Annotated in this window: 217 protein-coding genes, 1 tRNA gene and 1 riboswitch (2 of these 219 cut by a window edge); of the genes, 82 read left to right on the top strand and 136 right to left on the bottom strand. The window is 66.1% G+C overall.

Annotated features, from left to right (window positions below):
- From KW845_RS19355 to KW845_RS19300, 12 genes are all read left to right on the top strand, one after another.
- Window positions 1-1345, top strand: partial view of a hydantoinase/oxoprolinase family protein gene (locus KW845_RS19355; RefSeq protein ID WP_218370963.1) — the 3' portion only. Its footprint begins 701 nt before the window's first position; 1345 of the gene's 2046 nt are visible here — the last part of the coding sequence; the start codon falls outside the window, past its left edge; the stop codon is at window positions 1343-1345.
- Window positions 1346-1369: 24 nt separating this feature from the next.
- The gene (locus tag KW845_RS19350) at window positions 1370-3091 is read left to right on the top strand and encodes a hydantoinase B/oxoprolinase family protein (protein WP_218370962.1); all 1722 of its coding nucleotides are present in this window, start codon (window positions 1370-1372) and stop codon (window positions 3089-3091) included.
- 75 nt (window positions 3092-3166) lie between these two features.
- Window positions 3167-4198, top strand: a complete 1032-nt coding sequence (dctP, locus tag KW845_RS19345) for a TRAP transporter substrate-binding protein DctP (RefSeq protein ID WP_218370961.1) — start codon at window positions 3167-3169, stop codon at window positions 4196-4198.
- Between the two features lie 63 nt (window positions 4199-4261).
- On the top strand, window positions 4262-4756 hold the full coding sequence (locus tag KW845_RS19340; RefSeq protein WP_218370960.1) for a TRAP transporter small permease: 495 nt from the start codon (window positions 4262-4264) through the stop codon (window positions 4754-4756).
- A gap of 12 nt (window positions 4757-4768) precedes the next feature.
- Window positions 4769-6070: a TRAP transporter large permease gene (locus KW845_RS19335; RefSeq protein WP_218370959.1), complete on the top strand. Its 1302-nt coding sequence runs from the start codon at window positions 4769-4771 to the stop codon at window positions 6068-6070.
- The gene (locus KW845_RS19330) at window positions 6067-7350 is read left to right on the top strand and encodes an FAD-binding oxidoreductase (RefSeq protein WP_218370958.1); all 1284 of its coding nucleotides are present in this window, start codon (window positions 6067-6069) and stop codon (window positions 7348-7350) included. The genes KW845_RS19335 and KW845_RS19330 overlap by 4 nt, the downstream gene beginning before the upstream one ends.
- Before the next feature lie 5 nt (window positions 7351-7355).
- Window positions 7356-8666, top strand: coding sequence for an FAD-binding oxidoreductase (locus KW845_RS19325; RefSeq protein WP_218370957.1), 1311 nt, complete (start codon window positions 7356-7358; stop codon window positions 8664-8666).
- Window positions 8667-8690: 24 nt separating this feature from the next.
- A complete protein-coding gene (locus KW845_RS19320; protein WP_218370956.1) occupies window positions 8691-9662 on the top strand; it encodes a DMT family transporter in 972 nt (323 codons plus the stop codon).
- Between the two features lie 74 nt (window positions 9663-9736).
- Complete coding sequence (locus KW845_RS19315; RefSeq protein WP_370628255.1) at window positions 9737-10552, top strand: IclR family transcriptional regulator; 816 nt, start codon at window positions 9737-9739, stop codon at window positions 10550-10552.
- Between the two features lie 153 nt (window positions 10553-10705).
- On the top strand, window positions 10706-11548 hold the full coding sequence (locus KW845_RS19310) for an AraC family transcriptional regulator (protein ID WP_218370954.1): 843 nt from the start codon (window positions 10706-10708) through the stop codon (window positions 11546-11548).
- 99 nt (window positions 11549-11647) lie between these two features.
- Window positions 11648-12373, top strand: a complete 726-nt coding sequence (locus KW845_RS19305; RefSeq protein WP_218370953.1) for an alanyl-tRNA editing protein — start codon at window positions 11648-11650, stop codon at window positions 12371-12373.
- Window positions 12370-13683 carry an APC family permease gene (locus KW845_RS19300; protein ID WP_218370952.1) on the top strand — a complete coding sequence of 438 codons (1314 nt, stop codon included), beginning with the start codon at window positions 12370-12372 and terminating at the stop codon, window positions 13681-13683. Before KW845_RS19305 ends, KW845_RS19300 begins: the two co-directional genes overlap by 4 nt.
- A gap of 58 nt (window positions 13684-13741) precedes the next feature.
- Here KW845_RS19300 and KW845_RS19295 read toward each other — a convergent pair whose 3' ends face one another.
- Window positions 13742-14650 (bottom strand): LysR substrate-binding domain-containing protein, encoded by a 909-nt coding sequence (locus KW845_RS19295; RefSeq protein ID WP_255592828.1) that lies wholly within the window; start codon window positions 14648-14650, stop codon window positions 13742-13744.
- Window positions 14651-14814: 164 nt separating this feature from the next.
- On the opposite strand from KW845_RS19295, the gene KW845_RS19290 reads away from it, so the two are divergent.
- On the top strand, window positions 14815-15795 hold the full coding sequence (locus KW845_RS19290) for a tripartite tricarboxylate transporter substrate binding protein (protein ID WP_218370950.1): 981 nt from the start codon (window positions 14815-14817) through the stop codon (window positions 15793-15795).
- Window positions 15796-15802: 7 nt separating this feature from the next.
- On the top strand, window positions 15803-17074 hold the full coding sequence (locus KW845_RS19285) for an amidase (protein ID WP_218370949.1): 1272 nt from the start codon (window positions 15803-15805) through the stop codon (window positions 17072-17074).
- Window positions 17075-17114: 40 nt separating this feature from the next.
- Here the strand turns inward: KW845_RS19285 and ycaC are convergent, their stop codons facing one another.
- Window positions 17115-17741, bottom strand: coding sequence for an isochorismate family cysteine hydrolase YcaC (gene ycaC / locus KW845_RS19280; RefSeq protein WP_218370948.1), 627 nt, complete (start codon window positions 17739-17741; stop codon window positions 17115-17117).
- 83 nt (window positions 17742-17824) lie between these two features.
- The gene (locus KW845_RS19275) at window positions 17825-18691 is read right to left on the bottom strand and encodes a pirin family protein (protein ID WP_218370947.1); all 867 of its coding nucleotides are present in this window, start codon (window positions 18689-18691) and stop codon (window positions 17825-17827) included.
- 129 nt (window positions 18692-18820) lie between these two features.
- Between KW845_RS19275 and KW845_RS19270 the strand changes: the two genes are divergently transcribed.
- A complete protein-coding gene (locus tag KW845_RS19270; protein ID WP_218370946.1) occupies window positions 18821-19726 on the top strand; it encodes a LysR family transcriptional regulator in 906 nt (301 codons plus the stop codon).
- On the opposite strand, the gene bioD is transcribed toward KW845_RS19270, so the two are convergent.
- The 5 genes from bioD to KW845_RS19245 all read right to left on the bottom strand — a co-directional run bounded on the left by bioD (window position 19723) and on the right by KW845_RS19245 (window position 24053).
- Window positions 19723-20439, bottom strand: a complete 717-nt coding sequence (bioD, locus tag KW845_RS19265; RefSeq protein ID WP_218370945.1) for a dethiobiotin synthase — start codon at window positions 20437-20439, stop codon at window positions 19723-19725. The two genes, KW845_RS19270 and bioD, sit on opposite strands and share 4 nt — an antisense overlap.
- Window positions 20429-21622, bottom strand: coding sequence for an 8-amino-7-oxononanoate synthase (gene bioF / locus KW845_RS19260; RefSeq protein WP_218370944.1), 1194 nt, complete (start codon window positions 21620-21622; stop codon window positions 20429-20431). Before bioF ends, bioD begins: the two co-directional genes overlap by 11 nt.
- A gap of 1 nt (window position 21623) precedes the next feature.
- The gene (locus KW845_RS19255; RefSeq protein ID WP_218370943.1) at window positions 21624-22964 is read right to left on the bottom strand and encodes an adenosylmethionine--8-amino-7-oxononanoate transaminase; all 1341 of its coding nucleotides are present in this window, start codon (window positions 22962-22964) and stop codon (window positions 21624-21626) included.
- Window positions 22965-23251: 287 nt separating this feature from the next.
- The gene (locus KW845_RS19250; RefSeq protein WP_218370942.1) at window positions 23252-23740 is read right to left on the bottom strand and encodes a thioesterase family protein; all 489 of its coding nucleotides are present in this window, start codon (window positions 23738-23740) and stop codon (window positions 23252-23254) included.
- 28 nt (window positions 23741-23768) lie between these two features.
- The gene (locus KW845_RS19245; RefSeq protein ID WP_218370941.1) at window positions 23769-24053 is read right to left on the bottom strand and encodes an acylphosphatase; all 285 of its coding nucleotides are present in this window, start codon (window positions 24051-24053) and stop codon (window positions 23769-23771) included.
- An 80-nt stretch (window positions 24054-24133) separates the two neighbouring features.
- On the opposite strand from KW845_RS19245, the gene KW845_RS19240 reads away from it, so the two are divergent.
- Entirely contained in the window at window positions 24134-25297 is a 1164-nt protein-coding gene (locus KW845_RS19240; protein ID WP_218370940.1) for an alpha-hydroxy acid oxidase, read from the top strand.
- Window positions 25298-25389: 92 nt separating this feature from the next.
- Window positions 25390-26220, top strand: a complete 831-nt coding sequence (locus KW845_RS19235; RefSeq protein WP_218370939.1) for a GyrI-like domain-containing protein — start codon at window positions 25390-25392, stop codon at window positions 26218-26220.
- Window position 26221: 1 nt separating this feature from the next.
- Here the strand turns inward: KW845_RS19235 and KW845_RS19230 are convergent, their stop codons facing one another.
- On the bottom strand, window positions 26222-27250 hold the full coding sequence (locus tag KW845_RS19230) for a BMP family protein (RefSeq protein ID WP_218370938.1): 1029 nt from the start codon (window positions 27248-27250) through the stop codon (window positions 26222-26224).
- Window positions 27251-27431: 181 nt separating this feature from the next.
- Here KW845_RS19230 and panE point away from each other — a divergent pair, with 181 nt between their 5' ends.
- The 3 genes from panE to KW845_RS19215 all read left to right on the top strand — a co-directional run bounded on the left by panE (window position 27432) and on the right by KW845_RS19215 (window position 29581).
- A complete protein-coding gene (panE, locus tag KW845_RS19225; RefSeq protein WP_218370937.1) occupies window positions 27432-28361 on the top strand; it encodes a 2-dehydropantoate 2-reductase in 930 nt (309 codons plus the stop codon).
- Between the two features lie 88 nt (window positions 28362-28449).
- On the top strand, window positions 28450-29061 hold the full coding sequence (locus KW845_RS19220) for an NAD(P)-dependent oxidoreductase (RefSeq protein ID WP_218370936.1): 612 nt from the start codon (window positions 28450-28452) through the stop codon (window positions 29059-29061).
- Between the two features lie 16 nt (window positions 29062-29077).
- The gene (locus KW845_RS19215) at window positions 29078-29581 is read left to right on the top strand and encodes a nucleoside 2-deoxyribosyltransferase (RefSeq protein WP_218371429.1); all 504 of its coding nucleotides are present in this window, start codon (window positions 29078-29080) and stop codon (window positions 29579-29581) included.
- Window positions 29582-29587: 6 nt separating this feature from the next.
- On the opposite strand, the gene ribB is transcribed toward KW845_RS19215, so the two are convergent.
- From ribB to KW845_RS19200, 3 genes are all read right to left on the bottom strand, one after another.
- The gene (ribB, locus tag KW845_RS19210; protein WP_218370935.1) at window positions 29588-30289 is read right to left on the bottom strand and encodes a 3,4-dihydroxy-2-butanone-4-phosphate synthase; all 702 of its coding nucleotides are present in this window, start codon (window positions 30287-30289) and stop codon (window positions 29588-29590) included.
- A gap of 138 nt (window positions 30290-30427) precedes the next feature.
- Window positions 30428-30580: riboswitch (FMN riboswitch) on the bottom strand.
- Between the two features lie 53 nt (window positions 30581-30633).
- Window positions 30634-31113, bottom strand: coding sequence for an SET domain-containing protein (locus KW845_RS19205; RefSeq protein ID WP_218370934.1), 480 nt, complete (start codon window positions 31111-31113; stop codon window positions 30634-30636).
- Window positions 31114-31193: 80 nt separating this feature from the next.
- Entirely contained in the window at window positions 31194-31667 is a 474-nt protein-coding gene (locus KW845_RS19200) for an Lrp/AsnC family transcriptional regulator (protein WP_218370933.1), read from the bottom strand.
- A 93-nt stretch (window positions 31668-31760) separates the two neighbouring features.
- Between KW845_RS19200 and ilvB the strand changes: the two genes are divergently transcribed.
- The 5 genes from ilvB to KW845_RS19175 all read left to right on the top strand — a co-directional run bounded on the left by ilvB (window position 31761) and on the right by KW845_RS19175 (window position 37743).
- Window positions 31761-33581: a biosynthetic-type acetolactate synthase large subunit gene (gene ilvB, locus KW845_RS19195; RefSeq protein WP_218371428.1), complete on the top strand. Its 1821-nt coding sequence runs from the start codon at window positions 31761-31763 to the stop codon at window positions 33579-33581.
- A gap of 147 nt (window positions 33582-33728) precedes the next feature.
- A complete protein-coding gene (locus KW845_RS19190) occupies window positions 33729-34898 on the top strand; it encodes a CaiB/BaiF CoA-transferase family protein (RefSeq protein ID WP_218370932.1) in 1170 nt (389 codons plus the stop codon).
- A gap of 66 nt (window positions 34899-34964) precedes the next feature.
- Window positions 34965-35933 carry a tripartite tricarboxylate transporter substrate binding protein gene (locus tag KW845_RS19185; protein ID WP_218370931.1) on the top strand — a complete coding sequence of 323 codons (969 nt, stop codon included), beginning with the start codon at window positions 34965-34967 and terminating at the stop codon, window positions 35931-35933.
- 7 nt (window positions 35934-35940) lie between these two features.
- Window positions 35941-36735 (top strand): enoyl-CoA hydratase, encoded by a 795-nt coding sequence (locus tag KW845_RS19180; protein WP_218370930.1) that lies wholly within the window; start codon window positions 35941-35943, stop codon window positions 36733-36735.
- A gap of 84 nt (window positions 36736-36819) precedes the next feature.
- Window positions 36820-37743, top strand: a complete 924-nt coding sequence (locus KW845_RS19175; protein WP_218370929.1) for a LysR family transcriptional regulator — start codon at window positions 36820-36822, stop codon at window positions 37741-37743.
- A gap of 71 nt (window positions 37744-37814) precedes the next feature.
- Here the strand turns inward: KW845_RS19175 and KW845_RS19170 are convergent, their stop codons facing one another.
- The 3 genes from KW845_RS19170 to KW845_RS19160 all read right to left on the bottom strand — a co-directional run bounded on the left by KW845_RS19170 (window position 37815) and on the right by KW845_RS19160 (window position 42767).
- On the bottom strand, window positions 37815-39251 hold the full coding sequence (locus KW845_RS19170; RefSeq protein WP_218370928.1) for an aldehyde dehydrogenase family protein: 1437 nt from the start codon (window positions 39249-39251) through the stop codon (window positions 37815-37817).
- Between the two features lie 92 nt (window positions 39252-39343).
- Entirely contained in the window at window positions 39344-40135 is a 792-nt protein-coding gene (locus KW845_RS19165) for an SDR family oxidoreductase (protein WP_218370927.1), read from the bottom strand.
- Between the two features lie 16 nt (window positions 40136-40151).
- Window positions 40152-42767 carry a DNA topoisomerase III gene (locus KW845_RS19160; protein ID WP_218370926.1) on the bottom strand — a complete coding sequence of 872 codons (2616 nt, stop codon included), beginning with the start codon at window positions 42765-42767 and terminating at the stop codon, window positions 40152-40154.
- Window positions 42768-42829: 62 nt separating this feature from the next.
- Here KW845_RS19160 and KW845_RS19155 point away from each other — a divergent pair, with 62 nt between their 5' ends.
- Window positions 42830-45439: a GDYXXLXY domain-containing protein gene (locus KW845_RS19155; protein WP_218370925.1), complete on the top strand. Its 2610-nt coding sequence runs from the start codon at window positions 42830-42832 to the stop codon at window positions 45437-45439.
- Between the two features lie 45 nt (window positions 45440-45484).
- On the opposite strand, the gene gluQRS is transcribed toward KW845_RS19155, so the two are convergent.
- The 4 genes from gluQRS to KW845_RS19135 all read right to left on the bottom strand — a co-directional run bounded on the left by gluQRS (window position 45485) and on the right by KW845_RS19135 (window position 50069).
- Window positions 45485-46369 carry a tRNA glutamyl-Q(34) synthetase GluQRS gene (gene gluQRS / locus KW845_RS19150; RefSeq protein ID WP_218370924.1) on the bottom strand — a complete coding sequence of 295 codons (885 nt, stop codon included), beginning with the start codon at window positions 46367-46369 and terminating at the stop codon, window positions 45485-45487.
- 3 nt (window positions 46370-46372) lie between these two features.
- Complete coding sequence (locus tag KW845_RS19145; protein WP_218370923.1) at window positions 46373-46831, bottom strand: DUF494 family protein; 459 nt, start codon at window positions 46829-46831, stop codon at window positions 46373-46375.
- 182 nt (window positions 46832-47013) lie between these two features.
- The gene (locus tag KW845_RS19140; RefSeq protein ID WP_218370922.1) at window positions 47014-49038 is read right to left on the bottom strand and encodes a TRAP transporter permease; all 2025 of its coding nucleotides are present in this window, start codon (window positions 49036-49038) and stop codon (window positions 47014-47016) included.
- A 68-nt stretch (window positions 49039-49106) separates the two neighbouring features.
- Window positions 49107-50069, bottom strand: coding sequence for a TAXI family TRAP transporter solute-binding subunit (locus KW845_RS19135; protein WP_218370921.1), 963 nt, complete (start codon window positions 50067-50069; stop codon window positions 49107-49109).
- Between the two features lie 248 nt (window positions 50070-50317).
- On the opposite strand from KW845_RS19135, the gene KW845_RS19130 reads away from it, so the two are divergent.
- Both KW845_RS19130 and KW845_RS19125 read left to right on the top strand, forming a co-directional pair.
- Window positions 50318-51457 carry a DSD1 family PLP-dependent enzyme gene (locus tag KW845_RS19130; protein WP_218370920.1) on the top strand — a complete coding sequence of 380 codons (1140 nt, stop codon included), beginning with the start codon at window positions 50318-50320 and terminating at the stop codon, window positions 51455-51457.
- Window positions 51458-51566: 109 nt separating this feature from the next.
- Window positions 51567-52760, top strand: a complete 1194-nt coding sequence (locus tag KW845_RS19125) for an acetylornithine transaminase (protein ID WP_218370919.1) — start codon at window positions 51567-51569, stop codon at window positions 52758-52760.
- Between the two features lie 61 nt (window positions 52761-52821).
- Here KW845_RS19125 and KW845_RS19120 read toward each other — a convergent pair whose 3' ends face one another.
- From KW845_RS19120 to KW845_RS19055, 14 genes are all read right to left on the bottom strand, one after another.
- Window positions 52822-54462, bottom strand: coding sequence for an acyl-CoA synthetase (locus tag KW845_RS19120; protein WP_218370918.1), 1641 nt, complete (start codon window positions 54460-54462; stop codon window positions 52822-52824).
- A gap of 29 nt (window positions 54463-54491) precedes the next feature.
- Window positions 54492-55547: a phosphotransferase gene (locus tag KW845_RS19115; RefSeq protein WP_218370917.1), complete on the bottom strand. Its 1056-nt coding sequence runs from the start codon at window positions 55545-55547 to the stop codon at window positions 54492-54494.
- Window positions 55544-56770 (bottom strand): acyl-CoA dehydrogenase family protein, encoded by a 1227-nt coding sequence (locus tag KW845_RS19110; RefSeq protein ID WP_218370916.1) that lies wholly within the window; start codon window positions 56768-56770, stop codon window positions 55544-55546. Before KW845_RS19110 ends, KW845_RS19115 begins: the two co-directional genes overlap by 4 nt.
- A gap of 48 nt (window positions 56771-56818) precedes the next feature.
- A complete protein-coding gene (locus KW845_RS19105) occupies window positions 56819-57580 on the bottom strand; it encodes an SDR family NAD(P)-dependent oxidoreductase (RefSeq protein WP_218370915.1) in 762 nt (253 codons plus the stop codon).
- A complete protein-coding gene (locus KW845_RS19100; RefSeq protein ID WP_218370914.1) occupies window positions 57565-57948 on the bottom strand; it encodes a hypothetical protein in 384 nt (127 codons plus the stop codon). Before KW845_RS19100 ends, KW845_RS19105 begins: the two co-directional genes overlap by 16 nt.
- A 9-nt stretch (window positions 57949-57957) precedes the next feature.
- Window positions 57958-59316, bottom strand: a complete 1359-nt coding sequence (locus KW845_RS19095) for an acyclic terpene utilization AtuA family protein (protein ID WP_218370913.1) — start codon at window positions 59314-59316, stop codon at window positions 57958-57960.
- Window positions 59317-59346: 30 nt separating this feature from the next.
- Complete coding sequence (locus KW845_RS19090) at window positions 59347-60324, bottom strand: tripartite tricarboxylate transporter substrate binding protein (RefSeq protein ID WP_218370912.1); 978 nt, start codon at window positions 60322-60324, stop codon at window positions 59347-59349.
- A gap of 24 nt (window positions 60325-60348) precedes the next feature.
- Window positions 60349-62463, bottom strand: coding sequence for an acetate--CoA ligase family protein (locus tag KW845_RS19085; protein ID WP_218370911.1), 2115 nt, complete (start codon window positions 62461-62463; stop codon window positions 60349-60351).
- Window positions 62464-62541: 78 nt separating this feature from the next.
- Window positions 62542-63513, bottom strand: a complete 972-nt coding sequence (locus KW845_RS19080) for a tripartite tricarboxylate transporter substrate binding protein (RefSeq protein ID WP_218370910.1) — start codon at window positions 63511-63513, stop codon at window positions 62542-62544.
- A 78-nt stretch (window positions 63514-63591) separates the two neighbouring features.
- Entirely contained in the window at window positions 63592-63936 is a 345-nt protein-coding gene (locus KW845_RS19075; protein WP_218370909.1) for a Zn-ribbon domain-containing OB-fold protein, read from the bottom strand.
- The gene (locus KW845_RS19070; RefSeq protein WP_218370908.1) at window positions 63933-65087 is read right to left on the bottom strand and encodes a thiolase family protein; all 1155 of its coding nucleotides are present in this window, start codon (window positions 65085-65087) and stop codon (window positions 63933-63935) included. Before KW845_RS19070 ends, KW845_RS19075 begins: the two co-directional genes overlap by 4 nt.
- Window positions 65080-65850 (bottom strand): IclR family transcriptional regulator, encoded by a 771-nt coding sequence (locus KW845_RS19065; RefSeq protein ID WP_218370907.1) that lies wholly within the window; start codon window positions 65848-65850, stop codon window positions 65080-65082. The genes KW845_RS19070 and KW845_RS19065 overlap by 8 nt, the downstream gene beginning before the upstream one ends.
- 270 nt (window positions 65851-66120) lie before the next feature.
- Window positions 66121-67095 carry a tripartite tricarboxylate transporter substrate binding protein gene (locus KW845_RS19060; protein ID WP_218370906.1) on the bottom strand — a complete coding sequence of 325 codons (975 nt, stop codon included), beginning with the start codon at window positions 67093-67095 and terminating at the stop codon, window positions 66121-66123.
- 141 nt (window positions 67096-67236) lie between these two features.
- Window positions 67237-68166: a LysR family transcriptional regulator gene (locus KW845_RS19055; protein ID WP_218370905.1), complete on the bottom strand. Its 930-nt coding sequence runs from the start codon at window positions 68164-68166 to the stop codon at window positions 67237-67239.
- A 145-nt stretch (window positions 68167-68311) separates the two neighbouring features.
- On the opposite strand from KW845_RS19055, the gene KW845_RS19050 reads away from it, so the two are divergent.
- Genes KW845_RS19050 through KW845_RS19040 form a run of 3 tightly spaced genes read left to right on the top strand, consistent with a single transcriptional unit; the run spans window position 68312 to window position 70537 of the window.
- Complete coding sequence (locus tag KW845_RS19050) at window positions 68312-69220, top strand: hypothetical protein (protein ID WP_218370904.1); 909 nt, start codon at window positions 68312-68314, stop codon at window positions 69218-69220.
- Between the two features lie 8 nt (window positions 69221-69228).
- On the top strand, window positions 69229-69627 hold the full coding sequence (locus tag KW845_RS19045) for a RidA family protein (RefSeq protein WP_218370903.1): 399 nt from the start codon (window positions 69229-69231) through the stop codon (window positions 69625-69627).
- Between the two features lie 19 nt (window positions 69628-69646).
- Window positions 69647-70537, top strand: a complete 891-nt coding sequence (locus tag KW845_RS19040; protein WP_255592750.1) for an alpha/beta hydrolase — start codon at window positions 69647-69649, stop codon at window positions 70535-70537.
- A 37-nt stretch (window positions 70538-70574) separates the two neighbouring features.
- On the opposite strand, the gene KW845_RS19035 is transcribed toward KW845_RS19040, so the two are convergent.
- From KW845_RS19035 to KW845_RS19015, 5 genes are all read right to left on the bottom strand, one after another.
- Complete coding sequence (locus tag KW845_RS19035) at window positions 70575-72599, bottom strand: acetyl/propionyl/methylcrotonyl-CoA carboxylase subunit alpha (RefSeq protein WP_218370901.1); 2025 nt, start codon at window positions 72597-72599, stop codon at window positions 70575-70577.
- A 197-nt stretch (window positions 72600-72796) separates the two neighbouring features.
- Window positions 72797-74404, bottom strand: a complete 1608-nt coding sequence (locus KW845_RS19030; RefSeq protein WP_218370900.1) for a carboxyl transferase domain-containing protein — start codon at window positions 74402-74404, stop codon at window positions 72797-72799.
- Window positions 74405-74531: 127 nt separating this feature from the next.
- Window positions 74532-75713 carry an acetyl-CoA C-acetyltransferase gene (locus KW845_RS19025; protein ID WP_218370899.1) on the bottom strand — a complete coding sequence of 394 codons (1182 nt, stop codon included), beginning with the start codon at window positions 75711-75713 and terminating at the stop codon, window positions 74532-74534.
- Between the two features lie 36 nt (window positions 75714-75749).
- Window positions 75750-77591, bottom strand: a complete 1842-nt coding sequence (gene aceK, locus KW845_RS19020) for a bifunctional isocitrate dehydrogenase kinase/phosphatase (protein WP_218370898.1) — start codon at window positions 77589-77591, stop codon at window positions 75750-75752.
- A 10-nt stretch (window positions 77592-77601) separates the two neighbouring features.
- On the bottom strand, window positions 77602-78780 hold the full coding sequence (locus tag KW845_RS19015) for an isovaleryl-CoA dehydrogenase (RefSeq protein ID WP_218370897.1): 1179 nt from the start codon (window positions 78778-78780) through the stop codon (window positions 77602-77604).
- Between the two features lie 313 nt (window positions 78781-79093).
- Between KW845_RS19015 and KW845_RS19010 the strand changes: the two genes are divergently transcribed.
- Window positions 79094-80272 carry a M20 aminoacylase family protein gene (locus KW845_RS19010; protein ID WP_218370896.1) on the top strand — a complete coding sequence of 393 codons (1179 nt, stop codon included), beginning with the start codon at window positions 79094-79096 and terminating at the stop codon, window positions 80270-80272.
- A gap of 118 nt (window positions 80273-80390) precedes the next feature.
- The gene (locus KW845_RS19005) at window positions 80391-81383 is read left to right on the top strand and encodes a tripartite tricarboxylate transporter substrate binding protein (RefSeq protein ID WP_218370895.1); all 993 of its coding nucleotides are present in this window, start codon (window positions 80391-80393) and stop codon (window positions 81381-81383) included.
- A gap of 20 nt (window positions 81384-81403) precedes the next feature.
- Here KW845_RS19005 and KW845_RS19000 read toward each other — a convergent pair whose 3' ends face one another.
- Genes KW845_RS19000 through KW845_RS18990 form a run of 3 tightly spaced genes read right to left on the bottom strand, consistent with a single transcriptional unit; the run spans window position 81404 to window position 82799 of the window.
- On the bottom strand, window positions 81404-81736 hold the full coding sequence (locus KW845_RS19000) for a YnfA family protein (RefSeq protein WP_218370894.1): 333 nt from the start codon (window positions 81734-81736) through the stop codon (window positions 81404-81406).
- 3 nt (window positions 81737-81739) lie between these two features.
- The gene (locus KW845_RS18995; protein WP_218370893.1) at window positions 81740-82384 is read right to left on the bottom strand and encodes an FMN-binding negative transcriptional regulator; all 645 of its coding nucleotides are present in this window, start codon (window positions 82382-82384) and stop codon (window positions 81740-81742) included.
- Between the two features lie 37 nt (window positions 82385-82421).
- Window positions 82422-82799, bottom strand: a complete 378-nt coding sequence (locus KW845_RS18990) for a MerR family DNA-binding transcriptional regulator (RefSeq protein WP_218370892.1) — start codon at window positions 82797-82799, stop codon at window positions 82422-82424.
- A gap of 74 nt (window positions 82800-82873) precedes the next feature.
- On the opposite strand from KW845_RS18990, the gene KW845_RS18985 reads away from it, so the two are divergent.
- A complete protein-coding gene (locus tag KW845_RS18985; RefSeq protein WP_218370891.1) occupies window positions 82874-83932 on the top strand; it encodes an MBL fold metallo-hydrolase in 1059 nt (352 codons plus the stop codon).
- Between the two features lie 51 nt (window positions 83933-83983).
- Here the strand turns inward: KW845_RS18985 and KW845_RS18980 are convergent, their stop codons facing one another.
- Window positions 83984-86161 (bottom strand): TonB-dependent receptor, encoded by a 2178-nt coding sequence (locus tag KW845_RS18980; RefSeq protein WP_218370890.1) that lies wholly within the window; start codon window positions 86159-86161, stop codon window positions 83984-83986.
- Window positions 86162-86299: 138 nt separating this feature from the next.
- Window positions 86300-86926: a LysE family translocator gene (locus KW845_RS18975; RefSeq protein WP_218370889.1), complete on the bottom strand. Its 627-nt coding sequence runs from the start codon at window positions 86924-86926 to the stop codon at window positions 86300-86302.
- A 166-nt stretch (window positions 86927-87092) separates the two neighbouring features.
- On the opposite strand from KW845_RS18975, the gene metC reads away from it, so the two are divergent.
- Window positions 87093-88283 (top strand): cystathionine beta-lyase, encoded by a 1191-nt coding sequence (gene metC / locus KW845_RS18970; RefSeq protein WP_218370888.1) that lies wholly within the window; start codon window positions 87093-87095, stop codon window positions 88281-88283.
- Window positions 88284-88380: 97 nt separating this feature from the next.
- Here the strand turns inward: metC and KW845_RS18965 are convergent, their stop codons facing one another.
- The 4 genes from KW845_RS18965 to KW845_RS18950 form a co-directional block, all read right to left on the bottom strand.
- The gene (locus tag KW845_RS18965; RefSeq protein ID WP_218370887.1) at window positions 88381-89013 is read right to left on the bottom strand and encodes a thiol:disulfide interchange protein DsbA/DsbL; all 633 of its coding nucleotides are present in this window, start codon (window positions 89011-89013) and stop codon (window positions 88381-88383) included.
- 79 nt (window positions 89014-89092) lie between these two features.
- Window positions 89093-89758, bottom strand: a complete 666-nt coding sequence (locus KW845_RS18960) for an SPOR domain-containing protein (RefSeq protein WP_218370886.1) — start codon at window positions 89756-89758, stop codon at window positions 89093-89095.
- Window positions 89759-89767: 9 nt separating this feature from the next.
- The gene (argS, locus tag KW845_RS18955; RefSeq protein ID WP_218370885.1) at window positions 89768-91453 is read right to left on the bottom strand and encodes an arginine--tRNA ligase; all 1686 of its coding nucleotides are present in this window, start codon (window positions 91451-91453) and stop codon (window positions 89768-89770) included.
- A gap of 7 nt (window positions 91454-91460) precedes the next feature.
- Window positions 91461-91685 (bottom strand): hypothetical protein, encoded by a 225-nt coding sequence (locus KW845_RS18950; RefSeq protein ID WP_218370884.1) that lies wholly within the window; start codon window positions 91683-91685, stop codon window positions 91461-91463.
- Between the two features lie 173 nt (window positions 91686-91858).
- On the opposite strand from KW845_RS18950, the gene KW845_RS18945 reads away from it, so the two are divergent.
- Together KW845_RS18945 and KW845_RS18940 are read left to right on the top strand one after the other, a co-directional pair.
- Entirely contained in the window at window positions 91859-92212 is a 354-nt protein-coding gene (locus tag KW845_RS18945) for a DUF1840 domain-containing protein (protein ID WP_218370883.1), read from the top strand.
- An 89-nt stretch (window positions 92213-92301) separates the two neighbouring features.
- A complete protein-coding gene (locus KW845_RS18940; protein WP_218370882.1) occupies window positions 92302-92619 on the top strand; it encodes a hypothetical protein in 318 nt (105 codons plus the stop codon).
- A 13-nt stretch (window positions 92620-92632) separates the two neighbouring features.
- Here the strand turns inward: KW845_RS18940 and KW845_RS18935 are convergent, their stop codons facing one another.
- From KW845_RS18935 to KW845_RS18895, 9 genes are read right to left on the bottom strand one after another with little or no spacing between them, the layout of a single operon-like run.
- Window positions 92633-93598: a tripartite tricarboxylate transporter substrate binding protein gene (locus KW845_RS18935; RefSeq protein WP_218370881.1), complete on the bottom strand. Its 966-nt coding sequence runs from the start codon at window positions 93596-93598 to the stop codon at window positions 92633-92635.
- A gap of 21 nt (window positions 93599-93619) precedes the next feature.
- The gene (locus tag KW845_RS18930) at window positions 93620-94627 is read right to left on the bottom strand and encodes a tripartite tricarboxylate transporter substrate binding protein (RefSeq protein WP_255592748.1); all 1008 of its coding nucleotides are present in this window, start codon (window positions 94625-94627) and stop codon (window positions 93620-93622) included.
- A gap of 45 nt (window positions 94628-94672) precedes the next feature.
- Complete coding sequence (locus KW845_RS18925; protein WP_218370880.1) at window positions 94673-95491, bottom strand: sugar phosphate isomerase/epimerase; 819 nt, start codon at window positions 95489-95491, stop codon at window positions 94673-94675.
- Window positions 95492-95512: 21 nt separating this feature from the next.
- Complete coding sequence (locus KW845_RS18920; RefSeq protein WP_218370879.1) at window positions 95513-95809, bottom strand: putative quinol monooxygenase; 297 nt, start codon at window positions 95807-95809, stop codon at window positions 95513-95515.
- Window positions 95810-95834: 25 nt separating this feature from the next.
- Window positions 95835-96626, bottom strand: coding sequence for an aspartate/glutamate racemase family protein (locus tag KW845_RS18915; RefSeq protein ID WP_218370878.1), 792 nt, complete (start codon window positions 96624-96626; stop codon window positions 95835-95837).
- A gap of 50 nt (window positions 96627-96676) precedes the next feature.
- Complete coding sequence (locus KW845_RS18910; RefSeq protein WP_218370877.1) at window positions 96677-98017, bottom strand: CapA family protein; 1341 nt, start codon at window positions 98015-98017, stop codon at window positions 96677-96679.
- Window positions 98014-98400, bottom strand: a complete 387-nt coding sequence (locus tag KW845_RS18905; protein WP_218370876.1) for a cupin domain-containing protein — start codon at window positions 98398-98400, stop codon at window positions 98014-98016. Before KW845_RS18905 ends, KW845_RS18910 begins: the two co-directional genes overlap by 4 nt.
- Window positions 98401-98411: 11 nt before the next feature.
- Window positions 98412-99260: a carbon-nitrogen hydrolase family protein gene (locus KW845_RS18900; RefSeq protein WP_218370875.1), complete on the bottom strand. Its 849-nt coding sequence runs from the start codon at window positions 99258-99260 to the stop codon at window positions 98412-98414.
- Window positions 99261-99265: 5 nt separating this feature from the next.
- Entirely contained in the window at window positions 99266-100144 is an 879-nt protein-coding gene (locus KW845_RS18895) for a 3-keto-5-aminohexanoate cleavage protein (protein ID WP_218370874.1), read from the bottom strand.
- A gap of 346 nt (window positions 100145-100490) precedes the next feature.
- On the opposite strand from KW845_RS18895, the gene KW845_RS18890 reads away from it, so the two are divergent.
- A complete protein-coding gene (locus KW845_RS18890) occupies window positions 100491-101201 on the top strand; it encodes a TetR/AcrR family transcriptional regulator (protein WP_218370873.1) in 711 nt (236 codons plus the stop codon).
- Between the two features lie 27 nt (window positions 101202-101228).
- On the opposite strand, the gene KW845_RS18885 is transcribed toward KW845_RS18890, so the two are convergent.
- The 10 genes from KW845_RS18885 to KW845_RS18840 all read right to left on the bottom strand — a co-directional run bounded on the left by KW845_RS18885 (window position 101229) and on the right by KW845_RS18840 (window position 111059).
- Entirely contained in the window at window positions 101229-102029 is an 801-nt protein-coding gene (locus tag KW845_RS18885; protein WP_218370872.1) for a carbohydrate ABC transporter permease, read from the bottom strand.
- Window positions 102026-102901: a carbohydrate ABC transporter permease gene (locus tag KW845_RS18880; protein ID WP_218370871.1), complete on the bottom strand. Its 876-nt coding sequence runs from the start codon at window positions 102899-102901 to the stop codon at window positions 102026-102028. Before KW845_RS18880 ends, KW845_RS18885 begins: the two co-directional genes overlap by 4 nt.
- A 12-nt stretch (window positions 102902-102913) precedes the next feature.
- Window positions 102914-104209: an ABC transporter substrate-binding protein gene (locus KW845_RS18875; RefSeq protein WP_218370870.1), complete on the bottom strand. Its 1296-nt coding sequence runs from the start codon at window positions 104207-104209 to the stop codon at window positions 102914-102916.
- A gap of 11 nt (window positions 104210-104220) precedes the next feature.
- Window positions 104221-105294 carry an ABC transporter ATP-binding protein gene (locus KW845_RS18870; protein ID WP_218370869.1) on the bottom strand — a complete coding sequence of 358 codons (1074 nt, stop codon included), beginning with the start codon at window positions 105292-105294 and terminating at the stop codon, window positions 104221-104223.
- Between the two features lie 168 nt (window positions 105295-105462).
- Window positions 105463-106284 (bottom strand): phosphodiesterase, encoded by an 822-nt coding sequence (locus KW845_RS18865; protein WP_218370868.1) that lies wholly within the window; start codon window positions 106282-106284, stop codon window positions 105463-105465.
- A 53-nt stretch (window positions 106285-106337) separates the two neighbouring features.
- The gene (locus KW845_RS18860) at window positions 106338-107318 is read right to left on the bottom strand and encodes an ABC transporter ATP-binding protein (protein ID WP_218370867.1); all 981 of its coding nucleotides are present in this window, start codon (window positions 107316-107318) and stop codon (window positions 106338-106340) included.
- Window positions 107315-108136, bottom strand: a complete 822-nt coding sequence (locus KW845_RS18855) for an ABC transporter permease (protein WP_218370866.1) — start codon at window positions 108134-108136, stop codon at window positions 107315-107317. The genes KW845_RS18860 and KW845_RS18855 overlap by 4 nt, the downstream gene beginning before the upstream one ends.
- Before the next feature lie 11 nt (window positions 108137-108147).
- Window positions 108148-108963: an iron ABC transporter permease gene (locus KW845_RS18850; RefSeq protein ID WP_218370865.1), complete on the bottom strand. Its 816-nt coding sequence runs from the start codon at window positions 108961-108963 to the stop codon at window positions 108148-108150.
- Window positions 108964-109008: 45 nt separating this feature from the next.
- Window positions 109009-110019: an ABC transporter substrate-binding protein gene (locus KW845_RS18845; RefSeq protein ID WP_218370864.1), complete on the bottom strand. Its 1011-nt coding sequence runs from the start codon at window positions 110017-110019 to the stop codon at window positions 109009-109011.
- Window positions 110016-111059 carry a LacI family DNA-binding transcriptional regulator gene (locus tag KW845_RS18840; RefSeq protein WP_218370863.1) on the bottom strand — a complete coding sequence of 348 codons (1044 nt, stop codon included), beginning with the start codon at window positions 111057-111059 and terminating at the stop codon, window positions 110016-110018. Before KW845_RS18840 ends, KW845_RS18845 begins: the two co-directional genes overlap by 4 nt.
- Before the next feature lie 247 nt (window positions 111060-111306).
- Between KW845_RS18840 and KW845_RS18835 the strand changes: the two genes are divergently transcribed.
- On the top strand, window positions 111307-112602 hold the full coding sequence (locus tag KW845_RS18835; protein ID WP_218370862.1) for an amidase: 1296 nt from the start codon (window positions 111307-111309) through the stop codon (window positions 112600-112602).
- 71 nt (window positions 112603-112673) lie between these two features.
- On the opposite strand, the gene leuA is transcribed toward KW845_RS18835, so the two are convergent.
- A complete protein-coding gene (gene leuA, locus KW845_RS18830) occupies window positions 112674-114386 on the bottom strand; it encodes a 2-isopropylmalate synthase (protein ID WP_218371426.1) in 1713 nt (570 codons plus the stop codon).
- A 371-nt stretch (window positions 114387-114757) separates the two neighbouring features.
- Window positions 114758-115411, bottom strand: a complete 654-nt coding sequence (locus KW845_RS18825) for a hypothetical protein (protein ID WP_218370861.1) — start codon at window positions 115409-115411, stop codon at window positions 114758-114760.
- On the opposite strand from KW845_RS18825, the gene rpoN reads away from it, so the two are divergent.
- Together rpoN and KW845_RS18815 are read left to right on the top strand one after the other, a co-directional pair.
- Entirely contained in the window at window positions 115410-116849 is a 1440-nt protein-coding gene (gene rpoN, locus KW845_RS18820; RefSeq protein ID WP_218370860.1) for an RNA polymerase factor sigma-54, read from the top strand. The two genes, KW845_RS18825 and rpoN, sit on opposite strands and share 2 nt — an antisense overlap.
- Before the next feature lie 99 nt (window positions 116850-116948).
- Window positions 116949-117233, top strand: a complete 285-nt coding sequence (locus KW845_RS18815) for a bacterioferritin-associated ferredoxin (protein ID WP_218370859.1) — start codon at window positions 116949-116951, stop codon at window positions 117231-117233.
- An 18-nt stretch (window positions 117234-117251) separates the two neighbouring features.
- Here KW845_RS18815 and KW845_RS18810 read toward each other — a convergent pair whose 3' ends face one another.
- Window positions 117252-118103 (bottom strand): LysR substrate-binding domain-containing protein, encoded by an 852-nt coding sequence (locus KW845_RS18810; RefSeq protein WP_218370858.1) that lies wholly within the window; start codon window positions 118101-118103, stop codon window positions 117252-117254.
- 193 nt (window positions 118104-118296) lie between these two features.
- Between KW845_RS18810 and KW845_RS18805 the strand changes: the two genes are divergently transcribed.
- From KW845_RS18805 to KW845_RS18795, 3 genes are all read left to right on the top strand, one after another.
- Complete coding sequence (locus tag KW845_RS18805) at window positions 118297-119157, top strand: DMT family transporter (RefSeq protein ID WP_255592823.1); 861 nt, start codon at window positions 118297-118299, stop codon at window positions 119155-119157.
- Between the two features lie 339 nt (window positions 119158-119496).
- Complete coding sequence (gene bfr / locus KW845_RS18800) at window positions 119497-119973, top strand: bacterioferritin (RefSeq protein WP_218370856.1); 477 nt, start codon at window positions 119497-119499, stop codon at window positions 119971-119973.
- Window positions 119974-120145: 172 nt separating this feature from the next.
- A complete protein-coding gene (locus KW845_RS18795) occupies window positions 120146-122227 on the top strand; it encodes a PhoX family phosphatase (protein ID WP_218370855.1) in 2082 nt (693 codons plus the stop codon).
- A gap of 77 nt (window positions 122228-122304) precedes the next feature.
- Here the strand turns inward: KW845_RS18795 and KW845_RS18790 are convergent, their stop codons facing one another.
- From KW845_RS18790 to KW845_RS18775, 4 genes are read right to left on the bottom strand one after another with little or no spacing between them, the layout of a single operon-like run.
- Complete coding sequence (locus tag KW845_RS18790; protein ID WP_218370854.1) at window positions 122305-122976, bottom strand: hypothetical protein; 672 nt, start codon at window positions 122974-122976, stop codon at window positions 122305-122307.
- Window positions 122977-122992: 16 nt separating this feature from the next.
- A complete protein-coding gene (locus KW845_RS18785; RefSeq protein WP_218370853.1) occupies window positions 122993-124600 on the bottom strand; it encodes a peptide chain release factor 3 in 1608 nt (535 codons plus the stop codon).
- Between the two features lie 51 nt (window positions 124601-124651).
- On the bottom strand, window positions 124652-125281 hold the full coding sequence (locus tag KW845_RS18780; protein WP_218370852.1) for a LysE family transporter: 630 nt from the start codon (window positions 125279-125281) through the stop codon (window positions 124652-124654).
- A 51-nt stretch (window positions 125282-125332) separates the two neighbouring features.
- Window positions 125333-126808 carry a DEAD/DEAH box helicase gene (locus KW845_RS18775; RefSeq protein ID WP_218370851.1) on the bottom strand — a complete coding sequence of 492 codons (1476 nt, stop codon included), beginning with the start codon at window positions 126806-126808 and terminating at the stop codon, window positions 125333-125335.
- A 334-nt stretch (window positions 126809-127142) separates the two neighbouring features.
- Between KW845_RS18775 and KW845_RS18770 the strand changes: the two genes are divergently transcribed.
- Both KW845_RS18770 and KW845_RS18765 read left to right on the top strand, forming a co-directional pair.
- Window positions 127143-127799, top strand: a complete 657-nt coding sequence (locus KW845_RS18770; RefSeq protein ID WP_218370850.1) for a LemA family protein — start codon at window positions 127143-127145, stop codon at window positions 127797-127799.
- Window positions 127741-128691 carry a YgcG family protein gene (locus KW845_RS18765; protein WP_370628252.1) on the top strand — a complete coding sequence of 317 codons (951 nt, stop codon included), beginning with the start codon at window positions 127741-127743 and terminating at the stop codon, window positions 128689-128691. Before KW845_RS18770 ends, KW845_RS18765 begins: the two co-directional genes overlap by 59 nt.
- A gap of 43 nt (window positions 128692-128734) precedes the next feature.
- Here the strand turns inward: KW845_RS18765 and KW845_RS18760 are convergent, their stop codons facing one another.
- The 9 genes from KW845_RS18760 to KW845_RS18720 form a co-directional block, all read right to left on the bottom strand.
- Window positions 128735-129940, bottom strand: a complete 1206-nt coding sequence (locus tag KW845_RS18760) for an amidohydrolase family protein (protein ID WP_218370849.1) — start codon at window positions 129938-129940, stop codon at window positions 128735-128737.
- The gene (locus KW845_RS18755; RefSeq protein WP_218370848.1) at window positions 129937-131664 is read right to left on the bottom strand and encodes an ABC transporter ATP-binding protein; all 1728 of its coding nucleotides are present in this window, start codon (window positions 131662-131664) and stop codon (window positions 129937-129939) included. Before KW845_RS18755 ends, KW845_RS18760 begins: the two co-directional genes overlap by 4 nt.
- 9 nt (window positions 131665-131673) lie before the next feature.
- Window positions 131674-132600: an ABC transporter permease gene (locus KW845_RS18750; protein ID WP_218370847.1), complete on the bottom strand. Its 927-nt coding sequence runs from the start codon at window positions 132598-132600 to the stop codon at window positions 131674-131676.
- A gap of 10 nt (window positions 132601-132610) precedes the next feature.
- Complete coding sequence (locus KW845_RS18745) at window positions 132611-133582, bottom strand: ABC transporter permease (RefSeq protein ID WP_218370846.1); 972 nt, start codon at window positions 133580-133582, stop codon at window positions 132611-132613.
- 229 nt (window positions 133583-133811) lie between these two features.
- Window positions 133812-135416: an ABC transporter substrate-binding protein gene (locus tag KW845_RS18740; RefSeq protein ID WP_218370845.1), complete on the bottom strand. Its 1605-nt coding sequence runs from the start codon at window positions 135414-135416 to the stop codon at window positions 133812-133814.
- Window positions 135417-135928: 512 nt separating this feature from the next.
- Window positions 135929-137338, bottom strand: a complete 1410-nt coding sequence (locus KW845_RS18735) for a GTPase/DUF3482 domain-containing protein (protein WP_218370844.1) — start codon at window positions 137336-137338, stop codon at window positions 135929-135931.
- Window positions 137331-138767: a DUF2868 domain-containing protein gene (locus KW845_RS18730; RefSeq protein WP_218370843.1), complete on the bottom strand. Its 1437-nt coding sequence runs from the start codon at window positions 138765-138767 to the stop codon at window positions 137331-137333. The genes KW845_RS18735 and KW845_RS18730 overlap by 8 nt, the downstream gene beginning before the upstream one ends.
- On the bottom strand, window positions 138768-139145 hold the full coding sequence (locus KW845_RS18725; protein ID WP_218371424.1) for a YkvA family protein: 378 nt from the start codon (window positions 139143-139145) through the stop codon (window positions 138768-138770).
- Between the two features lie 65 nt (window positions 139146-139210).
- Window positions 139211-140116 (bottom strand): AraC family transcriptional regulator, encoded by a 906-nt coding sequence (locus KW845_RS18720; RefSeq protein ID WP_218370842.1) that lies wholly within the window; start codon window positions 140114-140116, stop codon window positions 139211-139213.
- Between the two features lie 166 nt (window positions 140117-140282).
- Between KW845_RS18720 and KW845_RS18715 the strand changes: the two genes are divergently transcribed.
- A complete protein-coding gene (locus KW845_RS18715) occupies window positions 140283-141161 on the top strand; it encodes a DMT family transporter (RefSeq protein WP_218370841.1) in 879 nt (292 codons plus the stop codon).
- 25 nt (window positions 141162-141186) lie between these two features.
- Here KW845_RS18715 and KW845_RS18710 read toward each other — a convergent pair whose 3' ends face one another.
- Genes KW845_RS18710 through KW845_RS18685 form a run of 6 tightly spaced genes read right to left on the bottom strand, consistent with a single transcriptional unit; the run spans window position 141187 to window position 147247 of the window.
- Window positions 141187-142305, bottom strand: coding sequence for an NAD(P)/FAD-dependent oxidoreductase (locus KW845_RS18710; RefSeq protein WP_218370840.1), 1119 nt, complete (start codon window positions 142303-142305; stop codon window positions 141187-141189).
- Between the two features lie 21 nt (window positions 142306-142326).
- Complete coding sequence (locus tag KW845_RS18705) at window positions 142327-143292, bottom strand: ornithine cyclodeaminase family protein (protein ID WP_218370839.1); 966 nt, start codon at window positions 143290-143292, stop codon at window positions 142327-142329.
- Window positions 143289-144053 (bottom strand): hypothetical protein, encoded by a 765-nt coding sequence (locus KW845_RS18700; RefSeq protein ID WP_218370838.1) that lies wholly within the window; start codon window positions 144051-144053, stop codon window positions 143289-143291. Before KW845_RS18700 ends, KW845_RS18705 begins: the two co-directional genes overlap by 4 nt.
- The gene (locus tag KW845_RS18695) at window positions 144050-144886 is read right to left on the bottom strand and encodes an alpha/beta fold hydrolase (RefSeq protein ID WP_218370837.1); all 837 of its coding nucleotides are present in this window, start codon (window positions 144884-144886) and stop codon (window positions 144050-144052) included. Before KW845_RS18695 ends, KW845_RS18700 begins: the two co-directional genes overlap by 4 nt.
- A gap of 12 nt (window positions 144887-144898) precedes the next feature.
- Entirely contained in the window at window positions 144899-145867 is a 969-nt protein-coding gene (locus KW845_RS18690) for a tripartite tricarboxylate transporter substrate binding protein (protein ID WP_218370836.1), read from the bottom strand.
- A gap of 54 nt (window positions 145868-145921) precedes the next feature.
- The gene (locus KW845_RS18685; protein ID WP_218370835.1) at window positions 145922-147247 is read right to left on the bottom strand and encodes an MmgE/PrpD family protein; all 1326 of its coding nucleotides are present in this window, start codon (window positions 147245-147247) and stop codon (window positions 145922-145924) included.
- Window positions 147248-147334: 87 nt separating this feature from the next.
- On the opposite strand from KW845_RS18685, the gene KW845_RS18680 reads away from it, so the two are divergent.
- The 3 genes from KW845_RS18680 to KW845_RS18670 all read left to right on the top strand — a co-directional run bounded on the left by KW845_RS18680 (window position 147335) and on the right by KW845_RS18670 (window position 150217).
- The gene (locus KW845_RS18680; protein ID WP_218370834.1) at window positions 147335-148159 is read left to right on the top strand and encodes an IclR family transcriptional regulator; all 825 of its coding nucleotides are present in this window, start codon (window positions 147335-147337) and stop codon (window positions 148157-148159) included.
- Between the two features lie 178 nt (window positions 148160-148337).
- Window positions 148338-149318, top strand: a complete 981-nt coding sequence (locus KW845_RS18675) for a tripartite tricarboxylate transporter substrate binding protein (RefSeq protein WP_218370833.1) — start codon at window positions 148338-148340, stop codon at window positions 149316-149318.
- Window positions 149319-149326: 8 nt separating this feature from the next.
- Complete coding sequence (locus KW845_RS18670) at window positions 149327-150217, top strand: amidohydrolase (RefSeq protein WP_218370832.1); 891 nt, start codon at window positions 149327-149329, stop codon at window positions 150215-150217.
- Between the two features lie 27 nt (window positions 150218-150244).
- Here KW845_RS18670 and KW845_RS18665 read toward each other — a convergent pair whose 3' ends face one another.
- From KW845_RS18665 to KW845_RS18645, 5 genes are all read right to left on the bottom strand, one after another.
- Window positions 150245-151255 (bottom strand): fimbrial protein, encoded by a 1011-nt coding sequence (locus tag KW845_RS18665; RefSeq protein ID WP_255592746.1) that lies wholly within the window; start codon window positions 151253-151255, stop codon window positions 150245-150247.
- Window positions 151256-151296: 41 nt separating this feature from the next.
- Window positions 151297-153900: a fimbria/pilus outer membrane usher protein gene (locus KW845_RS18660; RefSeq protein WP_218370830.1), complete on the bottom strand. Its 2604-nt coding sequence runs from the start codon at window positions 153898-153900 to the stop codon at window positions 151297-151299.
- A gap of 20 nt (window positions 153901-153920) precedes the next feature.
- The gene (locus tag KW845_RS18655) at window positions 153921-154652 is read right to left on the bottom strand and encodes a molecular chaperone (RefSeq protein WP_255592745.1); all 732 of its coding nucleotides are present in this window, start codon (window positions 154650-154652) and stop codon (window positions 153921-153923) included.
- Between the two features lie 118 nt (window positions 154653-154770).
- A complete protein-coding gene (locus tag KW845_RS18650; protein WP_218370828.1) occupies window positions 154771-155301 on the bottom strand; it encodes a fimbrial protein in 531 nt (176 codons plus the stop codon).
- 408 nt (window positions 155302-155709) lie between these two features.
- Window positions 155710-156612: a LysR family transcriptional regulator gene (locus KW845_RS18645; RefSeq protein WP_218370827.1), complete on the bottom strand. Its 903-nt coding sequence runs from the start codon at window positions 156610-156612 to the stop codon at window positions 155710-155712.
- Window positions 156613-156730: 118 nt separating this feature from the next.
- Here KW845_RS18645 and KW845_RS18640 point away from each other — a divergent pair, with 118 nt between their 5' ends.
- The 7 genes from KW845_RS18640 to KW845_RS18610 are packed head-to-tail and all read left to right on the top strand — an operon-like array spanning window position 156731 to window position 163064.
- Complete coding sequence (locus KW845_RS18640; RefSeq protein ID WP_218370826.1) at window positions 156731-157600, top strand: TauD/TfdA family dioxygenase; 870 nt, start codon at window positions 156731-156733, stop codon at window positions 157598-157600.
- Complete coding sequence (locus tag KW845_RS18635; protein WP_218370825.1) at window positions 157597-158958, top strand: acyclic terpene utilization AtuA family protein; 1362 nt, start codon at window positions 157597-157599, stop codon at window positions 158956-158958. The genes KW845_RS18640 and KW845_RS18635 overlap by 4 nt, the downstream gene beginning before the upstream one ends.
- Entirely contained in the window at window positions 158955-159269 is a 315-nt protein-coding gene (locus tag KW845_RS18630; protein ID WP_255592743.1) for a hypothetical protein, read from the top strand. The genes KW845_RS18635 and KW845_RS18630 overlap by 4 nt, the downstream gene beginning before the upstream one ends.
- On the top strand, window positions 159266-160267 hold the full coding sequence (locus KW845_RS18625) for a 2-hydroxyacid dehydrogenase (protein WP_218370824.1): 1002 nt from the start codon (window positions 159266-159268) through the stop codon (window positions 160265-160267). The genes KW845_RS18630 and KW845_RS18625 overlap by 4 nt, the downstream gene beginning before the upstream one ends.
- The gene (locus KW845_RS18620; protein WP_218370823.1) at window positions 160264-161097 is read left to right on the top strand and encodes an HpcH/HpaI aldolase/citrate lyase family protein; all 834 of its coding nucleotides are present in this window, start codon (window positions 160264-160266) and stop codon (window positions 161095-161097) included. Before KW845_RS18625 ends, KW845_RS18620 begins: the two co-directional genes overlap by 4 nt.
- 45 nt (window positions 161098-161142) lie before the next feature.
- Entirely contained in the window at window positions 161143-162063 is a 921-nt protein-coding gene (locus tag KW845_RS18615; RefSeq protein ID WP_218370822.1) for an SMP-30/gluconolactonase/LRE family protein, read from the top strand.
- 29 nt (window positions 162064-162092) lie between these two features.
- Entirely contained in the window at window positions 162093-163064 is a 972-nt protein-coding gene (locus tag KW845_RS18610; protein ID WP_218370821.1) for a tripartite tricarboxylate transporter substrate binding protein, read from the top strand.
- Here the strand turns inward: KW845_RS18610 and KW845_RS18605 are convergent.
- From KW845_RS18605 to petA, 7 genes are all read right to left on the bottom strand, one after another.
- A complete protein-coding gene (locus tag KW845_RS18605; RefSeq protein ID WP_218370820.1) occupies window positions 163033-163629 on the bottom strand; it encodes a hypothetical protein in 597 nt (198 codons plus the stop codon). The two genes, KW845_RS18610 and KW845_RS18605, sit on opposite strands and share 32 nt — an antisense overlap.
- A 110-nt stretch (window positions 163630-163739) precedes the next feature.
- Window positions 163740-163815, bottom strand: a tRNA-Thr gene (locus KW845_RS18600).
- Window positions 163816-163889: 74 nt separating this feature from the next.
- Complete coding sequence (locus KW845_RS18595) at window positions 163890-164339, bottom strand: ClpXP protease specificity-enhancing factor (RefSeq protein ID WP_218370819.1); 450 nt, start codon at window positions 164337-164339, stop codon at window positions 163890-163892.
- A 19-nt stretch (window positions 164340-164358) separates the two neighbouring features.
- Window positions 164359-164970, bottom strand: coding sequence for a glutathione S-transferase N-terminal domain-containing protein (locus tag KW845_RS18590; protein ID WP_218370818.1), 612 nt, complete (start codon window positions 164968-164970; stop codon window positions 164359-164361).
- Window positions 164971-165123: 153 nt separating this feature from the next.
- Complete coding sequence (locus tag KW845_RS18585) at window positions 165124-165978, bottom strand: cytochrome c1 (RefSeq protein WP_218370817.1); 855 nt, start codon at window positions 165976-165978, stop codon at window positions 165124-165126.
- 19 nt (window positions 165979-165997) lie between these two features.
- Window positions 165998-167386 (bottom strand): cytochrome bc complex cytochrome b subunit, encoded by a 1389-nt coding sequence (locus KW845_RS18580; RefSeq protein WP_218370816.1) that lies wholly within the window; start codon window positions 167384-167386, stop codon window positions 165998-166000.
- Window positions 167387-167450: 64 nt separating this feature from the next.
- Window positions 167451-168092 (bottom strand): ubiquinol-cytochrome c reductase iron-sulfur subunit, encoded by a 642-nt coding sequence (petA, locus tag KW845_RS18575; RefSeq protein WP_218370815.1) that lies wholly within the window; start codon window positions 168090-168092, stop codon window positions 167451-167453.
- A 138-nt stretch (window positions 168093-168230) separates the two neighbouring features.
- Here petA and mscL point away from each other — a divergent pair, with 138 nt between their 5' ends.
- Entirely contained in the window at window positions 168231-168677 is a 447-nt protein-coding gene (gene mscL, locus KW845_RS18570) for a large conductance mechanosensitive channel protein MscL (RefSeq protein ID WP_218370814.1), read from the top strand.
- A 21-nt stretch (window positions 168678-168698) separates the two neighbouring features.
- Here the strand turns inward: mscL and KW845_RS18565 are convergent, their stop codons facing one another.
- Complete coding sequence (locus tag KW845_RS18565; RefSeq protein ID WP_218370813.1) at window positions 168699-169475, bottom strand: Nif3-like dinuclear metal center hexameric protein; 777 nt, start codon at window positions 169473-169475, stop codon at window positions 168699-168701.
- A 19-nt stretch (window positions 169476-169494) separates the two neighbouring features.
- Here KW845_RS18565 and KW845_RS18560 point away from each other — a divergent pair, with 19 nt between their 5' ends.
- A complete protein-coding gene (locus tag KW845_RS18560; protein ID WP_218370812.1) occupies window positions 169495-170640 on the top strand; it encodes a S1C family serine protease in 1146 nt (381 codons plus the stop codon).
- Here the strand turns inward: KW845_RS18560 and KW845_RS18555 are convergent.
- From KW845_RS18555 to KW845_RS18435, 25 genes are all read right to left on the bottom strand, one after another.
- Window positions 170637-171041, bottom strand: a complete 405-nt coding sequence (locus KW845_RS18555) for a helix-turn-helix domain-containing protein (protein ID WP_218370811.1) — start codon at window positions 171039-171041, stop codon at window positions 170637-170639. The two genes, KW845_RS18560 and KW845_RS18555, sit on opposite strands and share 4 nt — an antisense overlap.
- 103 nt (window positions 171042-171144) lie before the next feature.
- Window positions 171145-171957, bottom strand: coding sequence for a twin-arginine translocase subunit TatC (gene tatC, locus KW845_RS18550; protein WP_218370810.1), 813 nt, complete (start codon window positions 171955-171957; stop codon window positions 171145-171147).
- Window positions 171954-172409, bottom strand: coding sequence for a Sec-independent protein translocase protein TatB (gene tatB, locus KW845_RS18545; protein WP_218370809.1), 456 nt, complete (start codon window positions 172407-172409; stop codon window positions 171954-171956). The genes tatC and tatB overlap by 4 nt, the downstream gene beginning before the upstream one ends.
- A 74-nt stretch (window positions 172410-172483) precedes the next feature.
- A complete protein-coding gene (tatA, locus tag KW845_RS18540; RefSeq protein WP_218370808.1) occupies window positions 172484-172711 on the bottom strand; it encodes a Sec-independent protein translocase subunit TatA in 228 nt (75 codons plus the stop codon).
- Between the two features lie 18 nt (window positions 172712-172729).
- Window positions 172730-173098, bottom strand: coding sequence for a histidine triad nucleotide-binding protein (locus KW845_RS18535; RefSeq protein WP_218370807.1), 369 nt, complete (start codon window positions 173096-173098; stop codon window positions 172730-172732).
- Between the two features lie 14 nt (window positions 173099-173112).
- The gene (locus tag KW845_RS18530; protein WP_218370806.1) at window positions 173113-173460 is read right to left on the bottom strand and encodes a phosphoribosyl-ATP diphosphatase; all 348 of its coding nucleotides are present in this window, start codon (window positions 173458-173460) and stop codon (window positions 173113-173115) included.
- Window positions 173457-173861 (bottom strand): phosphoribosyl-AMP cyclohydrolase, encoded by a 405-nt coding sequence (gene hisI / locus KW845_RS18525; RefSeq protein ID WP_218370805.1) that lies wholly within the window; start codon window positions 173859-173861, stop codon window positions 173457-173459. Before hisI ends, KW845_RS18530 begins: the two co-directional genes overlap by 4 nt.
- 9 nt (window positions 173862-173870) lie before the next feature.
- Entirely contained in the window at window positions 173871-174695 is an 825-nt protein-coding gene (gene hisF, locus KW845_RS18520) for an imidazole glycerol phosphate synthase subunit HisF (protein ID WP_218370804.1), read from the bottom strand.
- Window positions 174692-175432, bottom strand: a complete 741-nt coding sequence (gene hisA / locus KW845_RS18515; protein ID WP_218370803.1) for a 1-(5-phosphoribosyl)-5-[(5-phosphoribosylamino)methylideneamino]imidazole-4-carboxamide isomerase — start codon at window positions 175430-175432, stop codon at window positions 174692-174694. The genes hisF and hisA overlap by 4 nt, the downstream gene beginning before the upstream one ends.
- A gap of 65 nt (window positions 175433-175497) precedes the next feature.
- Window positions 175498-176151 carry an imidazole glycerol phosphate synthase subunit HisH gene (gene hisH, locus KW845_RS18510; protein WP_218370802.1) on the bottom strand — a complete coding sequence of 218 codons (654 nt, stop codon included), beginning with the start codon at window positions 176149-176151 and terminating at the stop codon, window positions 175498-175500.
- Between the two features lie 46 nt (window positions 176152-176197).
- Complete coding sequence (gene hisB / locus KW845_RS18505) at window positions 176198-176785, bottom strand: imidazoleglycerol-phosphate dehydratase HisB (protein WP_218370801.1); 588 nt, start codon at window positions 176783-176785, stop codon at window positions 176198-176200.
- Window positions 176786-176801: 16 nt separating this feature from the next.
- The gene (gene hisC, locus KW845_RS18500) at window positions 176802-177902 is read right to left on the bottom strand and encodes a histidinol-phosphate transaminase (RefSeq protein ID WP_218370800.1); all 1101 of its coding nucleotides are present in this window, start codon (window positions 177900-177902) and stop codon (window positions 176802-176804) included.
- Window positions 177899-179206 carry a histidinol dehydrogenase gene (gene hisD, locus KW845_RS18495; RefSeq protein WP_218370799.1) on the bottom strand — a complete coding sequence of 436 codons (1308 nt, stop codon included), beginning with the start codon at window positions 179204-179206 and terminating at the stop codon, window positions 177899-177901. The genes hisC and hisD overlap by 4 nt, the downstream gene beginning before the upstream one ends.
- A gap of 105 nt (window positions 179207-179311) precedes the next feature.
- Complete coding sequence (hisG, locus tag KW845_RS18490; protein WP_218370798.1) at window positions 179312-179992, bottom strand: ATP phosphoribosyltransferase; 681 nt, start codon at window positions 179990-179992, stop codon at window positions 179312-179314.
- Window positions 179989-181257: a UDP-N-acetylglucosamine 1-carboxyvinyltransferase gene (murA, locus tag KW845_RS18485; RefSeq protein WP_218370797.1), complete on the bottom strand. Its 1269-nt coding sequence runs from the start codon at window positions 181255-181257 to the stop codon at window positions 179989-179991. Before murA ends, hisG begins: the two co-directional genes overlap by 4 nt.
- The gene (locus tag KW845_RS18480) at window positions 181257-181502 is read right to left on the bottom strand and encodes a BolA family protein (protein WP_218370796.1); all 246 of its coding nucleotides are present in this window, start codon (window positions 181500-181502) and stop codon (window positions 181257-181259) included. Before KW845_RS18480 ends, murA begins: the two co-directional genes overlap by 1 nt.
- Before the next feature lie 5 nt (window positions 181503-181507).
- Complete coding sequence (locus tag KW845_RS18475) at window positions 181508-182320, bottom strand: ABC transporter permease (protein WP_218370795.1); 813 nt, start codon at window positions 182318-182320, stop codon at window positions 181508-181510.
- Window positions 182317-183129, bottom strand: a complete 813-nt coding sequence (locus KW845_RS18470) for an ABC transporter ATP-binding protein (protein WP_218370794.1) — start codon at window positions 183127-183129, stop codon at window positions 182317-182319. The genes KW845_RS18475 and KW845_RS18470 overlap by 4 nt, the downstream gene beginning before the upstream one ends.
- An 88-nt stretch (window positions 183130-183217) precedes the next feature.
- A complete protein-coding gene (locus tag KW845_RS18465) occupies window positions 183218-183850 on the bottom strand; it encodes a phospholipid-binding protein MlaC (protein WP_218370793.1) in 633 nt (210 codons plus the stop codon).
- Window positions 183851-183879: 29 nt separating this feature from the next.
- Complete coding sequence (locus KW845_RS18460; RefSeq protein ID WP_218370792.1) at window positions 183880-184713, bottom strand: VacJ family lipoprotein; 834 nt, start codon at window positions 184711-184713, stop codon at window positions 183880-183882.
- A gap of 107 nt (window positions 184714-184820) precedes the next feature.
- Entirely contained in the window at window positions 184821-185297 is a 477-nt protein-coding gene (gene mlaD / locus KW845_RS18455; RefSeq protein WP_218370791.1) for an outer membrane lipid asymmetry maintenance protein MlaD, read from the bottom strand.
- Window positions 185298-185309: 12 nt separating this feature from the next.
- Entirely contained in the window at window positions 185310-186098 is a 789-nt protein-coding gene (mlaE, locus tag KW845_RS18450; protein WP_218370790.1) for a lipid asymmetry maintenance ABC transporter permease subunit MlaE, read from the bottom strand.
- A complete protein-coding gene (locus KW845_RS18445) occupies window positions 186095-186928 on the bottom strand; it encodes an ABC transporter ATP-binding protein (protein WP_218370789.1) in 834 nt (277 codons plus the stop codon). The genes mlaE and KW845_RS18445 overlap by 4 nt, the downstream gene beginning before the upstream one ends.
- Before the next feature lie 101 nt (window positions 186929-187029).
- On the bottom strand, window positions 187030-188013 hold the full coding sequence (locus KW845_RS18440; RefSeq protein WP_218370788.1) for a tripartite tricarboxylate transporter substrate binding protein: 984 nt from the start codon (window positions 188011-188013) through the stop codon (window positions 187030-187032).
- Window positions 188014-188053: 40 nt separating this feature from the next.
- Entirely contained in the window at window positions 188054-189235 is a 1182-nt protein-coding gene (locus tag KW845_RS18435; protein ID WP_218370787.1) for a YbfB/YjiJ family MFS transporter, read from the bottom strand.
- Window positions 189236-189299: 64 nt separating this feature from the next.
- On the opposite strand from KW845_RS18435, the gene KW845_RS18430 reads away from it, so the two are divergent.
- The gene (locus KW845_RS18430) at window positions 189300-190175 is read left to right on the top strand and encodes a LysR family transcriptional regulator (protein WP_218370786.1); all 876 of its coding nucleotides are present in this window, start codon (window positions 189300-189302) and stop codon (window positions 190173-190175) included.
- On the opposite strand, the gene KW845_RS18425 is transcribed toward KW845_RS18430, so the two are convergent.
- From KW845_RS18425 to KW845_RS18410, 4 genes are all read right to left on the bottom strand, one after another.
- On the bottom strand, window positions 190172-190798 hold the full coding sequence (locus tag KW845_RS18425; RefSeq protein ID WP_218370785.1) for an OmpW family protein: 627 nt from the start codon (window positions 190796-190798) through the stop codon (window positions 190172-190174). The genes KW845_RS18430 and KW845_RS18425 overlap by 4 nt on opposite strands.
- A 166-nt stretch (window positions 190799-190964) precedes the next feature.
- Window positions 190965-192431 (bottom strand): glutamate synthase subunit beta, encoded by a 1467-nt coding sequence (locus KW845_RS18420; protein WP_218370784.1) that lies wholly within the window; start codon window positions 192429-192431, stop codon window positions 190965-190967.
- Window positions 192432-192447: 16 nt separating this feature from the next.
- Window positions 192448-197184: a glutamate synthase-related protein gene (locus KW845_RS18415; RefSeq protein ID WP_218370783.1), complete on the bottom strand. Its 4737-nt coding sequence runs from the start codon at window positions 197182-197184 to the stop codon at window positions 192448-192450.
- 345 nt (window positions 197185-197529) lie between these two features.
- On the bottom strand, window positions 197530-198273 hold the full coding sequence (locus KW845_RS18410; protein WP_218370782.1) for a hypothetical protein: 744 nt from the start codon (window positions 198271-198273) through the stop codon (window positions 197530-197532).
- 190 nt (window positions 198274-198463) lie between these two features.
- Between KW845_RS18410 and KW845_RS18405 the strand changes: the two genes are divergently transcribed.
- The 3 genes from KW845_RS18405 to KW845_RS18395 all read left to right on the top strand — a co-directional run bounded on the left by KW845_RS18405 (window position 198464) and on the right by KW845_RS18395 (window position 201216).
- Window positions 198464-199570, top strand: coding sequence for an S-(hydroxymethyl)glutathione dehydrogenase/class III alcohol dehydrogenase (locus KW845_RS18405; protein ID WP_218370781.1), 1107 nt, complete (start codon window positions 198464-198466; stop codon window positions 199568-199570).
- 33 nt (window positions 199571-199603) lie between these two features.
- The gene (gene fghA, locus KW845_RS18400) at window positions 199604-200458 is read left to right on the top strand and encodes an S-formylglutathione hydrolase (RefSeq protein WP_218370780.1); all 855 of its coding nucleotides are present in this window, start codon (window positions 199604-199606) and stop codon (window positions 200456-200458) included.
- A 65-nt stretch (window positions 200459-200523) separates the two neighbouring features.
- A complete protein-coding gene (locus KW845_RS18395) occupies window positions 200524-201216 on the top strand; it encodes a hypothetical protein (protein WP_218370779.1) in 693 nt (230 codons plus the stop codon).
- A 13-nt stretch (window positions 201217-201229) separates the two neighbouring features.
- On the opposite strand, the gene KW845_RS18390 is transcribed toward KW845_RS18395, so the two are convergent.
- Window positions 201230-201496 carry a DUF1488 family protein gene (locus KW845_RS18390; RefSeq protein ID WP_218370778.1) on the bottom strand — a complete coding sequence of 89 codons (267 nt, stop codon included), beginning with the start codon at window positions 201494-201496 and terminating at the stop codon, window positions 201230-201232.
- Between the two features lie 211 nt (window positions 201497-201707).
- Between KW845_RS18390 and rpoH the strand changes: the two genes are divergently transcribed.
- Entirely contained in the window at window positions 201708-202595 is an 888-nt protein-coding gene (gene rpoH, locus KW845_RS18385; RefSeq protein WP_218370777.1) for an RNA polymerase sigma factor RpoH, read from the top strand.
- Window positions 202596-202844: 249 nt separating this feature from the next.
- On the opposite strand, the gene KW845_RS18380 is transcribed toward rpoH, so the two are convergent.
- On the bottom strand, window positions 202845-203651 hold the full coding sequence (locus KW845_RS18380; RefSeq protein ID WP_218370776.1) for a phosphodiesterase: 807 nt from the start codon (window positions 203649-203651) through the stop codon (window positions 202845-202847).
- A 165-nt stretch (window positions 203652-203816) separates the two neighbouring features.
- Here KW845_RS18380 and KW845_RS18375 point away from each other — a divergent pair, with 165 nt between their 5' ends.
- Entirely contained in the window at window positions 203817-206381 is a 2565-nt protein-coding gene (locus KW845_RS18375) for a cation:proton antiporter (protein WP_218370775.1), read from the top strand.
- 33 nt (window positions 206382-206414) lie between these two features.
- Here KW845_RS18375 and KW845_RS18370 read toward each other — a convergent pair whose 3' ends face one another.
- Window positions 206415-207443, bottom strand: a complete 1029-nt coding sequence (locus KW845_RS18370; RefSeq protein WP_218370774.1) for a LacI family DNA-binding transcriptional regulator — start codon at window positions 207441-207443, stop codon at window positions 206415-206417.
- A gap of 201 nt (window positions 207444-207644) precedes the next feature.
- Between KW845_RS18370 and KW845_RS18365 the strand changes: the two genes are divergently transcribed.
- The 4 genes from KW845_RS18365 to KW845_RS18350 all read left to right on the top strand — a co-directional run bounded on the left by KW845_RS18365 (window position 207645) and on the right by KW845_RS18350 (window position 212332).
- On the top strand, window positions 207645-208103 hold the full coding sequence (locus tag KW845_RS18365) for a TRAP transporter small permease (RefSeq protein WP_370628273.1): 459 nt from the start codon (window positions 207645-207647) through the stop codon (window positions 208101-208103).
- Window positions 208104-208133: 30 nt separating this feature from the next.
- Window positions 208134-209414: a TRAP transporter large permease gene (locus KW845_RS18360; protein ID WP_218370772.1), complete on the top strand. Its 1281-nt coding sequence runs from the start codon at window positions 208134-208136 to the stop codon at window positions 209412-209414.
- Window positions 209415-209464: 50 nt separating this feature from the next.
- A complete protein-coding gene (locus KW845_RS18355) occupies window positions 209465-210481 on the top strand; it encodes a TRAP transporter substrate-binding protein (protein WP_218370771.1) in 1017 nt (338 codons plus the stop codon).
- 66 nt (window positions 210482-210547) lie between these two features.
- A complete protein-coding gene (locus KW845_RS18350) occupies window positions 210548-212332 on the top strand; it encodes an IlvD/Edd family dehydratase (protein WP_218370770.1) in 1785 nt (594 codons plus the stop codon).
- Window positions 212333-212424: 92 nt separating this feature from the next.
- On the opposite strand, the gene KW845_RS18345 is transcribed toward KW845_RS18350, so the two are convergent.
- Window positions 212425-213255, bottom strand: coding sequence for an NUDIX hydrolase family protein (locus KW845_RS18345; protein WP_218370769.1), 831 nt, complete (start codon window positions 213253-213255; stop codon window positions 212425-212427).
- A 241-nt stretch (window positions 213256-213496) separates the two neighbouring features.
- Here KW845_RS18345 and coxB point away from each other — a divergent pair, with 241 nt between their 5' ends.
- From coxB to KW845_RS18320, 5 genes are all read left to right on the top strand, one after another.
- Window positions 213497-214654: a cytochrome c oxidase subunit II gene (coxB, locus tag KW845_RS18340; protein ID WP_218370768.1), complete on the top strand. Its 1158-nt coding sequence runs from the start codon at window positions 213497-213499 to the stop codon at window positions 214652-214654.
- 94 nt (window positions 214655-214748) lie between these two features.
- Complete coding sequence (gene ctaD, locus KW845_RS18335; protein ID WP_218370767.1) at window positions 214749-216359, top strand: cytochrome c oxidase subunit I; 1611 nt, start codon at window positions 214749-214751, stop codon at window positions 216357-216359.
- Between the two features lie 30 nt (window positions 216360-216389).
- Window positions 216390-216515: a cytochrome oxidase small assembly protein gene (locus KW845_RS18330; protein ID WP_218370766.1), complete on the top strand. Its 126-nt coding sequence runs from the start codon at window positions 216390-216392 to the stop codon at window positions 216513-216515.
- A 6-nt stretch (window positions 216516-216521) separates the two neighbouring features.
- Window positions 216522-216746, top strand: coding sequence for a DUF2970 domain-containing protein (locus KW845_RS18325; RefSeq protein ID WP_218370765.1), 225 nt, complete (start codon window positions 216522-216524; stop codon window positions 216744-216746).
- Window positions 216747-216786: 40 nt separating this feature from the next.
- The gene (locus tag KW845_RS18320) at window positions 216787-217662 is read left to right on the top strand and encodes a cytochrome c oxidase subunit 3 (protein ID WP_218370764.1); all 876 of its coding nucleotides are present in this window, start codon (window positions 216787-216789) and stop codon (window positions 217660-217662) included.
- 185 nt (window positions 217663-217847) lie between these two features.
- Here KW845_RS18320 and KW845_RS18315 read toward each other — a convergent pair whose 3' ends face one another.
- Entirely contained in the window at window positions 217848-218048 is a 201-nt protein-coding gene (locus KW845_RS18315) for a twin transmembrane helix small protein (RefSeq protein WP_209155309.1), read from the bottom strand.
- Window positions 218049-218082: 34 nt separating this feature from the next.
- Here KW845_RS18315 and KW845_RS18310 point away from each other — a divergent pair, with 34 nt between their 5' ends.
- The 5 genes from KW845_RS18310 to KW845_RS18290 all read left to right on the top strand — a co-directional run bounded on the left by KW845_RS18310 (window position 218083) and on the right by KW845_RS18290 (window position 222101).
- Window positions 218083-218850, top strand: coding sequence for an SURF1 family protein (locus tag KW845_RS18310; protein ID WP_218370763.1), 768 nt, complete (start codon window positions 218083-218085; stop codon window positions 218848-218850).
- A gap of 92 nt (window positions 218851-218942) precedes the next feature.
- Window positions 218943-219524 (top strand): SCO family protein, encoded by a 582-nt coding sequence (locus KW845_RS18305; RefSeq protein WP_370628272.1) that lies wholly within the window; start codon window positions 218943-218945, stop codon window positions 219522-219524.
- An 18-nt stretch (window positions 219525-219542) separates the two neighbouring features.
- Window positions 219543-220571 carry a heme A synthase gene (locus KW845_RS18300; RefSeq protein ID WP_218370761.1) on the top strand — a complete coding sequence of 343 codons (1029 nt, stop codon included), beginning with the start codon at window positions 219543-219545 and terminating at the stop codon, window positions 220569-220571.
- A gap of 9 nt (window positions 220572-220580) precedes the next feature.
- Window positions 220581-221474, top strand: coding sequence for a heme o synthase (gene cyoE, locus KW845_RS18295; RefSeq protein WP_218370760.1), 894 nt, complete (start codon window positions 220581-220583; stop codon window positions 221472-221474).
- An 18-nt stretch (window positions 221475-221492) separates the two neighbouring features.
- Entirely contained in the window at window positions 221493-222101 is a 609-nt protein-coding gene (locus KW845_RS18290; RefSeq protein WP_218370759.1) for an SCO family protein, read from the top strand.
- 122 nt (window positions 222102-222223) lie between these two features.
- On the opposite strand, the gene KW845_RS18285 is transcribed toward KW845_RS18290, so the two are convergent.
- Window positions 222224-222451, bottom strand: coding sequence for a DUF3717 domain-containing protein (locus KW845_RS18285; protein WP_218370758.1), 228 nt, complete (start codon window positions 222449-222451; stop codon window positions 222224-222226).
- A 122-nt stretch (window positions 222452-222573) separates the two neighbouring features.
- On the opposite strand from KW845_RS18285, the gene KW845_RS18280 reads away from it, so the two are divergent.
- The 3 genes in view from KW845_RS18280 to glmU are tightly spaced (at most 60 nt apart) and all read left to right on the top strand, a layout consistent with a single transcriptional unit that may run on beyond the window.
- Window positions 222574-223227 carry a glycine zipper 2TM domain-containing protein gene (locus KW845_RS18280; protein ID WP_218370757.1) on the top strand — a complete coding sequence of 218 codons (654 nt, stop codon included), beginning with the start codon at window positions 222574-222576 and terminating at the stop codon, window positions 223225-223227.
- 28 nt (window positions 223228-223255) lie between these two features.
- Window positions 223256-223951, top strand: a complete 696-nt coding sequence (locus tag KW845_RS18275) for a PhaM family polyhydroxyalkanoate granule multifunctional regulatory protein (protein WP_218370756.1) — start codon at window positions 223256-223258, stop codon at window positions 223949-223951.
- 60 nt (window positions 223952-224011) lie between these two features.
- Window positions 224012-224100: the 5' portion of a bifunctional UDP-N-acetylglucosamine diphosphorylase/glucosamine-1-phosphate N-acetyltransferase GlmU gene (glmU, locus tag KW845_RS18270; RefSeq protein ID WP_218370755.1), read on the top strand. 1282 nt of this gene lie beyond the right edge of the window; 89 of the gene's 1371 nt are visible here — the first part of the coding sequence; its start codon is at window positions 224012-224014; its stop codon lies beyond the right edge, outside the window.

Here is a 224100-nt window from a genome sequence, read left to right as displayed (position 1 = left end):
CGGCGTGCAGGCGCCTTTCCAGGTCATGCAGTCGCGCGGCGGGCTGATGGCCTCGAAAGTGGCGCGCAGCCGCCCGGTGCGCCTGTTCCTGTCGGGGCCGGCTGCCGGTGTGATCGGGGCCCAGATCGCCGGGAAAGCGGCCGGCACGGAAGACCTGATCACGGTGGATATCGGTGGAACCAGCAGTGACATCGCGTTGATCAGCAAAGGCAAGGCGATGATCCGTTCTGAAGGCCTGATCGACGGCTACCCGGTGCGTGTTGCCATGGTGGACGTGAATTCGATCGGGGCCGGCGGCGGCTCGATTGCGTGGATTGACGGTGCCGGCGGGCTGCGCGTGGGGCCGCGTTCGGCCGGCTCGGAACCCGGCCCGGCCTGCTTTGGGCGAGGCGGGGAACAGCCGACCGTGACCGACGCATCGATCGTGCTGGGCTACCTGAACCCCGATTACTTTGCCGGCGGGTCGCTCAAGCTATATCCGGAAAAATCGCATGAAGCGATCATGGAAAAGATCGCGCGCCCATTGGGAATGACTGTCGAGCAGGCCGCGTTGGGCATACACCGGATCGTGAACGCCCAGATGGCCGAGGGTATCCGGTTGGTATCTATCCGCCAGGGGCTGGATCCGCGCAAGTTCACGCTGATGCCGCTGGGCGGCGGCGGTGCGGTGCATATCGTGCCGCTGGCGCACGAGCTCAGCATATCGCGCGTGGTCGTGCCGCGTTATCCGGGGGTGCTGTCGGCCGCAGGGTTGCTGGCTGCGCCCATCGAGCACGAAAGCTCGCTGGCTTTCGGCAAGGCATTGGATGCCGGCGAAATACCGGCTATCCGCGCCGTGCTGGATACGCTGGATGCGCAATGCGCCGAACTGATGCGCAACGAGGCGACACAACCGCACAGCAGTGCCGTACGGTACTACGCCGACATTTGCTATGTCGGCCAGGCGTATTCGATCGAAGTGCCACTGCTGCCCGACGCCGACGATCCGTGCGGCCTGCTGTTGGAAGAGTTTCTGCAGGCCCATGCCCGAATCTACGGCTACAGCACCCGCACACCCGCGCGCATTGTCAACCTGCGCGCCGTGCACCAGGCTGGCGGCCAGGACAGCATCGACAGTTCGGCCTACCAGAGCACAGGCGAGCCGCCGCTGCGCGGACAGCGCAGCATCCTGGTGGCCGGCCAGGATGGCCCCGCGCAAGCCGATATCTATCGCCGCGAAGCCATGCCGGCCGGTTTCGAGTTCCAGGGGCCGGCCATCGTCGAGCAGGCCGATACCACCACGCTGGTCGAGCCGGGCTGGCAAGGCCGGGTGGACGACAACGGCAATCTCATCCTGACCCGTTAATCACGACAAGCCAGAGAACACATCATGACGAATCAAGCTACGCTCGAACGTCCGGCGCCGCCGCCCGGCAAGGCGGCTCAGGCCGGCCCCGATCCGGTCACGCTGGAGGTGGTGCGCAACAAGCTGGAAGGCATTGCCAACGAGATGGAGTCGACGCTGCTGCGCAGTTCGTTTTCTCCGATCGTGAAAGAAGGGCTGGACGCGTCGGCCAGCCTGTTCACGACCGCCGGCGAATCGCTGGCGCAGGCCTGCGCCGTGCCCATTCACCTGGCGACGCTGATCCCCATCGTGGAGACCCTCTTGCGCGAGTATCCGCTGGATACGATGCGGGATGGCGACATCTACATCATGAACGACCCGTATCTGGGGGGCACGCACTTGCCGGACATCGCGCTGGTGGCGCCGGTGTTTGTCGATGGGCGGGTGATTGCGATGTCGGCCACGATGACGCACCACCAGGACGTGGGCGGCATGACGCCCGGGTCCATTCCCACCAACGCGACCGAAATCTATCAAGAAGGGATCCGGATCCCGCCACTGAAGCTGTTCGACGCTGGCGAGATCAACCAGACGCTGGTCAGCTTGCTGCGGCTGAACGTGCGCATTCCCGATACCTTCATGGGGGACATCAACGCGCAGATTGCCGCCTGCCGGATCGGCGCACGCCGCCTGGTCGAGCTGACCAAGGTATACGACATCGCCTTGCTCGAATCCGTATTCGCCGCATTGCTGACGCATTCCGAGGCATTGACGCGCGCGCAGCTCGACATGATTCCAGCCGGTGTGTACCGCTACGTGGACTGGCTGGACAACGACGGCATCGATCTGGACCAGCGCGTGCGCATCGAAGTGGCCGTGACGGTGGGCAACGGTGCCATGCATGTCGATTTCACGGGCTCCAGCGCGCAGTTGCGCGGCCCGTTCAATTGCGTCAAATCCGGGTCGCAGGCGGCCGCGTACTTTGCGGTGCGCGCCTTGACCGATCCCGAGATCCCGACCAATGCCGGCTGCTTCCGGCCGGTGTCGCTGCACCTGCCCAAGGGCTCGCTGGTCAATCCCGAAGAGCCGGCACCGGTGGGTTCGCGCACTGCCACCATCAAGCGTATTACCGGCTGCATCCTGGGCGCCTTCAAAGAGGCGCTGCCCGACAAGGTGCCCGCGGATTCGGCTGGCGTGCTGCTGGCATTGGCGTTCGGCGGCAAGCAGGCCGATGGCAAGTCTTATGTCGTTGGCGAACTGATCACGGGCGGCAGCGGTGCCAGCCGTCGCTGCGACGGGGTGGATGTGGTCGAGACCGACGCATCGAACTGCATGAATCTGCCGGTCGAGGCGCTGGAACTCGAGGCGCCGATTCGCGTGCACCGGCTGGAACTGCGTCCGGATTCGGGCGGCGCAGGAACGTTCCGCGGCGGGCTGGGCCTGGTCAAGGAATTCGAGCTGCTGGGCGACAGCGCAGTCTTTACGCACCGCGGAGAGCGGCACTATTGCCCTGCACAGGGTTCCGCAGGCGGCGCCAGCGGCGCCTGCGAGCATTCGGTCATCGTGCGTGCATCCGGCGAGGTGGAAGAGATCCCTTCCAAGCAGGTGGCCGATTTGCGCAAGGGCGACCGCGTCATTGTGCAGACGCCCGGCGGCGGAGGCTACGGCGATCCGGCCAAGCGCGAGCGCCAGGCCGTGCGGGCCGATATCGCGGACGGCAAACTTTCAGCGGCGCAGGCCGAGGCGTTATACGGCTTCACCGGTTGACGGCGTGCCGTGGCCTGGCTGCGGCACTCATAAAGCAGTATCTCGACATACCTGAATCACATCAAGGAGATCGCGATGCACAAGGGGAAACGTTGGACCGGCCGGCTGCTTGCCTGGATGGCAGTGGCCGCAACCTGGCTGGTGGCGGGCACGGCGGCCGCGGCAGCGACGCAGTGGAAAATGCATATGGTGTGGGTGCCGGCGCGAGTCGAAGCCCAGTACTACCAGAAGTTCGTCGATGAAGTGAACAAGCAGGCCAGTGGCAAGCTGCACATCCAGCTTTTCCCGGGGGCGACATTGGGCGTCAAGGACGTCGACATGCTGCGGGTGCTGCCGCGGGGCAATGTGATCCAGATCGCGGGCCTGTACCCCGGCTACATGACGCGCGACGAGCCCGAGTACGCCGTGACGCTGCCTCCCGGGGTCGTGCCGCAGCCCGAGCAGCTGGACAAGCTGGCGCCGACTTTGAAAGACATCTACCAGACCACTTACGACAAGTGGGGAATCAAGCTGTTGGGGTTCGTGGCGCATCCGGTGCGCGACACCCACCTCATGTGCAAGGAACCGATCAATACGCTGGAAGCCCTGAAGGGCAAGAAAGTGCGCGTCTGGGAGAAAGCCCAGGCCGATACCTTCGCCAAGCTGGGGATCTCGGCCCAGATCGTCGGGCAGAACGACCTGTACATGGCGATGCGCACCGGCGTAGTCGACTGTTCCGTCTACCCGATCCACTTCGGCCTGACCGTGTCGCTGCAAGAGGTGGCGCCCAATGCGGCGTACCTGTTCCCGTATGTGCTGCATCCGCTGAACATCATCGTGTCCCGCAAGGCGTATGACGCGCTGCCGCCGGACGTGCAGCAGATCTTGCAGAATGCGGCCAACAAGATCGAGCAGGAATCTTTCGCGGCCTACTTGCAGGGCCAGGTCGACAAGACATCGGAAGACGAATGGAAAAAGAAGGGCGGCACGGTACTGGCGCCGTTTCCCGAGGCCGACCAAAAGCGCTTTGCCGAGGCCTCTCGCGAAGTCTGGAACGCGTCGTCCCGCCAGGCGGGCGGCAAGGCCCAGGAAAACCATGAACGGGTGGTCAAGGCCCTGGGCTGGTAAGCCCGGGCGGCAATCATGACGCGGCGGTGGACACCCGGGGTGTCCACCTTCTGGAGCAGATTCATGTACACACTTGCAAAAGGCGTCGCGACGGTACTGCTGCGCCTGTCCACTTTTTGCGGCATCGCCCTGACTTTGTTCGTGGCCTTGTCGGCGGTGATGCGCTATGTCGTGGGCTCGCCATTTCCCTTCACCGAGGAACTGGTTGGCCTGTTGTTCTCCGCATTGGTATTCCTTGCGCTGCCGTACGTCACGCTGCATCGCCAGCACATCGAAGTGACGCTGGTGACCGACTGCTTTCCGCCCGCTGTCAGGCGCTGGACCGACCGCCTTGCCAACGGGCTGGTCATCTTGTTTGCCTTCTGGTTCGGAAGCTACGCCTTCGACTTCGCGCTGGTGTCGTATCAGATCCAGGCACGCACCGATATCGCCGGCATCGTGCTTTGGCCGTGGATGGCGCTGATCGTGCTGGCCTGCGTGCTGATGGCCGGATTCATCTTGTTCAAATCCCGGCGTGCGCCGGCCGAGGACGGCACCCTGCCGCCCAGCGGCGTCTGAGGAGAGCCGAGCATGGTGTGGATGCTATTGCTGACGGGGCTGCTCGTCACCGGGCTGACCGGGGTGCCTATCGGCATCGGCCTGGCACTGACGGGTTTGTCGATCCTGCGATTCGGCGCCGGCGGAGGTGAAGACCTGGCCATTACGGCGGTGTGGAATGTGTTCGTCGACTTCACGCTGTCGGCGGTCCCGATCTTCATTTTCATGGGCGAGATCCTGCTGGTCAGCGGGGTGTCTTCGCGTATCTACAATGCGGTGTCGCCCTTCTTCAGGCAAGTGCCGGGCGGGCTGCTGCATACCAATATTGCCGTGTGCACCGTCTTCGGCGCAGTCAGCGGCGCCAGTACCTCGACTGCCGCCGCCGTGGGCTCGGTGGCTTATCCTGAACTGCGCAACCGTGGCTACAACCGCGGGCAGGTAGTGGCCACGCTGGCCGCCGGCGGCACGCTTGGCCTGCTGATCCCGCCCAGTCTTTCGCTATTGCTTTATGGCGCAACCCAAGGGGTGTCGATCGGCCGTCTGTTCCTGGCGGGGGTGCTGCCGGGCTTGATGCTGGCGTCCATGTTCATGTGCATCATCGCGCTGCGCGCGCGGCGTTTCCCCGAAGAAATGGGCCACGCCGAGCCGGCCATGCCGCTGGCGCAGCGGCTGCGCGGGCTGGTGCGCATCTGGCCGGTGGCATTCCTGGCCTTTGCCGTGCTGGGCACCATGTACATGGGCCTGGCCACGCCCACCGAGGCTGCCGCCCTGGGCGTCGTGGCGGCCATTATCACCGGCTTCTGCTGGGGCGAACTGACGCTGCGCAAGGTCGGGCGCGCCTTCTTCACCTCGGCGCGCGTGTTCGGGGCGATTGCCACGGTCATGTTGGGGGCGCTGGTGCTGGCCCAGGCACTGACGATCATGGGTACTCCGCAGGCGCTGGTGGGTGCCGTGACCGACATGGGTTTGTCGAAGTACGCCGTGTTGGTGTTCGTGGTGGCTGCCTATCTGGTGCTGGGCTGCTTTTTCGACGGCATCTCGCTCATGCTGATGACGATTCCCATCGTCTATCCGCTGATGATGGCCGCGGGATATGACCCAGTCTGGACGGGCGTGATCATCACCATCCTGATCGAGATCGGCATGCTGACCCCGCCCGTGGGCATGAACCTGTTCGTGTTGACCGCGATCACCAACGGCGAAGTCAGCCTGGGCCGTGCGGCGCTGGCGGCGATTCCGTACTGGATCATGATGCTGGTCGGGGTGCTGATTCTTGCAATGGTGCCCGACATCGCGCTGTGGCTGCCGAACCTTGTGATGAAAGGCGGCACATGACTGCCCCGGCGTCGGCTCGCATACTGTGGAACGACGATACGCAGCCCCGTGTCGCGCAGCCCTTGGCCGCGGGTGCGCATGCGTGCGACGTGGCCGTCATCGGTGGCGGCTTTACGGGTTTGTCGACGGCATTGTCGCTGGCAGAGGCGGGGGCGCGGCCGATGCTGCTGGAAGCCGGCCCGCTGGCCGGGGGCGCCTCTGGCCGCAATGGCGGCCAGGTGGTGCCGGGCTTGAAGCCCGCCCCCGATGCGCTGGTGGCGCGATTCGGTGCATTGACCGCTGAGCGCATGCTGGCGTTCGCGCATTCCGCGGCCGATTACACCTTCGACCTGATCCATCGTTTGTCGATTGGCTGCGATGCGACGCGCAATGGCTGGATTCAGGCCGCCGTGACCCCGCGCGCGTACCGGGCCCTGCATGCGCGGGCCCGGGCCCTGCAGCAAAGCGGCGCGGTGGCGCTGGATGCCGATGAGATGGCGGCGCTGACGGGATCCACGCATTACGTGGGCGGCTATATGGAGTCGGCAGCCGGCGCGGTTCAGCCTCGCAAGCTGGCGCTGGGCCTGGCGGCCGCGGCGGTTCGCGCCGGCGCCCGCCTGCATGCGCACAGCAGCGTCAGGGAACTGCGCCGCACGCCAGACGGCTGGACGCTGCGGCTGGACCAGGGCAGCATTGCCGCCCGGACCGTGGTGCTGGCAACAGATGCCTACACCGATGCGCTGTACCCTGCCCAGGCGCGTTCGATGCTGCACGTGACCAGTGCCCAGGCGGCCACCGTGCCGCTACCCGATGACCTCAGGCGCGCGGTGCTGCCGCGCATGGCAGGCGTATCCGAGGCGCGCAAGCTGACGGTCTATTGTCGCCTGTCGCCCGATGGCCGGTTCTTGATCGGCGGGCGAGGGCCGCGTTCGGGGCTGGCCGGGTCTGACACGCTGGCACGCCTGCGGCAGGCGGCCCATGTGCGCTTTCCGCAACTGCGGGGCGTCCCCTGGGACTGCGTGTGGTCGGGCCGTGTCGCGCTGACCTTGGATGATGTGCCCCATCTGGGCAATCCCGAACCCGGGTTGTGGACGGCTTGCGGTTTCGGCGGACGGGGTGTGGCCCTGGCAGTGCGTTTCGGGCCCACGCTGGCCGAAGCGGCGCTGGGGCGTGCCCCGGCCGCGTTGGACTATCCGGTTTCTTCCATTGGCGCCCTGCCCTGGCATGCCTTGCGCGGGCCGGCAGTGGATGCCGCTATTCACTGGCATCGCCTGCGCGATGCGCTGGGCCTTCCTGCGTGAGATCCATGGACAATGTAGTTGCTGTTGACGCTTTGCCCCATGCCCCTTCCATCTGGAATGCGACCGCGGTTCCGCCGCCCGCGCTATATCCCTTGCGGGGTGAGCTGCAGGTGGATTGCGCGATTGTGGGCGGCGGATTCACCGGACTGAATGCCGCGCTGCATTTGAGCCGGCGGGGCGTCCAGACATGCATCCTGGAAGCCAACGACGCTGGCTGGGGCGCCAGCGGCCGCAATGGCGGCATGGCGGTGCTGCGCTACAAGTCGGGCTGGGCGGCGTTGGCTCGCCAGTTCGGCCATGAGCAGACGCGCCTGCTGCACAGGCTGGTGTTCGACGCGGTGGACGCCTTGGAACAAAACGTGGCCGACTTCAATCTGGACGGCGGTTTCTCGCGTTGCGGGCATATTACGGCTGCCTATACGCGGCAAGACGCGCAGGCGCTGCGCCAGGACATCGCCTGGCTGGCCGCCGAGGCCGGCGATCGCCACCCGCGCTATCTGGAGCCTGACGAAACCACCCGCCTGATCGGTTCGGGCGCGTACCGGGGCGGCTATCTGGATACGCGCGCAGCGGGCATCCATCCATTGAGCTATGCCCGCGAACTGGCGGCCGCCCTGGCCGCGACCGGTGTGCCGATTCATGTCGGTACGCCGGTTGTGCGCATACGCGAGCACGCCCAGGGTTGCGTGCTGGAAACGCCCGAGGCGTGCGTGCGCGCCACCACCGTGATTGTGGCCAGCAATGCCTATACGGAATTGTTCCCCTTGCCCGCGGGGCTGAGGCGGCGCATTGTGCCGGTGGCAACTTCTGTCGTGGCGTCGCGCCCCTTGCCTGATGACCTTTATGCCACGATGTTCACAGAAGGCCATCTGGTAACCGACACTCGCCATCTGGTGAACTACTTTCGGCGCGTGCCCGGCCAGCGCATTCTGTTCGGCGGCCGGGGCGCGCTCAGCGGCATCGAGACACCGGAGATCTATGGCAACCTGGTTACGGGCCTGCGCCGTTTGTTTCCCCAGTTGCAGGACGTGCCCATCGAGCACCAATGGTCGGGCAAAGTGGCGGTAACCCTGGACGATTTTCCGCATGTCGTACGCCATTCGCCACGGGTGATCTTTGCCGCGGGATATGGCGGGCGCGGCGTGGCCTTGACCCATTTGCTGGGCAGGCTGGCGGCCGACATGGCGCTGGGCGCCACCGTATCCTGCGGTCCCATGCAGGGTGCAATGCCGGCACTGCCTTTCCATTCGTGGCGCTTGCCGGTCATGAACCTGATGGCGGCCTACTACAAACTGCGCGACCATCTGCGAATATAGGTAGCGGCCGGAGCCCCCATTCCCATGACAAGACGCGACCCTGTTCCTGCCCCCACGCGCGACCCCGGTTGGACCGGCGGCAACCTGGCCGCCACGCTGGGCTACGCTGCGCTGGTGGTGATTGCCTGGGGCTCGAATTATCCGTTGATGAAGCGCGCGTTCGTCGATATGCCTCCTTTGACGTTTTCGGCAACGCGCGTGGTGGGCGCGGCGGTGGTGGTCGCGCTGCTGATGCGCATCAAAGGCGAGGCGGCACTGCTGCCACCGGCCGGCGAGCGCGCCCGGCTGGCCCTGATAGGTTTGCTGCAGTTCGCGTCGGTGCTGGGGCTGGTCAGTGTCGCCCTGCAATTCCTGCCCGCGGGCCGCACGGTCACCCTGGTCTATAGCATGCCGGTGTGGGCGGCATTGTTCAGCAGCCTGATGGGCAAGGGGCGGCTTGCCTGGCGGCAACTGGCGGGCGTGGGCCTGGGCCTGGCAGGCCTGGCGCTGTTCCTGGACCCTTCGGTGATCGACTGGAACAGCCCCGGCGTGCCGCTGGGCATGGCGATGGTATTGGCGGCCGCGGCGCTTTGGGGGCTGGGCGCCGCTTTGTACGGAGGGCGTCAATGGCGTGCCTCGCTGCTGTGCCAGACGTTCTGGCAATTGGTCGCGGCGGCCTGTCCGATCGGGGTGGCGGCGGTAATACTGGAATCCGGCCGTGCAACCAACCTGACTTTGCCGCTGGTTGCCATCATCGTGTGGAACTGGCTGGTGCCTACCGCCATGGCGGTCTGGGCCTGGAGCCGCCTGTTGAACCGCGTTCCGTCCACGGTGGCGGGCCAGCTGCTGGCCTTGACGCCCTTCGTGGGCATCGCGTGCAGCAGCGCGCTGTTCGGCGAACGTCTGCCGCCGGTCTTCTCGCTGTGCGCCGCGGTCATTGCACTGGGCAGCTGCCTGGTGCTGTGGCCATCGCGCGTTCGCAAACAGGCGCCGCAGAGCCCTGGGCAGCAGATCTGACCGCTACAATTCATCCCATTGGAGACAGGGCTCGCCTTATGGTCGGACGCAAGAAAAAAGAGAATGATGTGGCCGTGGAAGATCCCACGGCCTCGCCGCTGTTCAGCATGTCTTTTTCCAAAGGAATCGACGTGCTCGCCGCGTTCGGGCCTGACCGCCCTCTCATGAACCTGCCGGAAATGGCCGCTGCCGCAGGTATTTCCAAGAGTTCGGCCCAACGTTTCGCCTATACCCTCGAGACGCTGGGTTTCCTGAACAAAGACCTCGAAAGCAAGCGGTATTCGCTGACGCCGAAGATCTTCGAACTGGGCTACCGGTACCTGCTGGTGGATGCGCTGGTCGAGCGCGCCAACCCCTACCTGCTGGACTTGAACCGCCAGATTTCCGAGACCGTGAATCTGGCCGAGCCCTATGGTACCGACATGATCTACGTGGCGCGTTGTGCCACGCACCTGACCACGGGCGTACACATGCCCCTGGGCCGCCGCCTGCCGATTTTCTGCACTTCGGCGGGACGGGCCTGGTTGTCGATGTTGCCGCCCGAGCAGGCGCGCGACCTGCTGAAGGCATCGCCCCGGCCGAAGTACACACCCAATACCGTGACCGACCTGGGCCAGCTGATGGACATGGTTGCCGAAGCGCGCGAGCAGGGCTATGCCTATGCCAACGGCGAGTATTACCGCGGCGACCTGAATGTGGCCGTGCCGGTGTTCGACAAGCGTGGCCAACCGGCAGCGGCGGTCAATATTTCGGCCCCCAGCACGCGCTGGACGCTGGCGCGCATGAAGCGCGAACTGGTGCCGAATCTGCTGGCGACAAGCCGGCTGATTTCCACCACCCCGCCCACCCCGGGCGCGGCGGCGCCGTTCCGGCGCGGCTATACAGGCTGACGGGTCCAGGCCGGGCAGCGGGCCGGTGAATCGAGGCACGGCCAGGTTGCCGGGGCGCCGCCGCTGGCGCATTGCTGCCTATGGCAGGTAGTAGCCGTTTCTTGCATACTACAAGCGTAGTCCCGGGCTTCCGGACGACTGTGAGACCACATCGTGGCACGCACCGACACAAAGAATCTATCGCGCTATTGGTGGGATAGGCACACACCCGGCCTGAGCCTGATGTGCGCCGATTTCACGACTCAGGAGTATCCGCCGCATACGCATGACGGCTTGGTGATAGCGGTCACCGAGACGGGCGGGTCGGTGATCAAGAGCCGCGGCGTGGTCGAGGAAGCGCGGTCGTCGACCTTGTTCGTCTTCAATCCGGTCGAAGCGCACGCGGGCTGGATGGGTTCGAGCGAACGCTGGCGCTACCGCTCGTTCTATCTTACGCAGTCGGCAATCGATGCGGTGGCGCGGGGCCTGGGTATCGAGGATGTTCCTTATTTCATGAGCAACCGGTTCGGCGACGCCGACCTTGTCGGCGGCTTCCTGGCCCTGTATCGGGCACTGGAGGACGGCTGCGACCTTTTCCACGAACGGGAGCTGCTGTTCTCGACGTTCGGACGCCTGTACCGACGGCACGGCAGCGGTGGGGGGCGCATCGATCCGCCGCCGCGGGACCGGGCGCTTATCCGGATCGTGACCGAACTGGTCAATGACCGGCACGCGCAGGACCTGCTTCTTGAAGACTTGAGCGCCGCCGTCGGCCTCACGCCCTTCCAGCTGATCGGGCTGTCCAAGCGCTGCCTGGGCCTGACGCCGCACACCTACCTGACCCAAGTGCGCCTCAAGCGTGCCTGCCACTATCTGCGCCGCGGGATGCCGATCGCGCAAGTGGCCGCGGCGACGGGGTTCTATGACCAGAGCGCGCTCACGAAGCAGTTCAAGCGGTGCTACGGCATCACACCGCTGCAATTTGCCAAGGCGGCTGCCGCGGGGGCGGTGCATTAGGGCTGACCGGCCCGGTCCCGGTTTTTCAATTTTTGCCAATACGCCGGCGACGCCATTGCCAATACTTCCTGTTCGGTAATACCCGCTAGGGAAGCAAGCATGCCAGCACGTTCGTTCTATCACGCAAACCCCGAGACGTTCACAGTCGAAACCCGGGTGATCGACGCCAAGCCGGGGCGCGTTCTGCTGGCTGAATCGCCCTTTTATCCTGGTGGCGGCGGCCAGTTGGCCGACCGCGGCGTGCTTGGTCACAACGGCGGGGAAATCGCCGTGGCAGGATTCGACATGGCGGACGGACGGCCTTGGGTTCTTTTGGCCGAGCCCGGCGCCGAACTCACCGGCACCGTGCAGGCGGTCGTCGATCCGGTCTTTCGCCAGATGATGCGCGAGCTGCACACGGGCACGCACATCCTCAATGCCTTTGTCTTCCAGGCCTTCAATGGCGCGCTGGTAACGGGCGTGCAGATGAACGGCGATGGCACGGCCCGAATGGATTTCGACGTGCCCGAGGCCGACAATGATCGCTTGCGGGCACTGGAGGGGCCTATCAACGACGCCATCAGGCAGAACCTTCCGGTTCGAGACAGATACTTGCCGTTGGCCGCGGCAGGCGCCGAACATGGGCTGATCCGCTCCAAGTCGGTTGCGCCTGCGCCCAGTGCCGATGGCGAGATCCGCATCGTGGAGATTGTCGGCCTGGACCACCAGGCTTGCGGCGGAACGCACTTGTCGGAAACCGGCGCGTCCCGTGGCATCCGCATCTTGAGAATCGACAACAAAGGGCGCCACAACCGCCGCGTGCGCATTGGCCTGGTAGACGCATGAACACGCAGGTGCGGACGGAAAAAGCGGCCCATCCGCGAGCGCAGTTGCGCCGGGCGCTGGGGTTGCGCGGCGCCGTCGCGCTGGGTGTGGGCGGGACGATCGGCGGCGGCATCTTCGTGCTGGTCGGACACATCGCCGCGCTGGCCGGCCCGGCGGCCCTGCTGGCATTCGCATTGGCGTTCGTGGCCTCTTTGCTTATCGCGCTGCCTTATGCCGAGCTGGCGTGCCGATATCCGCAAGCCGGTGGCGGCTATGCGTTCGCGCGCGAAGTCCTGGGCCGTGGCTGGGGTTTCCTCATGGGCTGGGTATTCTGGGGGGCCTATATCTTCGTCAGCGGCTACGTGACGCTGGGATTCGGCGGCTACTTCAACACGCTGACGGGCCTGCCCCCGGTGTGGGGTGCCGTCGGGTTGATACTTGCATGCATCGTGGTCAATGTCGCCGGCGTCAAATTCTCTGGGCAGTTGCAGGTACTGGTGATAGGGCTGGCGCTGGCCGGCCTGCTTGGCTTCGCGGGGGCTGGCATGCCGTCAGTGGATACGGGCCGGTTCACACCGTGGATGCCGAACGGGTTTCCGGGAATACTCTCGGCTGCCTTGATCGCCTTTCTTGCCTTCGGTGGATTCGACATGGTGGCCGCGGCAGGCGAAGAGATCGAGCGGCCGGAAAGGAATCTGCCGTTGGCCATTCTCCTGACGCTTGCCATCGTGCTGGTTGTTTACCTGCTGGTTGCCTTTGCCGCGCTGGGCACGCTGGACTGGCGCACGTTGGGCGCATCGGCCGCGCCGCTGGCCGATGCGGCGCAGGCCTTCCTGGGCCAGGCCGGTGGCCGGATAGTGGCCGTGGTGGCGGTGTTGACGACCGCCGCCACGGCCAATGCAGTGCTTGTGGTGACTTCCCGCATCAGTTTCGCCATGGCGCGAGACGGCCTGTTGCCCGCGTGGCTGGCACGAGTGGGCCCGGCAACGGGCGCGCCGTGGGCCGCTGTCCTGGCAAGCGGCGGCATGCTGGTGCTGGTGGCGTTGTTGGGGTCCCTGCATATATCCACGGCGATCGGCGGTTTTCTTTACGTGGTGCATTTCATTGCGCCGTTGTTTGCCTTGTTGAAGCTGCGCCGGCGTGGCGGGCACCCGCCCGTTTTTCAGATGCCGTGTCCGTCGGTCTTGTTGCCGCTCGCGTTCATCATGTCCCTGGTACTGCTTGTATCCAGCGGAACAACGGGGTTTGCCGGCGGCGCGGCATGGCTGGCGATCGGGCTGGCGGTGGCCTGGGCAAGGCACGCCGGCCGGCACTCTGCAAAGCAGGCATGAGGCAGCGGCTTGGTTCGCGCCGGACCGCTGTCGGCCCGATGCGCTGTATGAACGGAAGCTACGCCTTGGTGCGGGGCAGCAGCAAGTCCATGAAGCGCGGCACCGCCGGGTTGCGGCTGTCGTGGCGGCGCACGGCGTACAGCGTGGATATGGCGGCCGGCCCGGCATCGAGCAAGGGCCGGTAGCGCACCGCGCTGCCGCGCAAGCCGGCGACCGAGGCCGGCACGAGCGCGACGCCGACCTCGGCCTCGACCAGTGCCAGGATGGTGGGCAGGACGCTCTGGTGGACGATGTTCGGGCGTACGTTGGCACTGGCGAAGAGCTTGGCCAGCAGCTCGTGGAAGTACCGCGACCCGCTGACGGAAAACCCCACCAGGTCTTGCCCGTGCAGGTCTTGCAGGGCAATGCCGCGGCGCCGCGCCAGGCGGTGGCGTGCGGGCAGCGCGGCGATCAGCGGCTCGCGTTCGGCGATCTCGAACAACAGGCGGGAATCGTCCAGCGCATCGTGACGGCGCATCAGGGCGACATCGATGCGTTCGGCCAGCAGGCCGTCGAGCAAGTCGGCGGATTCGCGCTCTACCAGGGCCAGTTCGATGCCGGCATAGGCCTTGCGATAGCGCGCGATGATGTCGGGCAGCACCCGGTACGCCGCGCTGCTGGTGAAGCCGACGGTCAGGGCGCCCAGTTCGCCCCGGGCGGCACGCCCGGCGCGTACCAGCGCCATGTCGCCGTCGTGCAGGATCTGCCGCAGGCTGGCGAGCAATTGCTCGCCAGCCAGGGTCAGTTGCACCGAGCGCGTGTTGCGCACGAACAAGGGCGTGCCGACCTGCTGTTCGAACTGTCGAACTTGCTGGCTGAGCGGCGGCTGGCTGATGTGCAGGCGTTGCGCGGCGCGGCCGAAATGCAGCGCTTCGGCGACGGCCATGAAGGCCCGGGCCTGCTTCGACAATAATGAGATCGCGTCCATCAAGATAAAAAACGACCTAATAAGTCGAAAATTTTATATTGGATATATCAATTCCGGGTTTTTATGATGCGTCGTAGGTGCCGGGGCTTGGGCCCACGCACGGATTCGTGATTCGTCATTTGTCATTCGACATGGCCGCCAGGCCAGGATAACCGGGGAAATTCATGCAGCTATCTCTACTTCAAATGATCCGCGCGGGCATTGCCGCGCTGGCCGTCGTGGGCGGGAGCGCCGCGGCGCAGGCGGGCTCGTATCCGGACAAGCCGGTACGCTTGATCGTGCCTTTCGGCCCCGGCAGCGTCACTGACCAATTGGCGCGCATCACGGCCGATAAACTGGGCAAGACCCTGGGCCAGACTGTGATCGTCGAGAACAAGGCCGGCGCGGGCGGCAATATCGGGGCGGGCTACGTGGCCAGCGCCCCCGCCGACGGCTACACGCTGCTGCTGGGGCCGGCCAGCACCAATGCCGTGAACCCCAGCCTGTACCACGACCTGAAGTACGACCCCATGAAGGACTTCGTGCCGATCAGCAACGTGGCCTCGGTGACCAACGTGCTGGTCGTGCCCGCCGAAGTGCCCGTGCATACGGTGCAAGAGTTGATCGCCCAGTTGAAGCAGAGCTCGGCCTACAGCTATGCATCCGGTGGCGCGGGCGGCACGCAGCACCTGGCGGCGGAATTGTTCAAGTCCATGTCCGGGACGCAGATGCTGCACGTGCCGTACAAGGGCGGCGGCGCCGCGCTGGCGGACTTGTTGAGCAATCGGGTGCAGGTGATGTTCTGCAACTTGCCGGTGTGCCTGCCGCATATCAAGGCGGGCAAGTTGACGGCGCTGGGTGTGTCGTCGGCACGCCGTTCGGAGCTGCTGCCCCAGGTGCCCACCATCGCCGAGAGCGGCCTGCCGGGCTACGAGGTGGATGGCTGGTTCGGGCTGTTTGCGCCGACGGGCACGCCGGACGAGATCGTGGCGCAGCTGAATGCGGAAATGACCAAGATGCTGAACACGCCCGAGGTGCGCCAATTGATACTGGCCCAGGGCGCCACGGCCGAGCCGGGCAGCCAGCAGGATTTCGCGCGCTTCGTGCAGGGTGAGCACGACAAGTGGGCGCGGGTGATCAAGCAGGCCGGCATCACGCTGGAATGATTCGGATATGAAACCACTGATTCAACTGACTGCCCTGCAGGCCGCGGCTGCGCTGGAAAACCGCGCGACCACGGCGGGTGCCCTGGCCCAGGCTTATCTGGACCGCATCGAGGAACGCAATGGCCAGGTGTGCGCCTATGTGGCGCATGACCCGGACCGCGTGCGCGGCGAGGCCGAGCGGGCCCAGGCCGGGGGCGGCCTGTTGCGGGGGCTGCCGTATGCCGTGAAAGACATCATCGCCACCCGCGACTACCCCACCACCTTCGGTTCGCCCATTTACCAGGGCTACACGCCCGGGCGCGACGCCGGCGTGGTGGCCTGTGCGGCCGAACAGGGCGCGGTGCTGCTGGGCAAGGTGGCTACCGGCGAATTCGCCACCCAGACCCCCGGGGCGGCACGCAACCCGCGCAACCTGGCGCATACGCCGGGCGGGTCGTCCAGCGGCTCGGCGGCGGCGGTGGCCGACGGCATGGCGGTGGCGGCGCTGGGTACCCAGACCACGGGTTCGATTGTGCGGCCCGCCGTGTATTGCGGGGTGGTGGGCTACAAGCCGTCGTTCGGCATGTTGTCCAGCGCGGGAGTCAACGTGCTGAGCCCGTTGCAGGATACGGTCGGGCTGATTACCCGGGACGTGGCTGACGCGGCATTCTTCGCTGCCGGCTTGCACGGCCATCGCCTGCTGCCCGGCGCGCTGGACCGGCCGCGCGTGGGCATCTGCCTGTCGCGCCAATGGGAGCATGCCAAGCCCGAGACGGTGCAAGCCATCGAGCGCCTGGCAGAGCGGCTGGCGCGCGCCGGCGCGCAGGTCAGCCGCATGGAACTGCCTGCCGCCCTGGAAGACCTGCTCGAGGGCCAGGGCCGCATGGTGGCCTACGATGCACGCCAGGCATTGGCCTATGAGCGCACCCGGCATCATGGCCAACTGAGCCCGCGGCTGCAGGCGCGCATGCAGTATGGCGAGCAAACGACCTTGCCCGACTACCTGGCCTTCGCGCAGCGTGCCATGCAGGCCCGCGTACAAGCCCATGCGCTGTTCGATGGGCTGGACGTATTGCTGTATCCGGCCGCCGAGGGCGAGGCCGAACACGGGCTGGACAATTCCGGTTCGCCGCGCTTCGGTGCGCTGTGGACCTTGCTGCATGTGCCGACCGTGTCGTTTCCGATTGCATCGGGGCCTGGCGGGCTGCCGCTGGGCGCGCAGGCCATCGGCGCCTATGGCGACGACTTCCGCACGCTGGCCGCGGCGCAGTTCATCGCGGCCCACGCCGAACCGTTCTAGCGGTGGCGCGGGCGGCCTGGCCGCCCGCGTTCACTGCGGCTTACTTCTGCTGCGTCAGCGTGCTGTAGCTGGTGATCAGGTTGCGGTAGTCGGGGATGTGGTTCGAGAACAGCGTGCCCAGGCCCTCGATATCGTTGCGCCAGTCGCGATGCAGTTCGCATGCCACGCCGAACCAGGTCATCAGTTGGGCGCCGGCGGCGCTCATGCGGTCCCAGGCGGCATCGCGGGTCAGGGCATTGAAGGTGCCCGAAGCATCGCCCACCACAAATACCTCGAAGCCTTCTTCCAGCGCGGCCAGCGCCGGGAATGCCACGCACACTTCGGTGACCACGCCGGCGATGATCAGCTGTTTCTTGCCGGTGGCGCGGACGGCCTTGACGAAGTCTTCGTTGTCCCACGCGTTGATCTGGCCGGGCCGGGCAATGTAGGGTGCGTCGGGAAACAGGGCCTTGAGTTCAGGCACCAGGGGGCCGTTGGGGCCGTCTTCGAAGCTGGTGGTCAGGATGGTGGGCAGCTTGAAGTACTTGGCCAGGTCGGCCAGGGCCAGCACGTTGTTCTTGAACTTGTCCGGATCGATGTCGCGCACCAGTGACAGCAGGCCTGCCTGGTGGTCTACCAGCAGTACGGCGGCGTTGTCTTTGTCCAGGCGAACATAGGGCTTGGTCATGAAACTCTCCAGGGAAACGTAGGAAAAAAGCCCGCATGGGCAGGTGAACGTCCGCGCCGCCACGGGCGGCGGCGCGGACAGGGTCAGTGGGCCAGCTGGCCGAACCGGCCGTGGTTGAAGTCGTCGATGGCCTGGCGGATCTCGGCCTGGTCGTTCATGACGAACGGACCGTAGCCGACGATGGGCTCGTCTATCGGTTCGCCGCTCAAGAGCAACAGCGTGGCCTCGTTATTGGCCTCGATCTGCACCTGGCCACCCTCGCGCGACAGATGCACCAGTTGGGCCTCGCGCACGATCTCGGTGCCGTTGACCAGTACCGTGCCGTGCAGCACGGCCACCGCAAGCGTGCGGCCCTCGGGCAGGCTGAAGGTGGCGGTGCCTTGCTGGTGCAGGCGTACATCCCAGACGTCGATGGGGGTATGCGTGCGCGCCGGGCCGCGCCGACCGTCGAACTCGCCCGCGATGACGCGCACCCGGCCGGCTTCGCCGGGCAGGTCCACTACCGGAATGTCGCGGTCCAGCAGCGTCTGGTAGCCCGGTTCGGACATCTTGTCGCGCGCCGGCAGGTTGACCCACAGTTGCACCATTTCCAGCGCGCCGCCCTGGCGGGTGAAGGCATCGGAGTGGAATTCTTCGTGCAGGATACCGCCGGCCGCCGTCATCCACTGCACGTCGCCCGGGCCGATGTGGCCGCCGGCGCCGGTGGAGTCGCGGTGATCGACCTCGCCCTGGTAGACGATGGTGACGGTTTCAAAGCCGCGATGCGGATGCTGGCCGACGCCGCGCGGTTTCGCGGCCGGTGCAAACTGGGCCGGGCCCGCGTAATCGAGCAGCAGGAAGGGGCTGAGGTGCCGGCCATGGCTGTCGTAGCCGAACAGCGAACGCACAGGAAAGCCGTCGCCCACCCAATGGGGACGGGGCGCGCTGTAGACACCGAGAACTTTCTTCATGGCTTTTCTCCACTGCGGGTTGCGACCCGTGCCGCAACCACCATTCAGAAACTATAAATTCAGGACAATATGTGCGGTAGACCCTAAAATTCCGTCTTAGAGTTCTATTGAAAGAACGATGGGCACACCATGCAAGACCTGAACGACCTGTACTACTTCGTGCAAGTGGTGGATCATGGCGGCTTCGCGCCGGCTGGCCGCGCCCTGGGCGTGCCCAAGTCCAAGCTCAGCCGCCGCATTGCGCTGCTGGAATCCCGGCTGGGTGCCCGCCTGTTGTTGCGCACCACGCGCCAGTTCGCCGTCACCGAGATCGGCCAGACCTACTATGCGCATTGCAAGGCCATGCTGGTCGAGGCCGATGCCGCGGAAGAGGCCGTGGCGCTGACCCGTGCCGAGCCGCGCGGCACGGTGCGGCTGACCTGCCCGGTGGCGTTGCTGGATGCGCAGGTGGCCGACATGCTGGCCGCGTTCATGGCGCAATACCCGCTGGTGCACATTCACCTGGAAGAAACCAATCGGCGGGTGGATGTGGTGGCTGAAGGGATCGACGTGGCGATACGGGTGCGGCCGCCCCCGCTGCAAGACAGCGACCTGGTCATGCGCGTATTGGCCGAGCGCGGCCAATGCCTGGTGGCCAGCCCTGGCCTGCTGCGGCAAACCGGCGTGCCGAGCGCGCCGGCCGACCTGACCGGACTGCCCAGCCTGGGCCTGGGCTTGCCGCAGGGCGAACACGTGTGGAATCTACAGGGGCCGGAGGGCGCCCATGCCGCCGTGCGCCACCAGCCGCGCCTGATCACGCGCGGGATGCTGGCGCTGCGGGCCGCGGCCGTGGCGGGCGTGGGCATCGTGCAACTGCCGACCATGCTGTTGCGCGACCAGTTCGAAGCTGGCGAACTGGTGACCGTGCTGCCCGATTGGGCGCCGCGCCGCGAGATCATCCATGCGGTGTTCGCCTCGCGTCGCGGGCAACTGCCGTCGGTCAGGGCGCTGATCGATTTCCTGGCCGACCGCTTTGCGGCGCTGAACGACGACTAGGTGGAGCGGCCGGCCGGATACAGCGCCGATACCTGCAAATGCCGAGCCGCGGCTACCGGGTCGGGCTGTGCCAGGCACGGCACGCTGCCTATCAAAGGCGCCGCCAGGCGCCGGGCCAGCGCCTGCACATTGGCGGGCGCCTGCTGCATGGCCGGATCGACATGGTTGGCGACCCAGCCCGCCAGGTGCAGTCCACGCGCTGCGATGGCTTCAGCGGTCAGCAGGGCGTGGCTGATGCAGCCCAGCCGCATGCCCACTACCAGTATCACTGGCAGGCCCAACTGCTGCGCCAGGTCGGCGGTATCCCGGGTATCGTCCAGCGGCACGCGGAAGCCTCCTACGCCCTCGACCACCACGGCGTCCGCATGGGCCGTGGCCAAGCGGTACGCCTGCCGTATCGCGGCCGGGTCGAGCACCACGCCGGCGGCGGCCGCCGCGATGTGCGGCGCCACGGCCTGGCGCAATACATACGGGCAGCGTACGGCGTCGGGCAAGGCCACCGAACTGGCGCGGCGCAACTGTTCGACATCTTCGTTGATCCAGCGGCCGCCCTCGCGCCGGGCGCCGGCGGCCACCGCCTTCATGCCGGCGGCGCTCCACCCCTGGCGCGCCGCGGCGTGCAGCAACGCGCAAGCGATCAGTGTCTTGCCGATCTCGGTATCGGTGCCGGTAACGAAGTAGTCGCCGGGCCGCTGCGGGGTATCAGGATGCATGGCCGGCCTCGCTGTCCAACTGGTTCAAGGCGGCGGCCAGCCTGTCCACATCGTCGGCGGTATGCGCCGCCGATAGCGTGACGCGCAAGCGTGCCGTGCCCGGCGGCACGGTGGGGGGGCGGATGGCGGGTACCCACAGGGCATGCCGCTGCAGTTCGGCGGCGGCGCGCAGCGCCTGGGCGTTCTCGCCCAGCACGATGGGCTGGATGGCGGTGCGCGTGGCCCGGTAGTGCCAATGGCGCAGCTGCAGCGCCGCCTGCAACTGCTGCGTCAAGGCGCGCAAGTGCGCGCGCCGCCGGCTGCCTTCGCTGCCTTCGATCAGGTCCATGCTGGCCAGCAAGGCGTGCGCTTGCGCCGGCGCGGCGGCGGTACTGAAGATATACGGCCGGGCGCGGTTGACCAGCCAGTCGATGACGGTGGCGTGCGCCGCCACGAAGGCCCCCGCCACGCCGGCGGCCTTGCCCAGCGTGCCGATCATGACCAGATGCGGGGACCGCAGGCCGGCATGTTCCAGTACGCCGTGGCCGTGTTCGCCCAGCACGCCGAAACCGTGCGCGTCGTCGATCACCAGCCAGGCACCGTGGTGTTCGGCCAGCGCCAGCAATTCACGCAAGGGGGCGATGTCGCCGTCCATCGAGAACACGCCGTCGGATACGATCAAGCGGGTCTTTGCCTGGCTGGCGGCCAGCATCTTTGCCAGCGCGTCCATATCGGCATGGGGATAGACCTGGACGCGGGCGCGCGACAGGCGTGCGCCGTCGATCAGCGAGGCATGGTTCAACGATTCGGAATAGATCTCGGCGTCTTTGCCCGCCAGGGTGCCCAACACGGCCAGGTTGGCCATGTAGCCAGTGCAGAAGTACAGCGCGCGCGCCTGTTCCAGGTGCGGCGCCAGCATGGCCGCCAGCCGCTCTTCCAGCTGCGCGTGGGCGCGGCTGTGTCCGCTGATCAAGTGCGATGCACCGCTGCCCGCGCCGTAGCGCGCAGCCCCTTCGGCCAGCGCCGCGATCACGGCGGGGTGGGCGGCCAGCCCAAGGTAGTCGTTGCTGCAGAACGCCAGCATGTTGCGTCCGTCGACGCGCACGTGCGGTGCGCACGGCGATTCGGCGGTGCGCCGGTGCCGGCGCAGATGCTGTGCATCGAGCTCGCGCAGGGCGGCGTCCAGGGTATCCAGTAGCTGCATGTCAGCGCTCCTCGAGTGCATCGTCCAGCGTGGCCAGCGTCTCGCGCGCCAGCCATGCGGCGGTGTCGTCATCCAGCACATACGGCGGCATCAGGTAGACCGTGTTGCCGATGGGCCGCAGCAACAGCCCGCGCGCCAGTGCCGCGGCGGCATAGCGCGGCCCGAAACCGGGGTCGGCCGCGACGTCGAAGGCCCAGATCATTCCCGTGCGCCGGAAATGGCGCACGGCGCGGCGCGCATGCAGCGGCGCCAGGGCCGCGTCCAGGCCGGCGGCCCGTATGCGGTTGCGCGCCAGCACGTCGTCAGCATCGAAGATGTCCAGGGTGGCCAGCGCGGCGCGGCATGCCAGGGGATTGCCGGTGTACGAGTGCGAGTGCAGGAAGCCGCGCGCCACGTCGTCGTCGTAGAAAGCCGCGTGGATCGCATCGGTGCTCAGTACCAGGGACAAAGGCAGGTAACCGCCCGTGATGCCCTTGGACAGGGTCATCAGGTCGGGCCAGATGCCGGCTTGCTCGCAGGCGAAGAACGAGCCGGTGCGTCCGCAGCCCACCGCGATTTCGTCGGCGATCAGGTGGACCTGGTAGCGGTCGCAAAGCTCGCGCACCTGCCGCAGGTACGAAGGCGCGTGCATGGCCATGCCGGCCGCGCATTGCACCAGCGGCTCGACGATGACGGCGGCGATATGCGGGTGCCGGTCTTCAAGCAAGGCCTGCAATTCGGCCGCCGCGCGCTGTGCCGCGGCGTCGGCCGGTTCGTCCGCATGCGCGGCCCGTGCATCGGGCGAGGCCACGACATGGGCCTGGCGCAGCAGCGGCCCATAGGCATCGCGGAACACGGCGACATCGGTCACGCCCAGTGCGCCCAGGGTCTCGCCGTGATAGCCGTGGCGCACGCAGACGAATTCGCGCTTGCCGGCATGGCCCTGGTTGCGCCACGCGTGAAAACTCATTTTCAAGGCGATTTCCACCGCCGATGCACCGTCCGAGGCGTAAAAGCAGTGGCCCAGGGCGGCACCGGTCAAGGCCGACAGGCGCTCGGCCAGTTCGACCGCCGGGGCATGGGTGCAACCGGCCAGCATGGCATGCGGCAAGCGGCCAAGCTGGTCGTTCAAGGCGGCATTGATGCGCGTATTGGCATGGCCGAACAGGTTGACCCACCACGAACTGATGGCATCCAGGTAGCGGCGGCCGTCCATGTCGACCAGCCAGGGGCCTGCCCCATGCGACAGCGCCAGCAGCGGCATCGCTGCCTGGCGCTTCATCTGCGTGCACGGATGCCAGACGTGGCGCAGGCTGCGCTGGCGCCATTCGGCTGTGCTTGAGGTGTGTGGGCGATCGTGCATGCGCGGCTTCCCCGAAACAATGCCTGGCCGGTCGCCGCGCGACAGGCGGCAAAACTCGGAAAGCCGGCAGGGCTGTCAAGGGGCGGATAGTAGGAAGGCGCGCCAGGGACTGCAATCCCCTGCTATTGATCGAAATTATCTGGTAGATACCAGAAGAAGGCGTGACTTGAGCCCACGTTGAGGATATCGCGCTCGCATCGGGCGTGCATCGGGCGGCTATCCGCAAGGCCAGCCAGATGAAACAAATTGTGAATCAGTGCGCCCGCGGCCGGCAGCGCCGTGCGACGCTAGGCCGTGCGCGCCAGGGCCAGGCGCCGCACATGGCGCTCGGGCAGCGGGGCCGAAGCATGCGCCTGCGCGGCGGCCTGCAGCGACTGCACCAATGTGTCGGGGAAAGGCTGGCTGCGCCGCGTATCCAGGTTCACGTGCACCGAGAGTTGTTCCATGGTGGCGGCCAGGTAGTTGTCGCGGGTCTGGAACAGTTCCATCAGGCACAGCAGGCGCTTGGTATCCGCGCCCAGCACGCGCAGCCGCAGTTCCAGCGGGTCGCCGACCAGCAATTCGCGGCGGTAATTGACGGCGATGTCCACCGTATAGATGCCGCAGCGCGATGTACGGGTGTAGCTTTCGCCCACCCCCAGCGCATCCAGCAGTTGGTAGCCGGTGTGATCGAACACCCCCACATAACGAGCGGCGTTCATGTGGCCGTACAGGTCGATCCAGGCAGGGTCGACGGTCAGTTGCGTGCGGGGCAGTTCAAGGGCGGACGCGGGCATGACGGGTTCCGTAGAGAGGGCGGTTACCCTAGAGTTGTTCGAAGCGCACGTAGCGCTTGTCGGTGTAGTCGCGCTCGGTGATCAGGTCGCGCACGATGGCGGCCGGGGGGCCGCGGCGCAGCCATTCGAGCATATGGTCGACCTGGTCGGGGGTGCCTTGCACCAGGGCCTGGACGGTGCCGTCTTCCATGTTCTGCACCCAGCCGGTAACGCCCAGCATATGGGCGCGCCGCACGGTGGCGTGCCGGTAGCCCACGCCCTGCACCACACCCTTGATGATGACGTGCACGGTTTCGTGTCGGGGGACTTGCATGCTGCGATTCCTTTCGATACTAGGGGCGCGCGTATACTTGCTACGCCCTTTTGGTCCTCTATTTTCCCCAATAGTGTCCCATGAACCCGAACCTTGCCAAGATCACCTGCATTGAAGATTTGCGCATCCTCGCGCAGAAGCGCGTGCCGCGCATGTTCTACGACTATGCCGATTCCGGTGCCTGGACTGAAGGCACTTATCGCGCCAACCAGGCCGACTTCCAGGCGATCAAGCTGCGCCAGCGGGTGGCGGTGGACATGGAAGGCCGTTCGCTGCGTACCACCATGGCCGGCGCCGACGCGGTGATGCCGGTGGCCATTGCGCCCACCGGCCTGACGGGCATGCAGCATGCCGACGGCGAAATGGTGGCCGCGCAGGCCGCCGCCGAGTTCGGCGTGCCCTTCACCCTGTCGACCATGAGCATCTGCTCGATCGAAGACGTGGCGCGCGCCACCGGCAAGCCGTTCTGGTTCCAGCTGTATGTGATGCGCGACCGCGAGTACGTGGCCAACCTGATCGATCGCGCCAAGGCGGCCGGCTGCTCGGCGCTGGTGCTGACGCTCGACCTGCAGATACTGGGCCAGCGCCACAAAGATATTCGCAACGGGCTGTCGGCGCCGCCCAAGCCCACGCTGGCCAACCTGCTCAACCTGGCCACCAAGCCGCGTTGGTGCCTGGGCATGCTGGGTACGCCGCGCCGCACGTTCGGCAATATCGTCGGCCACGCCAAGGGCGTGACCGACCTGTCTTCGCTGTCGTCCTGGACGGCCGAGCAGTTCGATCCGCGGCTGAGCTGGGCCGACGTCGAATGGATCAAGCAGCGCTGGGGCGGCAAGCTGATCCTCAAGGGCATCCTGGATGTCGAGGACGCGCGCCTGGCGGCCGACAGCGGCGCGGATGCCCTGATCGTCAGCAACCATGGCGGGCGCCAGCTTGACGGTGCGATGTCGTCGATTGCCGCCCTGCCGGCCATCGCCGATGCGGTGGGCTCGCGCATCGAAGTATGGATGGATGGCGGCATCCGCTCGGGACAAGACGTATTGAAGGCCGTGGCGCTGGGCGCGCGCGGCACGATGATCGGGCGCGCGTTCCTGTATGGCCTGGGGGCGTATGGCAAGGCGGGCGTCACGCGCACGCTGGAGATTCTATACAAGGAAATGGACGTCACCATGGCGTTGTGCGGGCGCAAGTCGCTCACGCCGGGCGATCGCAGTGTGTTGCTGCCGGGCACGTATCCCCACTGATCTTGCGGGTTTGGTGCCTGGCCAGGCGCTTCTTGGCAAAACCGCAAAATCTGCAAAGTGGTGGCCGATACAGTGGAAGCCCTGGAGGACACATGAAATCCAAGACCCGCATCCACTACGCCAACCGGCTGGAACCGGTGCTGCAATGGTTGGCCTCGCATCCCGACGCGGCGCCCGACCTGTATTACCTGGCCGACTTGGCATGCCTGTCGCCGTATCATTTCCATCGCGTGTACCGCGCGTTGATGGGCGAGACGGTGAACGCCACGATGCTGCGCGTGCGCATGCACCGGGCGTCGGTGGACCTGGCGGGTGACCGGCCCATGCAGCAAGTGGCGCAACGCGCCGGATACACGTCGCAAGCCGCTTTCAACCGGGCTTTCGGCACCGTGTTCGGGGTGCCGCCGGGCCGTTATCGTCATGCGCGCTCCAGGCCTTTCAACCCTCAGGAGCTTGGCATGTATCCCACTACCATCGAGCAATTTGCCGGCGCGTCGCTGGCCACCCTGGCGCACCAGGGCGACTATCAACACATCGGGGCCACCTTCGACCGCCTGTTCATGCTGGCTTCCAGCCGCGACCTGGTCGGACCCGCCACGCGGTCGTTCGGCGTGTACTACGACGACCCGGCGCAGGTGCCGGCCGACAAGCTGCGTTCGCGCGCCGGCCTGACCCTGCCCGACGGCGCTGCGGCCGATGCGGTATTCGAACCGTTCGCGCTGCCGGCCGCGCCCTGCGCGGTGCTGGAGTACACCGGGCCCTATAGCGAAATCGAAGCCGCCTACCACTGGCTGTTCTCGGAATGGCTGCCGGGCAGCGGCCACGAGACGCTGGATTTCCCCATGTGGGAAGAGTACGTGAACGATCCCAAGACCACGCCCGCGGCCGAGCTGAAGACGCGCATCTATCTGCCGCTGGCCTGATTCATGGGGCGGTGGGGTGCGGCGGATTGTCGTTGATCTTGACGCTGAAGGTGCCGTCCAGGATGGTTTTCTGCCGGGCCTGGACGCTGGCCATCAGCCCGCCGGGCAGTTTGTCGGCAAAGGTGCCCAGCGGCGCCAGCATCGAGCCCTGGTAGCGCATCTGCGAATACTTGCCGTAGTCGTCGGCCTTGAAAGTGCCGCGCCTGACCATGGTAAGCGCCCGTTCGATGGTGGGCTCCATGTTCCACAGCGCCGAGGTCACGACGGTGTCCGGATATTGCGGCTGGGTGTCGATGACGTTGCCGATGGCCAGCTTGCCGCGCGCTTGCGCGGCCTCGGCCACGCCGAAGCGTTCGGCATATAGCACGTCGACCCCCTGGTCGATCATGGCAAAGGCAGCTTGCTTGGCCTTGGGCGGGTCGAACCAGGAACCGATGAACGTCACGTAGAACCGCGCGTCGGGGTTGATTTCGCGTACGCCGTCCATGAAGGCGTGCATCAGGCGGTTGACTTCAGGAATGGGGTAGCCGCCCACCAGGCCGATCTTGCCATTCTTGCTCAGGCCGCCGGCGATCATGCCGGTCAGGTAGGCGGCTTCCTGGATGTAGTTGTCGAACACCGAGAAATTGGGTTGCTGGGGGCGTCCCGAAGATCCCATCAGGAAGGCGATTCGCGGGTAGTCCAGGGCCACCTTGCGGGCGGCTTCTTCGGCACGGAACGCTTCGCCCACGATCAGTTGCACACCTTGGTCGGCATGCTTGCGCAAGGCGCGTTCGTACATGCCGTGAGACACGTTTTCCGAGTAGGCGTAGTCGATATCGCCGCGCGTGCGGGCCAGGACGAGCGCCCGGTGCACGCGCGAGACCCATTGCTGTCCGATGGGCACGGTATAGACCGCGGCGACCTTGATCTGGCTTGGCGCCCGGGCGTACGTCCGGCCCGCCGCCAGCCAGGCGCATGCCGCGCCCAGCCGCAGTATCGTGCTGCGCCGCATGCGTCCGGTGACCGACAGGGAAGTGCGGAATGTCATTGACAAGGGCTCCTGCACGCAACGCGATAAGAGTCGAGGCGTGCCACACCAGATTGGTTTTTTTGCGCACCGCGAATGATTATAGGCAGCTTGTTCCGCGCAAGCATCGCCCGGGTGCATAATCTTGTGTCGTGCGCGCCGCATGGCGAGGCGGCGCCGAATTTTTCCAGCGGAGACACTGATGCGATTGTTGTTTCTTGGCGCCGGCGGTACGGGCGGCTATTTCGGCGGACGGGCTGCCCAGGCGGGCGCCGACGTCACCTTCCTGGTGCGCGAGGCGCGTGCGCAAAAGCTGCGCACGCAGGGCTTGCGCATCGAAAGCCCGCGCGGCGACGCGGTGCTGAGCCCCAAGATCGTGACCGAAGGCGAACTGGACGGCGCCTACGACGGGGTGGTGATCAGTTGCAAGGCCTATGACCTGCCCAGTGCCATCGCGGCAATCCGCCCGGCGGTGGGCGAGCATACGGCCATCTTGCCCATCATGAACGGCGTGCTGCAGTACGACACACTGGATGCCGAGTTCGGCGCGGCACGGGTGCTGGGCGGCCTGTGCCAGATCAATGCCACGCTGGGCCCCGACGGCCAGGTGCGGCACCTGGGCCAGCATGCGGCGCTGGTGTTCGGCGAACGTGCGGGCGAACCGCGCAGCGCGCGCTGCGTGGCACTCGAGGCGGCCTTCACCGACGCGGCCTTCAGCAGCCGCCTGAGCAGCGCCATCCAGCAGGACGTCTGGGAAAAATACGTGTTCCTGACCACCATGGCGGCGGCCACCTGCCTGATGCGCGGGCCGGTGGGCCAGATCGTGTCCACCGACGATGGCGAGGCCATCGTGCGCGATCTGCTGCGCGAATGCCAGCAGGTGGCGGCGGCTTCGGGCCACACCGTGCGCGCCGAGGCCGATGCGGCCGCCCTGAAGGTGCTGACCGACCGCGAATCGTCCATGACGGCATCCATGTTCCGCGACCTGAGCCAGGGTGGCCGGGTCGAGGCCGACCATATCGTGGGCGACATGGTGCATCGCGGCCGCAACCTGGGGCTGGACATGCAGACCTTGCGCATGGCCTATGCGCATCTGCAGGTGTACCAGGCGCAGCGCGCCATTGATGCATGATGTGCAACTGATTATCGCGCGCGGCGGTCTTTGTGCGCGCGGGCGGCGCGGCTAGCATGGAGTATCCCTACTGTTTCCGGAGCACACCATGAACATCGCACTGATCGGTATCACGGGCCGCGTGGGTTCGCGCATCGCCGACGAACTGCTGCGCCGCGGCCACCAGGTCACAGGCATTGCGCGCAATCCCGCCGAGGTGGTCGAACGGCCCGGCCTGGTGGCCAGGCAGGGCGACGCCACCGACCCCGCCGCGCTGGCGCCGCTGCTGGCCGGCCACGATGCGGTGATCAGCGCCGCCAGGTTCGTATCGACCGATGCCAAGCCGCTGGTGGCGGCCGTGCAAAGCGCCGGCGTACCCCGCCTGTTGGTGGTGGGCGGCGCGGGCAGCCTGCGGGTCGCACCGGGAATGATGCTGATCGATACGCCCGAATTCCCCGATGCCTACAAGCCCGAGGCGCGCGCTGGCGTGGTGTTCCTGGATACCCTGCGCCACGAACACACGCTGGACTGGACCTTCCTGTCGCCGTCGGCCCTGTTCGAGCCGGGCGAGCGTACCGGCAAGTTCCGCGTGGGTGGCGACGAACTGCTGGCCGATGATGAGGGCAAGAGCTGGATCTCGATGGAAGACTACGCGATCGCGCTGGTCGACGAACTGGAATCGCCGCGCCATGCGCGGCGCCGTTTCACGGTCGGGTATTGAGTCCGGCCGCATGATCATGAAGCGCATCTACCTGGCCGGCTTTGATGTGTTCCGCGCCGATTCGCTGGCGCATGGCGAATGGCTGAAGCTGCAATGCCAGAGCCATGGCTTCACGGGCCTGTATCCGCTGGATAGCCAGGCGCCCGCGGGCCTGCCGGCCCGGGCACTGGCCCAGTGGATCTACGAAGCCAATACGGCGCTGATCCGCGCGTCCGATGCGGTGTTGGCCAACCTGAACGCGTTTCGCGGCGCCGAGCCCGATTCGGGCACGGCCTTCGAGGTAGGCTATGCCGTTGCCCTGGGCAAGCCGGTATGGGCGTATGTGGACCATGCCGATACGCTGGTGCAGAGGCTGGCCGTGGCGCAGGCGGACGACCCGCCGCGCCATGTCGATGCACAGGGGCACACCGTGGAAGACTTCGGGTTGAACCTGAACCTGATGCTGGCGTGCAGTGCCACGGTGGTGGTGGGCGATGCCGCGCAATGCCTGGGCCGCATGGCGCAGGCACTGCGGGACTGAGCGCGGCTAGGCGACAGCCAGGGCTGGCTGTACCGGGGCTTGCGCGCCCAACTGCCGGCGGTGGTCGGCCAGTTCGGCGATGGTCAGGGCCACCAGGCCGTGTTCGGCGGCGTAGCGGGCGATGCTGGGCCCGCGCGACATGGTGCCGTCGGGATTCATCAGCTCGCACAGTACCGCGGCTGGACGCAGGCCTGCCAGCATGGCCAGGTCGACCGAGCCTTCGGTGTGGCCGCGCCGTGCCAGCACGCCGCCGGGTTGGGCACGCAGCGGGAATACGTGGCCGGGGCTGACGATGTCGCCGGCCTGCGCGCCGGGGGCGATGGCGGCACGGATGGTGGTGACGCGGTCGGCGGCCGATACGCCGGTGGATACGCCCAGGCGCGCTTCGATCGATACGGTGAATGCCGTGCTGTAGCGGCTTTCGTTGTGGGCGACCATGGGTGGCAGCTGCAGCTGTTGCAGCGTGTCGTCGGTCAGGCACAGGCAGACGATACCGCTGCAATCGCGGATCAGTTGCGCCATGACGGGCACGCTGAGCTTGTCGGCGGCCACGATCAGGTCGGCCTCGTTCTCGCGGTCGAAGTCGTCCATCAGGATGACCGGGCGGCCCAGGCGCAGGTGATGCAGCGCGCGCGCCAGGCGTGCCTTGAAGGGCTGGGCGTACAGGTCCGGGGGAAGGTACGGTACCGAGGGGATTGCGGTGGACATTGAAACGCTCTCGCAAGTGGAAGTTGGCGAAAAACGTTTCAGGGCTAACGACAGCCAAACGCAAATCCGCGCGCCGGCAGGGCTGCGCCCCGGCAGGTGGCCGACGCGCGCACCCCGCCTGCAGGCGGGAATGAGCTGGCACATCTTCTTTCATCCGGACTATGACCGTCGGCCCTGGCATCGCACCAGATCTGCTGACCCCGGCTGCCGTAAGGCACGCCGGGCGCTCGCGGGCTTGCCGCATTGCGGCTTACCGCCGGTGGGGATTTTCGCCCCGCCCTGAAGACGTACTGCTATGGCCGCACGGTGCGGCCACCGCCATTGTACGCCTGGGCGGGCAGGCCCTATTTCTGCTTTTTCTTCAGGGCCAGCATGGTGCCGCGGCAAGCCGGCGTGCCGCACAGGCACAGATAGGCAGCCTTCAGTTTCTTGGTGATCCGGCCATCGAGCACCAGGCCGTAGTCGTAGAACAGTTCTTCGCCACGGGCAATGTCGCGCAGCGCCGTGATGTACACCCGCTTGCCGTGGCGGCCTTCTTGCGCCTCGCAATTGGGTTCGCACGAATGATTGATCCACCGTGCGTCGTTGCCGCTGTCGCCGCCGTCGATCACGCGGCCCGTAGTGAGCGCGAAGAAAAACGTGTGGAACGGATCGTCGGGATTGGTGGGATGGCGGCGATCGGCTTCTTTGGCGCTGATGCGCTCGCCGCCGTATTCGATGATGCGCGTGCCGGCCGGGATTTTACGTGCGGCAAACACGCCATTGCCGTGCAGCTTGGAGCGGCGCACGGCGTGCCAGGGCTTGGTGGGTTCAGCGTTGGTCATGAAAGATGGCAAGAGGCATGTAGCTGGGCAGCGGGGATTATATCGGCGCAGGGCGCGCGCGGTGATGACAGCCGCGAGGTTTATTCTGCCACCGGTGCTGTCAGCGGCAGCTGGGTTTCCTTCAGGCGGCGCAGCACGAAGCAGGACTTGCTGTGGCGTATGCCGGGAATGCGGTAGAGCCGTTCGCGCAGCAGCCGTTCGTAGTCGCGCGTATCGCGCACCGCGATGCGGATGTAGTAGTCGTAGTCGCCCGAGACCAGGAAGGCTTCCAGTACTTCCGGAATCTGCGCCAGCGCGCGGCCGAATTCGTACAGGGTTTCCTCGCTGTGGCTTTCCAGCGTGACGTGCACAATGACCGTGTCCATGAAGCCCAGGCTGGCCGGATCGATGTCCACCGTGTAGCCGCGGATGACGCCGGCCGACTCCATGCGCTTGATGCGATTCCAGCAGGGCGTGGACGACAGGCCGACCTCGGCGCCGATTTCATTGAGGCTGGCACGGGCGTTCTGTTGCAGCGCCTTGAGAATGGCGAGATCGAACTTGTCCAGTTTCATTTTCTGGATTTCCGGTGAAATAAAGATGAATTTACTGGAAAATCCAGGAATTCGTAGAAAAGAAGAGAAATCTTCTTTGCAGATCGGCATAACATATTCAGTATGAATGACCGCCTCCACGCCACCGCCCTTGCCGCCTTGCGCCACGACGAATCCCCTGCCCGCAACGGTGCCGAAATTCTGCTCGACACCCTGATCGAACGGGGTGTCGATACGGTGTTCGGCTACCCCGGCGGGGCCGTGTTGCCGCTGTACGACGCCTTGTACGCCGAGCCGCGCCTGCGCCATGTGCTGGTGCGCCATGAACAGGCGGCGGTGCACGCGGCGGAAGGCTACGCCCGCACCACGGGCCGGCCGGGCGTCGTGTTCGTGACCTCGGGCCCGGGCATGGCCAACACCACGTCGGGCCTGCTGGACGCCATGTGCGATTCGATTCCGGTGCTGTGCGTCAGCGGCCAGGTGGCCACCTCGGCCATTGGTACCGACGCGTTCCAGGAATGCGACGCCATGGGGATCTCGCGCTCGGTCACCAAGTGGAATACGCAGGTTCGCGTGGTTGAAGATGTGGCCGACGTGGTGGGCCGGGCCTTCGACCTGACCCGCCAGGGGCGGCCCGGGCCGGTGCTGGTGGACTTCCCGAAAGACGTGCAACTGGCCAGGCCGGTGCATGCCGCGGATGCGGCGGCATCGGAGCACCGGCGGTTGGCCGTGCTGCGCGCGCGCCGCCAAGCCGGCAAGGCGCCCCTGAAGTTGCCGCAGACGGCCGTGCGCCGCGCCGCGACGCTGATCGCGCAGGCGCGCCGGCCGGTTTTCTATGGCGGCGGCGGCCTGGTCAATTCCGGCCCCGAGGCCTGCCAGGCCTTTACCGAACTGGTGCGCCACACGGGCGCGCCGTGCACGCTGACGCTGATGGGCCTGGGTGCCTTCCCGGCGTCGGACCCGCAATTCGTGGGCATGCTGGGCATGCACGGCACGCTGGAAGCCAACATGGCCATGCACCATGCCGACCTGGTGGTGTGCATAGGCGCGCGCTTCGATGACCGCATCACCGGCAAGCTGGCCGAGTTCTGCCCGCATGCGCGCAAGATCCATATCGATATCGATCCCGCGTCGATCAACAAGGTGGTGCGGGTGGATGTGGCGTTGGTGGGCGATTGCCTGCCGCTGGTCCAGGCGTTGCGGGCTGCCCTGGACGAGCAGCCGTTGCCGGCCGGCCGGCTGGCCGACTGGTGGCGCCGCGTCGAGGCCTGGCGTGCCAAGGACTGCCTGGCTTGTCCGCCGGCAGGCGAGGCCATCCTGCCGCAGCAATTGATGCAGCGCCTGAATGCCGCGCTGGCCGGCCGGGATGCCATCGTGTCCACCGATGTGGGCCAGCACCAGATGTGGGCCGCCCAGTACCTGCGCTTTGACCGCCCCAACCGCTGGCTGACCTCGGGTGGCGCGGGCACCATGGGCTATGGCGTGCCCGCCGCGATCGGCGCCCAGGTGGCGCACCCGGACAAGACGGTGGTGTGCGTCAGCGGCGATGCGTCGGTGCTGATGAATATCCAGGAACTGTCTACCGCCATGCAGCACGATACGCCGGTGAAAGTGGTGTTGTGCAACAACGGCTACATGGGCATGGTGCGCCAGTGGCAAGAACTGATACATGGTGGGCGCTACAGCCACAGCTATAACGCATCGTTGCCCGATTTCGTGGCGCTGGCCAAGGCGTTCGGCTGGGGCGCGGCGCGGGTCGATGATCCGGCGCGCCTGGACGAGGCACTGGCGCAATGCCTGGCGCACCCGGGGCCGTACTTCCTGGACGTGGCGGTGGCCGAGCAGGAAAACTGCTTTCCCATGATGCCGGCCGGCGAAGGGCACCATCGGATGATGTTGGGCGACGGCGTCTGGTACGAAGACGATACGGCCTGATCCCCGGCGCCCGCCCGGCGCCGCTTCCAGGTTCGGCGAACCTGGCTTAGAGCGTTTCGAACGCTTCCTTAGAACATTTGAACTGGACGCGTCGCGGGCCGCTTCCTAGACTCCCGGTCACGAGTTGACGATGATCGAGGAGACAACGTGCTGAGTCGGGCGCTGGACAATATTCGCGTGCTGGATCTGTCGCGGATCCTGGCGGGACCATGGTGTACGCAGAACCTGGCCGACCTGGGCGCGGACGTCATCAAGGTCGAGCGTCCCGGGCAGGGCGACGATACCCGCAAGTGGGGGCCGCCCTATCTGCAGTCCCGCGATGGCGAAGAAACGCTGTCCGCCTATTTCACGTGCTGCAACCGCAACAAGCGCTCGATCTGCCTGGATTTCTCGCAGGCCGACGGACAACGCGCGCTGCATGAGCTGGTGCGCACCTGCGATGTCCTGGTCGAGAACTACAAGAGCGGCACGCTCGAACGCTACGGGTTGGGCTACGACAGCCTGAAGGCACTGCGCCCCGATCTGGTGTACGTGTCGATCACCGGCTACGGACAGGATGGCCCGCGGGCGGCGCAGCCGGGGTATGACTATATTTTCCAGGGCATGGGCGGCCTGATGAGCCATACCGGCGTCGCGGACGGCGAACTCGGTGCCGGCCCCCTGCGCGCCGGTATCCCGGTGGTGGATATCTCTACGGGCATGTATGCCACTTCGGCCATCCTGGCCGCGCTGCTGCAGCGCACGCGCACCGGCCAGGGGGCGCACCTGGATATCGCGCTGCTCGATGTCGCGGTGGCAATCAATGCCAACCAGGGGGCGAACTTCCTGGTGTCCGGCCGCAACCCCGGGCGCAGCGGCAATGCGCATCCCAACCTGGCGCCGTACGAAGTCTTCAAGGCGCGCGATGGCTATTTCATCCTGGCCGTGGGCAACGACAACCAGTTCGCCAAGCTTTGCACGCTGTGCGGCGATACGGACCTGGCGCGCGACCCGCGCTTCGCCACCAATGCCGATCGCGTGCAGAACATGGGCGCGCTGCGCGAAGTGCTTGGCAAGATCATCGCTGCGCAAGACCGCGCCCATTGGGCCGGGGGCCTGGAGTCGGCCGGTATCGCGTGGGGGCCCGTCAACGGGCTGGATGAGGTCTTCGCCGACGAGCAGGTGCGCCACCGGGCCATGCTGAGGCACGCGTCGCACCCTCGTTTCGGCGACATCCCGCTGGTTCGCAATCCGATGCTGGGCCGCGACAGCACCGCGCCGATGCGTCCGCCGCCATTGATGGGCGAACACACCCGCGAGGTGCTGGGCGAACCCTGAGCGGGCCCGCCTATGCCGCGCCATGGCATTCCAACGATTCGACCAACACAACACTGGAGACAACACATGAAATTCAAATTCTGGAGCGCCGCCGCGGCGCTGGCTTTCAGCGCCGCGAGCGGGTCGGCGAACGCCGCCTATCCGGATCGCGCCGTCACGCTGGTGGTGCCCTATGCGCCCGGCGGCACGACCGATCTCATGGCCCGCGTCGTGGCGCCCAAGCTCGGCGAGGTATTGGGACAGACCGTGGTGGTCGTGAACAAGCCGGGCGCCGGCGGCGCCGTGGGTAGCGGGTACGCGGCGCGCGAACGGCCGGACGGCTACACGCTGGTCATGGCGGTGGAAAGCTCGCACGCGGTCAACCCCAGCGTGCATGCCAAGTCCCCGTACGATCCGATCAAGGATTTCGCGCCCATCAGCAACCTGGCCAATGTGCTGGGAGTGCTGGACGTGCCCGGCGACTCCGGCATCAAGACGTTCGACCAGCTCGTCGCCGACCTCAAGGCCCATCCCGACCGCTACTCTTTTGGTTCGTCGGGCAGCGGCGGCTACAGCCATCTGTTCGGGGAACTGTTCTTGAGCGCCACTGGCACGAAGATGTTGCACGTGCCGTACAAGGGCCTGGGCCCGGCGCTGGTCGGCTTGATGGCCGGGCAGGTGCAGGTGGTGTTCGACAACCTGCCTTCGTCGGCGGGGTTCCTGGCATCGGGCAAGCTGCGTGCGCTGGCGGTGGCCTCACCGAAGCGGATCGCGACCATGCCCGATGTTCCCACCTACGCCGAGGTCGGCTACCCGCAATTGAATACGCCTTCGTGGTTCGGCCTGGCCGCACCCGCCGGCACGCCCGATGCGGTGCTGGACAAGCTGAACCAGGCCGTGAAGCAGGTGCTGGCCGATCCGAAAGTGATCGCCGACATCGAGCGTCTGGGCGCCGTGCCGGATTACATGTCGCGCGAGCAGTTCGCAGCCACGATCGAGCGGTCCAATGCCGTGTGGCAGAAGGTCGTGAACGACATCGGTTTTGAAAAACTCTAGGATTGCCATGGCCATCGACATTCCCACTTATCCCCATGCGGCCTTTTCGCTGCGCGACGACGGTGTCGGCACGCTGGAGATCCGCGAAGCGGGCAAGCTCAATATCCTGAGTTCCGCGGTCGTGGAAAGCCTGATCGGCATGCTGGCGCATATCGACCGGCGCGACGACGTCAAGGTGCTGGTGCTGCGCGGGGCCCAAGAAAAGGCCTTCGTCGCGGGATCGGACATCAAAGAGATGGCGTTCTTCGACCACGCCGCCGCAATTGCCTACATAGACCGGCTGCGGCAACTGTGCGATGGCGTGCGCTTGCTGCGCATACCGGTGATCGCTCGCATTCCCGGCTGGTGCCTGGGAGGCGGCATGGAGCTGGCATTGTCCTGCGACCTGCGCATCGCCTCCGACCAGGCCCACATGGGCATGCCGGAAGTCAAGGTCGGCGTGCCGTCCATCATTCATGCCGCGCTGTTGCCGCGGCTGATCGGCAAGGCGCGCGCGAACTGGATGCTGCTGACCGGGGAAGTTGCCGACGCGAAGCAGGCCGAATCGTGGGGGCTGCTGGACCGCGTGGTGCCGGCTGCCACGCTGGATGCCGAAGTCGACCGTATAGCGAGTATGCTTGCCGGACTCGGCCAAGGCGCGCTGGCCCAGCAGAAGCGCCTGCTGCGCGAATGGGAAGACGAGCCGCTGGATGTTTCGCTGCAGAATGGCGTGCTGGAGTTCGGCGCGGCGTTCGACACGGGCGAGCCGGGGCGCTATATGCGTGCGTTCCTGGACGAGAAGGCGCGCAAGACGGGCGCCTGATCCCGCGTCGCAGGGCCGCGCCAATGCGGCCCGGGAGGACAATCCCGTCTTGGCTTGCGGCGGTGTTCGCACAAAGAGGGATCGATGTCCTATGAGCTGAAAGATCTGCGCCTGTTCAAGGCCATTCTCCAGGCGGGCAACCTGTCCGCGGGCGCGGCAGCGATGCACATGACCGCTCCGTCGGCCAGCTATCGCCTGAAGAACCTGGAATATGCCGCGGGCAGCCCGCTGTTCGTGCGTTCCGCCAGGGGCATGAGCCTGACGCCCGCCGGCGAGGCGCTGGCGCGCCACGTCGACATCCTGCTGGCCGACCTGCAAGCCATGCAGGCCGAAGTCAGCGCCTACGCGCGCAACCTGAAGGGCAATGTGCGGCTGCTGGCCAACAGCAGTTCGCTCAACGGCTTCATCATTCCCAGCCTGGCGCGTTTTCTGACCTCAAATACCCATATCGATGTAAACCTGAAAGAGCAGGACAGCCTGTCCATTGCCGGCAAGATCCAGCGTGGCGAGGCCGATATCGGCATTTGCGCGGGCAAGGTCAACGATGCCGACCTGCGCTGCGAACTCTATGCGATCGATCGCCTGATCTGTGCGGCCCCGCCCGACCACGCGCTGGCGCAACGCCCCCGCGTGGCCTACGCGGATGTGCTGGCGCACGGGCAGGTCTGCATGGACCGCGCCAGCAGCAATTTCCAGTTCGTGCAGGCCCAGGCCGAGCGGCTGGGCAAGAGCGTCAGTGTGCGCGTGCATGCACACGATTTCAGTTCGGTGCTGTACCTGGTACGCGCCGGCGTGGGCGTGGCGGTGGTGCCGTCCAGCGTGGCCCAGCCGTTGGCGCGCGAGGGCGCGATCATTGCCATACCCTTGCAGGACGGGTGGGCGCTGCGTGACCTGCACCTGGTAACGCGGCAGGATGCCGAGCCATCAGGCCTGGTGCGCCAGTTTGCCGAGGTATTGCTGCACGATCCGCAAGTCGTGGCGGCCCGCACCGGCAAGAGCTGGCAGTAAGCGTAGCGGGCCAGTGCTGTTTCAATCTGGCGGTGCCAGGCACCTGGCGTGCCTGGCACCGTTGCGATGCTTCAGTCGTGCTTGATCGAGATGGTCTTCAGCACGGTGAACCCGTACAACGCCTCGAACCCTTTCTCGCGGCCGTGGCCGCTGGCCTTCACGCCGCCGAACGGCAGCTCGATGCCGCCGCCCGCCCCGTAGTTGTTGATGAATACCTGGCCGCTGCGCACTTTGCGCGCGATGCGCAATTGGCGCCCGCCATCGCGCGTCCAGACGCTGGCGGCCAGGCCGTATTCGGTGGCGTTGGCGATGCGCACGGCGTCGGCTTCGTCATCGAAGGGCATGGCGGCCAGCACCGGGCCGAACACTTCTTCCTGGGCCAGGCGATGGCCGACCGGCACGTCGCGCAGCAGCGTGGGCGCCTGGTAATAGCCATCGGCCGGCGCGCCATCGGCGATCTGGCCTTGCGCGGCGGTGGCGATGCCGTCGTCGCCGGCGGCCTTCAGGAAGCCCTGCACGCGTTCCTGCTGGGTCTTGCGGATCAGCGGCCCGCAGTCCAGGTCCAAGGTGGCAGGGCCCGCGCGCAAGGCCGAGAAGGCCTGCGACAGGCGTTCCAGCACACGGTCGTAGGCGCTGCGCTCGACCAGCAGGCGGCTGCCGGCCGAGCAGGTCTGGCCGGCGTTCTGCACGATGGCGTTCACTGCCACCGGTACCAGCGCGTCCAGGTCGGCGTCGGCGAACACGATTTGCGGCGACTTGCCGCCCAGTTCCAGCGTGACCGGCACATGGCGTTCGGCCGCCACCTGGGTAACCAGCACGCCTATGCGCGGCGAACCGGTGAACGAGATGTGGTCGATGCCCGGATGGCGCGTCAGCGCGTCGCCGGCTTCGTGGCCGTAGCCGGTGACGATGTTGATGGCCCCCGGTGGAAAGCCCACGTCGGCGGCCAGTTCGGCCAGCCGCAGCAGCGACAGGCAGGCGTCTTCGGCGGGCTTGACCACGCAGGCATTGCCGGCCGCCAGCGCAGCGCCCACGCTGCGCCCGAAAATCTGCAGCGGGTAGTTCCAGGGCACCACGTGGCCGGTAACGCCGTGCGGCTCGCGCAGCGTCAGCACCGTGTAGCCGTTCTGATAGGGCAGGGTTTCGCCGTGCAGCTTGTCGGCCGCGCCGCCGTAGTATTCGAAATAACGGGCCACCGCCGTGACGTCGGCGCGGGCCTGCCGGGTGGGCTTGCCGCAGTCGCGCGATTCGATATCGGTGAGCTCGTCGGCGTGGTCCAGGATCTTCACCGACAGCTTCAGCATCAGGCGGCCGCGCTCGGCCGCGGTAAGCCTGCCCCAGGCGCCTTCGTCGTAGGCGCGCCGGGCGGCCTGCACCGCCAGGTCGATGTCGGCGGCGTTGCCGCGCGCAATGCTGTCGTACTGCTGCCCGGTAGAGGGATCCATTACGGCAATGGATTCGCCCGAGGCGCCGGGTACCGGGCGGTTATCGATGAAATGCTGCTTCATGCCAATCAACCTCTAGAGTGTCGTTGCAGAGTATGCCGGCTGCGCAGCCCGGCGCACGGTGGCCCGTTCATGGCGCGATGGCGGAACAGGCCCTAGAACAAGATGGACAGGCCTCCGTCCACGGTCAGCACCTGGCCATTCACGTACGAGGCCGCGGGCGAGGCCAGGAACACCGCGGCGCCGGCGATTTCCTCGGGCTGGCCCCAGCGCCCCATGGGGTTGCGGGCGGCCATCGGGTCGTGCAGGGCCGGGTTGGCCATGAAGGCCGCATTGGTTTCGGTGGCGAAGGTGCCAGGCGCGATGGCATTGCTGGTAATGCCCAGGGGGCCGAATTCGGCCGCCAGTGCGCGCATCATGCCGGTCAGCCCCTGCTTGGCGGCCGGATACACGGCGTCGCCCGCGCGCGCCAGTTCGCCCACCACCGAGGTAATGGCGATCAGGCGCCCGGCGCGCTGGGGCACCATGCGCCCGGCCGCCAGCTTGGCCAGCAGGATGCCGGCGACCAGGTCGGTGTCGATCAGCGCGCGGATCTCGGCCGGTGCCATGGCTTGCAGCGTCTTGCGATTGCGGGCGCCGACGTTGTTGACCAGGATGTCCAGCCGGCCGTGCTCGGCATCGATCTGCGCGAAGGCGCGCGCCATGGCGTCGTCGTCGCCGATGTCGAAGGCCAGGGCCGAGGCGGCCAGCCCGTCGTTGCGCAGCGCGGCCACCGTGTCCTGTACCGCCGCGGCGTTGCGGCCGTTGATCAGCACATGGGCGCCGCAACCCGCCATGGCGCGCGCGATGCACAGCCCCAGGCCGCGCGCCGAGCCGGTCACCAGCGCCACCTGCCCGGCCAGTGAAAACTGCTGTAAGTAAGCTTGGGCAGGCGCGGCGGTGGTCATGGTGGTCTACGTCGTATCAGGCGGTTTTCTTGGGGGCTGCTTTCTTGGCCGCCGCTTTTTTGGCGGGTGCTTTCCTGGCGGCGGTTTTCTTGGCCGGAGCCTTCTTCGCAGCCGTCTTGGTGGCGGTTTTGGCGGCGGTCTTGCCCGCGGCCGTCTTGGCCGGCGCTCGGCCAGGCTTGACGGGGCGCGGTTCGAACTCGAAGCCGACCTTGCCGTCGGGCTGGCGTACCAGGAAGGCCTTGAACTTGCGGTTCGTGCGGCTGGAGACAAAACCGTCGAGCAGGTCGGTGCGGCCGTCGGTCAACAGTTTGTGCATTTGTTCGCGCGAGATCTCTTGCTGCAGGATGATCTTGCCGGAACGGAAATCGCAGGTCTTGTCGGGGCCGACCGATTTTTCGCACACGTAGCTCAGGCCATGCTCGAACACGCGCGAGCTGCACTTGGGGCAGGTGCCCACTGGCGTATGGCCGGAGAAGTCCACCGGTTCGGTGTCGTCGTCGTCATTCTGGCCGAAGTCGAATTCCAGCTTGTCTTCATCGCCGATGCGCAGGATGGCCGCGAACGGCCGGCCCATCTTGCTGATGAAGCCTTGCAGCGGGCCGATTTCGCGCTTGGCCAGCAGTTCTTCGACTTCGGGCAGTTCGAAGGTGCGCCCACCGGGATGCTTGCCGATGGAGAAGTCGCATTGCGTGCAGGCATAGCGGCGGTAGTTTTCCTTGACCACCCCGCCGCATTTGGGGCACGGGGTTTGCAGCGTGGCGTAGTCGCCGGGCACGGTGTCGCGCTCGTATTCCTTGGCCCGCTTGACGATCACTTGCGTCATCTGGGCGATTTCGCGCATGAAGGCTTCGCGGCCCAGCCCGCCCTGCTCGATCTGCTTGAGCTTGTGTTCCCATTCGCCGGTGAGTTCGGGCGAGGTCAGTTCGGTGACATCCAGGCCGGACAGCAGCGTCATCAACTGGCGTGCCTTGGCGGTGGGCACCAGGTCGCGCCCTTCGCGGCGCAGGTAGCCTTCGCCCAGCAGGCCTTCGATGATGCCCGCGCGCGTGGCCGGTGTGCCCAGGCCGCGCTCGGACATGGCTTCGCGCAGTTCTTCGTCGTCGACCAGCTTGCCGGCGCCCTCCATGGCCGACAGCAGCGTGGCTTCGTTGTAGCGCGCCGGCGGCTTGGTCGACAGGCCCACGGCCTCGATGTCTTCGGTGCGTACGGCTTCGTTGTCGGCCACCGGCACCAGGTTGGCGTCTTCGCCCTGGGCTTCTTTGCCATACACCGCCAGCCAGCCCGGTGCCACCAGCACCTTGCCTTCGGTCTTGAAGCGGTGGCCCTGCACTTCGGTCAGGCGCGTGGTGACGCGGTATTCGGCGGCCGGGAAGAACACCGCCAGGAACCGCTTGAGCACCAGGTCGTACAGCTTGGCCTCGGCCTCGCTGAGGTCGTGCGGGATCTGCAGCGTGGGGATGATGGCGAAGTGGTCAGACACCTTCTTGTTGTCGAAGATGCGCCGGTTGGGCTTGACCCAGTTCTGCGCCACCACGGTGCCGGCATGCCGCGACAGCTGCCCGACGGCGTTCGAGCCGCCCTTGGACAGGGCCTGCATGGTTTCGCGCACGGTGGCCAGGTAGTCTTCGGGCAGGTAGCGCGAATCGGTACGCGGGTAGGTCAAGGCCTTGTGGCGTTCGTACAGGGTCTGGGCCAGCGCCAGGGTGGTCTTGGCCGAAAAGCCGAAACGGCCGTTGGCATCGCGCTGCAGCGAGGTCAGGTCGTACAGGGCCGGCGACATCTGGGTCGACGGCTTGGACTCTTCGGTCACGTTGCCCGACTGTTCGCGGCACGCCGCCACCACGCTTTGCGCGGCGGCTTGCGACCACAGGCGCGATTCGCGCCTTTCGGGATCGCGCTCGTCGCGCTTGAAGTCGGGGTCGATCCAGCGGCCCTGGTACAGGCCCGCGGCGGCCACGAAAGTGGCGTGCACTTCCCAGTAGTCGCGCGGCACGAAGGCGCGGATGCGTTCTTCGCGCTCGGCCACGATGGCCAGCGTGGGTGTTTGCACGCGGCCCACGGGGGTCTTGAAGAAGCCGCCGTCCTTGCTGTTGAAGGCGGTCATGGCGCGCGTGCCGTTGATGCCCACCAGCCAGTCGGCCTCGGCCCGCGAGCGGGCGGCGGCTTCCAGCGGCTTGAGCTGGACGTCGTCGCGCAGGTTCGCGAAGGCCTCGCGGATGGCGGCCTGCGTCATGGATTGCAGCCACAGGCGCTTGATGGGTTTCTTTACCCCCGCGTACTGGATGATGTAGCGAAAGATCAGTTCGCCCTCGCGCCCGGCGTCACAAGCGTTGATGAGCGCGTCCACGTCTTTGCGCTTGGCCAGCCTGACCAGCAGCTTCAGGCGCTCGGCGGATCGCTTGTCTGCAGGGCCGAGTTCGAATTCGGGCGGGATGACCGGCAGGTGCGCGAAGCTCCACTTGCCTTTGACGGGGTCGTTGGGCGCGACAAGGCCGAGCAAATGCCCGATACTTGAAGCGAGCACGTAACGTTCGCTTTCAAAATAGTCGCCCTCGCGCGCGAAGCCTCCGAGGGCGCGTGATATATCAAGGGCTACCGAGGGCTTCTCGGCAATAATCAGCGTTTTGCTCATGGGTATCCAGTGGCGGTAGACCCGCCGGTGTAGCGCGGATGATACGAGGGGAGATTCGCCGCATGCAAGTCGGGGCTGGGGGACAGGCGGGATCAGAGCTGCACGCTTGGCGGCAATTCCTGGCCCGAAGTACGGTTTGGCTGGGTGTCTGGCTGCTGGGCAGCGCCGTTATTTGCTGGGTGGCCTCCAACTGGCAAGACATGTCGAAAGTGCAGCGCTTTGCCGGCGCGCAGGTGCTATTGGCGGTGTGCGTGCTGCTCGCCGCATGGGCTGGATGGCGCCTGCGGGCGGCTGCCGGCCCACGCCGCTACGCACCCGGGGCACTTCTGGCGTTGGCCGGCCTGCTGCTGGGTGCGCTGCTGGCATTACTGGGACAAACATACCAGACAGGAGCCGATACCTGGGAACTCTTCGCCTGGTGGGCGGTGCTGCTGCTGCCCTGGGCGCTGGTGGCGGCCAGCCAGGCCGTGTGGCTGCTGTGGGCGGGGGTCGTCAATGTGGCGGCCTTTCTTTATCTAGGGGAATCGGGGGCGCCGCTCTGGTGGGCAATCGGCCCCGGCCTGCCCACCTTGCTGCTGGCGGCCCTGAACCTGTTGCTGCTGGCGGCCTGGGAATGCGCCGCCTGGCGCTGGCACGCGGACACCCGGGTGGGGCCGCGCGCATTGGCGGCCCTGATCATCGGCACCTTGGTGCTGGCGCTGACCTTCGGCGATTCGGTGTTGCGCGGGCTGGGTTCGATCACCGGCGTGGCCTGGGTGGTCGTGACGCTGGGCCTGGGCTATTACTACCAGCGCGCGCGGCGCGACCTGCTGATCCTGGCCATGTTGGCCGCCGGCGTCATTTGCGTATCGATGCGCCTGGCGGGCGAATGGCTGCTGAGCCTGGAACCCGGTGTCTGGGCCATTTTGCCCTTGGCCGGCCTGTTGATGGCCGAAGCGGTGTGGGCGGCGCGCTGGCTGCGCCGGCTGGCAGCCCAGCCGCCGGCAGGACGTGCGCTGGCCGATGCCGAGCCGGCAGGCGTGTCGGCCGGCAATGCCGTGGCGCCGGCCGTCGCCGGCAGCCCGGTGGCCGGGCTGGACGACCCGGACGTCGAGCCCCAGTTGGGCCCGGCCTGGTACGTGCAGGCGCTGCTGGGCCTGAGCGCCTGGCTGACCACGTTGCTGCTGCTGTTGTTCCTGGGGGTCTCGGGCCTGGTCCAGTCGCTGCAGGGGGCCATTGTCGTGGGCCTGGTGCTGAGCGCCGTGGGCGTGGCCGTGCTGCGTACCGATGCCGGGCCGTTCTGGCGGCAATGCGCCACGGCCATGGGGTTCGCGGGGCAGATACTGGTGGCGTTCGGCCTGTCCGAATCTGCATCCCTGTCCAGCGCCTGCGCCTTTGTCCTGGTGCTGGGCGTGGCGGTGTACGCGCTGGCGCCCGAGGCGCTGCTGCGCTTCCTGAGCGCCTGGATGATCGCCCTGGCGCTGGCCGGGCTGATCTGGCTGGGCCTGGTGCCCGGACTGATGGACAACAACGATCTGCTGGGCATGTGGCTGAATTTCGACACGGTGCGCGCCACGTTCGTCTGGTTGCCGGTGGCCGTGGCCGGAGCCTGGACGGCCGCCGCCGCGTTCTGCGTCGGGCACCGCCTGGCGCGCACGCGGCCGAATGTGCTGTTGCCGCTGGCCTGGGCCTTCGTGCTGGCGGTGCAGGGCATGGTGTGGCTGGCGGGCGGCGCCTCGCTGATGCAGTTGCCGGTGATCTGGAACCTGAATCCGCTCACGGCGATACTGACCGTGGCCGGCGCGCTGTTGCCGGTTGCCTGCGCCGTGGCGGTATTGTGGCCGCGCCGGCACATGCTGACCGCGGGCGTGCTCTGGGGCGTGCCATTGGGCCTCTTGGCGCTGGCGTTGTTCTGGTTGCCCAGCCCGGGCATTGCCTTTGCGCTGGCCTGGATGCTGCTGGGCTTCGGCCTGAACCGCTCGCGCCTGGTGACCTTCGGCGGCCTGAGCCTGCTGGCGTATCTGGTGGTGTATTACTACCAATTGCAGGTGCCGCTGCTCGACAAGGCCTTGTGGCTGGGCGGCGCCGCGCTGCTGCTGTTCTTCCTGCGCGCCCTGGTCTGGCTGGTGCCGCGCCTGATGCGCACCATCGAGGCGCCGTCCGCGGCCGTGGCGGGCCCTGCGTCGGCAGCGCTGCGCTGGCGCACGGCCGTGGTGCTGGGTGGCCTGGTACTGGCCCTGGTCGTGGTCAACGGCGCCATCTGGCAGCGCGAGGCCTTGCTGGCCCACGGACGCGTCGCCATCCTGGAATTGGCGCCGGTGGATCCGCGTTCCTTGATGCAGGGCGATTACATGGCCTTGCGGTTTGCGGCCGGCAATGACGTCATGCGGCACTTCGCGTCGGCCCCGGATGCCATGCCGTCGCTCGACGGCTATGTCGTGCTGGTGCCCGACGGCGAGGGCGTGGCGCGGGTGGCGCGCATCCAGCCCGATGTGCAGCCGCAGGCCAGCCAGGAAATCGCCCTGCGCTACCGCCTGCGCAGTGGTGAGGTGCGTATCGTCACCAACGCGTATTTCTTTCCCGAGGGGCAAGCCGATCGCTACGCCGCGGCGCGTTATGGCGAAGTGCGAGTCGGAGACGACGGCACGGGGTTGCTGGTGCGGATGCTCGGGGCGGACAAGCAGCCGTTGTAGGGGCCTGGCGGACAGGTTGGGTTGGCACGCGCATTCGCATCGGCGTCAGCGCGCCTTGATGTGAAAGCGGGCGGCCCAGCGGGCGGTGGCTTCGGCCAGGAAGGCGGCCGGGGTGTCGGCCGGGCATGGGGCGAAATCCAGCGCCCGCCAGGCCTGGGCCAGCATGGCCATGGGCCGCGCGGTATCCAGGGGCGCGGCACCGTTCTGCTTGGACAGTTTCAAACCGGTGGCGGGATCGGCGATCAGCGGCACGTGCATGACGCGCGGCGGCGTGGCGCCCAGCAGCCGCGCCAGCACGCGCTGGCGTGCGGTAGAGCTGAGCAGGTCGGCGCCGCGCACGATGTCGGTGATGCTTTGTTCGGCATCGTCGACCACCACCGCCAGTTGATAGGCCCACAGGCCGTCGGCACGGCGCAGCACGAAATCGCCCACGGCCTGTGCCACGTCTTGCTGCTGAGGCCCCAGCCAGCGGTCGGTAAAGGTCTCGACGCCTTCGGGTACCCGCAAGCGCCAGGCGCGCGCCTGGCGGCCCGCAGGCAAGCCGTGGCGGCAGGTACCGGGATAAGGGCGTTCGCCGTCGGCGGCCAGGCCGGCGCCGCGCAGCGATGAGTCGGCGATCTCGCGACGGGTGCAGCCGCAACCATAGACCAGGCCCTGGCCTGCCAGCGCATCGAAGGCGTGCTGGTAGGCCTTGCCCCGCTGCGATTGCCACATGATGTCGCCGTCCCAGTGCAGGCCCAGCGCCCGCAGCTGCTCCATGATGGTGTCGGCTGCGCCGGCTACGGTGCGGGGTGTGTCCACGTCTTCGATGCGCAGCAGCCAGCGCCCGGCATGGGCGCGCGCGTCCAGCCAACTGGCCAGGGCGGCGGCCAATGAACCCAGGTGCAGCGGCCCGCTAGGGCTGGGGGCGAAACGGCCTGTGTAGTTCACGGCTCAGTGGAGCCGGCGCGTACCGTCGTCGTCGAGCAGTTCTTCGAGTACCAGGTTGTCGATCTCGGCTTCCTGGCTCCAGAGGACCATCAGGGCGATGATCTTGATCTTGGCCAGCGACACCGGGGTTTCGGGCGCGGCCAGGGCACGGTCGATGACGATTTCGCGCAGCGGGGCAGGCAGCACGCCGGCCGACTCAAGGAAAGCGATGAAGCCGATGGATTCGGTGCCCAGCTGGTGGTATTCGCCGTCGGTGTAGATGCGGATGCCGCTGCTGGGAGCTTGCGCCAGGTCGACGCAGCGTTCGGTGGTTTCGGCCAGGCCATAAAGCCAGCCCAGTGCGTCGTCGATGTCTTCGTGCTCGAAGCCTGCCGCCGCAAGGCGTTTGGCGAGAACGTCGGCCGCGGGACAGGCTTGCGGCGTGTAGTAGTTTTCGAACAAATAAACGAGGATGTCGAACATATGGCGCATTGTTAGTGCCAGTTTGCACAGTCGGCCCGCGGATCGGCAAACCAGCAAACATGCATTTAACTGTACGCTGAATCGTCATCCGGGGCAACTTCAGCCCCGTGGGTTGGCGATATACAACGGACCATTGGCGTCGTTTTCCAAGGGGGACGGAACGATCCGTCCCCCACCGGAGTTCAAACTGCCGGAATGGCCTTTTCCGCCTTCAATTGGGCCAGTTGGCGCACGAATACGGGAATGCAAAGCGCCAGGCCCAGCAGGCCGCTGGCCAGGCCCGGAATGATGGTCAGCAGCGCGCCGATGGTGCACAGCCAGCGTTCCCAGGATTTCATGCCCACCAGCATGTAGCGCGAGAAGGCCGCCGACAGCAGGACCAGGCCGACCATGCAGCCCACCAGGGTGGTGAAGAAGGCATACCAGGTGAAGCCCTGCACCGAGATCAGCAACGATGGCGAGAACACGAACACGAACGGCACGATCAGCTTGGTAATGCCCAGCCGGAATGCCGTGACGCTGGTGCGCAGCGGGTCGCTGCCCGCCATGCCCGCTGCCGCATAGGCCGCCAGTGCCACGGGTGGCGTGATGTCGGCCAGGATGCCGAAATAGAACACGAAGAAGTGGGCGGCAATGGGCTGCACGCCCAACTGCACCAGGATGGGCGCGGCCACGGCCACCATGATCAGGTAATTGGCGGTGGTGGGCACGCCGCAGCCCATCAGGACGCACACGATACCCGTCATGACCAGTGCGGCCAGCAGCGTCATCGTCTGCATCGATACCAGGATGTCGGGAATGACCGTATGCAGGCCGCCCGAGATGAACTGGGCCGCCGAGATGACGATGTACGACACCTTGAAGCCCACGCCGGTCAGCGTGACCACGCCGATCACCAGGCCCACCGTGCCGGCCGCCGCGCCGACGGCCAGCGCATACTTGGCCCCGGTCTCGAACGAGTCGTACAGATCGCGCAGCTTCAGGCGCTGGTACGGATTGAGCAGGCCCACCAGGATGCAACCCGTGATGCCGGCAAAGGCCGCCAGGTAAGGCGTGCGGCCGCTGGCCAGCACCGCGATCAGGGCCACCAGCGGCAACAGCGTGGGCCAGCGGCGCTTGAACGAGTCGCGCAAGTTGGGCATTTCGTCGACGCGCAGGCCGCGCAGGCCTTCGCGCTTGGCTTCGAAGTGCACCTGCATGAACATGCCGAAGAAATACAGGAAGGCGGGGAAGATACCCGCCAGGATGATCTGCTGGTAAGGGATGTCCAGGAACTCGATCATCAGGAAGGCCGCGGCGCCCATGATGGGCGGGGTGATCTGCCCGCCGGTGCTGGAGGCGGCTTCGACGCCGGCCGCGAAATGGCGTGGATAGCCGATGCGGATCATGGCCGGGATGGTCAGCGAACCCACGGTGACCGCGTTGGCCACCGACGAGCCCGACAGCATGCCGAACATGGCCGAGCCGAACACCGATACCTTGGCCGGGCCGCCGGCATAGCGGCCGGCGATGGTCGAGGCCACGTCCAGGAACAGTTGCCCCAGCCCGATGCGGCTGGCCAGCACGCCGAACAGCACGAAGTGAAAAACATAGGTTGCCACCACGCCGACCGCCACGCCGTAGATGCCCTGGCTGGTCAGGTACATATGGTTGACGATCTGCGGCCAGGAATTGCCCGCGTGCTTGAGCAGGCCCGGGAATATCGGGCCGAATGCCGCATAGGCCAGGAACACCAGCGCAATGATGGGCAGCGGCCAGCCCATGGCACGCCGCGTGCCCTCGAGCAGCCCCACGATGAGCACGCTGCCCATGAAGACATCCAGCGGCAGCGGATTGCCGACACGGAACGCCAGGTCTTCGAAGATGTACGGGATATACAGCACGCTGAAGGCCAGCGCGATGGCGATGATCCAGTCGTACAGCGGCACGCCGCCCGGCGACAGCAGGGTCGAGCGAGGTTCGCGCTGGTAATGCGCCTTGCTGAATCCGAACACCAGGAAGATCAGGCTCAGTACGAAAGCCAGGTGCACGCCGCGGTGCGTGGCTTCGCGCAGCAGGCCGAAGCCCGCCGTGTAGTAGTGAAACAGCGACAGCGTCACCAGCAGGAACGAGACGATCGCGGTGGCGGTCTTGGCCAATGGCCGGAAGCGGATTTCGGAATCGAATTTTTCCGCCAGTTTCTGGGTTTTGTCGTGATCGATTTCCATCGCCAGGCCTTATAGGAAAGCCGCGCGCCGGGTCAAACGCCCGGTGCGCTGGAGGGCTTTGCAGCGAATTACTTCAGCAGGCCGGCTTCTTTGTAGAACTTCTCGGCACCCGGATGGAACGGGATGCCCGCACCCTTGACGGCATTTTCCTTGGTGATCAGCTTGCCCTTGGCGTGGCCGTTGTCCAGTACCTTGCGGGTGGCATCGCTGTACATCGCCTTGGTGATGTCGTAGACGGTCTGTTCCGACATCTTGGTGGACGTGACCATCTGCGCGTTGACCGAGATGGTCTTCACTTCGCCGACGCCCTGGTACATGCCGGCGGCGATGGTATCGGGCGTGAAGAACTGCTGCTGGCTGCGCAGCTTGTCGATCTCGGGTCCCTCGATGGATATCAGTTCGATGCCTGCGCCGCTGGAGGCTAGTTCGGCAATGGCGCCGGCGGGGGCGCCGCCCACGAAGAAGAAGGCGTCCAGGCCGCCGTCCCGAAGTTTGTCGCCGGCCTGGTTGGGTTTCAGGTATTCGGCCTTGATGTCTTTGTCCGTCATGCCGAAGGCGCCCAGGATCAGGCGCACGTCGACCAGCGTGCCCGAGCCGGGTTCATCCATGGATACGCGCTTGCCGCGCAGGTCGGCCACCGACTTGATGTCCGAACCCTTGCGCGCCACCAGATGGATGCTCTCGGGATACAGCGTGGCGATCAGGCGCAGCTTCTCGGCCTTGGGCTTGCCGTCGAAGGTGCCGGTGCCGGTATAGGCCCAGTACGCCACGTCGGACTGCGTGAAGCCGGCTTCCAGCGAGCCGCCCAGGATGCCGTTGATGTTGGCGACCGAGCCGTTCGAGGCCACGGCTGTGGCGATCAGCTTGCCGGGTTGCGAAATGGCGTTGGCGATCATGCCGCCCACGGGGTAGTACGTGCCGGCGGTTCCGCCGGTACCGATGCGGAAGAATTCCTGCGCATGGGCGGGCCCGGCCGCGCCGGCTACCGCCAGCGCGACCGTCAGGGTCTTGATCCAGTTCTTCAAAGACATGAAGCTTCTCCAGGTACGGCGCTGTCGGATGGCAGCGCCCTTTTGCCCTCGGGCTGTTCCAAGGCAAAGCGCCCATGGAGGGGCAGCAAGCCGTAGGCGCAGCGTGGGGCCTTGTTTTGATCCCCGGAGATTTTGTCATGCGCGGCAGCCGCGGGTGCCTAGGGTTTGCCTGGGGATACACTACGCGTTTCCGTGCGCCGCCCGTTTTGGGCGGCCCGCTTGTTCGTACGAAAAGGAAGCGCGCATCCATGGCTGCCATCCCTGCTGCACCGATTCCGGCACTGCCGCCCGCGGCGGTGCCAGGCGATCCGCTGGCGCGGGTCGATACCCCCAGCCTGGTGCTGGACCTGGCTGCGTTCGAATCGAACCTGCGCCTGATGCAGGCCTGGGCCGACCGGCATGGCGTGGCCTTGCGGCCGCACGCCAAGGCGCACAAGTGCCCCGAGATTTCGCGCCGCCAGCTGGCGCTGGGCGCGCGCGGCATCTGCTGCCAGAAGGTCAGCGAGGCCCTGCCTTTCGTGGCGGCGGGCATCGACGACGTGCATATCAGCAACCAGGTGGTGGGCTCGGCCAAGCTGGCGCTGCTGGCGCAACTGGCCCGCGCGGCCCGCCTCAGCGTGTGCGTGGACGATGCCGGCAACCTGGCCGATATTTCCGCGGCCATGGCGCACGCGCGGGCGCAGATTGAAGTGCTGGTCGAGATCAACGTGGGCCAGGGCCGTTGCGGCGTGCCCGATGCGGCCGCGGCGCTGGCCCTGGCGCGCCAGGCGCAGGCGCTGCCCGGCGTGTCATTCGGCGGCCTGCAGGCCTACCATGGTTCGGTGCAGCATGTGCGTGGCCACGCCGAACGCGCCGCGGTGGCGGCCCGCGCGGCCCAGGCAGCCGCCGACTGCGCGGGCCATCTGCGCGCCGCCGGCATCGCCTGTGACCGCATCACCGGCGCGGGCACGGGTAGCGCCGAATTCGACGCGGCCTCGGGCGTGTACACCGAGATGCAGGCAGGTTCGTATGCGTTCATGGACGGCGACTACGGCGCCAACGACTGGTCCGGTCCGTTGGCTTTCCGCCACAGCCTGTACCTGCTGGCCACCGTGATGAGCATGCCGGCCGCGGGCCGCGCCGTGGTCGACGCCGGGCTGAAATCCACCACCATCGAGTGCGGGCTGCCCCGCGTGGCCGGCCGCGACGGGCTGCTCTATGCCGCCGCCAACGACGAGCACGGCGTGCTGAAAGTGGCCGCGGACGCCGCGGTGCACCTGGGCGATACCCTGCTGCTGATTCCTGCGCATGTCGATCCGACCTTCAACCTGCACGACAGCCTGGTGGCCTATCGCGACGGCGTAGTCGAGGGCGTGTGGGACATCGCCGCCCGCGGGCTGAGCCGATAGCCCGGCCCAGCCCGGCCAGCCAGCCGCGCCGGCCCGCCGGTTGCCACCATACGGTGCTAAATTCCTTGTTTTCCACCCCTCTTGTTTTCCCCATTCCGTAGGAACCGCCATGGAATTCAGTCAGTTCAACGTCAACGCCCTGATGGAGATCACCTCTCGCCCGGACCTGGTGTTCGTGCGAGGCCAGGGCTCTTGGCTGGAAGACCATGCCGGCAAGCGATACCTGGACTTCGTGCAAGGCTGGGCCGTGAACACGCTGGGCCACTGCGCGCCCGAAATGCGGCGCGCCCTGCTCGAGCAGTCCGACAAGCTGATGAACCCCTCGCCGGCGTTCTACAACCAGCCTTCCATCGACCTGTCGCTGCGCCTGACCGGCGCCTCGTGTTTCGACCGCGTGTTCTTCGCCAACAGCGGCGCCGAAGCCAACGAAGGCGCCATCAAGCTGGCGCGCAAGTGGGGCCGCGTCAACCGCAATGGCGCGTACAAGATCATCACCATGAACCACGGCTTTCACGGCCGCACCCTGGCCACCATGTCGGCCTCGGGCAAGCCGGGCTGGGACACGATGTACGCGCCGCAGGTCGACGGGTTTCCCAAGGCCGAACTCAACGACCTGGATTCGGTGCGCGCCCTGATCGACGGCCAGACCGTCGCCATCATGCTCGAGCCGGTGCAGGGCGAGTCCGGCGTCATCCCGGCCACGCCCGAGTTCATGAAGGGCCTGCGCCAATTGGCCGACGAACACCAGCTGCTGCTGATCGTCGACGAAGTGCAAACGGGCATGGGCCGCACCGGTACCCTGTTCGCCTACCAGCAGTACGACGTAGTGCCCGACATCATGACGCTGGCCAAGGGTATTGGCGGCGGCGTGCCGCTGGCCGCGCTGCTGGCGCGCCAGGACGTCTGCGTGTTCGCGCATGGCGACCAGGGCGGTACCTATAACGGCAACCCCCTGATGGCCGCGGTGGGCGTGGCGGTGTTCGACACCCTGACGGCGCCGGGCTTCATGGATGCGGTGCGCGCGCGCGCACAGCAGTTGTCCGAAGGCCTGCTGGCCCTGTCGGCCAAGTGGGGCATGGGGGGCGAACGCGGCATGGGCCTGCTGCGCGCGCTGATACTCGACCGCGAGGACGGCCCCGCCATCGTCGAGGCCGCGCGCAAGCTGGCGCCGCAAGGCCTGCTGCTGAACGCGCCGCGCGGCAACCTGCTGCGCTTCATGCCGGCGCTGAACGTCAGCGTACAGGAAATCACGCTGATGCTGTCGCAGCTCGACGGCGTGATCGGCGCGCTGCGCAAGAGCTGAGCTTCTTTGCAGGTCGAAGCAGGTGCCTGACTCCCTTGCGGGAGTCAGGCACCTGCACAGGTCAGTTGCCGCCCTGGACATCCAGCCCGGCGGCCTGGCTGCGCAGGATGAACTTCTGGATCTTGCCGGTGGCCGTCTTGGGCAGCGGGCCGAAGACGACGGTGCGGGGCACCTTGAAGCGGGCCAGGTGCTCGCGGCAGTGGCGCAGTACCTCTTCGGCCGTACACTGCGCGCCTTCTTTGAGCGTGACGAAAGCGCAGGGGGTTTCGCCCCAGGTTGCGTCGGGGCGCGCCACGACCGCGGCTTCCAGGATGGCGGGGTGCCGGTACAGCACGCTTTCGACTTCCACGGTGGAAATGTTCTCGCCGCCCGAAATGATGATGTCCTTGGCGCGGTCCTTGATCTCGATGTAGCCGTCGGAGTGCACCACGCCCAGGTCGCCGGAATGGAACCAGCCGCCCGCAAAGGCATCGGCCGTGGCGGCGGGATTGTGCAGGTAGCCCTTCATGAGCGTATTGCCGCGCAGCACGATTTCGCCCAGGGTCGTGCCATCGGCTGGCACGGGCTGCAATTGGTCGTCCACGACCCGCACATGCTCGACGTTGAGCTTGCGCACGCCGATGCGCGCCTTCAGCGCGGCGCGCTCGGCCAGTGGCCGTTCATCCCATTCGTCGTGCCAGGCGCAGCTGATCGACGGCCCGTAGGTTTCGGTCAGCCCGTACAGGTGGGTGACGCCGATGCCCAGTTGTTCCATGGCCTCGATGACGGCGGCCGGTGGCGCGGCGCCGCCGGTCAGCGCATGCACGGAGTGCGCGGCACGATGCTGTACCTGGGCAGGCGCATTGATCAGCATGTTCAGGACGACGGGCGCCGCGCAGAAGTAGCCGACGCGGTGCCGGCGGATGGCCTCGAAAACGGCCGCGGGCTCGACCCGCCGCAGGCAGACGCTGGTGCCCGCCAGGGCCGCCAGGGTCCAGGGAAAGCACCAGCCGTTGCAGTGGAACATGGGCAATGTCCACAAGTACACGGCGTGCGGCGGCATGCCGCAGGCCAGCACATTGCCGGTGGCGTTCAGGTACGCGCCGCGGTGGTGGTAGACCACGCCCTTGGGGTTGCCCGTGGTGCCCGAGGTGTAGTTCAGGCAGATGCTCTGCCATTCGTCGGCGGGCCATTCCCAGGCCGCGCCGGGCGGCTGCGCGGCCAGCCAGGATTCGTATTCGGCATCGCCCAGCGTGCCGTGGTTGCCCTGGTATTCGCTGTCTTCGATGCGTACGGTGCGCGGCGGCGCCGCCAGCCGGGCCAGCACCTCTTGCACCAGGTCCGCGTACTCGCTGTCGTACAGCAACACGGCCGCGCGGCCGTGTTCCAGGATGAAGGCCAGGGCGGCCGCGTCCAGCCGGGTATTCAGGGCGTTGAGCACCGCGCCGGCCATCGGTACGCCGAAATGCGCTTCGTACAGCGCGGGCACGTTGGGCGCCAGCACCGCCACCACGTCGCCGTGCCCGACGCCCCAGGTGCGCAGCGCGGCGGCCATCTGGTGGCAGCGCTGGCGCGTGGCTTGCCAGCTTTGGCTGCGCTCGCCGTGCACCAGTGCCGGCCGCTGCGGATAGACATCGGCCGCCCATTGCAGGAAACCCATGGGTGTCAGTGCCACGTGATTGGCGGCGTTGCGCGGCAAGGCATCGTTGGATCGGGCTGTCATCGGCTTGCTCCTTTCAGTGTGACCGGGCCCTAAGACTGGCGGGCGGTCTCGCGGCTGGCGGCCTGCCACCCCAGCGCTGCCAAGGGTGCGACGCGGGCGCCCATTTCCCGGGCGTCGTCGCCTGCGGCATTGCCGGCCCGGCCGCGCGCATACACGCCCTGCAGAATGGCGGCGATGCGAAAGAAGCTGTAGGCCAGGTAGAAGTCCCAGTTCGCCGGCGCGCCAATGCCGCGTGCGCGGCAATAGGCGGCAACGAAACCGGCCTCGTCGGGAATGCCCAGCGCCTGCAAGTCCAGGCCGGCGATGCCGCGCCACAGGCTGGGCGGGATGCGCCAGCACATGCAGTGATAAGCCAGGTCGGCCAGGGGATGGCCCAGGGTGGATAGTTCCCAGTCCAGCAGCGCGATGGCGCGGGGCGCGGCGGCGTCGAACACCAGGTTGTCGATGCGGTAATCGCCATGCACCAGGCAGACCTGGCCGTCGTCGGCGGGCAGGTGGCGGGGCAGCCAGTCGATCAGCGCGTCCATCGCCGCTATCGGCCCGGTCTCGGTGTCGTGGTATTGCCGGGTCCAGCGGGCCACCTGGCGCGCGTAGTAGTCGCCCGCGCGGCCATAGCCGTCCAGCCCGACCTGGCCGGGCACGACGGCGTGCAGCGCGGCCAGCACCCGGCCTGCCTCGGCGTACAGGGCGCCGCGTTCGGGCGGAGCCAGCCCGGGCAGGGCCGGGTCCATGAAGACGCGGCCCTGTGCGTAGCTCATCAGGTAGAACGGCGTGCCGATCACGCCGCGATCTTCGCAGTAGTGCAGCATGCGCGGCACGGGCACCGCAGTGTCGGCCAGGGCCGACATCACGCGGTACTCGCGGTCGATCGCATGCGCCGAGGGCAGCAGCGTGCCCGGCGGTTGCTTGCGCAGCACGCGGCGCCCGGTGGCGTCTTCCAGCAAGAAGGTCGGGTTGGACTGCCCACCGGCCAACGGATTCGCCTGCAGGCTGGCCGCATCGCCCAGCCCGCGGGCCGACAGGTATGCTGCCAGCGCGGGCAGCCAGTCGGGCTGCGGTGCGGGGCGATGGGCGGACGCATTCATACCAGGGCCTTGCGCGGGGCGTCGGCCGCGTCCCAGCGCCAATAGGCATCGCCCTCGTCCATCAGGTAGCGTGCCAGCACCATCTTGTGCACTTCCGAGGCGCCATCGACCAGGCGAGCCTGCCGCGCATACCGATAGATCCATTCCAGCGGCGTGTCTTTCGAGTAACCGCGCGCGCCATTGAGCTGCAGGGCCGTGTCCACCACTTTCTGCAGGGTTTCCGACACGACGATCTTGGCCATGGAAATTTCCTTGCGCGCGTAGTCGCCCTGGTCCAGGCGCACGGCGGCGCGCATGGTCAGCAGGCGGCCGATCTCGATCTGCATGGCGGCATCGCCCAGCAACCATTGCACGCCTTCGCGCTCGGCCAGCTTCTGGCCGAAACTGCTGCGCTGGCCCACGTAGTCGACCCCGACTTCCATGGCGCGCCGCGCCAGGCCCAGCCAGCGCATGCAGTGCGTCAGCCGTGCCGGCCCCAGGCGGATCTGCGTCAGCTTCAGGCCGTCGCCGACTTGCATCAGGCGATTTTCGTCGGGAATCTCCAGGCCGTCGAAGACCAGTTCGCAATGGCCGCCGTGTTCTTCGGGGCCCATGATGGGAATGCGGCGCTCGATGCGCCAACCCGGCTGGCTGGCATCGAACAGGAAGGCGCTGAGCCCTTTGCGCGCATCGTCGGACGTGCGTGCGATCAGGATGAAGTGGCGCGCCACGCCCGCGCCGGTAATGAACCACTTGCGCCCGTTGACGATCCACTTGTCGCCCTGGCGCGTGGCGGTGGTGCGCATCATGGAGGGGTCCGAGCCGCTGCCGGGGCTGGGTTCGGTCATCACGAACGATGACCTGACCTTGCCATCGATGATGGGTTGCAGCCAGCGGTCTTTCTGGTCGGGGCGCGCCACCTGGGCCAGCACGCGCATATTGCCGTCATCGGGTGCCGCGGCGTTGAATGCCACCGGCCCGAAGATCGAGCGGTTCATCTCTTCGTAGCAGGCGGCCAGGCCCACCATGGGCAGGCCCTGGCCGCCGCGCTCGCGCGGCATCTGCAGGGCCCACAGACCGGCATCGCGCGCCTGGGCGCGCACGCGCTCCAGCGTGGCCTCGGCGATGTTCTCATGGGCATCGTAGTTGCCGGGCTCGGCTTCCAGCGGGATCAGTTCCTGGTCGACGAAGCGGCGGACGCGGCGTCGATAGTCCTCTAGCTCTGGGGGCAGAGAGAAATCCATGCAAAGTCTCCATACAGTGTGCCGCCGGCGGCGGCGATATGCGGTGATTCAAAGCGAACTGACCAGGTGGCCGCCGTCGACATCGATGACAGAGCCCGTCATGAAGCGGGAGGCGTCCGAGGCCAGCAGCAGCAAGGGCCCATCCAGGTCTTGCGGCTGCCCCAGGCGGCGCTGCGGCACGCGTTTGATCAGCGCCTGGCCGGCGGGCGATGCAAAGAAATCGCGATTCAGGTCGGTGGCGATGTAACCCGGCGCCAGCGCATTGACGCGGATGCCGTGGCGCGCCCATTCCAGCGCCAGCGCGCGCGTCAGGTGCAGCAGTCCGGCCTTGGCCGCGGCGTACGGGGCGACTTGCGAGGCCACGCGCTGCCCCAGGATGGACGCGATGTTGACGATCGTGCCGGGCCTTTCCTGCGCGCGGAAGTGGCGGGCGCTGGCCTGGGCCACGCGCCATGCACCATTGAGATTGACGTCGATGAGATCGGTCCATGCCTGCTCGGAGATGTCCAGCGCGGGTTCGCTCAGCGCGACGCCGGCGTTGTTGACCACGATGTCCAGCGGGCCCAGCTCGGCGGAGGCCTTGTCGATGGCGGCTTGCACGCTGTCAGGCTGGGTGACGTCCATTTTCACCACGCAGGCCTGGCCGCCTTGCCGGCGGATCGCGTCGGCCACTTCGTGGCCCAGTTCGGTGCGGCGCCCGCACAGCGCCACGCGCGCGCCGGCGTCCGCCAGCAGGCAGGCGAAGTGCCGGCCCAGTCCGCTATAGGCGCCGGTTACCAGCGCGGTCTTGGCTTTCAAGTCTTCGAACATCCACTGCCCCTTTGATCTGCTTTCGGTCCGCGCAGCAGGGGTGCCCAAGTGTCCGGCACCTCGAGTTCCAAACGTAACACAGCACTGGCCAGCGCCTTGCCGTAATTGTCGATGGCCAGGCTGCGCGAGACGCCGCCGCCCAGGGCCCCTTCCAGCACAAAATTCAGCACACCCAGGCCGTCGACCTCGTAGCGCGTGATGGGGCCGTGCACGGCCGTTTCGTTATAGATCGCACGCAGGGCGGCGACGGTAACGGCCTGCTTGATGTGGGGATAGAAGTGCGGCTCGTAGGCGATCACGGCGATATTCGACGTGTTGCCCTTGTCGCCCGAGCGTGTGTGCGCAATGCGCCGCAAGCTGACTCGCATGATGTCTCCTCAGACGAATTCGACGGTGCAGTCCACCGAGCTGCGCGGCACCAGCGTGGACCACAGCCCGATCACTTCGCGCACCCGGTCCTGGTGGGGCACGCGCTTGCCGGTGGACGCCAGGCCGCAAACGGCCATGCCATCGACTTCGCGGCCGATTTTCTCGGCCTGCGCGCGCGTGGCACAGCGCGCCGCGATGCGCACGGCGATCTCGGCGGGTTCGCATGCCGGGGACGCGGACGCAGCGCCGTGTACCGCGTTGACGCCGATGAAGTCGATGCGCAGGTCATCGGCCTGCAGGCCGGCCATGCGCAGTCGTTCGCGCAGGATGGTCTCGGCCAGCCGGGCTTTTTCAAGGCAGCCGGGGCCGGCGAAGAAAAACATGTCTTCACCGATATGGCCTTCGGTGCAGCCCATCGAGACTTTCAGGGTGGCGGTGCGCGGGTGGCCCGCGATGCCGCCGACGCGCACGCGATCGGGGCCGGCCTGCTCCAGGCGTGCCGTGGTGAAATCCACCACCACGTCGGGGGTGATGTAGCGCGCGGGGTCGTGCACTTCGTAGAACATCTGTTCTTTCACCGTACGCAGGTCGATGCAGCCGCCGGTGCCGCTGACCTTGCCGAGCTGGGCGGTGCCATCCGCCTCGACATCGGCGTAGGGGAAGGCCAGGTTCCAGGGATCGGGCACGTCTTTGTAGCCGGGGTCGCCAAAGTAGCCGCCGGTGACCTGCGCGCCGCATTCGAGCAGGTGGCCGATGCCGCTGCCCTGCCCCAGCCTGGCCCAGTCGTCGGCACGCCAGCCGAAGTGATGCATCATCGGCGCCAGGAACAGCGATGGGTCGGCCACGCGGCCCGTGATGACGATATCGGCGCCGCTGTCCAGCGCCTGCACGATGGCCTCGGCGCCCGCGTAGGGTTCGGCCGAGATCAGCGTATCGGCCACCGACGAGACGGGCTGGCCGGTTTCCATGATGGCCAGCCCCTGGCTGGCAATGCGGGCGCTGAGATCGGTGGCGCTGACAGCCGCCACCCTGGCGTGCTTCCAGCCGGCTTCGGCGCATAGTTCGGCCACGCGCCGCGCAGCGGCCAGCGGATGGATCCAGCCCTGGTTCGAGACAATGCGTGTGCCCTGGGCCATGCAGTGCGGCAGCACGGCCCGCATGCGCTCGTCCAGCCAGGTGTCGTAGCCCGGGAAGGCCGGATCGCGGCGCTTGCGTACCTGGGCGGCCGAGACCGTGGCTTCGGCCATGGTCTCGAAGCATAGAAAATCCAGTGCGCCGCGTTCGGCGTTCCAGCGCGCGGGGTCGATGCGGTCGCCCCACCAGCCCGCGCCCGAGCCGATGCGCAGCTTGCCTGCCTTGTCGTTCATGTGGGTCTCCTTGCCATACCGTTGCGCTGCCTATTGCGGACCAATGCCCGCGTCGTGGATGACCTGCCGCCATTTTTCGGTATCGGCGCGGATGATGTCGCCGAATGCCTGCGGTGTGTTGGCCACCGGAATCGCGCCCAGGCTCTCGACCTGGCGGCGCGTGTCCGGATCGGCCAGGGCGTCGGCAACCGCCGACTGGATGCGCCCGACGACCGCATCCGGCGTGCCGGCCGGCGCCAGCAGGCCGAACCAGGCATTCACCTCATAGCCCGGCAGTCCGGCTTCGGCCACGGTGGGCACGTCGGGCAGCAACGGCACGCGCTCAGGAGTGGTGACCGCCAATGCCTGCACGGCTTCCGACTGGATCTGCCCCATGGCCGAGGGCAGGTTGTCGTACATGAGCTGCACCTGGCCGCCCAGCAAGTCCGTCATGGCCGGCGCCGAGCCCTTGTACGGCACATGGCGGATATCCACCTTGGCCATGCTGTTGAACAGTTCGCCCGACAGGTGCGGCGATCCGCCCAGGCTGGTCGAGGCGAAATTCAGGCTGCCCGGCGCGCGGCGCGCCCGCTCGATCAGTTGCGCTACCGTGGACACGCCCAGCTTGGGGTTGACCAGCAGCACATTGGGCGAGTTGGCCACCAGGGTGACCGGCGTGAAATCGCGCGTCGGGTCGTAGGGCACTTCTTTGTAGATAAACGGGTTGGTGACTTGCGTGCCCAGGGTGCCCATGACCAGCGTGTAGCCATCGGGCTGGGCGCGCGCCACGGCGGCTGCTCCGATGCCGCCGCCCGCGCCGGGGCGGTTTTCCACCACCACGCTTTGTCCCAGGCGGCTGCCAGCCGCGCGTGCAACCAGGCGCGCCAGCAAGTCGGTGGTGCCGCCGGGCGGGAACGGCACGATCAGCGTGATGGGGCGGGTGGGCCATGCCGGCGCCGCCTGTGCCTGGGCGACAGGCGCCACGGGTAGCGCCAGGACGGCGGCAAGCAGAAAGGGGTATGCATGCATGGGTCTCTCCGGGGGATGATGGGGTCAGGCGTTGGCAGGGGCGGCCAGTTCGACCAGGGCATCGACCGCCACCGCGCCTTGGCCCCGCGCACTCACCAGCACCGGGTTGATGTCTATGGATGCCAGGCGGCCGCCGGCCGCCAGCGCGCAGCGGCCCAGCAGTACGGCCTGCCTGGCCAGCGCCGGTACATCGGCGGGCGGATCGCCGCGCACGCCGGCAAGCAGCTTGCCGATGCGCAGCCCCTGCAACTTGTCGATGACATCCTCGGCGCTGAACGGCGGCAGCAACAGCGCGATGTCTTGCATGGCCTCGACGTACTTGCCGCCGCTGCCGACCATGACGATGGGCCCGAATACCGGATCGTGGCGCATGCCCAGCGCGCATTCGTGCAGGCCGGCATGCATGCGGGCCACGATCCATTCGGCATCGTCCACGCCCAGGGCGGCCAGCGCCTGCCCCTGTTGGGCCAGGGCGGCGCGCAAGGCCTGCTCATCGTTCAGGCGCAGCGCCACCAGGCCGTGTTCCGATTTGTGGGGCAGCCGCGCCGAGCAGGCCTTGAGCGCCACTGGCGCACCGATGGCCCGCCAGGCGGCCACGGCCGCATCGGCGTCGGCGCAGCGGGCGTGCTGGGCCACGCTCAGGCCCTGGCGGGACAGCAGGTCCAGGCTTTGCGCTTCGGACAAGAAGGCGGCTTGCGATGGCGGCAGGGCAAGCGGGCCCTGGGTGGGCCACGGCGCGGGCTGGCGGGCGCGCCAGCGATGCAGGCGGTACAGGCCAGCCATCGTGTCGGCGGCCTGCTGCTCGTCGGCATAGACGGCCACCCCGCGCGCGCGAAACACCTCGGCCACGTTCTCTTGCCATGCCACGACCGCGACGGGCTTGGCGGCGGCCGCTGCGAAGCCGGCCGTGTCGGCCGCGAAGGTGGTCACGTCATAGCCACGGCCCGCCACCGGGATATCGATCAGGAACATGTCGGCGGCCGGGTCTTCGGCGATCACCGGCAGCACTTGGCCGAACAGCCCGTTGTTCGACAGCAGCGCGGCCGTGATATCCACCGGATTGACGGTGGTGGCATAGCCGGGCAGGCGGCTGGCCAGTTGCCGCTGCGTCGAGCCGGCCAGCGGCGCGATCTGCAGGCCGCGCTCGACGGCGGCGTCCGAGGCCAGTACGCAACTGGCGCCCGAATTGCTGACGACCACCACGCGCGGCCCTTGCGGCAACGGGCCGCGCAGCGCCAGTTCGGCAAAGCGCACCAGCTCTTGCGGATCGCGTGCCCGCAAGATGGCGTGGTGCTCGAAATAAGCATCCACGGCCCGGTCTTCATTGGCCATCGCGCCGGTGTGCGAGGCGGCGGCGCGCGCCCCCGCTTCCGAACGCCCCGCCTTGACCGCGATCAGCGGCACGCCGCGGGCGCGCGCCAGGGCCGCCGCATCGGCCAGCGCGCCGGCATCCTGCAGCGATTCCAGGTACAGCAGCACGATGCGCACCTGCGGATCGCGCAACACCGCGCAGGCCAGTTCGGCCACCGTGACGTCGGCCTCGTTGCCGGTGGCATGCACATGGCGCACACCCAGGCCGCGCTGGCGCAACAGGCCGTACACCATGGCGCTCATGCCGCCGCTCTGGCTGATCACCGCCACCGGGCCGTCGGCCGGCGCGATTTCCAGGAACATGGTCGAGAAGCTGGCGATCGCGCCGTTGCCGAAATTGGCCAGGCCCTGCGAATTGGGGCCGACGATGCGCATGCCGGCGGCGCGCGCCCGCGCGGTCATGGCGTCTTGCAATGCCCGGCCCGCGCTGCCGGTTTCGGAGAACCCGGCCGAGATCACGATGGCCGCCGCCACGCCCAGGTCGGCGCAGCGGTCCACCGCCTGTACCGCCTGCTCGCCCGCCACGGCCACGATGGCCAGGTCGGGGGCGGCGGGTAGCGCGTCCAGGCTGGGCCAGGCACGTTCCCCCTGCACTTCGGCGCGCTGCGGGTTGATGGGATACAGCGTGCCCGCATAACCATGTCGCCGCATGTAGTAAATGGGCCGCCCGCCTATCTTGTCGGGGTTGTCGGACGCGCCCACGATGGCGATCGATGCCGGATCGAGCAACCGGTCCAGGCGGTCGTGCGGGGGGTGTGCAAAAGCCATGAAGACTCCTGTGGCAAAAGTGGTGGGGCTTCAGGTGTCAGGCACCCTGCCGGGAGCCTGACACCTGGCGCGGCTGTATTAGTTGACGGTGGCCCCGGACACCTTGACGACTTCCGCCCATTTGCGGATTTCGTTGTCCAGGAACTTCCCGTAGTCGGCCGGGGTCATCCATTCGGCGTCGAAACCCTGCTGTGCAAATTGCTTCTGCAGATCCGGGCGCCCCAGTACTTTGCGCAGCGCCGCGCTCAGTGCCTGCACCACGGCATCGGGCGTGCCGGCCGGTGCCATCAAGCCGTTCCAGGCGGTGGCCTCGTAGCCGGGCAGGCCGGACTCGGCCACGGTGGGTATGTCGGGCGCGGCGGGCGAACGCGCAGCGCTGGTCACGGCCAGTGCACGCAACTTGCCGTCTTTCACGTAGGGCATCGACGACAGCATGGTGTTGAACATGATGTCGGCCTGTCCGCCCATCACGTCGGTCATGGCCGGGGCGCTACCGCGATAGGGCACGTGCACCATGCGCACGCCGGCCATGGTGTTGAATAACTCGGCCGCCAAGTGCGTGGACTGCCCGTTGCCGGACGATGCAAAGGTCAGCTTGCCGGGCGATGCTTTCGCCAGGGCGATCAGCTCGCCCACATTCTTCGCGGGCAAGTCCGGCCGCGTGACCACCACCAGCGGGCCCTTGGTCAGCAGCGACAAGGGGGCAAAACTCTTGCGCGTGTCATAGCCCAGGTCCTTGAACAGCGACATGTTGATGGCATGCGCCGTGGTGGCCAGCAGCAGGGTGTAGCCATCGGGAGCGCTCTTGGCCACCATGTCCGCGCCGATGTTGCCGCCTGCCCCCGACCGGTTGTCGACGATGACGGTCTGCCCCAGTTCTTCGCCCAGCCCTTGCGCGACGGAACGAGCCACGATGTCGGTCGGGCCGCCCGGCGGGTAGGGCACCACCAGGGTAATGGGCTTGTCGGGCCACGTCGCGGCGGTGGCCGCGGCATTGGCCGCCAGGGCGAAAGCGGCCAGAACGGCGCGCCAGTTGGCAATTGCAGGCATGAGTCTCTCCTCCGTCCTCGCGGGACGTTTTTTGTTGTTGCGTCTGTCGTGGAAAAAACCGCTATCGCGGCCGGTGCATCAAGGCGGGTGGCATGTCTCGAACTTGAGCAGCACGCGTCCGTTCAGCTCGGCTGCGCGGCCGCTGACTTCCTGGCCGATGGCGATGCCGGATTCGGCATGCCCCATCAGCGTCACGTTCTCGCGCAGTTGCACGAGTACCAGCACATAGGGCGCCAGGGCGCGCCATTGCGGGTCGGGGGCGCGATGCACCTCGCTGCGGGCGATCACAACGCCTTCGCCCGTGGCGCGGTGCCAGCGCAAGGCAGTGCCGCCGCAGGCCGCGCAGGCGTAGGGGCGCAGGGCCCACCAGGCGCCGCAGTCGTCGCAGCGTTGCAGATCCAGGGGGTGCCGGGGCGGGCTCATGTTGCGCCCTCGGCCTGCAGCACCAGGCTGACATGCGCCGACAGCACGCCGCCGTCGGCATGCACCAGCGCGCGGCGGCGCGGCGCGATCTGGCGTTCGCCGGCGCGGCCGGCCAGTTGCGTCCATGCCTCGACCACATGGGCCAGGCCGCCGGCCACGCCCGAATGGCCGAACGACAGCAGCCCGCCATGGGTGTTCAACGGCAGGGGGCCCGAGGCCGCGAAGTCGCCGCGCCGCAGCCGTGCGCCCGCGCCGCCGCGCGGTGCGTAGCCCAGTTCTTCCAGCAGCATCAGCAAAGTGATGGTGAACGAATCGTAGATGGCCAGGTAGTCGATCTGCGCGCGGTCCAGCTTGGCGTCGGCCAGGGCCCGGCCGCAGGCGCGCGCCGCGCCGGTGTCCAGCACATCGCGCATGGCCGAAAGATGCTGGTGGCGATGCGCCTGGCCGGCCCCGATGACCTGTACCGGGCCTTCGTCGGCGCTAAGTACCAAGGCCGCCGCTCCATCCGATATCGGACAGCAGTCCAGCAAGTGCAGCGGGGTGGCAATCGGCCGCGACGCCAGTACTTGGTCCACCGTAATGGGCTCGCGCAGGTGTGCATGGGGGTGCCCGGCGGCGTTGTGCCGCATCAATGCCGCGAACCCGGCCATTGCCTCGCGGCGGGTGCCGGTGCGGTGCATATAGGCCGAGGCCAGCAGGGCGTAGTAGGCCGGCACCGACGCGCCGTTGGGCACTTCGGTATCGGCTTCGCCGACCTGCGCCAGGGTCTGGATGGACGTGTCCACGGCCTGTCCGGTCAGCCGGTTCTCGCCAGCCACCACCAGGATGCGGCGGCAGGTGCCGGCACGCAGCAGTTCGCGCGCCAGCATCACCATGGCCGCGCCGGTGGCGCCCCCCATGTGCATGCCGTGTGCATAGCGCGGGTCCAGCCCCAGTTTCTCGCTGAGCAGCGTGCCCAGCATCAGGTGCGGAAACGTGGTGGCGTAACCGCACAGCACGCCATCGATATCGCCGCGCGCCAGGCCGGATTGCGCCAAGGCGCTGTTGGCGGCCTGGGCCATCAGGTCCAGCGCGCTGGCGCCTTCGTGGCGGCCGAAGCGCGTGGTGGCCGCCGCCAGCACGTAGGCCCGTTGCGTATGGCGCTCAGGCATGCGGCAACCACGCGCGTTCGATTTCGCGTGCCTCGTGTGACAGCGCCAGCGCCAGTTCCTGTTCGCGCGATTCGATGCGTTCGTTCAGTGCGGCCACGCTCAGCGCGGCGATCGCCCGTCCGCTGGGCCCGCGTACCGCCACGCCCAGCCCGCCCATTTTTTCCACCACCACGTCCAGCAGCATGGCGTGGCCCAGGCTGCGGGCGCGCTGCGTGGCCGCGGCCAGGTCGTGCTCGGGAAAGCGCGGATATTTGGCGGCCAGGCGCTGCCGCACCATGGGCAGTACCGCGTTCGATTCGAATTCGTCCAGCGTCGACAACAGCGCCAGGCTGCCGGCACCCACGCCCAGCGGCCGGCGGCTGCCCACTTGCAGGTAGTTGGCGCGGATGGGGTAGTCGCCAAAGCACAGGTCCAGGCAGACCGATTCCCAGCCCATGGGCAGCGACAGGATGACGGTGTCGCCGAACTGGCGCGCCAGGCGTATCAGGGCGGGCCGGGCCAGCCCGCGTAGGTCCAGGCCGTCGACCATGGCGTGGTGCATGGCGTATACCTGCGGGCCCAGCATGTAGTGCTTGCTGACGGGGTCTCGTTCCACGAAGCCTTCGGCTTCCAGGTCTTTCAGGATGCGCCGCGCCGTGGAGATATCCAGCGAGGCGCTTTGCGCGACATCCGTCAGCCGGTGCACGCGCTGGTCGGACAGGCTGGCCAGGATCCGGCAAGTCTTTTGCGTGGCGGAAACTGCGGTGGCGTCTTGCGGTGGCATCAGTGTGGCCAGGCCAGGTCGGGAAACATGGCGACAAGATAAGAAGCCAGGCGGGCACCGGTAAAGTTGCAGTGCAACAAATGTTCGTCCAGCGACAATGCGGGTGGTCTGATCGGCCTCATTCGGCGCTTGCACGGGTAGGGCGGGGTACCGGGCAGGGGCGCCAGGCGCCGCTGGCACCCCGCTCGAGCCCTTCGCAGCCTGGTCTCCCGCGGCGAGAACACGGCCTGCACCTTGCCGTCGGCGGCTGGCTTGGCGATCTTCCGATACTCAATGGGGGGCCAGGCCAGCAGCCTTCACGACTGCCGCATATTTCTTGATTTCTTGTTCAAGGTAGACCGCAAACTCCCCGGGAGACCGCGGGTCTGGTTCCGCACCAATCTGGCGCAGTTGCTGCTTCAGGTCGTCTGAATCCATGACGGCGGACATGGCGGCCTGCAAGCGCTGCAACGTCTGCGCGGGAACCTTCGCCGGCGCGAATACCGCAAACCAGGCGCTGACTTCGAAGCCAGGCATGCCGCTTTCCGCCACCGTAGGTACGCCGGGCAGCAGCGAGCTGCGTTGCAGGCTGGTGACGGCCAGCGCGCGCAGTTTGCCTTGGCGGATATTGGGAATCGACGTGGTCTGCAGGTCGAACATCAGCGGCACATGGCCGGCCATTACGTCCACCAGGGCAGGCGCGCTGCCGCGATACGGAACATGCACCAACCGGACCTTGGTGGCGTTGGCCAGCATCTCGCCCGCCAAATGGTTGGACGTTCCCGGACCGGCAGAGGCGTAGTCCAGGGGTTCCGGCTGCCGGCGCGCCGCGGCGATCACGTCCGACAGGGTCCGAAACGACGATGCGGCAGGTGTCACCAGCACGAAGGGCGTCGATGCCACAGGGGCCACCAGCGCGAAGTCGCGGATCGGGTCATAGCCGACTTTCGCGATTGCCGGGTTGATGGCGTGCGAGCTGACCGTGCCCAAGAGCAATGTGTAGCCATCGGCCGGTGCCTGTGCAACATAGCGCGCACCTATTGCCGTTCCTGCGCCGCTTTTGTTCTCGACGACGACCGGCTGGCCCAGTTTTTCTCCCAGCTTCTCGCCGATGGCGCGCGCCAGGATATCGGCGGAGCCTCCTGCCGGATAAGGAACCACCAGTGCGACAGGGTGGGCAGGGAAGTCCTGGGCTGCCGCCTGTCCCGCAAGGGCGGGCAGGATACAGGAGGCCACAGGCGCAATCAGTCGGCACAGTCGGTTCATGCAATTCATCCGTCACGGTGACATTCCATTGCTGGGCGATGATCTTGACTTGTGCCAGATGCTCCCAACTTAATACCTGCTTGTCTAATACCGATCAAGGCAGGCGTTGATACGTCCGACGAATCACGCCCCATGCCTTGCTCACGCCGGATCAGTGCCGTCATCCTGGTTCCCCGCGGGATGCGCCGAGCCCAGCGCGCTTGCCAGGAAAGCCTGAATGACGGGGTTGTCATTCCCGGTGCCGTAGGCAAATACCAGTTGATAGGTGGGCGGGTTTCTCGGCTCGGCAATCTCGAGAAAGCACACGTCTTCCATATGCAGGCGGCGCATGGAAGACGGTACCAGCGCGATGCCCAGTCCGCCGGCCACCAGGGTCAAGATGGCCTGCATCTGCGAGGCTTCCTGGACGACCCTGGGCATGAAGCCCGCGGCCTGGCAAGCCCCCAGCAGCGCGCTGACAAAGCCCGTTCCCTCGGCTGCGGGAAAGGAGACGAATGGTTCCGCTGCCAGCTCTTTCATCTTTACTTTCTGGCGCTTGGCCAACGGATGCCCGATCGGGACGGCGATAACGAAGTGCTGCGGACGCAGCCCGACAAGCTCGAGCCCCCGCGAGTCGTACAGCGGCCCGACCAGCAGCGCGAGGTCCGAGTGTCCGTTATGGACATCCTCGAGTTGCCGGCGCGTGGTTTCCGCCGTCAGCGTCAGCTGCACGGTCGGGTAGTCGAGCTGGAATCGCTTGAAGATTTCCGGCAGCACATCCAGTGCGGCACTAGGCACGAAGGACAGGCGTAGCGCACCTTCAAGGCCGCTGCCTGTCCGGCGGGCGCGCTCGCGCGACTGTTCGGCAAATTGCAGCAGCCGTATCGCATCTCTATAGAAGATTTGCCCTGCCGGTGTCAGCCTTACGTGGTGCTTGCTGCGATCGAGCAGGGCCGTACCGATATCGGCCTCGAGATTCTGCATCGCGGTCGACAGCGGCGGCTGCGACATATGCAGCCGCTCAGCCGCCCGGCGAAAGTTCAATTCTTCGGCGACGACGACAAACTGGCGAACCAGGCGGAATTCGAACATGGGCGTCACCGAGTATGCGAAGTCAGGTTGGCAATATCTGACACGAATCACCCGCCTATGTAAATAGTATTGGATAGATCAAAATCACCCCCCTAGCATGACCCTCTTCAAGGCCTTTCTCTGTTTCCACTTGAGGATCGATCAGATGCAACCGTCCTTGCTCGAAGAAATTCCCCAGGTTCCCAATCCTTATCCGGTGGTCGCGGCGATCGAGTACCCGGAAGTCTGGCGCCTGTGCACGCAAGCGCGGGATCTCGCCTGGGACCCCGTTGCCGATATCGACTATTCCGATCTGAAGGAGGCCGATCTTCCTGACGAGGTACGCGTTGCGGGGGCAGAATGGTGGAGCCTGCGTGCCTGGATGGAGCATGGCGCAACCCCCTATGGCGCCGAACGCTTGCGCGACGCGATCTTTTCGCACCAACCCTTCGAGATAAAGCAGCACATCACCAACTTCATCGCCGAAGAATTCCGGCATCATGAAGCCAGCTTCCGAATCGCCGAGCATCTGAATGGCTATGAGGCCATACCGCGGGCGGACTACTTCAAGGACATCATCCCTCGCTTCCACGACGAGAAAGACGAGAAGGCGATGAGCTTCTACGCAGGCCTGTCGGTCAATACCTTGTTCGAGCAGCTTTCCGGCGAACTGCTTCAGGCACGCTATGAAAATGCGCGATTCGCGTCGATTCGCGAAGCCTGTCGGCTCATCCTGCGGGATGAGGCCCGCCATATCCAGTTTGGCCGCATCATCATGCGCCGCTTTTTCTCTGAACTGCCGGCAGCAGAGAAACACACCATTGGAGAGAAGGTAGCGAAGAAACTCAGGGGCAGCCTGCTTAACGGCGTCTATGCGGTGGTCAATTTGCCGGACGACGAGCGGGCCAGGTCGGGGCGCAATCGCGCCCTGGCCGCAGACCACGGCCTGGGCGCAACCCATCCAGACCAGGAGTTGGCAATCATCCGCAAGGGCTTGAACCAGATCCGTGAAGATGTGGGCGCATATGGCGTCGAGATTCCCCGTGTGCCAGAAATAGACGATAGCGTTCAGTGAGCCGCCCCATGTCGAACCGCATCCTCGCCGCAGCCGAGGCAGCCCCTCCGCTGGGCCCGTACAGCCTGGCGATTGCATCCCACGGTCCAGGGACCTGGCTGCATATTGCAGGCCAGGTCGGGGTGGATCCAGGCGGCAAACTGGTGGATGGCTTTGACGCCCAGGCGCGCCAGGCATGGTCAAACCTGGTGGCTGTCTTGTCAGCTGCCGGCATGCAGGTCGAGCACCTTGTAAAGGTCAGCACGTTCCTGACCCGGCCATCGGATCTGCCGCTGCTGGGCCCGATTCGGGCTGATTTCATCGGCGAGGCCAGGCCGGCATCCACGGTCTTGATCGTGCAGGCCTTGGCCCGGCCCGAGTGGCTGGTGGAGATCGAGGGCATCGCATTCCTGCCCGCATCCGCCTGACTCCGCCAGCACCATGCCAATGCGCCCCGAACTTCTCACACGGCGGCTGCGCGACATCGGTGCGCGGTGGCAGCAAGACATACGCCAAGCCGGGGATGAGACCAAGGCGCTGTACTTGCCCTTGCTGGCGCGGTCGCCTAAAACAAGGGTCGATGTCGTCGGCAACCTGGCTTATGGCGATCACCCTCGTCAGGTCCTGGACGTGTATCGGCCAACCGGGGCGCATCGCGCGCCTGTGGTTCTCTTTGTGCATGGCGGCGCCTTCATCAGGGGTGCGAAAGATATCAATGCCGAGATGTACGGTAACGTGCTGACTTGGTTCGCGCGCCACGGATGCATCGGTATCAACGTGGAATACCGGCTTGCGCAGGATGCGCCCTACCCTGGCGGCGCAGCCGACGTATCGCTGGCATGCCAATGGGTCGCTCGGCACGTCCACGCATTCGGCGGAGACCCTGGCAAGGTCTGCCTCATGGGCCATTCTGCCGGAGGCACACATGTTGCCACCTTGGCGTGCGACCCGTTCCATGGATTGGCGCCGCTCGCTGCACGCTGCGCCGTTCTTGTTTCTGCGCGGCTGAAGGCAGACACCCTTGCCGTGAATCCCAACGCAGCCGGCGTCAGGGCGTACTTCGGAAACGACCCGGCGCGCTACGATTCCTGGTCGCCGCTGGCCCATGCCGCGCGTGCAAGCGTGCCCGTGCTGGTGGCCAATGCCGAATACGAGAACCCATTGCTGGATATCTACGGCCTGGAATTCGCCTTGGCGCTAGGCAAGGCCCGCGCGGCGGCGCCCCTGCACATTGCCTTGCCCGATCACAACCACGTATCGATCATGGCCCATTTCAATACCCCCGAGCAGTGGCTGGGCGAACAGGTACTGGCATTTTTCGAGCAGTCGTGCGGCTGATGGCCGGCAGGAAAAGCCCTGCCGGCCGGCCGCGGCACTACTCGATGGCCACCAGCTCCGCCCCTTCGGCCACCTGGTCGCCGACGGCATAGAACACTTCCTGTACCTTGCCGTCGGCGGGGGCCGAAATCGTGTGTTCCATCTTCATGGCTTCCATGACCAGCAGCGCCTGGCCCTTGGACACGCTGTCGCCCGCCCGCACGGCGATCGAGATGATCTTGCCCGGCATGGGCGCGGTCAGCCCGCCGGCGTGATCGGCCTGGCTATCCTGCGCGTGGGCCAGCGCATCATGCAGGCCCAGCACCTGCGTGCGGCCCTCGCGAAACACATAGGCCTTTTCGCCGTGCAGTACCACCGTGCCCGCGTTTTCGCGGCCGTCCAGCGCGATGCGCAGGCCGTACGCCAGGTTGGGGTTGGCGCTGGGCTGCGCGCGCCATGAGAAAGCCTGGGGCTGGCCGTCGCAGGCCAGCGTCCACGCCTGCCCCTCGCGCGCGACCGCCACGTCGCGCAGCGTGTCGCCATCCAGCCATTGCACGGCCTGCCGGTAGCGCCCGCCCAGGCGCCAGCCGTCGCGCACGTCCCAGGGGTCGGTGGCCGGCCTGGCGGCCTGCAGGCCGGTGGATTGCGCCTGGCCCTGGCGTACCAGGACGGCGGCCGTGGCCAGCGCCAGGGCCGTTGCGTCGGCGTCGGCCGGCGTCGGCAGCAGGGTCTGGCGCCGGCGCTCGATCAAGCCGGTGTCCAGGTCGGCCGCGGCGAAGGCATCGTCCTGCATCAGCCGGGTCAGGAAGGCCACGTTGGTCTGCACGCCCACGGCATGGGTGTGCGCCAGTGCCTGGATCATGCGTGCGCGGGCCTGGTCGCGGTCGGCGCCGTGCACGATCAGCTTGGCGATCATGGGGTCGTAGTACGGCGTGATGGTATCGCCCATGCGCACGCCGCCGTCCACGCGGACTTCGCCGTTGACGAAGGCGGCATGCGGCGGCAGTTCCAGGTAGGCCAGCGTGCCGATCGATGGCAGGAAGCCCTTGTCGGGGTTCTCGGCATAGATGCGCGCCTCGATGGCATGGCCGCTGATGCGCAGGTCTTGCTGGGCCGCCGGCAGCGGCTGCCCGGCCGCTACCCGCAGTTGCCATTCCACCAGGTCGTGGCCGGTGATCATCTCGGTGACCGGATGCTCGACCTGCAGGCGGGTATTCATTTCCATGAAATAGAAGCGCCCGTCGGGTTCGGCGATGAACTCCACCGTGCCCGCGCCCACGTAGCCCACCGCGCGCGCCGCCGCCACGGCGGCTTCGCCCATGGCCTGGCGCCGCTCGGGCGTCATGCCGGGGGCCGGCGCTTCTTCGATGACCTTCTGGTGGCGCCGCTGCACCGAGCAATCGCGCTCGAACAAGTACACGCAATTGCCCTGTGTGTCGGCGAACACCTGGATCTCGATGTGGCGCGGCTTTTGCAGATAGCGTTCGATCAGCACGCGGTCATCGCCAAAGCTGGACGCCGCTTCGCGCTGGCACGAGGCCAGTGCATCCAGGAAGGCTTCGGCCGATTCCACCACCCGCATGCCCTTGCCGCCACCGCCGGCACTGGCCTTGATCAGCACCGGGTAGCCGATGGCGTCGGCCTGGGTTTTCAGGAACTGCGGGTCCTGGTTGTCGCCGTGGTAGCCGGGCACCAGCGGCACGCCGGCTTTTTCCATCAGCGACTTGGCGGCCGACTTGCTGCCCATGGCGGCAATGGCTGAGGCCGGCGGCCCCACGAAGGCAATGCCGGCATCGGCGGCGGCCTGCGCGAAGGCTTCGTTCTCGGACAGGAACCCGTAGCCGGGGTGGATGGCTTGCGCCCCGGTATCGCGCGCCGCCTGCAGGATGGCGTCGGCACGCAGGTAGCTGGCACGCGGCTCGGGGCCGCCAATATGCACCGCCACATCGCAAGCCGCCACATGCCGCGCCCCCGCATCGGCATCGGAATATACCGCCACGGTGCGGATACCCAGGCGGCGGGCGGTGGCAGCCACACGGCAGGCGATTTCACCGCGGTTGGCAATCAGCAAGGTATCGAACATGTGTCTCATCCAGTCTGGAATTCTTCGTTAGTACGGCGGTGCTTCGCTGCAGCATCAGTGCCATCAGGGGCGTCACGGAGCCGGCTCCGCCGGTCCGTCGACGCCGCCCCCTTGAGGGATGAGCCCGCGCCTGACGAATCCGCGCGGCCTGCAGGCCGCGAGGTGGGGACGCGGGGCACATCGGGGGTGGGTCCCATTCACATCCGGAAAACACCAAATCTCGTCTCTTCGATCGGGGCATTCAGGGCGGCCGACAGCGCCAGGCCCAGCACGCGGCGCGTGTCGGCCGGCGCGATGATGCCGTCGTCCCACAGCCGCGCCGTGGCGTAGTACGGATGGCCTTCGCGCTCGTACTGTGCGCGGATGGGCGCCTTGAAGGCTTCTTCGTCTTCGGCCGGCCATTGCCCGCCCTTGGCCTGGATGCCGTCGCGCCGCACGGTGGCCAGCACGCTGGCGGCCTGCTCGCCGCCCATGACGGAAATGCGCGCGTTGGGCCACATGAACAGCATGCGCGGCGAAAAGCCGCGGCCGCACATGCCGTAGTTGCCGGCCCCGAACGATCCACCGATCAGCACCGTGAACTTGGGCACATTGGCGGTGGCCACGGCGGTTACCATCTTGGCGCCGTGGCGCGCGATGCCTTCGTTTTCGTACTTGCGGCCCACCATGAAGCCGGTGATGTTCTGCAGGAACACCAGCGGGATCTTGCGTTGCGCGCACAGCTCGATGAAATGGGCGCCCTTCTGCGCCGATTCCGAAAACAGGATGCCGTTGTTGGCCACGATACCCACCGGCATGCCGTGGATGTGCGCGAAGCCGGTTACCAGGGTGGTGCCGAAGCGCGCCTTGAATTCGTCGAAGTCCGAGCCGTCGACAATGCGGGCGATGATCTCGCGCACGTCGTAGGGCTTGCGCGTGTCGGCGGGAATGATGCCGTTGAGTTCGGTGGGGTCGTAGCGCGGTTCGCGCACGGGCGCCAGCGCCAGCGGCGCGGGTTTCTGGCGATTCAGGCGCGCTACCGCGCTGCGCGCCAACTGCAGCGCGTGCAGGTCATTGGCGGCCAGATGGTCGGCCACGCCGGACAGGCGCGTGTGCACGTCGCCGCCGCCCAGGTCTTCGGCGCTGACTTCCTCGCCGGTGGCCGCTTTTACCAGGGGCGGGCCACCCAGGAAGATGGTGCCCTGGTTGCGCACGATGATGGACTCATCGCTCATGGCGGGCACATAGGCGCCGCCGGCCGTGCACGAGCCCATCACCACGGCGATCTGGGCGATGCCTTGCGAGGACATCATGGCCTGGTTGTAGAAAATGCGGCCGAAGTGGTCGCGGTCGGGGAACACCTCATCTTGCTGCGGCAGGTTGGCCCCGCCCGAATCCACCAGGTACACGCACGGCAAGCGGTTCTGCGTGGCGATCTCTTGCGCACGCAGGTGCTTCTTGACGGTCATGGGGTAGTAGGTGCCGCCCTTGACCGTGGCATCGTTGCATACGATGACGCATTCGGTGCCCGCGATCCGGCCGATGCCGGTGATGAGGCTTGCCCCGGGGGCCTCGCCGTCGTACATGCCGTGCGCCGCCATGGGCGACAGTTCCAGGAACGGACTGCCCGGGTCGACCAGGCGCTCGACGCGCTCGCGCGGCAACAGCTTGCCGCGCGCCACATGCTTGGCGCGCGAAGCTTCGCTGCCGCCCAGCGCGGTCTGCGCCAGCAGGCGGGCCAGGTCTTCCAACTGCGCCTGCATGGCATGCGCGTTGTCGGCGTAGTCTTGCGAGCGCGGATTGATGCGGGATTCGATGGTGGGCATGAAGCTCTTCCTATGCGTGTCAGGCTCCCGGAGGGTGCCTGACACCGGGGTGTGTACTGCGGTATAGATCAAATCTTGTGGGTGTCAGACACCCTGCGGGAGTCAGACACCCAAGGGGTTTTGCTGGTTACATCATCTCGATTGCCATCGCCACCGCTTCGCCACCGCCGATGCACAGCGTGGCCACGCCGCGCTTGCCGCCGGTCTTGCGCAGCGCGCCCACCAGCGTGGCCACCAGGCGGGCGCCCGAGGCGCCGATGGGGTGGCCCAGCGCGGTGGCGCCGCCATGCACGTTGACCTTGTCGTGCGGCAGCTTGAAATCGTTCATGGCGGCCATGGCCACCACGGCGAAGGCTTCGTTGATCTCGTACAGATCGACGTCTTCGGCCTTCCAGCCGGTCTTGGCGAACAGGTTCTTCAGCGCGCCGACGGGCGCGGTGGTGAACCAGCCCGGTTCTTGCGAATGCTGGCTGTGGGCCACGATGCGGGCCAGCGGCTTTACACCCAGCTCTTCGGCGGTGGACGCGCGCATCAACACCATGGCGGCCGCGCCGTCGGAGATCGACGACGAATTGGCGGCGGTCACGGTGCCGTCTTTCTTGAAGGCCGGCTTCAGGGTGGGGATTTTTTCCGGCATGGCCTTGGCGGGCGCTTCATCGGTGTCGACCACGGTGTCGCCCTTGCGGCCGGCCACCGTGACAGGGGCGATTTCCCACTTGAAGCTGCCGTCCTCGCTGGCGGCGCGCGCGCGGCGCAGCGATTCGAGCGAATAGGCATCTTGCTGCTCGCGGGTGAAGCTGTACTTGGTGGCGCAGTCTTCGGCGAACACGCCCATGGCCTTGCCGCGGTCGTAGGCGTCTTCCAGGCCGTCGAGCGCCATGTGGTCGTAGACAGTGGTATGGCCATAGCGATAGCCCTGGCGGCCCTTCAGCATCAGGTAGGGGGCGTTGCTCATGCTTTCCTGGCCGCCGGCCACCACCACGCGCGCCGATCCGGCCGCCAGCAGATCGTGGCCGAACATGGCGGCCTTCAGGCCCGATCCGCACACCTTGTGAATGGTGGTGCATGCCACGCCCAGCGGCAGGCCCGCGCCCAGCGCCGCCTGGCGGGCCGGCGCCTGGCCCTGGCCGGCCTGCAGCACGTTGCCCATGATGACTTCGTCGACCTGCTCCGGCTTCAGGCCGGCGCGCTCGACGGCGGCCTTGATGGCGACCGAGCCCAGCTCGTGGGCGGCCAGGCCGGACAGGCTGCCCAGCATGCCTCCCATGGGGGTGCGGGCAACCGAAACGATGACGACGGGATCAGACATGATGAACTCCTGGAAATCAAGACAAGGGGACTGGCGTCACGATGCGGCGACGCGCTGCGGGGCGCTGTCGCGGCGCAGCCGCCTGTCGGTATCGTACGGGAAAAACTCTTCGATCCGACCCTGCGCCACATGGGTGCGGCAGGCCTGCCACCACTCGGGTTGCAGCAGGTCGGGATGGTGCCGCAGGAAGGCCCGCCGTACGCGCGGGTCGCCCAGCAGAAAGCGTTCGAACTCTTCGGGAAACACGTCATTGGGCCCCACGGCGTACCAGGGCTCGCTGGCCAGCTCGGCCTCTTCATTGGGGGCGGGCGGAATGCGCCGGAACTGCATTTCGGTCATGCGCTGGATTTCGTCGTAGTCGTAGAACACCACGCGGCCCAGCCGGGTGACGCCGAAGTTCTTGTACAGCATGTCGCCCGGGAAAATATTGGCGGCGGCCAACTGCCGGATGGCATCGCCGTACTCGCGCATGGCCTGGTCCAGCAACGGCTCGGGCGCACGTTGCAGGTAGAGGTTCAACGGCGTCATGCGGCGCTCTATATACACATGGCGGATCACTACCGTGTCGGCGCTTTCTTCCAGCAGGCTGGGCACGCGTTGGCGCAGCTCATCCAGCAATGCCGGCGCGAAGCGCGCGCGCGGCAGCGCCACCTGCGAGTATTCCCAAGTATCGGCCATGCGCCCCACGCGGTCGTGCAGCTTCACCATCTGGTACTTGCGCCGCACCGTGGCATGGTCGATGCCGTCTTTGTCGATGTGATCCTTGATCAGCTTGAACACGTAGGGATACGACGGCAGGGTGAACACGCACATCACCATGCCCTTGATGCCGGGCGCAATGTCGAAGGCATCGCGCGAGTGCGCCAGGTGGTGCAGGAAGTCGCGGTAGAACAGCGTCTTGCCCTGCTTTTGCAGGCCGATCATGGTGTACAGCTCGGCCTTGGGCTTGCGCGGCAGCAGGCTGGACAGGAAGCTGACCACGGCGGCCGGCGTTTCCATGTCCACCAGGAAATAGGCGCGCGTAAAGCTGAACAGCGTGCTCAGGTCGTCGGCGCCCAGCAGCAGTGCATCCAGCTCGACCTGGCCGGCGGCGTTGCGCGTCATCGCCACCGCAAAGGGGTGCACGCTGCCCTGGTTGACCAGGCGGCCGACGATATAGGCGCCCTTGTTGCGAAAGAACAGCGAACCCACCACCTGCACCTGGCAATCCGAGGCCAGCCGCCCGCCCAGGTGGCGCGGCCACTGGGCGCGCAACTGGCGCACCGCGGCGCGCGCCAGCAGGCCAGTGTCGCGCGGCAGGTCGGCGTATGGCACCGCCAGGCCAAAGTCGGCCACCATGCGGATCAGGCTCTTGCGCAGGCCTTCGGCCAGCGGGTAGTACACCCGGTACGAGGGGATACGGCTGTCCAGGTAGTCGGTGGCGACCGCGGGCCGCACGAACAGGAAGTCGTTGTGGAAATAGTCGCGATGCAGAATGCGGCACGACACCGAATTGAAGAACGTCTCGGCGCATTCGGGCTGGCGGTGGCCCGCCAGCAGTCCCACGAACTGCTGCTTCACGTCTTGCCAGAAGGCGGTTTGCGCCGGCGTCAGGCTGGCCGCCGCGCCCTCGGGCGCCGCCGAGTCGCGCAGCACCCGGTGCAGTTGCGTGGCGCATTCGCGCACGCGCATGTCGTAGTATTCGATGCGCTCGCGCGACAACTGCTGAATGCCATGCCAATCGCCCGATTCGAACAGTGCCTTGGCGCGCTGCGCGCTGTAGCGGAACAAGGCATAGTGGCGGTCGAAACCCGCCAGGATCTGATGCGCCACGGCCAGCGGCTGGGGCTGGGGGGCCGCAGCCGGCTCGATGCGCTGGACGTCGCCGCTGTAGATCATGGCCGGTGGGTCAGGCGGTCTCGGCGTACAGTTCGCGGCCGATCAGCATGCGGCGGATCTCGCTGGTGCCCGCGCCGATTTCATACAGCTTGGCATCGCGCCACAGGCGGCCGGTGGGATATTCGTTGATATAGCCGTTGCCGCCCAGGATCTGCACGCCTTCGCCGGCCATCCAGGTGGCCTTCTCGGCGGTGTACAGGATAAGCGCGGCGCAGTCCTTGCGTACCTGCCGCACGTGTTCGGCGCCAAGCTGGTCCAGGTTCTTGCCCACGGCATAGCAGAAGGCCCGGCTGGCCTGCAGCGTGGTGTACAGGTCGGCTACCTTGCCCTGGATGAGCTGGAACTCGCCGATGGCCTGGCCAAACTGCTTGCGGTCGTGGATATACGGCACCACCACGTCCATCACGGCCTGCATGATGCCCAGCGGCCCGCCGGACAGCACGGCCCGCTCGTAGTCCAGGCCGCTCATCAGCACCCTGACCCCGCCGTTGACCTGGCCCAGCACGTTTTCCTCGGGGATTTCGCAGTCCTGGAACACCAACTCGCCGGTATGACTGCCGCGCATGCCCAGTTTGTCGAGCTTCTGCGCCACCGAGAAGCCCTTGAAGGATTTTTCCACCAGGAAGGCCGTGATGCCGCGCTGGTGAGCCTGGGGATCGGTCTTGGCGTAGACCACCAGGGTGTCGGCATCGGGGCCGTTGGTGATCCACATCTTGGTACCGTTGAGCACGTAGCGGTCGCCCTTTTTGTCGGCGCGCAGCTTCATGCTGACCACGTCGGACCCCGCACCCGGCTCGCTCATGGCCAGGGCGCCCACGTGCTCGCCCGAGATCAGCTTGGGCAGGTAGCGGGCTTTTTGGTCGGCCGTGCCATTGCGGTGGATCTGGTTCACGCAAAGATTCGAATGGGCGCCGTACGACAGCCCGACCGACGCGCTGGCGCGCGAGATTTCTTCCATGGCCACCATATGCGCCAGGTAGCCCAGGTTGGCGCCGCCGTATTCCTCGCTGGCGGTCATGCCCAGCACGCCCAGCTCGCCAAACTTGCGCCACAGATCCATGGGGAACTGGTCGCTGCGGTCGACTTCGGCGGCGCGCGGCGCGATCTCGGCCTGCGCGAACGTGCGCACGGCGTCGCGCAGCATGTCCAGGTCTTCGCCCAAGTCGAAGTTCAAACCGGGAAGATTCATCGAAGTCTCCGTGAGAGTGTGTGCTTACATTGCAGAGTCCTGCGCAGGCTCGGGTACTGGCCGGATCCATGATGCGCCGCAGCGCACGCCCAGGCAATGGCGAGGCTTAATATTACGTTTACGTAAACGTAAAGTGGACACGGGTTTTCCCCTAAGAAAAAACACCCGGCCCACTTGTTTGACCATGCAAGAATTTGGGGGCTACCTGTCATACAGGTCAGCCTCGACTCCGGGCGCCTGGCTTCCAAGGGATACCAGGCATCCGGGGTTGAAGCGGCCTGGGTACCCGAATGCCTTACTGGAGAACTCTGCCGTGATCGAACTCGCCGACCTGGACGAAATTGTTGCACTGCGGCGCGATATCCACGCCCACCCCGAACTGGCCTACGACGAGCATCGCACCGCCAGCCTGGTGGCCGAGCGCCTGCGTGCCTGGGGCATCGAGACCCACACCGGCATCGGGCGCACCGGCGTGGTGGGCGTGCTGAAGGCCGGTACCGGCAGCCGCGCGATACTGCTGCGCGCCGACATGGATGCCCTGCCCATCCAGGAAGCCAACGAGTTCGCGCACCGCTCGCGCCATGACGGCAAGATGCACGGCTGTGGCCACGACGGGCATACCGCCATGCTGCTGGCGGCGGCCCGTCACCTGAAGCAGGCCGGTGGCTTTAACGGCACGGTGTACCTCGCGTTCCAGCCCGCCGAAGAAAATGGCGGCGCCGGCGCGCGCGCCATGATCGAAGACGGGCTGTTCGAACGCTTTCCGTGCGAGGCCGTGTTCGGCATGCACAATTGGCCCGGCCTGCCGGCGGGCAGCTTCGGGGTGTGCAGCGGCCCGATGATGTCCGCCGCCAACGCCTTCAAGATCACGGTTACCGGCCGCGGCGGCCACGCCGCCGCGCCGCAGGATTGCGACGACCCCGTGCCGGCCGTGCTGGCTATCGGCCAGGCGCTGCAAACCATCCTGACCCGCAGCAAGCGCCCGCTGGATGCGGCCGTCATCTCGATCACGCAGTTGCAGGCGGGCAATGACGTCACCAATATCATCCCGGGCAGCGCCTGGCTGGGCGGCTCGGTGCGCGCCTACAACACCGGGGTGGTCGACTTGATCGAACGCCGCATGCACGAGCTGGCCGAGCCGATCGCCGCCGCCCACGGTTGCCGGGCCGATGTGTACTTCGAGCGGCGCTATCCCGCCCTGGTCAATACCCCCGACGAAACCGCCTTCTGCCTGGATGTGATGCGCGACGTGGTCGGGGCCGACCAGGCCCGCGTCATCGAGCCGGCCATGGCGTCGGAAGATTTCGCCTTCATGCTGCAGGCCAAGCCGGGCTGCTATGCCTTCCTGGGCAATGGCGACGGCGAGCACCGCATGGCCGGGCATGGCCTGGGGCCCTGCATGCTGCACAACACCAGCTACGACTTCAACGACAGCTTGATCCCGGTGGGGGCTTCCTACTGGATCCGGTTGGCGCAGCAGTACCTGGCCTGACGGCAGCGCCTGAACCCGGTGCCTGGCGCCCGCAGCAGGCCAGGCACCTTGCCCGCAGAAGCGGTGCGCCGCCGCACACCCGTATTTGTTGTCCATTGCGTTTTCAACCGGAGCCGTCATGACCAGAACTGCCGTGTTGTCGAGATTCGCCCACGCCTTGGCCGTCGCCGCCATCGCTGCCGTTGCCGTGGCCACCCCTGCCCAGGCCCAGCCGGCCTGGCCGGGCAAGACCCTGACCCTGGTGGTGCCCTATACCGCGGGCGGCACCAATGACACCCTGGGCCGTGCCCTGGGCGAAGTGTTGCGGACCGCGCATGGCACGGCCACGATCATCGAGAACAAGCCTGGCGCGGGTGGCAGCGTGGGGGCCGACGCCGTGGCGCGCGCCAAGCCCGATGGCACGACGCTGCTGTTGGCATCGACCAGCCCGCTGACCATCTTTCCCAACCTGGTGAAGACGCCGTACGACCCGATGAAGGACTTGGTGCCGGTGGCCAGCGTGGCCGTCGGTCCGGTGGCCATCCTGGCCACCAAGGCCCTGCCGGTGCGCACCTTCGCCGAACTGGTCGATTACGCCAAGAAGCATCCGGGCAAAGTCACCTTCGGCGTGCCGGGCCTGGGCACGGTGGCCCACATCGGCATGGCGGCCCTGAACAAGAAACTGGGCATCGATATGCTGCAAGTGCCCTACCGGGGCGGCAGCCAGGCGGTTTCCGATGGGTTGGGCGGGCAAGTGGACCTGCTGGTGGTCAACACCGACATTACCCTGCAGCACGTCGAAGCCGGTACCTTGACGCCGTTGGCGGTGATGGCGCCGCAGCGGCTGGCGCCCTGGCCCAAGGTGCCCACCATGGCCGAATTGAACCTGCCCGACATCCGCTATTTCTCGAATTTCGCGCTGTTCGCGCCGGCCGGCGTGCCGCCCGAAGTCATGCAGCCCATGCTGGACGAGGTCGGCAAGGCCTTGGCCAGCCCGCAGTACCAGCAGATGCTGGACAAGAACTTCATGCAGCCCGGTACCGGCATGGGGCAGGATTTCGTCGAGCAGGTGCGCGCCGACTACGCGAACAACCAGCGCGTCATCCGCGACAGCAACATCCGCGTGCAGTAAGGCTGGCGCCACCTTGGGCGTCAGGCGTGGCGTGGGCCGGCCATGATCAGCGCCATGCCGGCCAGGCACAGGCCTACGCCGGCCCAGTCGGTCGGCGCCGGCCGCACGCCGTCTACCGCCCATAGCCACAGCAGTGCCATGCTGACATAGACGCCGCCATAGGCGGCGTACACGCGGCCCGAGGCGGTAGGGTGCAGGGTCAGCAGCCAGACGAACAACGCCAGGCTGCACGCGGCCGGCACCAGCAGCCAGGCCGAATGCCCTTGCTTGAGCCACAGGTACGGCAGGTAGCAGCCCACGATCTCGGCCACCGCGGTCAGCGCGAACAGGCCCAGCGCGTGCAGCAGCGTCATGGCTCAGGCCTCGTCGGGGTAGCCGGCCACCAGGCGCGCCATGGCGGCGGGCCCCGCCTGGCCGCGCTCGCGCAGCCCCTGCGCCGCGCCGGCCCGATTGGCGGCCGGCTGGTTCTGGCTGACTTTCCACTTGCCGGCGATCTGTTCTATGGGCAGTTCGATGCCCACGACGGCAGCCACCATTTTCTCAATGAAGTCGGCCGGCGCGTCGGCCACCGACCAGGGTTGCGCGAAAGCCGATTCGTGCTCGCCGGTCAGGGTATCGAGCAGCCCGCGCAGCCAGGCGGCATCGTCGATGGCGCGCAGGGTGCCGCGTGCGTGCACCACCACGTAGTTCCAGGTGGGCACGGCTTTGCCGTGTTCGTGCTTGGACGGATACCAAGAGGGCGAGACATAGGCCTCGTCGCCCTGGAAGATGGCCAGGGCGGGGGCGCCGTCACCGATCAGGCGCCATAACGGGTTGGCGCGCGCCACATGCCCGCGCAGCACCCCGTGCGGGCCGGCGGCCGGGTCCAGGTACAGCGGGATGTGGTTGGCGTCGAAGCCGCCCGCGCCATCGCCGGTGACCAGCGTCGCCAGAGGCCGGGCGCGCATCAGCCCATGCAGCGCGGCGGGACGGGTTTCTTCGAAATGGCGGGGCAGGTACATCGGGGTCTCCGGCACGCCGCTGCCGGGCGCGGCGCGTTCAGGGTTTCTGCGTCAGCAGCAGGTGGCACTGCCGCTCTTGTTCGGCGATTTCCGACAGGGTGTCGTCGATATCGCGCCGCTGCTGTTCCAGGACCGAACGGTGCTTGGCCAGCACGTCGAGATATTGCCGCAATTGAGTGGCGTTGTCGCCCGGGCCGTCGTACATATCGATCAGGGCGCGGATTTCCGACAATTGCAGGCCCAGCCGCTTGCCCCGCAGCGCCAGCTTCAGGCGGGTGCGGTCGCGCGCGCCGTACACGCGGTTGCGGCCATCGCGCCCGGGGCTGACGATGCCCTGGTCTTCGTAGAAGCGGATGGTGCGCGGCGTGATGTCGAACTCGCGCGAGAGTTCTGAGATCGTCCAGGTAGGCGACATGCGGTGTTTGGCAGTTTACGTAAACGTAAATTATGATGGCCTGGAACAATCGTCAAGCATATCCGAGAGCCTACATGAATCCCAACGAGCATCAACTGCAGTATCCCTGGGGCGATGTGCAGCCCGAACCCGGCCGCGCCCAGCAGGTTGCCGACGGGGTCAAATGGGTCCGCATGCCGCTGCCTTTCGCGCTGGACCACATCAACCTGTGGTTGCTGCGCGATGAGATCGACGGCCGCCAGGGCTGGACCATCGTCGACTGCGGCATCAGCCGCGACCAGGTCAAGGAACTGTGGGAACAGGTCTTCGCCAACGAGCTGGAAGGCCTGCCCGTGCTGCGCGTGGTGGTCACCCACATGCACCCCGATCACGTGGGGCTGGCGAATTGGCTGTGCGAACGCTGGGATGCCCCCTTGTGGATGAGCATGACCGATTTCGTGGTGGCGACGCTGTGGAGCTCGCGCCGCGGGGGCTCGGGCCCCAATGGCCAGGCGGCCGTCGAGCACTTCGCGCGCCACGGGCTTACCGACCCCGAGGCGCAAGAGCAAATCCGCCGCCGCGCCGGCTACTATCCCGACCTGGTGCCCGCCATGCCGCCGCGCTATACGCGCCTGCTGCATGGCGACCAGGTCGTCATCGGCGGCCGTGCCTGGCGCGCCATCGCCGGCTACGGCCACGCGCCCGAACACATATCGCTGTTCAGCCCCGACCTGGCCACGCTGATCTCGGGCGATATGGTGCTGCCGCGCATTTCCACCAACATCAGCGTGTTCGACTACGAGCCCGATTCGAACCCTCTGCCCCTGTACCTGAATTCGCTGGACCAGTACGACGGCCTGCCGGCCGACACGCTGGTGCTGCCGTCGCACGGGCGTCCGTTCAAGGGCCTGCACGAGCGCATTGCGCAGCAGCACCAGCACCATGCCGATCGGCTGGAAGAAGTGCTGCAGGCATGCGCGCAACCGCAGTCCACCTCAGACATCGTGCCGGTACTGTTCAAGCGCAAGCTCGACCTGCACCAGCTTACCTTCGCCATGGGCGAGGCGCTGGCGCACCTGCATGCGCTGTACTTCGAGGGCAAGGTGGCGCGCCGCACCGATGCCGACGGCATCGTGCGGTTCACCGCGCGCTGACCCGCCTTCGGGCAGGTGAAGCGGCCGGCGCACCGGCCGTTTTTTTGCCGCCTAGAATTTCAGGCTGGCGCTCAAGCTGTACGTACGCGGGTCGCCGGCCTTCACGTAGTCTGGCGACTGGTATAGCCAGTAGCGCTTGTCCGCCACATTGTTGATGCCTGCGCGGAAGGTGGTTTCGTAGCCATAGATGCGGGTGTCATAAGTGGCGCCGATGTTCACGATCGCATAGTCGGGTACCTCGACCTTGTTCGAGGCCCCCAGCATGGTGGCGCTGGTGTATTTCACATCGGCCCGCAGCCGCAGCCCCGGCAAGTTCGGCACCGAATAGGCGACCTGCGCGGCGGCCACGAACTTCGGCGCGCCCGCGACCCGGTTGCCCGTGAAATCGGAACCCCGCTTGTATTCCGAATCCAGGAACATCACGCTGCCGCCCACGTTCCAGTTATGCGCGATGCGCTTCGATGCACCCAGTTCCAGGCCTTGGAAGATCGACTTTCCGTCTTGCACCAGCTCGTTGCCCGCGTTGGTGTATTCCGCTTTTTTCTCGATGCGGAACAGGGCTGCCGTGGCGGCCCAGTCTTCGTGCTCGGTCTTGATGCCCAGTTCGTACTGCTTGCTCTTGAGCGGATCGAGTAGTTCACCGAAGTTCGCATGCACATTGCTTACCGTCGAGCCGGGTTCCAGCGCCTCGATATAGCTGGCGTAAGCCATGGTTTGCGGCGTGAAGTTGTACATCAGTGCCACGGTAGGCGTCAGCACGCCATTCTTCTTGTAGCGGGAAGACTGCGTGCCGTCCGGATCGAAGCCCTTCTGCTCGTAGTCGGTGTAGCGCAAGCCGCCTAGCACCGACCAGCCGCCCGTCAGGTCGATCGTGTCGCTGGCGAACACGGCCTTTTGCGTGATCTCGGCGGCGCGGTACAAGTCCAGGCTGCCCTGGCTGTAGTACCTGTTGGTATTCTGCGAATGCAGGTTGCCCGTACCCTGCAACTGGTACACGCCATTGCTGCTGTAGTCGTTCTTCTGCTTTTGCCATGACGCGCCCAAGACCACCTGGTGGCTCAGGGGCCCGGTGTTGAACTTGCCTTGCACCATGGCCTGCCATTGGTTGAACGAATAGTTCTCGCCATAATCCGATCGATAGTCGTCATAATCGCCGGCCTGGTTCTGCAAGAACAACACTGACTCATTGCGGCGCGTGTTGGTCGAGTTATAGGTGTAGTCGGTGCGCACCGACCAGCCGGGCGACAGTTCGTAATTCAGGCCGGTCGAGTAGTAGCGGAACTCGTTGTCGGCAAACGGGCCTTCACCGACCAGCCTGCTGCTGTTTCGCACCGGAGAAGGCAGTTCCGTGCCCTCCATGGCCCCGGCGTAAATGGTGGGTTCCTGGCCGATCACCTTGCGGTCCTGGTAGATCGACTGGAAATCCCAGGTCAGTTTTTCGCTCAGGCGCGCGTCCAGCGCCAGCGATACCGCGGTCTGGTACAGCGAGCCATTGTTATACGTGTTGCCCTCGTTGTGCGTGACATTCAGCCGATAGCCAAATCCCCCTTCTTCACCCACGCGCCCGCCCACGTCGACGTGCTGGCGGAACAGGCCCTTCGAGACGTAACCCAGCTCGACTTTGCGCACCGGGGTGTCGGTGGGGCGCTTGGTCACGTAGTTGACCAGGCCGCCTGGCGAGCCAAACCCGAACATGAAGCCGGAAGCGCCTTTCAGCAGGTCGATCTGTTCAAAATGATCGTAAGGCAAGGTCACCACGTAGCTCAGGAAGGGCCGGCCGTCGATGCGGAACGAATTCTGCCAGTCCAGCGGCAGGCCGCGCACACTCATGTAGCTGGCCCAGGCGCCGTAGGATGCGCTGTTGTCCGTGACCGAGGCATCCAGGGCAAACACGTCGCCCAGCTTGTTGACCTGCCGCTCTTCGATATCGGCCGCGGTTACCACCGTGGTCGAATACGGCGTTTCCAACTGGGTGCGGCTGCCCAACGCGCCCGTATTCACAGGCGCGTTCAGGTGCTCCAACGAGTCATCGATTGGCGCCGCCTGGACAGTAACGGCGGGCAGTTGGGCAACGTCTTGTGGGCTCGATGCTGTACCGGTCTGCGGGGAAGATGCCGACTGGGCATGGGCGCCGGCGGCGTAGGTCAGGGCCAGGGCCAGGGCAAGCGTGGTAGGCGTAGCGGCAAGATTGCGCGCACGAGCCTTTGCGGTAGAAGCAGGGCGAGCCACGTCGAAGTTCTCCAGAATGGGGAAAAAGACGACGTTGTATCGCAAATGAGAAACATTTTCAAACGCGTTAGCGATTTTGAATGTGCGCGGGAAGGATCGGGCGCCTGCCCGCCAGGGGGCGGCGGACGGTGGCGGGCCTTACCGGCTGGCCGTGGCCAGCCGCACGGCCAAACCCAGGAATACCACGCCGGCCACGCGGTTGAGCCAGCGTGCGGCCGTGGGCGAACGCTGCAGAAGCTGCCCGAAGGCGCCGGAAAAAAATGCGACGGCGCCGAACACCAGCAGGGTGGCCACCATGAACACCGCGCCCAGTTCGATGACCTGCAAGCCCACCGGCCCATGTGCCGGCGAGGTGAATTGCGGCAGGAATGCAAAGAAGAACAGCAGTACCTTGGGGTTGGTCAGGTTCATGATGATGCCGCGCCGGTACAGTGCCCCGCGTGTCATGGGCGCCGGCCGCTCGGCATGGGCCGGGCCGCCGCGCGCGCGCAGCGCTTGCCAGGCCAGGTAGGCCAGATAGGCCGCCCCGATCAGTTTCAGCGCTGTAAAGGCGTGGGGCGATGCCGCGAACACCGCCGCCAGGCCGGCGGCCACGGCGGCCGTGTGCCCCAGCAGCCCGGTGCACAGGCCCAGCACCACGAACATGCCGGCCGCGCGGCCCCAGATGGCCGATTGCATCAGCACGAACAGGTTGTCGGGCCCCGGGGTCAGGGCCAGCAAGACGGCAATGCCGAAGAAGGCAAGCAGTGTGTCCAAGGGCAGCATGGCGAAGGCGGCCGCGCGCCAGGCGCATGCCAACGGTCAAAGTGAAATGGGCTTCAAGCGTACTGCGCGCGGGCCGCGCATGGCAATCGGCATGGCCATTGCCCGCAGACGCGGCGAATCTCCTAATATCGGGGTTCCGCTTCCCGTCGTTTCATGTCGCACCACTATGGCCAAAGACCAAGCTCCGCATATCGATACGCTGCTGCAGCACACCGCCACCGCGTCGTTCAACCCGCAAACCGGTTCAGCGCCGGTCAACCTGCCGTCGATGCGGGCCAGTACCGTGCGCTTCCAGAACCTGGATGCCCTCGAGGCCGTCCAGCGCCGCAAGGCGGCGGGCGAACGCGCGGCCACCTATGGCCGCATGGGCATGGACACCCATGCCGCGCTGGAACACGTGTTTCGCGAGCTGGAAGGCGGCACGCATGCCTACCTGGCGCCGTCGGGCCTGGCCGGCATCACAATGGTCATGACCTCGCTGTTGTCGGCGGGCGATCACGCCCTGGTGGCCGATTGCGTCTACGGGCCGGTGTATGAGCTCGATGCGGCGCTGCTCAAGCGCATGAACATCGAGATCACCTACTTTTCCGCTGCCGACGACCTGGAAGCCTTGCTGCGGCCCAACACTCGCATGGTGTACGTCGAGTCGCCCGGGTCGCTGCTGTTCCAGATGCTGGATATCCCGGCCCTGGCCAGCTTTGCGCAACGCCATGACCTGGTGCTGGCGTGCGACAACACCTGGGGGTCGGGCTATGTGTACCGGCCGCTGGCGCTGGGGGCGCACGTCTCGGTCGTGGCCGGCACCAAGTACGTGGGCGGGCACTCCGACCTGATGCTGGGGGCGGTGGTCACCAACGATGCCGGCGTTGCCCAGCGCCTGAACCGCACGCAGTACGCCATGGGCTATTCGGTCAGCGCCGATGACGCCTGGCTGGCCTTGCGCGGCGTGCGCACCCTGCCCATACGCATGGCGCAGCATGCGCGCCATGCCTTGCAGGTATGCGAATTCCTGGCCACGCGTCCCGAAGTGGCGCGCATCTACCATCCGGCCTGGCCGGCCGATCCGGGCCATGCGCTGTGGCAGCGCGATTGCACGGGTTCGAACGGCATGCTGGCCGTCGAGTTGCGCCTGTCGCCCGAGGCCTCGCGCCGCTTCGTCGATGCGTTGCAGTTATTTGGTATCGGTTTTTCGTGGGGCGGCTTCGAAAGCCTGGTGCAGTGGGTCACGCGCGGCGAACTGGCGCGCCACCGCTACTGGACGGGCGGCGACAACGCCCTGGTGCGGCTGCACATCGGATTGGAAGACCCCAGGGACCTGATCGCCGACCTGGCGCAGGCCCTGGAAGCGGCCGCTTGAAGTCGAGTCCCACCCCCGAAGCGCTACGCGTTCCCCGCTCTGGGGGCACGGGCTTGCGCTGCGAGTGGTGAACTACCGACCCAGGTGGCCGCTTGCCTTATTGCTGGCGTGCCATGGGGATGAGCTTGTCGACTTCCTGCAGGGCGCCGTCGTAGCTGTTGCCGGCCATGGCAGGCGAGGTCAGGTACTTGCCGCCCACGCCGAAGGCCGGCGTGCCGTCGATGTTATAGGCCTGGGCCAATTGGTCGGCCCGCTGCACTTGGGTCTGCACGCTGAACGAATCGAAGATCGAATCGAACTTGGCGCGGTCGACGCCCTGCTCGGCCACCCAGTCACCCATGGCTTTCTTGTCGAACAGGCGCTTGCGCTCGACGTGCATGGCGGTGAACACCTTGGCATGCAGGTCGGGGCGGTTGAGAGTTTGCAGGGTGTAGTACAGCTGCTGCAGGGGCTTCATGCTGGCATTGAAGGCGACGGGCACCTGCTTGAGCACCACGTCTTGGGGCGCCGTCTTGGCCCAGGCTTCGACCATGGGTTCCATGGTGGCGCAATGCGGGCAGCTGTAGGCGAAGAATTCCAGCACTTCGACCTTGCCCGGGGTGTCGGACGGCAGCGGCGGGTTGATGGCGGCGTACGGCTGCGCGCCCTGGGCCTGGCTGGCCGGCGCGAACAGGGTGGATGCGGCCAACGCCGCGGCAGCAACAAGGCGGGTAAGCGTAGAGAACTGCATCGGGCGTGTTCCTGAGTGAAAAGTTACGGTTACAGACCAATGGCGTCGCGCATAAGTTCAATGGGCGGGCGGCCGCCGGCTATTGGCGCACCACCGCCGATTCGATCTTGTTTTCGCCCAGGCGGCTGCGGGCGCGGTTCATGTCGTCCAGCCGCGCGAACGGGCCGACCCGCACGCGGTTGATCTGCATCCCATTGACCTCGGCGCGTTGTACGGCCACCGGCAAGCCCAGCAGCAGGATGCGCGCCTTCAGCGCTTCGGCGTCTTCCAGCACGCGGTAGGCACCGGCCTGCAGGAAGTATTTGCCGCTAGCTGGCGCCGGTGCCGGCGCGCGGGCCGGCGGGGTCGCCCGCGCGGCTGGCGCCTGGGGTTGCGCGCCGCCCGGGGGCAGCGTGGCGATCAGCGCGCCGAGTTCGTCGGACGGGCCCTTGGGCGGCGGCGGTACCGAAGGCTGCACCCCCGGCAGCGGCGCGGGGGCCGTGGCGGTGGGGCCACTGGGCGGCGTGCCGGCCGCGCCGTCGCGCCCGTACAGCCCCAGATTGGGATCGGGGGCCTGGCGCGGGTCGGGCAATTGGGTGCGGTCGGGTTCGCGGGTGGCGCGGTCGACGAACGGCATGGGCGCTTTCGTAACGTAGAACGCCACGACGGCTGCGATGATCAGGCCGATCAGCAGGCCTGCCAGGGCGCCGTACATGGTGCTGCCGCGTTGGTTGGGTTGTCGGGACGTTTTTCGTTTGGTGGCCATGGATACAGCTTACATCCGTTGCGGAGCGGACACGCCCAGCAGCGCCAGGCCATTGGCCAGCACCTGCCGCGTCGTGGCGGCCAGGCGCAAGCGGGCCAGTTTCAGGGGTTCGTCGTCGACCAGTACGCGCTCGGCGTTGTACCAGGCGTGGAAATCGGATGCGCAGTCGCGCAGCCAGAACGCGATATGGTGCGGCGCCAATTCTTGGGCGGCCTGCGCCACCACCTGCGGGAAGCCCGCCAGCCGCTGCATCAGCGCGAACTCGGATGGCGCCGCCAGCAGGGCGGTGTCGGCCTGCGCGACACGGGCATCGTCGGCGCCCGCGTTGGCGATCATCGAGCAGATGCGGGCGTGGGCATACTGGATGTAGTACACCGGGTTTTCGTCACTTTTCGATAGCGCCAGGTCGATGTCGAACACGAATTCCGTGTCGGCTCGGCGCTGGATCAGGAAGTAGCGCACCGCATCGCGGCCCACCCAGTCGATCAGGTCGCGCAGGGTGACGTAGCTGCCGGCGCGCTTGGAGATCTTGACCTCTTCGCCGCCGCGCATCACCTTCACCATCTTGTGCAGGACGTAGGCGGGATAGTCTTTGGGAATGCCCTCTTCCAGGGCCTGCAGGCCGGCGCGCACCCGCGCCACGGTGCCGTGGTGGTCGCTGCCCTGGATGTTGACGGCGCGATGAAAGCCGCGTTCCCATTTGGCCTTGTGGTAGGCCACGTCGGGTACGAAGTAGGTGTAGCCGCCTTCGCTTTTGCGCATGACGCGGTCTTTGTCGTCGCCGGTGCCCAGCTCGGTGGTGCGCAGCCACAGCGCGCCTTCCTGTTCGTACGTATGACCCTTGGCGACCAGGGCCTGCACGGTCTGTTCGACCCGGCCCGACGTATACAGCGAGCTTTCCAGGTAGTAGTTGTCGAAGGCCAGGCCGAAGGCCTGCAGGTCCAGGTCTTGTTCGCGGCGCAGGTAGGCCACGGCGAACACCCGGATATCGTCCAGGTTGTCGATGTTGCCGGTGGCCGTCACGGCCGCGCCGTCGGCGGCCTGCAGGGTCTTGCCGGCGATGAAGTCTTGCGCGATGTCGACGAGGTAGTCGCCCTTGTAGCCGTCGGCCGGGTAGTCGGGCGAATCGGGGGCGATGCCGCGGGCGCGCGCCTGCACGCTGATCGCCAGGTTCTGGATCTGGTTGCCGGCGTCGTTGTAGTAGAACTCGCGGGTGACTTCCCAGCCGGTGGCCTCGTACAGGCGGCAAATGGCATCGCCCAGCGCCGCCTGGCGGGCGTGGCCCACGTGCAGGGGGCCGGTGGGGTTGGCCGACACGAACTCGACCAGCACTTTATCGCCCGTGGCGGGCGTGCGCCCGTAGGCCTGGCCCTGGTCGGCCACGGCCTGCACGACAGCCTGGCGGGCGGCGGCGGTGATGCGGAAATTGATGAAGCCCGGGCCGGCGATCTCGGCGCTTTCGACCAGCGCGCGGGCCGCGGTTTCGGCCATCAGGGCGTCGACGATGGCCTGGGCCAGTTCGCGCGGATTGCGCCGCGCCGGCTTGGCCAGTTGCATGGCGACGTTGGTGGCCACGTCGCCGTGGGCGGCGACCTTGGGGCGCTCGAGCAGCACCTGGGCCTGGGCCTCGGGCAATGCACGCGCCACGGCGGCCTGGATCAGCGAGATGAGTTGTTGTTGTTGCTCGGGGAGCATGGAGGAATCAGAAGAAAGTTTTTAGGATCAGCGACAGCACGCCTGCCAAGCCCATGCCCGTCATCCACTTCAAGAGCACGATGTCGGTCTTCACGGGGGCCAAGCCTTCCATGAGGGCTTCTTTGGCGGCCAGGGGGTGACGGCACGCCGTAAGTCGTCTTTGGTGGGCGGCGGTAAGCCGTTTGACGACGGCGTGGGTGTACGTATGCGTGTCGAAAACCATGGCATTCACGGGAATATCCTAGATCATAGCGTGGATTTGGCGTCTTTTCCGATAGCGGGGCCGCATCTTGCGCTCTGGCGGCGGGCCGTCCATCGGACGGCCCCTATGCTCGTATCCTGCCATTGGCGCCAGCCGGCGCATTGCGGTAGTGTATGGAAGTATCCACTGTGGGAGTCCGCAATATGCTCATCAAGTTTCATTCCAAGGCGGTCGCCGAAGTCCTGATGCTGTCGCACAATGCCGCTCCGCTGCTGCGCGCGGCCGGCAAGTCCTTTGGCGACAATGTTCCCGAGCGCGGCGTATTTACCCGCGACCAGCTTCAGGCGGCCATCGACGGCATCGAAGCCGCCATCGCGGCCGACGAACGCGCCCACCCTGGCCAGAACGACGATGCCGACGATCACGACAAGGCGCCGGTGCACCCCGTTGCCCAAACCGTCGAGCTGCACCAGCGGGCGTTCCCGCTGCTGGACATGATGCGCCGTTCGCTGGCCGAAGACGCCGACGTTACCTGGGAGGCCACCAAGGGCTGGTAGGCTTGCGGCAATGTCGCAGGTCTGACAGTCTGCGGCCCCCTTGGCACGGCATACTGGCGCCATCTTTTCTTACACATCCGGAGCCCGCCATGCGCAGCGACGTGACCGTCATATTCGATGCCCGCCGGACGGTCGATCTGTCCGTCGACGTGGCGCCTTCCCCGCAGGCCGCGAGCGATGCCCGCGACTGGTTCGAGGCGGCCTGGGACACCCTGGGCTGCGAGCCGCTGCGGCCCAGCGGCAAGGTGCTGCTGCTGGACAAGATCATGGGCGTGGCCGATGCACTGGGCTACGACGTGCTGTCATCCGATGCCAAGGAAAGCGGCGAATTCGCCCAGCACGCCGCCCTGGCCCTGGACAAGCCACGCATCATCGTCGACTTGCCGGGCCTGTCGGTCGGTTATTGACGGGCGTTCGCCCCTATTGCGGCGCGATGCCGGCGGTCTTGATCAGGTCGCGCAGGCGCGCGATATCGCTGGCAATCAGTTCACCGAATGCTTCGGACGTACTCCATGCCGGCTGCGCGGCCTGCGACTGCAGCGCCGCGATGACGGCCGGGTCGGCGAGCGCCTTGCGCACCGCGCCATTCAATGTCGCGATGGCCGTCGCCGGTGTGCCCGCCGGCGCTACCAAGCCCAGCCATGCCGAGAAGCGATAGCCCGGCAGCGTGTCGGCTACCGTGGGCACGTCGGGCAGCAGCGGGCTGCGAGCCTCGCCCGTGACAGCCAGTGCCAGCAGGCGTCCCGACTGGATGTGCGGCAATGCCACCGCAAGGCTCTCGAACGACAGGTCGATCTGGCCGCCCACCAGGTCTTTCATGGATGGCGCGCTGCCTTTGTAGGCAACATGCGTGGTCTTGATACCGGCCATGCTGTCGAAGAGCTCGCCGGACAGATGCATCGACGTACCCACTCCCGCCGAGCCGCGATTGAGTTTCCCAGGGTGCGCCTTGGCGTAGCGGATCAGCTCGTCCAGGGTGCGGGCGGGTACTTGCCGCGGGTTGATGACCACCACCAGCGGATAGGTCACCAGGGTCGAGATCGGGGTGAAGTCCTTGATCGCGTCGTAGTTCAGTTGCTTGTATAGCGACGGATTGGCGCCATGCGTACTGATGGTGCCCATCAGCAAGGTGTAGCCGTCGGGCTGGGCCCGGGCGGCGGCGGCCGCGCCCAGGCTGCCGCCGCCGCCCGCGATATTCTGCGCCACGACCGGTACGCCCAATTCGCTTGCCATGCGTTCGCCTACGATGCGCGCGGTCTGGTCTGTGGGGCCGCCGGCGGCCGCCCCGACGATGATGTGTATCGGTTTGGCGGGATAGCCGGCCTGTGCCGGCAGCGGCGCCACGGCCAACGCCGCGGCGCAAAGCAGTGCTTGGCGGATATTCATGATGGTGTCCTGGTGGGCCGTTCAGTTCGGCTGGATATGGGCGAGTTCAATGACTTGCCGGGCGCGCGCGGTCTCGTCCTGGATGAAATCGGCAAATTGCTCGGAAGAGCCTGGCCGCGTGATGACGCCCAGGGCATGCAGGCGTTCTTTCATGGCGGGATCATCCAGCGCGGCGCGCACCGCTTGATTCAAGCGTGCCACGATGGCGGGCGGGGTTCCGGCGGGGGCCACCAGGCCCCACCAGACGGCCTCTTCATAGCCGGGCAGGCCGGCTTCGGCAGCCGTGGGGACATCGGGCAAGATGGCCAGCCTTTCCTTGGCGGCCACCGCCAGCGCCCGCAGGCGGCCGGCGCGTATGTGCTGCATGGCCTCGGCGGGATTGACCGGCATGTACGAGATACGCCCGCCCAGCAGGTCGGTCATGGCGGGAGCGGCGCCGCGGTAAGGGACGTGCAGCACGTCGATGCGGGCAGCGATCTTCAGCGATTCGCCGGCCAGGTGCGACGAGCTGCCATTGCCAGAGCTTGCATAGCTAAGCGTGCCCGGCGACTTGCGCGCCGTATCCAGCAGTTCCTGCAGCGTGCGCAGTGGGGAATCGGCGGGCACCACGATCATGAGTGGGGCGTAGCCCACCTGCGCCACCGCTGCAAAATCGCGCAGGCCGTTGAAGCGCAGATCGGGATACAGCGAATTGTTGGTGGCCAGCGAGTTGGCCGCCATCAATAGTGTGTAGCCGTCGGCGGCCGCATGTGCCGCGGCCTCCATGCCGATGTTCGAGCCTGCGCCGGGCTTGTTTTCCACCAGCACGGGTTGCCCGAGGCGCGCGGCCAATTGCTGGCCGGTCAGGCGGGCCAGCGCATCGACGGCGCCGCCGGCGGTATAGGGCACGATGATGCGCAAAGGCTGCGACGGCCAGTCGCCGGCCTGCGCGGTGGTGCCGCAGGCTGCCAGCGCAATGCCCAGCGCCGCCAGCAGCAGCCTGCCGGCCGCCGGTCGGCCACAGGCCATCGAGAGTATCGTCTTGAACATGTTTGTCTCCGGTGTGGCGCTTGCGCGCCTTGTCATAGGTTCCCGTCAGGCGCGTTCGAGCGACATGCAACGCTGCACGCATATCCGGGTAACGTCGGTGGGATCGCGCGCCCACCAGTCGGTCGAGAAAATCTCGACTTCATACGGGCCGCGATAGCCGTTTGCCTCCAGGCGGCGCACCATGCCGGCCACGTCGGCCGCGCCATCGCCGACCATGGCGCGATCAGTGACGGGATGCCGGGTCGGTACGCGCCAATCGCACAACTGCACCGTGGATACGGCCTGCAAATAAGGCGGCGCCAGATAACGGTCCAGGTCCGGATCCCACCAGCAATGGAAAACGTCCAGCACCACGCTGGCGGCAGGGCCCAGGGCATCGCACAAGCGATGGGCCTGCGCCAGCGTATTGACGCAGCCCCGCTCGGCGGCATGCATGGGATGAAAGGGCTCGATGCCCAGGCGTACGCCTGCCTGGCTTGCGTGCGCCTGGGCCTCTTGCAGCACGTCGTACAGCCGCGCGCGCGCAGCGTGCAGGCTGGCGTGCGTACCCATGCCGCCGCCCACGAACACGATCGTGGCCGCGCCGATCTCGGCCGCCTCGTCGATGGCCCGTCGGCAATCGTCGCGTGCCGTATGGGGGCCCTGCGCATCCAGCAATGCAAGATCGCCTGCCTTGCACAGCGAGGGCACCAGCAGGCCAGTGTCGCGCAGCAGGCGGCGAGCTTGGGGCAATCCGCATTCGGCCAACTTGTCGCGCCAGATGCCGATGCCGCCCACCCCCTGCCTTGCGTAGCCCTGTATGGCTTGGGCCAGCGACCAGCGGGGAGTGGTGATCTGGTTGATGGCCAGGCGCTGCAGTTCCATGGTGGCGGTTGCGCAGCGTGGCTAGGCCAGCACGTCGCAGATGGTGATCGTGCGGCTGACGATCCAGTCTTTATAAGTTTCGCGCACGAACTTCAGGCCTGAATTCTCCATGTGGTCATCCAGGGCTTCGCGGCTGGTGTAGCCCTCTACCAGAAAGACTTTGTGCGGCTCGTCATCGGGCAGCAGCACGTCGAACTGCAGGCACTCGCTTTCGCGGCGGGCGGTACGGCTGGCATGGCCGTGCATGATGGTCAGGAACTTGTCGCGATGTTCCGGCTTGATTTCAAACTCGACCACCAGCATCACTTTCTTTGTCATTGCTGTCTCCTTCATTAGAAAAAAGTCATCCCCGCAGGGCATCGATCTGGCGCACTTGCGCCACGCGGTCGATGTATTCCTGTGCGGGGGCTTGGTAAAGCAGCTTGCGGCTGATGTGCACGCCCGTCAGTTCGCGCATGGCCACCGCCAGCTCGGAAGCCTTCACCAGCAGCCGGTAGCAGTCCAGCAAAGGCACGCCATCGACTTCGAAGATGCCGCGCTGGGCTAGCAAGGTGGCAGAGGGGCCGGCGGGGATGACGACCTCGGCACCCTGCGCGATGCAGCGGCGGCTGGCTGCCAGGATCTGCGCCACGCAGTCGTCGCCCAGCGCCGGATCCGTGAACACGGCATCAAAACCGCGGATGTTGTCGAAGCCGATGGCCTCGACGCTACTCAAGCGGTCTCGCAAGCCATAGCCGATGGGGATCTCGCGGTAGCGCGGCACCATCTTCATGTTGGGCACCACCAGCCCGAAGCGTTCGCCCATCGTGCAGGCGTGGAAACAGCACACTTCCATGAACGACACCACGGGGATGTCCATGATCTCGCGCAGTTCGACCAGCGCGGGGTCGAGCGAGTTGGCCAGCACGAAAGCGTCGTAGCCGCCTTCTTTGCGGATGTTTAGCGCGTTGTCGATGATCTCGCGAACGTCGTAGTTCCAGAACAGGCGGTATTGGTCGCCCAGTGCGCCTTGCCGGGTGCCGCGCACTTCCACGCGGGTGTCCGGCAATGCAGCGCCGTCGCACAGGGCCTGTGTGGCGGCAATGAAGTTCTGCATGCCTGTTTCCGAAGACACTAGCTGGTACCAGAGTTTCATGGTCGAAGATTCCTGTTGGTGAAGGGAACGTAAAAAGGGGGCCGGCCCGGCTAGGGGCCATGCAATACACAGGCTTTCTCATCCAGTCGCAAACGCGTGCCGTGCTGGCGGCTGCAGGCTGCGATCTTCTCCAGCAGCCCGATGCCGTCCGCATTGCGGGCCAGGTGCGGCACGCCCGTCGGCGTGTCGTGACCGGGCTGCCACAGCGTTATCGGATGAATCTCGAATGAAGGCGAGCCGTGCCGGTGCAGCGATAGCCGCAGCAGCATCGCTTCCCAGTAGTCGAGCCGCTGAAAGAAACCGGCACGTTCGCGGCGCGCCTGGTAGGCTTGCGCCAGCGTGGCGTCGCGCATTGCGTATGCTTCAAGAAAATCGGCCGGCTGGCGCGGGTAGCGGTACGGTTGAAACACAAAGGCGCCGATGCCGTAGAAGATGGGTTTGCCCTGCCAGATCTCCACGGCGCGCACGCCATGCTCGCCATGGCCGATGACCGCATCGGCCCCGGCCTCGATGGCACGCCGGCAGGCCACTTGGGCAAACGCGGCGGGGTGCTGCGGGTCGTGATCGAATTCGTGGGTGTGCAGGCAGGCCACGACGAAATCCGCATGTTCTCCGGCCTGCCGCACACTGTCTTCCAGGTCTTGCAGATCGTCTGGCGCTGGCCAGGATTCGGTGGCATAACCGTCCGAACGGATGAATTCAGTGCCGAAGAACGACAGCGCGTCGGCCTCGGCGGCGCCATGTTCGCGGTCATAGTCGCGCGCCAACGCTCGCTCGCGATGCCGGCCCTGGGCCTGGGCCGGCAATTGCGCCGCGATGCGTTGCAGGGCCGCGAATGCCTCGGCATCGATCCGATGCGCGGTGCCGAAGCGCAGCGGCGCCACGCCTGGCCGGCCCGGCACGCCTACACCGGGACGGCCGGCGCGGGCTTGCGGCAAATACGATGAGGATGCCGCGATGACCGCCAGTCGTCCGGCCGGCGTATCCACGTAGGCTGGCTGGCGGGCGGCGGCCAGGTCGGTGCCGGTCCCGGCTTGTGCGATACCGAGTTGGCGCAGCGCTTCCCAGGTGCTGGACAAGCCCGCATCGCCGTAGTCGCCGGCATGGTTGTTGGCCGTGGACACCACGTCCAGACCCAGCCATTGCAGTTCGGAGCCCAGGCTGGCCGGGGCGCCCGCCCACGCACCGGGCGCTTGCGCAGCACCCGCGAGGTCGTCGCCCAGCAACAGGCATTCCAGGTTGGCCAGCCGCACATCCGCACTGCGCAGCGTCTGCACGGCGTCCAGGAATGCCGGATGGGCCTCGCCGCGCAAAGGGCTGCCCAGGTACAAGTCACCCACCGCCGCCAGCGTCAGCGTGCGAGGGCATGCATCGGCCGCGCTCTTGCTCATGGCTGGTCCCGCCCGCCGCGCGAGAAGAAGGGGTGGCCGTCGTCGAATACATTGGGCTGGTTGAAAATCGACAGGAACACCGCCCCTTGCGGCGCATGGGCAATGTGGCGGTTGCCCGCCGGGCGCCACACGAAGTCGCCCGCGTTGGCGCTGCCTTCGTCATCGACCAGCGTGCCCTCCAGCATGTAGGTCATTTCCAATGCGGTGTGCTCGTGGCTGGGCACGACCGCGCCTGGCGCCAGCTTGAACAGGATGGCCGAGCGTCCGGCCTCGTCCTGGTACAGGACTTTCATTTCGATGCCGTCGAAGGCCGTGGCCTGCCAGGGCATCTGGGCGGTTTCGACGAAGCGGGAGCGATGTTCCGGTGCATTGATGATCGGCATGGGTAGGTTCGCTAGGGGTTCGGAAAAGGGAAGCGGCGCAGCTCGAAGGGGCGTTCGTGCATCAGCGCGGGCAAGGCCGCTTGTGTGTGGGCGACCTGGTCCAGGTCCAGCTCGCATAACAGGATGTCGGGTGCGTCGCCCGCCTCGGCGATGACCGTGCCCCAGGGGTCGACCACCAGCGAATGCCCGAAGGTTTGCCAGCGGCCGGGATGCTCGCCGCAGGTGGCCGCGGCAACGACGTAGCAGCCGTTCTCGATGGCACGGGCCCGCAGCAGCGTGTGCCAGTGGCCCCGACCCGTTTCCCGGGCGAACGCGGCAGGCACGCACAGCACGACGGCACCGGCTTGGGCCAGCCGGCGATACAGGGCGGGAAAGCGCAGGTCATAGCAAATGCTCAGGCCGACCGGACCCCAGGGGGTATCGGCCAACGCGGCGTGGGTGCCCGCCTGGTAGGCGCGCGATTCGGCGATATCGCGGCCATCCGGCAGGTGCGCATCGAACAAGTGCACTTTGTCGTATTCGGCGACGATATGCCCTGCATCATCGAGCAGTAGGCTGCGGTTGGCCAGCTTGTGCGGCGGTCCGGGCAGTTTTACCGTCAGGCTGCCGGCCAGCAGCCAGATGCCATGTCCGCGTGCGCAAGCTTGCAGGGCGGGCAGCGCCGGATGCTGATTCAAGGCGGCGGCCGCTTGTGTCATGGCGCGGCCGCTACGGTCCAGGAAGGCTGCGAACTCGGGCAGCACGATCAGTTGTGCGCCGGCTGCCGCGGCGGCAGCCACCTGCATGCGGATGGCGTCCAGGTTGGCATCCATGTCGTTGCCTGGACATAGCTGGATGCAGCCGATCTTGAGCATGGCCATGGCGGTTATGCGGCCGCCAGTCCCAGCTTGCGGCGCGCCTGGGCGGGGGTTGCCAGGCTGTGGCCCAGCGCGGCCGCGATGGCTGCGGCCTTGTCGACCAGTTGGGCGTTCGATTGCGCTTGCACCCCCTTGTCGAGATAGAAGTTGTCTTCCAGGCCGACGCGGATCTGCCCGCCCAGCAACAGCGATTGGGCCACCATGGGGAACTCGTGGCGGCCGATGCCGAACGCCGCCCAGATGGCATCGCGGCCGATCGCGTTGCGCAGCAGCAGCATGGTTTCGGTGCTGGCCGGCGCTCCCCACGGAATGCCCAGGGCGAACTGGAAGATCGAATCGGCTGCAATGGTGCCGTCTTCGATCATCTTGCGCGCCAGCGCCAGGTGCCCGGTATCGAATATCTCGAGCTCGATTTTGACGCTGGCCGGAATGGCGGCAGCGATCGCCGCGATCTGGCTGGCGGTATTGATGAGCGCACCTGCGCCGAAATTGACCGAGCCCATGTCCAGCGTGCAGATCTCGGGCAGCAGCTCGATCACGTGGTTTACCCGCTCGAGCGGCGGGCGCACGTTCGAGCCGGGGGCTGCGCCGTTGGCCTGGTCCAGGGCGGGCACATATCGTGCGCCCGGGCCGGTGGTCAGGTTGATGATGACATCCGAGCCGCTATCGCGGATGCGCTGCACCACTTCGCGGTAGTGCTCGCCTGCCATGCTGGGCTTGCCGGTTCGAGGGTCGCGGACGTGGATATGCACGATGGCCGCGCCCGCCCGGGCGGCTTCGACCGAGGCCTGGGCAATCTGTGCGGGGGTGACGGGTAGCTGGGGATACCGGCTGGCGACATCGTCGCCGCCCGTGACGGCACAGGTAAGGATTACTGGCTCGCTCATACTGCCTCTCCAAATTAAAACAATCGATTGATTTATTGTTATCAACAAACCCGGTGCGAGTTCTCTGCGAAGATCTTCATCATTTCGATCGAATCCTAGTATTCATGCGGGATAACGGCAAGTGTTTTCTCATTTTTCATCTGATTCTTATCTGTCGTTCATTGAATTGTTTCGTATTTCGAACCACTGAATTGAGAAATTTGATCAGAAATAGGGCTTTTTCAGTCAAATAAAATAAACATACGTTTTAAATTCAACCCGGACTGCGCGGTAAGATGCCGAACACCGCTATAACTGTCCCCGTATCGCGGTTTGGCCCACCTGTTTCCACGTTGCGCCCGTTTCCATGAACGCTTCCAAGCCGGCCCAACAGGCCGCTCTTGCCGCAGGCCCCTCCAAAGCCAAGACAGCCTTGGGCGAACAGACCCGTACCGAGATCCTCGACGTGGCCGAGGCGATCTGCGCGCGCGAAGGGTTCGAGGGCCTGTCCATCCGCGCGATCGCCAATGTGGCAGGCGTGAACGTGGCGGCCATCAGCTATTACTTTGGGTCCAAGCGGCAGTTGTTCGAGGCGATGTTTCGCCGCCGGGTGGTGCCGGTCAATGAAGAGCGGCTGGCGATGCTGGAACAATGCCGGCTGCGGCAAGACGGCGACTACCTGGAAAGCGTGATCCGGGCCTTTATCACGCCGCCCATGAAGCTGACTGATTTCATCGACCCCAGCGGGCGCCCGGCATTGGTGGTGATGCAATTCCTGGCGCGCGTGTTCGCCATGCCGGGTGAAGACGCGTTTCTGTTGGAATACTACGAACCGGTGCGCAGCCGTTTCGTCGAGGCCCTGTGCCGCGGGCTGCCCGACCTGCACCTGGAAGACGTGATCTGGCGCTACAACCTGATGGTGGGGGCGCTGATCTATGCCATGGCGGGTACCGCGCGCATGACGCGGGTGCCCCAGGCTTTTCCCGACAGCCTGCCCCATCCGCCGGCCTCGGCCGACGAGGCCATCAATCAGATGGTGCGCTTCCTGAGCGGCGGCATGCGCGCACCCAAGGCCTGAGCCGACGCGAAGGGCGCGCAGCCCTGGCTAGCGTATCCCCGCCCGCATGAACGATTGCACGAACTGCCGCTGAAACAGCAGGAACCCGACCAGCAGCGGCGCGGCCGACAGCAGCGTGGCGGCCGTGATCACCGACCAGTCGATGCCCTGGTCGGTGGCCGCGAATACCTGCAGGCCCACGGTCAGCGGGCGCGACTCGACCGAATTGGTGATGATCAGCGGCCACAGGAAGTTGTTCCAGTGGTGGCTGACCGACACCAGCCCGTAGGCTACGTAGATGGGCTTGGCCAGCGGCACATATACCTTCATCAGGATTTGCAGCGGCCCGGCGCCTTCCACGCGCGCGGCTTCTTCCAGTTCGCGCGGGACGGTCTTGAAGGTTTGCCGCAGCAGGAAGATGCCGAAGGCCGACGCGAAGTACGGCAGGCCCACCGCGAACACCGTGTCGCGCACCCCCAGCAGGCTCATCGAGCGGTAGTTCTCGACCAGCAGCACGTCGGGCATGATCATGAGTTGCAGCAGCACCAGCATGAACACCAGGTCGCGGCCGCGGAACTCGAAGCGCGCGAAGGCATAGCCCGCCAGGGTCGACAGCACCAGCTGCGCCGCCAGAACCATGGTGACCAGCATGAAGGTGTTCAGGAAATAGCGCGGGAACGGCGCCGCATGCCAGGCGCGGCTGAAGTTCTCGAGCGTCAGCGGCGCCAGCAGGTCGAAACGGGTGGCGTAGGCGGGCGGATGGAAGGCCGCCCACAACGCGTACGCCAGCGGCAAAATCCACAGCAGGCCCAGCAGCCAGGCGCCCAGGGTATCGAGCTTGTGGGTCATTGGTAGTGCGTCCTGCGGTCGAGCCAGCGAAACTTCACCAGCGCGGTAATGGCCAGTATCAGCAGCAGCACCACGGTCAGCGTGGCCGCATACGAGGTGTCCCAGAAACTGAAGCCCACCTGGTAGATGTAGAACAGCAGCAGCGTGCTGGCGTTATCGGGGCCGCCGCGCGTCATGACCACTACGTGGTCCACCAGCCGGAAGGCATTGATCAGCGCATTGACCAGCACGAACAGCGTGGTGGGCATCAGCAGCGGCCACAGAACCCGCCGGAAGTACTGCCAGCGCGATGCGCCTTCCAGCAGCGCAGCCTCGCGCAGCGAGGGCGATACCGTCTGCAGGGCCGCCAGATAGAAGATCATGAAGAAGCCGGCTTCTTTCCAGACGGTGACGACCATCAGCGCCGGCAGCGCCGTATCGCGGCTGCCCAGCCAATTGGGGCCGGCCATGCCGAACCAGCCCATCACCTGCGCGATCAGGCCGTACTGCGGTGTATAGAAGAACAGCCAGATATTGGCCACCGCCACCATGGGCAGCACCGTGGGCGTGAAATACGCCATGCGCAGGAAGCCGCGCCCGGCCAGGTTGCGGTTGACCCACAGGGCCATGACCAGCGCAATGGCGATCGAGGTGGGGATCGTGCCCAGCGCAAACCACAGGTTGTTCCATAGCGATTGCCAGAACACCGGGTCGTCACGCATCAGCGCGTAGTTTTCCAGCCCCACGAAGCGCGCCGGCCGGCTGCCCCGTGGAGTGGAAAAGAAGCTGTGCCACAGCGTGGCCAGCGCCGGGTAGTGCGTGAACGCGGCCAGCAGCACCAGGGCCGGCAGCAGCAGCAGCCAGCCATACACCGCTTGCACAGACCGGTTCATCGCGCCGCGGTCCTAGCGGTACGAACGCAGCACACGATCGGCTTCGCGCTGCGCGTCGCCCAGTGCCTGCTGCGGCGTCTTCGAGCCGGTCAGCATGGCTTGCAGGGCATCGTTCAGCGTCTTGGTCACGCGCTGGTTCTCGTGGGTAGAGAACTCGGCCACGCTGACTTCAAGCTGGTCGCGCGCCACCGTGGCGGCCGGGACTTCGGCGGCGTACTTCTTCATCTTGTCGGTTTCCCAGGCGGCCGGGGTCACCGCGACATAGCCGGTGGCGATGCTCCAGTCGGCAGCGCGTTCGGGCGTGGTGGCCCATTGGGCGAACTTCAGCGCCGCGGCCTGCTGCTCGGGGGTGCCGCTCTTGAAGATGTAGAAATTGCCGCCGCCGGTGGGGCTGCCGCCGCGCTTGGCCTTGGGCATCATGGCCACGCCAAACGGGAAATCGGCACTTTTGCGGATATTGGTCAGGTTGCCGGTGGTGGTCCAGACGATGGCGGCTTTCTTTTCCAGGAAATCCTTGGGCGTGGTGCCCCAGTCGACCGTGCCGCGCGGCATGACGCCATGCTTGGCCGACAGGTCGTTCCAGAATTGCGCCGCCTCGATCACGGCGGGCTTGTCCAGGTAGACCTCATTGCCCTCTTCGTTCATCAGGATGGCATCGTTCGGCGTGGTCAGGGCCTGGAACAGCCAGTAGGCGAATGCGCCGCCCGAGGGGATCTTGATACCCCATTGCGTCACGTTGCCGGCGGCATCTTTCTTGGTCAGCTTCTTGCTGTAGTCGACCAGTTCGTCCCAGGTGGCGGGAGCGCGTTCCGGGTCCAGGCCCGCCTCTTTGAACAGGTCTTTGTTGTAGTACATCACGATGGTCGAGCGCTGGAACGGCACGCCCCATACGTGGCCGCTGGCGCGGCTGTTCTGCATGAAGGCGTCGTAGAACCCGCCCAGCCACTTCTTGTCGGTATCGGATTTGGCCAGTCCGTCGATGGGCACGATGGCGTCTTCGTCGATCAGCGTGAACATGTCGGTGGACAACAGCACGGCCAGTTGCGGCGGCGTCCCGCCCTTCAGGGCCGTCAGCGCCTTGGCGATCGAGTCCTGGTACGACCCGGCGTAGATGGGCTTGATGTCGATGCCGGGGTTGTCTTTCTCGAACGCGGCGACCATGTCGTCGACGATCTTGGTGATGGGGCCGCCAACGGCCACCGGATAGTAGAACTCGACTTCTACCGGCTTGGTTTGCGCATACAGCGGCAACGAAAGAAAGGCGCCGGCCAGGCCGGCAGCCAGGGCTTTGAGGGCGATGCGTCGCATGATGGCTTTTCCTAGTGGGAACCGGCGCCGGGGCGCCCGGGGGTGGGGATGACCGCTGTATCGGCGGCGAAGAAATGCTGGTGTTCGGGCTGCCACGACAGGCCCAGCGCGTCGCCGCCGTTGGCGCGCAGGTGTCCCGCCACCCGCACGGCCACGCCGCGGCTGCTGCCCAGGCGGCACACCACGATGGAATCGGCACCGAAGTACTCGACGCTTTCCACGATGGCGGGCCGGCCGTCGGCATCGATGCGGATATGTTCGGGACGCACGCCCAGGCGCACCGCGCCGCCGGGCGTGTGCGCCAAGGGCGGGCCCTGCGTGCCGGCGATCACGCGTTCGCTGCCCTGTTCGGCCAGGTCGACCAGGTTCATGGGCGGCGTGCCGATGAAGCGTGCCGCAAATTCGGTAGCGGGCCGGGCATACAGGCCATCGGGCGTGTCCAGTTGCTCGACGCGGCCATTGCGCAGCAAGACCACCTGGTCGGCCATGCTCATGGCCTCGGTCTGGTCGTGCGTGACGTACACCATGGTGATGCCCAGGGCCTGCTGCAGGGCGCGGATTTCGCGCCGCATGTCGTGGCGCAACTGGGCGTCCAGGTTGGACAACGGTTCGTCCATCAGGCATACCGGCGCTTCGGAAATGACCGCGCGGCCCAAGGCCACGCGCTGCTGCTGTCCGCCCGACAACTGCGACGGCTTGCGGTCCAGCAGCGCCGACAGGCCCAGCAGGTCGGCCACGCGCTGCAGGCGGCGCGGGTATTCGGCCGCCGGTTCTTTGCGCACTTTCAGGCCGAACAGGATGTTCTCGCGCACCGACAGGTGCGGGAACAAGGCATACGACTGGAACACCATCGATATGCGCCGCTGCGAGGGCGGCATGTGGGTCACGTCGCGGTCGCCGATGCGGATGCGGCCCGAGGTGGGCGTATCCAGCCCCGCGATCATGCGCAGCGTGGTCGACTTACCGCAGCCCGACGGCCCCAGCAGTACGGTGAAGCTGCCCGCGGGCGCGGTGAAACCAACGCCCTGGATGGCGGCGGCCTCGCCGTACTGTTTGGTCAGGTCTTCCAGAATGAGCGTGGACATGGTGTTCGATAGGGTGATGTCAGGCTGTCACGGCGCCAGGCTGCTTGCGGCATGCGCGCGAACGGTGCCGCTGTTGCGCAGATGCCCAGCCCTCATTCTGGGGGCAAATGAAATCCTTTTCATTCTGCGGTGCAAACATGACGTCGCCGTGTCAACAGCCGGCCCGGATCATTCGTCGATCAGGGCGCCGCCTTCATGAAAGGGATATGGGCCGGGATAGGCGCCGATATAGGCGTGATGCGTGACCAGCGCGCCCGCCCGCCATTCGTGCAAGTGAAATCCCGGCGGCTCCATGACGAACGCCGACGGGCCGTCGGGCCGCAAATCCAGCGCCACCTGGTGTGCCGGACCTGGGCAAGTCGACGCCACCGTGCCGCCAAAACGCCGGAAAATGGTGCGGTGCAAATGGCCGCACAGTATTCTTTCCACGTTTGGATGCGCCGCGACAATCTGTTCCAGCTCTGCCGCGCCCTCCAGCAGGCCGATCGCATCCATGTGGGCGATGCCGGTGACAAACGGCGGGTGATGCATGGCGATGGCGGTGGGGCGCCCGGGTTGTTCGGCCAACCGGTCGCGCAGCCATTGCAGCCGGCGCCGGCACAGCGCGCCATGGCTTTGCAGGGGCACCACGGTATCCAGCATCAGCAGGCGCAACGGGTGCTCTTCCACCGCGTACTGCACGTAGCCTTCCATGTCTTGCAGGTAGCGGTGCGATGGAAACGCCGCCACCAGCGCCACGCGCGCGTCGTGGTTGCCCGGCATCAGGAAGTACGGTGCGCGCAGGGGGGCCAGCATGTCTTTCAGGTGCGCGTATTCCTGGGGGCGGCCGAAGTCGGTCAGGTCGCCGCTGATGATCACCAGCGTGGGGGCGGGGTCCAGCCGATTCAGCGCGTCGACGGCCGGCGGCAGGTAGCGGTCGGTCTCGACCACGCGGTAGGCCTTCTGGCCCGGCATGCGGATGTGCAGGTCAGTGATCTGTGCGATGAGCATGATGAGAAATATCCGTAATCGACAAAGTGCGCGGCGGGGTGAACTCCCGCCCGTTAGCGAGCCAGGCTGACGCTGACGGTTTCGCCCGCGGCATGGGCGCTGTGCGCGGGCGCCACCACGGGAAAGCGTTGGCCGTCGTCCAGGCCGATTTCATAGCGTACCGAGCCGCCCAGGAAAAAACGTGCCAGCACGCGCGCGGGCAAGGTGCCGGCCCGCGCCGGTTCCAGCCGCGCCTCGTGCGGGCGGAACGCCAGGGCTTCGCCGCCCGGCACCAGCACGCCCTCGTGCAGCCCCGCTTGCACGCGGCACAGGGTGCCCAGGAACTCGGCCACGAAATCGCTGGCCGGCTCGCGGTACAGGGTTTCGGCGGTGCCTACTTGTTCCAGGTGCCCGGCCGACATGACGGCGATGCGGTCGCCCAGCATCATGGCCTCGTCCTGGTCATGCGTGACGATCACGGTGGTGACCCGCAACTGGCGCAGCATCTGGGCCAGCTCGACGCGCAGGTGCTCGCGCAGTTTGGCGTCCAGCGCGGTCAGCGGTTCGTCCAGCAGCAGCACGCGCGGTTCGATGGCCAGGGCGCGGGCCAGCGCCACGCGCTGGCGCTGGCCGCCCGATAATTGGTCGACACGCCGGTCGGCAAAGCCGTCCAGGCGCACCAGCGCCAGCAGCTCGCGCGCGCGCCGGTTGCGCTCGGCTGCGCCGACATCGCGCACGCGCAGGCCATACGCCACGTTCTGCGCGACCGACATGTTGGGAAACAGCGCATAGCTCTGGAACACCACGCCCACGCCGCGCGACTCGGGCGGCAGCGCGGTGACCTCGTCATCGCCGAAGCGGATCGATGTGCCCGCGTCGGCCTGTTCCAGGCCGCAGATCAGGCGCAGCAAGGTGGTCTTGCCACAGCCGGACGGGCCCAGCAGCGCCAGCGTTTCGCCGCCCTGCACTTGCAGGTCGATGGGCTGCAGCGCGCGCGAACCGTCGGGCCAGGTCTTGGCGCAGCGGGTCAGGGTAATGGAAACGGGGTCGGTCATGATGGCAAGGTCCGGGTGGTAGCGATGCGGGATGGACGGTCGCCGCGTGCGGCCAGCCATTGCAGGCCCACCAGCAGCGGCACCAGCATCAGCAGGAACACCAGCGTGTAGGCCGAGGCAACTTCCAGCCGCATCGAGGCGTAGCTGTCGGCCAGGCCGACCGGCAGCGTCTTGGTCAGCGGCGTGTGCAGCAGCCAGGTCAAGTTGAATTCGCCGATCGACAGCGTCAGTACCGTCAGCGCGCCGGTAACGATGCCGGGCGCGGCGTTGGGCACCACGATCTGCAGGAAGCGCTGCGTGCGCGAGGCGCCCAGGGTGGCGGCGGCTTCGTCCAGCGTGGCCAGGTTGGCTCCGTGCATGCTGGCGCGCGCCGCGCGCACCATGAACGGCAAGGTGAACAGCACATGGCCGATCACGATGAACCAGATGCTGCCGCGCAGGCCCCGCACAGTGCCCCAGGAGACAATCAGCGCCAGCGCCGACGCCAGCCCGGGCACCGCCACGGGCAGGGTCAGCAGTTCCTCCAGCGCGCGCGCCAGCCGGCCGCGGTACAGCGTCAGCACCCAGGCCGCCGGCACGCCCACCACGGTACAGATGGCCAGCGTCATCAGGGCCACCGCGAACGAGCGCCAGATGGTGTCGGCATACAGGGACCACACTTGCTCGACCCAGCGCAGCGTCAGCCCGCTGGACAGGCCCACGAAGTAATTCTTGGTCAGGCCGGCCAGCACCGACAACACCACCGGCCCGATCAGGAAGGCCGCCACCGCCAGCGTGACGGCCAGGCCCAGGCGGGTATCAGTCTTGGAAGCGTTCATGCGTGTCCTTCCTACGCCGCCGCGCCCAGGCGCGCGCCGGCCAGGCTGTGCGCCACATACAGCACGGCCCAGGTGGCCAAGCCCAGCACGATGGACAAGGCGGCCGCCACCGGGATGTTGGCGTAGTTGGTGAACTCGTTATAGATGGTGATGGGCAGCACGTCGATCTGCGTGGCCAGGGTGAAAGCCGTGCCGAAGGCGCCCATGCTGGTGGCAAAGCTCATGGCGCCAGCGCCGATCAGCGCCGGCGTCAAGGCCGGCAGTTCGATATCGACGAAGCGCCGCCACGGGCTGGCGCCCAGCGTGCGCGCGGCTTCCAGCAGGCTGGCGTCGATCTGTTCCGCCGCGGCCGCCAGCACGCCGATACAGCGCGGCAGCGAAAAATACAGGTAGCCCAGGAACAACCCGCCCATGCCGTAGGCGAACACCATGCGATCGCCGGTCAGCCAGTCGGTGACGGCGCCGATGACGCCCTGGCGCCCGGCCAGCAAGATGATCAGGAAACCCACCACCACGCCGGGAAACGCCAGGGGAAACATCAGCAAGGACATCAGCAGCCGCCGCCCCGAAAAATCGCGGTGCCAGGCCAGGAAGCGGCCCACGGGCAGCGCCGCCAGCAGCGTCGCCAGCGTTGCGGCCAGCGACAGCGCCACCGTGTTGAACAGACTGACCCAATACTGCGAACGGGTCAGCACCGTCAGGTAGGCCGACTGGCCGTCCTTGATCTCGGCCCCGACCAGCGCCAGGCCCGCCATCGGCAACAGCCAGAAGGCCAGGAACAGCGTCGCCGCGGGTGCGGCGAACCAGATCCATCCGCGGCGTGCCATGTCAGCGGCCTTCGGCCCGTGTCCGGGCGGCGTGCGCCTGTCGCATCAGTTCACCTCTTGTGCGTAGCGCTGCGAGAACGCGCGCTGGCCGGCCGACATCTTCACGTAGTCCACCGTGCCGACGCGCGCGTATTCGGATTCGGGCAGGAATTTCTTCTGCGCTTCGGCCGACATGGCCTCGGGCCGCACCGGCCGCAAGAAGGCATTGGCCCAGATCGCCTGGCCCTCATCCGACAAAGTGAAGTCCAGCACCTTCTTGCCGTTGTCGGCGTGCGGGGCCTTGGTCACCAGGCTCATCACGTAGGGCACGGCAATCGTGCCTTCGGACGGGATCACGAACTCGACATTGCTGCCGTCTTTGTACTTGGCGCGATAGGCGTTGAAGTCATAGTCGATCAAGATCGGGATCTCGCCGGACAGCACGCGCGCGTAGGCTGTCTGCTTGGGCACGATGGGGCGGTTGGCCGACATCTTCTTGAACCAGTCCAGCGCCGGGCCGAAGTCGTCCAGCGTGCCGCCCATGGCGCGATTGATCGCCACGGCGCCCACATAGCCCACGAAGGCCGAGGCCGGGTCCAGGTAGCCCACCATGCCGCGGTACTCGGGCTTGAGCAGGTCGGCCCACGAACGCGGCACCGGCTTGCCGTCCAGCGCGTCGACGTTCACCATCAGGCCCAGCGCGCCGGAATGGATGGCGAACCACTTGCCGTCCGGGTCTTTCATGCCATCGGGAATCTGGTCCCAGTGCTGCGGCCGATAGGCCTGCACCAGGCCGTCTTGCGCGGCCTGTATGCCGAAGGTGACGCCGTAGTACACCACGTCGGCCACCGGATTGTTTTTCTCGGCAGCGATCGAGGCCAGCGATTGCCCCGAATTCTTGTTGTCAGCGGGCACGGTGATGCCGGTGGCCTGCTTGATGGCCTTCAGCTGGGTGCCCCAGTCGGCCCATTCGGGCGGGCAGTTGTAGCAGATGGCGTTCTGCGCCTGGGCCGTGGCGCCGGTCAGGGCCAGGGCCAGCGCCGCCGCGCGCAGCGCGGTGTGGATGAGCGGTTTCATGATGAGCGTTTCCTTGTCGAGGGAACTGGATGGGCAACGGCGGTGGCTGTACCACCGTCGACGATGCGATGCGGCAGGCGCACCGAAGCGGGGGCATCGCCCCCCAGGCGCGCCAGCAGCAGGGCGCAAGCCCTTGCGCCGATTTCGCGGCTGGGCTGTTGCACGGTGCTCAAGGGCGGCACCATCAACGCGCCGATACTGACGCCATCGAACCCGCACACCGCGATGTCATCCGGCACGCGCATCCGCAGCGCGGCCAGTTGCGCAATGACCGAGGCGGCCAGCAGGTCGTTGGAACAGAACAAGGCGGTGGGGGCGTCGCTGCGCGCCAGCAGCTTGCGCAGCGACGGCGAACTGGATTCGGTATGGGCGGCCATGGCCAGGTGGGTCACGGCCGGCAGGCCCAGCTCCCGGGCGCAGGCCTGTGCGCCCTGCAGGCGGCGGCGGGCGCGGTCGGATGCCGTCAGCGGGCCGCTGACGAAAGCAATACGGCTGTGCCCCAGCGCAGCCAGGCGCGCCACCATTTCGTGGGCGGCCGCCCGGTTGTCGACCGATACGAACGGGTGCGTGCCGGATTCGTTGTAGGCCAGCACGTGCGGCATGCCGGCCGCGTCCAGGGCCCGCAGCGTGGCATTGCGCGCCGGGTTGCCCACCGTGAGGATCAGGCCATCGATCTGGTGGTCGATCAGCGCCTGCACCGATTCGGCCTCGACCGACGGGTCGTAGCCGGTGATGCCCATCATCACGCTGTAGCCTGCCGCGCGTGCGTGCTGTTCGGCGCCTTCGAAGCAATCGGCGAATACCGGGTTGGTCAGGGTCGGCAGCAGCAGCCCGATGGTGCGGGTGCGTCCGGCACGCAGGCTGCGGCCCACCCGGTTGGGGCGAAAGCCGCTGCGCTGCGCCACGGCTTCGATGCGGGCCCGCGTTTCGGGCCGCAGCAGTTCGGGCTGATTGAAGGCACGCGATACCGTGGCGGGCGAAACGCCGGCCTTGCGGGCGATTTCCAGAATCGACGGACGATGCGGCAGTTTGTCAGGCACAGCGGGTTCACCAATGAAAACGATTTCATTCTAGGGGTAAAGCATGACAGCCAGATGTCTGAAGATACGGTATCGTGATTTCTTCGCCGCGCCAATCAAAACAGGTGGTGCGGCGCCGCAAGCACCGCCGGCCGTGTGCGGGGTAGAGCGTGCCGATATAAGGTGCGCCATGCATGTGGCGATGCAATAACCGTCATCGGCGGGTGCTAAACAAGAACAAAGCAGTAAAAAGCAGGGGTACGGGGTAATGGCTGTTGAACTGAACCGCTTGAGCGCCACGAAGGCCGCGCAGTTGCTGGCACGCCGCGAGCTGGGTGCCGAACAATTGATGCGCGCGTGCTTCGCGCGCATCGAGCAACGCGACGATGCCGTGCATGCCTGGGCCGCGCTGGACAAGGCGCAGGCACTGGAGCAGGCACGCGTGCTGGATCAATCTGCCACGCGTGGCGTGTTGCACGGATTGCCGTTCGGCGTGAAAGACATGTTCGCCACCTGCGACCTGCCCACCTGCTACGGCTCGTCAATCTACGAAGGCCATCGGCCGCCGCTGGATGCGGCCGCGGTGGCGCTGTGCCGCGAGGCCGGCGCCGTGGTGGCGGGCAAGACCGTCACCACCGAATTCGCCACGTTCCAGCCGGGGCCGACGCGCAACCCCAACAACCTGGCCTACACGCCGGGCGGCTCGTCCAGCGGCTCGGCCGCCGCCGTGGCGGATTTCATGGTGCCGTTCGCGCTGGGCACGCAAACCGCCGGATCCATCATCCGCCCCGCGGCGTATTGCGGCGTAGTGGGTTACAAGCCGTCGTTCGGGTCCATTGCGCGCGCTGGCCTGAAGGGCCTGGCCGACTCGCTGGACACCGTGGGCGGCCTTGCGCGCACGGTCGACGACGTGGCGCTGTTCGCCTCGGTGCTGATGGGCGATCCGGGCCTGCGCGAGCTGGACTACGACGCCCGGCCGCGCATCGGCATGTACCGCACCCTGCAATGGCGTCACACCCTGCCCGAGACGCGTGCCGCCTATGAGCTCGCGGCCGGCGCCCTGTCGCGTGCCGGTGCGCAGATCAGCGAACTGGAACTGCCCGAGGACTTGTGCGCGCTGGTGCAGGCGCACGCCGACATCATGAGCTTCGAAGCAGCCCAGTCACTGGCATTCGAGCGCACGCGTCATGCCGGGCAACTCAGCGGCGCGCTACAGGCCTTGCTGGAAGTCGGCTGCCAGATCAGCGCCGACGAGCATCGCGCCAACCTGGCGAGCGTGGCGCAGGGGCGCGCCCGGGCCGAACCGTGGTTCGATCAGTACGACATCCTGCTGGCGCCCAGCGCCATCGGCGAAGCGCCGTTCATCGACCAGGGCACGGGCGATCCGCTGTTCTGCCGGGTCTGGACGCTGTTCGGCGCGCCTTGCGTGCATCTGCCATTCGATACCGGGCCGCAGGGCCTGCCGGTAGGGCTGCAGGCCGTGGGCCGACCCGGCGACGACCGCCGCACGCTGGCGATCGCGCGCTGGATGCTGAACGTGCTGCGGCCCGACGCCGACGCTTGAGGGCGCCGGTTATTCAACGACAAACAAAAAGGCCCGCCAGGTAAGGCGGGCCTTCGAGCCTGGGACGCGGATCACGCGGCCTGGGCGGTCTCGCTTTCGGTTTGCGTTGCTGAGCCATGGGCCAGGTGCCGGTTCACGGCGCCGAGCACGGCCTGGAACGAGGCGGTGACAATATCGCGGTCGATGCCCACGCCGAAGCCGGTGGCCGAGTCGCCCACCCGCAGTTCGACATAGCTGGCCGCGCGCGTGTCGGTGCCGGTGCCGATGGCATGTTCGTGGTAGTCCATGATGCGCACGGGCACGTCCAGGGCCGCAACAAAGGCCGAGATGGCGCCGTCGCCGCTGCCGGTCACCACGCGGCGTTCGCCGTTGTAGTCCAGTTCGACCTGGATGCTGAATTGCTTGCCCTGCCCTGCGCTCGGGTCGCCATCGATGCGGTGGCGCACCAGCTTCCACGGGCTGTGCTGTTCCAGGTACTCGCGGTTGAAAATGGTGTGCACGTCGTCGGCCGTGACTTCGCGTCCGGTTTCATCGGTAACGCGCTGGATGGCGCGGCTGAATTCGATCTGCAGGCGACGCGGCAATACCAGGCCGTGTTCCTGTTCAAGCAGGTACGACACCCCGCCCTTGCCCGACTGGCTGTTGACGCGGATGACGGCGTCGTAGCTGCGGCCCAGGTCGGCCGGATCGATGGGCAGGTAGGGCACTTCCCATACGGCGTCGGGCTGCTGCTGTGCGAAACCCTTCTTGATGGCGTCCTGGTGCGAACCCGAGAAGGCCGTGAATACCAGGTCGCCGGCATACGGATGGCGCGGGTGCACGGGCAGCTGGTTGCAGTATTCGGCACAGCGGCGCACTTCGTCGATGTCCGAGAAGTCCAGGCCCGGATGCACGCCTTGCGAATACAGGTTCAACGCCAGGGTCACCAGGTCGACGTTGCCGGTGCGTTCGCCGCTGCCGAACAGGCAGCCTTCGATGCGGTCGGCGCCCGCCATGACGGCGAATTCGGCGGCCGCCACGGCCGTGCCGCGGTCATTGTGCGGGTGCACGCTTACGATGATGCTGTCGCGGCGCGCCAGGTTCTTGTGCATCCACTCGATCTGGTCGGCGTACAGGTTGGGCGTGGTGGCCTCGACCGTGGCCGGCAGGTTCAGCACCATCTTGCGCTGCGGCGTGGCGTCCCAGACCTCGGCCACGGCGTTGGACACTTCCAGCGCGAACTCAGGTTCGGTCGTGCTGAAGACCTCGGGCGAGTATTCGTAGCGCCATTGCGTTTCCGGGTGCTGGCCCATGTATTGCTTGATCCACTGCGTTCCCGAGACGGCGATCTGCTTGATCTCGTCTTTGCTCATGTTGAAGACCACCTTGCGGAACGCCGGCGCGCAGGCGTTGTACAGGTGCACCATCGCTTGCCTGGCGCCGGCCGCGGCTTCTACCGTGCGGCTGATCAGGTCTTCGCGCGACTGGGTCAGCACGATGATGGTGACGTCTTCGGGGATGCGTTTTTCGTCGACCAGCTTGCGCACGAAGTCGAAGTCGGTTTGCGACGCCGCGGGGAAACCCACCTCGATTTCCTTGAAGCCGATCTTGACCAGTTGCTCGAAGAAACGCAGCTTGCGCTCGACGCTCATGGGTTCGATCAGCGACTGGTTGCCATCGCGGAGGTCGGTGCTCATCCAGATGGGCGGCTGGGTGATGCGGCGGCTGGGCCAGGTGCGTTCAGAGAAATCGCGCGCGAACGGCGCGAACGGTACGTATTTGGTAGCGGGGTTGGCAAGCATCAGTACACCTTGATCAATATTCCCGATGTGTGGCGGGATGGATTCCGGGTTCGGTTCCGGGGGTCCCTGTTCGGCAGGCCTGGATAATGGTCCGGGGCCGTCAGCAAGCCATGGATGGGCCGGCTGGGGTCAAAGCAATGAACGGGGAACAGGCTTGTGGCGAGCGTGGCTGCCGAGCTACCACAAGGCGCTAGGCCCGGCAACCGATCGGTAGGTATAGCGATAGCGCGATGGGGGAGAGGGACGCGCGCAGGCCGGCGCCCGGCGCGCTGAGGCGTCCGGAGGCAATCGCGAGGGGGAATCGGATATCGGCCATAAGCCGTTAGTCGAACACATTTTTGGCCCCAGCGCAACGGCTGGGGCATCAAAAAGGCCTACAAGTTGGGTTCGATGCGGGTCCCGGCGGGGCGGGCGTCGGGCTGGGCGGTGGCTTGAGAGCTGGGTGGCACGATGGGCGGCTGCGCCTGCGACGGGCCGCCGGCCGGTTGCTGGCGGGCGGCCCGGCCCTCCAGGATGTCGCCCTGCTGGCGCACCAGGTCCATCTTGCCGATGCGGCTGTGGCGCAGTTCGGCCAGGGCCTGGCGCAGGTCGCCCACGGTGAAGGGTTCGTCGCGGCTGCCCCATACCCAGCGCAGCACTGACAAGACTTCGTCAGACAATTGCGAGGCCAGCGTGGCCAGATCGGCCGAGGGCACTGGCCGGGCCCGCGCCGCGGCAATGTCGGAGCCGACCCAGGCACGCACGATAAAGAATACGATCAGGGTCCAGATCACCACCACGCCCCACCACACGTAGGGATTGATGCGCGCCAGGAAGTCGCTGGTTTGCTGGCCCAGGGCCTGCAGGCTGTCAAACGATAGACTGCGGCCGAAGTCCAGTAGCCACGAGGCGACCAGTAGCCACACGATGGCGGCGACGACCAGTACCACCGCCCGGATCAGCAGCCTGGGTAGCGCCAGTTTCAGCAGCGTCTGGCCGATTAGGCGGCAATCTTGGCGGACGCGTTCGGGCGAGGTGGGATTCATCATGCAAAATATTGTACCTATGACTAGGCCAGCGTTAGAACTTCGTACAGGTCAACACCTTACGTTGACCCCGCAACTGCAGCAATCGATCCGGTTGCTGCAGCTTTCCACGCTGGATCTGCAGGCCGAGATTTCGCAAGCGCTGGCCGATAATCCGATGCTTGAACGCAACGACGAGCGTTCCGAAGCCGAGGCGGATGCCCCGTCCGAGCGCGAGGCGTCCATCGAAGACGAGCCCCAGCGCGAGGCCGAGTCCCGCATCGACGAAATGCCCGGATCAGGGGGGGTATACGCCGATGACCGGACCGACGGCCCGGAGACCGCGCGCAGCGACAGCCTGCGCGAACACTTGTTGGGCCAGTTGGGGCTGACCCGGGCCGGGCGCCGCGATGCCGCGCTGGTGGCCTTGCTGATCGACGAGCTCGACGAAAACGGCTATTTGGGTTCGCCGCTGGACGAAATCCTGGGTTGGCTGCCGCCCGAAGCCGAGTGCGACCTGGACGAACTGCGCGCGGCCTTGGCCCTGCTGCAGTCGTTCGACCCGCCCGGCATCGGGGCGCGCGACATGGCGGAATGCCTGGTGTTGCAATTACGCAACCCCGACCTGACGCGCCTGCGCGAAGCGGCCGATCCGGCCGTGCTGGCCTGTGCTCGCCGCTTGTGCGCCGACCACCTGCCGCTGCTGGCCGCCGGCAATGTGGCGCGCCTGCGTGACGCCCTGCGTTGCGACGAAGCCACGGCCCGCGCCGCGCACGCCTTGATACGCCGGCTGGACCCCCGTCCGGGGCGGGCCTGGACCGTGCCCGCGGCCGATTACGCGGTACCGGATGTCATCGTGCGCAAGACGCGCCAGGGCTGGCAGGCGGTGCTCAACAGCGGCGCGGTGCCGCGCCTGCAGGTCAATACGCTGTATGCCCAGTTGCTGGGCAACCAGCGCGAAGCCAGCCACGCAGGGTTGCATGCGCAACTGCAGCAGGCGCGCTGGATGATACGCAACGTCGAACAGCGCTTCGACACGATCTTGCGCGTGGCACAGGCCATCGTGGCGCATCAGTCGGCTTTTTTCAGCGTGGGCCCGGCCGCCATGCGGCCCCTGATCCTGAAAGACATCGCCAACGAACTGGGGCTGCACGAATCGACGATTTCCCGGGCTACCACCCAGAAATACATGCTGACGCCATTCGGCACGCTCGAGCTCAAGCACTTTTTCGGCACCGGGGTGGCCACCGATGGAGGCGACGTCGCATCGGCCACGGCGGTGCAGGCCGTCATTCGCCAGATGGTGGCCAACGAAGACCGCGCCAAGCCGCTTTCCGACAACCAGATCACCCAGCGGCTGGCCGGCCAGGGCATCGTGATCGCGCGCCGTACGGTCGCCAAGTACCGTGAATCGCTGCGTATTGCGCCAGCCAGCCTGCGCAAGGCGCATGCCGCGCGGTAGCGTCCCGGGATAATTTGTCCCTATTTTCAAGTGCTTGCGTGATCCGGGGCGGAGCGTGGCCGCTTGCTTTTATGAGAATAAATCCCGATAATTATTCTCATGTACATTTGCGTATGTAACGCCATCACCGAACGCCAGGTCCGCGCCTCTGTGGACGCAGGCGCCAGCACGCTTTCGGACCTGCAGTTCGAATTGGGCGTGGCCACCTGCTGCGGCTGCTGCGCCGACATGGCCCAGGAATACCTGCCCGGCGGACGCTGCTCGAGCGTATGCAACGTGCAATCGGTGGCCATGGCCGTCGGGCCGGCAGTTGCCGCCGCCGTCGTCGAAGGCGGTGCCCCGGCCGCCAACAGCTTTCCCATCCCCCTGGTCGCCGCGGCCTGAGCGCACCACGCCTTGCGCCTACAGCGTGGCGGCTATCTCTTCGTCACAGAATTCCTTCAAGGTATGCGCCACCTGGCGCGCCGCGGTCGAGGCTGAATTGCCCAGGCACAGCGCCAGCTCGGTAGGCGCCGCGCGTGGCAGCGTGTCGTCGAGCAGCCGGTGCGAGGCCGTGATGCAGCGCCGTTCCAGCAGGGCAATGCCCATGCCGCCGGCCAGGGCGGCTTGCAGCCCGGCCAGGTTGGGGCTTTCGTAGGCCACGCGCCAGCGCCGCCCGGCGCTTTCCAGGGCGTGGATGGCACGGTTGCGGTACACGCAGCCTTGCGGAAAAACCACCAGCGGAATCGGGTCGGCCTGTTCAGGCCGGCTGTCGTGCCCGCTTATCCAGCACAGGTGCTCGGGCCAGGCCGCCAGGCTGGGGCCGGTTCCGGGGTCGCGCTTGAGCAGGGCCACGTCCAGATCGCCGCGAGCCAGTCCGCGCGTCAGCGACATGCTGATATCGCAGCGTACCGACAGCCTGACCAGGGGATGGCGGCGTACGAAGCCGGCCACCACATCGGTCAGGCGTTCTATCGCGAATTCATCGGGCACCCCCAGTCGCACCACATCGACACGCTGCCGCCCGCTGACGGTTTCCCGTATCTCGGTCGACAGCGCCAGCATGCGGCGCGCGTAGCCCAGCAGGCGCTCGCCGTCTTCCGTCAGGTGCACGCGGCGCCCTTCCCGCACGAACAAGGCGCAGCCCAGCGCGTCTTCCAGTTTGCGGATCTGCTGGCTGACTGTGGATTGAGTGCGGTGCACCCGTTCGCCGGCCCGGGTGAACCCCCCGGCGTCGACCACCGAGACAAAGCTGTGCAAAAGATCGAGGTCCATGAAGAGCCGTGATTTCCATTCGAATTTCAAATACTTTTGATCCGAATAAAGAATTTGTCAATGGATGGCGGGCCGCTCAGAATCGGATCACGGGTGGCCAAGCCGGCGCCCTCAACGACATCGGACCCGTAACATGAAGCGTAGCGCAGTCATCGCCCGCCCCTCGGCATCCTGGGGTACGCCTGCCCCGGCCATGGGCCTGTGGGGGCCGATCATGGTGTTCTGCCTGTTGTGGAGCTCGGCATTCGCGGCGGCCAAGATTGCTGTGCAAGAAAGCCCGCCGCTGACCTTCCTGGTGGTCCGCTTCCTGTTGGCCGGCGTGATCATGCTGGCCGTGGCACGGATGACGGGGCCGTGGCGCATGCCGGGGCGGCGCGAACTGGCCGGCCTGGTCCTGCTGGGGGCGCTGAACAACGCGCTGTACCTGGGGTTGAGCTGGTCGGGCATGACCACGGTGTCGTCCGCCTTCGCCGCGGTGCTGATCAGTACCAATCCCCTGTTGATCGGAGTGCTGGCCGGCCCGGTGCTGGGCGAACGGCTGGGCGGGCAGCGGGTGCTGGGCCTGTGCCTGGGGCTGGCAGGGGTGGCCATCGTGCTGCGCTCGCGGCTGTCGGGCGCCATGCCCGAAGATGCCCACGGCACGCTGCTGGTGGCCGGCGCGCTGGCCGCGCTGGTGGCGGGCACGCTGCTTTACAAGCGCCTGCGGCCGTCGTCCGGTCTGTGGCTGTCGACCGGCATCCAGGCCGTTGCGGGCGCCGCGGCGCTGCTACCCTTTGCGCTGTGGCAGGAAAGCGTGGCGCAGGTGCGCCTGACGCCCAGCCTGGTGGGCAGTATGGTGTACATGGTGGTGGCCGTGTCCATGGGCGGCTACTACCTGTGGTTCCTGATCCTGCAGCGCGCCAGTGCGACCTCGGCCAGTTCGCTGCATTTCCTGATGCCGCCGTTGGGGCTGTTGTTCGGCTGGGCATTGCTGGGCGAAACCGTATCGTGGCACGACTTGCTGGGCATCGTGCCGATCGCCCTGGGAATCTGGCTGGCGACCCGTACGCGCTAGCAGCGTTGCAGTTCGCCAACGTGGCGGCCGGCACGCAGGAAGGCACTATCGTGCCGGTTGCGCGGCCATGCAAGGTGTTCGGCGCAACTGTTATGGGATGCAATTTGCGGTAGTGGTGCGTCGCAACGCCCGCAATGACGTCATCGTTGATGCGGGCCGTCCAAAACGCATACTCATTCTCATTCGATTGTCGCTTTCGGATCGCGCTCGCAAAGCCATTTATCAAATGCAGCGCCAGCCTAGCCGCGGCTTGCGCGCAGTGTTAGCCTGCCACCATTGCATGCGCGATATGGCGTACGCAGGGGCGCGGGCGCCGCGCCCCGGATCAAGGAGTTCATCATGAAAGGCGACAAGACTGTCATCCAGTTCCTGAACAAGCAACTGACCAACGAACTGACGGCCATCAACCAGTATTTCCTGCATGCCCGCATCCTGGGTCATTGGGGCCTGAAGAAACTGGGCAAGCACGAGTACGAAGAGTCGATCGGCGAAATGAAGCACGCCGATCGACTGATCGAGCGCATCCTGATGCTCGACGGCCTGCCCAACCTGCAAGACCTGCACAAGCTGCTGATCGGCGAAGACGTGCCCGAAATGCTGTCCTGTGACCTGAAGCTGGAACAAGGCGCCCAGGCCACCGTGAAAGACGCCATCGCGCATTGCGAATCGGTACGCGACTATGTGTCGCGCGATCTGTTCCAGGACATCCTGGACGATACCGAAGAGCACATCGATTATCTGGAAACCCAGATCGAACTGATCGACAAGGTCGGCCTGCAGAACTACCTGCAAAGCCAGATGGAAGTCGAAGACTGATCCGCACTGCCAGGCAACACCCAAGGCCCGCACCAGCGGGCTTTTTTTTTGCCGCGGGCCGCCCCAAGGCAAAAAATGCCCTGTCATGCCCACGCAACCTGTCTTGGCGAACATGCGTGCCAACCCCCGATCTCAGAGGGGCGTACCACCTATTCCCGGAACAGGAAAAGCCATGACCGATTTCGACGACATTCCGTCCAACCCCACTGCCAGTACGCATTTCAATGACATCGTGCGCCATGCGCTGTCGCGCCGCGGCTTCCTGAAGGCCGGCCTGGGCGCGGGTGCGGTAGGTTTCCTGGGCACCGGCCTGACGGCGTGCGGCAGCGGCAGCGACGACGATGACGACGGCAGTTCGGGGGGCGGCGACCCACCGCCACAGCCCGTCGATATGGGGTTCAAGGCCGTGCCCTTCAGCGTGGCCGATACCGTGACCGTGCCCGCGGGCTATGCCTGGGCCGTGATCAACCGCTGGGGCGACAAGCTGCACAACCATTCACCGGCGTTTCGCGCCGACGCCGGCAATACCGGCGATGAACAGGCGCTGCAGATTGGCTACAACCACGACGGAATGCACTTCTTCCCGATCGACGGCAGCAACAGCGTCTCGGGCAGCAGCGACGAAGGCTTGATGGTGACCAACCATGAATACATCACGCCGCATTACTTCTTCCCGCTGGGCGTAGAACCCGGCAATGCCGCCTGGACCTTGGACTGGGTGCGCAAGTCGCAGCACGCGCAGGGCGCATCGGTGGTGCACATCCGCCGCAATGGCACCCACTGGGAACCGGTGCTGGACTCGCCCTTCAACCGCAGCATCAATGGCACCACGGCCATGCAACTGGTCGGCCCCGCCGCCGGCAGCCGCCTGGCACGCACCGTGGCCGATACTTCCGGCACGCGCGTATTCGGCACCTTTGGCAATTGCGGCAACGGTTATACGCTGTGGAACACCTATTTGACCTGTGAAGAGAACTTCACCGATTACTTCGGCGTCGGTACGAAGGATGCGGCCACCGTCGATTATCCGGACGTCGAATACCAGGCCCACATGCAGCGCTACAAGGGTAGCGGCAAGACGGCCAGCAGCTCGTATCGCTGGGACACGCATGACACGCGATTCGACTGGTCGGCCGAGCCGAACGAATACAACCGCTTTGGCTGGATTGTCGAGATCGACCCGTTCGATCCCAACTCGACGCCCAAGAAGCTGACCGCGCTGGGCCGCTTCAAGCATGAGAACGCCGCCATGGCATTGGCCGACGATGGCCGCGTGGTGGTGTACATGGGCGACGACCAGGTCAGCGAATACATCTACAAGTTCGTGTCCGATGGCAAATACGATCCAGCCACGCCCGCGCTGAACCGCTTGCTGCTGGACCGCGGCACACTGTACGTGGCGCGCTTCCTGGCGGGCGATACGGCGGGCGATGCGATGGGCAACGGCGAGTGGGTGCCCCTGAAGCTGGACACCCCGGCGCTGGCCGGCGGCACGCTGGGCGACCTGTTCAACCAGGACATGGGCGAACTGCTGGTGAAGACGCGGCAGGCGGCCGATGCCGTGGGTGCCACGCCGATGGATCGCCCGGAGTGGGTGGCCGTGCATCCCAAGACGCGCGAAGTGTACGTGACGCTGACCAACAACAGCAGCCGCGGCAGCGGCAGCCCGCGCTTTCCGGGCGGCCCCAACCATCCGGGGGCCGACGAGGCCAATCCGCGCGAAGACAACGTCTACGGCCAGATCGTGCGCTGGCGCGAGCAAGACGGCAACCCCACCGCCCTGGCGTTCGAATGGGATATCTTCGTACTGGCCGGCAACCCGAACCTGTACGACGAAGCCGATCCGCGCAGTGGTTCAGACAATATCAACGTGGACAACACCTTCAACAGCCCCGATGGCCTGGCCTTCGATGCGCGGGGCTTGCTGTGGATCGAAACCGACGGCAACTATTCCAATACCGATGAGTACGAGGGCCAGGGCCACAACCAGATGCTGGTGGCCAACCCCGTCACGCGCGAGATCCGCCGCTTCATGACCGGACCCGTGGGTTGCGAGGTGACCGGCATTACCTGGACGCCGGACCAGAAGTTCCTGTTCATCAATATCCAGCACCCGGGCGAAGGCCCCGACGTGGCATCGTCGCAGGCCGACCCGTTGCAGGCCTCGACCTGGCCGGACGGTTCGGCGGCCAGCCGGCCGCGCCCGGCCACTGTGGTGATCTGGAAAGAAGACGGCGGCATCGTCGGCACGTAAGCCGGTTGGCCTGGGGCGGGCCGCATGCCCGTTCCAGGCCGCCGGCCAGCCGGTGCGCGGTCAGGCGGCCTAAGGTATCAATCGGGCCGGCGCGGGCATTCGGCGATGGTGCCCCAGGCGCGATTGGGGCCGCAATACTTGTTGCGGGCGTTCCAGGAACACGTGGGGCGCTGGAAAAAGCCCTGGTTGGCGCAATGCGCCAGTTCGCGTTGCAGCGCTTCTTTCCAGGCGCCACCGTTGGCGTTGGCCGGCGCCTGGGTTGGCGCGGTGACCGGCGGGTTCACCGCATAGGCCTGCTGGTTCGGCGGCGGCACCGTGGTGGTGGGCGGCAGCGACTGCAGGTCTAGCGTGGTGACGTCGGATTGGCCGGACGGCAACGGCACCGGCGATGCGGCCGCGAGTTCGCGTGCTTCGTCCATGCTGATGTTGTCGCGCGAGATGCGTACCGAGGGGTCGGTGGTGGTGTCGAACAGCGACACCGTGGACACCGTCCAGCTTTCGCCCGCGGGCTTCTCGGGCACGCCCAGCGTGCCATCGACCCGCGGCTGGGGCGGTTGCGCCACATACGGCCTGCCATTGGCGTCAAGGATGGGCTCTTGGGATACCCCGCCTTCCTGGCCGGGGGCAGCCGTAGCCTTGGGCGCGTGCGCCACCAGCCAATCACCCAGTTGGATTCCGCCCCACGCCGCGGCGCCCAGCGCGAGCAGGAGCGTTGCGAACAATACACGCCAAGACATTGCTACCCTCATCTTTGCGGCGACCCGCCTAAGCCTGGCTTCCGAAGACCTGGCCGCCGTGCTCGCGCATGGCGTGGAATTTCACATCCGGATACAGGTCTTCAGCCACGCGTAGCTGCGCGGGTGAACCAATCAAAAAAGCCGCCGCATCCACCACATCATAGGCGATGTGTGCCGCGTTGGCATCCATGAACTTGCGCAGCGCGCGCGGGTTCTCAGAGGTGATCCAGCGGGCCATGGTGTAGCGCGACGGCAACATGCGAGCCTCGACACCGTATTCGGTCTTCAAGCGGTGCGCCACGACTTCGAACTGCAATTGCCCGACCGCACCCAGCAGCAGCGTGCCGCCGGACGCTTCCGGGCGGAAGACCTGGATGGCGCCTTCTTCGCCCAGTTGTGTCAGGCCGATACGCAATTGCTTGATGCGTAGAGGATCTTTGACTTCCACGGCCTGGAAGAGTTCAGGCGCGAAGAATGGCAGCCCGGTAAAGCGCAGGCTTTCGCCTTCGGTCAGGACGTCGCCCAGTTGCAGCACGCCGTGGTTGGGAATGCCGATCACGTCGCCCGCGTAGGCCTCGTCGAGCAGTTCGCGGCGCTGCGACAGGAACGACACCACGTTGTTGGGCCGCATTTCCTTGTTGGTGCGAGCCACTTTCAGGCGCATGCCGCGCTCGAAGCGGCCAGAGCTGACGCGCACGAAGGCCACGCGGTCGCGGTGGGCCGGATCCATGTTGGCCTGTACTTTGAACACCACGCCCGTGAACTTGGGCTCTTGGGGCTCGACCAGGCGTTCCAGCGCCTGGCGCGGACCGGGGGGCGGTGCTTGTTCCACCAGCGCGTCCAGCACTTCCTGCACGCCGAAGTTGTTGATGGCCGAACCGAAGAACACCGGCGTCTGCTTGCCGGCCAGGAAGGCGTCGCGGTCGAACGCAGGGGCGGCTTCCTGGATGAGCTCGATCTCGCCATTGGCCTGCTCGAAAGCCGAGCCGAAGCGGCGGTTGATTTCCGGGTTGGCCAGGCCCTGGATGATGTCGTCGTCATCCGAGCGGCGTTCCTGGCCGGGACGGAACACGCGCATGCGGTCGCGGCGGATGTCGAACACGCCGGCGAACGCCTTGCCCATGCCCACCGGCCACGAGAACGGCACGGCGTCCATGCCCAGGTGCCCTTCGATCTCGGACAGCAGTTCCAGGGGTTCGCGCACTTCGCGGTCCATCTTGTTGATGAACGTGATGATGGGCGTATTGCGGGCCCGGCAGACCTGCAGCAGCCGGATGGTCTGCGGTTCGACGCCGTTGGCGGCGTCGATGACCATCAGCGCGGCGTCCACCGCGGTCAGCACCCGGTAGGTGTCTTCGGAAAAGTCCTGGTGGCCCGGGGTGTCGAGCAGGTTGATGACGCAGTCGCGGTATTCCATCTGCATCACCGACGAGGCCACCGAAATGCCCCGCTGCTTCTCGATTTCCATCCAGTCGGACGAGGCATGCCGCGAGGCCTTGCGGGCCTTGACGCTGCCGGCGATCTGGATGGCACCTGCGAACAGCAGCAGCTTTTCGGTCAGCGTGGTCTTGCCGGCGTCGGGGTGGGAAATGATGGCGAACGTGCGTCGCCGGGCGACTTCTTGGGGAATATTCATGGTCGATGCGATTTTACCGGTGCGCATCGTGCGCGCCGGCACCGGTGCCCGTTACGCTTGGCGGCGGAAGGTAGCCAGGAAAACGCCCGCCACGATGAACAGCGAGCCGAAAATACGATTCATCCAGCGGATATGGCGCGCCTCGCGCAGCAACCGCAGCACTTTGGCGGCCAGCAGCGTGTACACGCCCATGGCTACCATGTCGGTGAACACCAGCGTACCCGCCAGCGCCGCGTACTGCGGCGTCAGGGCGTTGGCCGGATTGACGAACTGCGGCACGACCGCCAGCAGGAACACCGTGCCCTTGGGGTTCATGAGATTGACCAGGATGCCTCGCACGACCAGCTCGCGCACCGAGAAATGCGTGGGATTGCCGGTGTCCACGGCCACCGGCGCCGCATCGGTACGGATCTGGCGTACACCCAGGTAGATCAGGTAGGCCACGCCCAGGTACTTGACCACGGAAAAGGCGATTTCAGAGGTGGCCAGCACCGCGCCCAGGCCCACCGCCACGATCACGAACTGGGCCAGGATCCCGATGATCAGGCCGGCGGTGTTCCAGTAGCCGCGCGCGAAGCCGTATTTCAGCCCCGACGTCATGGCCGAAATGGCGCCCGCGCCCGGCGAGAAAGAAATGGCCCAGGCAGCCAGGAAGAAGGTCAGCCAGGTCGAGAGCGTCATGTCGGTTTCCTGTGGCGGCGCACCGCCGGTGTGTAAGGCAGGATACGGATATTACTTGCCCAGCAGCGCTCCACGCGAACCGCCCGCCGGACGGCCCGAAGGCCGGTTCGTGCCTTCGGCATGGCGTGCCGTTTGCGGTTGGGCGCGGTTGTCGGCGCGGTGACCGCCAGCGGGGCGTTCGCTGCGCGCGGCCGGGGCCTGGCGCTGTCCGCCCGGGCGGGCCTGGCCGGCGGGCCGGGCCGGGGCAGCCTGGCGAGGCGCCTGGCCGGGCCGGCCACCGCGGTCGCCGCCATTGCCGCGCGGCGCACCTTGGCGGCGCGGCTGGCGGTTGTCTTCATCGCGTTCCTGGCGTTCGTAGGCAGCCGGGTTGCTGCCCGCGGGCGGCGTCCAGTCTTGTACCGGATGGCGCTCGATGGTCTTGCCGATCAGGCGCTCGATGCCTTTGAGCAGCTTGATCTCGCTGCTGTCGACCAGCGACACGGCCGCGCCCGTGGCACCCGCGCGGCCGGTGCGGCCGATGCGGTGCACGTAGTCTTCGGGCACGTTGGGCAATTCGAAATTCACCACTTGCGGCAGTTGATCGATGTCCAGGCCGCGCGCGGCGATATCGGTGGCCACCAGCACGGCCACGTTGCCTTCCTTGAAGCCCGCCAGGGCGCGGGTGCGCGCCGCCTGGCTCTTGTTGCCGTGGATGGCGGCGGCGCTCAGGCCGTCTTTCACCAGTTTTTCGGCCAGGCGGTTGGCGCCGTGCTTGGTGCGGGTGAATACCAGCACCTGGTGCCAGCCGCTTTCACGGATGATGTGGCTGATCAGGTCGCGCTTGTGATGCTGTTCGACCAGGTGCACGGTTTGCGTGACCAGTTCGGTGGCGGTGTTGCGCGGGGTGACCGAGACTTCGCCCGGGTTGTTCAGCACGCCGCGCGCCAGGCTGCGGATTTCGTCCGAGAACGTGGCCGAGAACAGCAAGTTCTGGCGCTGCTTGGGCAGCAGGGCCAGCACCTTGCGGATATCGCGGATGAAGCCCATGTCCAGCATGCGGTCGGCTTCGTCCAGTACCAGGATCTCGACGCCGGACAGGTCGACCGTTTTCTGGCCACAGTGGTCCAGCAGGCGGCCGGGGGTGGCAACCAGGATGTCCAGCGGCTTTCTCAGCGCGCTGATCTGCGGGTTGATGTTGACCCCGCCGAACATCACCATCGAGGTCATGGGCGTGTGCTTGCCGTAGGTTTGCACCGACTCGGCCACCTGGGCGGTGAGTTCGCGGGTGGGGGTCAGGATCAGGCAGCGCGGGCGGCCGGGTTTTTTCAGGGCCGGCTTTTGCTGCATCAGCAGATGCAGGATGGGCAGCACGAAGCCCGCGGTCTTGCCGGTGCCGGTCTGGGCGGCGGCCAGCAGGTCGCCTCCCTTGAGCACTTGGGGAATGGCCTGGGCCTGGATGGGGGTGGGCGCGGTATAGCCGGTATCGGCGATGGCGCGCAAAAGGGTATCGGCCAGACCGAGGTCGGCGAAAGAAATAGTGGCAGTCAAAACAACTCCAGCGGCAGCCTGTCGCTCAAGTTGAGAGACTCCAATCCAGGCGTACGAGATGAGGAGAAAAAATGAAAGGCCCGTACTAGGGGCCAGGCGTGGCGGCTTTGCACCAGCGAATGTGTGCCGATTGGCTGGGCACACCGCAGGCATTGTAGCCCATGCGCGCGCGTTTGCGCGCCCCACCTGCGTGTCGCGCCGTAACAATCGACAGAGGGCGTTACACCCCGCCCTGGGCAAAGCGGCCTTGACCTGCTGTAATGGCGGCACTTCCGCGCCGTGCCCGGTGGGGCGCGGAAGGCACGCCATGTTCCAGGACAGGAATCACGACACCATGAATATCTTCCGTTGGCTGGGCCTTTCCCTGGTCGTACTGACAGCCTCGGTGCTGTCGGGCTGCGGCTACAACAGCATCCAGGCGGCTGACGAGCAGGTCAAGGCGGCCTGGTCCGAGGTGCTGAATCAATACCAGCGGCGCGCCGACCTGGTGCCCCAGTTGGTGAAGGCGGTAGACGCCTACATGACGCACGAGCGCGACGTGCTGACGCAGGTCACCGAGGCGCGCAGCAGGGTGGGCAGCGTGCAGATCACTGCCGACCAGCTCGAAGACCCGGCCGCCGTGCAGCGCTTCCAAGAGGCGCAGGGGCAGCTGACTTCTGCGCTGTCGCGACTGATCGCCGTGTCCGAGAACTACCCGCAGCTCAAGGCCGATGGCCTGTTCCGCGACCTGCAGGTGCAACTGGAAGGCACCGAGAACCGCATTTCGGTGGCGCGTGGCCGCTACGTGCAGTCGGTGCAGGCCTACAACGTACTGGTGCGCCAGTTCCCGGGGGTGATCACCGCCAAGATCTTCGGCTATGCGCCGAAGGCCAATTTCGGGGTCGCCGACGAGGCTGCCATTTCGCGGCCGCCAGAGATCCGCTTCAGCAACGATGCAACTGCTCCCAAGCCTGCCCCTGCTCCGGCCCCGGCCCCGGCCCCGGCCCAGTAACGGGCTGGCGGCGCTGCGGCGAGGCGCCGGCGCCTGGCTGGCCGCCCTGCTGTTCCTGTCGGGCCTGCTGGCCGGCATGCCGGCCGCTGCGCAACCGGCTGCCCCGGCGGCGGTGCCGACCCTGCAGGCGCGTGTCACCGACACCACCGGCACCCTCGATGCCACCCGCGGGCAGGCCCTGGAGCAACGCCTGGCCGCGCTGGAACAACGCAAAGGCGCGCAAGTCGCGGTGCTGATGGTGCCTTCCACGGCACCCGACACGATCGAGCAGTACGCCACGCGCGTATTCGACCAATGGAAACTGGGCCGCAAGAACACCGACGACGGTGTGCTGCTGGTGGTGGCCAAGGATGACCGCGCCCTGCGCATCGAGGTCGGCTACGGGCTGGAAGGCGCCATTCCCGATGCCATGGCCGGCCGCATCATCCGCGAACAGATCGTGCCGCACTTGCAGGCGGGCGACTTCGCCGGTGGTATCGATGCCGGCGTGGCCGCCATTGAAAAGCTGATCGACGGCGAACCCTTGCCGCCACCCGTGCAGGCCCAGGATGACAGCGCGGAAGAGAACTGGCCGTTCTTCCTGATGCTGGGGGCCTTCATGCTGGGGTTGCCGGCCATCGTGGCCGGGCTGGCCGCGGCGGCAGTGTCGTGGATGGCGTTCGGCACCTGGTGGGCGGCCGTGCTGGGCGGCGTGGGCGGGTTTGCGATCAGCGGCCTGCTGGGCGTACTGGGTATCAAGCGCCGCCTGTTGAATTCGGCGCGCCGCGGCGGCCGGGGCGGCGGCGGAGGCTTCGGTGGTGGCGGAGGCTTCGGCGGTGGGCGAGGCGGTGGTGGGGGTTTTGGCGGTGGCGGCGGCCGCAGCGGCGGCGGTGGCGCCTCGGGCCGCTGGTAGCCCCCGCGCTTGCCGTCCGGTGTCCGGTCCCCCGGCCCGGCTCTTACTTCAGCCCGCCCGCCACCAGCATGCCCTGCTTGAACACCGCCACGTGATGCTGCACGTCGGCCGCCTGGCCGATATCCTGCGTGGGATCGCCGCGCACCAGCAGCAGGTCGGCGATGGCGCCTTCGGCCACGATGCCATGGCCGGGCATGCCCATCAGGTCATGTGCCCGCGAGGTGCCCGCCACCAGCGCGTCGGTGGGGGCCATGCCGAATTCCACCATGTAGGCCAGTTCTTCGGCATTGCTGCCATGGCGATTGAACGGCGTGCCCGCGTCGGTGCCCATGGCAATGCGTCCGCCGGCGCGGTAATACATCTGGAACGACTCGCGGTGGCGCTGTTCGACGGCGCGCGCCTTGTCCACCACATATGACGGAATGCCGCGCTCGGCGTTGTCCAGGATGTTGCGCAGCGCCGCGATGGTGGGTACCAGGTAGGTCTGGCGCTCGAGCATTTCATCCAGGCATTGCTGGTCCATGAAGATGCCGTGCTCGATCGAATCGATGCCCGCGCGCACCGCGTTCAGGATGCCTTCGGTGCCTTGCGCATGGCTGGCGGTGCTTTTGCTGAAGCGCTTGGCTTCGTGTACGCCGACACGCATCTCGTCGAAGCTGTAGTGGGCATCCATGGGGTTGACGCCCGGGGTCATGACGCCGCCGGTAGCCATGATTTTCACCAGGTCGCAGCCGGCATGCACTTGTTCGCGCACGGCCTTGACGACTTCGTCGCAGCCATCGGCCACGCGGCCGGTGCGGTTGCCGTGCCCGCCAGTCATGCAGATCATGCGGCCGGCCGCCTTGATGGTGGGGCCGGCAAAGATGCCGCGTGCGATGGCATCGCGCACGCCGAACTCCAGGTAGTCTTTGCCGCCGCAGTCGCGCACCGCGGTGATGCCGCCGCGCAGCGCCGCCTGCGCATTCTCGAGCGCGGTCAGCGTGATCTGCGCGGGGCCCTGGCGGCTCATCTGCGCATGCGGATCGGCGCTGCCGGTGAACACCAGGTGCACATGGCAATCGGCCAGGCCCGGCATCAGCGTCATGCCGGCGGTATCCACGCGCTGGCCGGCGTAGCCTTCGAACTGGCCAGCCGGCGCCACCTTGGCGATGCGCCCTTCTTCCACCAGCACGGCATGGCCGGACAGCAGCTCGCCGCGGCCGTCGAATACGTTGCCGCCCGTAAACAGCATGGGGCCGGGCTTGCTCATGATTCCACCTCCAGTCCTTCTCGGGACATGACGTGCAGTCGCGGCATCAGGCCCAGCAGGTGCCGGGTGTAGTCGTGCTGCGGGGCATTGAACAGGGTTTCGGTGTCGGCCACTTCCAGCAGCTCGCCGTAGCGCATGACGCCGACGCGGTCGCACATCTGGCGGATGACCGGCAGGTCGTGGCTGATGAACAGCATGGTCAGGCCCAACTGTTCCTGCAGGTCTTTCAGCAGGTTCAGGATCTGCGCCTGGATGGACACATCCAGTGCCGAGGTCGGTTCGTCGCAGATCAGGAAGCGGGGCCGGGTGGCCAGCGCGCGCGCAATGCAGATGCGCTGGCGCTGGCCGCCCGAGAATTCGTGGGGGTAGCGGCGCGCGGCGGCCGCACCCAGCCCCACGATGTCGAGCAGGTCGGCCACTACCTGGCGCGCATGGGTTTCGGTGTCGGCCAGCTTATGGAAGCGGATTGGCTCGGCCACGATGTCCAGCACCCGCATGCGCGGATTGAGCGACGAGAATGGATCCTGGAACACCATCTGGATCTGGCGCCGGAAGGCGTTCAGCTTTTTTTCGTCCTTCAGCGCCGTCAGGTTGGTGCCATTGAAAGTCACTGAACCGCCACTGGGCGTGTACAAGCCGGAAATCAGGCGCGCCACCGTGGACTTGCCCGAGCCCGATTCGCCAACCAGGCCGAACACTTCGCCCTGCGCGATCGACAGGTTGACCTGCTTGACCGCATCCAGCGTGCGGCGGTTGCGCGCCAGGAAAGCGTTCTTCAGGATGAAGCGCATGCCCAGGTCTTGCGTCTGCACCAGCGGACCGCCGGCATCCTGGCCGAAATCGCGGCGCTGGCCCAGCCAGTGCGTGGAGATATCCAGCGGCTTGGCCGGCGTCTTCACGTCCTCGATATAGGTCACCAGGGGAAAGCGGCGCAGCTTGATGTCCGGGCGCGGCACGGCCGAAATCAGGCTGCGTGTGTAGGGATGGTCGGGATCGCCCAGTATCTTGGTGGTGGGCCCCTGTTCAACCAGCTTGCCGCGGTACAGTACCGCCACGCGATCGGTCACGTCGGCGATCACGCCCATGTCGTGCGTGATGATGATCATGCCTACCTGCTTTTCCTTGCACAGCTTGCGCAGCAGGTCCAGGATCTGCGCCTGGATCGATACGTCCAGGGCGGTGGTGGGTTCGTCGGCAATGATGATCTCGGGTTCGCAGCATAGCGCCAGCGCAATGACCACCCGCTGGCGCATGCCGCCCGAGAACTGGTGCGGGTACTGCTTGACGCGCAATTCGGGTGCATCGATGCCGACCTGCCGCAGCAGGTCGACGGCGCGCTGCCCGGCCTGGGCGGGCGTCAGGTCCAGATGCACCAGCATGGTTTCCACCAACTGGCTTTCCACCGTCTGCAGCGGGTCGAGCGAGGTCAAGGGGTCCTGGAAGATCATGCCGATGCGGCGCCCCCGCACCTTGCGCTTGTCGGGCTCGGGCAGGGTATCGATGCGCTGGCTGTCCAGGTGCACCTCGCCGCCCGCCAGGCGGCCCGGAAATTCCAGCAGGCCGATCACGGCATTGCCGATGGTGGACTTGCCGGCGCCGGATTCGCCCACCACACCCAGGATCTCGCCGCGGTCCAGCGTCAGCGAGACGCCGTCCACCGCCACCAGCGTGCCCCGCCGGCTGGCGAATTCGATGCGCATGTTGTCGATGTCGAGCATTGCCATGGCGATCCTTCAACGCAGCTTGGGGTTGAGCGCGTCGCGCAGCCAGTCGCCCAGCAGGTTCACCGACAGCACCAGCGCGACCAGGGCAATGCCCGGGAAAATCGAGATCCACCACATGCCCGAGAACAGGTAGCTGTTGCCGATGCGGATCAGCGTGCCCAGCGAGGGCGCGGTGGGCGGCACGCCCACGCCCAGGAACGACAGCGTGGCCTCGGTGATGATGGCGATGGCCAGGTGGATGGTGGCGATCACCAGCACCGGGCCCATGACATTGGGCAGGATGTGGCGGTGCAGGATGGTCAGCGGGCCGATGCCGATCAGCTTGGCTGCCTGCACGTATTCTTTGTTGCGCTCGACCATGGTCGAGCCGCGCACGGTGCGTGCATACTGCACCCAGCCCGAGATGCCGATGGCGAAGATCAGCACGTACAGCGCCAGGTCGTTGTGCATGTCGCGCGGCAGCAGGCCGCGCGCCACGCCGTCGATCAGCAGCGCGATCAAGATGGCCGGAAACGACAGTTGCACGTCGGCGATACGCATGATGATGCTGTCGACGCGCCCGCCCACGTAGCCGCTGATCAGGCCCAGCGACACGCCCAGCACCATCGAGAACAGCACCGAGGCGAAGCCCACGAACAACGACACGCGCGAGCCATACAGGATGGCCGACAATATGTCGCGGCCCTGATCATCGGTGCCCAGCAGGAAGTCGGCATTGCCCTCGGGATTCCAGGCCGGCGGCGTATTGGCATCCATGATGTTCAGCGACGCCAGGTCGAACGGGTTGTGCGGCGCTATCAGGGGGGCGCACAGCGCGCCCAGCAGGATGGCCAGGGTGACAATGGCCGAGATCACCGCGCTGGGCGAACGCTTGAAGCTGTACCACAGGTCGCTGTCGGCCGCGCGCGCGAACCAGGGGGCGATGCGTGCAGTCATAGGGATTCCTTCATTTGCTTTGCACGCGCAGGCGCGGGTCGACCACGACATACAGCACGTCGACGATAAGATTGATCACCACGAAGAAGAATGCGATCAGCACCAGGTAAGCCGCCATGACCGGGATATCGACGGTGCTGATGGCCTGGATGAACAGCAGCCCCATGCCGGGCCACTGGAATACCGTCTCGGTGATGATGGCGAAGGCGATGATCGAGCCCAGTTGCAGGCCGGTAATGGTGATCACCGGTACCAGGGTATTTTTCAGCGCGTGGCGAAAATTGATCAGCCGTTCCGGCAGGCCGCGCGCACGGGCGAACTTGATGAAGTCCGACCGCATGATCTCCAGCATCTCGGCACGCACCAGCCGCATGATCAGCGTCATCTGGAACAGTGCCAGCGTGATCGACGGCAAGATCAGCGCCGCCAGGCCCGATCGCGTCAGCAGGCCGGTGGTCCAGCCGCCGATGGCGATGACTTCGCCGCGGCCGAAACTGGGCAGCCAGCGCAATTGCACGCTGAACACCAGGATCAGCAAAATGCCGATCAGGAAGGTGGGCAGCGAGATGCCGGCCAGCGACAGGGCCATGAAGGCGCGCGACAGCACGCCGTAGCGGCGCAGCGCGGTGTAGATGCCCATGGGAATGCCGAACGCCAGCGCCATCACCGCCGAGACGAACGACAGTTCCAGCGTGGCGGGCAGGCGTTGTTTGATCAAGTCGCTGACGGGCTGGCGCTGGCGGTACGATATGCCGAAATTACCCTGCGCGGCATCGCGCACGAAGCGCGCGTACTGCACCACGAACGGGTCGTTCAGCCCCAGCCGTTCGCGCAGTTCGGCGCGCTGGGCTTCAGTGGTGTCCTGCCCCACCATGCTGACGATCGGATCGCCCACGTAGCGGAACATGGCAAACGCAATCAGCGCGACGGTCAGCATGACCAGCAGGGACTGCAGCAGGCGTCGCCCGATGAAAGAAAGCATGAAGCAATTCCTGATTGAAGGCCGGCGCGTGGCGCCAGCCGGGGAATGTGTCAGTCGTTCGTGCGGGTCCCGAGCATTGTCAGGTGTCTGACTCCGCAGGTGTCAGACACCAAAGTGGGCAGAGATTGTCTCAATAGCACGGTGTCTGACACCTGCGGAGTCAGACACCCGGAAGCGCCAGCGCCGCCTCGTTGAGGCAAGCGCGCAGCGCTTCGGGGGTGGTTCCCCCTCAGGGCATGACGACGTTGCGCAGGTCCAGCACGTCATCGGCGCGCTGCACGACTTCCAGCTTGTCTTTGATGCCCCATGACATGGGTTGCTGGTGCAGCGGGAGATAGCCGTAGTCGTTGCGCACGATGTCGAAGGCTTCCTTGATCATCGCGTTGCGCTTGGCCTGGTCGGTTTCCACGCCGATCTGGTTGGTCAGTTCATCGACCTTCGGGTTGCAGTAGCCGCCCAGGTTGAACTGGCCGGCCGCCGTCTTGCTGTCGCGGCACGCGGCCAGGTTCAGCAGCACGTTGTGCGCATCGGTGGAGCTCGGCGTCCAGCCCAGCATGTACATGCTGGTCTGGTTGCCGGCCTGCAGCAGGATCTTGCCGAAGTACTTGGACTTGGTCTGCGCCAGCAGGTTGATCTTGATGCCGACGCGGGCCAGCATGCCGGCCACCGCCTGGCAGATCTTCTCGTCATTGACGTAGCGGTCGTTGGGGCAGTCCAGCGTTACCTCGAAGCCATCGGCGTAGCCGGCGTCGGCCAGCAGCTTCTTGGCGCGCGCGGGGTCGGGCTTGTAGGGCGTGCCGAACGAATCGTCGTAGCCGTTGACCGAAGTGGCCACCAGCGAGCCCAGCGGCTTGGCCGCATCGCGCATGATCTTTTTGTTGATGGCCTCGATGTCCACTGCCAGCACGACCGCCTCGCGCACCCGCGCGTCCTTGAACGGGTTCTTGCCCTTGATGTTCGAGAACAGCAGCTCGTCGCGATCCTGGTCCATGCCGATGAAGATGGCGCGCGCCTCGGGTTCGGTCAGCGGCTTGACGCCGGGCGCGTCTTCCAGGCGCTGCCAGTCTTGTACCGGCACGGGCTGCACGATGTCCATTTCGCCGGAGATCAGCGCGGCCACGCGCGTGGCTTCTTGCGTGATGGGCTGGAAGATCACCTCGGTGACGTTGGTCTTGATGTTCTTGTCCCAATAGCCGTCGTAGCGCTTGAGCACGGTCTTCACGTCGGGCTGGCGCTCGACCAGCATGAACGGGCCGGTGCCGTTGGCGTGCAGGTTGGCGTAGTTGCCCTGGTTGTCGCCCTTCACATTGGTGGCTTCGGTGGTCTTGTTCTTTTCCGACCACGACTTGCTCATGATGTACAGGAAGGTCCATTCGCGCGGCAGAATGGGATTGGGCGTGGGGGTGATGACTTCGATGGTGTGGTCATCGATCTTCTTCACCTCGGACGCCTTGGCGCCGTAGCCCTTCATGTCCGAGCCGGGTGTCAGGCTGCGCTTCCACGAGAAGATGACGTCGTCGGCCGTGAAGGGCGAACCGTCATGGAACTTGACGCCCTTGCGCAGCTTGAACACCCACTTGGTGGGTTCGGTGTTTTCCCAGCTTTCGGCCAGCAGCGGCGTCAGCTTCATGTCGCCGTCGTAGCCGGCCAGGGTTTCGTAGATGTTGCCTTGGAAACCCAGCGTGAACGTCTCGTTCAGCGCCATCGGGTCCATGGAGGTGGCGTCGCCCTGATAGGCCCAGTGCAGGGTCTTGGCATGCGCGGTGCCTGCCAGCAAGACGCCGCAAACCGCAAGCGCCAGCGCCGATTTCTTGATGAATGGTGTGATACGCATAGCCCTTTGTGCTCCGTGTGATGCGCGTCGATCGCGCGACAGAAGTGACAGGGCCCCCGCCCCTATTCGGTTCAGGCCGGGGGCACGGCGTACTGCTTACGACAACGCGAGGTCTTGCGGTTGAAGGCGGGATGCCGCGCGCGCGTCTGCGGGCGGGGCGATGGCGATCACTGCATAGGGCTTCGGATTCACGATAAACCTGACCTCGGGTGATTCTTGTTGGCGTGGAAGGACCGCGCCAATGTAGGTCGAATCTTATAGAGGCAATGATTTAAGCGTCAATCGTTTTGACTTGGGGTAAGTACTTGGTTGCGGGTGAGGGGAAACGCTGTGTTTGGTTGTTTGCGCGGGGCGGCGCCCGCCCCCACCCGGCACCACGGCTCGACCCGTGATGAGTCAAGCTTTTCCGTCGCTGGCACGGGGCGTGTTCCTGGCTGGGTGGGGGGCAGCGGAGGGGGTGGGGCCGGCAGAGCAAGCCGCCTTGCGCGGCTTGCTCTGCCATTCGGGCGCTGTCATTCGGGGAGCGCGTGGGGGGTGGCGGTCTCGGCGGCATCTTTCGCCAAGGCCTGGGCCAGGTCGGCCACGACGCGCTTGCGGCGCTCGTCGTCTTCGTGGCCTTTGCCCAGGGCCGACCATTCGGGGCGGCTGCGGGCTTCTTTCAGGGCGTCGGGCAGGCGGCCGGACCGCCAGGTCTTGTCGGCCGGGCGGTCCAGGCGCAGCGGGTCGCGCGCGGCGTGGCCGCGGCGTTCCAGGGCGTGGATCAACTGGCGTTGGCGCAGGGCCAGCAGGCGCAGCACGGCATCGTCGACCGTGATTTCACGGTAGCCGCGCAGCTTGCCCAGGATGCGGCCGCCGAAGCGTTCTGCGCCCTGCCACAGCCCGCCGGCTGCCGCGCCGATCAGCATGCCGGTGCCCAGGCTCAGGCCGGCGCTGAACAGGTCGACGGCGGCGCCCGCCATGGCGCCGGCGGCCATGCCGGTGCCGAGCTGGATGCCCATGTCTTTCAGGGCCTGGGGGTGGAACAGGTCCATGCCCCAGCGCGTGCCTTCCAGCGGAAGGTCGTCTTCGGCATAGTCGCTGCGGCGGAAGTTGTACAGCGCCAGCAGGGCATCCACGCAGGCTTGTTCCCGGCGGCGCACCTGGTCGCGCAGCGTCGTGGCATGGGCCTGCAAGGCGGCGTCATCGGCGGGGCTGGCCAGGCGCAGCGCGGCTACGTCCACCAGCAGGTCGGCGGCCAGTTGCCAGGCGGCCTGGCTGCGTTCCTGGCGTTGGCGCGCCAGTTCGTCCGACAAGCGGTTCAGCGTGACGGCATGGCGGTCCAGTAGTACGGCCAGCTTGGCGTACAACTGGCGTTCGCCATCCAGGGGGGGCACCACTGTGTCGAATTCCAGCGCGGCATGCAGGCCCAGCCTGGCCATCGCGTCGCGCCATTCGTCGGCGCGGTGGGCGGGCGCATTGACGAAGTTCAGCACCGGCAGCAGAGGCCGGCCGCACGCCGCCAGCAGGGCCAGTTCGTCGCGATGCTTGCTCAGCACCGGATCGCGCGAGTCGATCACATATAGCGCCGCATCGCAGTCCAGCATCTTGGCCAGCACACGCGCTTCTTGTTCGTAGCGCCGGTGGGCCTCGGGCGAATCCAGGAAGCGGCGGATGCGCGCCGGCCCGTCGATGCGGGTGCCGGGTTCATCCAGCCGCTCCAGGTATTCGAGCAGCGCGATGCTGTCTTCCATGCCGGGGGTATCGAACCATTCCAGCACCGGGCGGCCATCCAGGCGCAGGCGCGCGCCCTCGACGTGGCGAGTGGTGCCGGGGCTGTCGGCCACGTCGCCGAATCCGCTGTTGCGCGTCAGGGTGCGCAACAGCGAGGTCTTGCCGGTATTGGTGTGGCCCACCACGGCGATCTTCAGCATCGGCTCAGCCATCGCCGGTCTCCAGCCAGCGCAACGGCTGGTCGGCATCTTGCAGGATGGCGTCGGGTGCCATGCCGGCGGCTGCCAGCCGGTCGCGCCAGGCATCCAGGCGGGCCGGTTCGCCCGCCGCCGGCTGGCCAGGACGGGTAGACAGCCAGACGCGTGTCTGGCCGGCCTTGCCGGCCAGGGCAGCGATCAGGCCCAGGGTGCCGCGGTCGGGTGTCTGGCGCGCGTCGCAGGCGATCAGCAGGCGCCGGGCGCCGGCCTGGGCCAGGGCATCCAACAGGCGGTTGCGTTGTTCGCGGCTGTCCAGGTTGCCGGCATCTTGTATGCCTGGCGGCAATCCGGCCGGCGGCCAATGCAGGTCGGCGGGCAGTTCCAGCCCGGCCAGCACCGGCTGGTCGCCCAGGTTGGCCAGTTGCCCTGCACCCATTTGCGGCTGGTGCAGCGGGTCGGCCGGCCGGTCGATGCCGATGAATTGCACCGGGGGCAGCAAGCGGTCGCGCAGTACGGCGTAGCCCGGCAGTGCGGTGTCGATGCGCAATCGCCGCCGGGCGCGGCCCACGCGGACCTGGCACAGCGCCCAGGCCAACAGGCGCGGCAAGACGCCATAGACGGCCACTACGCCGATCAGCCAGACCGACCATTGCGCCTGGGCCGCGGCGGGCAGCACCTGGTTGTTGTCGCTGGCGCGCACGATGGCCTCGGCCGGCGTGGCAAAGCCCAGTTGCGCCGGCAGCCAGCCCAGCACGCGGGTAACCGAGACAAATGTATCGGGCTGCAGCAGCGTGGTGGCCCACACAAACCGGTAGCTGGCGGTCGACAGCATCACCAGCAGGGTTGCCAGCGCCGCGGCCAGGCCGGCCAGCCACAGCGCATGGCTGATGGCGCCGAACAGCCAGCGCAGCGCGCCGGCGCGTGCCAGCAGATTCATCAAGGCTTGCGGCACCAGCGCCGCATCGGGGCCGCGCGCCAGCTTGCGGGTGGCCCAGAGCCACAGTCGGCCCAGGCCGGTGGTTGTGCCCGGGCGCAGCAGGAACGAAGCCAGCCACAACAAGAATGTCAGGGCGTGCACGCCCAGCAGCGCACCCACCGCCCACAGCACGTTGACGGGCCGGGTACCGTCGCCCAGCGCACCGGCGGCCGACAGGACGCCGGCAGCCACCGCGATCACCAGCAGGATAGCCAGGCTGAGCACGGCGCCCTGGCGCCAGCGCGACACCAGGCTGTCCAGCCCCTCGCGGCGGCCCAGCAGGCGCGCGCGCAACAGGATGCGGTCTTCCAGGGTGTCGGGGCCGGTGCGAGCCTGGCGCACGGCGTCCGCATCTTCCAGCGGCCCCCAGTGCTCTTCACGCAGGCGGATGGTCTCGGCCAGCCAGTGGGCCTGCCAGGCGCCGGAAGGTTCGGCCGCGGGCGTGGCGCCGGGCGCGGGGGTGGCCATTCAGCCAGCGCGGCGCGGCGTGGCGGAAGCGGGCGCGCCAAACCAGGCCTGCAGCTTGTTGCTGGCCTGTAGCTTGACGTCGTCGTTGATGTAGAACGCCACGGTGGCCAAGGCGGCCGTCATGACGCTCAGGTCGTCGGTATAGCCGACCAGCGGCGCCAAGTCGGGAATGGCGTCCAGCGGCAGCACAAAATAGCCCAGCGCGCCGTAGATGACCCGGCGCGCCCACTTGGGCGTGCCGGGGTTCTGCACGGCGTAATAGAGCCACAGGGCTTTTTCCAGGGCCTGCCGGCCCGCTGCCGACGCATGGCGCGTCGCCTTGCGCCAGAAGCGCTGGTCGGAATAGGCCTTTTCGTAGGTCGGATTGGCGATTGGCATGGTGGGTCGGGCGCTGCGCCCGGTCTTCATGGTCAATAGCCTATTGTAGTCCCCTGGGGGAAACCTCAGCGGCCCCGGCGTGTGGCGGCCCGGTATTGGCCGGGCGTGACGCCGGCGGCCTGCAGGAATGCCCGGCTGAGGTGGCTGGCGTTGCCAAAGCCGCAGGCCTGCGCCACGGCGGCCAGGTCGTCCGCCGTGGACGCCAGCAGGGTGCGCGCCTGCGCCAGCCGGCGGCCCAGCACCCAGGCGTGGGGCGGCTCGCCGAACGAGGCGTGGAACATGCGCGCGAAATGATAGGTAGACAAGGCCGCCACGCCCGCCAGCACGTCCAGTGTCAGGGGCTCGGCCAGGTGGGCGTCGATATAGTCGCGTACGCGGCGCCGCACCACGGGTGCCAGGCCGCCCACCGAAGCCGTGCGGCCTGCCGATCGGCCCGTGCTCTGCGTCAGCAGGTGATGCAGCACGGTTTCGGCGGCGCTGCTGGCGGCCAGGCGCGCTGCGGGCAGGTTCCAGTCGGTGGCCAGCAGGGCGCGGCACACTTGTGCCAGCGACGGGTCTTGAATATAGGTGCGGTCGCGCAGTTCGAGCTCGCGGGGTTCGCGGTCCAGCCGCATGACGGCCTCGCGTGCCAGGCGCTGCGGCGCAATGTACAGGTGCAGGAAGCGCACTTCCTCGTTCATGCTCCAGCGCGAGTGATGCCGGTCGGGTAGCACGCAGAACTTGCCGGCCCCGCCATGCAGGTCGCGATGGCTGAGCCGGAAGCAGGTTTCGCCGCCCTGCAGGTACAGCGACAGGGTGTGATGGCCCGGGGTGTCGTAGTCGATCAGCGCCCGGCCGGCGCGTTGGTCGCGGTTCCACTGGGCCACTGCCAGGCCGACCCCCAGCGTCGCGGCGCGGTCGAGCTGGACGTTGGCGTCGCGCAGGGTATGGAACAGGGCGAAGTCGGACGGTGCCGATGCGATCTTGCTCATGGCCCGCTCATCGTACGCCAGCTTGTCCGCGCCCGCGCGCGCGCAGGCCGGCCGGATGGCAAAAAGCGCAAGAACCGGCAATCGCGCCGTCGGCGGCGCACCTAGACTGCGGTCGGGATGCTCGCGCGTCCAACAACAGCCGCCCGTTTTTTCTTCAGCCCTTATCGTGAACCTGTTCCTGTACCTGCTTACCGTATTGATCTGGGGTTCCACCTGGATCGCCATCAAGCTGCAATTGGGGGTGGTTGCCATTCCCGTGTCCATCTTCTATCGCTTCGCGCTGGCATCGTTGGTGATGCTGGCAGGCCTGGCGATACTGGGCCGGCTGCAGCGGCTGGACCGCCGCGGCCATTTGCTGTGCCTGGGCCAGGGCCTGTGCCTGTTCTGCCTGAATTTCCTGTGCTTCTACAGCGCTACCCAATGGATATCCAGCGGCCTGGTGTCGGTGGTGTTTTCCGCCTCGACCTTATGGAATGTGCTGAACGCCCGCCTGTGGTTCGGCACGCGCATCGCGCCGCGCGTGATGCTGGGTGGTGCCTTCGGGCTGTGCGGGTTGCTGCTGCTGTTCTGGCCCGAGGTGGCCGGCCAGCAGGCCAGCCATGAAACCCTGTTGGGGCTGGGCCTGGCATTGTTGGGCACGCTGTGCTTTTCCACCGGCAACATGCTGTCGTCGGCGCAGCAGCGCGCCGGCATCGGCCCCCTGACGGGCAATGCCTACAGCATGATGTACGGGTCGCTGGTGTTGCTGGCCGGTTGCCTGCTGACCGGCCAACCTTTCGATTTCGACCCCTCGCCCACGTATGTGGGCGCCCTGCTGTACTTGGCTTTCGCCGGCTCGATCGTGGCGTTCACCGCCTACCTGACGCTGGTCGGCCGCATGGGCCCGGCGCGCGCGGCCTACTGCACGGTCCTGTTCCCGGTGGTGGCGCTAAGCATCTCTACCGTGGCCGAGGGGTACCAATGGACGCTTTCCGCGGTGGCCGGGCTGGCGCTGGTGATGCTGGGCAACGTGTTGGTGTTCGCGCGGCGCGCCGCCGCGCGGTGACGCGGGCTTGTCGCGCCAGGCCGCGTCAGGCCTGCGCCACCATGTCGCGCACATATTGCCCAATGGCCAGCGATGCGGTCAGCCCCGGAGATTCGATCCCGAATAGATTCACCAGGCCCTTGGCGCCGTGGTGCCGGGGGCCTTCGATGCGGAAATCATCGGCGCCCGAATGCAGCGGCGCATCCGGCCCGGCCAGCCTGGGCCGGATGCCGGTATAGCCGGGCTGCAGCGCGCCGTCGGGCAGGGCCGGAAAATAGCGGCGGATGCCCGCGTAAAACAGCGCCTCGCGCTCGTCGCCAAAACGGTAGTCCACCTCGTCTATCCATTCCAGGTCAGGGCCGAAGCGGCATTGCCCGGCCAGGTCCAGGGTGACGTGCACGCGCATCGTCGCCTCGCGCGTCACGGGGTACACCAGGTGGCGAAAGGGCGATGCGCCGCTCATGGTGTAGTAGCGCCCCCTTGCATAATGGATGCGCGGCACGCTGCCGGCGGCCAGGTTTTTCAGGCCGGCTGCCACGCGCGTTGCACACAGGCCGGCGCTGTTGACCACGTTCGCGCACAAGATTTCGGTTTGCTGGGCGCCGCCCAGGCGCAGCACGATGCCTTCGTGCGCGATCTCGCCGTCCAGCACCGGGCTGTTCGCGACCAGCATCGCGCCCGCGTTTTCCGCGTCGCCCAGTAAAGCCAGCATCAGGCCGTGGCTGTCCACGATGCCGGTCGAGGGTGAGTGAACGGCTCCCAGGCCCCTGACCGCCGGTTCCAGGTCGGCCAGTTCGTGTTGATCGATCATGCGCAGATCATTGACACCGGCTTCCTGCGCGCGCCTGACGTAGCCTTGCAGGCCGGCCAGGTCGTCCGGGCCGGTGGCCACGATCAGCTTGCCGATGCGCGCATGGTCGATGCCGCGCCGGGCGCAGTACTGGTACAGGGCATGCTTGCCCTGCACGCAGAAGCGGGCCTTCAGCGAGTCCGCCGGGTACGAGATGCCGGCATGGATGACTTCAGAATTGCGCGAGCTGGTATGCGCGCCGAACGTGGGCTCGGCTTCCAGCATGATGACCTCGCGTCCGGCCAAGGCCAGTTCGCGCGCGATCGCCAGCCCCACGGCGCCGGCACCGATGACGGCGCAGTCGATGTTGTGCATGGATGCCGCTCCTGCCGGGGGCTACCGGTCGCCGATGGGCAGGTCCAGGCCCACATCCTGGCTGCGCGCCAGGCGCAGGATGTGCGCGCCCGCATAAATGTCCTGCAGCGCCATGCCGTGCGATTCAAACAGAATGATCTGATCGTCGCGGGTCCGGCCTGGCCGCAACCCGGCCAGCACCTGGCCGAGGTCGGCCAGGTTTTCCCAGTAGACCAGGCCGCTTTCATAGGCGCTGAGCAGGTCGCCGGATTCATGTTGCGCGACCTGCACCGAATCGGCCACGATCAAGTCAGCCCGCCGCACGGTGTGGGTATCGATCTCGCGGCGGTCCAGCGCGTTCGATCCCACGGCCGCGATGCACTGGCCGGGTTCGAGCCAGCGCCCGTCGAACAGCGGTTCGCTGCTGCGCGTGATGGTCAGGATGATGTCCGAGCCCTTGACAGTTTCTTCGCGCGACGCGGCTGGCCGAACCGTGACACCGGTCTGCCGCGCCATCTTGTCGCAGAATTCGCGCACGCGCTGGGCATCGCGTCCGAAGACTTTCACTTCGCTCAGCGCGCAGGCGGCGCAGGCTGCCTCGAGCTGGGTTTGCGCGTGCCGGCCCGAGCCGAACAGGCCCAGCACGCCGGCCTGCTTGCGCGCCAGCGCGCGCAGCGCCACCGCGGTCGCCGCGCCCGTGCGTATCTGGCCCAACCAGTCCGATTGGATGATCGCTTCCAGGTTGCCCTGGCTCATGTTGATCAGGTGCAACAGCGACGTGCGCGATTTGTCGGGCCGGATGTAATAAGCCTTGTAGCCGATGAAGTCGAGCTCGGGCGCCGCCGCCTGCAGGATGTGCAGGTGCCCGCCGGGCTGCCGCGTGCGCACGCGCGGCACGTCGAATGCCTTGCCTTGCGCCCGTGCCATGAAGGCCCGCTCGACCTGGACGATGGCATCCTGCATCGTCAGCAGCTGGCGTACTTGCGCTTCGGAAAGATAGCGGATCATGAGTGTTTTTCCTGTGCGTGTTCCTGTTCCCGCTCGTCTTCGCCGAACGGCAGGCATCCGCCATGGCGCAGCGGCTCGCGCAGGCCTATGGCGCGCAGCGCATTCCACATCATGGCCGATGCACTTGAGATCACCGGCTTGCCCAGGTCGCGTTCCAGCAGGTCGAGTACCGCGATGGTGGGCATGCCGACGCCGCTCAGGAACACCGCCTGCGCTTCGGGGCAATCGACCTGGCGCGCCAGTTGGTAGGCGCGCTCGGCGGTTTCGTCGTAGATGTTCGACACGCCTGGCAGCATACCGTGCGACACGACCTGCAAGCCATGCGACTCCAGATGCGCCTTGCCCCGGGCAGTGACCTGCTGGTTGTAGGGCGTAGCATAGGCAACCCGTTCCACACCCAAGTGCCGCAAGGCCGCCAGCACGCTGCCGAATGCCGTGATGAAGGGGATGCCGTGTTCGCGCCGCATGCGCTCGACCATGGCGGCCTCGCCGTCTTTGCCCAGCGTGTAGCTGGTGGCCGTGTGCGCCATGACGATTACGCCGGGCTTTACCATGGCCAGCAAGGCCGTGTTCTCGGCCAGGTGGGCGATCTGGGTGCGGTTGCGGTCTTCCTGGCCATCGTGCGCGCCGGCGGTGCCGTGCGCCACCATGCGGGTAAAGTGCAGCGACACCCCCTGTGGCGCCAATTGCATCATCTCGGGCTCGACCGTCGGGTTGCCTGGCGGCACCAGAAAGCCAATACGTCCTCGCCATCCCATCATGATGTGTGCTCCTTGATGAACTTTGCCGTCAAGGCCGCGCAGTCGTCCGGATGCGTGGCCGCGATATGGTACGAATCGGCCGGTAGCTCGACCAGCCGCGCGCCGGGTATGCGCGCCAGCCAGCGGCGCACTTCATCCAGCGAGGGCTGCTGCTTGAACGCGGCGGCCTGCCCGGGCTGCACGGGCGCGATCACCTGGGTGGGGCAGCATATCTGCTCCAGCGCCCGCGGTTCTCGCGACGCGGCAATCAAGCGGAAGCAGGCCCTGGCAGTCTCGGCCTGTGTGCGGCCCATGTATTCGGTCCACCAGGCCAGGCCGGCGGCGGGCAAGGCGGCGCCCATGCGCCCTGGCATGGTCGCGCGTGCCCAGCCTTCCACGCCTTGCTCGTCCACGAGTTGCATCCATTGCACCAGCCACTTGCCCAGCGCATCGGCCGGCGAGATCAGCACGCCGGCCAGCGTAAGCGACACCATCCACGGCGCGCGGCGCTGCGCCAGTTCCAGCGCCACTTGCGCGCCCAGCTTGGCGCCCACGACGTGCACGTGCTCGAGCCGCAGATGGTTGGCCAGCGCCTGCACATCGTCGGCCAGCCTGGCAACGCTCAGCGTTTCGCCCTTTTGCACCGGGCCCGACCGGCCGTGGCCGCGCAGGTCCGGGCGGATGACCCGGCAATGGCGGGCCAGGTGCGGTACCCAGCCATTGAACGCCTCGGCCGATTCGGCGATGCCGTGCAGCAGCATTACCTGGGGCGCGTCGATCCACCCGTCGGTAAAGTCGTCCACGCGAAACGCCAGGAGAGTGTCGTCCACCGCAAAATCCGGATCGGTAGTCATGGCATGGCGTCCTTATTGTTTTTCCATGTTGCTGTCTTCGATCACCTGCCGCCACTTGGCAATTTCTTTCTTCAGCAGCGTATCCAGGTCGGCCGCCGGCAGCCCGCGCGGCACGATGCTCTGTTGTTCCATTTGCGCGATCACAGCGGGGTCTTTGGCCGCGGTGGTGAAGGCCTGCTGCAATTTGGCAACGATGTCGGGCGGCAGTCCTGCCGGACCCAGAATGCCTATCCAGTATGAAGTCTCGTAGCGGGGATAGCCGGACTCGGCGATCGTGGGCTTGTCGGGCAGTTCGGCGGCCCGCTGCGTGCTGGTGACGGCCAGCACTTTCAGGCGGCCGTCTTCGACCATGGCGCGCGATGTCGCATAAGCCTCGATCTTGACGTCGACACGCCCCGCCACCAGGTCGGCCTTGGCCGGCCCGGTACCCTGATACGGAACGTGAACCAGCGACAGCCCGGCTTCGTTGGCGAACATGGCCATCGACAGGTGCGGCCAACTGCCCACGCCGGCCGATGAATAGGTCACCTTGCCCGGATTCGCCTTCGCATAGGCAATGAATTGCTCGAAGGTATCGTAGGGCTTCTGCGCCTGCGCCAGGAAAACGCCCGGATGGTCAGCCAGCAGTGCGATCGGGGTGAAGTCTTCGAGCGTGTCGTAGGGCAGGTTCTTGCGCAGCGAATCATTCACCGCGAAACCGGTCTGCCCCACCAGCAAGGTGTAGCCGTCGGGTGCGGCCTTGGCGACGACGTTGCTTCCCACCACGCTGCCGGCGCCGGGCTTGTTTTCTACGACGATGGGCTGGCCCAGCAGTTTCTCGGCGCGCTCGGCCACCGCGCGTGCCACCACAGTGGTGGATCCGCCTGGCGCGAACGGCACCACCAGCACGATGGGCTTGTCAGGGTAGGCGGCATGGGCGGCGGTTGCCGACACGCAGGCGGCGGCCGCCAGGCTGGCTGAAATGAAGCGTATGGGTTTCATGATTCTTCCCTGTGGTGGTCGTTGTGAAGGAATCATCGACAAGCAAGACTGGCATCACAGCGTCTCCAACTGCGCGCTCAGCCCATCGATCTGTTGCAGGTCTTGCAGGCCCAGCACCGTTTGCAGCAGGCGTTCGGTTTTTTCAGGGGCCAGGTCGGCGGTCAGGCGCCGGAATTTGGCGACGACCTTGTCCGCCGTCGGTTTCAGGGTGTCCATTTCCTGGCCCGAGGCTGAGTAGCCGACGCCGTTGCAGGTGATCTGCACGTCGACCCGGCCGCCCTGGCCGGGCTCGGGCTCGAGCAAGTGGATTTTTTCGGCCAGGGCAAGCACCGGGCCGTCGCCGGTGTTGTCGTAGTAGGCATAGGTGTCGACGGGCCGGCCCAACAGGGCCGCCGCCACCGTGAACCGGGCGCTGATGCGCGCCTTCAGCGGCGATGCATAGGGCGCCACATTCTGGTAGCCGGGATTGCTCAGTGTCAGTTCGGGCGCGCGTACCGTAACGCGCGTGATGCCCTGGGCGTCCAGCTGGTGCTGGCTGGCCAGTTGATGCGCAAGCTGCACCGGCGTTTGCACGAAGACGCAGACGGGGCGCTCTTTGTAGACCGTGTCTTCGATCAGGAACCGTTCCCCCAGGTCCTGGACGGCCGCATCCGCATGCCGCGCCGTGCGCGCAAAGGCCTGGTAATAGCCCGACTCGCCCTCGAAAACCGTCGGCGATGTCGTGGCGCCGGCCTGGGCAAGCTGGGCGGCCGACACGCCGCTGCGGCTGGCCCAGCCCACATTCAGCTTGACTTCGGTGGTGCCCGACCGGAAGCCTTCGCCGAAACCGGACGCGAACATTGCCGCGCAGCCCAGGGCATGGGCGGTTTGCTCGGCCGACAGGCCCAATAGCCTGGCCGCCGCGCCCGCCGCGCCGATGGCGCCGGCCACGCCCGTGGCGCGAAAGGCGGGCAGCATGCCGGGGCCGCCCAGGTAGGCGCGCGCCACCAGGTCATAGCCCAGCACGATCGCAGTCAACAGCTCTGCACCCGAGCAGTTCTGTTCATCGGCCACGGCCAGGGCCGCCGGCACCACGACGGCGCCCGGATGCGATTTCTGCAGAAAGTCGTCGTGAGTGCATCCATTGACCAGCGTGGCGTTGACAAAGGCCGCGTCTACCGCCGGAACCCGCTGGCCGCCGGCAATGACGACCGCCCTGCCCGCGTTGTGGCCGACGAACCGGCGGGCGATGCCGGGTACCGGCAGATGGCGCGCCGCGTAAGCGGTGCCCAGGGCATCCAGCAAGCAGGCCTTGCCCAGGTCGACGACGTGATCGGGCAGGTCGTCGAAACGGGTGTCATGGACGAACTGGCCGAGCATCCGGGAAAGAGAGGCGGTCATGGGCAGCCCTGCGGGTGTGGAATTGCCTGGTGTGGGGCGGAGTGGTATAGTTCCGTTAAGCGGAACTACATATCGATTAGTGAAACTATGGTATCTGATGAATCATCGGCCGACAAGCCTGCGGTTTCGCTGGCCGCTGCCCTGCCTACCCTGCCGCGCGGCGGCGACAGCGGCACCGTCAATCGTGTGCTGCGCTTGCTCGGTTGCTTCGCCGAGCAAGAACGCTGGGGGCTCAACGACCTGGCACGGGCACTGAATTTGCCCAAGGCAACCGCGCATCGGCTGCTGGGCCTGTGCAAGCCGCTGAACTACGTCATGCAAGACGACGACGGCCTGTATCGGCCGGGGCTGGCGCTGTACCGGCTAGCGGGCAAGCTGGCATCGGAAATGCCGCTGAACCAACTGGCCGAGCCCATTCTGCGCGATGTGCGCGACCGCACCGATGAAACCGTCATCCTGGCGCTGCTCGATCGCGCCGAACTGCAGATGTACTTCTCGCTGTCGGCCTCGCCCGCGCATCCCCTGCGCTACACCATCCAGCACAATCGCCTGCAGCCCCTGAGCTGGGGCGCCACCGCGCGTTCGCTGCTGGCATTTCTCGGGCCGCAGGAAATCGATGAAGTCATCCGCCGTGCCGAGCCCTCGCCCTTGAACGGTCGGCCTTTGCGGGCCACCGAACTCTGCGCGGCGCTAGAACGCATACGGCAACAGGGGTATGCCGTCAGCTATGCGGAACGCGCACCCGAAGCGCATGGCATTGCCGTGCCCTTTTTCGACAACCAGGGCCAGATACGGGGCAACCTGACGCTCACCGTGCCCGACTTCCGTTTCGATGCCGCCAAGCTGCCGGGCTGGGTGGCGCTGCTGCGCGAAGGCGTGGGGGCGCTGACATCCCGTTTGGGCTGGGCCTGATGCGTGGCACCGCAGCCTGGGCGTGCTTCACGAAACGTGAAGCCCTCTTGAGTCATCGGCAACTACCGGCGGCAGGCAGCGCTACTTATCCTGAAAAAAGGGCCGGCAGGGCCCTCGGGGCCACGGCGTGTTCCCAACCCCGCCAAGACAATACCTATAACGGACCAGGAGACGCAGCATGGACCGAAGGCGATTCTGTGCGGCCGCCGGCATGGCGCCGGCGCTGCTGGCGGGGGCGGCGCCGGCCCGGGCTCAGTCCCCGGCATTCAATAACGGCCAGCCCATCGTGCTGGTGGTGCCTTTCTCGCCGGGCGGCAATCTGGACACCGTGGCGCGCGCGGTCGCGCCCGAGCTGGGGGCCGCGCTGGGCATGCCGGTAGTCATCGAGAACAAGCCCGGTGCGGGCGGTGTCATTGGCGCCAGCCTGGTCGCGCGTGCGGCGCCCGACGGCCACACCCTGCTGGTAACCACGCCCAACGCGATCACCGTGGCGCCCTTCATGGTCGATACGGACTACACCTTGAAGAACTTCGCCGCCGTGGGCGGACTGGGGTCGGCCTCGCAGGTCGTCGCGGTGAATCCGAAAGGCCGGTTCCAGACCATGGCACAGTTGCTCGACGAGGCACGGCGCCACGAAGATGCCGTCACGGTCGGGCATTCCGGGCTGGGCACCACTAACCATATCGCGCTGCTCAGGCTCGAAGAGGCGTCGCATTGCCATTTCACCGCCGTGCCATTCAAGGGCTCGGCGCCGGCCATCACGGCCTTGCTGGGGGGGCAGATCGACGCCATTGTCGATCAGGTGACGAGCTCGTACGCCAATATCCGGGCGGGCAAGCTGCGCGGCCTGGCCGTACTGTCAGCCGAGCGCGACCGCTTCCTGCCCGATGTGCCTACCTTGGCCGAGGCAGGCGTGGGCGGATTCACTTCCATGACGCAGTCCGGCCTGGTGGCCCCGGCCGGCACGCCCAGCGACACTATCAAGCAACTGAATGCCGCACTGAACCAGGCCTTGCAGGCCGCCACGGTACGCGAGCGCCTGCATGGCTCGGGCAGCGTTGCCCTGGTGGTGACGCCCGGCCAATGGCAGCGGATACTGGCCGCTGAACTGGAAACCGCCCGCGCCCTGGATGCCCAAGGCAAACTTGCCGCTGATTAAGGACCGACATGACCCGACCCTGCTTGCCCGCGCGTACCGAAGCCCAGGCGCTTGATTTCGCGCCGCCGCCCCGAAGCTGTGACGCGCATGCGCACATCTTCGGGCCGTTCGACCGGTTTCCGCTGGACAAAGAACGCAGCTACACACCCGAAGCGTATCCGGCCGAGGCCTTCATTGCGCATCTGGACGAGCTGGGGCTGGATCGCGGCGTGCTGGTCACCGGCAGCGCGTCTGGCACCGCCAACGACATCGTGCTCGACGCGCTGGCGCGCTACCCCCAACGCCTGCGTGGCGTGATCGTGCCCCGCCTGGACCTGCGCGACGCCGAACTGGACCGCTATGCCGAAGCCGGTGTAAGAGGTGTGCGCGCCAACCTGTACCGGCTGGATGGCAAGACCGTGTATCGCAATGGCGTGGGGCTCGAGGTGCTGCAGGCCCTGGCGCCCCGCCTGGCGGCGCGGGGCTGGCACGCGCAAATCTGGGTACATGCGCCCGATCTGCCGGAACTCATGCCGGCGCTCAAGGCCTTGAACTTGCCGCTGGTCATCGACCACATGGGGCGCATGAGCACGCAGCGTGGCGTGGATGACCCTGGCTTCCGGTTCTTGTGCCAACAGTTGGCTCAGGGCGCCCTTTGGGCCAAGATATCCGGCGCCGACCGCAATACAAGCAGCGGGCCGCCTTACCGCGACGTAGACCCGTTCGCGCAGGCCATCCTGCAGGCCAACAGCGAACAGGTCGTGTGGGGAACCGACTGGCCGCACATCAACTATTACCAGGCAGACCGCATGCCCGACGACGGCGCACTGTGCAATCTGTTGTCGCGCTGGGCGCCGGCCGAAGTCAGGCAGCGCGTGCTGGTGGACAATCCGGCCCGCTTGTATGGCTTTGCCGGCTAGACACGATCCGCCGATTCCAAGTATCCGTTATCGGAACGACACGTCAAGCGTGGCGCTGGCTTGAAACGGTCCGATGCGCGGTGTATTGCTCAGCCATTTCAGCGATGCGATGAAGTTGTTCACGGCATTCAGCGCCATTGCCGTATTCATCGGAACTGCAGCCAAGGGGTGGTCGGCTGGGGTCATTACGATGCCAAAGCCACTGTCGTTGTCAGGCAGGATGGTGGTTTTGTCTATGACGGTATGTGAGGTACTGAAACTGCCCACCAGAGACCGTCCATGGCACTCGTCGCCTGCGTTGGGGCCGCTCATGTTGATTTCCACGGCAAAGGGTACCGAACGCGCCACCGCGCCAGGCTGCGCCCCGCTGGCCGCAATCCTGCCAAACTGCACCGCTGAACCGCCGTTGGCCACTACGGTGATCTCGGGATTGCAGGCGATGAAGCGTATGCGCTCCAGGCCGGAAATCGCCGCGCGAAAATTGGAATCGGGCTTGGCATTCAGGTTCGCCACGCCGTCGACCTGGAACAGATCGTATGTGCCTGTATCGGTGATCTGGCCGCCGGGGGGCGGCGAAGCTCCTGTCGCCTTGATGTAGACCGAGAACGTGACGGTAATGACCTGTGACGTGGCGCATGCAGGGGCCGTGGATTTGTTCCAGTACTGCGTGCAGTTGCTCTTGTTGGACGGTGGCGTCGTGGCTGCGCCTGCAAGGACGCGGCCGTTAACGGTAGGCTTGTAATCGACAGATTGGTACGTCACGCCTACCTCGATCGACGGATGGATGTTTCCCAGGACCTGCACGGGATCCCAATACAGATAGGCACTTTCGCCGTATGGCTGCTCGTAGTCATCCACGCAGCGAAAACTCACGGTGTAGTTGAACGAGCGCCACAGGAGCTTGCCTGGGACGATATCGCCGGTCGACACAAAAATGTCTTTGTCCAAGGCGATGACGCTGCGGATCGATTCATTCTGGGCATCTTTGCAGGACAAGGCCAGGGCCGCGTGCGGTGCGGCCAGCAGCGCCGCGGCCAAAGTGACGGTTGAGATCCAGCTCTGGAACATGACGGGTTTCCTTAGGGCCGCCCTTGCGGGCGGCAGAGTAATTCGACGCGCTGGTAGCCTGTGCTGGACGCATCCAGCCGCGCGGCAGGCAGGCTGCCCAGGTCCAGCAGGCAGCCCTCGTCTTCGGCGTCGCCCCAGCGCACCGACAGCACGTCGCCGGGTTGCACGCCGCTGACGAAGATCTGGCCCTGCGGGCCTGCCACGCCGCGATTGAGCCCCTGGGCGTTGAATACATTGGCGCCCAGCGGCACGGCCTGGCCATTGGAGCGGGTGCTGCGGATCATCAGGCTGTTGCCGCGCCGGGTATCGAAATCGATGCGCACGATCGCGCCGCGCGTCGGCACCACATTGGCCGCGACCTTGCTGGCATCGATATCGCCCCCCAGGTCATCGGTGCGCAATGCCACGCGGTTGAAGCGATACGGGCTCATGCCCGGGACCACGGCATAACCGTCATCGTCCACGCGTACGCCAGCCTGGTTCTCGATGCCGATGCCGGCGCCGCCGGGCGCATGCACCACTGCGATGGTGCGCTGTAGCGGCTGGCTGAACGTCATGCCTCCACCGTGCGCCAGCAGGCCGCCGCTCAAGCCCCAATTGAACTGGCTGTACTGTTCGGAAGACGCGGCGCCGGCGCTGATGGCGGCCTTGCCGCCCTGGTAGGCCACGTTGGCCGAGCCGGAAGCGCCCGAGGAATCCGAATGGCCGATATTCATGCCATAGGCCAGGCGGCTGTCGTCCAGTGCGGTGCCATTGATGCCCGTTCGCATGTTGCTACCCGATTCGCGTGAATGGGTGTACGACGAACTGGAACTGAGGCGCGAGCGTTCCCGCCGGCCCAGCGGAATCGCGATGCTCACCCCCGCCATGCGGTCGTTGTAGCCATGCTGGCTGCGTGTGTCGCGCAAGAACAGGCCGTAGTTCACGGTCTTGATGCGGCCGTTCAGGCCTACCTGGATGTCGCGTGCCTTGTCGCCCGATCCCCAGTAGGTCTGGTTACTGTAGTTGGCGTAGAGAGACACCTGGTCGGACAGGCGCTGGTTGATCGCCAGGTCAAGGCGATTGCGCTTGTTGTAGTAGCGGGTGCTGTACGCGTACCGCTCATGCGACGAAGCCCAGGCGGGGGTGCCGTCGTCGAAGCCGCGCGGATCCCAGTAAGCGCTTTCATAATAGCCGTTGCGCCAGCGGTCGCGTTCGGCGGCCGCATCGTTGAAATCGTAGTAGTTCGCGGTCGAGTAGCGGTGGCCCACCAGGCGGAACTCAGTGCCCAGGTCGTTCAGCGATTTGGAATACAAGAAACGATAGCTCTGGCCCGTCTTGATGTCGCCATTGGCCAGTTTGGTACGCGCCGCGGTCACATCCACCGACGCCGAGCCGAATTCGCCCAGGCTTTGCGCCACGCCCAGCGCGGCGGCCGCATAGTGCTCGGCCAGCAGCAGGCCGCCGTAGGGCGTGGTGTTGCTTTCCAGCCCGCGTGCGACCGTGCCTTGCAGGAAAACCGGACGATATTGTGCGTAGCCATTGCGCAGTTCGCCGGCGCTGATTTCGTGGCGCCACAGTCCAGGACGCAGCATGGTTTCCACCGCCGAGAAGGCTTGCCGATAACGTTGCACCGATCCATCGGCCTCGATCACGCTTACCTCCAGGTCGCCGCTCATGCGGTTGGGCACGATGTCGTTGATCAGGAACGGGCCCGGCGCCACGTTCACGGCATAGATCAGGTTGCCGTCCTGGCGGATCTCGACGCGCGCGCTGCTGGCGGCCACGCCGCGCACCACGGGCGCGTAGCTGCGCTGGCTGTAGGGCAGCATCTCGTCGTCGCTGGCCAATTGACCGCCGCGAAACTGCACGCTGTCGAAGACGCTGTTGCTGGTAAAGCCGTCGCCCAGCAGCATGCGGCTGCGGATGGATTGCAGGTCGCGTTCGGCCCAGGTGTTCTGGTTGCGCCAATGGGTGCCGGTGCCGTGGCTTTCATGGTTGACCGTGGCGTTATGGCGCAGGCGCCAGGCTCCCAGGTTGATGCCGCTGCCGAACGAGCCATAGAAATAGTCCGAACGGCCAGACTGCTTCTGGTGATTGTGCATGCCGGTCAGGTTGTAGTTCAGGAACGCCGCATTGATGCCCTGATCGCGCAGTGATGGCGCCACATAGCCGCGTGGCACCGCAGCCAGGTACTGCTGCGGCACGCTCAAGTCCAGGCGCTGCTGGTTGCCGTTGTAGCTGGCGTGTGCGTCCGGGATCAGGGTCTGGAGGTCCACGCAACCGGTGTCTGTCTCTGGCAGCGTCACGCTCCAAGACCGCAATCGAGAGGCGCTCAGACAAGGGGCGACGCGCCCCTGTGCCGTCTTGGCGAACACGACATCTTCGCGGGCCGTCTCGGTACCGTTGATGTAGATGATGAATGGATACGTGCCGGGCAGGACGGCGCCCGGGCTGGCCATGGCCGAAATATCGGCGTCGCGTGCGCTGCCGCGCAGGAATTTCAGGTTGAATTCCGGCTGGGCGGTCGCGGGAAGATAAGCGCCGAAGGCAAGCAGGGCGGCCAGCGAAGCTCTTATCGGGACAAGAAGTTTCCACCCCCCCGTGGGGCGGGATGTACTGAGCAGGGTATCCATGGTGAATGTCGGCCGGGCGGTCAGCGCTGCAGGGTTGCGTCGATGATTTCCGAAGTGCCGCCGTAATCGTTGATGTAGCCAAAGCGCAATACAGAGGCATCGGAAAGGCGCAACTGCGCCAAGGGCACGGCCAGGGTCTGGCCTGGCGCGATCATGTCGAGGTCAATGCCCTGGCCGCCGCCGGCGACGGACTGGCCCTGGACGTGCGAAAAGGTGATGTGCAGCGCGCTGGGGTTTGTAATGACGAGCGTCTTGCCGTCGACGCGCCATTGCAGTGCGCGGGCGGCTTCATCCAGCGAGACCTGCAGCGAGGCCGGCCGGTAGAACAGCTTGATGCGCGTGCGTATGGCGATTTGCAGCGCATTGGAAGCATCCGAGCTGGGCGGAATTTCCTGTACGTTGATCCACAGCACCGACTCACGGTCGGTCGGCAACCCTTGGCCCGCATACACGGCGCGTAACAAGGCCTCCTCGCCTGGGCTCAGGCGCAGCAAGGGCGGCGTGATCGCGATCGGCAGGTCGTCGGGAATGACCGAGGGATCCCCAGTGTCCAGCCAGGCCTGCACCAGGTATGGCAGCGTGCTCTTGTTGGAGATTGCCACCGAAGCCGAAGCCGCCTTGGCGGGGTAGATGACGCGACTGGTCTGCACATGCACGGCGGCTTGCGCTGCGGCGACCACGGCCAGGCCCAGCGCCAGCGTGGCCAATACGCGGGCCGCCAGGCGCATGGCGACGTGGTGGAGTGTTCGCATAAGAATCATGGGGTGTCTTGCCTGAGGTCTTGCCGAGGGGTGTTGCGGTCGAGCGGGAAGTGCGCCGGGTCTTGCCGGCACGGGACACCGCGCCGGCAAGACCCGGTAAGGGGAAGGATCAGCGGTACTCGATCGAGAAGGTCGAGGTGGCGTTGGCTTCGCCGGCACCCACGGTGGACTCGAAGGATTTGTAGCGGGCCTTCAGGTTGACCGTAGCCGAACCGCCTGCGCCCACAGTGACGACGGCCGAGTCGGTGACGTCTTGGCCCAGCGGGAACAAGCGGTCGTTTTGATCCAGGATCTCGATACCTACGCCGGTAGCCTCATTAACGGCCAGCAGCCCCGGCTGCGCGGCGGGGTTTGGCCCGTCGAAGCGGACGGTGTAGGCGCCGGCTTCGCAATTGGCCATGTCGATGGTGAACGACTTGGACGAGGACACATCGCCCACGTTCTGGAACAACGAGGTCGGATACGTGCCAATGACCACGGTTTGGTCTTTGGTGGTGCCGGTGACGTCGCAGGTCGACTGGACGATTTCGCCTTCGAATTCGACCGTGCCCGAGGCGGCGTGCGCAGCCAGGGGCAAGGCGCCGGCCAGTGCCAGACTCGCGGCGGTTTGCTTGATAATGAAAATCGTGCGCAATTTCATAAAATAAAATTCCCAAAAAAGGTATGTGCAGACGCAGCTGAAATAATCCGGCGGCCAGATTTTTTGGGTTCTTTCAATATCCAATACCCGCGAAGAGCATCGCGGCTGATCGTCCAAACCCATGCCGAAAGGCCGGTGCCGTCGCCGTTTTCAGAGGCGCGGGTGGGACTATATGAATAGTCGTCGGGCGTCACTCTGGGGTTGGATCAAGGAATTGGATTTAGTTTTGGGCGGATATCAATATCGCCGTTAATCAAGAATGAATCGAAATCTGCGATTTCTGTTTGGCAGTTTTTATTTATTTTTATTCAGAATTCAAAACAGGCGATTAAGCGCATTCGGCGTCGCCGCGCCGCCGGAGCGCGTCGCCCAGGCAGGTACCTTGAACTGCCAGGCGGGGAAGCTGCGTCAACCGGCCGCGCGGGTACGCGGCCCGGCCGCCACCAGTTCGCGCAGCGCATCGGCGAAACGCACAGTGGCCCGCGATTTTGGACGGTCTTTCGGAAATATCAGGCAGAGGTGCAGTTCGACTTGGGGCCAAAAGGGGCGGAATACGACGTTGGGCAAGGCATATTGATTCACCGTTGCAAGGTCGACCAGGCCCACGCCCACGTCTTCGGCCGCCATCAGGCATGCCGCCAACGATGAGTTCACTTCGACGGACACGGTGGGCGTGGGCAGCCCATGGGCTTCGCACGCTTCTTTCACCGCCACGCCAATCCGGGTGGATCGCCCGGTCGACACGACCGTCGCGCTCGCCAAGTGCCGAGGTTCGAGCACCTTGTGCTTTGCCAGCGGCGACCGGCGATGCAGCGCGCACACCAGGTCAGAGCCTCCCAGGGCCTCCATGACCACGCCGGGATCGATAACAGGCCCGTAGACAAACCCGATATCGACCTCTCGCCGCGCCACCCGTTCAATGGCGATGGCGGTTGGCAGCGACTGTATCGTGACTTGCGCGGCACGTGTCTTGAGCCGGGCAATCGCCTTGGGCAGATAGGCGTTGACCAGTGTCGGAGACGCGGCGATGGCAAGGCGGCCGGTGCGGCCTCCTTGCATCTCTTCCACCATCCGGTTCAGCGTCCCGATGCGGCCGAAGATCTCCTGTACGTCGGGGAAAATGTCGTATGCCTCGGGGGTTGGCTGCAGGCGTCCTGCTATTCGTTCAAAAAGCTTCAGGCCGAGTTGTTGTTCCGCATGGCGCAGCACGTTGCTGACGGCCGGCTGCGTCACGTTCAGCAGATGAGCCGCGCCGGTGACCGAACCCGCCTGCATGATCGCGTAGAAGACTTCGATATGGCGTAGGTTCATGGCGTGGCTTCCCGCTTAGCCCATTTCAATAAGTGATAGGGTACTAAAAATAAATCATTGGCTGCAAATACCCTGCGCGCTCAAAATCAGTTCCGGTTTCAACCCTGAAGGTGATCGGATGAAAACACTGAATGACGCGCGTCTGCAGGCGCGGCCCCTGACCGATTACGGCCTGGGTATCGAAGTGCGCGGGGTCGACCTGGGTGGCCAGCTTCCCGAGACTGTGGTGCAGGCTTTGCGCGCGCTGTGGAGCAAGCACGCGGTGCTGGTGGTGCGTGAGCAGCAGCTGGAACCCCCGGCTTTCCTGCGCGCCGCACAGATTTTCGGTGAGATCCTGCCCCAGCAGCTGGGCAAATTCTCGTTGCCCGGGTATCCCTTGATAGGAACCATCTCCAGCCGCGACCTGCCGGTGCGCGACGGCAAGGTACATGTACGCGGCGAGAACTACCACACCGATCATTCGAACTTTCGCGAGCCTCCGGTCGGCACGATGCTACATGCCATCGAACTGCCATCGCGGGGTGGCGATACGCAATTCGTGGATGTGCGCGCCGCCTATGACGATCTGTCGGACGAGCTGAAGGCCCGGATCGCGGCCCTGCGATCGATGCACGTCTATGAAAGCAGCCGCAGCCCCCGCAAGATGACTGCACTGACGCCGCAGCAACTGGCCGGGACCGCGTCCTGCAGCCAGCCCCTGGTGATCGTGCATCCGACCAGCGGCCGACCGGCCCTGTACCTGAATACCGGCCGCATGGAGGGCATAGACGGCATGCCCGAAGACCAGGGATTTGCCCTGATCAACCAGTTGTACCAGCACGCGACCCAGCCGCGCTACGAGTATCGCCATCAGTGGCAGCCGGGCGACTTCGTGCTGTGGGACAACCGCAGCGTGATGCATCAGGCCAACGCGGACTTCGATCCCGGCGAGTATCGGTATCTTTATCGCCTGATGCTCAAGGGCGATGCACTGAAGGGGCTGCAATGAGCCGCTCGTCGACGCGGGCCCTGCGCATCGGCGCTGGCGCCAGTTTTGCCGATGACCGCATCGCGCCCGCCGTGGCGCTGGCCGAGCGCGGCGAACTCGATTACCTGGCATTCGAGTGCCTTGCCGAGCGCACGGTCGCCCGCGAGAACCAGTCGCGGCTGAAGAATCCGAAGCTGGGCTACACGCCCCGGCTGATGGACCGGATGCGCCTGGTGCTGCCGGTGGCCCTGAAAAACGGCGTGAAGATCGTCACCAACATGGGCGCGGCAAACCCCATCGCGGCGGTCGAATTGGTGCACGAGTTTGCGCGCAACGAAGGGGTGGGCCCGCTGCACTCGGCGGCTGTGCTGGGCGACGATATCACCGACCTGCTGCGCCAGCAGCCCGGGCTGCGGCTGATGGAATCCGGGGCGCCCCTGGAGGACCTGCTGCCGCGCATGGTCAGCGCCAATGCCTACTTTGGCGCCGATGTCATCGTGCGCGGCCTGGCTACCGGCGCGCAACTGGTGGTGACCGGGCGGGTGGCCGACCCCTCGCTTTATCTGGCCGCGGCCATGCACTACTACGGCTGGTCTTACGACGACTGGGACCGCATCGCGGCCGGTACCGCCGCCGGGCATCTGCTGGAATGCTGTGCGCAGGTCAGCGGCGGCTGTTTCGCGGCGCCCGGCCGCAAAGAAGTTCCCGACCTGGCACGTTTGGGTTTTCCTTATGTCGATATGCTCGAGAGCGGCGACTTCACGGTCAGCAAGCTGAAGGACACCGGCGGACGGGTCGACCTGGCGACCTGCAAAGAGCAGCTTATCTACGAGATGCATGACCCGGCCTCGTACATCACGCCGGACTGCGTGCTCGATGTCACCGAACTCGACATGCGACAGGTCGAGGCAGACCGGGTGCGCATTACCGGGGCCAGGGCACGCCCGCGCACCGACACCTACAAGGTCACGGTCGGCTATACCGACGGGTTCATCGGCGAAGGACAGATTTCGTACGCCGGCATCGATGCCGTGGCCAGGGCCGAGCTGGCGGCCAGCGTGGTACAGCAGCGCCTCGCCGATGCGGGCCACCGGTATGGCGAGGTGCGGGTCGACCTGATCGGTATCGACAGCCTGCACGCCAGGCGTGCGCATGACGCGGACCCTTACGAGGTGCGGATGCGCATCGCCGCGCGTACGACCGACCGCAAGGCCGCGGAAGCCGTCGGGTTCGAAACACGCGCGCTGCATGTCAACGGCCCCGCCGGCGGGGCGGGAGGCTCTGACCCGATGGTCAAAGAAGTGCTGGCCGTCCAGTCGGTGTTGGTCCCGCGCGGGAAGGTGGACCCGCGCATCACCATTCGGGAGTTCCGCTCATGATACGTGTCAACGACCTGGCCCACGGAAGGGCCGGCGACAAAGGGAACACATCGAACATTTCCGTCATCGCCTTCGACGGCGCAGGCTGGAAGATCCTGCGCGAGCAGCTTACCGTGGCGGTGGTTCAGCAGGCCTTTGCGCACTTTGCCACCGGTCCGGTGATCCGCTACGAACTGCCTCGCCTGCAAGCCCTGAACTTCGTGATTCATGGCGCGCTTGGCGGCGGCGTGACCCGATCGCTGGCGCAGGATGCACATGGAAAATCGCTGTCCAGCCTGATGATGACCATAGAAATTCCCGGTGCCCAATGAACAAATCCGCCACCTACCAAGTCGTCTTCATGGATGTGCTCGCGCCCGCGGTCCAGCGCGTTATCGCGTCTGTCTTCGGGCCGCCGTTCGAGACCCGGTTTGCGCTCAACTACGACGCCCGCCACCAGACGGAGCTGTGCCGCGCGGCGGATTTCCTGGTGCCCGGCTGGGCGCAGCTGACCGGCGAAATGCTGGAAGCCGCCGAACGTGTGCAGGCGGTGCACAAATGGGGCATAGGAGTCGACCGCATCGATGTGCAGGCAGCGCGCCGGCTGGGCATTCCCGTGGCCATCACCGCGGGCTCGAATGCCGGCCCCGTTGCCGAACTGGCCATCACGCTGATGCTGGCGGTGTATCGCCGCATTTACTACGTGAACCGGGAAATGCGCGCGGGCAAGTGGCCCAAATCCGAGATGCGCGAGACGTGCTTCCAGATCCACGGGAAAACCATCGGCCTGGTGGGTTTCGGCAACATCGGGCGCAAGCTGGCGCGCCGCCTGGCCGGGTTCGAGCCGGGCGCCATTCTTTACTGCGATCGATACGCGGCCCCTGCGGAAGTCGAGCACGCGCTGGGCGCTCGCCGGGTTGAACTGCCGGAACTATTGTCCCGCAGCGACATCGTCAGCCTGCATGCCCCCTATGACGAAAGCACCCGGCACCTGATCGATGCATCCGCGATACGCCGCATGAAGAAAGGCGCCGTGCTGATCAACACGGCGCGGGGCGAGCTGGTCGACGAGGCGGCGCTGGCCAGCGCCTTGAAACGCGGGCATTTGATGGGCGCGGGCCTGGATGCGTTCGATCCGGAACCCCCCGACCCGGGCAACCCGCTGCTCGCCCTGGACCAGGTGATCGTGACGCCCCATGCAGGTGGGGGCGTATTCGACAACGTGGCGCCCGTGGCCGCCCACGTGCTGCGCAATCTTCAGCGCTTTGTCGCGGGCGAATCGATCGCCGCACAAGACTTGATCGTTTCAGAAAACCGGAGAACGCCATGAGCGCAGACAGGCCGCAAGACGTCGTTCCGGCCCTGGCCAACCCATTGATGAACCGCCTGCGCGCCGGCGAGCTCGGGCTGTCGATGATCGTGAAGCAGGTGCACAGCGTCGACATCGCGATAGCAGCCCACACCGCCGGCTACGACGCCATCAATGTCGATCTTGAGCATTCAGTGATTCCCGAGTCGGCCGCTGCGCAAATATGCCTGCTGGCCCAGCAGATCGGCGTGACACCCCTGGTTCGCGTGCCCACGCACGACGCGCACTACATCAATCGCATCCTGGATGCGGGCGCGCTGGGCATCGTCGCCCCGCACGTCGAATCGGCCGATGATGCCCGGCGCGTCGTCAAGGCGGCGCGGTTCGCCCCGCACGGCGAACGATCGGTCTCCAGCGGCTGGCCGCAGCTGGGCTATCGCAAGTACCCGGCCGCCACGGCGCGCCAGTTGCTCGACGATGCGACCACAGTGGTGGTCATGCTGGAATCGCCGCGAGCCATCGAACGCGCCGATGAGATCGCCGAGGTTCCCGGGGTGGATATTCTGCATGTGGGCACGTCCGACCTGTGCGATGCCATGGGTATCCCCGGGCAGTTCGGCCATGCCCGCGTGGCCGAATGCCTGGCGCATGTGGTCCAGGCGTGCCGGCGCAACGGACGGTTCGCCGGATGCGGCGGGCTGGGCAACAACCCCGAAGTCATGCAGTCGATGCTGTCTCTGGGGGTGCGGTTCCTGACGGGCGGAAACGAATGGGCCTTCATGATGACCGAGGCCACCCGGCGCGCGCAGATGTTGCGCGCGCTGCAGGTGCCCACCGCGGCAAGCGGCTGACTGGCCCGCAACCCTGGCGACAAACTAAATCAACAAGGAGAGAGCATGCGAGTAGTGGCGGAAGACCTCTGGTTTCCGGAAGGCCCGGTCTGGGTGGGCGATGGCAGCCTGTTGGTTGTCGAGATCCGGCGCAAGACCCTGACCCGGATTTTCCCGGATGGCGGCAAGCATATCGTGGCGCAGCTTGGCGGCGGGCCGAATGGCGCGGCCATGGGGCCGGACGGCTATTGCTATGTTGCCAACAATGGCGGTTTCTCATTCAGGCAGCGGGCGGATGGCCGCTGGGTCACGAGCGGCACCCCCGACGATTACCGCACCGGCCGGATCGAGCGGGTGGATATCGAAACGGGCAAGGTCGAAATCCTGTACGACAAGATCGACGGCAGGAATATCGGCGGGCCCAATGATCTGGTTATCGATGGCGCGGGTGGGATCTGGTTCACCGATCCGGGCAAGACCCGCCACCGGGACTGGGATCGCGGCAGCATCTGCTATGCGAAGATCGACGGATCGCATATCGAAGAAAAAGTCTTTCCTATTCATAAGCCGAATGGCATCGGGCTGTCGCCCGACGGAAACACACTTTATGTGGCCGAAACCGAAACGGCCCGGCTCTGGGCCTGGGATCTTGCCAGCCCGGGAAAGCTGAAAGCGCCGCCCGAGGCGTCCCCGGCCTCGCCCCATGGCAGCCGCCTGGCCTATGCCAGCCCCGTTTATCAGCGCTTCGATTCGTTGGCGGTGGAAGCGGATGGCGCGGTCAGCATCGGCACGCTGGACCGCGGCGGCATCACCACCGTGCACCCCGACGGCACGGCCGCCTTCACGGCGGTGGACGGCGACACGCACATCACCAATCTCTGCTTCGGCGGGGGGGATTTGCGCAAAGCCTATGTCACGCAATCGTACGCCGGCCGCCTGGTCGAGATCGATTGGCCGCGCGCGGGTCTGGGCCTTTTCCAACTCTGATAACAACCACACGAACCAGGAGACGACAGATGAAATCTCTCTTCAGAAACGGGCTATTGGCGGCCATGGGCGCGTGTGTGGCCTTTGCCGCATGCGCGCAAGACGACTACCCCAATCGCACGGTTCGCGTGCTGGTGGGTTATTCCCCAGGCGGCGCTACCGATCTGCAGGCCCGGATGCTGTCCGAGGGCTTGCAGAAGCAACTGGGCCAGCCCTTTGTGGTCGAGAATCGGCAGGGTGCCTCCGGCGTGCTGGCGGCGCAGACGCTGAAATCGCAACCGGCCGATGGCTATACGCTGATGGTGGCCACGTCGGGAGCGATGGCTATCCCGCAGAACTTCCAGAAACTGCCTTATGACCCCTTGAACGATTTCATTCCGATCGCGCAGATAGTCGCCAACGACCTGGTCATGATCGTGAATAACAAGTCCCCGGCCAAAGACTTGAAGGGTTTCGTCGAGCTGATCAACAGCGAGAAAGGACGCTACAGCTATGGGGTGTCGGGACACGGCTCTATCACCCACGTTGCGGGCGAGCGCTTGAAGCGGGAACTGGGCGTGGACATGCAAGTCGTGCCTTACCGCGGCGATTCGATGGCGTTCGCCGACACGTTGGGCGGTTCTGTGCCGGCCTCTTTCGTGGCCATGCCCTCGGTGGCCCAGGCGGTCAAGGCCGACCAGGTGCGCGCCCTGTTCGTGACGGGCTCGAAACGCCTGGCGTCGTTTCCCCAGGTGCCGACCCTGGCCGAACTCGGCTACCCGGACTTTGTCATGAGTTCATGGATTGCGGTGTTCGCCCCGGCCGGCACGCCGGCGCCCATCGTGACGAAGCTTTCGAATGCGATCGGCAAGGTGATGTCAGACCCCGATCTGGTCGAAAAGCTCGAAAGCACCGGTTCGCGCGTCGAGTACCGAGACCAGGCCAGCTTCGACAAATTCTTCCGGCAAGACGTCGACACTTTCGCGCGGATCATCCGCGAGGCAAACATTGCCGTGAAATAGCGCGGCGCAGGACGATGGTCGCCGTCAGCACGATGCTGATGGCGAGCAGGTATGCCGCGAATGCCCACGACGCGGGCTCCCAGGCAGTAATCGTCAGCAAGGTGATCGTCGCGGCTACGGCAACAAGAACAAAAAACAACGCGCTTTCGGAATCCGGATCGTGCCAGGCCTTGCGCAGGGTCGGCACGGCGCCCGCTGCATCCGCAACCACTGCGAACATCACGGCCAATGATGCCCGACCCAATCCCAGCCAGACAATGAGTGCCATGACCGAAATCGCGCCGCAAACAAGGTCGAACCGGGTGATGCGGGCAGTGCCGTGGCGGCTGATCAATGAGGCCGCCAGGACGATAAGCGGGCCCACCCCGGCAGACAGCGTAAGCAGCGCCGGGCGCCCGATGCCGGTATCGAGTTGCGCAAAAAAGCCGATCAGCGGTGCCGCGGCCCAGAGCGACCACGTGACGCGGTTCGGCCGGACGCGTCCCTGCAAGGTGGCATGGGCGTAACGGGTGCTGCCGAGCAGCCCCAGCGCGACGCTAAGAAAGACCCAGTCGGGGTCAAGCACCGAGGTTTCCTCGGCAGTTGGCCAGCATGATCGCATGATCCTTCTGGTTGGATTCCCTCGCGGTGCCTGACGCCAGGCCGGTCAAGGGCAGGCAATCGCGTACAGAGGGATGGTGCCGGTGAAAGGAATCGAACCCTCGACCTTCTCATTACAAGTGAGCTGCTCTACCAACTGAGCTACACCGGCGGGTGTGCCGCCACGGCGGGCATGGCGGGCAAAGGGGACTGTATTGTAAATAAAAGCGGGCCGAAGCCCGGGCCTTACTTGACGATGGTCAGGTGCGGGCGCTTGGGTTCATCGTCGCCGCCATCGGCCGGGTCCGTAGCCGTGGGCGCGGCTTCGCTGGTGGCTTCGGTGACTGCGGGCTCGGCGGCATCGTCGTGGGTTGGCGCTTCGTAGGGCTGGACTTCAAAACCCATGCCCGCGCCGGTTTCACGCGCGTAAATGGCGCTGACGGCGGCCACGGGCACCCAGACGTTCTCGGTAACGCCGCTGAAGCGGGCTTGGAACTCGATGAATTCGTTGCCCAGCACCAGCTGGTTGGTGGCCAGCGTGCCCACGTTCAGCGTGATCTGCCCGTCGCGCACGTGGGCGACGGGCACCCGTGTGTGCTCGTCGACCTGCACGGTGATATACGGCGTGTAGCCGTTATCGGTGCACCATTCGTGCAATGCGCGCAGCAGATACGGTTTGGTGGAAGTTTCACCCATATTGCACAACCCTCGGCACTTAGCGACGCATCACTTTTTCGGACGGCGTCAGCGCCTCGATGTAGGCGGGACGCGAGAAGATGCGTTCGGCGTACTTTTGCAGCGGCGCGGCATTCTTGGGCAGTTCGATGCCGTAGTGGTCCAGGCGCCACAGCAGCGGGGCCACGGCCACGTCCAGCATCGAGAACTCGTCGCCCAGCATGTACTTGTTCTTGAGCAGCAGGGGCGCCAATTGGGCCAGCCGGTCGCGGATGTTCTGGCGTGCGGTAGCCAGCTTCTTTTCGTCAGGCTTGCTGCTGCGGTCTTCCAGCGTGGAAACGTGGATGAACAGCTCTTTTTCGAAGTTGTACAGGAACAGGCGGGTACGCGCACGCATGACCGGGTCGGCCGGCATCAGTTGCGGATGCGGAAAGCGCTCGTCGATGTATTCGTTGATGATGTTCGATTCGTACAGCACCAGGTCGCGTTCGACCAGGATGGGTACTTGACCGTACGGATTCATCACTGAAATGTCTTCAGGCTTGTTGTACAGGTCGATGTCGCGGATCTCGAAATCCATTCCTTTTTCGAACAGCACAAAGCGGCAGCGTTGCGAAAAAGGGCAGGTGGTTCCGGAATAGAGCACCATCATGGCGGTAAGTCCTTGTATGAAAAGCGAAAGGCCAGCGCTGCTAATCTAGCAAACGCTGGCCCCGATTGCCAGGGTGGGACAGGCGTGCCGCCCTATCGGGATTGTGTCGCCGGTCCGGATACTGCTGGGCCGGCAACCTGGCAGGGCGAAAAATCAGCGCACGTGTTTCCAGTAAGAGGCGTTCAGGCGCCAGGCCACGACCAGGAACAAGCCCAGGAACAGCAGCACCCATACACCCAGTTGCTTGCGGAACAATTGATTGGGCTCTGCCATCCAGGCCAGGAAGGCCGTCAGGTCGGCCACGTCGTTATCGTAGGCCGCCGACCTGGCCGGGTCCAGCGCCTTGAAACGGGCGTCGACCGAGGCATGGCCATGGAAATCGGCAACCGGCTCGGTCTTGACGTCGGTATAGCCCTGGGCGTCGAACGTCGTGGTGATGCGTTCCCAGCTATGGGCGCCGTCCTTGCCTTCGACTTCGTGCATGGCCACCGTGGTGAGCTCGCGCGGGCCTTGCAGCTCCCATAGCACGTGTGGCATGCCCACGTTGGGGAACACCAGGTTGTTCCAGCCCGTGGCGCGTGCCGTGTCGCGGTAGAACGTGCGCAGGTAGGTATAGATGTAATCGGAGCCCGAGGGGCCGGCGTTGACCGACTTGGCGCGTGCGATGACGGACAGGTCGGGCGGCGTGGTGCCGAACCAACGCTTGGCGTCTTGCGGGCGCATGGCGATATGCATCAGGTCGCCGACCTTTTCGCCCGTGAACAGCAGGTTTTCCCGGATCTGGTCGTCGGTCAGGCCGATGTCTTGCAGCTTGTTGTAGCGCATTGCGGATGCGCTATGACAGTTCAGGCAGTAATTGACGAACAGCTTGGCGCCGTTTTGCAGCGCCGAGACGTCGTTGACGCGATCGGGTGCACGGTCCAGGGGGAAGCCGCCTTCGGCGGCGTACGTAGCCGTACACGCGAGCATAAACGCGACGGCACCAATCAGCTTCTTGATCATGGTCATTCCGTTATGGGTTCGTGGCTCAGTGGGCATGGAACGTCACGCGGTCGGGGACCGGCTTGAACGTACCCAGGCGGCTCCAGACGGGCATCAGGAAGAAGAAGCCCAGGTAGATCAGCGTGCCGATCTGCGACGTAAGGTTGTATGCGTCGCTAGGCGGCTGCGTGCCCAGGAAACCCAGCACCAGGAAGTTGACGATGAAGATGCCGTAGAACCACTTGTGCCACGTGGGACGATAGCGGATCGACTTGACGGGCGAGTGGTCCAGCCACGGCAAGAAGAACAGGATGACGACCGCGCCGCCCATGGCCACCACGCCCCAGAACTTGGCGTCGATGACACGCAGCAGCACGGCGACCAGGATCAGCACACCCGGAATGGCGATGCGCAGGAAGCCCTTCAGGTTGCTCTTGACCAGCAGCGCGATGGCGCCCAGTACGGCGGCCCCGGCCAGCACCCACGTGAACTCGTCGGTGGTGGCACGCAGCATGGAATAGAACGGCGTGAAGTACCAGACCGGTGCGATATGCGGCGGCGTCTGGAGCGGGTTGGCCGGGATGAAGTTGTTGTATTCCAGGAAGTAGCCGCCCATTTCGGGGCTGAAGAACACGATGGCCGCGAAGATGATCAGGAAGCCCGCCACACCCATGATGTCGTGCACGGTATAGAACGGGTGGAACGGAATGCCGTCTTTCGGCCGGCCGTGCCGGTCTTTCGGGCCTTGCTTGATCTCGACGCCGTCGGGATTGTTCGAGCCGACTTCGTGCAGCGCCACCAAGTGAGCGGCCACGAGGCCGATCAGCACCAGCGGGATGGCGATGACGTGGAACGCGAAGAAGCGGTTCAGCGTGGCATCGGACACGACGTAGTCGCCGCGGATCCAGATGGACAGTTCGGGGCCGATGAAAGGAATGGCCGAGAACAGGTTCACGATCACCTGGGCGCCCCAGTACGACATCTGGCCCCAAGGCAGCAGGTAGCCGAAGAAGGCTTCGCCCATCAGGCACAGGAAGATCGCGACGCCGAAGATCCAGACCAGTTCGCGCGGCTTGCGGTACGAGCCGTAGAACAGCCCGCGCAGCATGTGCAGGTAGACCACCACGAAGAACATCGAGGCGCCGGTGGAGTGCATGTAGCGCACCAGCCAGCCCCACGGCACTTCACGCATGATGTATTCGACCGACAGGAACGCGCGTTCGGCGTCGGGTTTGTAGTGCATGACCAGGAAGATGCCGGTGACGATCTGGAGCACCAGCACCAACAGGGCCAGGGATCCGAAGAAGTACCAGAAATTGAAATTCTTGGGCGCGTAGTACTCGGACAAATGCGCCTTCCAGGTAGCGGTTACCGGGAAGCGCCGGTCCAGCCAGCCTAGCAGGCCTGTTGTCTCGACGGTTTTTTCGCCAGCCATCAATGGCTCCTTCTATACGGGGCGTATTTTGCTAAGGTCGGGGGAAGGTGATGCGCTTGGCGCATCAGGCCTTGTTGTCTTCGTCAACCCCGACGATGATGCGGGTGTCGCTCAGGTATTGGTACGGTGGGACTTCGAGGTTGTCGGGCGCGGGCTTGTTCTTGTACACGCGGCCGGCCATGTCGAAGGTGGAACCGTGGCAGGGGCACAGAAACCCGCCTTCCCAGGAAGACGGCAGGCCAGCGCCGGCACCGGGCGCGAAGTGCGCGGTGGGCGAGCAGCCCAGGTGCGTGCAGATGCCCACGCACACGAACAGCTCGGGCTTGCGCGAGCGGAATTCGTTCTGGGCGTATTCGGGGGTGAAGCCGGGGCGCTGCGAGTTCGGGTCGGCCACCAGGGGGTCTTGCGTCTTGATGCCGGCCAGTTGGTCTTCGGTGCGATGGATGACCCAGACCGGCTTGCCGCGCCATTCGACGGTGCGCATCTGGCCGGGGGCCAGGTCGCCGACATCGACTTCGATGGGGGCGCCGGCGGCGCGGGCTTTTGCAGAGGGGGCGAAAGTGCTGACAAACGGAACGGCGGTTGCCACACCGGCCACGCCGCCCACCGCACAGGCGGTTGTTACCCAGAAACGGCGCGACGGATCCGGCGGGAGGTTGGGATCTACCGCACCATCATCGTCATGCACCAGCGTATCCTGACTCATCTTCCTATCCTTGTTGATGCGCCCGCACTACCTGTAGCATCAGGCCTGCAGCATCCGTTTTGCGGGGATATGTAACAACATAGCAACCGCGTATTATAGCGCCTGCCCAGTGAAGGGCGAACGACGTAAGGAGCATTCATGAGCAAAGCATCTGGTTTTCTCAAGGAATTTCGCGATTTCGCCGTCAAGGGCAACGCGATGGACCTTGCTGTAGGCGTGATCATCGGGGCTGCGTTTGGCAAGATAGTCGATTCCGTGGTGAGAGACCTCATCATGCCCATCGTGAACTTCATCCTGGGCGGCTCGGTCGATTTTTCCAACAAGTTCCTGGTGCTATCGACGCCGGATGGCTATACCGGTCCCATGACTTACGCCGACCTGACCCAGGCGGGCGCTGTTGTGCTGGCCTGGGGCAACTTCATTACGATTCTCATCAATTTCATCCTGCTGGCCCTGGTGGTGTTCATCATCGTCAAGGCAATCAATTCGGCGCGCCGCAAGGACGAGGCCGCGCCGGCCGAGCCCGCCGCGCCGCCCGAAGACGTGCTGGTGTTGCGCGAAATCCGCGACCTGCTCAAGAAATAACCTGCTGCGCGCGGTGCCGGCCTACACCGGATTGTCGATATCAACGAACTCGACCCGTATGCCGAATTGCTGTGCCACGGCCTGGCCCAGGGCCTGCACGCCGTAGCGCTCGGTGGCGTGGTGGCCGGCGCCGATGAAGCCGGTGCCGGTCTCGCGGGCCAGGTGCACGGTGGGTTCGGACGCCTCGCCGGTGATGTAGGCGTCTGCGCCGGCCTGCACGGCGTCGGCCAGCATGCCCTGCGCCGCCCCGGTGCACCAGGCCACCCGCCCGAGCGGGCGGCCGGGTTCGCCCACGACCAGCGGCGCGCGTCCCAGGCGTTGGTGCACGCGCTGGGCCAGCGCGTCCAGGGTATCCAGGCCCGGCGCGGTGCCCAGCCAGATCAGGTTGTCGGGCCCGCAGGTCAGGGGGGCGCCCGTCGCATCGACGTCGGGCGTCAGTCCCAGTACGCGCGCAAGCTGGGCGTTGTTGCCCCATTGCGGATGGGCGTCCAGCGGCAAGTGATAGGCGAACAGGTTGAGCCCATGTTCCAGTACCAGGGCCAGGCGGGTGCGGCGCGGGCCGCGCACGCGCGGGTCTTCGTTCTTCCAGAACCAACCGTGGTGCACCAGCACGGCGTCGGCCCCGCGTTCGATGGCGGCGCGCAGCAGCGCCTCGGATGCGGTCACGCCGGTGATAATGTGGCCTATGTGCGGCTTGCCTTCGACCTGCAGGCCGTTGGGACAGTAATCTTTGAATCGCGGCGCTTGCAGCGTGGCATCCAGCCAGGCCGCCAGTTCGCGGGTGTCGATTGTTTTCATTGCCTACCTTGTCAGGATCATGCGTCGCTACTGGCTGATATTCGCTCAGGCCGTCACGGTGTGTCTGGCCATTTTATTCGTGGTGACTACCTTGCGGCCGGATTGGCTGCGCCTGTCGGCCCCGATACCGGATGCGGCCACGCGGCCCGCCGTGTCGACGCCCGGCGTGGCGTCATATGCGGCGGCGGTGGCCAAGGCGGCGCCGGCGGTGGTCAACGTGTTCACGTCCAAGCATGTCAATGTGCCCGTCATGCCGTTGCCCGAAGACCCGCTGCTGCGCCAACTGTTCGGCCAGGTGCCGGGCCTGAGCCGGCCCGAGGCCTCTACCAGCCTGGGTTCGGGGGTGATCGTCAGCAGCGAAGGCTATGTGCTGACCAACTATCACGTGGTCGAGGCGGCTGATGCCATCGAGGTTGCGCTGGCCGATGGCCGGCGCAGCAGCGCCAAGGTGGTGGGGGCCGACCCGGACACCGATCTGGCGGTCTTGAAGCTGGATGCCGGCACGCGGCCGCTGCCGGTGGCTACGCTGGCAGCCGACCGCAGCCTGCGCGTGGGCGATGTGGTGCTGGCCATCGGCAACCCGTTCGGCGTGGGGCAGACCACCACCCAGGGCATTGTGTCGGCGCTGGGCCGCAATGGGCTGGGCATCAATACCTACGAGAATTTCATCCAGACCGATGCCGCGATCAATCCCGGCAATTCGGGGGGCGCGCTGATCGACACCGACGGCAACTTGGTGGGCATCAACACTGCCATCTATTCCGAGTCGGGCGGCTCGCTGGGTATCGGTTTCGCCATTCCCGTGGATGCGGCGCGCAAGGTCATGGACGATATCGTCAAGACCGGGTCGGTGCGGCGCGGCTGGCTGGGTATCGAGCCGCAGGACATCACGCCGGAACTGGCGCGCGCCTTCGACCTGCCGCCCGATACGCGCGGCGTGGTGATTGCCGGGGTGATGCGCGACGGCCCGGCCGGCAAGGCGGGGCTGCGGGTAGGCGACATCGTGCAAACCGTCAATGGCGCGCAAGTGCTGGATACGGTATCGATGCTGCGCCTGATAGCGGCGTTGCCGCCGGGCGAGAAGGCCAAGGTGGGGGTCCTGCGCGGGGGCAAGGCGCGAGATGTGACGGTGGCGGTGGGAATTCGGCCGGCGCGGCCGCGTTAGTGCTGGTGCGCGGCGTTTTTCGGCGCGCCGGGCTGCTCGAGGCCGTTGGCGATCAGCCGGACGACGGCCACGACTTTCTTGCGGGCATCGGCCGGCATCTTGTTCATCAGCGAATACAGCTCGGCGGCGTAGCCGTCGGGCACCGTGGCGTCGGCCGGCGGGCCGGCAGGCATGCCGGTGGCGGGTAGGTGGGTATCGACGCCGTCGGTCAGCCAGGGAACGGTGGTATCCAGGGCCTGGGCCAGGCGCTGCAACGTGCTGCGTGCGGGCGAGTAGGCGTCGCTGCGCGTCAGGATGCGGTGGATGGACGACTGGGGCACGCCCGAGATGCGTGCCAGCTGGTTCTGGCTTTTGATGCCGCGCCATAGCATTCGGGCGCGCAGGCGTTGTGCGAGCGTCATGCCTGACAATTTACGAGCACGGGCCGAAACCCGGCAAGGGGGCCGGGTTCGTTTTATTGCGCTCGATCACGTACGTGCACGACAGGCGGCAACGCCGCCCGCGTCAGTGGTGCTCGGTGAGGCTACCGGCGGCGTCGTCGGCGTCTTGGTTTTTCTTGTCGGGGGTGACCAGGCGCGCGCACAGCAGGCCCACTTCATACAGCAGCACCAGCGGCACGGCCAGCATGAACTGGCTGACCACATCGGGCGGCGTGACCACCGCGGCGATGACAAATGCCCCGACCACCACGTAGCCGCGCGCGCTGCGCAGCTTGTCGAGTTCGACGATGCCGGTCTTGACCAGCAGTACCACCGCCACCGGCACTTCGAAGGTGATGCCGAAGGCCATGAACATGGTCATGACGAAGCTGAGATAGGCCTCGATGTCGGGAGCGGGCGTGATGGATTGCGGCGCGAAGGTCGCAATGAAGTGGAAGACGGTACGGAAGACGAAGAAATAGCAGAACGCCATGCCCAGGATGAACAGCAGCGTGCTGGACACGATGAGCGGCAGCGCCAGGCGCTTCTCGTGCCGGTACAGGCCAGGGGCCACGAATGCCCACGCCTGGTACAGCACCACGGGCAGCGCAACCACGAAAGCCGCCATCAGCGTGACCTTGACCGGCACCATGAACGGCGTGATGACGCCGGTGGCGATCATGCGCGTGCCTTCGGGCAGCGAGGCCAGCATGGGCTGGGCCAGCACGTCGTAGATGATCGAGGCGCCGGGATAGATGAACAGCACCACGAAAATGCCGATCACGGCGAAGGCGGCCTTCATGAGGCGGCTGCGCAGCTCGACCAGGTGCGAAATAAAGGTTTCTTGCGGCTGTTCCTGGTCCTGGTCCAGCTCGTCGTGCTTGGCGTCCTGGGTCACGGCGTAGTACCAGTCTTCGGTTGGGCGGCAGGGACCGGATCGGCCGGGGCCGTGTCAGGCGCGGGCGCCGCCTGGTCGGCTGCGGCAGGAGCAGGGGCGGCAGGCAGTTCGGCGGCAGGCGGCTCGGCAGCCGGCTCGGCCGCGGGGCTGCCCGAGACCGCCTGCGTGGCTTCGCGCGCGGTGTCGTTCAGGCTGCTGCGCAGCGAGCTTTCGGTATCGCGCATCGACGACTGCATGCTGTTGGCGGCGTCGTCCATTTCGTTTTTGAATTTACGCAGTTCGTCGAGTTCGATCTCGCGCTGGATGTCGCTTTTTACGTCATTGACGTAGCGTTGGGCGCGGCCGAGCAGATGCCCGACGGTGCGCGCCACTTTGGGCAGCCGTTCGGGCCCGATGACGATCAGCGCGATGACGCCGATTACCATCAGCTCAGTGAAACTGACATCAAACATGCGACATCTGCTCGCTCAAAAAGGGGCAGAAGCAATGCCGCCAGGCATTGCTCCGGGAAGACTCTGTGCCGGGATCAGGAGTTGGTTTTCTCTTTGGCCTGGACGTCGATGGTGTCGTCGGCGGCCTTTTGCTGTGTGACCTGTTCGGCCGGCTTGTCGGTGTTGGCGTCTTTCATGCCTTCTTTGAAGCCTTTGACGGCGCCGCCAAGATCACCGCCGATATTGCGCAGTTTCTTGGTGCCAAATACGAGGGCAACGATGACCAGGACGATCAACCAATGCCAGATGCTGAAGCTACCCATGATGACGGTTCTCCGTGATTATGCGTTGGGAGCCACGCGCCCTTTCCAGGGACGCGGACCGCCGATGATATGGAAATGCAGGTGCGGGACTTCCTGGCCGCCTTCGGCACCGGAATTGGCCAGCAGCCGGAAGCCCCCTTCCGGGCCCGGGCGGCAGCCGTTGTCGGCGGCCAGGCGGGATGCCAAAGTAACCATTCTACCCAACCAGCCGGCGTCGTCGGCGCCGATGTCTTGCAGCGAGACGACGTGGCGGCGCGGAATCAGCAGCAGATGCACCGGTGCCGCGGGGTTGATGTCGTGGAACGCGATGAATTCCTCGTCCTCGTGGACCTTTTTCGAGGGGATTTCGCCGCGGGCAATCTTGCAAAAAAGACAGTTGTCGCTCATTTCAGGTTCCGTGCTCAGGACGCGGGGCGTCGTGCTTTTTCTTCCAGGCCCGACAGGCCTTCCCGGCGTGCCAGCTCGGCCAGCACGTCTTCGGGCCGCAGATTGTAGTGAGTCAAGGTGACGAGGCAATGAAACCACAGGTCGGCGGTTTCGCTGATGATGCGTTCGGGCACGCCGTCTTTGGCGGCCATGACCAGTTCGGTGGCTTCTTCGCCGATCTTCTTCAGGAAGGCGTCGGGCCCCTTGGCCAGCAGCTTCGCCGAGTAGGACGTTTGCGGGTCGCCACCGCGGTCGGGGCGACGGGTGGCCAGGGTATCGGCGATGCGCGCCAGCGTGTCGGCGGTGGAGGGGGCGGTGCTCATTTGTAGATGTGTTCCGGGTCTTTCAGGACCGGGTCGACGGTGACCCATGACGCACTGCCCGCGGGCCCTTCCAGGCGGCGGAAGAAGCAGCTGGCGCGGCCGGTGTGGCAGGCGATGCCGCCTTCCTGGTGCACCTTGAGCAGGATGACGTCGCCATCGCAGTCCAGGCGCAGGTCGTGCACGGTTTGGGTATGGCCGGATTCTTCGCCCTTGCGCCACAGGCGCTGGCGCGAACGCGACCAATACACCGCGCGGCCGGTGGCGGCGGTCTCGGCCAGGGCTTCGTGGTTCATCCAGGCCACCATCAGGATCTGGCCGTTGTCGGCGTCCTGGGCAATGGCGGGGATCAGGCCGTTATCGTCGAAGACGACGTCGGCCATCCAGGCGGGATCGTTTTCCATGGGTGCAGTCTAATCCAGTCTGACGGCGATGCCTTGATCGGCCATGAATGCCTTGCATTCACGTACGGTGTGCTGGCCGAAATGGAAGATGCTGGCGGCCAGCACGGCACTGGCGCGGCCGGCGGTGACGCCATCGGCCAGGTGCTGCAGGTTGCCCACGCCACCCGAGGCGATGACGGGCACCGGTACCGCGTCGGACACCGCGCGGGTGAGTTCGAGGTCGAAACCCGCCTTGGTGCCGTCGCGGTCCATGCTGGTCAGCAGGATTTCGCCGGCGCCATAGGCCGCCATGCGGCTGGCCCATTGCACGGCGTCCAGGCCGGTGGGCTTGCGGCCACCGTGGGTGAAGACTTCCCAGCGCGCCGGTTCGCCCTGCGCGGACATGCGGCGCGCATCGATGGCCACCACGATGCATTGCGAGCCATGATAGCCGGCGGCCGCGCGCACCAGTTCGGGGTTGGCCACGGCCGCGCTGTTGATGCTGATTTTGTCGGCGCCGGCATTGAGCAGGCGCTGTATGTCGGACACCTGCCGCACGCCGCCGCCCACGGTCAGCGGAATGAATACCTGCGAGGCCACTTGCTCGATGATGGGCAGGATCAGGTCGCGGCCGTCGCTGGTGGCGGTGATGTCCAGAAAGGTGAGTTCGTCGGCGCCCTGTTCGTCGTAGCGCCGTGCGATTTCGACCGGGTCGCCCGCGTCGGCCAGGTTCACGAAATTGACGCCCTTGACCACCCGGCCCGCCGTGACATCCAGGCAAGGGATGATGCGGCGGGTCAGTGCCGTGGCTGCGCCCTGCCCCGTGGCGCCTTGCGTGGTGGCGGCGATGTTCATTGGCTGAGTTCGTCGGCGCGGGCCTGCGCCACCTGGAAGTCGAGCGTGCCTTCGTAGATGCTGCGGCCCAGGATGGCGCCTTCGACGCCTTCGTCCTCGACCGCGCACAGCGCTTCGATATCCTGGATGCCGGCGATGCCGCCCGAGGCGTAGACCGGGATGCGCACGTGCTGGGCCAGCCGCACGGTGGCATCGACATTGACGCCGGACAGCATGCCGTCGCGGCTGATGTCGGTGTAGATGATGGCTTCGCAGCCGTAGTCTTCGAACTTCTTGGCCAGGTCGAGCACGTCGTGGCGGGTGAGCTTGCTCCAGCCGTCGGTGGCGATCTTGCCGTCGCGCGCGTCCAGGCCGACGATGATGTTGCCGGGGAAGGCGCCGCAGGCATCGTGCAGGAAGCCCGGGTTCTTGACGGCGGCCGTGCCGATGATGACGTACGAGATGCCGGCATCGAGGTAGGCCTCGATGGTGTCCAGATCGCGGATACCGCCGCCGATCTGGACTGGAATGTCGTCGCCGACGGCGTCGAGAATGGCCTTGATGGGGACGTCGTTCTTGGGCTTGCCGGCGACGGCGCCGTTCAGGTCGACCAGGTGCAGGCGGCGCGCGCCCAGGTCGAGCCAGTGCCTGGCCATGGCGGCGGGGTCTTCAGAGAATACCGTTGCCTCGTCGAGGTCTCCCTGGCGCAGGCGTACGCAGCGCCCGTCTTTGAGATCGATGGCGGGGATCAGCAGCATGGTGGATAGCGAGCGTTGAAAAAAAAACGGTTGAAAAAGGCCGGCCGAAGCTCGTACGGGCGCGGCTATGGGTTCCAGTCTACAAAATTGCGGTACAGGCGCAAACCATGTGCCGCGCTTTTCTCGGGGTGGAATTGCACCGCGAAAATATTATCGGCTGCCACCGCGCACGTAAATGTAACGCCGTAGTCGGTTTCCCCGACGGTCAGGGCGGGATCGGCCGGCGCGGCGTAGTAGCTGTGCACGAAATAGAAATGCGTATGGTCGGGAATGCCCGCCCACAAGGCATGAGAGCGGGTCTGGCGGACTTGGTTCCACCCCATGTGAGGCACTTTCAGGCGTTCGGTGCCATCAGCGGGGGCCTGGGCGTCGGCGAACGGTTCGCCCGCGAAGCGGCGCACCGTGCCCGGGAACAGGCCCAGGCAAGCGGTCTCGCCTTCTTCGCTGGACTCGAAGAGCATCTGTTCGCCCACGCACACGCCCAGCAGCGGCTTGGCGCGGGCGGCGTGCACCACGGCCTGCGCCAGGCCGGATTCATTCAGGGTGCGCATGCAGTCGGCCATGGCGCCCTGGCCGGGAAACACGACGCGGTCGGCCGCGTCGATGTCGGCGGCACGGTTGCAGATACGGATGTCGGCGTCGGGCGCAGCGTAGCGCAGCGCGCGCGCCACGGAATGGAAGTTGCCCATTCCGTAGTCGACGATGGCAATGGTGGTCACTGGGGTCTGCCTGGCGGGTGTGGGGGCTGGGGCCTGTAGACAGGCCCTAGAGCACGCCTTTGGTGGACGGCACCACGCCACCCATGCGCGGGTCGACTTCAAGGGCCATGCGCAGCGCGCGGCCGAAGGCCTTGAAGACGGTTTCGCACTGGTGGTGGGCGTTGACGCCGCGCAGATTGTCGATGTGCAGGGTGACCAGGGCGTGGTTGACCAGCCCCTGGAAGAACTCGCGGGCAAGGTCGACGTCGAAGTCACCGATGCGCGCGCGGGTGAACGGGATGTGATATTGCAGGCCCGGGCGTCCCGAGAAATCGATGACCACGCGCGACAGCGCTTCGTCGAGCGGCACGTAGGCGTGCCCGTAGCGGCGCAGGCCGGCCTTGTCGCCCACGGCCTTGGCAATGGCCATGCCCAGGGTGATGCCCACGTCTTCGACAGTGTGGTGGGCATCGATGTGCAAGTCGCCTTCGGCCTTGATATCGAGGTCGATCAGGCCATGCCGGGCGATCTGGTCGAGCATGTGGTCCAGGAACGGCACGCCGGTGTCGAGCGTCTGCTTGCCGGTGCCGTCGAGGTTGACGGCCACGCGGATGCGCGTTTCGTTGGTGTTGCGGGTGATTTCGGCGGTACGCATAAAAAGGGAGGCGAGCCTAGTTGGAGCTGAGAATGTCTTGCAGGGCACACAGCAATGCGCGGTTTTCTTCTGGTGTGCCCACCGAGATGCGCAGGCAGTCGGCCAGCAGCGGGTGGGCGCCCGAGAAGTTCCTGACCAGTATTTTGCGCGTTTTCAGGGCAAGATGCACGGCGTTGCCGCCCGGCTTGCCGGAAAAGCGTGCAAGTACGAAATTGCCGGCGCTGGGGTACGCCGTAACCCCAGGCAGGGCCGCCAGCCCGCAGGCCAGGGGTTCGCGGTCGGCGCGCAGCCGCGCGGCCTGCTCGTCGAGCACCGGCTTGTGGCGCAGCACCGCGCGCAGGGCGGCCTGGGTCAGCACGTTCAGGTTGTAGGGCGGGCGCACCTTGTCGAATTGCGCGATCCAGTCGGGGTGGCCCGCCAGGTAGCCGAAGCGCAGGCCGGCCAGGCCGATCTTGGACACGGTGCGCAGCACTACCGCGTGTGGCAGCGACGGCAGGCGCGGCATCCAGGTGTGGCCGGCGAAGGGCTGGTAGGCCTCGTCCAGTACCACCAGCCCGGGCGCCGCATCCAGGATGGCCTGGACGGCTTCGTCGGGCCACAGGCCGCCCGTGGGGTTGTTGGGCAGCGCCAGGAAGATCACCTTGGGGCGATGGCGCCCGATGGCGTCCAGCATGGCGGGCAGGTCGAGCTGCAGGTCCGCGGCCAGCGGCACGCCCACGAAGCGGGCATGGTCGAAGCGCGCCGCCATGTCGAAGTACACAAACGATGGCCACGGCGACAATACCGCGTCGCCGGGCTGGCAACAGGCCTGCACGATCAGGTGGATGAGTTCGTCCGAGCCGTTGCCGAACAACAGGCCGGCCTGGGCCGGAATGCCGAAGGCACGGCGTACGTCGTCGGCCAGCGGGCCGGTATCGCCTGGCGGATAGCGGTTGAGCGCGGTGTCGCGCACTGCGCGGGCGATGTCGTCGCGTACGGCCTCGGGCAGCGCGTAGGGGCATTCCATGGCATCGAGCTTGATGCCATCGGCGGCCGGCGGCACGGGATAGGCCGTCAACGCGCGGATGTCGGCCCGGACCGTAGCGGCGATGCGATCGGCCACGGCGGGCGTGTTCATGGAGGGTCCAGCCGGTACTGCGCGCTGGCGGCGTGCGCCGGCAGGCCTTCGCCCAGCGCCAGTTCGGCGGCGATGCGGCCCAGGGTCTGGGCGCCCTGCCGCGATACCTGGATCAGGCTGGAACGCTTCTGGAAGTCGTATACGCCCAGCGGCGACGAAAAGCGCGCCGTGCGCGAGGTGGGCAGCACGTGGTTGGGGCCGGCGCAGTAGTCGCCCAGCGATTCCGAGCTGAACCGGCCCATGAAGATGGCGCCGGCGTGGCGGATGCGGGCGGTCCAGTGTTCGGGCTGCTCGGTGGAGATTTCCAGGTGTTCGGGGGCGATGTCGTTGGCGATGGCGCAGGCCTCTTCCAGGTCGCGCACCAGGATCAGCGCACCACGGTTGGCCAGGCTGACGCGCAGGATGTCGGCGCGCGGCATGGTGGGCAGCAGGCGGGCGATGGCGGCCTCGACCTCGTCGATGAAGGCGGCGTCGGGGCATAGCAGGATGGACTGCGCCAGCTCGTCGTGCTCGGCCTGGGAAAACAGGTCCATGGCGATCCAGTCGGCCGGGGTCTTGCCGTCGCAGATGACCAGGATTTCGCTGGGGCCGGCGATCATGTCGATGCCCACCGTGCCGAATACCCGCCGCTTGGCGGCGGCCACGTAGGCATTGCCCGGGCCGACGATCTTGTCTACCGCCGGCACGGTGGCCGTGCCGTACGCCAGCGCGCCGATTGCTTGCGCGCCGCCGACTGCGAAGGCGCGGTCGACGCCCGCGATGGCGGCGGCAGCCAGCACCATGGGGTTGCGCGCGCCGTCGGGGGTGGGGGTGACCATGATGAGCTCGGGCACGCCGGCCACCTTGGCCGGGATGGCGTTCATCAGCACCGATGACGGATAGGCGGCCTTGCCGCCGGGCACGTACAGGCCCACACGGTCCAGCGGCGTGATTTGCTGGCCCAGCAGGTTGCCTTCGGCGTCGGTGTAGGTCCAGGTTTCGCCGCGCTGGTGCTCGTGATAGGCGCGTACCCGGTCGGCGGCGGTTTCCAGCGCATTGCGCTGGGCCGCTGGCAGCGTGGCCAGCGCCGCATGCCAGTCGGCCTTGGGAATTTCAAGCGCTTCGGCCGTGGTGGCTGCCACGCGATCGAAGCGCTGGGTGTATTCCAGCAGCGCGGCGTCGCCGCGGCTGCGCACGTCGGCCAGGATGCCGGCGGCGGCGCGGTCGATGGATTCGTCTTCGGTGGCCTCGAAGGCCAGCAGCTTGGACAGCGCGGAAGCAAAATCCGGTTGGCGGGAGTCGAGGCGGTTGATCAGGGCAGCCATGGCATCACGGAAAAGCAGGAAAATGCGCCCGCGGCGGTGTTGTTGCGGGTGGCCGCCGCCACAGGCAAAGACATAGTGTAAGCGGGCACGGGCCCGCGCCGGCCGTCAGGCCGGCGTGGTTCCTTGGGCGGCCCGCTGGAATGCGTCGAGCAGGGGCTGCAAACGGGCGCCGCGGGTCTTGAGCGAGGCCTGGTTGACGATCAGGCGCGACGAAATGGCCATGATGTCTTCCACGGCGACCAGGTCGTTGGCGCGCAGCGTGCCGCCCGAGGACACCAGGTCGACGATGCAATCGGCCAGCCCGACCAGGGGGGCCAGTTCCATCGAGCCGTACAGCTTGATGATGTCGACGTACATGCCCTTGGCGGCGAAGTGCTCGCGCGCCGACTGCACATATTTGGTGGCTACGCGCAGGCGCGCGCCCTGGTGCACCGCCGCCTGGTAGTCGAAGCCGTTGCGCACCGCCACGCATAGCCGGCACTTGGCGATATCGAGGTCGATGGGCTGGTACAAGCCGCCGGGTTGCTGGGCGGCGTGCTCGATCAGGACATCTTTGCCGGCAATGCCCAGGTCGGCGGCGCCGTACTGCACATAGGTGGGCACATCGGAGGCGCGCACGATGATCAGCCGCAGCCCCGGATCGCTGGTGGGCAGGATCAGCTTGCGCGAGGTCTCGGGGTTTTCGGCGACCTCGATGCCGGCCTGGGCCAGCAGCGGCAGGGTTTCTTCGAAGATGCGGCCCTTGGACAGCGCCAGGGTGATGGGCGCGGCGGGTACGGAGCTCATGCAGATTCCTTGCCGGTCAGGCGCTGGATGTCGGCGCCCAGGGCGCGCAGTTTGACTTCCATTTTGTCGTAACCGCGATCCAGGTGATAGATGCGGTCGACCTGGGTCTGGCCTTCGGCGGCCAGGCCGGCAATGACCAGGCTGGCCGAGGCGCGCAGGTCGGTGGCCATGACGGCGGCGCCCGATAGGCGCGCCACGCCGCGCACGACGGCGGTGTGGCCGTCGATGTCGATGTCGGCGCCCATGCGGCGCAGTTCCTGCACGTGCATGTAGCGGTTTTCGAAAATGTTCTCGACGATGACGGCCGTGCCTTCCGCGACGGTGTCCAGGGCCATCAGCTGGGCCTGCATGTCGGTGGCGAAGCCGGGGTATTCGTGGGTGCGTACGCCCACGGCGCGCGGCCGGCCTTGCATGGCGCCACGGATCCAGTCGGGGCCGGTTTCAATGGTAAGGCCCGCCTCGACCAGCTTGTCGATCGTGGCGCCCAGGGTGTCGGCAGAGGCGTTGCGCAGCGTGATGTCGCCGCCCGCCGCGCCTACGGCGCACAGGAACGTGCCGGCCTCGATGCGGTCGGGGATGACGCTGTGCTCGGCGCCATGCAGGCTGGCTACGCCGTCGATGACGATGCGGTCGGTGCCATGGCCGCGGATGCGGGCACCCATCTTGATGAGCAGTTCGGCCAGGTCGACGATCTCGGGTTCGCGGGCGGCGTTCTCGAGCACGGTCTGGCCTTCGGCCAGCACGGCGGCCATCAGCAGGTTCTCGGTGCCGGTGACGGTGACCATGTTGGTGCGGATCGAGGCGCCTTTCAGGCGCGATGCCTGCGCCACAACGAAGCCGTGCTCGATGCGGATGTCGGCGCCCAGGGCGGCCATGCCCTTGATGTGCTGATCGACCGGGCGTTGGCCGATGGTGCAGCCGCCCGGCAGGCTGACGCGCGCCTGGCCGAAACGCGCCAGCAGCGGCCCCAGCACCAGGATGGAGGCGCGCATGGTCTTGACGAGGTCATAGGGCGCTTCCAGGTTGTCGACCTGGTCGGCCTGCAGGGTGACGATGCCATCGGCGCCGCGCTCGGCCTTCACGCCCATGCGCGCGAGCAGGCGCAGCATGGTAGCGGTGTCGTTCAGGTCGGGCACGTTGGCCAGTACCACGGGGTCGGCGCTGAGCAGCCCGGCGCACAGGATGGGCAGGGCCGAGTTCTTGGCCCCCGAGATAGCGACTTCGCCGCGCAGTGGCGCGCCGCCGGTGATGCGTAGCTTGTCCATCAGTTGCCCGCCTTGGCGTATTCGTCGGGGGTCAGCGTGCGCATCGACAGCGCATGGATTTCGGCTTTCATGCGGTCGCCCAGCGCGGCATACACCAGTTGGTGGCGCGCGATCAGGCGCTTGCCCTCGAAGGCCGGGCTGACGATGACTGCATCGAAGTGCGAGCCGTCGCCTTGCACGTCGAGGTGGTCGCAGGGCAGGCCGTCGGCTATGTATTGGCGGACCTGCTCGGGGGTGGGTAGCATGGACATCAGTTCCTGAGTTTGTAGCCGCTGGCCAGCAGTCGCATCGCGGTGATCGCCAGCACGGCGAATACCCCGGACACGACGGCCAGGCTGCGCCACGGCGAGACATCCGACACGGAGAAGAAGCCGTAGCGAAAGCCATCGATCGTGTAGAAGATGGGGTTCCAGTGCGACACCGCCTGCCAGAACGGCGGCAGCGTGTGAATGGAATAGAACACGCCGGACAAGAATGTGGCCGGCATGATCACGAAGTTCTGGAAGACCGCCAGCTGGTCGAATTTTTCGGACCACAGGCCCGCGATCAGGCCCAGCGTGCCCATGATGCCGCAGGCCAGGATGGCGAATGCCACGATCCAGGCCAGATGCGCGGGCGGCAGCGGCGTGAAGCACACGGCCACCAGCCACACACAGGCGCCCACGGCCAGCCCGCGCACGATGGCCGCCAGCAGGTAGGCCGAGAAGATCTCGCGGTGCGATAGCGGCGGCAGCAACACGAACACCAGGTTGCCCGTGATACGGCTTTGGATCAGCGACGACGACGGGTTGGCAAAGGAATTCTGCAGCATGCTCATCATCATCAGCCCGGGGATCAGGAACGCGGTATACGGCACCGTGCCATAGACCATGACGCGTCCTTCGAGCACCTGGGCGAACACCAGCAAGTACAGCAAGGCGGTGACCACCGGCGCTGCGATGGTCTGGAACGCGACTTTCCAGAAGCGCAGCAATTCTTTGCGCAACAAGGTGGGAAAGCCCGAGCCCGCGTCCAGGCGAGGCTGCACCAGTGGCTGCGCGACGGGGGTAAGTGGCGGGGTCACGAGGCGATCTCTTCGGGTTCCAGGTCGGCCACGGGGGGCAGGTCGTCGTGGTGCATGATGCGCACGAAGGCGTCTTCCAGGTCGACGCCGCCCACGCGCGCCAGCAGCGCCTGCGTGGTGTCCAGCGCCACGATGCGGCCGCTCTTGAGCATGGCGATGCGCCCGCACAGCGCTTCGGCTTCTTCCAGGTAGTGCGTGGTCAGCATGATGGTGTGGCCGGCCTTGTTCAGCCGCGAGATGAATTCCCACAGCGTGCGGCGCAGGTCGACATCGACGCCCGCGGTGGGTTCGTCGAGCACGATGACGGGCGGGCTGTGCACCAGGGCCTGGGCGACCAGCACGCGCCGCTTCATGCCGCCCGACAGCGCGCGCATGTTGGCGTTGGCCTTGTCGGCCAATCCCAGGTTGAACAGGATCTCGTCGATCCAGTCGTCGTTCTTGCGCAGGCCGAAATAACCCGACTGGATACGCAGGGTTTCGCGTACGGTGAAGAACGGGTCGTAGACCAGCTCTTGCGGCACGACGCCCAGGGCGCGGCGGGCGGCCTTGTAGTCGGTGGTGACGTCGTAGCCGCACACGCTGGCGCGGCCGCTGGTGGCGCGCGCCAGGCCCGCCAGGATGGAAATCAGGGTGGTCTTGCCGGCACCGTTGGGGCCCAGCAGGCCGAAGAATTCGCCGGGCTCGATATTCAGGCTGACGTCGTTCAAGGCCTGGAAACCGGGGCCGGCGGTATGCCCAAGCAGTTTTTTCCAGCCAGGCGAGCGCGGCGGATAAATCTTGGAGACGTGTTCTAGACTGACGGCGGACATGGCAGCGGCGAGATAGCCCTGGAAAAGAGCGAATCGCCCATTATAAATGGCAGCCCGCGGCCCAGGCGGGCCGCGGCCGGCGCCCGGCCTACTGGTTGCGCTGGTTCAGGGCCTTGATCAGGCCGTCGATACCCGACTGGTTGATCTGCTGGGCGAACTGGTTGCGGTAGTTCTGGATCAGCCAGATGCCTTCGACGTTCATGTCGTAGATGCGCCAGCCCTGCTGGGGGTCTTTTTCAAGCCGGTAATCCACGCCCACCGGTTGGCCGTTGGCCTGCGTGATGAGGCTGCGCACCACCACGTCGTCGGCGTTGGCGTCGCCGCGAAACGGCAGCAGCTTGATCGTGGTGGCCTGCGTGACCCCGGTCAGGGCGCCGCTGTAGGTGCGGATCAGTGTGCCGCGGAAGGCGTCGGCCAGCGCGGTTTGCTGTTCGGGGGTGGCCTGGCGCCAGAAACGGCCCGCGGCCAGCTGGGTGGTCTTGCGGAAGTTGACGTAGGGCAGGATGTAGGTGTCGACCGCCTGGTTGACGCGCGCCAGGTCGCCCGAGCGCAACTGGCTGTCGGCCTTGAGCGCATTCAGGGCCTCGTTGGCCGCGTCCAGCACGAACTTGTCGGGGGCGCCATGGGGGTCGGGCTTGGCGTGGGCAGCGGTGGCGGCCAGCAAGCCGAGCACGCCGGCAAGGAACAGGCGCTGCAACAGGGAATAGACAGGAAACCGCATGAAAACTCCTTGAGGGGGGCGGCGCGCCATTACGGCGTGGGCGCGGCCTTGGGCGCGGGAACGGCCGGTTGGGCCGGAGCCGACGCAGGGGCGGGCGCAGGTGCAGGCGCGGGCGCCGCTGCGTCATCGTCACTGTAGTCGGGCAGGCTGTCGTCGCCGGTGGCGGTGCCGCGTACCATCGCCGCCCGGCGCTGCAGGTAGGCATCGCGCACGAAGCTGTAGGGGTCGAGCGCCACCCGGTCGACCATGTCGGTGGTGTCGAGCAGGCTGGCGCGGGTGTCGACGATGTCCAGGCCCCACAGCGAATTGCGCCACCGGGTGTTTTCGATAGCGCCCGGGTTGGAATAGGTGACCATACCGCCCTGCCAATCGCCGATCAGGCCGACGCCGTCGCGCACCGAGCTGGCGCCGAGCAGCGGCAGCACCAGGTACGGCCCCTGGCCAAAGCCCCATACGCCCAGCGTCGTGCCGAAGTCGTTGGGGATCTTGCGCGCACCGGTGGTCGAGGCGACGTCGAAGCAGCCGCCTATGCCCATGGTGGTGTTGAACAGGAAGCGGCCCAGGGTGTTGACGAAGTCGTGGCCGCGGCCCTGCAGGAAGCTGTTGGCAGCGCCCCAGAGGTCGCCTACGTTGCTGAACATGTTGTGCACGCAACTGCGCACCGGTTGCGGGGTGACGTAGGTGTAGGCCTGCGCCACCGGCTTGAGCAGCGCCCGGTCGACCGTGTCGTTGAACTTGTACACGCCGCGATTGAAGCCTTCCCAGGGGTCGCGCGGGTCGGGCTCGCCAGGAGTGGCGCAGCCCGCCGTCAGGGCGCATATGGCCAGGGCGAAAGCAAAGCGGGCGGAAGTTGTCGTATTCATGATCGGACGGGGCCCCGGTGTAAGGGTTCGGGTCGGTTCTCGGTGCGCCGGGTGCGGCAGTCAGGCGCGGCAACGGGGAATTATGGATGGCACGGCGGGGAAAAGCTTCAATTCCCCGGTGTCGAGCCCTGTTTTTCGGCCGTACCGTACAGGAACTGGCTGATCAGTTGTTCCAGCACGACGGCGCTCTGTGTATAGGTGATCTTGGCGCCATCGGCGAAGTTCTGTTCTTCGCTGCCGGCCGACAGCCCCACGTATTGTTCGCCCAGCAAGCCCGAGGTCAGGATGGAGGCGGACGAATCCTTGGGGAATTGGTAACCCTCTTCCAGGTTCAGCGTGACGACCGCCTGGAAGACCTTGTCGTCGAAGCTGATGTTGCCGACCCGGCCCACCACCACGCCGGCGCTCTTGACCGGGGCGCGCGCCTTCAGGCCGCCGATGTTGTCGAAGTTGGCCGTCAGGGTGTAGGTGGGCGCAAACGAAAAGCTGCTGAGGTTGCCTGCCCGCAGGGCCAGGAAGACCAGCGCGGCAGCGCCCAGCAGCACGAAGAGCCCTACCCAGAAATCGGTTTTTTCACGTGACATGATGAATCCGTATCAATTGCCAAACATCAGGGCGGTAAGTAGGAAATCGAGGCCCAGCACCGCCAGCGAGCCCACCACCACGGTGCGCGTGGTAGCGCGCGCCACGCCCTCGGGCGTGGGCCGCGCCTGCCAGCCCTCGTACAGCGCGACCAGGGTCACGGTAACGCCGAACACCAGACTTTTCAGGACGCCGTTGGCGACGTCGTCCCAGACATCCACGCCGCTTTGCATTTGCGACCAGAAAGCGCCGGCGTCGACGCCGATGAGCAGCACGCCCACCACCCAGCCGCCCAGGATGCCGACCATGGAGAACACGGCGGCCAGCACCGGCATGGCGATGATGCCGCCCCAGAAGCGCGGCACCAGCACGCGTCGCATGGGGTCGACCGCCATGACTTCCATGGCGGCCAGTTGTTCGCCCGCTTTCATCAGCCCGATCTCGGCGGTGAGCGAGGTGCCGGCACGCCCGGCGAACAGCAAGGCCGTGACCACCGGACCCAGTTCGCGCACCAGCGACAAGGCCACCAGCAGGCCCAGGGCCTCTTCGGACCCGTAGCGGTTCAGGGTGTAGTAGCCCTGCAGTCCCAGCACGAAACCCACGAACATGCCGGAAACGATGATGATCAGCAGCGAATAGTTGCCGATGAAGTGCACCTGCTGGGATACCAGCCGGGGGCGCGATACGGCGATGCCGCTGCGCGCCAGCAGGCCACCCAGGAAACGGGTGAAGAAGCCCACGCCGCTGACCTGGGTGAGCACCCAGCGGCCCAATGCGCCCAGCGCTTGCGTCGGCCCGGTCATGCTTTGCGTCCTTGTCGGGCCAGCCAGGCCTGGAAGGCGGGGGTGTCGGGATACTGGAAGGCCACCGGACCGTCGGGCTCGCCGCGCAGGAACTGCTTGACGTAAGGGTCTTGCGAGTCGGCCAGCGTTTGCGGCGTGCCGGCGGCTACCAGCCGGCCCTGCCCCACCAGGTAGACCTGATCGGCGATCGCGAAAGATTCTTGTACATCGTGCGTGATCAGCACCGATGCGCAATGCAGGCGGTCGGCCAGGTCGCGGATCAGGCGGGCGGTGATGCCCATCGAGATCGGGTCCAGTCCGGCGAAGGGTTCGTCGTACAGAATGAGTTCGGGTTCCAGCACCACGGCGCGCGCCAGCGCCACGCGCCGCGCCATGCCTCCTGAGATCTCGGCCACCCGCAGGTGCGCAGCGGCGCGCAGGCCAACCGCATCGAGCTTGTCGAGCACCCGTTCGGTGACTTCGGCTTCGGTCAGGCGAGTGTGTTCGCGCAGGGGGAAGGCGACGTTTTCGAAGACGTTCAGGTCGGTGAACAGCGCGCCCTGCTGGAACAGCACGCCCATGCGCTTGCGCAATGCCTGCAGGCTGTCGCCCCTGGCCTGGCCGACATCAGCGCCAAAGGCCCGCACTTGCCCGCGCAGGGCCCGCAACTGGCCGGTGGCCGCACGCAGCAGCGTGGTCTTGCCCGAGCCCGAGCCGCCCATGACGGCCACGACCTGGCCCGGTTTGACGGCCATGCTGATGTCTTGCAATACCGTGAAATCGCCATAGCCAAGCGCCACCCCGTCGAGAGACAAGGCAAGGTCCGAGCTGCTGGCAGTGTTTTCGGGCATAGGCAATGAAAATGGAGCCGGGGTCGCAAAGGGCAGACCCCGGGCAGGGACGGCCATTGTATCGTGCCCTTGTGTCGTCGCTGATGTGTCCGATCGTGACGTTATTGCAGCGTTATGTTGCCTTTTTTGATCACTTGCGCCCATTTGTCGGTTTCACTGGCGATGAAGGCCCCGAATTCTTCCGGAGCGCCGCCCCCCGCCTGGCTGCCTGTGTCGGCTATGGCCTTCTGCACCTCGGGATCTTGCAGGATGCGGTTGAACTCGCTGTTCAGCTTGGCGATGATGGGGGCGGGGGTGCCGGCCGGCGCCACGATGCCCTGCCAGTTGTACGACTCGAAGCCGGGCAGGCCGGCCTCGGCCAGGGTGGGCACGTCGGGCAGCACGGCCAGGCGCTTGGACGAGGTGACGGCAATGGGGTGCACTTTCTGGCCGCGGATGGCCGGCAGCGCCGAATAGCCCATTTCAAACATCATCGAGATATGGCCGCCCATCAGGTCCGTGGCCGCCAGGCTGCCGCCCTTGTACGGAACGTGGACGATGTCGATGCCTGCCTGTTCGCGGAACATTTCGCCCGACAGGTGGTGCGCCCCGCCCACGCCGGACGAGCCGAACGTCAGCTTGCCGGGTTCTTTCTTGGCCAGGGCGATCAGTTCTTGCAGGTTCTTTACCGGCAGCGAGTTGTTCACGCTCAGTACCAGCGGACTGTTCTCGATCAGGATGATCGGTGCCAGGTCTTGGGCGGCCTGGTAGGGAATGTCCGGCATCAGGGTGGGATTGACGGCCATCGGGGCCAGATTGCCGGTACCGATGGTGTAGCCGTCGGGGGCGGCCTTGGCGATCAGGTTGGTGCCTATCACGCCGCCGGCGCCGGCCTTGTTCTCGACCACCACCGTCTGCTTCAGCGAATCGGCCAGTTTGCGCGCCAGTAGCCGTACGCGCGTGTCGGCGAAGCCGCCCGGCGCGTAGGGCACGATCAGGGTAATGGGCTTGGACGGCCAATCGGCGGCATCCTGGGCGTGGGCCGGCAGGGGGCCGGCCACGGCGGCGGCCAGCAGGCCGGCCAGCAGCGGGCGTAGCGGTTTCATGCGCGGATTCCTCTTTCTGATGTTGCGCGGAACCGGCTCATTATGCCCGTTGCGGGATGGCCAGCGCGCTGGCCGCCAGCAGCACGGCGCTGGTGCCCAGTACGGCAGGCAGCCCGATCCCATGGCGGGCGGCCCATGCCGCGGCCAGCGGCCCCAGGATCTGGCCCAGGGCGAAGGCGGCCGTCATGGCGGCCGCGGCGCGGGCCGCGTTGCCGCCGGCGCCGCGGCGGGCGGCCTGGATGCCGGCCTGGGTGATGACCACGAATGTGCCGCCCACCAGTAGCGCGGCCAGGGCGATCGCCCCCAGCGAGTCCAGCAGTGCCGGGGCCGCCATGCCGGCCGCCATGATCAACTGGGCGGCGCGCCAGATGCGGCGCTCGTCGCGACCGCGCGCCAGCCGGGGTGCCAGCAGGCAGGATACGGCCGCCGCCGCGCCGAAGCAGGGCCATACCCAGCCGAATATGGCGGGATCGGGCACCTGGGCCTTGGCCATGGCCGGCAGGAAGGTGGCTGGCACGATATAGCCCAGCCCGAACATTCCATAGTGCAGCACCAGCCATCGCGCGCCGCGTTCGCCCTGCGTGGCGGCCCGGGTGGCCTGGGCGGGATCGGCAATCGGTGCCGGCCGGGCCACCAGGGCGGGCGAACGCCCCGCGGCGACGGCCACCAGGGCACCGGCCGCCAGCGCCAGCATACCCAGCGCCTGCCAACTGGTATCGGCACTGGCGCCGTGCTGCATCAGCGCCAGGCAGGCCAGGCCGCTGGCCGCGATACCCATGCCGACGCCGGCGTAGGTCCAGTTCATGACCAGCCCTTCACGCGGGTCGCCGGCCGGCACGGGGCGCCAGGCGGCCACACAGATAAAGGTGTAGGCACTGGCGTAGCCGGCTGCCAGGCGCAGCGCCAACCAGGCTGCCATGCCCTCGAGCAGGCCCATGGCCAGGGTCAGCAGGCCGGCGGCGGCCAGGCTGCCCAGCAGCCCGGCGCGCAGGCGCCGGATGGGAAACGCCACGGCAGCCAGTGCGCCCAGCAGGTAACCGGCATAGTTGGCCGAGGCCAGCCAGCCGCCCTGTGCGAGGCTCAGGCCGGCGTCTTGCGCCATCAACGGCCACAGCGGCGTGAAGGCGAACCGGCCAATGCCCATGGCTACCGCCAGGGCAAGCAGGCCGGGCCAGGCCAGAAGCAAAGGCAAGGATGGGCGGGGGATAGAGGCTGTTGACATGACACCAGTCTAGGCGGGTATTATGATCATTAAAAGTGAATAATAAAGAACAGAAATTCTTGAAATGAGAAACTTGGACCTGGATGCACTGCAGATATTCAAGGCCGTGGCCGAGCGTGGCGGGGTCGCGCGCGCCGCCGCGCATTTGAATCGGGTGCAGTCCAATGTATCCACCCGGCTGCGTCAGCTCGAGGCCGGGCTGGGCACCACGCTATTCCAGCGCCAGAACCGCCGCTTGGTGTTGTCGGCCCAGGGCCGCCTGCTGCTCGATTACGCCGAGCGCCTGTTGCGCCTGTCCGACGAGGCCCAGGCGGCGCTGCGCGACGGAACACCGCGCGGCCTGTTGCGCGTGGGCACCATGGAAAGCACGGCCGCAGCCCGGCTGCCACCCATCCTGGCGGCCTACCACGGTGCCTGGCCGCAGGTGCGCATCGAATTGGTATCGGGAACCAGCGGCGGATTGGTCAACAAGGTACACAGCGGCGAAATCGAAGCGGCCTTCGTGGCCCAGCCCTATGCCGAAGACGGCCTGGACGGGGTGCCCGCGTTCACCGAAGACCTGGTGTTGATTTCGCCCCTGGCAGGTGCGCCGGTAACCAGGGCGCAAGACCTGCGCGATACCACCCTGATCGCCTTCAGCACGGGTTGCTCGTACCGGCGCATTCTCGAGGCCTGGCTGGCCCAGGAAAGCGTGGCGGCGGGCCGTATCATGGAATTTGCCTCGTATCACGCCATCGTGGCCTGCGTGGCCGCGGGGGCTGGCGTGGCCGTCGTGCCGCGCTCGGTGCTGGGCGTATTGCAGGCCGGGGCGACGCTGCGGGTGTGTGCCCTGCCGCTGCCCCTGGCCCGGGCGCGCACCATGCTGGTGTGGCGGCGCGGGCACCAGTCGCCCGCGCTCGATGCGCTGCGCGCCGAGCTGCCAGACCGGGTCGCCGGCTAGAAGCGGTACCCCACGCCCACGGTGGCCACCCACGGGTCGATGCGGGTCGTGCCGATACGCTGGCCGTCCAGCTTCACTTTCGACGAGATATCGATATAGCGCAGGTCGGCGTTCATGAACCAACGCTCGCTGAGCTTGATGTCGACGCCCAGTTGCCCGGCCAGGCCCCAGGAATCGCCCAGCTTCAGGTCCGATCCACTGAGCGCGCCGTGCGTCTGGGTGTCGAAGAAGTGCGTGTAGTTCAGGCCGACACCCACATAAGGCTGGACGGTGCCGTCGGGCAGGAAGTGCCATTGCAGGCTGAGGGTGGGCGGCAGGTGCTTGGTGCTGCCGATCTTGCCCAGGCCGCCGCTGCCGCGGACATCGTGCTCGAAGGGCCAGGCGCCCAGCAGTTCGATGCCCACATGCCGCGTGGCCATGTAGGTAATGGTAAAGCTGGGGCGCACACTGCTGTCGATATCGAGGTCGACGGCGCCGCCCAGTACGCTGCCGTTGCCGGACTTGGGATTGACTTGGGTGACGCCCAGCTTGAACAGCCAGTCGCCCGCCTCGTGGGCATAGGCGGGGGCGGCAGCCAGGCCGGCCACGCACAGCGTGGCGGCCAGGATAGTACGTAATGACATGAGGCTCTTCTCCGTAACCGACACATGTCGGCACCTGGAAGGTTCGCAGGCCAGCCCGCGGGCTGGCTTGATCCATGTCAGCAGTAGGGTTATTAGTTAGAAATGGAAATAAAAGCGCCGGGTTCCAAGGAACCCGGCGTGGGGCAGGTGATAGATGCCGGCGGCTTCAGCGTGGCAGTTCGCTGGCACCCATCAGGTATTCGTCGACGGCGCGGGCACATTGCCGGCCCTCGCGAATGGCCCAGACCACCAGCGATTGGCCGCGGCGCATGTCGCCGGCCGTGAAGACCTTGTCGACGCTGGTGCGGTAGTCATCGGTGTTGGCGCGCACGTTACCGCGCGCATCGCGATCCACGCCAAAGGCGTCCAGCACGTTCTGCACGGGCGACACGAAACCCATGGCCAGCAGCACCAGGTCGGCGGGGATCTCGAATTCCGAGCCCTCGACCTCGCGCATCTTCATCTGGCCGGTGGCTTCGTCCTTGAACCATTCGACCCGCGCGCCAACCAGCTTCTCGATCTTGCCGTTGCTGCCCTTGAGCAGCTTGGTGGTGACAGCGAAGTCGCGCTCGCAACCTTCTTCGTGCGAGGACGAGGTACGCATCTTCAGTGGCCAGTACGGCCAGACCAGCGGCTTGTTTTCCGATTCGGGCGGCTGGGGCATCAGTTCGAATTGCGTGACCGAGGCCGCTCCCTGGCGGTTGCTGGTGCCCACGCAGTCCGACCCCGTGTCGCCGCCGCCGATCACCACCACGTGCTTGCCCTTGGCCAGGGTTTGCTTGGTCAGGCGGTCGCCGGCCACGGCCTTGTTCTGCTGCCGCAGGAAGTCCATGGCGAAATACACGCCATCGAGCTCGCGGCCCGGCACGGGCAGGTCGCGCGGGGTTTCGGAACCACCGCTCATGACCACGGCATCGAAATCGGCCAGCAGCGAGTCGGGCGTGCACACCGTCAGGCCGTCGGCTATCGGGTCGGCCGGGTTGCCGATGTAGGTCGAGGGCGCGAATTCGACGCCTTCGGCTTCCATCTGGGCGATGCGGCGGTCGATCTGCGATTTTTCCAGCTTGAAGTCGGGAATGCCGTAGCGCAACAGGCCACCGATGCGGTCGCTCTTGTCGAACACGGTTACTGAATGGCCGGCGCGCGCCAGTTGCTGCGCTGTCGCCAGGCCGGCCGGGCCGGAACCCACCACGGCGACTTTCTTGCCGGTCTTGCGCGCCGGCATCTGCGGCACCACCCAGCCTTCCGCCCAGCCCTTGTCGATGATGGCGTGCTCGATGGACTTGATGCCGACGGCATCGCTGTTGATGTTAAGGGTACAGGCGGCCTCGCACGGCGCCGGACAGATGCGGCCGGTGAACTCGGGGAAGTTGTTGGTGGAATGCAGCACATCCAGCGCGCCACGCCATTCCTGGCGGTACACCAGGTCGTTCCAGTCGGGGATGATGTTGTTGACCGGGCAGCCGCTGTTGCAGAACGGGATGCCGCAGTCCATGCAGCGGGCGGCCTGCTGCTTGGACTGTTCGTCGTTCAGGTGCAGGACGAATTCGCGCCAGTTCTTCAGGCGCTTCTGCGGTGCTTCAGAGGCTTCCTGCAGCCGCTGGAATTCCATAAAGCCGGTAATTTTTCCCATGGTAGATCCTCAGGCCCTAGGCAGCCAGTTGTTCCGGGTTGGCTGCACGCCACATTTCGCCCAATGCACGGCGGTATTCCGTCGGCATGACCTTGATGAACTTGCCACGCGAGGCTTCCCAGTCGCCCAGGATTTCGCGGGCGCGGAAACTGCCGGTGTAGCGGAAGTGTTCTTCGATAAGCCGGCGCAGGATGGCTTCGTCGGTTTCGCGCTCGCCGCCGCGCTGCGCGCTGTGCCAGCCTTCGCGGCTGTTCTGCGCCTGCTGCTCGGCGTGCGGCGCAATGGCCTCGAGTTCGACCATGGACAGGTTGCAGCGGTGCTTGAAGCTGCGGTCGGGGTCCCATATGTAGGCCACGCCGCCCGACATGCCGGCCGCGAAGTTGCGGCCCGTGCTGCCCAGCACCACGACCGTGCCGCCGGTCATGTATTCGCAGCCGTGGTCGCCGGTGCCTTCTACCACCGCGGCCGCGCCCGAGTTGCGCACGGCAAAGCGTTCGCCGGCCACGCCGTTGAAGAAGGCCTCGCCCGCCAGCGCACCGTACAGCACGGTGTTGCCGACGATGATGTGGTCGGGGCCGAAGCCGCGGAAGTCGTTGGGCGAGCGCACGATGATGCGGCCGCCCGACAGGCCCTTGCCGACGTAATCGTTGCCCTCGCCCACCAGGTCCAGCGTGATGCCGTGCGCCAGGAACGCGCCGAAGCTCTGGCCCGCGGTGCCGTTGCACTGGATGTGGATGGTGTCGTCGGGCAAGCCTTCGTGGCCGTAGCGCGCCGCCAGCGCGCCCGACAGCATGGCGCCCACGGTGCGGTTGCGGTTGCGTACCGGCGTGATGAACGACACTTTTTCGCCGCGCTCCAGCGCGGGCTTGCTGCGTTCGATCAGCAGGTGGTCCAGCGCACCGGCCAGGCCGTGGTCTTGCGCTTCGGTCTGGCGCTTTTCGGTATCGATCTGCGGCTGGTAGAACACGCGGGCGAAGTCCAGGCCCTGTGCTTTCCAGTGGTCGATGCTGGCGCGCATGTCGAGCAGGTCGGCGCGGCCGATCAGGTCGTCGAACTTGCGGATGCCCAGCTGGGCCATGATTTCGCGCACTTCTTCGGCGATGAAGAAGAAGAAGTTCACCACGTGCTCGGGCTTGCCCTGGAACTTGCGGCGCAGCACCGGATCTTGCGTGGCCACGCCCACGGGGCAGGTATTCAGGTGGCACTTGCGCATCATGATGCAGCCCTCGACCACCAGCGGCGCGGTGGCGAAGCCGAATTCATCGGCGCCCAGCAGCGCGCCGATGACGACATCGCGGCCGGTTTTCATCTGGCCGTCGGCCTGCACGCGGATGCGGCTGCGCAAGCGGTTCAGCACCAGCGTCTGCTGGGTTTCGGCCAGGCCCAGTTCCCAGGGCGTGCCCACGTGCTTGATCGACGATACGGGCGAAGCGCCGGTGCCGCCGTCGTGGCCGGCGATCACGACATGGTCGGCCTTGGCCTTGGCCACGCCGGCCGCCACGGTGCCCACACCCACTTCGGACACCAGCTTGACCGAGATCGACGACTTGCTGTTGACGTTTTTCAGGTCGTGGATGAGCTGCGCCAGGTCTTCGATGGAATAGATGTCATGGTGCGGGGGCGGCGAGATCAGGCCCACGCCGGGCACCGAATAGCGCAGCTTGGCGATGTATTCCGACACCTTGTGGCCGGGCAACTGGCCGCCTTCGCCCGGCTTGGCGCCCTGCGCCATCTTGATCTGGATCTGGTCGGCGCTGGCCAGGTATTCGGCGGTGACGCCAAAGCGGCCCGAGGCCACCTGCTTGATACGTGAACGCAGCGAGTCGCCGGCCTTCAGGGGCACGTCGGCCTCGATGCGTTCATTGCCCAGCAGCGATGCCAGCGTGTCGCCGTCTTTGACGGTGCTTTTGCCGTCGCGCATCTCGGCGCGGTAGCGCAGTTCGTCTTCGCCGCCCTCGCCCGTGTTCGACTTGCCGCCGATGCGGTTCATGGCCACGGCCAGTACCGTGTGGGCTTCGGTGGAAATGGAGCCCAGCGACATGGCGCCGGTGGCGAAGCGCTTGACGATGTCTTTGGCAGGCTCGACTTCGTCCAGCGAAATGGCGCGCGTCGGATCGAAGCGGAACTCGAACAAGCCGCGCAGCGTCATGTGGCGGCGGCTTTGGTCGTTGATGATCTGCGCGTACTCTTTGTACGTGCGGTAGTTGTTGGCGCGTGAGGCATGTTGCAGCTTGGCGATGGAGTCGGGCGTCCACATGTGCTCTTCGCCGCGCACGCGGAAGGCGTATTCGCCGCCTGCGTCCAGGTCGTTGGCCAGCACCGGATCAGTGCTGAATGCGGCGCGGTGCTGGCGCAGCGCTTCTTCAGCCACCTGGAAGATGCCAATGCCTTCGATATTCGAGGCCGTGCCGGTGAAGTAATTGTCGACCAGGGCGCGTTGCAGGCCCACGGCTTCGAAAATCTGTGCGCCGGTATACGACATGTAGGTCGAGATGCCCATCTTGGACATGACCTTGTTCAGGCCCTTGCCGATGGCCTTGATGAAGTTCTTGACGGCTTTTTCGGGGTCGGCCATGCGACCCAGCGATTCCAGCGCCAGGTACGGGTGGATGGCTTCGGCGCCGTAGCCGCCCAGCAGCGCGAAATGGTGCACTTCGCGGGCCGAGCCCGTTTCCACCACCAGCCCGGTGGCGGTACGCAGGCCGGCGCGGATCAGGTGCTGGTGCACGGCCGAGGTGGCCAGCAGCGCCGGGATGGCCACGCGCTCGCTGTCGACCAGGCGGTCGGACACGATCAGGATGTTGTAGCCGCTTTGCACGGCGTCGACGGCGCGGGCGCACAGGGCCGCCACGCGCGCCTCGATGCCCTCCGAGCCCCACGCGGCCGGATAGGTGATGTCGAGCTCGTAGCTGCGGAACTTCTTGCCGGTCACCTGTTCGATGTCGCGGATCTGCGCCATGGCGGCGAAATCGAGCACGGGCTGCGACACTTCCAGCCGCAGCGGCGGGTTGACGTTATTGATGTCCAGCAGGTTGGGCTTGGGGCCGATGAACGACACCAGCGACATCACCATCTGTTCGCGGATGGGGTCGATGGGCGGGTTGGTAACCTGGGCGAACAACTGCCGGAAGTAGTTGTAAAACGGCTTGGCGCGGTTCGACAGCACGGCCAGCGGCGCATCGTTGCCCATCGAGCCGATGACTTCCTCGCCCGTGGACGCCATGGGTTCCAGGATGAACTTGTAGTCTTCCTGGGTCCAGCCAAAGGACTGCTGGCGGTCCAGCAGCGATACCGACGACTGCGTGGCCGGCGCGGCCTGCTTGGGCGCGGGCAGCGATTCCAGCTTGATCTGCAGGCGCTCGATCCATTGGCGGTACGGGCGGCTGTTGGCCAGCTGCAGCTTGATCTCGGCATCGTCGATGATGCGGCCTTGTTCCAGGTCGATGAGGAACATCTTGCCGGGCTGCAGGCGCCACTTCTTGATGATGCGGTTTTCGGGAATGGATAGCGTGCCGGCTTCCGACGCCATGATGACCATGTCGTCGTCGGTGATCAGGTAGCGTGCCGGGCGCAGGCCATTGCGGTCGAGCGTGGCGCCGATCTGGCGGCCATCGGTGAAGGCCACGGCTGCCGGGCCGTCCCAGGGTTCCATCATGGCCGCGTGGTATTCATAGAACGCGCGGCGGCTTTCGTCCATTTGCGTGTGCTGTTCCCAGGCTTCCGGGATCATCATCATCATGGCGTGGGCCAGCGAATAGCCCGAGTTCACCAGCAGCTCGAGGCAGTTGTCGAACGTGGCGGTGTCGGACTGGCCTTCGTAGACGATGGGGTACAGCTTTTTCAGGTCGTCGCCCAGCACGGCCGACTGCATCATGCCTTCGCGGGCGCGCAGCCAGTTGAAGTTGCCCTTGACCGTGTTGATCTCGCCGTTGTGCGCGATCATGCGATAGGGGTGGGCCAGCGGCCAGGCCGGGAAAGTGTTGGTCGAGAAGCGCTGGTGCACCAGGGCCACGGCCGACACGGTGCGCGGGTCGGCCAGGTCGCGGTAGTAGCGGCCCACCTGGTCGGCCAGCAACAGGCCCTTGTAGACCACGGTGCGCACCGAGGCCGAGGGCACGAAATATTCTTTGCCGTGGGCCAGGCGCATGGCCTGGATGGCGTGGCTGGCCGTCTTGCGTATGACGTACAGCTTGCGTTCCAGCGCGTCGGGCACCATGACGTCGGCGCCGCGCCCGATGAACAACTGGCGGATCACCGGTTCGACCGAGCGCACGGTAGGCGACATGGGCATGTCGACATCCACCGGCACATCGCGCCAGCCCAGCACGATCTGGCCCTCGGCACGCACGGCGCGCTCGAGTTCCTGTTCGCAGGCCAGGCGCGAAGCGGTTTCCTTGGGCAGGAACACCATGGCCACGCCGTATTCGCCCGGCGGGGGCAGCACTACGCCCTGCTGGCCCATTTCGTCACGGTACAGCGTATCGGGAATCTGGATCAGGATGCCGGCGCCGTCGCCCATGAGCTTGTCGGCCCCCACGGCGCCACGGTGGTCCAGGTTTTCCAGGATCTTCAGGCCCTGCTGGATGATGGCGTGGCTTTTGCGCCCCTTGATATGGGCGACGAAACCCACGCCACAGGCGTCGTGTTCATGGTCGGGGGTGTACAGGCCTTGCGGTGCCGGCAGCCCGATGCGGCTGGCATCGATGGGCGCCGCGGCCGGGCGACAGGAAGTATCTTGGGAAGTAGGTGACATGGCGCGCTCCGCAGTGACCTGCGTCGGAATGTTGCAGTGCAAGGGCACGACGATACTGCGGCACGGCAGGGGGCGCAATAAAAACAAATAGGGTGTGTCCCTAAATAATAAATATCAAGTGGTTGATGTAAATATAAAGGGACGCATTAAAAACATATTTAAATCAAAGGATTGATGAAAGGTGTCAATTCTCCGTAGTGGATTCCACTATGTTTTTAGGTGGAAAGCACGGAATGCGTCCCTATAATTTTGTGGCGAATTCACGGCACGACAGCGCATGGGTGCACACGTATGGTGCAGGCAGCGCGTCATGTTGCATCGCGGAAAAAGGAAGAGCCGGGAAACTCAGGTGCCGGGGGTGCCGTTGGGTTCGATGCCGGCTTGGGGTTCGACGGGTTTCTTGCGCGGCCGGCCCCGCTGGCCGGGAGCCACGCGGCGGCTGGCGGTATGGGCCAGGCTGGCAATGAACGCGGGCCCGCCCAAGGCCCACTGGCCCGACACGGCCTGGTCGATGCGTTGGCTTTGTTCGCGCGACAGCCCTTCTTGCAGGCGGCGGCGATAGTTGGCCTGGCGATCGAATGGCGTATTGCCGCACGCCCAGTAATCGGCGTGGTCGGACTGCCATGGCGATGGCGGGGCGGCCGCCGCCGTGTTGCCGGTGTGGCTGCCGGCCGATGACCAGGGCCAGGAATCGGGGTCGTGCGCGCTGCCGCTACGCACCGGATAGGTTTCCAGCCAGACCAGCGCGGGCAGCACCCATACGCCGGGTTCGAGCAGGGCCGACCGGTAGCGCCCGGCAAACACACGGCCGCCGCGCAGGCGGGCGGCCAGGTTGCGGCCCAGCGTCTGCATCAGGCGCGGCAGGCCTTCTTCGTCGGCAGGGGTGGCCAGCAGCAGGATGCGGTCGTTGGCCAGCACCCAGCCGTGCACCGCGACGCGGTGCCGCTGGGCGGAATCACCCAGCCAGGTGGCCAGTTGATTCAGGACGTCTTGCGGCGCCGGCTGCGATGGCGCGGCCAGCGGCTGGACGAAATTGGCCTGCACCAGTTGGGGCAGCCCGGGGGCGTACAAACGGGGCAGACGGGCCATAGGGTCGGGGGGGCGTGCGCAGCCCAAAGAACGTTAGGGTCGATCAACTATATATAAATAGTGCCATAACCGTCGAGGGGTCAAGCCTTCCAGACAAACATTTGCACAAAGCCTGTGCGGGCCGGCCTGCTCATGCAGGTTAACATCGGGCGTTGAAACGCAGTAGCCGTAGATATCCTGGGAGCCTCGCATGAAGACAAAAGCCGCCGTCGCCTGGAAAGCCGGTGCCCCGCTTACCATCGAAGAAGTCGACCTGGACGGGCCGCGCGCTGGCGAGGTGCTGATCGAGGTGAAGGCCACCGGCATCTGCCACACCGATTACTACACTCTGTCGGGCGCCGACCCGGAAGGCCTGTTCCCGGCCATCCTGGGGCACGAGGGCGCGGGCATCGTGGTCGATGTGGGGCCGGGCGTTACGTCCCTGAAAAAAGGCGACCATGCCATTCCGCTGTATACGCCCGAATGCCGCCAGTGCAAGTTCTGCCTGTCGCGCAAGACCAACCTGTGCCAGGCCATCCGCACCACCCAGGGCAAGGGCCTGATGCCGGACGCCACCTCGCGCTTCTCGCTGGACGGCAAGCCGCTGTTCCACTACATGGGCACGTCCACCTTTGCCAACCACATCGTGGTGCCCGAGATCGCCGTGGCCAAGGTGCGTGAAGACGCGCCGTTCGACAAGATCTGCTATATCGGCTGCGGCGTCACCACGGGCGTGGGCGCGGTCGTGTACACCGCCAAAGTCGAGGCGGGCGCCAACGTGGTGGTGTTCGGCCTGGGCGGCATCGGCCTGAACGTGATCCAGGGCGCCAAGATGGTGGGGGCAGACAAGATCATCGGCGTGGACCTGAACCCCGAACGCGAGGCCATGGCCCGCAAGTTCGGCATGACCCATTTCATCAACCCCAAAGACGTCGAGAACGTCGTCGACGAAATCGTCCAGCTGACGGACGGTGGCGCCGACTACTCGTTCGAGTGCATCGGCAATACCAAGGTGATGCGCCAGGCGCTGGAATGCTGCCACAAGGGCTGGGGCCAGTCGATCATCATCGGCGTGGCCGAGGCCGGTGCCGAGATCAGCACCCGTCCGTTCCAGTTGGTGACCGGACGCCAATGGAAAGGCTCGGCCTTCGGTGGCGCGCGCGGCCGTACCGACGTGCCCAAGATCGTCGACTGGTACATGGAAGGCAAGATCAATATCGACGACCTGATCACCCACACCCTGCCGCTGGAACGCATTAATGAAGGCTTCGACCTGATGAAGCGGGGCGAATCCATCCGTTCAGTGGTGCTGTACTGAGCGCTCCATCTCGTCAGCAAGGAAACATGGGCCATGGCAGATCTCGAACTGATTTCGCAGCATCGCTGTTTCGGCGGCTGGCAGCGCTACTATCGCCACGCCTCGGCGCAGATCGGCCTGCCCATGCGGTTCTCGGTGTACATCCCGCCGCAGGCCGAACAAGGCCAGGGCCGCGTGCCGGTCTTGTTCTACCTGGCGGGCCTGACCTGCACCGAAGAAACCTTCATGATCAAGGGCGGCGCGCAGCGGTTGGCCGCCGAACATGGGCTGATGCTGGTGGCGCCTGACACCAGCCCGCGCGGGGCGGGTATTGCCGGCGAAGACCAGGACTGGGATTTCGGCACCGGCGCGGGCTTCTACCTGGATGCCACCGCCGAGCCGTGGCGCGCCCACTACCGCATGGAAAGCTACGTGGCCGACGAGCTGTACGGCATCGCCACCAGCCAATTGCCTGGCGATCCGCAGCGCACCGGGATCTTTGGCCATTCCATGGGCGGGCATGGCGCCCTGGTACTGGCGCTGCGCCATCCGCAGCGGTTCCGGTCCGTATCGGCCTTTGCACCCATCGCGGCGCCCACGCGCTGCCCCTGGGGGCACAAGGCGTTCAGCGGCTACCTGGGGCCCGACACTGAAGCGTGGAAGGCCTACGACGCCAGCGAGATCATGACGCGCGCCAGCCGGCCGTTTCCGCGCGGCATCCTGGTCGACCAGGGCCTGGCCGACGGATTCCTGGCCGAGCAGCTGTACCCCGACGTGTTCGAACAGGCCTGCCTGCAGGCCAACCAGCCCCTGACACTGCGCCGCCACGCCGACTACGACCACGGCTACTACTTCATTTCGACCTTCATGCAGGACCATCTTCGCTTTCACGCCGACCAATATATATAGATATGTAGCGCCGCCCTGGCTGCCGCGGTCACCCGGCCGGCGCTTGCGCCCTTGAGGATTGCCTAGTGATCAATGGTTTTGCCCCTTTCATCTGGATGGCCCTGGCGGCCCTGATCGTGCTGCTGCCTGGCCTGGTGCTGCTGTGTGGCCGCGGCGGGCCGCGCGATGCCAGCGGGCGCAGGGCGTTCCGGCTGCGGCCTGTGCGACGCCTGTGCGGTGTCCTGCTGGTTGCCCTGGCGGGCGTGTCGGCCATGCTGGCGCTGACCCTGGTGCAGTTCGTGCGCCTGACCACCGATGTGCCCGTGGCCAGCGTGCAGATCCACGAACAGGCCCCAGGGCAGTTCCTGCTGACCGCACAGGCGCCTTTGGGGGCGACGCCGCGCATCTACCCCCTATCCGGCGACCAATGGCAGATCGATGCCAAGGTGGTGCGTTGGCGCCTGCCGGCCTTGCTGGCCGGGGTGCCACCGCTGTATGCGTTCGAGCGCATAGCCGGGCGCTACAGCGACGTGGCGCGCGAACAGAGCGAACCGCGCACCGTGCACGCGCTGTCCGACTGGCCGGTGCCCGACCTGGCGACCCTGAAGCGCGTTTTTCCCAATTGGCTGCCGTTTGTCGACGTGCAGTACGGCAGTGCCGCCTACATGCCGATGGTGGACGGCGCGCGCTACCGCGTATTCATGGACGCGCGCGGCGCCGTCGTCATCCGCCCCGACGGGCAGGCTACCGAAGAGGCCTTGCGCCGCCTGGGCTGGTAGGGGGCTGGTTGCGTCAACCGTCGTCGAAATCGCCTGTGCCCAGCTTGATGGGGCCGTCCGAGGGCACCCATTGCGCCTTCTTCGCAAGCGCCTGGATTTTTTCCCGGGCCTGCTCGAAGGCGCGTAGCAATTCGCTGCCGCTGTCATCGGCGGCGCCAAAATAGCGGCGCAAGGCATCTCCTGAAATTTCAAACGGCCGGGTAACGCCATCGGTCTCCAACTCGAAGAAGACGTCATCACCCTGCGCGCGGGCGTGGGTAGTTTTGGCGAATGCACTCATGCAGGCTCCTTGCGTGGTGGGCGCGCGGCAGGCGCCGCCCGGCCCGGAACCGAAGGCGCGGCAAGCGGCGTGCCGGGCGGTACAAATAAGGGACGGCCCAGGCCCGCAGCGGGAACTCCGCCGCATTGCAGCAGTCGAATTAGCACTCGTACATAGAGAGTGCTAACATCAATCTGATATCGTCGTCCCTCTTATCCTGGAGACCGCAGCCATGAAACAACCCAGCAGCTCGTTGGCCCTGTCCGGCAACGCCCTGGCGTTGGCCATCGCCAATCCAGGCTCGCTCGGTACCATTGAAGCCTACATTTCGGCCGTCAACCGCCTGCCGGTACTGACCGCCGAACGCGAAACCGAACTGGGCCGCCGCCTGCGCGACCGCGATGACCTCGACGCCGCCCGTGAACTGGTGCTGTCGCACCTGCGCCTGGTGGTATCGGTGGCGCGCCAATACCTGGGCTATGGCCTGCCGCACGCCGACCTTATCCAGGAAGGCAACGTCGGCCTGATGAAGGCCGTCAAGCGCTTCGACCCGGAACGTGGCGTGCGCCTGGTGTCGTTTGCCGTGCACTGGATCAAGGCCGAAATCCACGAATTCATCATCCGCAACTGGCGCATGGTCAAGGTGGCCACCACCAAGGCGCAGCGCAAGCTGTTCTTCAACCTGCGCAGCATGCGGCCCGACGGCCAGACGCTCGATCCCGATCAGGTAGACCACATCGCCCAGGAACTGAACGTCCGGCGCGAAGATGTCAGCGAAATGGAAGTGCGCCTGTCCGGCCGCGACCTGTCGCTGGAAAAACAGGATGACGACGACGAGTCCTATGCTCCCATCGCCTACCTGTCCGACGAAGGCCGCCAGGAACCCACCCGGGTGCTCGACCGTCGCGACCACGACGAACTGCAAGGGGCCGGCCTGGGCCATGCCCTGCAGGCGCTCGACCCCCGTTCGCGCCGCATTATCGAAGCCCGCTGGCTGCAAGACGACGGCGGCATCACGCTGCAGGAACTGGCACAAGAATTCGGCGTGTCGGCCGAACGCATTCGCCAGATCGAGTCTGCAGCCCTGAAGAAGATGCGCGGCACGCTGGCGCCCGCCTGAAGCCTGGCGGCGCCCGGCGGCGCAGAAACAATCTGATTCAAATTCGTGCCGCCCAATTTCATGGCCCTGGAAACTTAATCCTTATCCAGGCGCCTAAATCTCTGTAGACCGCATTACCGGTACCCGGTACAGCAGTCTTGTCATCCGTTTCGGCTTCTCCTCTTTCCCCTCCCCTATGAAACGGATGCTTGCGGGGCACCTAGCATATCGGTGCCCCATTTTTTTTGCCTGGCCACAAAGGCCCTTGCTTCAGGCCGCCAGCACGTCGCGCCACGCGGCGGTGTCGATGCGCCGCACGCCGGTAGCCAGCGAACCATCGCGATACAGCTTCAGCCAACGGTAGCCCGGCGTGGCATCGTCCAGCACATGCCGGCCATCGCGTATGGCGAACTGGAAGCAGGTCGATGGCGTGGCCAGCATGCGCAGGTGATGGCGCCGGCGGTCGAACGCCTGGTGCACATGGCCCCACAGCAGTACGCGCGTGCGTGGCAGGGTGGCCAGTTGCTGGAACAGGGCCTGGGCGTTGTCGACCATCATGCTGTCGTGCCACTTGCTGTCCATTTGCACCGGGTTGTGGTGCAGGGCCACCAATATGTGGCGATCGCCCGCCAGGGCTGCGGCGCGTTCCAGCAGGTCGAACTGCGCGTCGTCGATATGGCCGCCGTCAGAGCCCGGTACGGTGGAGTCCAGCAGGATGATGCGCCAGGCGCCGATGTCGGTCACCGGCTGCGTCCACAGGCCCAGGGCATGGCGCAGGGCATGGGGCTCGTCGTGGTTGCCAGGCAGGCAGCGCACGGGCCAGTCAGTCTGTTCCAGCAGGTCTCGCAGCCGTTGATAGGCAGCCGGCGAGCCGTCTTGCGACAGGTCGCCGGTGGCCAGCAGCAGGTCGGGCCGGTGGCCATTGGCGCGCACCAGGTCCAGCACGGTGCGCAGGCTGGCATCGGTATTGACCTGGCACACCACGCTCTCTGGCTCGGCCAGCAGATGCGTGTCGGTGAGCTGCACCACCAGGATGGGGGCGTCGGCGCGGCCGGCGCTGGAAGTCGAGGCCGGCAAGGCGCTCTCCTGCGTATCAGAAACGTGAGTACCTTACCGAAAAAGCGCGGGCGCCGGATACGGCGTACGCGGCGACGCGTAACGAAACGTGGACGTCGCGGCCCGGCGGCAAAAAAAGCTATTCTTGTCGTTCCGTACGATACGTGCATTATCCGGCCGCGCTTCATGGATATTGGTTTCATTGTGTTCGGCCTGTCTGGCCTGTTGACGCTGGTGTGCTTCATGCCGCCCTTGGCCGGACGCGTCAAGCTGCCGTATTCGGTGCTGCTGGCCATTGTGGGCTGCCTGTTGGGCATAGGCCTGCACCTGCACGGCTGGGCGCCCCCGGTGCTGGGCGACCTGTTCGACACCATCGAGCGTTTCGAGATTTCGTCGGAAACCTTCCTGATGGTGTTCCTGCCCGTGCTGCTGTTCGAGACAGCATTGGCCATGAACGTGCGGCGCTTGATGGACGACATCGGCCCCATCTTGATGATGGCGATCGTGGCGGTGGTGGTGTGCACGGTGGTGGTTGGTTTCGCGGTCAACGCCGTGTCTTCCTATGGGTTGGTGGCCTGCCTGCTGCTGGGCGCCATCGTGGCCACCACCGATCCGGTGGCCGTGGTGGGCATCTTTCGCGAGGTGGGCGCGCCCAAGCGCCTGACCACTCTGGTCGAAGGCGAAAGCCTGTTCAACGATGCCGCGTCGATCGCCCTGTATTCGGTGCTGCTGGCCGTGCTGGGCGGCAAGGGCACCCTGTCGGTAGGCGGCGTGTTCAACGACTTCGTCTTCCACTTCGTGGGCGGTGGCATTGCCGGCTTTGTCATGGGGCGCGGCGCGTGCTTCCTGTTTGCCTGGCTGCGCGGGTTTCCCACCGCCGAAATCACGCTGACCCTGACGCTGGCATACCTGTCTTTCTTTATCTCGGAACACTACCTGGGCGTATCGGGCGTGGTGGCCACGGTGGTGGCCGGCCTGGTGGTGGGTTCGACCGGGCGCACTCGCATGTCGCCGGTCACGTTCGAGCACCTGGCCAGTTCGTGGGAACAATTCGGCTTCTGGGCCAATTCGCTGATCTTCCTGTTCGCGGCCATGCTGATCCCCAAGCTGATGGCGGCGGCCGATCCGGAAGAAATGTTGTTGGTGATCGTGGTGTTCGTGGTGACGCTGGCCGCGCGCGCCATTGTGGTGTTCGGCCTGCTGCCGCTCTTGGGCTTGACGCCGCTGGGCACCAAGGTCAGCACGCCCTACAAAACGGTGATGCTGTGGGGCGGCCTGCGCGGCGCCGTGTCGCTGGCGCTGGCGCTGGCCGTTACCGAACAAGATGCGGTGCCTGAAGAGGCGCGTCAGTTCATCGCCGTGGTAACCACGGGCTTCGTGCTGGTTACGCTGTTCGTCAACGGCATCACCCTGCGCCCGCTTATCCGCATGCTGGGACTGAACCAGTTGTCGCCCGTGGAGCGCACGATACGCAACCAGGCGCTGGTGGTGGCCCTGGAAGACCTGCAGGACAAGACCGACGAGGTCGCCAAGACCGACCACATCAGTCCCGAGGCCAGCGAGCGCATCCATGCCGTGTTCGATGCCAGCCTGGCCAGCGTGCACGATGGTCAGCTCAGCCAGATGACCGATGAGCAGCGCGTGGCGGTGGGCCTGGCCATCGTGGCGCAGCGCGAGCAGGAAATGCTGTTCGATGTCTTGAAGGCGCAGATCGTCGACTGGCGCATGGCCGAATCGCTGCTGGCGCGCTCCGAGCGCCTGGAAGACGCGGTGCGCACCGGCGGGCTGGAAGGCTTCGAGCGCGGCATCGAGGCCGACGTGCGCTATTCAACTGCATTTCGCCTGGCGCTGCGCACGCATTACATGTTCGGCTTCCAGGGCTGGATGGCGCGCGAGCTGGGGCAGCGCTTCGCCAACCTGATGACCAAGCGGTCGGTGGCGCAGCGCCTGATCGTATTCGCGCGCGAACAGATCGCGCCCCTGCTGGGCGAAGCGGCGGCCCAGCAGATCATGGCCGCGCACCAGCGCCGCCTGGACCTGATCGAGCACGCCCTGCAGGCGCTCAACCTGCAGTACCCGTCGTACGCCCTGTGGCTGCAGGAAAGCCACCTGGGCCGCACTGCGCGCGAGCTCGAGCGCATTCGCTATCACGACATGCTTGAGCAATTCCTGATCAGCGGCGAGGTCTATGCCGACCTGATGAGCCAGTTGAAAAGCCGCTGGCGCCACATCGACCGGCATCCCCCCCTGGACATGGAACTGGGGGCGGCTGAACTGATCACCCGTGTGCCCCTGTTCGAAGGCCTGAGCCCCGACTCATTGCGCGCCATCAGCAAGCTGCTCAAGCCGCGCCTGGCGCTGCCCGACCAGCCCGTGCTGACGGGCGGGCGGCACGGGCTGGAAATGTGTTTCGTGGCTTCCGGCGCGGTATCGGTCGAACTGCCCGATGGCACGGCCATCGAACTGGGTAGCGGCGAGTTCTTTGGCGAACTGGCGCTGCTGGGCGAGCAGCAGATCAATCCTGACGTGCATTCGCTGGGCTACAGCAAGCTGTTGATGCTGTCGCTGCGCGACTTCGAGGCGCTGCTGGCGCGCGATCCCAACCTGCGCGAACGCATCCAGGTAGTGGCCAAGCAGCGCTTGCGCGCCATCGAGGTATGGAAGCAGTTTTCCCAGACCGGCACCACGACCCCGCCGGCACCCGCCAACCCATTGCCGCCGACCACCCCGCCGGCGCCGGCCGACGCCTGAAGATGGCACAAGGGCGGCAGGGCCAGGCCCTGCCTAAGTCGTTTCCCGCTGCACCAGGCTGAAGCCCAGGTCTACATGCGGCTGGGCCGGTGGCTGCCCGGTCAATTGCTGCAACAGCAATGCTGCCGCCGTCAGGCCGATTTGATAGCGCGGCGTGGCGATGGTGGACAAGGGCGGCGTGGTCCAGGCCGTGCCGGCGAAATCGTGGAATCCGACCAGCCCCATGCGCGCCGGTACCTCGATGCCGCGCCGGGCGCACTGGAATACCGCGCCTTGCGCCAGGTCGTCGTTGCAGAAAAACAGCCCGTCGCAATCGGGGTGGGTATCCAGTACCTGGTCCAGCAGTTCCGCGCCCAGGCCGATGGACGATTTCTGGGGCGTCATGATTTCCAGCGCCGGATCGTACAGGCCCGCCTCGCGCAGCGCCTTGCGCGCGCCCTCGCAGCGCCGCAGCGAACGCGGGTCGAGCTGGGCGCCCACGATACCGATGCGCCGGTAGCCGCGCTGGATCAGGTGGCGGCAGGCGGCCAGGCCCGAGTCGAACTGCGAGAAGCCCACGCTCAGGTCGCCGGACTGGGCGGGCAGTGTCTCGATGGTGTGCACCGCGGGTATGGCTGCCGAACGCAGCAATTGCCACACCCCAGGCGTATGGTCGACACCGGTCAGGATGACCCCATCGGGCGAGTGCTGCAGGTAAGTACGCAACTGGGTTTCTTCGGCATCCAGCGAATAACCCGTCACGCCCACCAGCATGTGATAGCCGTGCGCATCCAGGGTTTCCTTGATGCCGGCGATGATGTCCACGAAGACCACATTGCTCAGCGATGGGATAAGCGCCACCACGATGCGCGAGCGCGACGAGGCCAGGGCGCTGGCGGCGTGGTTGGGTACGTAGCCCAGTTCCTGGCAGATGCGCAGGATGCGTTCGCGCAGCGCCGGGGCCACCTTGTCGGGCACCCGCAAGGCGCGCGACACGGTAATGGCGCTGATGCCCGCACGGCGCGCCACCTGTTGCATGGTGACGCGGCCATCGCGGGTGCTGCGGGGCTTGCGTGCCGACATGTCGGGGTCCGTGTCAGGAAAAGTGCGTAGTCTGCCGGAAGGGCTTTACAGTCGCCATATGTTAGCGCTAACATCGCCCAACATTTGAAAAATATCAATCGGAGACAACCCATGCCGCCTGCTTCCCGGCACCGGGCCCGTGGCGTGCGCACGTGGCTGGCGCGCACTGCCGATGCCTGCAGCCGACTGCAGACCTGGCTGATGGTGGCCTGCCTGGCCGCCATGGTCGTGCTGCTGTTCGGCAATGTCGCCTTGCGCTACCTGTTCAATTCCGGCATCAACGTGTCCGACGAGTTGTCGCGGCTGGCCTTTGTGTGGCTGATCTTCCTGGGTGCCGTCCTGGCGCTGCGCGAGCACCAGCACATCGGCGTCACGATGCTGGTGCAGCGTTTTGGGCCGGGGGCTCGCAAGCTCACCCACATTGCCTGCCAGTTGCTGACCCTGTGGGTGCTGTGGCTGATGGCCGACGGAAGCTGGAAACAGACCGTCATCGGCATGGATACCCGCCTGCCGGTCACCGGCCTGCCCATGGCCGTGTTCGATGCGGCCGTACTGTACGCCGCCGTGGCGATGGGGTTGATCGTGCTGGTCGACCTGGCCCGGATCCTGGCCGGCGGCGAACCGCCCCTGGATGCCAGTCCCGAAGACCCGCTCGCCTGAGCGCCGCCCCGACTCTACGCACGCCTTACCATGACACTGACCCTATTCCTGGCCGTGCTGCTGGGGCTGATCGCCCTGGGCATGCCGATCGCGTTCGCGCTGCTGCTCAGCGCGGTCGCCCTGATGTTCCAGTTGAATTTCTTCGATTCGCAGATCCTGGCGCAGAACATGCTGTCGGGCGCCAACAGCTTCACGCTGATGGCCGTGCCGCTGTTCATGCTGGCTGGCGAAGTGATGAACGCCGGCGGCATATCGCGCCGCATCGTCAACCTGGCCGGCATGTTCGTGGGCCACATCCGGGGCGGCCTGGGTTATGTGGCCATCTTCGCCAGCGTGCTGCTGGCCGCGTTGTCGGGCTCGGCGGTGGCCGACGCGGCCGCGCTGGGCACGCTGCTGATCCCCATGCTGCGCGACAAGGGCTACAGCGCGGAACAGGCCTCGGGCCTGATCGCCGCCGGCGGCATCGTCGCGCCCATCATCCCGCCATCGATCTCGTTCATCATCTTCGGCGTGGCCACCAATGTGTCCATTACCAAACTGTTCTTCGCCGGTATCGCGCCGGGCCTGCTGATGGGGCTGACCCTGGTTGCCGTCTGGACCTGGGTGGCGCGCCGGCACGGCGCCCTGGCGCCCACGCCGCGCGAGTCCTGGGGGGCACGCCTGCGTGCGTTGCGGCAGGCCATATGGGCGCTGATGCTGCCCGTGATCATCATCGGCGGCTTGCGCGGCGGCGTCTTCACGCCCACCGAGGCTGCCGTGGTGGCCGCCGTGTATGCGCTGGTGGTCAGCCTGTTCATCTACCGCGAGATCACCGTGCGCGATCTCGGCCGCCTGTTCATCAGCGCCGCGCGCACCACGGCCGTAGTGATGTTCCTGGTGGCCGCGGCCATGGTGTCGTCGTACATGATCACCCTGGCCGACATGCCCCAGGACCTGATCACGCTGCTCGATCCGGTACTCGATCAGCCCAAGATGCTGATGTTCTACCTGATGGTGCTGCTGACCCTGGTCGGCACCGTGATGGACCTGACCCCCACCATCCTGATCCTGGCGCCGGTACTGATGCCGGTGATCACCAAGGCGGGGATCGATCCCGTCTACTTCGGCGTGATGTTCGTCATGGTGGGCTGCGTGGGCCTGCTGACCCCGCCCGTCGGCACCGTGCTGAACGTGGTGTGCGGCGTGGCGCGCATCAATATGGAAACCATCTGCCGGGGCGTGTGGCGCTATGTGGCCGCCTATACCGCCCTGATCGTCATTCTGGTGATCTTCCCGGAGCTGATCACCGTACCCGCGCGCTGGCTTTACTAGAACGGCAACGACCGCCGCCAGCGCTATTGAGCAACCAAAGGAGGAGCATCATGTACAAGACTTGCAAGCACACCCTATTGGCCCTGGCGATGGCCGCGTCCTGCGTGGCCGCCGGTGTGGCCGGTGCGCAGGACATCAAGCCGCGGCTCATCCGCTTCGGCTATGGCCTGAACGACGATAGCGTCCAGGGCCGCGCCGCGCGGCAATTGGCGCAAGAGCTCGAAAAGCTCAGCGGCGGCAAGATGAAGATGAAGACGTTCGGCTCGGCCAGCCTGGGCTCGGACGAACAGATGCAAAGCGCGCTGGCGGGCGGCGTGCAGGAAATGATGGTGGGTTCGACCGCGCCGCTGGCCACCATGGTCAAGGAATTCGGCGTGTTCGACTTGCCGTTCCTGTTCAACAGCGACCAGGAAGCCGATGCCGTGCTGGACGGCCAGCTAGGCGAACGCCTGCTGAAGAAGCTGGAGACCAAGGGCCTGGTGGGCCTGGTGTACTGGGAAAACGGCTTTCGCAACCTGACCAATTCCAAGCACCCCGTGGTCAAGGCCGAAGACCTGGAAGGCATCAAGCTGCGCGTGATGCAGAACCAGGTGGCCCTGGGGGTGTTCAACGCCCTGGGCGCCAATGCCGTGCCCATGCCGTTCTCGGAATTGTTTACCGCCCTGGAGACCCGTACGGTGGATGGCCAGGAAAATCCCGTGACCACCATACAAAGCAGTAAATTCTATGAAGTGCAGCCGTACCTGACCATGACGCGCCACGTGTACACCCCATGGGTGGTGCTGGCGTCCAAGAAATGGTGGGACACGCTCTCGCCCGACGAGCAGAAGCTGATCCGCCAGGCCGCCGTGGCTTCGCGCGATTTCGAACGCAAGGATAGCCGCGCCGATTCCAAGAAGGCGATGGATACCCTGAAAGAGCACGGCATGAAGATCAATGTCGTGTCCGATGAGGAAATCGCCCGCATGCGGCAGAAGGTGCAGCCCGTGGTGGACAAGTACACCCAGGAACTGGGCCCTGAGCTGGTCAAGGAACTGCAAGACGAAATCCAGAAAGCGCGCGGCTGATGCGCGCGTCGTGCCGGGCCCGCATGGGCCCGGCTTCATCGCTTACCGTTGCATCGTAGATTCGCCATGCCCCAGACGCCCCGCAAGCTGCGCAGCCAGAAATGGTTCGACGACCCCTCCCACGCCGACATGACCGCGATCTATGTCGAGCGCTACTTGAATTCCGGCATTACGCGCGGCGAGCTGCAATCGGGCCGGCCGATCATCGGCATCGCCCAGACCGGCAGTGACCTGACGCCCTGCAACCGGCACCACCTGCAATTGGCGGACCGCATCAAGGCCGGCATACGCGATGCGGGCGGCATTCCCATGGAGTTCCCGGTGCATCCGCTGGCCGAGCAGGGGCGCCGGCCCACCGCCGCCCTGGACCGCAACCTGGCCTACCTGGGGCTGGTCGAGATCCTGCACGGCTATCCGCTGGATGGCGTGGTGCTGACCACGGGGTGCGACAAGACCACGCCGGCGTGCCTGATGGCCGCCGCCACGGTCGATATTCCCGCCATCGTGCTGTCGGGCGGCCCCATGCTGGACGGCTGGCACGAAGGCAAGCGGGTGGGGTCGGGTACGGTGATCTGGCACGCACGCAACCTGATGGCCGCCGGCAAGATCGATTACGAAGGCTTCATGACGCTGGCCACGGCCTCGTCGCCATCCGTGGGGCACTGCAACACCATGGGCACGGCCTTGTCGATGAACTCGCTGGCCGAGGCCCTGGGCATGTCGCTGCCGGGCTGCGCCAGCATCCCCGCCCCATACCGGGAACGCGGGCAGATGGCTTACGCCACCGGCATGCGCATCTGTGACATGGTGCGGGAAGACCTGCGCCCGTCGCATATCCTGACCCGCCAGGCGTTCGAGAACGCCATCGTGGTGGCCTCGGCGCTGGGGGCCTCGAGCAACTGCCCGCCCCACCTGATCGCCATTGCCCGCCACGCTGGCGTCGATTTGTCGCTGGCGGACTGGCAGCGGCTGGGGGAAGACATTCCCCTGCTGGTGAACTGCGTGCCGGCCGGCGAATACCTGGGAGAAAGCTTCCACCGCGCAGGCGGCGTGCCCGCCGTGCTGCACGAACTGCAGGCGGCAGGGCGGCTGCATGGCGGCTGCCTGACGGTATCGGGCCGCACCGTGAACGATATCGCGGCGGCCTCGGCGGCGCACGACCGCGATGTGATCCGCGCCTATCAGGCGCCGCTGCTGCATCGCGCCGGATTCATCGTGTTGTCGGGCAACTTCTTCGACAGCGCCATCATGAAGATGTCGGTGGTGGGCGAGGCATTCCGGCGTTCATACCTGGAATCGCCCGGCGACGAGAATGCCTTCGAGGCGCGCGCCATCGTTTTTGACGGCCCCGAGGACTACCATGCCCGCATCGAAGACCCGGCGCTGAATATCGATGAGCATTGCATCCTGGTGATCCGGGGCTGCGGCGACGTGGGCTATCCGGGCAGCGCCGAGGTGGTGAACATGGCGCCGCCCGCGCACCTGATCAAGCGCGGCGTGGATTCCTTGCCCTGCCTGGGCGATGGGCGCCAGAGCGGCACCTCGGCCAGCCCGTCTATCTTGAACATGTCGCCCGAAGCCGCGGTGGGTGGCGGCCTGGGCCTGTTGCAGACCAACGATCGCCTGCGTGTCGACCTGAACCAGCGCTCGGTCACCCTGCTGGTGGATGCCGGCGAGATGGCGCGGCGCAAGGCCAATGCAAAGCCCTTGCCGATTCCGCCGTCGCAGACGCCCTGGCAAGAAATCTACCGGCAACTGGTGGGGCAGTTGTCCACGGGCGGTTGCCTGGAGCCGGCCACGCTGTATCTGCGGGTGGTCGAGACGCGGGGCGACCCGCGCCATTCGCACTGAGCCGCGCGGATATGGCCGGATGCGGCCAGGTGTCAGGCACCTGCGGAGCCTGACACCTGCTGCTGTTGGCCACCTGCCGGACTGCTGCGCCGCTAGATTTCCCCGTGCGCGCGCCGCTGCATGATGTCTTCCAGGATCACCAGCGAGGCTTCCACGGTGAATTCGCCGTCGGCAATGTGGCGCACGGCTTCACTCACGGCGACGTGCGCGATTTCCATGACTTCGCCATCGCGGTTGGCCGGCTGGGTGCCGGCCGGCAGCACGCAGGTGCTGGTCAGCAAGTCTTCGACCTGGTAGCCCTCGGGCAGCCGGCGGTGCATGCGCAGGATCGTGCGCAGCGGCGAGCGGCCGGCCAGCGGGGCGGGGTCCAGCCCGGCTTCTTCGGCGCATTCGCGCAGCAGCGCCTGCTCAAGGTCTTCCTGGCTGCTGACCAACCCGCCCACCAAGGTGTCCCACATGCCGGGATCGGTGGATTTGCTCAGTGCCCGCCGGGCAATCCACAAGCGGCCGTCGGGGGTCCAGGCGTTCAGGTGCACCGCCCGCGTCAACAGCCCCAGCGGCCGCATGGCGGCGCGCTCGATGACGCCCAGGCATTCTTCGGCGGCCGTCACATCCAGCAATTCATCGCGCCAGCCGCGCAGGCAATCGGCCGCGCGCAGCGCCTGCGCGACGTCGGCCAGCAATGCGGTCAGGTCCGGCCCGGCTTCGAGCCCGCTGCCTATGCGCAAGGCATCGGCTTGCACGCGCACCCGCGCCAGGCGGCCCAGGGCATCGCAAGCAGCATGCGTGGCCCAGCCGCAGCAACGGTCGGCGATATACAGCGGTCGGGCCAGCTCGGGTGGATGTTCTTGTACGCGCGCGGCCAATTGCGTGTATAGCGCGGCCAGGCGCGCCGGATCGTCGTGGGGTGGGCTTTTCGGCATGGCGCAGATTTTAGTGTAGGCTCGACAAGGCGGCTCCAAATGGGGGCATCCAGGCATGATTCAAGAGCCCTAAATTACATCGGGTTGCGCGTCCGCTATAATTCTGCGGTTTCTTTGTGATTCGAGTGGGGCAGACCGGCTGTTGTCAGCGTGGGCTCGTACCTGCCGTCTAATAAATTGCGTGTATTCCGTGCCTGAACCAAGGGGCGCGGGAACGCCCGCGCCGTGTTTCGAGGTAAGCATGAAGAAGTGGAGAGGGATACTGGGCGCCTGTGCATTGCTTTCGGGCAGTGTCGTCAACGCGCAGGTACAAGACATGCCCGGCGGCCCGAGAGTCAACCAGCTCAACCTGCACGAAGGCGTGACCCAGATCGCGCAAGACGTCATGTGGCTGCATTGGCTGTTGCTGATCATCTGTGGCGTGATCTTCATCGGCGTGTTCGGCGTGATGTTCTATTCCATCTGGGCGCACCGGAAGTCGCGCGGGCACAAGGCCGCCACTTTCCATGAGCACCTGGGCGTGGAAGTCGCCTGGACCGTCATCCCCTTCATCATCGTCATCGCCATGGCGCTGCCGGCCACCAAGACCGTGGTCGCCATGAAAGACACCTCCAGCGCCGACCTTACCGTGAAGGTCACTGGCTACCAATGGAAGTGGGGCTACGAATACATCGACGGCCCAGCCACCGGCGTCAAGTTCCTGTCCACGCTGGCTACGCCGCGCGCCCAGATCGAAGGCCGCGAGCCCAAGGGCGAGTTCTACCTGATGGAAGTCGACAACCACCTGGTGGTGCCGGTTGATCAGAAAGTGCGCATCGTGCTGACCGCCGCCGACGTCATCCACTCGTGGATGGTGCCCGACTTCGGCGTCAAGCAAGACGCCATCCCCGGTTTCCTGCGCGACACCTGGTTCCGTGCCCAGAAGCCCGGTATCTACCGCGGCCAGTGCGCCGAACTGTGCGGCAAAGACCACGCCTTCATGCCCATCGTGGTCGAGGTCAAGTCGCAAGAAGACTACGGCAAGTGGGCCGAAGAGCAGAAAAAGAAGCTGGCGGCCAACGCCGACGATCCCAACAAAGAATGGACCAAGGAAGAGCTGATCGCCCGTGGCGAGAAAGTCTTCGGCGCCAACTGCGTGGCCTGTCACCAGGCCAACGGCAAGGGCGTGCCCGGTTCCTTCCCCGCGCTCGACGGCGACAAGACCGTCCTGGGCCCGAAAGATGCGCAAATCAAGACCGTGCTGCATGGCCGTCCCGGTACGGCCATGGCGCCCTTCGCGGACCAGCTCAACGATGTCGAAGTCGCCGCGGTCATTACCTATACGCGCAATGCCTGGAGCAATGCGGGCAAGGGTGAAGATCCCGTGGTGCAGCCCAAGGACGTCGTGGCCGCGCGCTGATCGCGCGGCCCCGTTCCCCTGTTAGCAGAACCCGTCAAGAGACACCTGCCGGCCTCCTGGACCGAGACCGGCAATCAGCAGGAAGGAGTCCATCATGAGCAGCGCCACTGTAGACCACGTGTCGCCCGGCCACAGTCACGGTCACGACCACGATGACCACCACGCCATGCCTACCGGCTGGCGTCGTTGGCTATTCGCCACGAACCACAAAGACATCGGGACGATGTATCTCATCTTCTCGTTCGTCATGCTGCTTGAAGGCGGCACGCTGGCCTTGTTGCTGCGTACCGAGCTGTTCGAGCCCGGCCTGCAGTTCTTCCAGCCCGAACTGTTCAACCAGTTCACCACCATGCACGGCCTGATCATGGTGTTCGGCGCCATCATGCCGTCGTTCGTGGGCTTCGCCAACTGGATGATCCCGATGCAGATCGGCGCATCCGACATGGCGTTTGCGCGCATGAACAACTTCAGCTTCTGGCTGCTGCCGGTGGCCGCCATCATGCTGACCGCGTCGTTCTTCGTGCCCGGCGGCGCCACCGCCGCGGGCTGGACGCTGTACGCGCCCCTGTCGGGCCAGATGGGCCCCGGCATGGACCTGGCCATCTTCGCCATCCACATCATGGGCGCCTCGTCCATCATGGGCGCCATCAACGTCATCGTCACCATCCTGAACATGCGCGCGCCCGGCATGACCCTGATGAAGATGCCGTTGTTCTGCTGGACCTGGCTGATCACCGCCTTCCTGCTGATCGCCGTGATGCCCGTGCTGGCCGCCGCCATCACCATGGTGCTGACCGACCGCCACTTCGGTACCGGCTTCTTCAACGCCGCCGCCGGCGGCGACCCGGTGCTGTACCAGCACGTGTTCTGGTTCTTCGGGCACCCCGAGGTCTACATCATGATCCTGCCGGCCTTCGGCATTGTGTCGGCCATCGTGCCCGCCTTTGCCCGCAAGAAGCTGTTCGGCTATGCATCCATGGTGTATGCCACCTCGGCCATCGCCGTGCTGTCGTTCATCGTGTGGGCGCACCACATGTTCACCACCGGCATGCCGGTCACCGGCCAGCTGTACTTCATGTACGCCACCATGCTGATCTCCATCCCCACCGGGGTGAAGGTGTTCAACTGGATCGCCACCATGTGGCGCGGCTCGATGACCTTCGAAACCCCCATGCTGTTCTCGGTGGGCTTCATCTTCGTATTCACCATGGGCGGCTTCACCGGCCTGATCCTGTCGGTGGCCCCGATCGACATCCAGGTGCACGACACCTACTACGTGGTGGCGCACTTCCACTACGTGCTGGTGGCCGGCTCGCTGTTCGCCCTGTTTGCCGGCGCCTACTACTGGGTGCCCAAGTGGACGGGCCGCATGTACAACGAGAAGCTGGGCAAGCTGCACTTCTGGTCGACGCTGATCTCGTTCAACATCACGTTCTTCCCGATGCACTTCCTGGGCCTGGCCGGCATGCCGCGCCGCTATGCCGACTACGCCGCGCAGTTCACCACTTTCCACCAGATCGCGACCATAGGCGCGTTCTGGTTCGGCCTGTCGCAGCTGATTTTCCTGTGGGCCATCCTGCGCTGCTACCGCGGCAAGGGCGAAGTGGCTTCGGCCAAACCCTGGGAAGGCGCTGAAGGCCTGGAATGGACCGTGCCTTCGCCCGCGCCGTTCCACACCTTCATCACGCCCCCGGAAGTGAAGTAAGCGATAAACGGAAGGTAAAGTAAGCTAGTCATGACCCCTGAACAACGCCGCCGCAACAAGACTGTCGGGCTGATCCTGTTGGCAATCGTCATTGCCGTGTTCGCCTGGACGTTCTTTCGCGGCTCGGCCATCATGACCGGTACGGCCGTCAAGTAGGGGCACATGACACACGACATCCGCGACGCCTCGCGCCGCAAGCTGAATTTCCTGCAGACGCTCAAGGCGGTGCTGTGGGGCATGTTCGGCGTGCGCCGGGGTGCGGGCTACGAAGAAGATGGCAGCAAGCTCAACCCCGTGCACCTGATCGTGGCGGGCCTGCTGGCCGGAGTGATATTTGTGCTGGTGCTGGTCGTCATCGTGCGCTGGGCCGTTGCCAGCCTGACGTAAGCAGCAAGCATTTCAACAAATCAGTACCAGGGAGAAGACCATGAGTGCAAGCCACTCGGTTCAAGGTAAAGAGGCACCGTACTACTACGTACCGGCGGATTCGGGCCATCCCGTGCGCAACGCCCTGGCCCTGCTGGCCATGGGCATCGGCGCGGCCGCCTGGGTCAACGATGTCAGCTGGGGCAAGTGGCTGGTGCTGGCCGGCGTCATCGGCCTGGTCACCGTGCTGTATTTCTGGTTCGGCGACGCCATCCATGAATCCGAGAGCGGCCTGAACAGCAAGCGCATCGACCTGTCGTACCGCTGGGGCATGAGCTGGTTCATCTTCTCGGAAGTCATGTTCTTCGCCGGCTTCTTCGGCGCGCTGTGGTATGTGCGCACCATCACCACGCCGTGGCTGTCCGATTTCGACCACCGCATGTTGCTGTGGCCCGACTTCCAGGGAACCTGGCCCAACTTCGGCCCGGCCGGCATCGTCGAGCACTTCCAGACGGTCGGCCCGTTCTGGCTGCCCACCATCAACACCGCGCTGCTGCTGAGCTCGGGCGTGACGCTGACCATTGCCCACCACGCGCTGCGCGAGAACCACCGCGGCAAGACCAAGCTCTGGCTGCTGGCCACGGTGATCCTGGGCTTCGTGTTCGTGGCCTGTCAGGCCTACGAATACCACCACGCCATCACCGAGCTGAACCTGAAATTCAACTCGGGCGTGTACGGTTCGCTGTTCTACATGCTTACCGGCTTCCACGGCTTTCACGTCATCATGGGTGCCACCATGCTGACGGTCATCCTGATCCGCCTGATGCGGGGCCACTTCACCGCCGAGCACCATTTCGGTTTCGAGGGCGCGGCCTGGTACTGGCACTTTGTCGACGTCGTCTGGCTGGGCCTGTACCTGTTCGTGTACTGGTTCTAGGAAGTAGTCCCCCCGAAGCGCTGCGCGCTACCCCCCAGGGGGCGACGCTGCGGACCGGCAAAGCCGGATCCGCGCGTCCCCGCTTCGGGCAGGCCGGTGCGCTAAATGCCCCCGCGAGGGGGCATCGCACGCTGGCAGGGCCGCTGGCTTGGCCTGCGAAAAACCGGAACCGGCCGATCCGGTTCCTATCTAATGCCTGTACTTTCTATCCAGCCCAGGTGATGGGCCAGCAGAACGAACAGGAACAGGGCTACCGATAGCCCGATACGCACGGTCAGTGCGTTGACCGTCCGGTTGGTGGTGCCCTTGTCCCTCATCAGGTAGACCAGGGCTGATGCCAGGCTGGCCAAGATACCGATGAAAGCCAGGGCGACGATTACGCGCATTTTGGCCTCCGGGTAAAACGGGATTATTGCAGACATGGCTCATTCAGTTCGCCGTACCTTGGCAGCCCTGGTGCTGCTGGGCGTGGCTGTCGCGATCCTGGCTTCGCTGGGCGCGTGGCAGTTGCGGCGTGCCGACGAGCGCCGGGCCATCCTGGCGGCGATCCAGGCCGGCCGTGCCCAGCCGCCACTGGCCCTGGCACCGGCCACCGCACCGGCAGAACTGGGCGCCTGGCGCCCGGCCCGGGCCAACGGGCAATGGCTGGCCCAGTACAGCGTACTACTGCAGAACCGCAATCAGGAAGGCAGGCCGGGCTACTGGCTGGCCACGCCGCTGTTGCTGGACCCCGCGCGCCACAGCGCGGTGCTGGTGCTGCGCGGCTGGCTGCCGCGTGCCGAACCGGGCCAGGCCAGCCCGCCACTGCCGGCCACGCCGGACGGCCAGCACGGCATCACCGGCGAGCTATCGCCGCGCGTGCCGCGCTTGTTCGAGCTCTGGGCCCTGGGCGGTTCGCAGCAAGGCCAACTGCCCGCTACACTGCCGGTGGCCGGCGGCGTCGTGCCGCAGGTACAGAACCTTGAACTGTCGGCTTATGCGCAAGCCACCGGCCTGACGCTGTTGCCGACGGTATTGATGCAGACCCGCGGTGACGACGGGCTGGTGCGCGACTGGCCGCAACCCTCGGTGGACTATGACCAGAACCAGGGCTATGCCCTGCAGTGGTTCTCGTTCGCCGCCATTGCCGCCATTGCCTGGCTGGTGGTGGCCTGGCGCGGCCTGCGGCGCAGCCGTCCGGCGGGCTGACGCCTGTTCTACCCACAATACGATTCTCAGGAAAACAATCCGTGGCTCGCGAAACCCCTATTGCCTCCACCCCCGCCAAGAAGCGCTCGCTGGTGCCGCTGGTGCTGGTGTTCCTGTGCTCGCTGGCGCCCATCCTGGCGGCCTTCGTGATGTACAGCAACCCGCAGTGGTGGCCTGACGAGTCCAGCAACTACGGCACCTTGCTCGATCCGCAGCGCCCCGTGCCGGCGGCCCAGGACCTGCAGCTCACCACGCTGGACGGCCAGCCCTTCGACCTGCAAAGCCTGCGCGGCAAGTGGCTGCTGGTCAGCGCCGGCGAGGCGGCTTGCCCCGAAGCCTGCGCACGCAAGCTATTCATCACCCGCAACTCGCACGCCAGCCAGGGCAAGAACGTCGATCGCCTGGCGCGCGTCTGGTTCATCACCGACGACGGGGACGTGCCGGCCAAGGTGCTCGAGGCCTACCAGGGCACCGTGATGGTGCGGGCGCGCCCCGAGCAACTGGCGCGCTTCCTGCTGGCGCGCGACACCGTGGCGGGCCAGCCCGGGCTGCTCGACCCCATCTGGGTCATCGACCCGCTGGGCAACCTGATGCTGCAATTCCCCGCCGACGCCGATGGCGTCAAAGTGCGCAAAGACATCAGCAAGCTGGTCTACAGCTCGCGCATCGGCTAGCAGGCCTGCATTCACGCCATGTACCGCATCAAGCAACGCTACCGCAAGCTGGTTTTCTTCACCTGGTTCCTGACACTGGACCTGATCATGTTCGGCGCCTTCGTGCGCCTGACCGATTCCGGCCTGGGCTGCCCCGATTGGCCCGGTTGCTACGGCAAGGTGACGCCCCTGGGCGCCATGGGCGACATCCATCAGGCATCGCAAGCCATGCCCTTCGGACCCGTCACCCTGTCAAAGGCCTGGATCGAAATGATCCATCGCTACGTCGGCGCCTTCCTGGGCATGCTGATCATCGCCATCGTGTTCATGGCGTGGCGTTATCGCCGCGAACTGGGCCGTTCGCCCGCGCTGGCGATCACCACGCTGGTGGCCGTGTGCGTGCAGGGCGCCTTCGGCGCCTGGACCGTCACGCACAAGCTGATGCCCGCGGTGGTCACCGCGCACCTGGTATTCGGGCTGTCGGTGCTGGCACTGATGACCTGGCTATCGGCTCGCGAACGCCCGCACCTGCCATTGCCGGCCCGGGCCGCGCGCTGGCGGCCCTGGCTGGTGGGCGGCATGCTGCTGCTGCTGGTGCAAATCACCCTGGGTGGCTGGGTCAGTACCAACTACGCCGCGCTGGCTTGCCTGGATTTCCCCACCTGCCACGGCCAGTGGCTGCCCGACATGGACTTCCATAGCGGGTTCTCGGTCATCCGGGGGCTGGGCGAACTGCCGTCGGGCGAAATGATCTCGCAGAACGCCCTGACCGCCATTCACTGGGTACACCGCAATTTCGCCTTTGTCGTACTGGCCTACCTGGGCGTGCTGGCCTGGCGGCTGCGCGCCGAGCCCGGCCTGCGCGGCCCGGCCACCCTGGCGCTGGCGCTGCTGGCCGCGCAGTTGTTCACCGGCCTGACCACCATTTTCTTCCAATGGCCGCTCTTGATCGCCGTGCTGCACAATGGCGGTGCGGCCGGCCTGACCCTGGCCTGCGTCGTCATGCTGGTGCGCCTGTCCTCCGCCGGGCGCGCCCCGGCGTCAGCCCCTGAGCGCCAGCACGTTTAAAATAGCCTTATGACCAGCCTTGCCGCCTCCCAATCCGGACTACTGCGCCAGTACCTCGTGCTGACCAAGCCGCGCGTGACGCAGCTAGCCGTTTTCTGCGCCATCATCGGCATGTTCCTGGCCGTGCCCGGCTTGCCCGATCCCGGCCGCGTGGTGTTCGGCACCATCGGCATCTGGCTGCTGGCCGCCGCGGCGTTCGCCATCAATTGCCTGATCGAGCAGGAAATCGACGCGCGCATGCTGCGCACGGCGCGCCGCGCCACGGCACGCGGCACGATTTCTTCCACCCAGGTCATCACCCTGTCGGGCCTGCTGGGTGGCGCGGGCATGCTGGTGCTATACCACCTGGTCAACCCCCTGACCATGTGGCTGACCTTCGCCACCTTCGTGGGCTACGCGGTCATTTATACCGTCATCCTCAAGCCGCGCACGCCGCAGAATATCGTCATCGGCGGCCTGTCGGGCGCCATGCCCCCGGCCCTGGGCTGGGCAGCCGTGGCCGACGCCGTACCGGCCGAAGCCTGGGTGCTGGTACTGATCATCTTCATCTGGACGCCGCCTCATTTCTGGGCTCTGGCGCTATACCGCAACCATGATTACGCCAAGGCCGGCCTGCCCATGCTGCCGGTCACGCACGGGCAGCAGTTCACGCGCCTGCATATCCTGCTCTACAGCCTGGCGCTGGTCGCCACCACCACGCTGCCCTACATCATTCGCATGAGCGGGTTGCTGTACCTGGCATGCGCCCTGGCGCTGGGAGGCATGTTCGTGGCCTATGCCTGGCGCCTGTACCGCCAGTACAGCGATGCCCTGGCGCGCCGCATGTTCCGCTTTTCCATCCTGTACCTGGCGCTGCTGTTTGCCGCCTTGCTGGTGGACCACTGGGCCGGCCTGCTGGCCTGATCTCGGAGACCTTGCTTCATGTCCGTGTTTTCCACCCACCGCCGCGCGCTGCTGCGCGGCGCGGCAGCCGTTGCGCTGGCCGGCGCCCTGGCTGCCTGCGGCGACCCCGCCCCCAGCTTCAAGGGTAACGACATCAGCGGCACCCAGTTGGGCAAGGCACTGGCCCTGACCGACCACAATGGCCAGGCCCGTACCCTGCAAGACTTTGCCGGCAAGGTCACGGTGGTGTTCTTCGGCTTTACCCAGTGCCCCGACGTGTGCCCCACCTCGCTGGCCGAACTGTCGCAGGTCATGCAAAAACTGGGCGATGACGCCGACCGCGTGCAGGTGCTGATGATCACGGTCGATCCCGAGCGCGATACGGCCGACATCCTCAAGCAATATGTAACGACGTTCGATCCGCGCTTCCTGGGCCTGACGGGCACGCCCGAGCAGGTCAAGCAGGCGGCGGCCTCTTTCAAGGCTTATTACGCCAAGGTACCCACCGAAGGCGGCAAGAACTACACCATGGACCACACCGCGGCCTTTTACCTGTTCGACGGCAAGGGCGAATCGCGCGTGCTGGCCAGCAACAACGCAGGGGCCGACGCGCTGGCCCACGACATCAAGGCACTGCTGGACTCGTAAGGGGCGGGCAGCCGACAGGTGTCAGGCTCCGCAGGTGCCTGACACCGTACTGTTGAGACAGTCGTGGCACACAATGGTGTCAGGCACCTGCGGAGCCTGACACCCGAAATTAGACCGTCCCCCTATTCAGCCCCGTGGGCCGCGCGCCAGCCCCGGTAGGCGGCCAGGGCCGCCGGGCCTAGTTCTCCTGCCGCAATCTCGCGCCGGTGGCCGATGATCATCAGGGCGTACGGCGTGGCCAGGGCAGCAGCCTGGGCGCACAGGCGCGATTCATCGCCTTGCGAAGGCAGCCGGTTGCGCCAATAATTAATGGCCTGTTCAAGCTCGGGCAAAGGAATCGGCTTATCCATCTGGCCATTGTCCCAGAATGCGAGCCGATCGTCCGGCCATGTCTTGCAAAGGGTCACTATCGCAATACGCCGATACCGTGGCCAGATGCTATACAACGGGCCGTACTGTCTGGAGAACCATCATGAATACTCCTGTTCCCGCCCCGGGCGAAACTCGGCGCCGCGGCCTGCATCCCCTGGTGGCCACCGCCGCCGGGTCGGTCATCGTCTTGTGCGCAATTGCCGCGGCGGCGCTGGTGGGTTGGTTGCCTACTCCGTGGGCCGAATCGTCCGGGCAGCAGCCTCCGCTTCACGAGGCCCAGGCCCAGGCGGCCGAACAGGGCCAGGCCCAGCCTGCAGCGCCCCCGGCTCCCCCAGTGCCCGCCAAGGTCGCCACCGCCCCCAAGGCTGCCCCGGCGCCCAAGCCGGCGGCCAAGCCTGCCACCTGCGCCGATTGCGGCGTGGTCGAAACCATCCGCCCTGTCCAGGCGCCGGTGCAGAACCAAGGTAATAACGTCGTGGGCACGGTCGCTGGCGGGGTCGTGGGCGGCGTGGTCGGCCACCAGTTCGGCGGCGGCCACGGCAAGGACGCGCTGACCGTGCTGGGCGCCCTGGGCGGTGCTTTGGCAGGTCATGAAATCGAGCGTAATATCAGACAGCAACAGACGGTGACGCACTACGAGATGACCGTGCGCATGAACGACGGCAGCACGCGCATGTTCCGTAGCGCACAACCCTTCGCCTATGCGTCGGGCGACCATGTACGGGTCGAGAACGGCCAAGTGCTGCCGCGCTAGGCGTACCTCGCGCGTTCCTGGAGACTGAATGTCCGATTCGAATACCAACCCGTTCGTCCTGCCCGGCCTGGGGCAAGGCGGCGACCTTTCCGGCAACCCCCTGCTGGCCAGCATGGAAATGATGCGCAAGGCATGGGCCGGGCTGGCGGGCCCGGGCGGCCTGGCCCAGGCCTTGCCTATGACGCCGCCCATGAACCTTGAAGACCTCGAGCGTCGCATCGCCGAGCTGCGTTCCGTGGAAAACTGGCTGCGCATGAACTTGTCGATGCTGTCGAGCACCATCCAGGGGATGGAAGTGCAGCGCGCCACCATTGCCACCCTGCGCTCTTTCGTGGGCGGTGCCGCCGCAGGCGGCGATGCTTCGCCCCTGGAAGTCGTGCTGGGCCTGAAGCCGGCCGCTGCGGCGCCACGGCCCGCGGCGCAATCCGCGCCATCGCCAGCTGCCGATGGCGATGCTTCGGCCGGGCAGGCCAGCCCCGACGCCTCGGCGGCCGACCAGGTCAGCCAGGCCGCGCAGTCGGCGTCGCAGGCATGGTGGAACCTGCTGCAGCAGCAGTTCAACCAGCTTGCCACCGCCACCGCCGCCACCATGCCCGATGCCTCGGCATCGGACACGCCGCCCAAGGCCAAGACGCCATCAGCCGGGCAAGACAGCCCGGCCCCGCGCAAGCGTGCGCCCCGCAAAGCTGCGGCCAAGCGCGCGCCGGCACCACGCAAGTCATAATCTTCCGCTTCAATCGCGCGGTGGGTATCCCACCCGCCCTCTTATGCCGCTTTCACACCTATGCTAAATGTCGTAATTCTTGCCGCCGGACTGGGCAAACGCATGCAGTCCGATCTTCCCAAAGTGCTGCATTCCCTGGCCGGCAAGCC

Origin of the sequence: Bordetella sp. BOR01 (assembly GCF_019218885.1) — a bacterium.
Taxonomy (GTDB): Bacteria; Pseudomonadota; Gammaproteobacteria; order Burkholderiales; family Burkholderiaceae_B; genus Bordetella_A.
Note: the sequence above shows the minus strand (reverse complement) of the source record. Positions and strands in the feature narration are given on the sequence as shown.

What these genes read in the sequence shown, in the direction of transcription:
- KW845_RS19350 (WP_218370962.1), top strand. Translation starts at nt 1,370, where the DNA reads ATGACGAATCAAGCTACGCTCGAACGTCCGGCGCCGCCGCCCGGCAAG.
- dctP (WP_218370961.1), top strand. Translation starts at nt 3,167, where the DNA reads ATGCACAAGGGGAAACGTTGGACCGGCCGGCTGCTTGCCTGGATGGCA.
- KW845_RS19340 (WP_218370960.1), top strand. Translation starts at nt 4,262, where the DNA reads ATGTACACACTTGCAAAAGGCGTCGCGACGGTACTGCTGCGCCTGTCC.
- KW845_RS19335 (WP_218370959.1), top strand. Translation starts at nt 4,769, where the DNA reads ATGGTGTGGATGCTATTGCTGACGGGGCTGCTCGTCACCGGGCTGACC.
- KW845_RS19330 (WP_218370958.1), top strand. Translation starts at nt 6,067, where the DNA reads ATGACTGCCCCGGCGTCGGCTCGCATACTGTGGAACGACGATACGCAG.
- KW845_RS19325 (WP_218370957.1), top strand. Translation starts at nt 7,356, where the DNA reads ATGGACAATGTAGTTGCTGTTGACGCTTTGCCCCATGCCCCTTCCATC.
- KW845_RS19320 (WP_218370956.1), top strand. Translation starts at nt 8,691, where the DNA reads ATGACAAGACGCGACCCTGTTCCTGCCCCCACGCGCGACCCCGGTTGG.
- KW845_RS19305 (WP_218370953.1), top strand. Translation starts at nt 11,648, where the DNA reads ATGCCAGCACGTTCGTTCTATCACGCAAACCCCGAGACGTTCACAGTC.
- KW845_RS19300 (WP_218370952.1), top strand. Translation starts at nt 12,370, where the DNA reads ATGAACACGCAGGTGCGGACGGAAAAAGCGGCCCATCCGCGAGCGCAG.
- KW845_RS19295 (WP_255592828.1), bottom strand. Translation starts at nt 14,650, where the DNA reads ATGGACGCGATCTCATTATTGTCGAAGCAGGCCCGGGCCTTCATGGCC.
- KW845_RS19290 (WP_218370950.1), top strand. Translation starts at nt 14,815, where the DNA reads ATGCAGCTATCTCTACTTCAAATGATCCGCGCGGGCATTGCCGCGCTG.
- KW845_RS19285 (WP_218370949.1), top strand. Translation starts at nt 15,803, where the DNA reads ATGAAACCACTGATTCAACTGACTGCCCTGCAGGCCGCGGCTGCGCTG.
- ycaC (WP_218370948.1), bottom strand. Translation starts at nt 17,741, where the DNA reads ATGACCAAGCCCTATGTTCGCCTGGACAAAGACAACGCCGCCGTACTG.
- KW845_RS19275 (WP_218370947.1), bottom strand. Translation starts at nt 18,691, where the DNA reads ATGAAGAAAGTTCTCGGTGTCTACAGCGCGCCCCGTCCCCATTGGGTG.
- KW845_RS19270 (WP_218370946.1), top strand. Translation starts at nt 18,821, where the DNA reads ATGCAAGACCTGAACGACCTGTACTACTTCGTGCAAGTGGTGGATCAT.
- bioD (WP_218370945.1), bottom strand. Translation starts at nt 20,439, where the DNA reads ATGCATCCTGATACCCCGCAGCGGCCCGGCGACTACTTCGTTACCGGC.
- bioF (WP_218370944.1), bottom strand. Translation starts at nt 21,622, where the DNA reads ATGCAGCTACTGGATACCCTGGACGCCGCCCTGCGCGAGCTCGATGCA.
- KW845_RS19255 (WP_218370943.1), bottom strand. Translation starts at nt 22,964, where the DNA reads ATGCACGATCGCCCACACACCTCAAGCACAGCCGAATGGCGCCAGCGC.
- KW845_RS19250 (WP_218370942.1), bottom strand. Translation starts at nt 23,740, where the DNA reads ATGCCCGCGTCCGCCCTTGAACTGCCCCGCACGCAACTGACCGTCGAC.
- KW845_RS19245 (WP_218370941.1), bottom strand. Translation starts at nt 24,053, where the DNA reads ATGCAAGTCCCCCGACACGAAACCGTGCACGTCATCATCAAGGGTGTG.
- KW845_RS19240 (WP_218370940.1), top strand. Translation starts at nt 24,134, where the DNA reads ATGAACCCGAACCTTGCCAAGATCACCTGCATTGAAGATTTGCGCATC.
- KW845_RS19235 (WP_218370939.1), top strand. Translation starts at nt 25,390, where the DNA reads ATGAAATCCAAGACCCGCATCCACTACGCCAACCGGCTGGAACCGGTG.
- KW845_RS19230 (WP_218370938.1), bottom strand. Translation starts at nt 27,250, where the DNA reads ATGACATTCCGCACTTCCCTGTCGGTCACCGGACGCATGCGGCGCAGC.
- panE (WP_218370937.1), top strand. Translation starts at nt 27,432, where the DNA reads ATGCGATTGTTGTTTCTTGGCGCCGGCGGTACGGGCGGCTATTTCGGC.
- KW845_RS19220 (WP_218370936.1), top strand. Translation starts at nt 28,450, where the DNA reads ATGAACATCGCACTGATCGGTATCACGGGCCGCGTGGGTTCGCGCATC.
- KW845_RS19215 (WP_218371429.1), top strand. Translation starts at nt 29,078, where the DNA reads ATGAAGCGCATCTACCTGGCCGGCTTTGATGTGTTCCGCGCCGATTCG.
- ribB (WP_218370935.1), bottom strand. Translation starts at nt 30,289, where the DNA reads ATGTCCACCGCAATCCCCTCGGTACCGTACCTTCCCCCGGACCTGTAC.
- KW845_RS19205 (WP_218370934.1), bottom strand. Translation starts at nt 31,113, where the DNA reads ATGACCAACGCTGAACCCACCAAGCCCTGGCACGCCGTGCGCCGCTCC.
- KW845_RS19200 (WP_218370933.1), bottom strand. Translation starts at nt 31,667, where the DNA reads ATGAAACTGGACAAGTTCGATCTCGCCATTCTCAAGGCGCTGCAACAG.
- KW845_RS19185 (WP_218370931.1), top strand. Translation starts at nt 34,965, where the DNA reads ATGAAATTCAAATTCTGGAGCGCCGCCGCGGCGCTGGCTTTCAGCGCC.
- KW845_RS19180 (WP_218370930.1), top strand. Translation starts at nt 35,941, where the DNA reads ATGGCCATCGACATTCCCACTTATCCCCATGCGGCCTTTTCGCTGCGC.
- KW845_RS19175 (WP_218370929.1), top strand. Translation starts at nt 36,820, where the DNA reads ATGTCCTATGAGCTGAAAGATCTGCGCCTGTTCAAGGCCATTCTCCAG.
- KW845_RS19170 (WP_218370928.1), bottom strand. Translation starts at nt 39,251, where the DNA reads ATGAAGCAGCATTTCATCGATAACCGCCCGGTACCCGGCGCCTCGGGC.
- KW845_RS19165 (WP_218370927.1), bottom strand. Translation starts at nt 40,135, where the DNA reads ATGACCACCGCCGCGCCTGCCCAAGCTTACTTACAGCAGTTTTCACTG.
- KW845_RS19160 (WP_218370926.1), bottom strand. Translation starts at nt 42,767, where the DNA reads ATGAGCAAAACGCTGATTATTGCCGAGAAGCCCTCGGTAGCCCTTGAT.
- KW845_RS19155 (WP_218370925.1), top strand. Translation starts at nt 42,830, where the DNA reads ATGCAAGTCGGGGCTGGGGGACAGGCGGGATCAGAGCTGCACGCTTGG.
- KW845_RS19145 (WP_218370923.1), bottom strand. Translation starts at nt 46,831, where the DNA reads ATGTTCGACATCCTCGTTTATTTGTTCGAAAACTACTACACGCCGCAA.
- KW845_RS19140 (WP_218370922.1), bottom strand. Translation starts at nt 49,038, where the DNA reads ATGGAAATCGATCACGACAAAACCCAGAAACTGGCGGAAAAATTCGAT.
- KW845_RS19135 (WP_218370921.1), bottom strand. Translation starts at nt 50,069, where the DNA reads ATGTCTTTGAAGAACTGGATCAAGACCCTGACGGTCGCGCTGGCGGTA.
- KW845_RS19130 (WP_218370920.1), top strand. Translation starts at nt 50,318, where the DNA reads ATGGCTGCCATCCCTGCTGCACCGATTCCGGCACTGCCGCCCGCGGCG.
- KW845_RS19125 (WP_218370919.1), top strand. Translation starts at nt 51,567, where the DNA reads ATGGAATTCAGTCAGTTCAACGTCAACGCCCTGATGGAGATCACCTCT.
- KW845_RS19120 (WP_218370918.1), bottom strand. Translation starts at nt 54,462, where the DNA reads ATGACAGCCCGATCCAACGATGCCTTGCCGCGCAACGCCGCCAATCAC.
- KW845_RS19115 (WP_218370917.1), bottom strand. Translation starts at nt 55,547, where the DNA reads ATGAATGCGTCCGCCCATCGCCCCGCACCGCAGCCCGACTGGCTGCCC.
- KW845_RS19110 (WP_218370916.1), bottom strand. Translation starts at nt 56,770, where the DNA reads ATGGATTTCTCTCTGCCCCCAGAGCTAGAGGACTATCGACGCCGCGTC.
- KW845_RS19105 (WP_218370915.1), bottom strand. Translation starts at nt 57,580, where the DNA reads ATGTTCGAAGACTTGAAAGCCAAGACCGCGCTGGTAACCGGCGCCTAT.
- KW845_RS19100 (WP_218370914.1), bottom strand. Translation starts at nt 57,948, where the DNA reads ATGCGAGTCAGCTTGCGGCGCATTGCGCACACACGCTCGGGCGACAAG.
- KW845_RS19095 (WP_218370913.1), bottom strand. Translation starts at nt 59,316, where the DNA reads ATGAACGACAAGGCAGGCAAGCTGCGCATCGGCTCGGGCGCGGGCTGG.
- KW845_RS19090 (WP_218370912.1), bottom strand. Translation starts at nt 60,324, where the DNA reads ATGCATGCATACCCCTTTCTGCTTGCCGCCGTCCTGGCGCTACCCGTG.
- KW845_RS19085 (WP_218370911.1), bottom strand. Translation starts at nt 62,463, where the DNA reads ATGGCTTTTGCACACCCCCCGCACGACCGCCTGGACCGGTTGCTCGAT.
- KW845_RS19080 (WP_218370910.1), bottom strand. Translation starts at nt 63,513, where the DNA reads ATGCCTGCAATTGCCAACTGGCGCGCCGTTCTGGCCGCTTTCGCCCTG.
- KW845_RS19075 (WP_218370909.1), bottom strand. Translation starts at nt 63,936, where the DNA reads ATGAGCCCGCCCCGGCACCCCCTGGATCTGCAACGCTGCGACGACTGC.
- KW845_RS19070 (WP_218370908.1), bottom strand. Translation starts at nt 65,087, where the DNA reads ATGCCTGAGCGCCATACGCAACGGGCCTACGTGCTGGCGGCGGCCACC.
- KW845_RS19065 (WP_218370907.1), bottom strand. Translation starts at nt 65,850, where the DNA reads ATGCCACCGCAAGACGCCACCGCAGTTTCCGCCACGCAAAAGACTTGC.
- KW845_RS19060 (WP_218370906.1), bottom strand. Translation starts at nt 67,095, where the DNA reads ATGAACCGACTGTGCCGACTGATTGCGCCTGTGGCCTCCTGTATCCTG.
- KW845_RS19055 (WP_218370905.1), bottom strand. Translation starts at nt 68,166, where the DNA reads ATGTTCGAATTCCGCCTGGTTCGCCAGTTTGTCGTCGTCGCCGAAGAA.
- KW845_RS19050 (WP_218370904.1), top strand. Translation starts at nt 68,312, where the DNA reads ATGCAACCGTCCTTGCTCGAAGAAATTCCCCAGGTTCCCAATCCTTAT.
- KW845_RS19045 (WP_218370903.1), top strand. Translation starts at nt 69,229, where the DNA reads ATGTCGAACCGCATCCTCGCCGCAGCCGAGGCAGCCCCTCCGCTGGGC.
- KW845_RS19040 (WP_255592750.1), top strand. Translation starts at nt 69,647, where the DNA reads ATGCGCCCCGAACTTCTCACACGGCGGCTGCGCGACATCGGTGCGCGG.
- KW845_RS19035 (WP_218370901.1), bottom strand. Translation starts at nt 72,599, where the DNA reads ATGTTCGATACCTTGCTGATTGCCAACCGCGGTGAAATCGCCTGCCGT.
- KW845_RS19030 (WP_218370900.1), bottom strand. Translation starts at nt 74,404, where the DNA reads ATGCCCACCATCGAATCCCGCATCAATCCGCGCTCGCAAGACTACGCC.
- KW845_RS19025 (WP_218370899.1), bottom strand. Translation starts at nt 75,713, where the DNA reads ATGTCTGATCCCGTCGTCATCGTTTCGGTTGCCCGCACCCCCATGGGA.
- aceK (WP_218370898.1), bottom strand. Translation starts at nt 77,591, where the DNA reads ATGATCTACAGCGGCGACGTCCAGCGCATCGAGCCGGCTGCGGCCCCC.
- KW845_RS19015 (WP_218370897.1), bottom strand. Translation starts at nt 78,780, where the DNA reads ATGAATCTTCCCGGTTTGAACTTCGACTTGGGCGAAGACCTGGACATG.
- KW845_RS19005 (WP_218370895.1), top strand. Translation starts at nt 80,391, where the DNA reads ATGACCAGAACTGCCGTGTTGTCGAGATTCGCCCACGCCTTGGCCGTC.
- KW845_RS19000 (WP_218370894.1), bottom strand. Translation starts at nt 81,736, where the DNA reads ATGACGCTGCTGCACGCGCTGGGCCTGTTCGCGCTGACCGCGGTGGCC.
- KW845_RS18995 (WP_218370893.1), bottom strand. Translation starts at nt 82,384, where the DNA reads ATGTACCTGCCCCGCCATTTCGAAGAAACCCGTCCCGCCGCGCTGCAT.
- KW845_RS18990 (WP_218370892.1), bottom strand. Translation starts at nt 82,799, where the DNA reads ATGTCGCCTACCTGGACGATCTCAGAACTCTCGCGCGAGTTCGACATC.
- KW845_RS18985 (WP_218370891.1), top strand. Translation starts at nt 82,874, where the DNA reads ATGAATCCCAACGAGCATCAACTGCAGTATCCCTGGGGCGATGTGCAG.
- KW845_RS18975 (WP_218370889.1), bottom strand. Translation starts at nt 86,926, where the DNA reads ATGCTGCCCTTGGACACACTGCTTGCCTTCTTCGGCATTGCCGTCTTG.
- metC (WP_218370888.1), top strand. Translation starts at nt 87,093, where the DNA reads ATGGCCAAAGACCAAGCTCCGCATATCGATACGCTGCTGCAGCACACC.
- KW845_RS18965 (WP_218370887.1), bottom strand. Translation starts at nt 89,013, where the DNA reads ATGCAGTTCTCTACGCTTACCCGCCTTGTTGCTGCCGCGGCGTTGGCC.
- KW845_RS18960 (WP_218370886.1), bottom strand. Translation starts at nt 89,758, where the DNA reads ATGGCCACCAAACGAAAAACGTCCCGACAACCCAACCAACGCGGCAGC.
- argS (WP_218370885.1), bottom strand. Translation starts at nt 91,453, where the DNA reads ATGCTCCCCGAGCAACAACAACAACTCATCTCGCTGATCCAGGCCGCC.
- KW845_RS18945 (WP_218370883.1), top strand. Translation starts at nt 91,859, where the DNA reads ATGCTCATCAAGTTTCATTCCAAGGCGGTCGCCGAAGTCCTGATGCTG.
- KW845_RS18940 (WP_218370882.1), top strand. Translation starts at nt 92,302, where the DNA reads ATGCGCAGCGACGTGACCGTCATATTCGATGCCCGCCGGACGGTCGAT.
- KW845_RS18935 (WP_218370881.1), bottom strand. Translation starts at nt 93,598, where the DNA reads ATGAATATCCGCCAAGCACTGCTTTGCGCCGCGGCGTTGGCCGTGGCG.
- KW845_RS18930 (WP_255592748.1), bottom strand. Translation starts at nt 94,627, where the DNA reads ATGTTCAAGACGATACTCTCGATGGCCTGTGGCCGACCGGCGGCCGGC.
- KW845_RS18925 (WP_218370880.1), bottom strand. Translation starts at nt 95,491, where the DNA reads ATGGAACTGCAGCGCCTGGCCATCAACCAGATCACCACTCCCCGCTGG.
- KW845_RS18920 (WP_218370879.1), bottom strand. Translation starts at nt 95,809, where the DNA reads ATGACAAAGAAAGTGATGCTGGTGGTCGAGTTTGAAATCAAGCCGGAA.
- KW845_RS18915 (WP_218370878.1), bottom strand. Translation starts at nt 96,626, where the DNA reads ATGAAACTCTGGTACCAGCTAGTGTCTTCGGAAACAGGCATGCAGAAC.
- KW845_RS18910 (WP_218370877.1), bottom strand. Translation starts at nt 98,017, where the DNA reads ATGAGCAAGAGCGCGGCCGATGCATGCCCTCGCACGCTGACGCTGGCG.
- KW845_RS18905 (WP_218370876.1), bottom strand. Translation starts at nt 98,400, where the DNA reads ATGCCGATCATCAATGCACCGGAACATCGCTCCCGCTTCGTCGAAACC.
- KW845_RS18900 (WP_218370875.1), bottom strand. Translation starts at nt 99,260, where the DNA reads ATGGCCATGCTCAAGATCGGCTGCATCCAGCTATGTCCAGGCAACGAC.
- KW845_RS18895 (WP_218370874.1), bottom strand. Translation starts at nt 100,144, where the DNA reads ATGAGCGAGCCAGTAATCCTTACCTGTGCCGTCACGGGCGGCGACGAT.
- KW845_RS18890 (WP_218370873.1), top strand. Translation starts at nt 100,491, where the DNA reads ATGAACGCTTCCAAGCCGGCCCAACAGGCCGCTCTTGCCGCAGGCCCC.
- KW845_RS18885 (WP_218370872.1), bottom strand. Translation starts at nt 102,029, where the DNA reads ATGACCCACAAGCTCGATACCCTGGGCGCCTGGCTGCTGGGCCTGCTG.
- KW845_RS18880 (WP_218370871.1), bottom strand. Translation starts at nt 102,901, where the DNA reads ATGAACCGGTCTGTGCAAGCGGTGTATGGCTGGCTGCTGCTGCTGCCG.
- KW845_RS18875 (WP_218370870.1), bottom strand. Translation starts at nt 104,209, where the DNA reads ATGCGACGCATCGCCCTCAAAGCCCTGGCTGCCGGCCTGGCCGGCGCC.
- KW845_RS18870 (WP_218370869.1), bottom strand. Translation starts at nt 105,294, where the DNA reads ATGTCCACGCTCATTCTGGAAGACCTGACCAAACAGTACGGCGAGGCC.
- KW845_RS18865 (WP_218370868.1), bottom strand. Translation starts at nt 106,284, where the DNA reads ATGCTCATCGCACAGATCACTGACCTGCACATCCGCATGCCGGGCCAG.
- KW845_RS18860 (WP_218370867.1), bottom strand. Translation starts at nt 107,318, where the DNA reads ATGACCGACCCCGTTTCCATTACCCTGACCCGCTGCGCCAAGACCTGG.
- KW845_RS18855 (WP_218370866.1), bottom strand. Translation starts at nt 108,136, where the DNA reads ATGAACGCTTCCAAGACTGATACCCGCCTGGGCCTGGCCGTCACGCTG.
- KW845_RS18850 (WP_218370865.1), bottom strand. Translation starts at nt 108,963, where the DNA reads ATGGCACGCCGCGGATGGATCTGGTTCGCCGCACCCGCGGCGACGCTG.
- KW845_RS18845 (WP_218370864.1), bottom strand. Translation starts at nt 110,019, where the DNA reads ATGAAACCGCTCATCCACACCGCGCTGCGCGCGGCGGCGCTGGCCCTG.
- KW845_RS18835 (WP_218370862.1), top strand. Translation starts at nt 111,307, where the DNA reads ATGGCTGTTGAACTGAACCGCTTGAGCGCCACGAAGGCCGCGCAGTTG.
- rpoN (WP_218370860.1), top strand. Translation starts at nt 115,410, where the DNA reads ATGCAAAATATTGTACCTATGACTAGGCCAGCGTTAGAACTTCGTACA.
- KW845_RS18825 (WP_218370861.1), bottom strand. Translation starts at nt 115,411, where the DNA reads ATGATGAATCCCACCTCGCCCGAACGCGTCCGCCAAGATTGCCGCCTA.
- KW845_RS18815 (WP_218370859.1), top strand. Translation starts at nt 116,949, where the DNA reads ATGTACATTTGCGTATGTAACGCCATCACCGAACGCCAGGTCCGCGCC.
- KW845_RS18810 (WP_218370858.1), bottom strand. Translation starts at nt 118,103, where the DNA reads ATGGACCTCGATCTTTTGCACAGCTTTGTCTCGGTGGTCGACGCCGGG.
- KW845_RS18805 (WP_255592823.1), top strand. Translation starts at nt 118,297, where the DNA reads ATGGGCCTGTGGGGGCCGATCATGGTGTTCTGCCTGTTGTGGAGCTCG.
- bfr (WP_218370856.1), top strand. Translation starts at nt 119,497, where the DNA reads ATGAAAGGCGACAAGACTGTCATCCAGTTCCTGAACAAGCAACTGACC.
- KW845_RS18795 (WP_218370855.1), top strand. Translation starts at nt 120,146, where the DNA reads ATGACCGATTTCGACGACATTCCGTCCAACCCCACTGCCAGTACGCAT.
- KW845_RS18790 (WP_218370854.1), bottom strand. Translation starts at nt 122,976, where the DNA reads ATGAGGGTAGCAATGTCTTGGCGTGTATTGTTCGCAACGCTCCTGCTC.
- KW845_RS18785 (WP_218370853.1), bottom strand. Translation starts at nt 124,600, where the DNA reads ATGAATATTCCCCAAGAAGTCGCCCGGCGACGCACGTTCGCCATCATT.
- KW845_RS18780 (WP_218370852.1), bottom strand. Translation starts at nt 125,281, where the DNA reads ATGACGCTCTCGACCTGGCTGACCTTCTTCCTGGCTGCCTGGGCCATT.
- KW845_RS18770 (WP_218370850.1), top strand. Translation starts at nt 127,143, where the DNA reads ATGAATATCTTCCGTTGGCTGGGCCTTTCCCTGGTCGTACTGACAGCC.
- KW845_RS18765 (WP_370628252.1), top strand. Translation starts at nt 127,741, where the DNA reads ATGCAACTGCTCCCAAGCCTGCCCCTGCTCCGGCCCCGGCCCCGGCCC.
- KW845_RS18760 (WP_218370849.1), bottom strand. Translation starts at nt 129,940, where the DNA reads ATGAGCAAGCCCGGCCCCATGCTGTTTACGGGCGGCAACGTATTCGAC.
- KW845_RS18755 (WP_218370848.1), bottom strand. Translation starts at nt 131,664, where the DNA reads ATGGCAATGCTCGACATCGACAACATGCGCATCGAATTCGCCAGCCGG.
- KW845_RS18750 (WP_218370847.1), bottom strand. Translation starts at nt 132,600, where the DNA reads ATGACTGCACGCATCGCCCCCTGGTTCGCGCGCGCGGCCGACAGCGAC.
- KW845_RS18745 (WP_218370846.1), bottom strand. Translation starts at nt 133,582, where the DNA reads ATGCTTTCTTTCATCGGGCGACGCCTGCTGCAGTCCCTGCTGGTCATG.
- KW845_RS18740 (WP_218370845.1), bottom strand. Translation starts at nt 135,416, where the DNA reads ATGCGTATCACACCATTCATCAAGAAATCGGCGCTGGCGCTTGCGGTT.
- KW845_RS18735 (WP_218370844.1), bottom strand. Translation starts at nt 137,338, where the DNA reads ATGGCTGAGCCGATGCTGAAGATCGCCGTGGTGGGCCACACCAATACC.
- KW845_RS18730 (WP_218370843.1), bottom strand. Translation starts at nt 138,767, where the DNA reads ATGGCCACCCCCGCGCCCGGCGCCACGCCCGCGGCCGAACCTTCCGGC.
- KW845_RS18725 (WP_218371424.1), bottom strand. Translation starts at nt 139,145, where the DNA reads ATGCCAATCGCCAATCCGACCTACGAAAAGGCCTATTCCGACCAGCGC.
- KW845_RS18720 (WP_218370842.1), bottom strand. Translation starts at nt 140,116, where the DNA reads ATGAGCAAGATCGCATCGGCACCGTCCGACTTCGCCCTGTTCCATACC.
- KW845_RS18710 (WP_218370840.1), bottom strand. Translation starts at nt 142,305, where the DNA reads ATGCACAACATCGACTGCGCCGTCATCGGTGCCGGCGCCGTGGGGCTG.
- KW845_RS18705 (WP_218370839.1), bottom strand. Translation starts at nt 143,292, where the DNA reads ATGATCCGCTATCTTTCCGAAGCGCAAGTACGCCAGCTGCTGACGATG.
- KW845_RS18700 (WP_218370838.1), bottom strand. Translation starts at nt 144,053, where the DNA reads ATGATGGGATGGCGAGGACGTATTGGCTTTCTGGTGCCGCCAGGCAAC.
- KW845_RS18695 (WP_218370837.1), bottom strand. Translation starts at nt 144,886, where the DNA reads ATGACTACCGATCCGGATTTTGCGGTGGACGACACTCTCCTGGCGTTT.
- KW845_RS18690 (WP_218370836.1), bottom strand. Translation starts at nt 145,867, where the DNA reads ATGAAACCCATACGCTTCATTTCAGCCAGCCTGGCGGCCGCCGCCTGC.
- KW845_RS18685 (WP_218370835.1), bottom strand. Translation starts at nt 147,247, where the DNA reads ATGACCGCCTCTCTTTCCCGGATGCTCGGCCAGTTCGTCCATGACACC.
- KW845_RS18680 (WP_218370834.1), top strand. Translation starts at nt 147,335, where the DNA reads ATGGTATCTGATGAATCATCGGCCGACAAGCCTGCGGTTTCGCTGGCC.
- KW845_RS18675 (WP_218370833.1), top strand. Translation starts at nt 148,338, where the DNA reads ATGGACCGAAGGCGATTCTGTGCGGCCGCCGGCATGGCGCCGGCGCTG.
- KW845_RS18670 (WP_218370832.1), top strand. Translation starts at nt 149,327, where the DNA reads ATGACCCGACCCTGCTTGCCCGCGCGTACCGAAGCCCAGGCGCTTGAT.
- KW845_RS18660 (WP_218370830.1), bottom strand. Translation starts at nt 153,900, where the DNA reads ATGGATACCCTGCTCAGTACATCCCGCCCCACGGGGGGGTGGAAACTT.
- KW845_RS18655 (WP_255592745.1), bottom strand. Translation starts at nt 154,652, where the DNA reads ATGCGAACACTCCACCACGTCGCCATGCGCCTGGCGGCCCGCGTATTG.
- KW845_RS18650 (WP_218370828.1), bottom strand. Translation starts at nt 155,301, where the DNA reads ATGAAATTGCGCACGATTTTCATTATCAAGCAAACCGCCGCGAGTCTG.
- KW845_RS18645 (WP_218370827.1), bottom strand. Translation starts at nt 156,612, where the DNA reads ATGAACCTACGCCATATCGAAGTCTTCTACGCGATCATGCAGGCGGGT.
- KW845_RS18640 (WP_218370826.1), top strand. Translation starts at nt 156,731, where the DNA reads ATGAAAACACTGAATGACGCGCGTCTGCAGGCGCGGCCCCTGACCGAT.
- KW845_RS18635 (WP_218370825.1), top strand. Translation starts at nt 157,597, where the DNA reads ATGAGCCGCTCGTCGACGCGGGCCCTGCGCATCGGCGCTGGCGCCAGT.
- KW845_RS18630 (WP_255592743.1), top strand. Translation starts at nt 158,955, where the DNA reads ATGATACGTGTCAACGACCTGGCCCACGGAAGGGCCGGCGACAAAGGG.
- KW845_RS18625 (WP_218370824.1), top strand. Translation starts at nt 159,266, where the DNA reads ATGAACAAATCCGCCACCTACCAAGTCGTCTTCATGGATGTGCTCGCG.
- KW845_RS18620 (WP_218370823.1), top strand. Translation starts at nt 160,264, where the DNA reads ATGAGCGCAGACAGGCCGCAAGACGTCGTTCCGGCCCTGGCCAACCCA.
- KW845_RS18615 (WP_218370822.1), top strand. Translation starts at nt 161,143, where the DNA reads ATGCGAGTAGTGGCGGAAGACCTCTGGTTTCCGGAAGGCCCGGTCTGG.
- KW845_RS18610 (WP_218370821.1), top strand. Translation starts at nt 162,093, where the DNA reads ATGAAATCTCTCTTCAGAAACGGGCTATTGGCGGCCATGGGCGCGTGT.
- KW845_RS18595 (WP_218370819.1), bottom strand. Translation starts at nt 164,339, where the DNA reads ATGGGTGAAACTTCCACCAAACCGTATCTGCTGCGCGCATTGCACGAA.
- KW845_RS18590 (WP_218370818.1), bottom strand. Translation starts at nt 164,970, where the DNA reads ATGATGGTGCTCTATTCCGGAACCACCTGCCCTTTTTCGCAACGCTGC.
- KW845_RS18585 (WP_218370817.1), bottom strand. Translation starts at nt 165,978, where the DNA reads ATGACCATGATCAAGAAGCTGATTGGTGCCGTCGCGTTTATGCTCGCG.
- KW845_RS18580 (WP_218370816.1), bottom strand. Translation starts at nt 167,386, where the DNA reads ATGGCTGGCGAAAAAACCGTCGAGACAACAGGCCTGCTAGGCTGGCTG.
- petA (WP_218370815.1), bottom strand. Translation starts at nt 168,092, where the DNA reads ATGAGTCAGGATACGCTGGTGCATGACGATGATGGTGCGGTAGATCCC.
- mscL (WP_218370814.1), top strand. Translation starts at nt 168,231, where the DNA reads ATGAGCAAAGCATCTGGTTTTCTCAAGGAATTTCGCGATTTCGCCGTC.
- KW845_RS18565 (WP_218370813.1), bottom strand. Translation starts at nt 169,475, where the DNA reads ATGAAAACAATCGACACCCGCGAACTGGCGGCCTGGCTGGATGCCACG.
- KW845_RS18560 (WP_218370812.1), top strand. Translation starts at nt 169,495, where the DNA reads ATGCGTCGCTACTGGCTGATATTCGCTCAGGCCGTCACGGTGTGTCTG.
- KW845_RS18555 (WP_218370811.1), bottom strand. Translation starts at nt 171,041, where the DNA reads ATGACGCTCGCACAACGCCTGCGCGCCCGAATGCTATGGCGCGGCATC.
- tatB (WP_218370809.1), bottom strand. Translation starts at nt 172,409, where the DNA reads ATGTTTGATGTCAGTTTCACTGAGCTGATGGTAATCGGCGTCATCGCG.
- tatA (WP_218370808.1), bottom strand. Translation starts at nt 172,711, where the DNA reads ATGGGTAGCTTCAGCATCTGGCATTGGTTGATCGTCCTGGTCATCGTT.
- KW845_RS18535 (WP_218370807.1), bottom strand. Translation starts at nt 173,098, where the DNA reads ATGAGCGACAACTGTCTTTTTTGCAAGATTGCCCGCGGCGAAATCCCC.
- KW845_RS18530 (WP_218370806.1), bottom strand. Translation starts at nt 173,460, where the DNA reads ATGAGCACCGCCCCCTCCACCGCCGACACGCTGGCGCGCATCGCCGAT.
- hisI (WP_218370805.1), bottom strand. Translation starts at nt 173,861, where the DNA reads ATGGAAAACGATCCCGCCTGGATGGCCGACGTCGTCTTCGACGATAAC.
- hisF (WP_218370804.1), bottom strand. Translation starts at nt 174,695, where the DNA reads ATGAACATCGCCGCCACCACGCAAGGCGCCACGGGGCAGGGCGCAGCC.
- hisA (WP_218370803.1), bottom strand. Translation starts at nt 175,432, where the DNA reads ATGCTGCTGATCCCCGCCATCGATCTCAAAGACGGGCGCTGCGTACGC.
- hisB (WP_218370801.1), bottom strand. Translation starts at nt 176,785, where the DNA reads ATGCGTACCGCCGAAATCACCCGCAACACCAACGAAACGCGCATCCGC.
- hisC (WP_218370800.1), bottom strand. Translation starts at nt 177,902, where the DNA reads ATGAACACGCCCGCCGTGGCCGATCGCATCGCCGCTACGGTCCGGGCC.
- hisD (WP_218370799.1), bottom strand. Translation starts at nt 179,206, where the DNA reads ATGGCTGCCCTGATCAACCGCCTCGACTCCCGCCAACCGGATTTTGCT.
- hisG (WP_218370798.1), bottom strand. Translation starts at nt 179,992, where the DNA reads ATGAGCTCCGTACCCGCCGCGCCCATCACCCTGGCGCTGTCCAAGGGC.
- murA (WP_218370797.1), bottom strand. Translation starts at nt 181,257, where the DNA reads ATGGACAAGCTACGCATCACCGGCGGCGCGCCACTGCGCGGCGAAGTC.
- KW845_RS18480 (WP_218370796.1), bottom strand. Translation starts at nt 181,502, where the DNA reads ATGCTACCCACCCCCGAGCAGGTCCGCCAATACATAGCCGACGGCCTG.
- KW845_RS18470 (WP_218370794.1), bottom strand. Translation starts at nt 183,129, where the DNA reads ATGTCCGCCGTCAGTCTAGAACACGTCTCCAAGATTTATCCGCCGCGC.
- KW845_RS18465 (WP_218370793.1), bottom strand. Translation starts at nt 183,850, where the DNA reads ATGCGGTTTCCTGTCTATTCCCTGTTGCAGCGCCTGTTCCTTGCCGGC.
- KW845_RS18460 (WP_218370792.1), bottom strand. Translation starts at nt 184,713, where the DNA reads ATGAATACGACAACTTCCGCCCGCTTTGCTTTCGCCCTGGCCATATGC.
- mlaD (WP_218370791.1), bottom strand. Translation starts at nt 185,297, where the DNA reads ATGTCACGTGAAAAAACCGATTTCTGGGTAGGGCTCTTCGTGCTGCTG.
- mlaE (WP_218370790.1), bottom strand. Translation starts at nt 186,098, where the DNA reads ATGACCGGGCCGACGCAAGCGCTGGGCGCATTGGGCCGCTGGGTGCTC.
- KW845_RS18445 (WP_218370789.1), bottom strand. Translation starts at nt 186,928, where the DNA reads ATGCCCGAAAACACTGCCAGCAGCTCGGACCTTGCCTTGTCTCTCGAC.
- KW845_RS18440 (WP_218370788.1), bottom strand. Translation starts at nt 188,013, where the DNA reads ATGAAACCGCTACGCCCGCTGCTGGCCGGCCTGCTGGCCGCCGCCGTG.
- KW845_RS18435 (WP_218370787.1), bottom strand. Translation starts at nt 189,235, where the DNA reads ATGTCAACAGCCTCTATCCCCCGCCCATCCTTGCCTTTGCTTCTGGCC.
- KW845_RS18430 (WP_218370786.1), top strand. Translation starts at nt 189,300, where the DNA reads ATGAGAAACTTGGACCTGGATGCACTGCAGATATTCAAGGCCGTGGCC.
- KW845_RS18425 (WP_218370785.1), bottom strand. Translation starts at nt 190,798, where the DNA reads ATGTCATTACGTACTATCCTGGCCGCCACGCTGTGCGTGGCCGGCCTG.
- KW845_RS18420 (WP_218370784.1), bottom strand. Translation starts at nt 192,431, where the DNA reads ATGGGAAAAATTACCGGCTTTATGGAATTCCAGCGGCTGCAGGAAGCC.
- KW845_RS18415 (WP_218370783.1), bottom strand. Translation starts at nt 197,184, where the DNA reads ATGTCACCTACTTCCCAAGATACTTCCTGTCGCCCGGCCGCGGCGCCC.
- KW845_RS18410 (WP_218370782.1), bottom strand. Translation starts at nt 198,273, where the DNA reads ATGGCCCGTCTGCCCCGTTTGTACGCCCCCGGGCTGCCCCAACTGGTG.
- KW845_RS18405 (WP_218370781.1), top strand. Translation starts at nt 198,464, where the DNA reads ATGAAGACAAAAGCCGCCGTCGCCTGGAAAGCCGGTGCCCCGCTTACC.
- fghA (WP_218370780.1), top strand. Translation starts at nt 199,604, where the DNA reads ATGGCAGATCTCGAACTGATTTCGCAGCATCGCTGTTTCGGCGGCTGG.
- KW845_RS18390 (WP_218370778.1), bottom strand. Translation starts at nt 201,496, where the DNA reads ATGAGTGCATTCGCCAAAACTACCCACGCCCGCGCGCAGGGTGATGAC.
- rpoH (WP_218370777.1), top strand. Translation starts at nt 201,708, where the DNA reads ATGAAACAACCCAGCAGCTCGTTGGCCCTGTCCGGCAACGCCCTGGCG.
- KW845_RS18375 (WP_218370775.1), top strand. Translation starts at nt 203,817, where the DNA reads ATGGATATTGGTTTCATTGTGTTCGGCCTGTCTGGCCTGTTGACGCTG.
- KW845_RS18370 (WP_218370774.1), bottom strand. Translation starts at nt 207,443, where the DNA reads ATGTCGGCACGCAAGCCCCGCAGCACCCGCGATGGCCGCGTCACCATG.
- KW845_RS18365 (WP_370628273.1), top strand. Translation starts at nt 207,645, where the DNA reads ATGGTGGCCTGCCTGGCCGCCATGGTCGTGCTGCTGTTCGGCAATGTC.
- KW845_RS18360 (WP_218370772.1), top strand. Translation starts at nt 208,134, where the DNA reads ATGACACTGACCCTATTCCTGGCCGTGCTGCTGGGGCTGATCGCCCTG.
- KW845_RS18355 (WP_218370771.1), top strand. Translation starts at nt 209,465, where the DNA reads ATGTACAAGACTTGCAAGCACACCCTATTGGCCCTGGCGATGGCCGCG.
- KW845_RS18350 (WP_218370770.1), top strand. Translation starts at nt 210,548, where the DNA reads ATGCCCCAGACGCCCCGCAAGCTGCGCAGCCAGAAATGGTTCGACGAC.
- KW845_RS18345 (WP_218370769.1), bottom strand. Translation starts at nt 213,255, where the DNA reads ATGCCGAAAAGCCCACCCCACGACGATCCGGCGCGCCTGGCCGCGCTA.
- coxB (WP_218370768.1), top strand. Translation starts at nt 213,497, where the DNA reads ATGAAGAAGTGGAGAGGGATACTGGGCGCCTGTGCATTGCTTTCGGGC.
- ctaD (WP_218370767.1), top strand. Translation starts at nt 214,749, where the DNA reads ATGAGCAGCGCCACTGTAGACCACGTGTCGCCCGGCCACAGTCACGGT.
- KW845_RS18330 (WP_218370766.1), top strand. Translation starts at nt 216,390, where the DNA reads ATGACCCCTGAACAACGCCGCCGCAACAAGACTGTCGGGCTGATCCTG.
- KW845_RS18325 (WP_218370765.1), top strand. Translation starts at nt 216,522, where the DNA reads ATGACACACGACATCCGCGACGCCTCGCGCCGCAAGCTGAATTTCCTG.
- KW845_RS18320 (WP_218370764.1), top strand. Translation starts at nt 216,787, where the DNA reads ATGAGTGCAAGCCACTCGGTTCAAGGTAAAGAGGCACCGTACTACTAC.
- KW845_RS18315 (WP_209155309.1), bottom strand. Translation starts at nt 218,048, where the DNA reads ATGCGCGTAATCGTCGCCCTGGCTTTCATCGGTATCTTGGCCAGCCTG.
- KW845_RS18310 (WP_218370763.1), top strand. Translation starts at nt 218,083, where the DNA reads ATGGCTCATTCAGTTCGCCGTACCTTGGCAGCCCTGGTGCTGCTGGGC.
- KW845_RS18300 (WP_218370761.1), top strand. Translation starts at nt 219,543, where the DNA reads ATGTACCGCATCAAGCAACGCTACCGCAAGCTGGTTTTCTTCACCTGG.
- cyoE (WP_218370760.1), top strand. Translation starts at nt 220,581, where the DNA reads ATGACCAGCCTTGCCGCCTCCCAATCCGGACTACTGCGCCAGTACCTC.
- KW845_RS18290 (WP_218370759.1), top strand. Translation starts at nt 221,493, where the DNA reads ATGTCCGTGTTTTCCACCCACCGCCGCGCGCTGCTGCGCGGCGCGGCA.
- KW845_RS18285 (WP_218370758.1), bottom strand. Translation starts at nt 222,451, where the DNA reads ATGGATAAGCCGATTCCTTTGCCCGAGCTTGAACAGGCCATTAATTAT.
- KW845_RS18280 (WP_218370757.1), top strand. Translation starts at nt 222,574, where the DNA reads ATGAATACTCCTGTTCCCGCCCCGGGCGAAACTCGGCGCCGCGGCCTG.
- KW845_RS18275 (WP_218370756.1), top strand. Translation starts at nt 223,256, where the DNA reads ATGTCCGATTCGAATACCAACCCGTTCGTCCTGCCCGGCCTGGGGCAA.